Here is a 230,686-nt window from a genome sequence, read left to right on the forward strand (position 1 = left end):
AGAGCGCGTTCTTGGTAAGAACGAGGTCGCCGGATCGATTCCGGCAGGGGGCTCAGATAAGAGGGAGAGAATCTTTTATAGATTCTCTCCCTCTTGCTTTGTTTAACACCCTTTTAGGCCAGGGCCAGAACCGGTAAAACTTTCGAATTCTAGTAATCCACAGGTCGAAAATTTACCTCTAAAACGTCTGTCTCACGCTATAAAATGGAGTTATGTACGAAGACGGATGCGACGATCGCAATAACTTCGAAAACGAGGCTCCGAAGTGGCCTCCAGACAATGGACTTCATGAAGGTTGTGAAGCCTTGGTGGGAAAACTTAATGACAACCTGAGCCAGATCGTTGCCCATGGCGGCAGATCCGCTTACTCCGCTGCACTTAATGAGCTGGAACGCACCAAAGCTAGTTTCTGTGCAGCTCAGATAAGGATGGCTTACCTTTTCGAAAAAGAAGTCGTTCGCGACCATGAGGAACGTGGCGTCTTCATAGACGAAAGCGAACGTGGTGCTGCTTCTGCTGTGGCAATGTGCCGTCGTCAGCCACCGACTGGTGCTCGAAGCTACATGAAATCTTGTCGGATACTGGTAGAAGATATGCCGAATCTTTTACTAGCTCTTGATCTCGGCGATCTCTCGGAGCGACAGATATTCGCCGCTACCTCCCCTTTGCAAGAAGTTAATGCTGAACATCGTAGGGAGTTCGACCAGCTGTTTCGGACACATCCTGAGATGTTTGAAGGGCTAGGCGTCAAGGCAATCGGCGACACGGTGCGCAAGTTCACCGAACGTTTTGAAAGCACCACGAAGGCTTTTCAGGCAGAAGATGAAGCCTCGAAGCGTTACTCACGATTTCGCAAGAGCGAAAATTGTGTCATGCTCAGCGCCAAGCTCCCGCTCGCAGAAGGCACTGCCTTGTGGAAGTCCATCGAGCAGCGAGTCAACGAATTACGTCGTAGCGGAGACCCTCGTACAAAAGACCAGTTGATGGCTGACATGTTGATTTGCAGTCAGATTGAGGGTTTCCCGCCCAAACTTCCGTTGTTCGTTGATATTAAACTGATCATGACGGATAAAAGTTTGCTCATGGGTGATCGCGAGCCGGCTAATCTACCGGGATACGGGATCATTCCTTCCCAATATGCACGCGAACTAGTGGCGGGAGCGCAGGTACGGGTCAACGATTACTTCCATGAGTATCCTGAGCACGACGATCTGGCGTTACGAATCTTCACCTTCCCTGAAATCCAGCGGTTATATACCGCCCCTGGAAATCAAGATTTGATTGCCATGGCTTCCAAAGCACGCGAGTTCCCGCCGGCAATGAAGGAATTCATCAAGATCCGAGATGTTCATTGCCGGACTCCTTATTGCGATGGAATCATAGAAAACGTTGACCACGTGATGCAGCATTACCTTGGTGGTCCGACAAATGTAAAAAATGCCGACGGCAGATGCCAATGGTGCAATTTAGCCAAGGAACAACCGGGATGGTTTGAGATTGTGGTTCACGAACAGCCACACTCGATGCGAATCAATCCCGGAGACGGCGCAATTTACCAGTCCTTGGCACCACCAGCAACGGGAGTAGTACGCGACGTCACCCCGCCGATTCTTCCGTATGGATATCGGTGGCAGCGTGAATAGTTCTCAGAGAATCTAGATTCTCTATCTTCTCCGTGGGCATCTGGCACTGTTCCACCACCATGCCTTCCCTGAATCAGACTTGTGACGACATCACCGCTCTATCCAACGGCCGCGGTGGGTCCCTTACCGACACGTTGTTAGACGCTACGTGTGGCCTCTGCACGCGTTGGAACGAGGAGAGTCGGCTCAGAGTTCATCCGGGCTGAGTTGGGAGGCTCAGCGCGGACTTTCCTGTCATTGGCTATGTCGCGGTTTAAGGCACAAAAAAGCACTCCCCCATACCGTTTTCACGATCCAAGGGAGTGCTCTTAGGTTTTAAGACTTAGTAGTCGCGACGTCCGCCACTACGGTTTCCGCCACCGAAGCGCTTTTCGCCACCGCCGCGTCCGCCACCGAAGCCGCCGCGTCCGCCGCCACCGCCGAAGCCGCCACGTCCACCGCCGCGTCCGCCACCGAAGCCACCGGAACGCTTACGGTCGCCGTAGCCACCGCGGTCCGAATCTTCAGCTGGGCTGCGACCGTTGTCTAGCTCCAGGTTGATGGCTTCGCCACCAATGCGGGTGTTAGACAGTGCACGCCACTGGTCCTTGGTCAGCTCTGCTGGCAACTCAACCAGGGTGTGATCCGAACGGATATCAATGCCACCGATTTCGGAGGAGTTGAAGCCGCCTTCGTTAGCAAGTGCGCCAACGATGGAGCCCGGCTGAACGCGGTTCTGACGACCCACGGCCAAACGGTACATTGCGTTGCCCTCGGCTGCAGTCTTACGACCACGTGGTGCACGCTCGCCGCGTCCACCTTCACGCTCGCCACGTCCGCCTTCGCGGTCCATACGAGCCTTCTTCGAAGGTGGGATCACTGGCTCGGTCATCAGTAGTGGGCGACCACCCTGAGCCATCAGTGCCAATGCAGCAGCGATTTCAAGCTGATCTAGGTCCTCGTGCTCTGCAGCAAAACGCTCCACGATTTCACGGAAGGTGCTCAGATCCTGACCACTGATGGTCTGATCGATGCGATCGGTGAAACGCTGGATACGACGGTCATTGACCGTGTCCAGGGAAGGAAGCTGCATCTGAGTCACTGGCTGGCGGGTAGCCTTTTCAATCGCACGCAGTAGGTACTTCTCGCGTGGGGTCATGAAGAGGATCGCGTCGCCGGTGCGGCCTGCACGGCCGGTACGGCCAATGCGGTGCACGTAGGACTCGGTGTCGTGTGGGATGTCGTAGTTGATGACGTGGGAGATGCGTTCCACGTCAAGGCCACGAGCAGCCACGTCGGTTGCGACCAAGATATCGATCTTGCCCGAACGCAGGTTCTCGACGGTGCGCTCACGCTGCTGCTGTGGGATGTCACCGTTGATGGCTGCGGCGGTGAAGCCCCGAGCCTTCAGCTTGTCGGCAAGATCTTCGGTAGCCATCTTGGTACGAACGAAGGCGATAACGCCTTCAAAAGGCTCGGATTCCAGGATACGAGTCATGGCATCGAGCTTGTGAGCTCCCATAACCTGCAGGTAACGCTGGGTGATGTTGGTGCCGGTCGAGGTGTTCGACTTGACCGAAACTTCCTGTGGGTTACGCAGGTATTCGGCAGCGATGCGACGAATGGTACGTGGCATGGTTGCGGAGAACAGTGCAACCTGCTTGTCCTTTGGAGTCGACTCCAAGATCTTGTCGACCTCTTCGGCGAAGCCCATGCGAAGCATTTCGTCAGCCTCATCCAGTACTACGTACTGAAGGTTGGACAGGTCCAAGGAACCCTTGTTGATGTGGTCGATGACGCGGCCTGGGGTACCGACAACAACCTGTGCGCCGCGGCGCAGTCCGTTGAGCTGTGGTCCGTATGGCGAGCCACCGTATACCGGAAGGACGGTGAAGTCGCTCAGGTACTTGGCGTAAGAAGTGAAAGCCTCAGCAACCTGAAGAGCCAGCTCGCGAGTTGGAGCTAGAACCAGGATCTGTGGGGTGCGAGCTGGACCGTTAAGGTCTGCAAGCTCAGCCATGCGGGACAGTGCCGGCAGCGCGAAGGCTGCGGTCTTACCGGTACCGGTCTGTGCCAGACCAACTACGTCACGGCCTTCAAGAAGCAGTGGGATGGTGGCTGCCTGGATTGGCGATGGCTTCTCGTAGCCTAGGTCGGCTAGTGCTGCAAGCACTCGGGCGTCAAGACCAAGTTCGCTGAAAAGCACGGTCGGCTCTTCGGTGGTCTTTTCGTCATTGGTGTTTACGGGCATGTCTGATGACACGAAGAATTACCTCATTCGTTTGGGGAAGGCCTACCCGTCCCCAATTTAAGAACGACGCATAGGCTACACAGTAAGAAAACTACTCACGCTCATCAAGCGCTCCCCTATGACATAAAAACCGCGCACACACTTGGCGGAAGAAATACAACACGAGAAGGCTCTTGCCTCAAAAATTGGGCTAGATGCAAGGAAACCCTGATGTTCGCGAACACCTAATACTATCGACAAGTAGGCTCATTTGTCAGCGTGAGAGTTGTGTGAGTTCGGGCACCGCTTGCAAAGTGGGCCGTAAAACTAGCTCTTGGCGCTAGGCTGGGAGACGTGAAAAAGCCCGTAACTCCCCCGCCAAACACCCTGCCAGCACCCGGCGCCTTGCGCATTTCCCGGTTCGTTTGGATCTTGGCCGGGGTGCTCTTTTTAGGCTTCGCCGCGAATCTAGCCTTCGATGTCTTCGAAGTTCACCCGCTAGATCTTGGTCCGCTGGCGCTGGTAGTGCTCTTGGCCGTGGCCGGAATAGCGATCTGTTTCTTAGCCGTACGGCTGTGGAAGGGTGAACGCTCGGCACGCGCGCAGCTGACCTGGATTGGCCTCATCGCGGCCCTACCCACCTTGTTGCGCATGGGCCGTTACTCAATCCTCGCCGCGGTGGTGCTTCTCGCGGTGTTGTTGATGTGGACCCCGGCAAGTATCAAATACTTCAAGCTCACCTCGCCGAAAGCTAGTAAAAAATAACACCGGCGTTAACCACTGCGGGGCTCGTGAACCAGATGGTTCACGAGCCCCGCAGTGTTTAAGGCTTACAACGCGCCGAAGGCACGATCCAAATCATCGATCAGATCCGCAACATCTTCGATACCTACCGACAAACGAAGTAGGTTTACCGGAACTGCCAGCTCGGTGCCCTTGACCGAGGCGTGGGTCATCTCCGATGGGTAGTTCATCAGCGATTCAATGCCGCCCAGGGATTCTGCCAGGGTGAACAGCTTGGTGCTTTCGGCGATCTTACGCGCAGCAGCCTCGCCACCGGAGAACTGTACGGAGACCATGCCACCAAAGCCGCTCATCTGCTTCTTGGCAATGTCGTGACCCGGGTGATCTTCGAAGCCTGGGTAGAGCACGCGCTCTACTTCCTTGCGTTCGCGTAGCCAGTGAGCCACCTTTTCAGCGTTTTCGTTGTGCGCGCGCATGCGAACACCCAGAGTCTTCAGACCACGAGTGGTCAAGAAGGCATCCATCGGGCCAGAGACGGCACCTACGGCAAATTGAATGAACCCGATCTTCTCGGCCAGCTCATCATCCTTCACGATGACCGCTCCACCCACAACGTCCGAGTGCCCACCAATGTACTTGGTCGTGGAGTGCACCACGATATCTGCACCCAAGGTCAGCGGCTGCTGCAGGAACGGGCTGGCGAAGGTGTTGTCAACGACCAGCAACGCGCCGGCAGCGTGAGCGATCTGTGCGACCTTCGCAATGTCGGTGATGGTCATCATTGGGTTAGATGGTGTCTCAACCCAAACCAACTTGGCCTTGTTCTTTTCAATGGCGGCGGTTAATGCCTGCTCATTGGACATGTCTACCGGGGTGTTGCCGATGCCCCACGCACCAAGGACGCGGTCAATGAGTCGGAAGGATCCACCGTAGGCGTCGTTGCCCAAGACGATGTGATCGCCTGGGCGCAGGATTGCACGGATCAGTGAATCTTCGGCGGCCAGACCGGAGCTGAAGGAAAAAGCGTGCTTGCCAAGTTCGGCACCGGCGAGCTGAGCCTGCAGCGAGTCACGGGTCGGGTTGGTTCCGCGGCCGTATTCGTAGCCGTTGCGCAGCTTGCCAATGGCTTCCTGCGCATACGTGGTGGAGAAGTGTACTGGTGGGACGACGGCGCCGGTGTGCGGTTCAAATTCCTGTCCGGCGTGTACGAAACGAGTGTTTGATCCCTGAATGTTTTCGGTCATGACGTTCCTGTCCTGTTGAGTCAATGTTTAGCGGGTTACGTAGGCCAGCAGGTCCGACGCGCTCAGCGCGGCCTGAATTTCGCCACCGTCGGTCAACAAGACCGCCGGGTGCGTGGCAAGTAGTTCTTGGGCACGTTCTAGGCTTTCGCCGACGCCCAGTAGTGGGATGGGAAGCTGTTCGAGCTCAGCTAAGGTGCTGGACGCTTCGGCGCCGGCCAACAGGGCGTCGGTGAGCGTGGCTGCACCGATCACCGCGCGGATCTCTCCGATGCGTGCAGGTAACTGCGCGGTGCCAACCACTAGTGCTTCGGCTCCGGACTCGCGCAGCAGTTTTGCCGCTTGCGCCAGAGTAGTTTCTGCGCTGACCGTTGGCTGCGGCTGAGTGGCCAACGCACGAGCAATCTGTGCCAGCTGCGTATTTTCTTCTCCGGTGAAGCCTTGGGCAAGCATCCATGAGTCATTGAAGATCTTTGCTAGGTAGCCGCGTCCGCCGTCGGGGGCAATGACCACCACGACGTCGTCTTCGCTCAGGTGTTGAGCCACACGCAGCGCCGCGACGATCGCCATGCCCGACGAGCCGCCAAGGAGCAGTCCTTCTTCTTTGGCCAGACGGCGCGTCATCGCGAAGGATTCTGCGTCGTTGACTGGCTCCACCACATCGGGCACCGCCGGATCGTAGTTGCCTGGCCACATATCCTCGCCGACACCTTCGACAAAGTATGGGCGTCCGGTACCACCGGAGTACACCGAACCATCTGGGTCTGCGGCTATCACCTTGACCGGGCCGCTGGCTCGGTCAGCAGATATTTGCTTCAGGTAACGGCCGGTTCCGGTGATCGTGCCTCCGGTGCCGGCGCCAATGACTACGTGGGTGAGTTTGCCATCGGTATCATTCCAGATTTCTGGGCCGGTTGATTCGAAGTGGCTATCTGGAGCTGCCGGATTCGAAAACTGGTCTGGCTTGTATGCGCCGTCGATCTCGCGGACCAGTCGGTCCGAGACGCCGTAATAGGATTCTTCAGATTCTGGAGCGACCGCCGTAGGCGTCACCACTACCTCGGCACCGTAGGCTCGCAATACATCGCGTTTTTCTTCGCCCACCTTGTCGGGGGTGACAAAAATTGTTTTGTATCCCTTGAGCTGTCCGACCATTGCCAACCCCACACCGGTGTTGCCACTGGTTGGTTCGACGATAGTTCCGCCGGGCTTCAGTTCGCCGCTTTGCTCGGCACGCTCAACCATCTTCAAGGAAATGCGATCCTTGATAGAACCACCCGGGTTCAGGTATTCCAGCTTGACCAGCACGGTGGCTTTGATACCGTCGGTCACCCGATTGAGTTTGACGAGTGGCGTGTTGCCAATCAGATCTAGAACTGTAGACGCATACTTCATGTCAAGAACTTTACCGGCGCTTGTCACACATGTCGTGGCGGTACGTAGCTTTGCGTCATGCAATAGCGTGAAAGTATGGGAAATGTTACTGAGCGGAAGGTTTCAGGGCGTATGCACTTCGATGCAATAACCGGATCTTACGATCCACAGCGTCCGGTAAGTCTGCAGAAGTCGTTAGGGAATCTCCGGCGCGGTCTGAGCGACCCGACGATTCGGTTAGCCGAAACCGAAGCCTGGCTGGCCTTCGCCACCGAGCACGGCGATGCCACCTTACACATCACTAAACCCTCATTAAACGCCGCCGCACAATTTGAGGCGTGGGGCGCTGGAGCTCCTTGGGCCATCAAGCATGCACCGGATCTCTTAGGTGCAGCCGATGATTGGTCAGGCTTTGATGAGCCGGAATTTTTCTCTTGCTTACCCGAGCTAGTCCAGCGTCAACGTGTACTACACCGCGATCTGGCGCTACCGCGAACCAATAGAATTTTTGAGCACGCCGCCGGGGCCATCCTCGAACAACGAGTCACCGGCATCGAAGCGAACTATGCCTGGCGTTGGTTGATCCGCCACCAGGGACGTCCGGCTCCGGGGCCGGCACCGCAGGGGCTCATGCTTTTTCCGCGTCCCGAAGAACTTGCAAAACTCAAAAGGTGGGATTGGCAGACCGCCCGAGTCGAACAGCAACGCGCGCAAACCCTAGGCCGACTTGCGGTGGCGGCGAGCCGTTTAGAATGGTGGGCTGGCAAAAATCTGAAAGCACAAAAGCCTCATACAACAGGTGCGGGAACGATTGAGTCAGCGCTGCTATCTTTACCGGGCGTCGGTCCGTGGACTGTGGCCGAAACGTTGCAACGTTCCCATGGCTCACCCGACCATATTTCCGTTGGCGATTACCATCTAGCTGGTTTTGTTGGCCAAGTACTCATTGGGCGCCGGGTTGATGATCTGAAGATGCTTGAACTTCTTCGACCCTTTTCGGATCATCGACAACGAGTGATCCGGCTACTACAGCTTTCGGGACAGAAAAAACAAAGCTTCGGGCCACGCTACGCCCCATTAGATCACCGAGGTCGTTAGCAGCCCGAAGCTATTAGTAGTGCTTAGTGGATTACTCCGCCTGTGCAGCTTCCTCGGCGATTTGTGCGTGTACCTCAGACATATCGATGCCTTTCACGGCGGTGACTAGATCTTCAAGCTGAGCCTGGTTCAAAACACCTGGCTGCGAGAAGACGAGGACCTTTTCACGGAACGCCATCACGGTAGGAATCGAGGTTACGTTCGCTGCTCGCGCCAAACCCTGCTCCGCTTCGGTATCAACCTTGGCGAACACGACATCCTGGAATTTTTCCGAAGTCTGCTCATAAACCGGGGCGAACTGACGGCAAGGACCGCACCACGCTGCCCAGAAATCAACGAGCACAATGTCATTGTCTGCAATCAGCTGGGCGAATTCTGCTTCGCTCACATTTTTAGTTGCCATGCCTACACGGTATCCGAATTTATCCGCAAGTACGTATCTTGGAGACATTGGACGCAGTAGAAAAGCCCGAAAATCGCGACTTTTAAGCAATGTTCTCCGGGATGCAAAAAACTCCCAGATCTTTCGATCTGGGAGTTATCTGTGGCAGATACTGGATTCGAACCAGTGAAGGCGTTGCCAGCTGATTTACAGTCAGCCCCCTTTGGCCACTCGGGTAATCTGCCATGTTTGTTCACGTCGGAACGAGAAATAACTCTACAGGAGTTTTTGTAGCTTGTGAAATCGAGAGGTGCATTTTTGATGTAAGCCTGATCACAGCCGAAATTCTCGCCGCTAAACCGGTAGGCTATGAAGCGAATTGGACCCGTAGAACACCAAGGAGAAATCACATGGCTAGCGATTCCACATTTGATGTTGTCAGCAAGGTAGACAGTCAAGAAGTCGCCAACGCAATGAACCAGGCTCAGAAGGAAATCGTCCAGCGATACGACTTCAAGGGCATCGGCGCAGAAGTTGATTTCAGCGGCGAGAAGATCCTGATGAAGGCGAACTCTGAAGAGCGCGTCAAGGCTGTACTGGACGTCTTCCAGTCCAAGCTGGTCAAGCGCAACATCTCCCTGAAGTCCTTAGATGCCGGCGAGCCTTACGCTTCAGGCAAGGAATACCGCATCGAAGCATCCATCGTTGAAGGTATTGCTCAGGATGTTGCCAAGAAGATCAACAAGCTCATTCGCGATGAGGCTCCTAAGGGAGTTAAGTCCACCATTCAGGGTGATGAGCTGCGCGTATCTTCAAAGTCCCGCGACGACCTGCAGGCCACGATGACCCTGCTGCGCGGCTTCGACGAAGCAGACTTACAGTTTGTGAACTTCCGCTAAACACGCACCGCGTAGGGCTACTGAGCCTCACGTGCAAAGAGCGTCGTTGCCATTATTGGCAACGACGCTCTTTCGTGTTTCACAAGCAGTTACTGGCCGCGTGACATCGCTTCGAGCCGCGCCACCCGGTCATCCATCGATGGGTGTGTGGAGAACATCTGCTTCAGGCGCGAACCGAATGGGTTAGCGATCATCAGGTGTGAGCTGTTGACCAGCTTCTGATCCTGAGGTGCCAGCGGGGCGGCGCTGATTCCCGACTCCAAGCGGCGCAGCGCACTGGCGAGCGCCAGCGGGTCACCGGTGAGCTTGGCACCGTCCTCGTCCGCGTCGAACTCGCGGGTACGGCTGACTGCCATTTGAATCATCGAGGCAGCCAGCGGGGCCAGCAAGGACATCGCAATCAACGCGATGGGATTAACGTTGCGGTTATCGCGTCCGCCGAAGAACAGCATGAACTGTGCGACAGAAGTAATGACGCCGGCCACCGCGGCGGCCACCGAAGAGGTAAGGATGTCACGGTTATAGACGTGCATGAGTTCGTGGCCTAGAACCCCGCGTAGCTCCCGCTCATCGAGCAGCTGCAAGATCCCCTCCGTGCAGCAGACCGCGGCGTTTTCCGGGTTACGTCCGGTGGCAAAGGCATTGGGTGAGGTAGTTGGCGATACATAGAGGCGCGGCATCGGCTGTTGAGCGTTAATCGACAGCTCGCGAACGATACGGTACATGCCTGGCTGGTCTGCCTCGGTGACCGGGTAGGCCTGCATAGAGCGCAACGCGATCTTATCGCTGTTCCAATAGCCGTAGGCAGTGGTGCCCAGACCAATCAGCGCAAAGATCCAGATAAAGGAACTATTGCCGCTGCCGACAGAAATGAGCGAGCCAAGCGCAAGCAGCAGGGCGAACATGCCGCCGAGCAATAGCGCAGTCTTAAAACCATTGTTATGTTTATGCACTTAGGTCCACTCCCCGTGTCCGTAATCCCGATACCTTTAGTGTATTTGAACGACCGGCCCGAAGGGATTGTTCCCCGATAAGTCGTTGTGCGGGCCCTAAGGTGACTACTATCACCTAGTGTGACGGTGAGGCACTAGGGGACATACGATCAACACATAAAGCGCGGGTGCGCGGATCGCGTGAACCCTTCATGACATGGCGGAAGTAGACACGAATAACTAATGAGTTCCGGCAGCAATAAACCAGTTCGCTCCGAACATTCCTTGGGCCTGATCCAAGGCACCGCAGCGTACCTCATTTGGGGGCTACTCCCCCTGTACTTCCTGTTTTTACCGCAGATCTCAGCCTTTGAATTTGTTGCTGTGCGGGTCGTTTTCTCGTTGATCTTCTGTTTTTTGTTGTTGCTAGTCACCAAACAGATTCGCTTGTTCATCAGCATGTTCAAGGACGGCAAAACGGTGGGCCGGCTCGGCCTTGCCAGCGTTTTGATTGCAGTGAACTGGACGCTGTACGCCTTTGCGGTACTCACCGGCCACGTTTTAGAGGCTTCGTTAGGGTACTTCATCAACCCCATCGTCGCGATTGTCCTGGGCGTGATCGTCTTGAAGGAAAAGCTCAGTCGCCTGCAGTGGCTCTCCTTGGCCGTTGCCGCACTGGCAGTCATCGTGTTGACGGTCGGCTTGGGCCGGGTCCCCTGGATCTCCTTGGGCTTGGCTTTTTCCTTTGGATTTTATGGACTGGTCAAAAATCAGGTCGGCAAAAGTGGAACCGCTTTGGGTGCGCTCACCATGGAAACGCTACTGCTGACCCCGCTATCGCTCATTTTCTTGGGCTGGACGATGCTCCACGGCACCTCGGTGTTTACCTCCGTCAACGTGCCAACCTTTGCCTTGCTTGCAGTCAGTGGCATTATCACGGCGGTACCGCTATTGCTCTTTGGTGGGGCGGCCCGGCGTCTTCCGCTAAGTACCTTGGGTTCCTTGCAGTTCTTGGCACCGATTATGCAGTTCTTCCTCGGCCTACTGGTCTTCAGCGAGTCGATGCCGGCAGAACGTTGGATAGGCTTCGCGCTGGTCTGGGTGGCGGTAATACTCATTGTTTTGGATATGGTTCGAACCCCGCGCGTTGGCCCGGGGCCCGAACCCAAAAAAGTCAGCTGATCAACAGATTCCTTAAATAACACTGGGGCTGGTTCATTGATGAACCAGCCCCAGTGTTATTTATTTACGAACTAAGCGTGCTTGCGGATTGCCGCTTCGAGAACGTCAAAGGCTTCGCCGAGCAGCTCGTCACTGATCACCAATGGTGGGAGCAGGCGCACTACGTTGCCGTAGGTACCGCAGGTGAGGATCAGAACGCCTTCTGCGAGACATTCCTCTGCGATCTTCTTGGTCAGTGCGGCGTCTGGTTCCTTGCCACCGGCCTTGACGAATTCAATGGCAACCATTGCGCCACGTCCACGGATGTCACCTAGTGCGGAGACTTCCTTCTGGATTGCACCAAAGCGAGTGAAGAACTGCTCTTCGATCTGGCGGGCACGCCCGGCCAGATCCTGCTCTTCCATGAACTTGATGCTCTCTAGCGCTGCAGCCACGGCCACCGGGTTGCCACCGTAGGTGCCGCCCAGTCCGCCACCATGGACCGAGTCCAATAGTTCGGCGCGACCGATCAGGCCAGATAGTGGCATACCGCCAGCGATGCCCTTTGCCACGGTTACCAGATCTGGTTCGATACCTTCGATGTCCGAGGCGAACCATGCGCCCGAGCGGGCGAAGCCTGCCTGGACTTCGTCAGCGATGAACACGATACCGTTTTCCTTGGCCCACTCTGCCACGCGTGGCAGGAAGCCAGTGGCGGGAACGATGAAGCCACCCTCGCCCTGGATTGGTTCGATGATGATCGCGGCGATCTGATCTCCGCCGATCTGCTTCTCCATGGCCAAGATTGCGCGCTCTGCGGCCTCTTTACCTGAGATGTTTGGGTTTTCTTCGCGGTATGGGTAGCTCATTGGCATCCGGTAGATCTCTGGAGCCAGTGGGCCGAATCCACGCTTGTAAGGGGCTGCCTTGGCAGTCAGACCCATGGTGAGGTTCGTTCGGCCGTGATAGGCGTGGTCAAAAGCCACCACTGCCTGGCGTCCGGTGGCTACGCGAGCGACCTTGATCGCGTTTTCAACGGCTTCGGCGCCGGAGTTGAAGAATACTGCGCGCTTTTCAAAGTGGCCCGGAGTGATCGTCGCTAGCTTCTCGGCCAACTCGATGTAGTTCTCGTACGGTGCCACCATGAAGCAAGTGTGGGTGAATCGAGCTGCCTGCTCGGCAACTGCCTTGGCTACCGCTGGGTTCGACGCACCGACGGTGGTAACCGCGATACCCGAGCCGAGGTCGATGAGCTGATTTCCGTCCACGTCAACGATGATTCCACCGTCTACATCGGCTGCGTAGACCGGCAGGCTAGAGGCAACGCCGGCTGCGACTGCCTTGGCACGGCGGGCGGCCAGTGCCTGGGACTTTGGACCTGGGAAGGCGCCATTGATCTGGCGCTTCTGCTCAATGCGGTAAGTAACGTCCACCGTGATTCCTTTCAAAAAAATAACCGGCTCTGTTTCGGCCGGTATGACTCTAAATAGAACACTATGGCCGGGATTCGTATCGATCTACCAATACCGGCACAAAAATGAACTATCTTCATAGTGCACTTGCACAAGAAAGGTCTCCACCCCACAAATCTAGGATTTGCGGGGTGGAGACCAGATGACTTTGTGGTTACTCGTTACCCGTTGGGGCGAGCTCTACATCATCGTCCTGTTTCTCAGGATGACGGGATAGATTCCACAGACTTAGCGCCAAGCCGCCCCAAATGGTCAGCATGGAGATGATCATGAAGGTAATTGCGATTCCACTCATGGCTAGTACTCCTTTCCAACTGGGTCAGGCAACTCTTCTGCCTCGACTTTTTGCTGGTGTTCCTCAAATTCAGGATCATTCAGCTTAGACTTCTTGCTCCATGGGATGAAGGACATCAATACAGCACCAACAATCAGCGCACCAGCCATGCCCCAACCAAAGACTCCGTTGAACCAGACCGGGTAGCCCGAGTAAGACTCGGAGATTTTAGTCTGGACTTCATTGATCAGCATGTAACCCAGCGCGGCCGGGCCCACACCGCCAACCAGAACCATCCAGCCGGTACCCAACTTGATCGAGCTGTGACGGTTCAGGTGCTTAGCCAAACGTGGCAGCATGCCAAGACCTGCACCGAAGACAATCACGATAACCAATGCACAGGCAAGGATGCCGAACTGGTTCACGAACGCGTCCATGGTGTCCAGCAGATAGAGACCCGTGGTTGTCGGGAAGAGAACCATCGAGATAAACGCCACCGGAAGGGTAACCACCAAAGTGGCGGACTTGCGGTTCCAGCCCAGCTTGTCCTGGAACGCGGCAACGATCACCTCAAGGATCGAGATCAACGAGGTCAACCCCGCGAAGACCAGGGAGCCGAAGAACAGCACACCGATGACCGAACCAAATGGTGCGGCCGAGACGATGGTTGGGAAGGCGATAAACGCTAGTCCGATACCACTGGTGGCAACATCGCCAACCGCGGAGTTCGCGTTGTATGCCATGAAGCCAAGAGCTGCGAAGACACCGATACCTGCAAGCAATTCGAAGCTGGAGTTAGCGAAAGCTACAACGTAACCCGAACCGGTCAGGTCACTCTTGCGCTTCATGTAGGAGGAGTAAGTGACCATGATGCCGAAGGCTACGGACAGCGAGAAGAAGATGTGACCAAAGGCCGCAGCCCAGACGCCAGGGTTCGCCAATGCTTCGAAGTTCGGGGTGAAGAATGCGTTCAGACCGTCAATTGCGCCAGGCAGGAAGACCGACTGAACTACGAGGATCAGGAACATCACGATTAGCAACGGCATGAAGATACCGTTGGCACGCGAGATGCCCTTGTTGACCCCGGCCACCATGATGATGATCGCAACGAGCCATACGCCAAGCATCGGTCCGAAGACGCCACCGACGATATCCAAGGAGACACCGGCCTCTGGGGCAACCTGCAAGAAATCTTCCATGAAGAAGGTCGCGGCATCGTCGCCCCAAGCCTTCGTGATGGAGAACCAGCAGTACATAGCAGCCCACGCGATAATTGCCGCGTAGTAGATCGCGATCACGAAGCAGATGAGAACCTGCCACCAACCAAGCACTTCTGCTTTGCGGTTAGCGCGGCGGTACGCCAGCGGAGCTGAGCCGCGGTAGCGGTGGCCGATCGAGTAGTCCAAAAATAGCAGTGGAATACCCGCACAAAGAATTGCAACTAGGTATGGGATTAGGAATGCGCCGCCGCCGTTTTCGTAGGCGACATAGGGGAAACGCCAGATGTTTCCCAGACCAACGGCTGAACCAATCGCCGAGAGGATAAAAAGCTTGCGTGACGAGAATGTCTCGCGCTTGCCTTCAGCGAGTGGAGCGCCCTTTTTCAAAGATGGAGTGCTCATGGCACTAAACTAGCCTAAATAGTTCACATTATGGGCAATTTTTTGATAACAATGTCCAGTATCTGAACAAGTTAGTTTTTCGGGAACTTTACCGAGCACTCTAGAATTGCCTTATGGCAATCACTTTACGCGCCCTATTGGCTATTGACGAGCTGGACTTACGTCCGCTGAACGATCATTCCACAGCCAATAACACCGCAATCACCTGGGGCGCGGTTACCGAACTTCTCAACCCGGCGGACTTTCTCACAGGCCGTGAAATTGTCCTCACCACGGGGGTCCGGCAAAAAACAACCGCAAGTCAACGCGAGTTCGTGAGAACACTTGCGGAGAACGATGTGGTGGCTTTGGGATTCGGCACCGGACTGGGACATAAAAATGTTCCAGCGACAATCTTACAGACAGCAAACGAAGTTGGGTTGCCCGTCTTTGAGGTACCCTACCAAATTCCTTTTGCTGCGATCACCCGAGTCATCGCCGAGGCACTGAATGCCGACCACCTCAAACGGCTCGAACGCCTGCTACGTTCGCACCAGAAACTGACGCGGGCGCTGCTCTCCTCAGATCTCCAAACGATGCTTAGTGAACTCGCGCGAATCCTCAACACCGATGTTGCACTGACCCTATTTGGCGAATGCATCAGCGGTGACTTCGATCCAGAGCGCGATTGGAATAGTCTGCCGGTAGCCACTGGCATCCGCGATAAATGTGTCTTGCACCTAGCCAAGCCCTATGCCGCAGACCCGCTTATCGAATACGCACAGTCATTGATCGGTTTGGAAGTGGCCAACAACGCCCGGTTACTCTCCTCTGAACGCCAGTCCAATGGGCAGGTCTTGGCGGATCTCGCGGCGGGCACACTCACCGGAGCGGACGCGGCGGTCCGTGTCGGTGCACTGGGGCTGACCCCGAAACGTGAGCACGCGGTAATCCTCATCCAGGCCGCCACTCAACCAGAACGCTTGCATGCCTTGCCACTACCGGCCGAGCTCAGCTCGCAGGTCTCGGTGATCGTGGAGGATCGCTTAGCGATTATTGTGGCGCACAATCAGCTCCAGGCGTCGGTGGCTCGCTTGGATGCGTACCTCAGTGACGCCGGGATCACCGCTCGGGTGGGTTATGGCGGACGCTACCCAAACACCACCGGCATCCGCTGGAGCTATTTTGAGGCGCTGGAAGCACTGAGTCATGGTGATCGCGTCAATGTTCCAAATAAGTTGTCATTGACTTCGCTATTGCTTGCCGCACGTGATGTGCCACTCCAAGACCTCGCCGAAGAGGCCCTAGGGCCCATCAGAAAATTTGATGCAACTCACGATTCGGATCTAGAACAAACGCTGCGCGAGTACCTAAATCGTGATGGTTCGGTCGGCGCAGTCGCCGAATCACTAGGGTTACACCGCAATACAGTGCGCTACCGCTTGCAACAAATCGCCGAACTATCCGGATACGATCCGAACATCACCAGTGATCGGGTCCAGCTGTGGATCGCGTTGAGCGCACTTGAACTGGGCTAATTCTCGATAGGATAAAGACATGGCTGACATGTTTCTTGAGAAGTTCCGTTCCCTCGTCCCGAAATACCTTGAGGACAAGTGGAATGAAGCTGACGGGTTGAATGCCGAGGAGCTGGCCGAGGGCCTAGCCCAGTCCGGCGTTTCGATCCCGTTTGTCCTCGAAGAGTTCTACCTCGCGTTAGGTAACAACGAAGACTTCACCGAGGCCTACCATTTCTTCTTTGATCCCGAAGAACTAGAAGTTGACGGGGAATACCTACTCTTCTTAGAAGACGAAGAAGAAAAATACGTGTGGGGATTCAAAACTTCCCAGCTTTCGGTGCCAGATCCAATCGTTTACCGCCGCAATAACTCGAAGGGAACGTGGACCAGCGAAGAAGGTACCTTCAGCGAATTTACCTTTGACATGTTCAGCTGGGTCTTTGAAGAACTAGCAGCTGAACTGGATGACTAGTGCTCCATAGCTCCCACGAACCTGCTGGCTATCAGTGCCCGTTTTGCGAGTTGCTCAACGACCAGCCTTTTAGCCCAGATAATCTGTGCGCGCCAAGCGACCTGATTTATCGCACGCCGTTGGTGGCCGCCATCATGGCTTGTGATGGCTTCGGGAATTATGGCGGTCACGTGATGATCATTCCCACCGCCCATTTGGAGGCGCTCTATGATCTGGATGAGCAAACGGGTTCCGCCATCATGTGGGAAACCAAACGTGTTGCCTTGGCGATGAAGTTGGCGTGGAATCCCGCGGGCACCAGTACCAGGCAACACAACGAGCCGGCAGGCAATCAGCATGTCTGGCATTATCACCAGCATGTTTTTCCGCGCTACGCGGACGATGAGCTGTACCGTCAGCTACGCCACCGGGTATCGGTGGAAGACCGCGCACGCAAGGCTCTGGAGCTTCGTAGCGCCTTGTTCTCCGCCGAGCACCCCTCACGGCTGACCGACGCCGACGTGGTTCGCTAAATAATACTTAAACAAACGCTGCCTGCTCTTCGAAAGAAGAACAGGCAGCGTTTGGGTTTAAAACTTAGGCCTCGCGGGTAACTACCGCATCGGCGAAGGAAATCAGCGCTTGCTTGATAGTTCCTTCGGGCAACGGCGCAAGAATCTCAATTGCATCATCTGCCCACCGGCGGGCTACGTTCCAGGCTTCCTGAGTTGCCGGGTGCGCGGCTACGGCGGTGACCGCCTGAGCCAATGCTTCATCGGTGGTTAGATCCGCGTCGACCAGCTGGACCGCGGCTTGCGCCTGGGCGTCACCGTGTTCGGCTGCCTGACGTAGCAGCAGGATCGGGAGGGTTGGGACTCCTTCACGAAGATCGGTTCCGGGGGTTTTGCCCGAATCTGATTCCTCGGAAGCGATATCGATGACGTCGTCGGCGACCTGGAAAGCCACGCCGACCTTTTCGCCATACTCGCGCAGTACCTCAACAAACTGTGGGCTACCACCGAACCTGGCGCCGAAGGCTCCGGAGGTTGCCAGCAATGAGGCGGTCTTATCGCTGATCACCTGAATATGGTGGGTGATCGCATCGTCGTTCTCGCGTGGGCCAATCGATTCGTGCAGCTGGCCTAGGCACAAGCGCTCGAAGGTTCGCGACTGCCAGCGTACGGCCTCGGGGCCAAGCTCGGATCCGAAGACCGAAGCGCGGGCGAAGATCAGGTCACCGGCGAGGATCGCCACGGAGTTGCCCCAGACCTCGTGGGCGGTGGGTGCTCCGCGACGCATCGGAGCGGAGTCCATCACGTCATCGTGGTAAAGGGTCGCCAGGTGGGTCAGCTCGACCACCGCGGCCGCCTTGATCACGTCGTCGTTGATGCCGTCGCCCAAAAGGGCTGTGAGCAGCACCAGCAGTGGGCGCACGCGTTTTCCGCCGGCCTCCACGAGGTGGCGGCTGGTGGCATCAATTAGCGGGTCGGAGTTGGCTATCGCGTCTCGCAGTAGCTTCTCAACTTTGGCCATACCCACGGAGATGGCAGGGCCAAACTCCGGGTCTTCGGCAATCAGCGCGAAGCCCGACGGAAGACTTATGGCCGCAGCGAGTACCGCGGTTTCAGGATTCAGCTCAATCGAGTCGGACACCTCGTGGCCGGCTGCGGTCCAGTTGCTCTTGGAATCAGTCACTGTTTTACGGCTTACTTATCTTTCATCGGGTTGGTCATCGCAAAGAACGAAGACTCCTTGCATGCCAAATGCACGCAAACTTCACTCTAGCCGATGCTTACCACTGAGCGTCTTCGGGCACTCCGCAACCGCCGTTGATGACCGGCGGAGCACCAGAACTGTATTCGTCCCTGAGTTTACCGGTTGATCCATAGTGTGCGACACCAACCCGCTACATCTCACATGGGTGAGCAGTAACACCTAGCGCTGACCAACGCGGGTGCGTCGCGGTAGGCTTAGCCCTATCATGTCTGCCGATTCGACCGCTCTCACCCCCAGCGCGCACCAATCCCCGGCACCGGCTTTGACCAGTGTCACCTTCAAATTCCAGGATGCCGCGCAGTCACTTATTTCCGACTCTTTAAGACACCACGCGATGGTGTGGACACGAAATGGAAACGGCCTCGTGGGATTCGGCGTGGCCGCCCAAATCCATACTCAAGGTGAAGAGCGCTTCGCTCAGGCACGAGCGTGGTTCGCGCAGCTCATCAAGCTGGCACAGATCACTGACCCGATTGCGCGGCCAGGCAGTGGACTGGTGGCTTTCGGTTCCTTCGCTTTTTCTTTCACTAGCTCCTTCGCCTCACGTTTGGTGATCCCCGAAGTAGTACTCGGCAAAGATGGCGAGCACGCCTGGATTACCGTGACCGGCACGGCGGAAAAACTTGCCGGGATGCAGTTTGCCGACGCCTTGGCGCTGGCCGAGGCCAAACTGGCGCAGGCCGCCATTCCTGCCAGCGCTCCGGGTGAAATTGAACTAACCACCGGACAGCTCACCGCAGGCTCCTACTTGGAAGCCGTCACCAAGGCACTGGGGCAGTTTGAAGATCGTGGCATCTCCAAGCTGGTTTTGGCCCGCGACATTGTGGCCCGCAGCAGCTCCCCGATTGATCTGGCCTCCGTATTGCGTACGCTGACCGAGCAGTACGGCAATTGCTGGACCTACGCCGTAGACGGCTTGGTGGGTGCGACCCCTGAAATGCTGGTTCGTGTCACCAACGGACTTGCCGAGGCTCGAGTCTTGGCTGGCACCTTGGACCGTGCCACCGCCGGGGCAGACGCTACCGGGTATGCCCACGCGCAGCTCTTCGAAGATCCCAAGCAGCGCCACGAGCATCAGCTGGCCATAGATTCGCTCACCGAATCTTTGAACCCGATCTCGCACGGTATGCAGTCCCCGGATGAACCTTTCATCTTGCAGCTACCCAATGTCTGGCATCTGGCCAGCGATGTGCGCGCCGAATTACGCGCGGACGCCGAGGGGCAGTTGCCCTCCGCATTGGATGTCGCGGAGATTTTCCATCCCACGGCGGCGGTGTGCGGAACCCCTACCAAGCCGGCCGGAGTACTGCTGCGCGAACTTGAGGGTCTAGACCGCGGACCTTACGCGGGTCCGGTGGGTTGGGTTGATAGCCGTGGCGATGGAGAGTTTGGCATTGCCTTGCGTGGCGGCATGCTTGAAACCGAGAACATGATGCGGCTCTACGCCGGGTGTGGCATTGTTCCCGGCTCGGTGCCAGAAGCAGAACTCGCCGAATCATGGGCAAAAATGCGCCCGATGCGTCAAGCTTTGCAGGCAGAATAGGGTCTTGCGCATGGTGTTTTTCAGAGATTCTGAGCATAAGTAATACTTACGCTTGAGCCGACTTGTGTGATGGAAATCTCGGTCTACTGTGTCCGTGGTTATGATTGTGCCTACGCACTGATCCACTCGCATTACCGAAAGTAGGTTCTGATCCTATGCGTCGAATCAAGAAGAACTTCGTCTCCACGCTCGCCGTCTCCGCGGTGGCACTACTAGCACTGACCGCATGCGGCTCCTCCGGCGGAAGCGACAGCTCCTCCGAAGAGGCAGCTTCCGGCTTCCCGGTCAACGCCGGAAAGTTCACCGTCTGCTCCGATATTCCTTACGAGCCCTTCGAATTCGTCAAGGACGGCAAGAACGTCGGCTTCGACATGGACATCGCCGCAGAAATCGCCACCGATGCCAAGCTCGAACTAAATGTTATCGATGCTAGCTTCGACTCGATCGAATCGGGATTGTTCAGCGTCCAGTGCGACGTGGCAATCTCCTCGGTCTCCATCACCGATGCGCGCAAGGCAAAGATGGACTTCTCCACCCCTTACATGGACGACGATCTGGTATTGATCGCCGCCGACGGGTCCGGAATCACCGACATCGAGTCCGCCAAGGGCAAGAAGGTCGGCGTTCAGCAGGCAACCACCGGCGAGAAGTACGCCAAGGAACAGGGTCTGAAGGACACCATCGGTTACGAGGATGCGGGCCTCCAAACTCAGGCACTTCTTGCAGGTCAGGTTGACGCACTACTGGGTAACCAGTCGGTGCTCGGCTACACCATCAAGGACAAGCCAGGCTACAAGGTAGTCGCCGACTTCAAGACCGGCGAGCAGCTAGGCATCGCGGTTCCGAAAGACAAGTCCGACACCTTGGATCTTGTCAACGGCACTTTGAAGCGTCTGACCGATGCAGGCACCATGGAAGAATTAACTGTGAAGTGGTTCGGCGAGAAATAACCCTCCGCCACTAACAGTTTTCAAAGCGAGCGGGGCATAGGCCGCAAACCAACGGTGTTGGGCCTATCCCCCGCTCCCTTTATGAGAGGTAATTCAGCATGGCAATGACCACGAGTCAGCGCGCCCGCATGAGCAAGACCATCCAAATAGGCATTTTTGTCATCGCCATCGTTGCCGTCATCGCGGCCGTGGACTGGGATAAGACGGCGTACGCCTTCTTCTCCTTCGACCAATTGGGACCAATGTTCCCAGACATGATCCTTATCGGTCTAAAGAACACCATTTTCTACACCATAATCTCTTTTGCTTTCGGCCTCGTTCTGGGTTTGATTTTGGCATTGATGAAGATGGCGTCTTTCGCACCGTACCGGTGGTTTGCCACGGCATTTATCGAGTTCTTCCGCGGCATTCCGGCCATCCTGGTGCTGTTGGCCTTCGGTTTTGGTCTGCCTCAGGCATTCGGAACTAACTGGCCACAGCCGGTCAACGTGATGTTCGCGTTGGGTCTGGTCTCTTCGGCATATATTGCAGAAACACTGCGTGCAGGTTTGCAGGCTGTTCCTAAAGGACAGACCGAAGCTGCTCGCTCCCTGGGTATGCCAGCATGGCGAGCCATGGTCACCATCGTGATCCCGCAGGCCTTCAAGATTGTGCTGCCACCGATGACCAACGAGATTATCTTGCTCACCAAGGACACCTCCCTGGCGTTCATTCTCGGTGCGTCTTTAGCCCAGTACGAGATGACCAAGTTTGGTCGCGATGGCATTTCCTCGCTTGACGCAGGTATCACCCCACTGGTTGTTGCAGGCCTGTTCTACCTGGTTATCACCATTCCATTGAGCCTGGTTGCCCGTAAACTTGAGTCGCGTAGCACGCGGACCAAGCGATAGTTAGGAATAGAGAATGACGACTCCAAACAATGAGCTTCGGGTCAAAGCCTCCGGTGTAGACATTGCCGGACTACGCAAATCCTACGGCTCAAATGAGGTACTCAAGGGCATCGATCTGACCGTCAAGCCAGGCGAAGTAGTCTGCTTGATTGGCCCCTCGGGTTCGGGCAAGTCAACGTTGCTTCGTTGCGTCAACCTGCTTGAAAAGCCAAACGGTGGAACCATCCATGTAGCCGGCTTCGAGACCACCGACCCGGAGGTGAATCTGGATAAGATGCGCCAAAATGTGGGCATGGTATTCCAGCAGTTCAACCTCTTCCCGCACCTGACCGTGCTGGAAAACTGCACGGTGGCTCAGCTGAAGGTGCTCAAGCGCAGCAAGCCAGATGCCGAGAAGACCGCTCGGGAAAACCTGGAACGGGTAGGCCTGGGAGACTTTGGCGGACGCTATCCAGATCAGCTCTCCGGCGGTCAGCAGCAGCGTGTTGCTATTGCCCGAGCGTTGTCGATGGAACCAACGTTGATGCTCTTTGATGAGCCCACCAGCGCCTTGGATCCAGAAACCGTGGGTGAGGTACTTTCAATTATGAAGAACCTCGCAAAATCCGGCATGACCATGCTTGTGGTTACCCACGAGATGAGCTTCGCCAAGGAAGTTGCAGACCGTGTGGTCTTCATGGACGGTGGCGTAGTGGTGGAAGAAGGCAAGGCCGCGGAGGTTATTGGCAATCCGCAGCAGCCGCGTACGCAGGACTTCTTGCGACGCGTCCTTGATCCAACACACGTGGATATCTAGGCTTTAGAAACTCTCAAAAACTGTGGCGTGGAATCGGTGGTTACCGATTCCACGCCACAGTTGTTTATGCTCCCGCCGGCCAGTGAAGCGCCGCGATACGACTGGTCAGTTCTAGGTTCGTTTCACGTAGTCTGCTGCGGTCCGCGATGATTTCGATGAGTCGCAGTTTCTTTGTCTTGGGGGCATGCAACACTTGGCGCAATTCCGCTGGGGTACTTGCTTGTTGATAATCCCAGCCGTAAGCGGTTGCTAGCGGCTGCAATTGGACGTTCTGCGGGGTGGCGAAGAGCCGTTCAACCGCTTGCCCATAACGCCCTGACTGCGCAACCTGCCCATGTTCCAAGGTGGAGAAGATGGCTCCACCACCATCGTTATAAACCACCACATCCAGATCTGGGGCAGGTTCCCCCGGAGTCCAGAGCATCGCACTGGCATCGTGCAGGAAGGTAATGTCCCCCATGATGCTCACCGTTGGTTTCTCGGTGGCCAGCGCCAGCCCTAGGGCCGTTGAGATGGTTCCATCGATACCAGCCAGACCCCGGTTAGCAAAGACCTGCCCTGAAGCAGCCTCACCAGGCGCAGCGCAAAGGTCAAAATCTCTGATGATATTAGATGAGCCCAATAACAGCGGCCCGTTCACGGTATTCCACACGGCCTGCGCAACACTTGGTCCGGTGAGTTGCTTACTGCCATAGAGTTCCTCGCATACGGCGAGCGCTTGGGCATCAAGTTCCTGCCAGCTGCGTAGCCACTGCTCGGGTGCCTTACCGGCAAAGCTGAGCAACTCTGCAGGAGAGCTAATAACCTTTTCGCGGCGTCGGCCAGGTTCATACCAGGACACCGGTTCTGGCTGCCAGATAGCGGTCGCCACTGCCGGGTCGGCTAGCAATCTGCCCACCGGCCGGCTTAGTGTGGGGCGTCCAAAAAGTACTACCCGCTCAATTTGCGCTGCCCCTACTGCGAGCAATGGGCGGTAATGCCCAATGGCGTGGGCGGAGAAGCGTGCGTTGGAAGATGGTTCGGCAAAAAGTGGCAGCCCCAGCAGTTGTGCAAAAGCCTGTGCTTCGTCACCCGCACCATGTCCGGCGACCACCACGGTACGTCGCTCCTCGAGCACCTCAGGTAACAACCAGTTGACCGGCTGCGTAGCGGGTTGCCACACCCCAGTGCCCAGTTCGGTCCAGCGCTGGTTTGCCACGGTAGCGTCCGACTCTGGGGTCAATGGGTCACGGAACTGTAAGTTGAGCTGTACGGGGCCAGCTGGGCTTGTTGCCGACCCGGCAAGGGCTAAGAGTGCGTCGGTTAGTGCGTGGCTCGGGTTTTCCCCGGCGGGGACGTTGAGCACCGTGCGTACGTGAGCACCAAATAGTTGTTTCTGGTCAGTGCTTTGGCTCGCGCCGGTTCCTAACAATTCGTCGGGGCGATCCGCGGAGAGCACCAATAGTGGTGTTGCGGTGTGGTTCGCTTCCATGATGGCTGGTAACAGCTCACCTATGGCAGTACCCGACGTGGCGACAAGAGCTACCGGGGTCTGTGAGCCTTGGCTGAGTCCTAGGGCCAGGAATCCTGCGGAGCGTTCATCGATTCGTACGTGAATGCGTAGCCTTCCGGCTGCTTCGGCCTCGGCTGCGGCGTAGGCCAGCGGTGCGCTGCGTGAGCCTGGTGAAAGTACAACCTCGCGCAGGCCTGCAACGATGAGTCCTGCCAGTACTTGGCGGGCCGTATCGATTGCTGGTTGTCCATCCTCGTGCCGTGCGCTCACGCCGTGCTTCACCCCTGAAATATCCCTAGAAAGTATCGGTTCAAGTCTATGCCGAAGGTGAGAGACAAAAACCCCGGGGTAGGAACTCAAGATGTACTTGAGTTCCTACCCCGGGGAATAGACGGGCGTTAGCTAGTCTTTGTTCTTGCCTTTGCCCTTACCGTTTCCGTTATTGCCATTGCCCTGTTTGAAGACCTGGACCACGGATGGGCGTGGCCCGTAGAACTGGCCTTTACCCGCAGACTGTGGCGACTTGATGAAGTCTGGGAAGAGTGATGCCGGCTGAGCAAAGCTTCCGCCCTCACCCGGGTGCTGGACCGCGACAAAGACTGAGTTGTCTTTGTCGTGCACCACTGGACCGCAGGTTTCTGCGCCGGTTGGAACGGCGAGGAACTGCTCAACGCGTCCGCGGTCTTTGCCGTGCAGGCTGACCTTGTGCAAAGCGTCAGACAGACCAATGACTCCAGGAGCACCATCGGTGGAGATCCATAGGTTACCTGCCGAGTCAAAGGCTAGGTTATCTGGGCAGGAGATGGGAGAGACCTTGTCGGTGGGGTAACCGGAGAAGTAGGTGGAGTCATTGACTCGTGGGTCTCCGGCAACAAGCAAGATGTTCCAGGTGAAGCGGGTGCTTGTCGCGTCATTACCGGCCTCGGTCATTTCCAGTACGTGACCATCGCGGTTGGCGATACGTGGGTTCTGCTCCGTGGCGCCTTCCTTACCGGCCTTGCCACGGTCGGTGTTGTTGGTCAGTGCGACGTAGACCTTGCCCGAGACTGGGCTTGGCTCAACGTCTTCTGGGCGGTCCATCTTGGTGGCGCCAGCCTTATCTGCGGCCAAGCGGGTGTAGACCAAGACTTCGTCAACGCTCATTCCGGCGACCATGGATTTTCCGTTGCGTACCAGTGGCAGCCACTGTCCGGTGCCATCGAATGCTCCGTCAGAAGGAACCTGGCCGCTACCGTCAAATTCGGCTGCCGGTGAGTTTCCGGCGAACTTAGCTACGTAGAGGTCACCCTCGTTGAGCAGGGTCATATTGTGCTGGCGGTCGTTCTTCCGGTAGGTATCCTTCGAGACGAACTTGTAGATGTATTCGAATCGCGAGTCATCACCCGAGTACGCCACAGCCTTGCCGTTTTTGGCAATGCGTACGGTCGCGCCTTCGTGCTTGAACCGGCCCAGGCTCGTGTGCTTCACCGGGGTAGAATCCGGGTTCTGTGGGTCAATTTCGACAATCCAACCGAAACGGTTAGCTTCATTCTCGTAGCCTGCATGGTTCAGTCCGAAGCGTGGGTCGGTTTGTTCCCAGCCGCGGTCTGTTGCCCCGGTACCGATGCCGTAGCGTGCTTCTTCAGCGGTTCCACGGCCCTGGAAGTACTGATCAAAGTTTTCTTCACCGGACAGTACAGTTCCCCAAGGAGTGGTACCACCGGCGCAGTTATTCAAGGTACCCAAGACAAGTTTGCCCGTTGGGTCTGCGACGGTCTTGAGCAGGTCACTTCCGGCGGCCGGTCCATCCACGGCAAACGGGGTGCTTGCGGTGATACGGCGGTTACGCTCGCCGCCCACGACATAGGTCCAGCGCTGATCATGCTTTTTACGTTTGATCTCAACCACGCTCAAGCCGTGGGAGTTCATCGCGATACGCCGAGCTTCATCGGTGTTTGCGGCAAACCACGCTGCATCAAACATCATGTCTTCATTTGAATACTCGTGGTTAGCTACCAACACCCCGGTGCGTCCGGAGTACTTATCGGCAATGATGTCCAGGTAATCACAGTTGTAACCAAACTGCATTGCCTGCGACTTCGCCGACTGCTTCTTCGGATCAAATTCCGGGCTGTTAGCGAATAGTGGATCTCCCCAGCGAATAATTGCGTGCCAGTCATAACCTTCTGGGACGCTCATATTGTCTACGGAACGTGAAACCGGGTCGATAGCGTCAAACTTCAGGTGGCCGCCCTTGCCGCGTCCGGTGTCTACCAATGGTGCTGCTACAGCGTTCGGAGCACCAAACAGCTGTGGGCCAATGACCAGTGCGGAGGCGCCAACTGCACCGAGTCCCAGCACATTTCGACGAGATAGTGCCTGATCTGCGACATCCTTGAAGTAGCTATTGCCCGAGGTATTGCACTCTGGCTTGACGCAAGCATCACCACATTTGAAGTGGCAGGTAGCTGCGGAGCGTCCGCCGCGGGTGTGGCCCAGCATTGGCAACAAGGTACGGATGGGATTCATAACTACGGCACTTCCTCATTCTTTAGCTCACGTTCAGGGGAACGAACGAATTGAGCTTTTCATTAGGAAGTGAGCCAACGTCGACGTGCAGGTTAACTTGAGGTAAACACCTTAGTTGTCGCTCTCTGCACCTACGAGTTGTGCGTAGCAATCTCTGACCCGCTGCTCCCACCAGGTCCTGCGTTCGGTAGTAACGCTCAAGGTACGCAACTTCTCTTCGTCTGGAGCTACCCGGTGCACCGGAAGTTGTCCGGCAGTGGCCAGCAGCGGTGTTGCGGTGACATCTTCGGCAAATAACGATCCGGTGGCAAGCCCACAGGCGTACGGTAGCTGCGGCACCGCCGAGGCGAGGGCTGCTGCTTGCGCTAAACCTACCGAGGTATCTAAGGCACTGGAAACGACAACGTCTAAGCCGGACTGCGCCGCGATGTCGAGAACCGCTTGGATCCCGCCCAGAGGCTGTGCTTTGATCACCATCAGATCTGCTGCCCCCAACCGGGCTACTTCTAATGGATCCGAGTGTTTGCGTACCGCTTCATCTGCGGCAATTTTTAGCTCCACTCCGTGGGAGCGAAGCCGTTCACGGACCCGCGCCAAGCCAACAATGCCAGGCACAGGCTGCTCGGCATACTGCAGGTCAAATTCAGAAAGCTTCAGCAAGGCGCTGACCGCCTCGTCAATTCCCCAGCCGGTATTAGCGTCGACGCGGAGCGCGGCATCTGGGAATAGGCGCCGGGTTTCTGCCACCCGAGCGATATCGTCGTCAAGATGCTGCCCCTTCTCGGCGACCTTAATTTTGATGGTGTGCGGGGCATCGTAATTCGCTAGGACACCGGCGACCTGGTTCGCCGGCACCGCAGGCAGTGTCGCGTTCACCGGGATACTGGTGCGCAGCGGCGTGGGAAAGTCGGTGTAGGCGGCTTCAATGCCAGCGGCGAGCCAGCGTGAGGCTTCAGCCGGACCGTATTCAAGGAAGGCCGAGAATTCGCCCCACCCGGCAGGACCGTGAATGAGTAGCGCTTCACGTTCGGTGACACCACGAAACTTCACCCTCATGGGTAAGCGCACTACATGCGCGTTGGCTATCAGTTCTTCCACCGGCGGCAAAGCAAAGTTCATATCCTAAGCCTATCTATAGTGTCTAGGCTTACAGACCCGGTTCATAGGGTGCGTACACCAAAATGTGACATTCTTGAGTCATGAGTCCGCGGTCAATTCTTAGCTCCCCACGCCATCTGAGCTGGTGGTGGGCTTTGCCGTTGCTTGCTGGGCTTTTTGCCGTCGAGTATCTGTTCTTTGTCCAGCTTCGTTCTGGACAATGGGCTGACCAAGCGGCTTTTGTTGGCTGGACGCAGTGGTGGCCACGAACAAAAATACTGGATCCGATGCGTGAATTCTTGGATCTTTTACCGTGGATTTGTGCTGGAATTTCCGGTATTTTCTTGCTATATCGAGTGATTCGCGACCGGAGTTTCTTACGTGCCGCGCTCGCCGTGGCCGCGGTAGCTGCCGCGTTGCTCAGTACTCAGCTGCTTAAGCACTTATTGCTAGATCGCCCCGACTTTAACTTCGGCACGGTCGGTAACTCTTTTCCATCCGGACACACCACCGTGGCTGCAGCGTCCATGGGATTGATGTACCTGATTTCTCCGCCAAAACTACGCCCTGTGGTGCAACCTATTGCCTGGATCTTTGCCACCGTGACCGGACTGGCCACGCTCATCTGTGGTTGGCACCGTCCTAGCGACATTGCCGGCGGCTTTATGATTGCAGCCTTCTGGCTGATCTTGGTCAGTGCGATCTTGCAACGTATCCAGCCGCTGGGTCCGGTGGTGCGGGAATCCGTCTGGTCAAGGAAGACCGGTGCCACATGTCTGGTTCTCTGGGTGTTGGTATTGGCAGCATCGATGTGGCTACCGCATCCACATATCCAACGTATCCCCGATATTTTATTGATTACCTATGCGGTGCTCGGGTTGATTCATGTGACAGTGGCATCGCTGATTGCCAGCCTATGTTTACGTTCGGTAGTTACCGGGCCCATGCGTAAGCCTCGGGCGTAGTCCTTAAGCGTCTGTCTGTCTGGGGTCTGAGACAACGGTTGCCTCATCTTGGCACCGCACCAGAGTCCTTGCGCACAATGGTTCTTGTCTTCGGCAGGGCAATCTTTGGCCGTGTAGCCCTAAGGTGAGCCACGCAAGGCTACGGGAAAGAAAGTTTATACTCGGTTCATTTTGGAGTGCAGAATTGCCGCAGCACGCTGGGAATCTGAGATGGTGACCGCAAAACGCTTGCCATTTTTCAGGTCAAAAGACAGCCCCTCACCGCGGTGTAGCACTACCGCCGAACCGCCCGGGAAGAAGCGCCATCCCCAGCCGCTCCATTCCATCGGCGAGATTTCTTCACTGCGCACTTCCTTGATCTGATCTACGGAAATGGTGCGTAGCGGGAAAGCGAAGATTGCCGATGAAACACGAACTTGATCTTCGGTGATTCGTACCCGGATCTTACACAGGCCCAGAATCAATGGAGTGAGGACCAAGACAAAAAGAGGTCCAGTAATCAGCATGATGACAGTTTCGGACTCATCTTCACCTTTCAACACCGTCAGCATCAAGATGCCCATGACCAACGGGAACAGACCTAACAGCCAGAACCACCATGAGGCGCTGACAGTCTGGTTGAAACCCTGCGCCGAATCTATCGTTGCTGCATTTGTGGTTGGCACCGAATCATCTTCGCCTTGAGCCTGAGCCACACGCTGGCGTCGCTTGGCCTGAGACTCCTTAACATGCTGCTGATATACCCCGGAGATCCAGACAGGAAGCAACCCAACCAACGAGGCCACAATGCTCAGTATTGTGAAACCGCCATTGAGCAGTGCCTGCGTCGGGTCTCCTGCCAGGGCAGAAGGCACTGCGCAGCTGACGAACAGCCCAGCACTCGTCCATGCCGCGAGACCGCCAACAAAGAGCAGGAGGCTATGGAGCGCTGGCTTGTGTGCGAGCGAGAAAGAAGTAAACCCGAGGACCGCACCGCCAATGGCAAGCGAGATGCACACGGTGACAAAAACACGCGTATCGGTGAATCCATCAGGGTACGAGTTGCCCGACCAGTGAGTCGCGGTAATCGCTGGCAGACTGGTTCCCAGAAGTAGTCGGGTACCCAGCACTATGAGGCTCGGCAGAACCAACAAGAGGGTAAGTAACGAGCGGTGCTTGACCTCGTAGTGTGCCATGGAAATAGTTTAGTCCTCGCTCTTGGGTACACGCCTAGGCAGTACGCAGTAGTCGCCGCGGCCTAGAACCTCCGGCCGAAGTATTTAGTACAGTCTAGTAAACCAGCGTTGACTTGCAAAAAATACAACGAATAAAGGTATCGCCCGGCCAATGGCCGGGCGATACCTTTTGAGCTTCTGCCGATTACAGGGCTACTAAGGCAGCCTTTGGATCGGTCATCGCGTCCGCGACGTAACGCAGGAAGCCTGCGGCGGTTCCGCCGTCGCCCACACGGTGGTCAAAGCTCAGGGTCAGCTCACAGATGGAGCGAACCTTGATCTTGCCGTTGACTACCCACGGCTTTTCTACGACCCGGCCAATGCCCAGGATCGCTGCTTCTGGGTAGTTGATGATCGCTGCCGAACCGTCAACGTTGAACACCCCGTAGTTATTGATCGTGAAGGTGCTGCCCGAGAGGTCGCGGACCCCGGCCTTACCTTCGCGAGCCAAGGTGGCCAGACGAGCAAACTCTGCCGAGAGTTCTACGGCGTTGAGCTTATGCGCGTCGCGCACGTTGGGAACAACCAGGCCGCGCTCGGTCTGCGCTGCGAAGCCCAGGTTGACGCCCTCGAAGAGGGTCTGGCGCAGTCCGCCGTCGGCTTCGGTGTCGATGCGGCTGTTCATTTCTGGGAAACGTGCCAGCCCTGCAATGGCGAAGCGTGAGATCAGTGCGAGCATACTTGGCGCACTTCCCTGAGCTTCCTTCAACTTGCTGCGTAGCTTGAGCAGCTTGGTGACATCAACATCTACCCACACGGTTGCTTCTGGAATTTCGCGGCGCGAGGTAGACATCGCGTTAGCGATGGTGCGACGCACCCCGGTCAGTACCTGCGAGCTTGAGACAGCAAGTCCGGTGCGTGAATCCTCACCAGCGCTCTGCGCTGCCACGACTGGGGCCTGGGCAGGCGCCACCGGTGTAGCCGGTGCCTGAGCCGATGGCGCTGCAGCCGCCGAGCCCTGAGAGATCAGTGCTTCCACGTCACCGCGCAACACCAATCCGTCCGGTCCGGTGCCAGCGACCTGAGCGATATCCACCGAGTTTTCCTTGGCCAGCTTGCGAACCAGGGGATTGATGACCTTGGTAGCAACCGTGGTGGTCTCGCTGGAGGCGGACGCGGTGGTAATTCCGGCGCGTGGCCGACGGCGACGGCTGGTATTGGTTTTGGCTCCACCGGTTCCATAACCGATCAGCACATTACCGCTGCCTTCGTCTTCTTCCTCAGGAACCTGCGTGCCAGCAAGTTCTTCTTCGAGGTAGGTCTGGGCGCCTTCGGCTGGCTGCTGCGCAGGCGCTTCATCCGCCCCGCCGGTATTCACCGAGAAGAACGGCTTATCAACGAGCATCATCTGCCCGGCTTCACCGTGCAAGGTAGCGACCACACCTTCAAAAGGTGAAGGGATCTCCACCAATGATTTGGCTGTTTCTACCTCTGCGATGGGCTGGTCAACTGCGACGGTATCCCCCGCGGCGACCATCCAACGCACCAGTTCCGCCTCGGTGAGTCCTTCACCTAGGTCGGGTAACAGAAAGGTCTTGACGCTCAATTTACGCCTCCCACTGAAGTTGATCTACCGCATCAAGGATGCGTTCGGCGCTTGGCAAGTTGTACTTTTCCAAGGTTGGTGCCGGATAAGGAATATCAAAACCGGTCACGCGCAATACCGGCGCGGCCAGCGAGTGGAAGCACCTTTCCTGCACACGGGCCACGATTTCGCTGGCTACCGAGACGAACCCTTGAGCTTCGGCCACCACGATGGCGCGCCCGGTCTTACGCACCGAGGCGCAGACGGTCTCGTCATCAAAAGGCACGATGGTGCGGATATCGATAACTTCTAAGCTGATGCCTTCTTCGGCGGCAAGTTTTGCCGCTTCCATGGCCGTAGAGACGCTGGGACCGTAGGTGATCAACGTGGCGTCTGATCCGGCGCGAGCAATGCGCGCGGTACCTTCGGTGGTTGCGGCCCGCTTGGCTTCGTAGTCGCTGGCCAGTGCCTGCAGGTCAACCTGTTCCTTGGACCAGTAGAGCTTCTTTGGTTCAAAGAAGATCACTGGATCTGGCGAATCAATAGCTTCGCGCAGCATCAGGTAGGCGTCCTTGACGGTGGCCGGGGTGAATACCTTCAGTCCCGGGGTGTGCGCGTAGTAGGCCTCGGAGGAATCGCAGTGGTGCTCCACGCCGCCCACGCCGCCGGCGTAAGGGATGCGAATTACCATCGGCAGGTCCACCTTGCCGCGGGTGCGGTTGTGCATCTTGGCTACGTGCGAGGCGATTTGTTCAAAGGCTGGGTATGCGAAAGCGTCAAACTGCATTTCAATGACCGGACGCATGCCGTTCATTGCCATGCCGATGGCCATGCCCACGATGCCCGATTCGGCCAAGGGGGTATCGAAGCAGCGTTCGGAACCAAAGCGTGCGGTCAGTCCGTCGGTGATGCGGAAAACGCCACCGAGGGTTCCCACATCTTCACCAAAGATGACCGTCGAGTCGTTAGCGACCAAGGCGTCTGCCAGGGCGGTATTTAGTGCCTTGCCGAAGGTGACCGGCTGATTTTGGGTTGCTGCCTTAGCAGCTGCGCGTGCGGTTGCATCGCTGACATTCGGGTTCACGTGTGATGTCGTGGCGGTCATGGCTAGGCCTCCTCACGGGCTAGTTCGTCAGCCAGCAGCGCCTGCTGCTCGGCCAGCTGGGTGGTCTTGGATGCAAATACGTGCTCAAAGAGTTCACTTGGCGGGGTATTTGCGTCCTGGTTCATGCCGTCGCGTAGCTTCTTGGCGATAGCTTCGGCGCGCTCGGTGATTTTTGCTTGGGCTTCTTCGGTCAGTAGCCCGGCATCGTCGAGGTAGGCGTGCATGCGAGTGACCGGGTCCTTCGCAATCCATTCCTGAACCTCGGAGTCCTCGCGGTAGCGCTTGTCGTCATCGGCGTTGGTGTGTGCCTGCATGCGGTAGGTGTGCGCTTCGATCAGTAGCGGGCCATTGCCTTCACGGGCGAGGCGCACCGCACGGCGCATCACGGCCATCAAGGCCATCAGGTCGTTACCGTCCACACGTTCGCCGGCCATACCGTAACCGACGGCCTTATGCGCCAGCGATGGGGCGGCACTCTGCTGCGAGAGGGGCACCGAGATGGCGTACTTATTGTTCTGTACGAAGAAAATTACCGGGAGCTTGAAGACCGCGGCGAAGTTCAGCGCCTCATGGAAGTCGCCCTCGCTGGTGGCACCGTCACCACACATGGCAACCACCACGGTGTTTTCACCGCGTAGCTTGGCCGCGTGAGCCACACCGACGCCGTGCAACAGCTGAGTGGTCAGCGGGGTGGACATGGGAGCGCAGTTATAAGCCTTTGGATCATAACCACAGTGCCATTCACCGCGGAAGCTCGTCATGACCTCCATCGGTGCCACACCCTTGGTGAGTACGGCTACGGTGTCGCGGTAGGTCGGGAAGAGCCAGTCTCCCTCTTCCAAGCACAGGGCGGCTGCCACCTGGCAGGCTTCCTGTCCGTGGCTGGAAGGGTAAACGGCCATGCGTCCCTGGCGGACCAGGGCGGAGTTCTGGTCATTAACACGGCGTCCCACGGCAAGCGCGGAGTAGGCGTCCATCAGCTCGGCTGGGCTCGGCAATGGGTACTCGTGCCCTGGTTCGGTTCCCTGGTCGCTTTCCTCGCGCAGGGATCCATCAACATTGAGCAGGTTGATCATATGCCGTGCTGGCAGCATGTAATCTTCGGGGGTAATCCCGAATTTCTTGCTGACCGAGGAGATGCGATCTTCGTGAGCTTCGGTGCTCATGCCATCACGCCTTTCGTTTTCTGGTTGAGTGCTAAGAAACGACGTCTTGTGACTCAACTCACCCAAACATCATTTGTCATTAATTATGCGCAGTCGGATCATTTTGTATCCAGTCCGCTTCAAAATCGTAGAAAGTTGAGCATAGGATACGTATACTTGTAGACGATTAGTACGTTCAAAATGGGTTTGGCGAATTCTCGTCCTACCCCCTGCAAGGAGAACAAATGGCCGCGGATGCGGAACTAAAGCTGGACGATGTTGACCGGGCGATCCTGGCCGAGCTGACCAATGACGGTCGGCAATCGGTGACCACGGTAGCCCAGCGCGTCCACGTTTCTCGGGCACACGCGTATTCACGCATCGCAAAGCTCCAAGATGCCGGGGTTATTACCCGGTATACCGCGGTAATCGATCCGGTCAAAGCAGGGTTGAAGGCCAGCGCCTACGTGACGTTGAAACTGCGTCAGCACTCCTGGCGGGAACTACGAGACCACCTCGCCGCGATTCCCGAGGTGCAGCATATTGGACTGGTCGGTGGAAACTTTGATGTGATTCTTTTGGTTCGCGCCAAAGACAATTTGGACTTACGCCGCGTTGTTTTTGAACAATTGCAATCTTTGCCGACGGTGCTTGATACCCAGACTTTATTGATCTTCGAAGACTCAGATACGCGCTAAGCGCTGGTATGACAAAGCAGGCGAGACGGAACCTTCCGTCTCGCCTGCTTTGTTTAGGCTTCTAGTTTCCGCCGGTAAAGACCGGTGGCCGCTTTTCTTGGAAGGATTTGAATCCTTCGGCGTAGTCACTCGTGTCGCACAAGGCTGCTTGCGCCTTATTTTCCGTGCGCATCGAGGCCCATAGTCCTGCGCGCTCGTCGCGGATCTGCGCCACCAGCTGCTTCGAGGCGACGAACGCTTGGGTAGCGCCCTGCGCCACCTTGGCGATAATTTCTTCGCTGCGCTCTACCAGTTCCTCTGCCGGGAATGCCCGGGAGAAGAGCCCCGAACGTACCGCTTCGGCACCGGAGATCAGTTCCGCGGTGTAGATCATGTCCAGCGTGCGGTGTGCCCCGAGACGCTCGGTGAACAGCCAGTGTCCGCCGGAGTCGAGGGTCGCGCCAAGGTTTGCAAACGGAGAACCAATCTTTGCATTCTCTGCCACGTAGACCACGTCGGTGGCCACCGCTAGGCCAAGGCCCACACCAAGACAAGCACCTTGCACAATGGCAAAGGTGGGTGCCGGGAAGCTAGACATCTTCTCCAGCAACGGCTGGACTAGTCCGTCAAGGTAACCCATGACGTCGTCGTCAGCCGGGTTTACTCCTGAGATGTCGCGTCCCGCGCAGAACCCACGGCCTTCGCCGCGTAGCACTAGGGCGCGTACCGTGCCCTCGGTGACCCCAACAGCGGCCTTGTCATAGGCTTCGGAGAGTTCTTGCAAGCCGGCTGGATCCAAAGAGTTCATCTTCTTTGGAGCATTAAGCGTTACGGTGGCGATGCCTTCGCTGATGCTAAGTTCAATCATCTGTTATCCCCTAGGAGTCGAAGTTGACGCTGAGCTTGTCGCTGGTTGGGTGCGACTGGCAGGTCAGGATGTAGCCGGCTTCAACTTCTTCCGGTTCCAGTGCATAGTTCTCCGACATGTTCACCGAGCCGGAGGTGACCTTTGCGCGGCAGGTGCCGCACACGCCTCCAGCACAAGCAAACGGAACATCTTGGCGGACTCGAAGGGCGGCGTTTAGCACCGTTTCGTTTGCACGCACTGGAGACTTCACCTCACCTTGCAACCCGTCTAGGGTGAAAGTGATTTCGAAGCTCTTCTCGTTTTCGTCCACCAATACCGGGCGTCCCACCTGTCCCTGCGGACGGTTCGGCTCACCGGTGCTAAATAGCTCAAAGCGGACCTTGTCGGCCGGGACCTCAAGAACCTTGAGTTCATCACGGACCATCTGCACCAGTTCGAATGGTCCACAAAGGAACCACTCGTCAACCTTTGGCGCCTGCAGCACGTTGTTGAGCAAGGCCGAAAGCTTCTCGGCGTCGATACGTCCGGAAAGCAACGGAGAGATCCGCTGTTCACGGCTGAGCACGTGGTGCAGTGCCAGGCGTGAGGGGTAGCGGTCCTTAAGATCTGCCAGTTCCTCCAGGAACATCACGTCCATGGCGGCCTTGTTGGCATAGATCAAATCAAAGCGGGTGTTCTCATTGGCTGCCAAGATGGTGCGTGCAATCGCCAGCACCGGGGTGATGCCACTGCCTGCGGCCACCGCAACGAACTGGTCCTGGTTCACGGTATCTACCGAGGAAGGATCATTCATTCCGGTGAGCTTGTGCTTGGAAATGAATGCACCGGTAGGGCTCATCACATCAATCTGGTCCCCGGCTACGAGTTCCTCGTTGGCCCAGGTAGAGAATTGTCCGCCAAGATCCTTCTTGATGGCTACCTTGATCTGCACACCGGTGGGAGCGGCACAGATGGAGTAAGAACGGCGAACCTCGACGAGTTCACCTTCTGCGTTTGGCAGTTCCTTACGCAATGCCACGTACTGACCGGCAACGTAATCGAAGTCTGTGGAAAGTTCTTCGGGAATCGCGAAGCTTACTTCGATCGAGTCCTTGGTTAGCCGGCGCACCTCGGAAACCGTGAGCCGGTGGAAGGTGGCCCGACGACGGGTGGGAATAGTTTGTTCGCTCATGAAAGCACCTTGAAGTAGTCGAAGGGTTCTAAACAGCCTTTGCAGGTGTACAACGCCTTGCAGGAGGTCGAGGCGAAACGCGCAAGCTCTCGGGTATTTAGCGAGTGGCACCGCGGGCATTTAACGCTGATGCCCAGGGTCACCCGTCCGCTGTGGCCGGTGCCGGTAGGCGGCGCAATCCCGTATTCTTCGAGTTTGCGTTTACCGTCCTCGGTCATCCAGTCGGTAGACCAGGCTGGGGTCAGTACCAGCTTGACGTCTACCTTCTCGATTCCTGCCTCACCGAATGCAAGGTAGAGGTCTTGGGTGATCACGTCCATGGCTGGGCAACCCGAGTAGGTCGGGGTGATGATGACCTGGACGCTGCCGTCTTCGTTGGCGTTGACCTCACGCAGAATGCCTAGGTCCGCAATGGAAAGCACTGGGATTTCTGGGTCGGTCACTTTAGCGGCGATGCTAAAGAGTTCCTCGGCGTTAGTCATGACGTTGTTCAAGACTGTTGCTCCCTTCAAACGGATTAGGGAATCGGTTACCAGCTCGCACCGGGGTGCTTGCGGGCAAGTACTTGCATCTCGGCCAGGATGAAGCCCAGATGTTCGGAATGTTCGCCGACACGTCCGTGTGCCATCGCCATTCCCGTCTTAGGAATTTGAAGTCCGGCTTCTGCCAGCACGTCGGTGATTTCCTTTTCCCACGCTTCACGCAAGGTAGAGGGCAGTACCGCTACCTCGCCTAGGCTGCGGTGAAGCTCTTCGTCCTGGAACATTTCGCCGGTGTAGGGCCAAAGTACTTCCAGTGCGTGACGCATCTTTTCAGCCGACTCTTCGGTGCCCTGACCCAGACGGATGGTCCAAGCCGCTGCGTGGTCGCGGTGATAGTCAACTTCCTTGACTGCCTTAGCGCAGATTGCCGCGATGGTCTCATCTTTGGATTCCAGCAGCTTGCTGTAGAGCAAGTGCTGGTAGATGGAGATAATCAGCTGGCGCATAATCGTCACACCAAAGTGACCGTTAGGCTGCTCAACGATCTGCAGTGAGGTGAAATCCTCTTCCTCACGCCAGTAGGCCAGATCATCTTCGCTCTTGTCCCAAGCCAGTCCGGCATAGGTCAAGAAGGAACGTGCGTGTCCTAGGACATCGAGGGCGATGTTGCCTAAGGCAATATCTTCTTCGATTTCTGGGGCGCGGGAGATCCAGTGCGACAGACGCTGAGCCAAGATGAGCGCATCATCGCCGAGGTGCAACGCATACTGTGCGACCTCGTCACTTGGCTTGGCACCGGCAACGGCGATATCTTCCGGACGTAGTGCGTTACCTGGGGTGACACGAGTGGCTGATGCCAGCGCGTCGCCGAAGCTGTCCAGCGATGCGTCAAGTTCTTCGTGGTTCACAGGTGCTTCACTCCTTCGCTGGCCTTGTAATAGGTCGCGTGACGGTAGTCCTTGCCCTGTGGGGATTCGAAGAACGCATCCTTGCTATCCGGGTCAGAGGTGATGATGTCGGTGGAACGCACTACCCACAGGGAGACGCCTTCATTGCGACGGGTGTAGAGATCTCGCGCGTTGCGCAGCGCCATCTCTTTATCCGGTGCGTGTAGCGATCCTGCGTGGACATGTGAAAGTCCTCGGGAGGAACGGACGAATACTTCCCACAGGGGCCAATTGCTCTTTTGGCTCATGTTAGGCAACCTCACTTTGTTCTTGCTTTGCGGCGTAAGCGGTAGCGGCTTCACGGACCCATGCACCTTCGCGGTGGGCCTCGCGGCGACGTTCGAGTCGCTGGGCGTTGGCTGGACCATTGCCCTTGATAACGTTCATGAATTCATCCCAGTTCAGATCCTTGTGGATCCACTGCTTCTTCTCTTCGTCGAAGTGCAGGTTCTCGTCCGGCAGGGTCAGGCCCAAGACCTTGACCTGCTCGGCGATCATTCCGACGAAGCGCTGGCGCAGTTCGTCATTGGAGAAGCGCTTGATCTTCCACGCCATGGACTGGGCGGAGTTTGGCGACTGATCATCTGGTGGGCCAAACATCATCAGCGATGGCTCGTAGAAGCGGTTGATCGCATCCTGTGCCATCTGCTTCTGTTTCTCGGTACCACGTGAAAGCGAGAGCAGGATTTCGAATCCCTGACGCTGGTGGAATGATTCTTCCTTGCATACTCGCACCATGGCACGGCCGTATGGACCGTAGGAGGCGCGGCACAGTGGCACCTGGTTGGCGATGGCTGCACCGTCAACAAGCCAACCAATGGCGCCCATATCTGCCCAGTTGCGTGCGGTGTAGTTAAAGATTGAGGAGTACTTGGCGCGTCCGGTCAGTAGCTGATCGTTGAGCTCATCGCGCTCGGTGCCCAAGGTTTCGGCAGCCGAATACAGGTAGAGTCCGTGACCGGCTTCGTCCTGAACCTTGGCCATCAAAATGGACTTGCGTTTCAGTGATGGAGCACGGGTGATCCAGTTAGCCTCCGGCTGCATTCCGATAATTTCGGAGTGTGCGTGCTGGGAGATCTGACGGGTGAGCGTCTTGCGGTATGGCTCTGGCATCCAATCTCGGGGTTCAATCCGAGAATCGTCGCCAATTAGGGCGTCGAAACGCGACTGGGATTGCTGCTCTTCATAGCTTGGGACGGCACTTAGTCCCGGCTCCTGCGGTGTGGTCGGGGCCATGGTTCACCTCACTGAAAATTAATTTACATACTGACCGTTCGTTCAGTATATGAGGGTGCCCTCGATCACGTCAACCGCACGCGTCATGCTTGCGCATAAATACTTCGCGTGCCCCGCTTTAGACCCACCCCACTCCCCTCGCGATTGCCGATTATTGCGCCGCAACCGGTCAAAATTTCGGATACCAGCGCCGAAAACCCTCGCCAGAAACGCAGAAATCCCCTGGTGCCACACCCAAAGAATGGGGTGACACCAAGGGATTGCTCATTAGTACCAGCGCGGCTCGCAGCGCTTGCCACTACGCGAATAGTTACGCGTTAATGAGGACCTTATCTGCCTGCTTGTTCTTGAAGAACAGCGCGTCTAAGGAAATGCGGCCCGGTCCCACGAGGAACAGCGCCAACGCGCCGGCGGCCAACGCCAACACAAGCTCAAAGCCACCATTTTCGACAAAGACTCCGCCCGGCGCGTGCACCATGAATAGCGCAACGACCATCTGGACACCCAGCAGGCCAGCGAAGACTCGGGTCAGTAGCCCCAGAATAATAGCGATACCACCGACGATCTCAAGGGTTGCTGCCACCGGAGCAATCAGGCCAGCCGCAGGTACGCCCATCTGACCGAAAGCGGCAACGGTGCCTTCGATGGTGAACTGGAAGAATTTCTGCCAACCGTGGGCCAAGAAAAGGAAGCCGAAAGCCAAGCGCAACAGCGTGCGCGCAGCGGTCTGCAGGCGAGGGTTCTCGATAAAAGCGTTCATATAGGTGACTCCTGGTCAGTAGATCCGACTAATTTCGGATATCGAACAATTAGCTTCGCCACCGACGGTTCGGCGCGAGCTCCGAGTTACACCCTAGAATAAATTACTTTAATCTTCAACTAATGTTGCAGGGGTCAACGATTTGGACTGGCTCAGGCAGATGGGTGTGGCCTTGCCGCGCGCCTGTTCACGGATTAAAAAAGCCCGCCCCAACTCAACTTTTAAGCAGTTGAGTTGGGGCGGGCCGAAGCTACGCTCAAGGCGAGAAAGTCCTAGAGAACCTTGGAAAGGAAATCTCGGGTACGTTCTTGCTGAGGGTTACCAAACAATTCTTCTGGCTTACCTTCTTCACACACGACGCCGCCGTCCATGAAGACCACCCGGTCCCCCACCTCGCGGGCGAAGCCCATCTCGTGAGTGACCAAGACCATCGTCATGCCAGAGTCCGCCAGTTCCTTGATGACCTGCAAAACCTCGCCGACCATTTCCGGGTCCAACGCACTGGTTGCCTCATCAAAGAGCATGATGCCAGGAGACATCGCCAACGCGCGGGCGATAGCCACGCGCTGCTTCTGTCCGCCGGACAAGGACGCCGGACGGGCATTAGCCTTGTCGGACAGTCCCACACGGGTCAATAGCTCTTCAGCCTTGGCTCGTGCCTCGGTGCGGTTCATCTTCTTAAGCTCCACCGGAGCCAACATGATGTTTTCCGCGACCGACATATGCGGGAACAAGTTGAAATGCTGGAAGACCATGCCCACGTGGCGACGGACCTCGTTGATATCAACCTTTGGATCGGTGACATCAAAGCCGTCAACAACCACCTTGCCGGCGGTGATCTCTTCGAGCTTGTTCAGGCAACGCAAGAGCGTGGACTTGCCGGAACCCGAAGGCCCGATCACACAAACTACTTCACCCTCTGCCACGTCAAGATTGATCCCCTGCAGAACCTCGTTAGACCCGAAGGACTTACGTAGATCCTTGACCTGAATCTTGGAGGTCGTGGTCTTTTCGCTTACGGTGCTCATTTGTTAAACCTCCGATCGGCAAAGTTTGCCAATTTGGTCAGGGCCATGATGGCGACGAAGTAAATGAAGCCGACGATAATCAGAGTCTCGGTGACTCGGAAGTTCGCCGCGTAAATCTGCTGACCCTGGTAGAGCAGCTCGCCGAAACCAATGGCAAGCAACAACGAGGAGTCTTTGAGCATGATGATCAGCTGGTTGATCAATGACGGTGTCATCATCTTGAAAGCCTGCGGAACAACGACCTTCTGCATTGACTTACCGTAGCCAAGACCCAGTGAACGCGAAGCCTCAAGCTGTCCCGGATCAACTGACTGGATACCGCCGCGAACAATCTCAGCAATATATGCGGCCGAGTTCAGCGACAAGGTCAGCACGCCGGCAACCCAGATGCTGACATCCCAGCCGGTCAACTGTGGCAGACCGAAGTAGAACATGAACGCCCAGAGCAGCAGCGGGGTGCCACGGAAGATATTGACGAAGGAAGTCGAAATTCCGCGCACCACAATGTTGCCCGAAATCTTCATGAACCCGAAGGCCAGACCCAGCATCATGGCCACCGCGAAGGAAATCGCGGTTACCAGCAAGGTGTTACCCAAACCGGTCATCAAGGCCGGCAACGACTTGGCGACCAGGTCAAAGAAGTTACTTGGCACCGCTTCGCTTGGATCAGCCAGGTAGGTGTTCAGAATCTTGTCGTATTCGCCGTTAGCTTTCAGCTCGGCTAGACCATCGTTGAAGGCTGCGAGCAGGGCGGTGTTTTCGCCCTTATTCACCGCGAACCCGTAAGAGCCGCCAGGCACCTTATCGGTAACGGTCTTCAAACCATTGTTCTGTGCAATGCCATAGGCCAGCACCGGGTAGTCATCAAAGACCGCTACGGCGCTGCCAGCCTTGACCGATTCATACATGGTGGCCGACTGGTCCAAGGACTTGACCTTAAACCCGTATTCATTGGCAATGGACTTCGCGTAGGTCTCACCCTCGGAACCGGTCTTCGCGACGACGGTCTTGCCCTTCAGATCCTCATAGCCCTTAACCGCTTCATCATCACGGTCAACTGCCATCTGGATGCCAGATTCAAAGTATGGCTCGGAGAAATCATAGATCTCCTTGCGTTCGTCGGTAATTGACATACCGGCGATCACACCATCAACCTGATTTGACGACAGCGCCTGCAATGCGGCGCTGAAGCCTAGGGAACGGATCTCGACATTAAAGCCCTGATCCTTAGCGATGGTGTTGAGCAGGTCCATATCGATACCTGTCAGCTTGCCATCCTTGCGGAATTCAAATGGCGCGAAGGTAGTATCGGTGCCGACAACGTAGGTTTGCCCGTCGACACTTTCATTTCCCTGAGCTAATGCTCCGGGCGCTCCGGCTACCAGCGCCATGAAACCGATGGATACCGCAGCGATCCACCGAGTTATACGCCTCGACCTCAAAGTTGTGCGTGTGTTTTTCACTGCTGAATCACTTTCTATTGCGAGTAGGGCCTTATGCCCCGGATGCAGTTCGATTCTTATGCTTGCTAGCCTATGACCAATAGAGCTGAGCGGGTACCCTTTCCGTCCATGTCCGCGCCTTAATTGGTAAATTTTTCGGGCTCATCCTGTCCGCGCTGAGCATAGCCAACCCCAGAACAGCTCACCGTGAGATTGAATAGATGCATGACTTCTGATTCGATGACCGCCGGCGCACCGCTGGCTGCAAAGATTCCAACCACCCGCGAATTCCACGGCGACTCATTCACCGACAACTACGAATGGTTGCGTGAAAAGACCAGTAATCAGGTACTTGACCACCTGAAAGCCGAGAATTCGTACACCGACTCGGTCACCTCAGATCAAGAGCAACTGCGCGCCGATATCTTCGAAGAAATCAAGGCACGCACCGTGGAAACCGATTTGTCGGTCCCCACGCGTCGACGTGGCTGGTGGTATTACACCCGCTCAGTTGAGGGCAAGCCGTACACCATTCAGTGCCGCGTCAAGGCCGAGGATTCAGTTGATGCGCGTAAAGATTGGACGCCACCGGAAATCGACCCGGTACAGCCACTTGAAGGCGAGCAAGTACTACTCGACGGCAATGAGCTGGCAGAAGGTCAGTCGTTCTTCTCGCTTGGCGGCATGGCCATCAATGAGCCAAGCAACCTGCTGGCCTATTGCATCGATACTCAGGGAGATGAACGTTTCACCCTGTACATCAAGGATTTAGAAACCGGTCAGCTACTTCCCGACGTTATTGAAGGCGTGTTCTACGGACTGACCTTCTCCCCGGACTCATCCACCGTGTACTACCTGGTGGTAGATGACACTTGGCGCCCACATCAGGTGCGTGCACATAAATTGGGGACCAACCCAGCCACCGACACTGTCATCTTCCAAGAAGATGACCCGGGCATGTGGCTCGGCTTTGATCTGAGCACAGATCACCAGCAGCTTTTGATTTCCAGTGGCAACTCCGAATACGCCGAGACCAGCGTCCTAGATTTGAATGACCCGCAGGCGCAGGTTCGACTACTCGTACCGCGTTCACTGCGACTGCTTCACGGGGTGGATCTGCTACCGGGCGCCGATGCTCGTGCGGTGATCACCCACGATTACCAGGCCCCCAATAATATGGTGTCCCTGGTGGAGCTCAGCGAGCTAGGCGCCGATACCGATCCGGCTAGTTGGACCACGGTGTTGGCTCACGAATCAACGGTGAAGGTCGAAGGGACGGCACTGACGGCAACTCACCTGGTACTTTCGGTGCGCCGCGATACCTGCGAACGAGTGCAGCTGATTGCGTTGGAGTCTTTGGGCACCGATTCCCAGCAAGCGATTATTGAGCCAGCCTTTGACGAAGAACTCTTTACCGCGGCGGCGACCTTCGCGAACTTGGAAGCACCGCTGATCCGCATTGGATATACCTCGGACTTCACTCCTGCGCGGGTCTATGATCTGTGGCTCAATGACCTGGAATTGGTACTGCGCAAGCAAACCCCGGTCAATGATTATGATTCGGCGCAATACCTGTCCACTCGTGAATGGGCCACCGCTGCCGACGGCACCAAGATTCCGCTGACTGTGATGCGTCGAGCAGATTTGGATACTTCTGTCCCTAACCCGGTTTTGCTTTACGGTTACGGATCCTACGAGGCCTCGATGGACCCAGGCTTCGGAATTCCACGACTGAGTGTGCTGGACCGCGGAGTCATCTTTGTCATCGCCCATGTGCGGGGCGGCGGCGAACTGGGACGCGACTGGTACCTGCAGGGTAAAAAACTGACCAAGAAGAACACCTTTACCGACTTTGTCGATGCAACTAACTACCTGATCGACACCGGTTGGGCCGACCCAGCACGGATTGTGGCGTTAGGCGGCTCTGCCGGAGGATTGCTGATGGGTGCCATCGCTAACTTGGCCCCGCAGCTATACACCGCGATCATTGCTCAGGTTCCCTTTGTGGACCCACTGACTTCAATTCTTGATCCAGAACTTCCGCTATCTGCTTTGGAATGGGAAGAGTGGGGCAACCCCATTGAGGATAAGGAAGTGTACGACTACATGAAGTCTTACTCCCCTTATGAGAATGTCACCGCCGTGAATTACCCACGGATTGCCGCGGTTACCTCGTTGAATGACACCCGAGTGCTCTATGTTGAGCCAGCTAAATGGGTGGCCAAGCTGCGCGAGGTGGGCACGGGCAGTGAACCGATCTTGCTGAAGACCGAAATGGAAGGCGGGCACGGCGGCGCTTCGGGTCGCTACGAAGCGTGGAAGAACCGCGCGTGGGACTACGCCTTCGCCTTGGATGCCTTAGGCAAAAACACCGGCTCAGCCAAGTAGCTCGCGAAGCGAACTCTACAAGCGGCGGCCTGCAGGACCTAGTGAGGATCACTCACTAGGTTCGGCGGGCCGCCGTGGTCTTTAACTGCACGTTGCGCGGTGCAGGGACAGTCGACGCAATCATAAAGATTCTTCGGCTTAATTCGACCCACGTAGAGGCCTGCTCACGGCTAGGTTTCGGTTTCGGGACTCAAGAAATTCACGCCTTTGTGACGCCTGCCATTAGACAGCAGGGCTTGATATGGGTCACAATCTAGTATTACCTAATGATCGTTCGGTAACTAATTCGGCGGAGGTCCCTATGAGCGAAACCCAAATAGACAAAGCATTGCCCCACGCAATCTTGCACAACGACTATGCAACCCAGTGGATGGGCATCGAAGTTGTCGAGGTCAGTGACGGTTACGCGGTCATTACGATGACACTGCGCCAAGAAATGCTTAACGGTTTTGGTATCGCTCACGGTGGCATGATCTTCAGCCTTGCAGACACCGCCTTCGCACTGAGCTGCAACCCTGCCGAAGGTTCCAAGGACACCATCACCGTGGCCTCCGGAGTGGACATCAACTTCCTCAAGCCAGGAATTCCTGGTCGATTGTTGACTGCTACGGGCCGCCGAGTCTCCCAGCAAGGCCGCAGCGGGATCTATGACATTACCGTCACCCAGCCCACGAATGATGGCGGTACCGAAACCGTAGCCGAATTCCGCGGCCGTTCACGTACCGTCCCGCAGCCTAAAAAACGCTAAGCATTCGCCACCACACGAAAGAATGAGCATGTCACAGACAACTGACCGCGATAACCTGCCTAATCCACTGGATCCTGAAGAGACCATGAGCCGGGACCAGATCGAGTCGATTCAGCTCACCCGTCTCAAAGAGACTCTGGACTATGCGTACACCAACGTTCCTTACTACAAGGACAAATACGACACCGCCGGTGTGCACCCTAGCGACTTGAAGGAACTGGCAGATCTGAAGATCTTCCCTTTCACCGAAAAAGAAGATCTACGCAAAAGCTACCCCTTTGGCATGTTCGCTGTTCCACAGCACCAGGTAGCGCGCATCCACGCATCTTCAGGAACCACCGGCCGAGCCACGGTGGTTGGTTACACGCAGCAGGACCTCGATGACTGGGCCAAAATGGGTGCACGTTGCTTGCGCCTGTCCGGCGTAAAGCCCGGCTGGAAGGTTCACAACGCGTACGGTTACGGCTTGTTCACCGGTGGAATGGGTGCGCACGCCGCAGCCGAGCGCCTAGGCACCACCGTCATTCCGATGTCTGGCGGACAAACCGATAAACAGATCACCATGATTCAGGACTTCGAGCCGGATGCCATCTTGTGCACGCCGACCTACCTGTTGACTATCGGCGACGCGATGCAGCGTGCGGGACTTGACCCACGCAAAACCTCCTTGAAGGTTGCCGTATGTGGCGCAGAGCCGTGGACCGAAGAAATGCGTCACGAGCTGGAAGAAATGTTCGGCATTGATGCCTGCGATATTTACGGGCTCTCCGAGGTGATGGGCCCAGGTGTGGCCGGCGAATCTGGCGAGCTCAAGGACGGAAGCCATATTTGGGAGGATCACTTCCGCCCAGAAATCGTTGATGCTTATGACTCAACGAAGGTTCTTGGCGACGGCGAACACGGTGAACTTGTTTTCACCTCACTGACCAAGCAGGCCTTGCCTATCATCCGTTACCGCACCCATGATTTGACCCGGTTGCTGCCCGGTTCGGTTCGCCCAGGACACCGTCGTATGGGTCGTATTACCGGACGCAGTGACGACATGATCATTCTGCGCGGCGTGAACCTCTTCCCAAGCCAGATCGAAGAGCTCATCTTGAAGTTGCCGGCACTCTCACCACACTTCCAGCTGGTACTCACCCGCCCGGGCCGCATGGATCAGCTCGCGGTCAAGGTTGAGCGCCGCGCCGGGATAAGCACCGAGGAAGCTACCAAGGCCGGCGGCGAGTTGGGCAAGCTCATCAAGATCCATGTTGGTTCTTCGTGTGCCATTGAAGTTCTTGACCCGGAGACGCTGGAGCGTTCTATGGGCAAGCTCAAGCGCATCTTTGACATGCGAGACAAGTAAAGTCCACCTAGCGTGGGATAATTAAGGGATCATGAAACTTATCGAAAAATCGCGCACGCCAGTGAAGCGCGGTCGCCCCGGCTACGATCAGGATTCCGTACTTCGTATTGCTGTCGAAGCTTTTAACGAACACGGGTATGAAGCGACGTCGATGGGTAAATTGGCGGACCGGCTGGGTATCAGTAAGTCCGCCATCTACCACCACGTTTCTTCGAAAGAAGATCTGTTGCGGCTCGCCCTTGACGAGGCACTGATTCCTTTGGAAGCTGTCATCGATAAGGTTCAGGTACATCAGGGAAGTGCTGATGAGCGCTTAGATTTCTTCTTGCGGGCCACCTTCCGCATTTTGATTTCCAAGCGTAGCTACGTCACCTTGCTGTTGCGCTTGCGCGGTAATACAGAGCTTGAACGCAATGCGTTGGATCGCCGTCGCGCTATGGACCGTCAGCTGGCACAGCTGGTCACCGAAGCGCAGAGCACCGGCAGGCTTCGCGAGGATCTTGATCCTCGGGCTACCGCCCGCTTGCTGTTCGGTCTGATCAACTCCGTTGTGGATTGGTTCCGCGAAGATGGTCCAATTGAGGCCGAAGATCTGGAAAACCAGGCAATCACCTTGGTCTTTGACGGATTGCACCCCACACAGAAGTAATTTCATAGCCTCGGCCCCGGCTCCTGATGCGTTTTTACGTTACAGGAGCCGGGGCCTAACTATGTTCTATGTCGCTTCGCAGTACCGAGCTATTCGTCTTCACAGGTTTCGGCGATAGCATCAATAGGGTGCATTTTGCACCTACCCGATCATTTCCCAGTCAAACTTAAAGAAGCGTCGTGGAAGAACTTTTTTACACTCTTTTCTCCCAGCTGCCAGGTACTGAATCAGGCACGCAGGTTGCACTCTATGCACTAAGCGCACTTCTCTCGGTGGTCGCATGCATTCTGTTGGCGCATCGTAACGACCTAGGTTGGTGGGCGCAGATCCTCGCGGTCTTCGCCGGACCCCTAGTCATTGCCATGCAGTACGACATGCTGTTCTTGATCTACGCGATCCCTGCGCTGCTTGTCGGCGTCTTCGGCCTTTGGCGGTTCTCCCGTTATAGCTTCCAGGGAAAGTTCACGCGGCAGGTCACCCGTTCCCCGCTGGGTCTTTCGGCAATCATCACCACGGTGCTCGGCATAGCCGTGTTGACCGCGCTTCACCTAGGTGAAATGCTCACCACTGGTTTTGCTTTCACCTCCGGGACCGGAACCATCTGGGTTTCTTACATCACCGAGGCCGCGGTCTTGATGGCCTTCTTCTTGGTTGCTCAAGGCATCCGCTCCGGCTGGCTGCTGATGGCGCTAGCCTCGGCCGTTTATGTGGCAACCCTGTTCACTAACAACCCGGCCTTCGCGTTGTTGTTCGTTTGGGTATTCATGGTCATCGCCTCGCTCTACGCGTGGTTCATGTGGCGCGTACTGCCACGCCGTGATGCCACCGCACAGCTAGCTGATCACCAGGCCGTCACCGAATAGGCCCTAATCCTCGGATACGCCAAAAGGCGGTGGCTACGGAAATTATTTCCGTAGCCACCGCCTTTTCGTTACCAACCGGGCGAGTACTAGTCCTGCCAGTTAGCGTAGGTGGTGTCTTCCTTCTCCACCAACGTCAGCACGTCGTAAGTCGCGACGATCTCATCGTTTTGATTATGCAAGATGGCATCCCATGCGACCTCACCGTACTCGTCGGTGACGCGCGGGGTGATCTTCTTCGCGGTCAAGGTCACTCGTACCGAGTCTCCGGCGGCCACCGGCGTGATAAAGCGCAGGTTTTCCAACCCGTAGTTCGCCAGTACGGGTCCCGGAGCTGGCTCCACGAACAGTCCTGCTGCCCAAGAAACTAGGAGGTAGCCGTGGGCTACGGTTCCTGGGAAGAACGGGTTAGCTTCAGCAGCCTTTGGATTTACGTGTGCGTAGAACGTGTCACCGGTTTCGTTGGCGAATGCGGTGATCTCCTGCTGATTTACCTGACGTAGATCCGAAGCTAGACCGTCACCGATTTTCAGTTCAGCCAATGACTTACGGAACGGGTGTACGTTACATGGCTGAGCGCCAAATTTTTCGCTGCCCGCAAGCTGCTGAGCGGCACCGGTGTGCCAGACGCCGGTCAGTGCGGTGAGCATATTTGGTGAGCCCTGCACGGCGGTACGCTGCATGTGGTGCTTTACCGAGCGGATACCGCCCAGTTCCTCGCCGCCGCCTGCACGGCCCGGACCGCCGTGGACCAGGTGTGGAACCGGTGAGCCGTGACCGGTGGTGCTGCGTGCGGTTTCACGGTTCAGAATGTGCACACGCCCGTGATGAGCAGCAATACCTAGAGTCAGGGTGCGCATGACTTCTGAATCGTTAGTGCAGACCGTAGCAACCAGCGAGCCAGCTCCCATAGCTGCCAATTCAATGGCTTCATCCACCGAGTCGTAGCCAACGACCGAGCAGACAGGCCCAAAGGCTTCACGCGAATGCAAGATCGGATTGCGCGAATCGGCCCAACGCAAGACCAACGGCGACATGAAGGCGCCTCCTTCGGCCAGTGCGTCACGCTCAGGTGCTACGCGAACTACCGGTGCGTCCAAATTACCGAAGGCTAGCTCGCCACCGGCATCAATCATGTCCTGTACCGCAGCACGCACATCATGCATCTGCTCCACCGAGGCGAGTGCGCCCATGGTGACGCCCTCAACGCGCGGATCTCCGAGCACTACTCGCTCATCTATACGTTTGCCAACGGCTGCGATCACCGCGTCTACCTGTGCGGCAGGGACAATGTTGCGACGAATCGCAGTACATTTCTGTCCGGCCTTTGAGGTCATTTCGGTGACTACAACCTTGACGAAAGCGTCAAACTCTGCGGTGCCTTCTACCGCGTCCGGGCCCAGGATTGCGGCGTTCAGCGAGTCGGTTTCGGCGCTGAAACGTACACCGCCGTCAATCACATTCGGGTGTGACTTCAAGCGGCTGGCGGTAGCGGCCGAACCGGTGAAGGAGAACATGTCGCGGTAGTCCAGGTGATCCATCAGGTCTCGGGCAGAACCGGAGATCAGCTGCAAGGAGCCTTCGGGCAAGATGCCGGACTCGATGATCATGCGCACGGCAGCTTCGGTTAGGTAGCCGGTGGGTGTTGCTGGTTTCACAATGGTTGGCACACCAGCGATGAAGGCCGGAGCAAATTTTTCAAGCATTCCCCACACCGGGAAGTTGAACGCGTTAACCTGCACGACCACACCTGAAATGGCGGTGTAAATATGTGAGCCGAGGAAGGAACCATCCTTGCTCAGTGGTTCGGCGGTACCGTCAATGATGACGTTGCTGTTGGGAAGTTCGCGGCGGCCCTTTGAAGAGAAGGTGAAGAGCACACCGATGCCACCATCGATATCGACCATTGAGTCAATTTTCGTGGCGCCGGTCTTATAGGAGACATCGTAGAGGTCTTTACGACGCTCGTTGAGGTACATGGCAAGCTCTTTGAGCTTCAAGGCACGCTCGTGTAGCGAAAGGCTGGACAGTTCACGCTGTCCGACGCCACGTCCGTATGCCACGGCTGCCGCGATATCTAGTTTTCCACCGGTGACGGTGGTGATGAGCTCACCGGTGTTGGCATCGAGAACCTCGGTGCCTCCGGCTGCTTCGGGGGTCTGCCATTGCCCGGCAATGAAACTTGGGACCACACCAATCTGGGATGTCGACATCGACACAATTCCTTCCTGAACGATCGGTCAGTATTACCATTAACAGTAACAGCACCGCGTGATCGAAGACACTCAGGAGACGAAACAATGACAAAAGAGTCATCAAGCAACCCAGCACTAGAGCCATGGATCATCGAGCTTGGCTCACTAGATCAGAAGATGGGAGTTGAAATCCTTGAAGAATCCGTGCAGAAAGTTGTGGCGCGCATGCCGGTAGCGGGAAACACCCAGTCCTTCGGACTGCTGCATGGTGGCGCTTCGCTGGCGGTCGGCGAAGCGGTAGGTTCATGGGCCGCGGTGAAGTATGCCTCGACCTTTGGCAAGGTAGTGGTCGGCGTGGACGTTAATGCCACCCATCACCGCTCGGCCACCGAAGGTTATATTTTTATTACCGCCACGCCGATTAAGTTAGGACGGCGCATGACAAGTCACGACGTGGTGATCACCGATGAGCAAGAACGCAGAATCTGCACCATGCGGATCACCAACCTAGTGATTGACAAGCCAAAGCACTAAGTCAGCTTTAGCTCTTTGACCAGACTCCAAGTTCGTTGCCACTGGGGTCTGCAAAGTGCAATCGGCGTCCACCGGGAAACTCATAGGACCCCTGCACAATGCGGCCGCCAGCTACGGAGATCGCCTGCTTGGTGACATCTAAATCCTTGGAGTACAGCAGGACCAGCGGTCCCCCGGCGGGCCGTGGCTGCTCGGCGAGCGCTAGTCCGCCAACTTCCTCGCCGTCGATGGTGGAAGAGAGAATGCCTGCGTAGTTGGGGCCGTAATCTTTGAAGGACCAACCGAATGCTCGCGTATAAAAAGCCTTGGCCACTTCCATGTCGGTGACGGTCAGCTCGATGTAGTTGAACGCATGGTGTAGTAGATGAGTGCTCATGCCGCGAGCATACAACGCCCGTGAGTAACTGTCACGGCTTTGGTTGCCGGGCCAAAATTTGAAGTTGATCTAGGTCTTCGCTTTGCATGCCGCAGGAGGATAAGAAATCTCTAGCGCTGCCCAACCACTGTAGGAACTCTTGTAGCCCCTGCGCCCGCTCGGCGATGTTGCGACGCAGTTCAGGTTCGTTTTGGTACGACTCATAGGGGTGCTTTCTAGGGGATACGCGGTGCCATTCATTGATGCCGCGTACCGCCAGCTCATCATGCGCCACGATGTCTTCGCGGCGGCCCGCTAGGTCCAGGAGCAGCGTTGCGATAAGTCCTGAACGGTCTCGTCCGGCGGAGCAATGAATGACCGTACCGTGTTCTGCTGTTTCACTCAGCGCCTCGAAGACCGCGCGCAGCTGAGCCCCAAATTCTTCACACACCAGCCGGTACATGTTGGTGTGGTTCATATACGGCACCGCGACCGAAGCAAAGCGCTCATTGTCCGAGGTTTCCAAGGGCAGCTCTAAAACCTGCACTCCTTCGACACCTTCGTGGTCCACCACCGGGTCATGTTCACGGCGTTTGATTTCCCCGGGATTGCGCAGGTCGATGACGCAAGCTATTCCATCCCCGCGCATTTGTTGCCAGCCCAGGTCCGTGAGCCATTCATGACGTCCCATGCGGTAGAACGCCCCGGCAATCCAGCGCGCATTAACTGCGCCCTCCCAAAACATATCGTTTGGCAGTGGACGATATTCGGGAACAGATCTCATAGAACCCATTGCATCACAGAGAATCGATACTGTAGAGTTCAAGTCATTGGCAAGTGCCAATTAGTCTACGAAAAGGAGGGGTAACAATGAGTGCTTTGTTCCCAATCAAGCAAACACCCCTACTTTTCAAGGACTTAACGTGTCTTCATACTCCGCAGAGTTCGCCAATCTAGACGACTCACAATCCTACGTTCGCACACGACGCTCACCGCGCCTTTGGAACGAATCCACCATCGATGATTTAGGCTCCGAGCAACGCTATTCCAGCTGGCCATTTATCGAAAAACTTGCCCGTGGCCCGCAACCCTACCCAGCTTGGATCATTGAGGACGCGGCGGCCATTGATACCGAGCTGGGTGTACTCAAAACCGGCAAGGAAGGCGATGTCTTCCTTGTTGAACGAGCCACCACTGAGCGCAGCGTACTTCTTGCAGCTAAACGCTATCGACGTCGCGAGCAACTTCAATTTAGTCGCTCGCAGTCTTATACCGAGGGGCGTGCCGCACGGCGCTCGCGCGATAACCGCGCCGTCAGCAACAACTCTCTCTATGGGCGTGAAGTTGCGGCTCTGCAGTGGGCTAACGCCGAATGGTCATATTTACGTCGATGCCATCAAGCAGGCATCCCGGTCCCCTACCCGGTACAAATCGACGGGACCGAAATCCTCATGGAATTCATCGAAGATCCGCTGAATCCCTCGGCCGCCGCACCGCGACTGCATCAGCTAGCCCGCCACGACCCACGGTTGGCCATCTTATGGGATCAACTGGCAGAGACCATGGAGAAATTTGTGACATTGGGACTAGCCCATGGAGACCTCTCGGCCTATAACCTACTTGTCGCCGGCGAGCGCTTAGTAGTTATCGACGTGCCGCAGTGCGTGGATTTGGCAGGCAATGCGCAAGGCTTGGATTATCTTCATCGTGACTGCGTGAACATGTGCGAATGGTTTACCGCCAAGGGTTTGCCGCGAGACGCCGATTCACTGTTCACTTCGTTATTGGCGAGCATGTTTGCCTAAAATTGCCGGTTAACGCAGGATCCGCCCCGTAGCTCATCCCGAGCTTAGAGGCGGATTTTGCGGCACTCAACGCGCCGCGCGCTAGGACTTAGCCCAGGTTGGAAGCACCGAACGCTTCCAGGTGGCATTGATAACGGCTGCGGCCGAACCGTACCAAGCTAGGAATGCGGTCAGCAGGCCCAACCAGCCGCCAAGTGCGTGAATTGCATGGATCCCACTGAAGGCTCCAATGGACAGGGCGAAGAAGGTCAAGGTGACCACGACGAACACTGAAATTAGCACGCCATTGGTGCGCAGGGAGGCAATGGTCATGTACACGCTGAAGATTGCCCATGCCAACAAGAACGCTCCGAGACCCACAGAACCGGCAGCTTCGGCGACCGTTGGGTTGGTTTCCAACCACCAGAAGCCCAGCCAGAAGGCTCCATAGGAGGTAAAGGCCGTCGCGCCAAAGACATTGCCCTTGATAAATTCAATGATGCCGGCCAGAATCTGGGCGATACCACCGTAGAACAATGCCAGGGTCAGAACCACGGAACCTGCTTCGGGAAGAATTCCCGCATTGGCAAGACTCAAAACGAAGGTCGTCAAGGCAAAGGCACCAAGTCCCAGGGCGGCCGGATCTGCCATGGTGTCTTTTGCTGGGCTTGCGGCAGAGATTGCCTCGGGAACCGGTGAGTTTGCTGGTCGTGTCAGTGTTGCAGTCATGCGTGGCACTCCGTTGTGTTGTCCTGATCATTGCTCTTACCTCAGCCCGTGACCCGCGTCACGAACCCTTAGCCTGTATCCTAAAATGAGGGTGGTATGGCTCACTACCACCTAAAGGAGGTAGTCGGTAATGACCGGAAATGCGCACGAGATTGCCCTACTCGAACGCACCTTGACCACCTTGGTGGCAAAGACAGGTTTCCCCGTCGCCTTTGGTGGATTCGCGAAGCCCTCCGGCACCGAGCTGACATCTTTCGCAGGCACTCGCACCGGCGCGCTGCGTGGTCTGGTGATTAAATCCGGGCAGGGTTTGGGTGGATTAGCACTGGCCAGACGTCAGCTGACAGCCACCGGCGCCTATCACGAGTCCGCAGAAATCATCCATAGCTATGACCGCGAGGTAGGTGGCGAAGGCATCTTGGCTTTGCTAGCGGTGCCCGTGGTTGTTGATGATCGTGTACGTGCGCTGATCTATGCCGGAGTGCGTAATCGCACCGAGATGGAGCACAGCACGCTAAGTCTCGCAGCGAACGCTGCACGCAGATTGGCGTGGGAGCTATCCGTGCATGAAGAAACCCAGCGACGCATGGCGGTACACGACAGCCACCGAGGCCCGCAGACCGCGGACACCGGTCCTACACAGTATGATTTGGCGGAGTTATATGCCGAGCTACGTGAGATCTCCAAGCTGGTCAGCGACCCAGAGCTGGCGACACGAATCGATGTGGCCAGTGCGCTCTTGCGTCCAGTTGCCGAGCAACCGGCCATTGCAGGGGGCACTGAGCTATCGCCCAGAGAGCTTGACGTGGTCACCCATCTAGCTTTGGGTAAAAGAAATGCGCTGATCGCTACGCACTTGGGAATAGCCGAGAGTACCGTGAAAAGTTATCTTGCATCGGCCATGCGAAAGCTCGAAGCCACAAACCGTTTCGAAGTGGTTCTGCTGGCCAGACGCCAAGGACTCATTCGCTAAAGTCGTGACCAACAGCCGAAGTGCTGCAGGCTATTTGAACTCAAACCCCTGTTTTTCACAGGCCTTCTTGAAGGCCGCTTGATCACTAATCTGCGGCGAGCCTGACTGATCAACGGAAACGGCCTGACGGATCTGCTCGGTGGTTGCCGCCGCACCATGTTCGGCGGCTTTCGTAAGATTTGTGCGGCCTTGATCTCCGGTAGTAGCTATGGCACCACCAAAGTGGATACACGCGGTATTCCCATCCGGATCCTGTTGCCGAAAGTCAGCCAAAGAAGGTCCTCCACAGGCGGACAACGACAAACCTAGAACTAGCAGCAGCGGCAAAATTTTCTTCACCACGCCATCATACGTATTGCGCGCCAAGCTAAGACATCGACTCGGGCAGGCATAAGTATTTGGATTGAACTTGAGTTTAATGACGAAGAGCCTGACGAGGAGTGATGCACCGCCTCGTCAGGCTCTTTTCAAAGCTCAGTGTTACTGCTGCGACCAATCATAAAAACCCTGGCCGGACTTCCGTCCCAGTTTCCCTTCGGCCACCAGATCCCGCAAGATCTGTGGTGGCGCAAAACGATCCCCCAAGGTCTCATGCAGGTATTCGGCGATACCTAGGCGGACATCCAGGCCGACAATGTCGGTGGTCTTCAATGGGCCAGTCGGGTGCTTGTAGCCAAGCACCATCGCGTTATCGATATCCTCGGCACTAGCCACGCCCTCTTCAACCATGCGCATTGCCTCTAAGGCGATAGCCACACCTAATCTAGAGGACGCGAAGCCTGGTGCATCATTGACCACCACTGCGGTTTTGCCCAGGGACTGAACCCAACCGCGCGCTGCCGTTTCCAGAGCCGCGTCGGTTTGTTTGCCGATGACTACCTCGATAAGTGTCGAGGCCGGTACCGGGTTGAAGAAGTGCAGACCAATGAAGTTTGCTGGGCGCTGCAGTTTTTCGGCCAGCCCCGACACAGACAACGAAGAAGTATTCGACGCAAGAATAGCCTGTGGGCTAAGTACCGCTTCTACCGCTTGCAAGGAAGAAATCTTCAGATCCCAGATTTCGGGAACCGCTTCAACTACTAATCCGGCCGCCGCAAAATCGGCGTACTCGGTGCTGGTAGCAAACCGTGCCAGCAATACCTCACGGGTCTCTGATACCCCGCCGCGAGCCAACGATTTATCTACCGACTGCGCGACTCGCTCATAAGCGGCCTGCGCCGAGGGCTGATCACGTTCAACCACCGTGACCTTGGCTCCGCTGATCAAGAACGCGTGGGCAATACCCGCGCCCATGCGCCCGCCACCGAGCACCCCAACGTGCTCTGGCAAATTATTTGGGATCACATCATTGCTCATGTGCTTACTTCTTCTTTCGGTCGAGGAAGGACTGCATCCGGTCAAATTTTGCTTGGGACTCAAAGAGCATGCCCTGCGCGAGTGTGTCGATGACCGGGTGAACTTCACGTGGGGAGTGGAAGACCGCCTTGGTAATCCGAACCGCCAAGGGATCTTGTGCACCGATCCGGTCGGCTAGTGCATCTACCGCACCGTCCAGCTGCGCTGCGTCGTGTAGTTCGGTAATTAGTCCCACTGCTAAGCATTCGCTGCCGGTAAGTACCTTGCCTGCTAGCAGGATTTCTTTGGCCACTGGCTCGCCAACGAGTTCTTTCAACCGCCACGTTGCTCCGGCCGCAGCCATAATACCCAGGTTAGTTTCCGGGTTGCCCATGCGTAGCTCTTCGGTACCCAAACGGAAGTCTGCGGCGTAAGCCAGCTCGGCTCCCCCACCCAGTGCATATCCATCGAGTGCCGCAATCACCGGCATAGGCAGCTTGGCGATCCGGTCAAAGATCGAGGAGTTGATCCCGGCCAGCGCATCATCACGACGGCGTTCACGCAGTTGCGCGATATCTGCACCAGAGGCAAAGATTCCCTTGGAACCTTTCGGCTTATCCTCGGTTGGAGCTTGCCCCGGGGTTCCAGCCAAGATGAGGATCTTCGGAACGCGCTCCAGATAGCTGCATACCGCGTGTAGCTCGTCGACCATCTGCTGGTCTATCGCGTTGCGCACCTCAGGTCGGTGGAGTCGAACCCAAAGCCGGTCAGTGCTTTCGGAAACCTTCAGGGTACTAAAATCATTAGCATTCATGGTCATGGATTAGACACCCTCGATCAGCAGGGCGGTTCCCTGACCGACACCGACACACATCGTGGCGACACCGAGCTTGCGCTGGGCACCGCTCAGTTCGCGTTCCATGCGGCCAAGCAAGGTGATCACAATACGTGAACCACTAGAGCCCAGCGGGTGACCCAACGCAATCGCTCCACCTTCACGGTTCACAATCTCAGGATTCACCCCCAGTTCGCTCATGCTAGCCAAGGACTGCGAGGAGAAGGCCTCGTTGATTTCCAAGGCGCCAATGTCCCCAATGGACAGTCCAGCACGGTCAAGCACCTTGTTGGTAGAAGGAACCGGACCCATACCCATGATTTCTTGGGCCAGGCCAGCTGCCTGTCCGTCAATAATGCGGGCGCGAGGCTTCAGGCCAAAACGTTCGATGGCACGTTCGGAGACGACGAGGATGGCCGAGGCACCGTCATTGAGTGTTGAGGCGTTTCCAGCGGTCACCACGGTGCCGCCCTTGACGACCGGGCGCAACGCGGAAAGTACGTCCATGCTGGTGCCGGGGCGTGGCCCTTCGTCGGTGTCCACCACGGTCTCACCCTTACGGGTTTTGACGGTCACCGGAACGATTTCATCCTTAAAGCGTCCAGCTTCGATGGCGTCGATGGCCTTTGCGTGGGAGGCCACTGCGAATTCGTCTGCTGCCTCACGGGAGATGTTGTAAACGCGGGCAACTTCCTCGGCGGTTTCCGGCATCGAGAAGGTGGCCTTACCGTCGCGGGATAATTCACCGGACAGGAAACTTGGATTGGTGAAGCGCCAGCCGATGGACGTGTCGAATACCGCGCCAGGCTTAGCGAACGCTTTGGCAGGCTTCTCCATCACCCAAGGGGCGCGGGACATAGATTCCACACCGCCTGCCACCACGATGTCAGCGGCACCGGATTTGACCATGTGGCTGGCCATCGTAATAGCGCTCATGCCAGAGGCGCAGAGTCGGTTCACGGTGATACCGGGAACGCTGTCGGGGAATCCGGCAAGCAGCCAGCCCATGCGGGCCACGTTGCGGTTTTCTTCGCCTGCACCATTGGCATTGCCAAAGATTACTTCGTCAACCATGGCCGGATCAATGCCGGCATCTTCGATGAGCTGGCGGATGGTGATGGCGGCCAGATCATCGGGCCGAACCGCGCTGAGCGCCCCACCGTAACGACCAACCGGGGTGCGTTTTCCGCCCACCAAGAATGCTTCAGCCATGATTACTCCTTCGTACTCCGGGTTCAGTTCTGGCATCTCTTTCGCGCCAAACGTACCCGGAAAGCTATCCGTACCTGCGCAGTGACACCCACCACGCTAACTTACCGACCATTCGTTCACTAATAGAATCACAGAAATGTTCGCCCAGCGTCAAGAAAGCTACGCCAACAATGACCGAGATTGCTCCATTTAAGGCTTTTTCTACTTCCGCTAAATATCCATTGCGAGTAGATATCCATGTCAGGAGGTTGATTCTCGAATGACACTAACGTAATCTTTGGTAACTGACCGACTCTGGGGGAAATTCCAGATCGTGGACCGTCACCAAGGCCATGTAGTTCGGAAGGCTTTGGGCATCCGGTCGACGGAAAGCTGAAGAGTTACGGAGCACTTATGCCACCGGGAAACAGCAACCAAAACAGTAATCAACCTACCGATCATTTCTCTCCTGATCTCAGTCACGACATTGGCCCCGATATGAACACCGCCGATGGACGAAGAGAAGTGCGCAAAGCCACCGCCGCCTCGGCGATGGGTAATATGACCGAGTGGTTCGACTATGGCGTCTACGCAGTAGCCGTCACCTATATCACCGCGCACTTCTTCCCCACCGAGGGCGGAACACTCATGGCCCTGGCCACGTTCGCGCTTTCCTTCCTCGTCCGCCCGTTGGGCGGGCTCGTCTGGGGTCCACTGGGCGACAAGCTCGGACGTAAGAAGATCCTGGCGCTCACCATCATCATGATGTCGCTGGCAACATTCCTCATCGGTGTGCTGCCAACCTATGCATCTATTGGCGTGGTCGCTCCGGTGCTACTGATCTTGCTTCGCATGGTGCAGGGCTTCTCCACCGGTGGCGAGTACGGTGGCGCAGCCACCTTTATGGCCGAGTATGCCCCGGATAAAAAACGTGGCTTCTTTGGCTCCTTCCTTGAATTTGGCACCTTGGGCGGCTTCGCCCTGGGTACCGCGGTCATGTTGTTCTTGCAGGTAATTCTTGGCGAGCAAGCGATGATGGACTTCGGCTGGCGTATTCCGTTCTTCCTCGCACTGCCAATGGGCCTTATCGGCCTCTACCTGCGTAGCAAGCTCGAGGACACCCCAGTCTTCCAAGAAATGGAAGAAGCAGGCGAAACTCAAGAAGGTGGAACGCTCAAGCAACTGATCATGGATTACTGGCGCCCAATGCTGGTGATGAGTGGTCTGGTGATTGCGTTGAACGTCGTGAACTACACGCTGCTCAGCTATATGCCCACCTATCTAGAAACGCAGATTGGGCTGGCCCCAAGTGCCTCGCTGGCCACCATCCTCATCGGTGAGGTGGCGATGATGGCGGTGATCCCGTTTGCCGGTTCGCTCTCGGATAAGGTCGGCCGAAAGCCTATGTGGTACACCTCGGTAATTGGGCTCTTTGTCTTCGCACTACCAATGTTCTGGCTGATGGGTCAAAGCTTCTTGTGGGCAATTGTTGGCTTCGCAGTCCTGGGCTTGTTGTACATTCCGCAGTTGGCAACGATTACCGCTACCTTCCCCGCAATGTTCCCATCCCATGTCCGCTTCGCCGGATTCGCCATCACCTATAACGTGTCCACAGCGATCTTCGGCGGTACCGCAGCCATTGTGAATGAGGCGGCAATTGATGCCTCCGGGTTCGTACTCTTCCCGGCCCTCTACATGATGATCGCCTGTGTGATTGGCTTCATCGCGATCCGTTTCATGCCGGAAACCGCTGGTGCTTCCTTGCGCGGCACCGACATTCCAGATGCTCTGGATACCGGTATTCTGGCCACCGTCCCGGCGGATGAAAAGACTACCGAGCAAAAGTAAGCAACATCAATACAAAAACTAGGGGCTTGGTTTCCGCCATCAGTGGCGGGAACCAAGCCCCTAGCTTCATCTGCCGAAGACTAAACCTTAAAAATCAACCGGACCGTTGGCTTTCTTGCCAACAAATTTCCATCCAATAAACAAGAGGATCGCAAACACCGGGATGGCCGCAATGGTGTAAAGCCCGATAGGGAAGACCACACCGTCCTCACCGGTCAAGGTGTCAAAGGCAATCAGCGCGGTAATGATCACCAAGGACACCAAACCAATCCACCCGGTCACCGGTGCACCAGGCATGAGTAGTTTTGAGACCTTTCCTTTTTTCTTACGCAACATCAACTGGCAGCCGAAAATTGTGGCCCAGGTGAACAACACCCCAATGGAGGCGGTATTCAGCGCAAGGTCGAAGGCGAAAGTACCACCTAGCCAGACGTTGAGCACCACACCCAGCAGGTAGACCACGCCCACGGTGAGAATGCCCGTGGACGGAACAAAACGCTTGTTCATCTTGGATAACCACTGTGGCGCGTGACCGTTGCCGCTCATGGTGCGTAAGATTCGGCCAATAGAATACAGCCCCGAATTACATGAGGATAGTGCCGCGGTGATCACCACCAGGTTCATCACCGAACCAATCCACCCAAGACCCATCTTGTCGAATACCGTCACGAACGGGCTGACCCCAGCCTCATACTCATTCCACGGCAAGACCATCGCGAGCAGGCTGACGCTACCGATGTAGAACACGAGAATTCTAAAGACCACCGCACGAATTGCCGAAGGTACTTCTTTCTCCGGATTTTCCATCTCTCCGGCGGCAATACCCACCAGTTCAATGGCGTTATAGGCGAAGATCACCGAGTTCAGCACCAAGATGGAAACGAAGAAACCACGTGGGAACATGCCACCCTCGCCGTTCTCATTACCAATAAAGAGGTTAGAAACCGACGCGGTGTGCTCCCCCACCTGCGCACTGGTCACCACCATGTAGGTGCCTACGGCAAGGAACAACAAGATCGCGGTGACCTTGATAAAGGCCGCCCAAAATTCAAATTCTGCGAAGGCTTTGGCGCTGAACAGGTTGATTGCCACCAGCATCGCCAGCGCACATAATGCCGAGACTTCCACCGGAAGCTGCGGGAAGAAGTATTGGAAGTACAACCCAATCGCGACCAGCTCCGCGATTCCGGTCATCACCCAGTTCAGCACGTACATCCAACCCGAGATAAATGCACCCTTGGGGCCAAAAAGTTCTCCGGCGTAGGAGACAAAGGAACCAGAGGTTTGCCGGTACATGATTAGCTCACCCAAGGCACGCATCAGCAGGTAGGCGATACCACCAGCCAGGGCGTAGGAGAAAATCAGTGCCGGCCCGGTAGACGCCAGCCGTCCACCAGATCCCATAAACAGACCCACCCCGATAGCTCCACCAATGGCAATCATTTGCACATGGCGGCGACCCAGAGTCTTCTTATATCCTTCGGCACTAATCTCAGCGTTTTTTGTGCCCTGCTGGTGCTGGCTTGACGACACTTAACTACACTCCTGCAAGTAGGGCCTTCGCTTGCCAGCTACTACTCGTTGGCGGAAGGCACGGGGCAAATTTACTCCCATCTACCCGCAAAGCACCAATCATTGAGGTGACACATATTGCTCAATACCGTCAGCTACGAACGCCTACGCTAAGTTCCGTGGGCGTTGGACTAGCATTTAGAGGGTGAGTAGCCAAAATAATTCAGTCCTGCCCGAGAAGGTCTCCGACATTTTTGATCCCGTGCGTTGGCGCGTTGTCGAAGGGTTCGATTTCACCGACATCACCTACCACCGTCAGGTGGAACGTGACCAGGCCGGAGCGATTGTCCGTGACCTGCCGACGGTACGTATTGCCTTTGACCGCCCAGAGGTACGCAATGCTTTCCGTCCGCACACCGTAGATGAGCTATACCGCGCAATGGATCATGCACGCATGACCAGCAACGTGGCCACGGTCATGCTCACCGGTAATGGTCCGTCCCCGAAGGATGGCGGACACGCGTTCTGCTCCGGTGGAGATCAGCGTATCCGTGGACGTGACGGCTACCGTTACGCCGAAGGCGAGACCGGCGAATCCATCGATCCGGCCCGTGCCGGGCGTCTGCACATCTTAGAAGTCCAACGCCTCATGCGCACCATGCCAAAGGTGGTCTTGTGTGTGGTCAATGGGTGGGCAGCCGGTGGCGGTCACTCCTTGCATGTGGTCTCTGATCTGAGCATCGCCTCCACCGAGCACGGAAAGTTCAAGCAGACCGACGCAACTGTTGGTTCATTTGATGCTGGCTACGGCTCGGCCTTGCTAGCCCGCCAGGTCGGTCAGAAGACCGCCCGCGAGATTTTCTTCCTGGCCCGCGAATACTCGGCAGATGACATGGTGCGCATGGGCGCGGTGAACGAGTCTGTTGCCCACGAGCGTCTAGAAGAAGTAGCGCTGGAATACGCAGCCGACATTGCCAAGCAGTCCCCGCAGGCCATCCGAATGCTGAAGTTTGCGTTCAACCTCGCCGATGACGGATTAGCCGGTCAGCAGGTCTTCGCTGGCGAAGCTACCCGCATGGCCTATATGACCGACGAAGCAGTGGAAGGCCGCGACGCGTTCTTAGCTAAGCGTGACCCAGACTGGTCCAACCACCCGTACTACTTCTAAGCCAAGGAGAAGTTCCTCATATGCTGGCACCTCACCATGTCCTGATGCAATCGTTGGCCGCTAATGCTAATGACTCCGGGCCCGCCGTAGAAGTTTTCGCGGATCCCACGTCAGCTGATGGCGTGCAGATCACTCATCTGCGTGACAAAGACCTGCCGGGCTTTGCACAGACCATGGTGGTGGTGCGCACCTCCGGGTCAACCGGCCGCGCGAAGCGTACGGTCTTAAGCCTTTCGGCCATGGCAGCTAGCGCTGAAGCCACCGCCGAATACCTGGGGTTCGAGGGGCAATGGCTGCTTGCATTACCGGTGCACTACGTGGCCGGACTCAGCGTACTCACCCGTTCATTGTTCGCCGGAACTAACCCGGTGAGCATGGACCTATCTGGTAGTTTCTCCGCGGACAAATTCGTGGACGCTGCCGAACAAATGGTGGAGGGCCGCCGACTCACCTCATTGGTGCCCACCCAACTGGCGCGATTGCTCGATAACCCAGAACCACGCACGGTGGCGGCGCTGAAACGATTTGATGCGATTCTGCTCGGCGGGGCGCGTGCCAGCAAAGACCTGCTCCAAAATTCACGCCATCTAGGTTTGAAAATCTTCCAGACCTACGGCTCTTCGGAAACCTCCGGCGGTCTGGTGTACAACGGCACCGCACTTCCCGGGGTGAAACTTGCCGAGCGTGAAGGCAGGATTATGGTCTCCGGCCCCATGCTCGCAGACGGTTACGCTAATAATCCCGGAGCCACCGCCGAGCACTTCATCCTTCACGAGGGCTCACGTTGGTATCTCACCGATGATTTAGGCACCGTCAACGGAAATCGTTTAGAAATTGCAGGGCGCATCGATGATGTGATTAATACCGGTGGCGTGAAACTTTCCGCAGGGAAGATTGAGGGGCTGCTTGATGAGTTCTTCACGCAGTGCCTGATCCTGCCGGTACCCGACGCGCAATGGGGACAAAGTGTAGGTTTAGCCTATTCAGGCCCCACAAATACGGCAGAAGCCTTCGACGCTGTGCGCCAAACTATTGGTTCAACTGCGGTACCCAAATATGTCCAGCACTACCCGGCGGGGCTTCCGCAATTGCCCAACGGGAAATTTGATCGGCGCAAAATACTGGCTGCACTACTAGCCACGCACTGATCCGATTCGCCTTGCCCGTGGTTTCGCGGGAAACTAGAGGGTACGAGTTTTTTATTCACGCCGAAAGGAACGAGAAGTGGCAACGCTTTCCCAATGGGTCGCTGGCGCGCGACTGCGCACCCTACCCATCGTTATTGCCCCGGTAGTCATTGGTACCGCGGCTGCAGTGGGTCAGACTGGCCAAGTCTCCTGGTTCCGTTTTGTGCTCGCCCTCTTAGTAGGGCTGCTGCTCCAAGTCGGCGTGAACTACTCTAATGACTACTCCGACGGAATCCGCGGGACCGATGATGAACGCGTCGGTCCGGTACGTTTGACCGGTTCCAAGTTAGCCACTCCCACACAGGTGCGAAACGCAGCCTTTGGGTGCTTCGGGCTTGCCGCGATCTTCGGCTTGCTGCTAGTGATACTTTCCTCGACCTGGCCATTGCTCTTAGTCGGGGTGGCCGCGATTTTCGCTGCATGGGGTTATACCGGAGGGAAGAACCCTTACGGTTACCGTGGCTGGGGCGACGTATACGTTTTCATTTTCTTTGGTCTGGTTGCCACCTTGGGAACCACCTATACGCAAAGTGGTCAGCTCACCATCGCAGCACTGCTCGGTGCCATCGGCACCGGCTTTATTGGCTGTGCATTGCTCATGGCAAATAACGTCCGAGATATTCCCACCGATAGTGAGGTTGGAAAAATCACCCTGGCGGTACGTCTAGGCGAGCAGTTGGCTCGCCTGAGCTATGTGTTGATGCTCAGTGTCGCTATCGTCCTGCCACTGCTGTTGACCGGATCCAATCCGTGGATGTGGCTGATCTTGCTGACCTTCGTGCCGGCCGCGGCGCCGAGCTGGGTGATGCTTCGAGAGCAGTCGCTACCGAAACTGGTAGTGGTGCTCAAACAGACCGGCATCGTCAACGTGGTTTATGCAGTGCTCTTTACTCTGGCCATTGTGCTGAACACCTGGCTATAACTAAGAAGCCTTCCAAGTTTTTGAACTTGGAAGGCTTCTTTTTTATTTGTCGTCTGTACGGAGTTTTTCGTCGTAAGCGTCCTCGATGGCTTCTTCGGCCAGCTGAGAATCGGTCTTCGACGCTGAGGTTTTGGCGAACGCATTGCGTGCGTCTTCATTGGCTGCCAGACGTAATTTGTTAAAGAACAAATAGGTCACGGCAAAAGCGATTACCAGGGCAATGAGGCCTGCGGTGAAGATCGGCCAGAGCATTAGTTTCCACAGTGCCAAGAAGACAACGAGGAACAAGCCCAACCGAATCACCGAATATTTCAGAAACTGCATACGTTAAAGTCTACCGATGAACCTGTGAGCCAGATTGTCACTAGACTAGAGTCATGGTCCGCTTTATTATTTTTGCTGCACTCATTTCGGTGGCACTCATGATCTATACATTGATCGAGTGTGCTCGCACCGAACGACATCGGGTGCGCTCCTTGCCTAAGACGGCATGGATCATCATTATCATCGTACTTCCCCTGATCGGGGCGGGTTTGTGGTTTGTTCTAGGACGCCCACAGGCTGCCTCAACTGGCCCAGCTAATAAACAAAGCGCCCCAGATGATGACGAGGATTTCTTGCGTCAACTAGAAATCTGGCGACGTCAGCAACAGCGTGAGTCCGAGCTGAAGGCACGTGAGGAAGAACTCAAACGAAAAGAAGACGACAAGAAGAATCCGAAGAAGGATGACTCTTCGGACGACTCAGATACTCAGCCCAAAGACCTTTAGAACCTTTGGCTTCGTTACCTCGTAGGGCCCGGCATTTGCCGGGCCCTACGATGCTTTAGAGACCGTTTCGCGCGCTCATCCAAATCCAAGATCATCGAGAGTACCCGGTGCCTAGGGTAGGGCTCTCACGAGCCGGATAATAAGCGCACCCAGATCCCGTATAAGGCGGAAAATAAAAGCTCCCCGAAGGATAGCCACTAAGGCGGATCCCGCGGGGAGCTTTTGAACTCTTACCGAGCGGACGTTAGACGCCGGCGTAAGAGTGCAGTCCGTCAAAGAAGATGTTCACGATGGTGAAGTTGAAAATCACGCAGCCGTAGCCAATGATGGACAACCAGGCAGAGCGTGGGCCGGTCCAGCCGCCGGTGGCACGTGCGTGCAGGTAGCCCGCGTAGACTACCCAAATCACGAAGGACCAGACTTCCTTTGGATCCCAGCCCCAGTAGCGTCCCCAGGCGGCTTCAGCCCAGATAGCTCCAGCCATCACGGTGAAGGTCCACATCACAAACGAGATGGTGTTGATACGGTAGGCAAAGTTTTCTAAGGCACCGGCACCAGGAACCAGACGCATGAATGGAAGCTTGTCTGGTAGACCGCTTGCAATCTTATTCATCCGCGAGTGTTGGATCAGCTGCAGAACGTTCATGGCAAAGCTGATGGAGAACAGTGCCGAAGCAAATACCGCGATAGATACGTGGATGACGATCCATGGGCTCTGCAAGGCCGGCACCAGGTGTCCCAAGGGGGTTGGGAAGCCCATCGTTGCACCACAGAGCATCAAGGTTACTAGACCGATGATGAAGCTACCCATGAAGCGCAGATCCTTGAAGAACAGCACCACCAGGTAAACCACCGCGACCACCAAGGCGCCGGTGGAGAGGAACTCATACATGTTGCCCCACGGCACACGGTGTGCTGCCACACCGCGGGAGATGACAGCGAAACCATGCATGGCTACACCCAGCCAAGACAATACCAACGCAATCCGAGCCATATTTCGGTTCGAAGAGTGTTCGGTGTAGTTCATTTTGTCGTTGACAACGTTTTCACTGACGTTGTCCGCTCGTGGGATAGGGCCCCCACGCTTTGGGCTTCGTGGTGCCGACCCGGAGGTGGCTGCCGCGCCCACTAGCATTTCGGAGTCACGTTTAAGCGCTGCCGCATCAATTTCACTGATGGTCTTGTTACTCTTGGCCAGATCAAGTGCGAAGAGGATGAAGGCAACCATATAGACGAACGCCGAAAGCAACATAAACAGCTGGCTATAATTGCCCAGTGCTTCGTTGATTGGCGCGAGATTTGAGCCGTTAGGCATTTACTTCTCCTTGGTCCTGCTTCTGGCTGGCCAATGGCCACTTGCTATCAAAGATATTGTGCAACTCTGTGGACTCACGTTCAAGACGTGGATCCTCGCCACGGGCCAACAGAGCATATTCGACGCTGCGCTGGCCATTGTCATTCTTTAGCTTCACCCAGACGCGACGACGCGGGGTGAACAGCGAAACTGCCAATCCGGCCAAAGCCAAAAACGAAAAGACAGCGATCGGCTTTTTACTCGGATCGTAGTTTACGTCTACCCCGATGAATCGTTTCAGATCATCGAAGGTGATGCTGCCTTTGCCATCTGGCAATTCATAAGTCTGACCTGCTTCAAGCACAATGCCACCGGCATCGAGATTGCGCGAGTTGAGTTCGGTGAGCTTGTCAGTGTCCAGCACATAGACGTTTTGCGGTACACCGTCATCTAGGCCCAGGTTTCCGGAAAAGGAGTTTAGGTGTAGCTGTGGATTGATCGCATTAGGATCACCTGAAATTCCAAACCCTGTTTCATCCACCAGTGCGGTGGGCAACAAGAATCCTTGGAATCCCAACTGTTCTGGTTGCGCGTCAGGGGCTTTGATTACCATCAAGGAGGTGTACACGGAGTCTTGCGGAACGGAGACGACCGGTCCGGAGAATGCCACATCCCCATTGCCGTCCCTGACCGTCACTACCGGCGCATAGCCGTTACCGACCAAGTAAACGTCTGCACCGTTAATGCGCAACGGATGATTAACCTTGATTTCTTCTTCGACAGGCTCTGCATCGGCTGAACGCCGAGTTTCCACATGGGCGGTGAAGTCCAGCGGCTGGCCAAAGTGTGTCTTGGACTCACGGTCAAAGACAATATCGAATTTGTTAAGTTTCACCGAGTACGGCGTAAGATTTTCGGGATTAAAATTCGTGCCAGGAGTGAAGGAGTCGTAAGAAACGAGGGAGTTCACAAAGGTCTCCCCCTCCACGATGACTCGCTGGCCACCATAACCGAAGGCACCACCAATGGCCACCGAAATAAGCACACCAATCAACGAAATATGGAAGGTAAGGTTTCCAATTTCACGAGTGTAACCACGCTCTGCGGCCACCGAACGTCCGGTCGCATCGGATCGACGTTCCACTCGGTAACCACGTTTACGCAGTACCTTGTAGGCATCATCGATGACTTCATCATCGCTGGGAGTACCTACCTCACCTTCGACCAGCGTCAGGGAGGTGTACTGAGGTAGACGGTCAAGCTTGGACGGTGTACGTGGCGGAGGGGTGCGCAAGGCTTGAGCATGCTTTTTTACTCGCGGAATAATACATCCGACCAACGAGATAAACAGCAAAATATAGATCGCTGAGAACCACGCGGAGGAATACACATCAAAAAGCTGGAACCTGTCGAGCCACGGGCCGGAGACCGGGTTATTTTCCAGATATTGGTTAACGGTTTCCGGGTTCATTGATCGCTGCGGGAAGATTGATCCTGGAACTGCTGCGACCGCGAGCAGTAGCAGCAAGAAGAGCGCCGTCGGCATGGAAGTCAGTTGCGTCCAGATCCAGCGGAGGGACCCGAGCAAGCCCAAGGCTGGTGCATCGCTGCGGCCTTTAGCACTGCGTTTATTTTTCGCCATTAAATCGGCAACCTCACTTCATTGGCAAACCAGTTTTGTAGTTCTGCGACCCAGCTTCCCCAAAGCCCGGTCATCATGACCACACCAAGCAGAATCAGCATTCCGCCTCCCAGACGCATCACCAGCAGTTGGTGGCGGCGGAAGAATGCCAGCGCCCGCATGCCACGCTGTAGTCCTAGGGCAATCCCAATAAAGGGAAGGCCCAATCCCAAACAATAAAACGCGGTTAATAACGTTCCGCGACCCACATTCGGATCGGTTCCTGTCGACATGATCAGTACGGCACTGAGCGTAGGACCAATGCACGGGGCCCAGCCTAGTCCGAAGGTGAACCCCAAGATGGGGGCTCCCCACAGGCCGGCCGGCGGCTTGCGGTGAATTTTACGGTCACGTTGCAACCATGAAATACCGCCCATGAAGACGACACCCATAATCACCACGACAAGACCCAATACCTGGGTCACCCAGGCACCTTCAAATCTCAACCAAGCCGTGGCCTGGCTAAAGAGTACTCCGATGGCAATAAAAACTACCGAGAATCCAAGGACAAAGAGCAGCACCCCAAGTAGTACTCGCCCACGGCGGTGTTCGCGTAGGTCAGCACCCGTCAGCCCAGTGACGTAGCCAAGATATCCGGGGACCAGAGGCAGTACACAAGGTGAAAGGAATGAAACGAGACCCGCTAATAAAGCCACCGGCGCGGCCAACAGCAAAGAGCCGTCCAGCACAATGTCGGCAAAGGGATTCGACGTAGTCAACAGGTTGCTCACAATTCTTCGGTGAGTGCTGTATCGATCAGTGTCTCCAGGATCTTAGGGTCAACCGCGCCGATCACACGTGCACGGACTCGTCCCTTACGATCAAGTACCAAGGTGGAAGGTACTGCCTGTAACGGAACATATTTGGTCATTGCCAGCTGAATCTGGCCATCGGTGTCTTGGATCGACTCGTATGGGATCTCAAAGGTGCGTTCGAAGGCTTGTGATGCTTCGGCTTCGTCACGGACGTTGACTCCGATAAATGGAACCTTGTCACCAAATTCTTCGGAGAGTTCTTTCAGATGTGGTGCCTCGATGCGGCATGGGGCGCACGCGGCGTACCAAAAGTTGAGGACCACTGGTTTGCCGCGCATCGCGCTGAGATCAACGGTGGTTCCTTGGTAGGTTTTAGAGTTGATCTCGATTGGCTCGGTACGTTTTTCGACCGCGTATTCTTCGACGGCTCCGTCACCGGCAATGTAGTTCTTGTTGTCTCCGGAACGCGCCTGTTTGGCAAGCGGATCCTCGGTGACCGTGCAGGCGGCCAGTGGCACAGCGACCGCAGCAACCAACATCGAGCGCAACATGGTGCGCCGATTTAGGAAGCGAGGATTCTGTGAGGACTCATTCATCAACTTTAAGCTCCAGGGATGTTCGCCGCGCCAGCCAGCAGGTCTGGGCTCGGTTCGGTGTAGTTCACGGAGCGAAGTTCGTCTCCGTCAAATTCAAAACTGGTAATTGAGGTCAACGTGCATTCGCGCGCTCGCGGATCGTGGAAAAGGCGTTTGCCTTCGGCATCGCGGCGGGTCACCCAAATAGGTAGCTGGTGGCTCACGATGATGATTTCTGCACCATCTCCGTGTTCGGCGAGGGCAGCGTGGCGTTGTTCGTCCATGGCCAGGCGCATTCGAGCAACCTGTTCCACATAAGGTTCACCCCAGGAAGGCCGCAGCGGGTTACGCAGCAACGGCCAATAGCGCGGGTTTTTCAGCTGCGACTTGATCTGCGCTAAACCTTCAAAACTATTTCCGGCTTCGATGACTCGTTCATCGGTGATGATTGGTAAGTCCAGTGCCTGCGCGGTTGGTTGCGCGGTCTGCTGGGCCCGAATGAGCGGGGAGGCGACCAAACGAACTACGTTGGCGCCTTCGGCCTGCCGCTTGGCGAAGTATTCTCCGGCACGGTCTGCCATCTGGAATCCCAGCTCGGAGAGTCCGAATCCTGGGATGCGACCATACAACACGCGGTCCGGGTTGAGAACTTCCCCGTGGCGCAACAAATGAACGGTTGAAACTGGCATGGTTACAGTCTCTCAAACAATCAACCTAAAAGATGAAAATTGTGGCCACGATCAAGTATTCACAGCATCCGCATGGGATTCCCATATCAAAAAACCATCCTTTTGGAGGGCCTGATCACAATCGCTACCAACTAGGCTAGAAGATAGAGAAAATCGATAGCTCAGCAACATGCAAAGGACGGTTATGAGCACCAACGATCCTAACCAGCCGGGACAGCCGTACAACCCTGCGGCAGGCTCCGGAAATTCGACCCCTAACCCTTACGGTGAGAATCCATACGGCGGGCAGCCCAACCCCTATGGCCAAAATGCGGGGCAACAGCAGCCCCCACAGTTCCAGCAGTATCCGCAGCAAGGTGGATACGCTCCGGTGCAGCCACCGACCGAGCGCCCTAAAACGCTGCAGATCGCGTTCTTATTGATCGTGCTTGCCGGAGTGTTTAACGCCGCTTCAAGCTGGCTAGTCAATAGCACCAATCTTATTGGTAACGTCATCACTTCGCAGTGGACGTTATTCGAAGAGCAGATGCGTACCTCGATGGAGTCCAACAGCGATCCTGCGGTCAATGCCGAGCTTGAAAAAATGCTCGCCAATCCTGACGCCTTCATGGCGCAGATCTCCTCGTCGATGACCAGCTTCACCATCGTTGGCATGATCATCAGCCTGTTGGCTTACTTCTTAGTTGGTTTTTTTGTTGGTCGTGGCGTTGGCGCAATGCGTATTATCGCCACCATCTTTGCAGCCCTATCGATAATCAGCTTGCTGATGTACCTGCCAATGATCAGCATGTACGCGAACTCCTCAGACACCATGATGATCAACGTAGTATTCACCCTCAGCGTGGTGCTCGGTATCGTGGGCGTAGTTTTTGCTTGGTTGCCTGAGTCTTCCAAGTACATCGTTGCGCGCCGCATGGCTCGCCGCGCCGGCTACCGCTAAGCCGTACAGGCATTCTGCTTTCTGCCTTAACAACCTAGGTCACGACTTGTCATAAGTCGTGACCTAGGTTTTTTCTTTGGCTATTCGTCTTTAGCTTTGAACCGCGTGATAGGCCAAGATCTGTAATTCGGTGGACAGATCCACGCGGCGCACAATCATCCCGGCAGGAATACGCAAGGGGCGAGGCGCGAAGCTAAGTACCGACTTCACCCCATGCGTTGCCAATGCATAAATCAATTCTTGGGCGGCCTCCCCCGGAACGGCAAGCACCGCAATATTGATTTGTTCTCGGCGGATCACCTCGCCCAGGGTGCCAATTGGCTCAACTATAAGGTCTCCGACTTCACTGCCGATTAAGCTTGGAGACGTATCAAGAATCGCTCGGACCTGGAAACCACGACTGGCAAAGCCTGCGTAGCCGCTCAAGGCGCGTCCCAGGTTACCTGCACCAAGGATGACTACCCGCCAGTCTCGGTTCAATCCCAGCGTCCTGTTGATATGTTCGGCCAGTTCGGTCACCACATATCCCACGCCGCGGGTCCCATAAGATCCCAGCAATGAAAGATCTTTACGCAGAATTGCCGGGTTAACACCGGCTTCTTTGGCCAGAACACCCGAACTCGTGCGTTCGGTACCTTGGGCTTCGAATGCGTTCAGCGCGCGCAGATATTGCGTCAATCGAGTCAATGTTGCTTCGGGTAATACCCGCGGCTCAGGCTCAGTCATCAGCCGCAGCTCGAACAGGTTTTGTGAGCGCAGGGCAGGTCTCTGGGGTCTTCATGGTTCAGCTTCCCAGCAGACGTTCGAGGCGTTTGCCGTCAACAGTCCAGAAGTCGCGCACTTGACCGTCAATGAGTAGCACCGGCACCTCTTCATGGTGCCTAGCCAGTAGTTCTGGGTGCTCATCGATGTCGAGTTCTGAGAACTCCATGTTCATTCGTTCGGTGACGTCTTTGACCGTTGCCCGGGCCGCCGCGCACAGGTGGCATCCTTGACGCACCAATAACTGAATCTCATGCAATTTACTCACCCTTCCATAATCTCACGAGCCGCAACCAGCGTCTAAGTCGAGAATGAAATAAACTGAATCAAATGCAGTCATCAGAGCACCTCAGCGAGCAGCCCACCACGACGCCACATGATGTCGTTGCCGCCTTCTTCGACGTGGATAACACCATGGTGCGCGGTGCCACCTTATATTTGCTGGCCCGAAAAATGCATCAGCGCCGGTTCTTTCAGTTTCGCGAAATCCTATGGTTTGCGCTCAAACAGTTACGTTTTGCCGCGCGCGGCGAGCATATTGGCGACATCCATCAGATTCGTGACCGCGCATTACTCATGGCCAAGGGTATTTCCGTGGCCGAGATGGCCCAAATTGGCCAAGAAATCTATGACGAGTACATTGAACCAAAACTTTGGAAAGGTACCGTCTCGATTGCGCACCAGCATTTAGCCGTTGGGCGTGAGGTGTGGCTGGTGACGGCAACCCCCTTGGAAGTAGCGAACGTCATATCCGAAAGGCTGACGTTAACCGGTGCATTGGGGACCGTAGTAGAGCGCAAGGACGGAAAATACACCGGTGCGCTGGCTACCCCCATCCTGCATGCAGCTGAGAAAGCACAAGCTATTCGTTTGCTAGCTAAAGAACGCGGGATTAAGCTTTCGAAATCGTGGGCTTACTCCGATTCCTATAACGATGTGCCGCTCTTAGAGGCCGTAGGCCACCCAGTGGCGATCAATCCCGATGCCCGGCTTCGTGCCTACGCCAAACGCCGTGGTTGGCAGGTCTACGACTTCCGCACCGGCCAGCGTGCAGCACGGATCAGCTTGCGTCTTGTAGGGGTTCTCGGCGCATTGTGGGCCGCTAGGCGGTCATTGCTCGCTCGACGCGGCCGATAGTTCGGGAAAAAGCAATCGCCACCGTCAAGGTCAAACCTTGATACGGTGGCGATAATTGCCAAGAGGCAAAGCTGCTTGAAGCAGATTTACTTCTTATTACGACGCTGGTGACGAGTTTTACGAAGCAATTTGCGGTGCTTCTTCTTCGACATACGCTTGCGGCGCTTCTTGATAACAGAGCCCATAGTGGTTCCTCACAAACTAATTAAATATGTCAACCAAAATGTAGGCCTTAAAATTATTCTAAGCTACAAGGTTGACCGGACGTTAAACGTTCCTTAACAGATTACCCGCTTTTCGGTCATGCTCTGACCATCGCGCGGCTATCGACCGAGGGAACCTGTTCCGCGCTGCGGATCAATCGCCGCAGCTTGCAGGTATGCTTCCACTGCGTTTTCAGGAACACGATAGGAGCGACCGAATTGAACAGCAGGCAGGTCGCCTGCGTGAATCAAGCGATAAACCGTCATTTTGGAAACACGCATCATTTCGGCCACTTCGGCGACCGTCATGAAACGGGCTCCTGCAAAATTCTGTTTATCCGCCATAGGGGAAATTCTCCTGACGCTGATCTCTGATTCGTCGTGTATTTTGCTCGCGTGAACAAATACGACTTGGGATCAACATCTGCAATCATATTCACGTTCGCTCGGTTCCAGTCTAGTCGTACTTACGTAACTTTTGCATCACGGAACACACCAGAACCACGCTTAGATCTCGATTGTGACATTTAAAGTGCTTTGGACACCCGTCTGCCACCAAAAAAGTGGGAGAGCAGGTGTCCAAAAGTACTTTTTAACCAAAGAGCTTAGATAAGACCCTGGGCCAGCATTGCGTCAGCAACCTTCACAAAACCGGCGATATTGGCGCCAGCCACGTAGTTTCCTGGTACGCCATACTCGTCAGCGGTGGTTGCACAGCGTTCGTGAATGCCCACCATGATTTCAGTCAAGCGGCGTTCGGTGTGCTCGAAAGTCCACGAGTCACGGCTAGCGTTCTGCTGCATTTCCAGCGCAGACGTCGCCACGCCACCGGCGTTAGCGGCCTTGCCCGGGCCAAAGAGGATGCCCGCGTCTTGGAAGACCGAGGTAGCTTCTGCCGTAGTTGGCATGTTCGCGCCTTCGGCCACGGCGATGGTGCCAGCGGCAATCATCTTCTTGGCCGAAGCGACACCAAGTTCATTCTGTGTGGCACATGGCAATGCCACAGCACCCTGAACATCCCACACGTTGCCGTCGGCTACGTAGGAGACCTTCTTGCTTCCACGGCGTTCGGCATATTCGCTGATGCGTCCACGCTCTACTTCCTTGATCTGACGCAGCAGCTCAAGGTCGATACCATTTTCGTCAACGATAAATCCGGCGGAGTCCGAGGCTGTGACAACCTTGGCGCCTAGATTCTGAGCCTTCTCGATGGCGTGCAGCGCTACGTTACCCGAGCCCGAAACAACCACACGCTGACCGTCAAAGCTCATGCCGCGAGTCTTGAGCATCTCGTTGGTGAAGATCACCGCACCATAGCCCGTTGCCTCGGGACGAACCAGGGAACCGCCCCAGCTCAAGCCCTTACCGGTGAGCACACCAGACTCGTAACGGTTGGTGATGCGCTTGTACTGTCCGAAGAGATAACCGATTTCTCGACCGCCGACACCAATGTCACCGGCGGGAACGTCGGTGTACTCGCCAATGTGGCGGTACAACTCGGTCATGAACGACTGGCAGAAGCGCATTACTTCGCCATCGGACTTACCGCGTGGATCAAAGTCAGAACCGCCCTTGCCGCCACCAATAGGCATACCGGTCAGGGAGTTCTTGAAAATCTGCTCAAAACCAAGGAATTTGACGATACCCAGGTACACCGAAGGGTGGAAACGCAATCCGCCCTTGTATGGGCCCAGAGCAGAGTTGAACTCAACACGGAAACCGCGGTTAATCTGGACACGACCAGCGTCGTCTACCCAAGGAACGCGGAAAATGATCTGGCGTTCTGGCTCACACAGGCGCTGAAGAATAGCAGCCTCTGCGTATTCAGGGTGCTTAATTGACACAGCTTCGAGGCTCTCGAAGACTTCGGTCACTGCCTGATGGAATTCTGCCTCACCGGGGTTACGGCGGAAGACTTCGTCGCGAATATTCGCTAGTTGCTTGTCCAAGTTTCTCTCCTCATCACTTGGGGCAGGCAGCAGGGGCGCACAAAAGACCACCGGCCCGGCAACACTGCCCCACGCAAGAGAATGCCATGTCTGACATTCTTAGCGAAAATTTTCTGTTATAAAACGCTTACTTGTACGTAACGTAAAAGTCCCGTAGAAGAGGGATTTAGACAGTCTTTACCGAGGTCAGAGGGTTATCGACGACGGCCAAAACGAGGGAAACGCTCCAAGATCTCTTGAGCTCTGCCCGTGACTTGTTCCAAGCCGCGCCCTACACTGCGGCCAAGCTGATGAGCGGCAGCCGGAAGTGCATTGGCGTCCTGCGGATCCTGTACCAAGTCCAGATCCACGGACACCAACTCGGGGACCGGTTCTAAGGCTGGCAGGATCTCGGCACACCACGTGACCAAAGTTTCAACGGCTTCGCACTGCACGCTATAAATGCGTCGCTGTCCTTGGGCGTTCATGGTCACCAGATTTGCTTCGCGCAAAACCTTGAGGTGTTTGGAGACGGTCGGTTGCGAAATCTCCAGTTGTGTCACCAGTGCGCCGACGGCCATGGGTTCGGCCTTCAGCGCTTCGATGATCTTACGTCGGGTTGGTTCTGCCAACGCAGAAAACACTTCATCAATAGCCACAGACATAACCCTAACGGCATACGCCCTGACAGCAGCGGATTTCCCACCACGGTCAAGGCTTCAGATTGATCACAGAAGAACAATAATCTTAGTCAAACCAGGGGTCTAGACCATAGAGAGGAAAGACTTCTTTACGCGTGGCAATAATCGTACGGTCCACCGGATCTGCTGGGTCATAGCCGACCTCCCAATTTCGCCACCATAATTGTGCGTCATCCCCCATTAGGTATGGCATTGCTCGCCCGTAAGTTTCAAGGACGTAGCGACGGAACTGCTCGGGCACATATGTTCTCAGCGGTACTGGTTTTCCGGCGGCGATGGCGGTCAGATGTGTCCACGTTCGTGGCACCACCGCGGTGACGTTATATCCCCCGCCCCCGGTGGCAAGCCAGCGTCCCTCGCACACCTCATCGGCCAGTTGCGCAATATCTAAGGCAACTTGGCGTTGGGCGTCTACGGAAAGTTTCAGGTTGGTCATCTCATCATCACGGTGTGCATCACAACCATGCTGGGAGACGATAATTTCCGGATCAAATGCGCGGACCAGCTGCGGGACAACCGCGTGGAATGCTCGCATCCAGCCGGCATCCCCGGTCATCGCCGGCAAGGCAATATTGACCGCGCTACCCTCGGCACGTGGACCGCCAATTTCGTTGGCGAACCCGGTGCCGGGAAAAAGCGAGAGTCCGGATTCGTGAATGGAGATTGTCAGAACCCGCTCGTCATCCCAGAAGATTGATTCGGTGCCATCACCATGGTGCGCATCCACGTCGATGTAACACACGCGTTTGGCACCACGTTCAAGCATCCGGTGAATGGCTGCGGCCGCATCATTAAAGATGCAGAACCCACTGGCCTTGTTGCGTTTGGCATGATGCATACCGCCGGCAAAGTTCACCGCGCGAACAGTTGACTGATCCATGATGGCGTCAGCCGCGATCACCGAACCTCCGACAATGCGCGCGGCTGCTTCATACATGCCGGCAAATACCGGGTCGTCTTCGGTTCCTAAACCAAAGTCCACGGCTTGCAGGCTGGGGTCCTCGCTGACCGCTTTGACCTGATCCAGATAGTCCTGGTCATGCACCGTCAAAAGGATTTGTTCCTCTGCCACCTCCGGAGCGCTCAGGCTCACGTTGGAAGAGGCATAAACGTCGAGGGCTTCGCTGAGCCGATGGGTCAGCTCTAGCCGCGATGGGTGCATTGGATGATAGTCACTGAACTTATATTTCAGGTATTGCTCATCCCAGAGCACGAGCGTGGGTTGTGGCGCATGTTGAGGTTCTAACACCTTTGTAGGCTACCTGATTGTGATTCAACTAACCCGTTTATGGCCTTCTGGGCATTTTGCTCGTGTTTCGGGGCGCTTAGACGAGCGCATTGTGCTTTGACCGCGTAAATTACAAGGAGAACAGTCCACACCACGAAATGGCGATTTAACGCGATGAGCACCCACAGCGAACCGAGTTCCCCGGCAAGGGCGGCTGAGTCGCGCGGCAAACGCCGCAAACAGTGGCTGGCGTTGCGGGTACGCATCGCCGATTTCACCGTCCGCTCCCCCGCTCGTTTAGCCTTGGGCGCGTTCCTGGTTGCCATCACGCTGTTCACCTCGCTGCTCGCCGCTCCCTTCTCCTCGGCTAGTGGAGAGCCCACGCCGTTGCATGACGCCTTGTTTACCGCGGTCTCGGCGGTCTGTGTGACCGGACTGACTACGGTCTCAACTGCGGTGCACTGGTCCTTTACCGGACAATTGGTGATGCTCATCGGCACTTTCATGGGCGGCCTGGGAATTTTGACCCTCGCTTCTATTTTTTCTTTAGCGGTCTCTCGGAAGCTCGGCGTGCGTGGCAAGCTCATGGCGCAGAACTCCATGAATACCACCGCAGCCTCCGCCTTAGGTGAGGTCGGTTCCCTGCTGCGCATTGTGATCCTCACGGCGGTGAGCCTGCAGGCGCTGATTGCGGCATTACTCATTCCTCGCTTTATTGTGTTGGGCGAAGACTTTCTCTCCGCGATTTGGCACGGAGTGTTTTACGCGGTCTCCGCGTTTAACAACGCAGGCTTCACCCCGCACTCCGACGGGTTAGTTCCTTACGAGACCGACCTGTGGATCTTAGGCCCGCTAATGTTTGGCGTGTTCTTAGGATCCTTGGGCTTCCCGGTCATCATGGTGTTACTGGCACACCGTTTCAACGTCAAAAAATGGAATCTGCACACCAAACTGACCTTGCTGGTGACGCTCATCTTGCTGGTAGCCGGCACCGCGTTGTGGCTGCTGGTCGAGTGGAACAATCCACGGACCATTGGTTCGCTGAATTCCGGAGACAAATTCATCCACGGCGTGTTTGCCTCGGTGATGACCCGCTCTGGCGGGTTTAACCTGGTGGATCAAAATGACATTGGGCAAGTGACCGTATTGGTCACTGACGCGCTGATGTTTGCTGGTGGCGGCTCGGCGTCTACCGCCGGCGGCATCAAGGTCACCACCATTGCGGTGATGTTCTTAGCCATCATGGCCGAGGTTCGCGGTGAACGTGACGCCAAGGCCTTTGGCCGGCGTATTCCCGAGGGCACCATGCGCGTGGCCGTGTCGGTAGTAGCCATGGGCGCCACCTTAGTCATGGTGGCCACCGGGTTGCTACTAGCCATCGATGAGCAGGTCGGGTTCTCCCGGGCACTGTTCGAAGCGATCTCCGCGTTCGGTACCGTGGGGCTGAGCATGGGCGTTTCCGCGGAGATGCCCCCGGCCGGTAAATATGTGCTCAGCGCATTGATGTTTGCCGGACGTATCGGAAGTATTACCCTAGCCAGCGCCTTGACCATGCGTCATCGCGATACGCTGTATAGCCTCCCCGAAGAAAGGCCGATCATTGGCTGAGAAAAACATTGAGCACAACGCACCGGTGCTCGTCATTGGTCTGGGACGCTTTGGCGCCTCGGTTGCGGAGACCTTAGTGAAGCAGGGCCGCGAGGTGTTGGCCATCGAGCGTAGCCCCGAACTCGTTCAGCAGTGGGCCAGCACGCTCACTCACGTGGTCGCGGCCGACGCGACCAACATCGATGCCTTGCGCCAGCTTGGCGCTCAAGAGTTTGGTTCCGCGGTGGTCGGTGTGGGTACCTCGATTGAGTCCTCCGTGCTGATTACGGTGAACCTTGTCGATTTAGGCATTGAACACCTGTGGGTGAAGGCGATTACTCCCTCCCACGGCAAGATCCTCACTCGCATCGGCGCAAACCATGTGATTTATCCCGAGGCTGACGCCGGAGTTCGTGCCGCCCACTTGGTTGGTGGCCGAATGCTGGACTTCATTGAATTTGATGACGGTTTCGCGATCGTGAAGATGTATCCACCCAAGGAAACCCAGGGATTCACGCTGGCCGAGTCTCAGGTGCGCTCCAAGTATGGGGTCACCATCGTTGGGGTAAAGTCCCCCGGCGAAGATTTCACCTACGCGGTACCAAATACCATGGTCACCCGCCGCGACGTGCTAATCGTCTCCGGGCATGTAGACCTACTTGAACGCTTCGCTGCTCGCCCCTAAAGCTTGGCAGATACACCGATGGCGTCAGCGCCCCCTTGCGGGGGCTCTGACGCCATCGGTACTTAACGCTTCAGCTGTTAGCTCAGTTCATCGCTCAAGGCCGCGGCACGGGCCGCTGCAGCCTTGGCGCCGGCTTCAATGATTGCCGGGATTCCTTGCTCATCAAAGGTCAGAATTGCCTGTTCGGTGGTGCCCTTCGGGCTGGTCACCGCACGGCGCATCTGTGCCGGGTTTGCTTCCGGATCCGCGAGCATCTTTCCGGCACCAGCCACGGTGGCACGGGCCAAATCGGTGGCGAGCTTTTCATCAAGTCCCATGGCGATACCCGCGTTGGCCATCGCTTCGGCTAGGTAGAAACCGTAGGCCGGACCGGAACCAGAAATAGCCGACAGTGCGTTTTGCTGCGATTCATCGATCACATGCACGTCGCCGGAACCGGAGAATAGTTCAGCAACTAATTCAATTTGCTGCTCGCTAACCGCCGCGCCTGCACTCAGTCCGACCACACCAGCACCAACCATCAAGGGCGTGTTTGGCATGGAACGCACTACCGGTTGACCGGTAGGAAGGTGTTCTTGCATGGTCTTCAAGGTGATGGCAGCAGCCACCGAAACCACGACGGTTGAATCGTTTAATGCCGAAGAAATCTCATCACACAGCGCGGTAATGCCTACCGGTTTCACACCGAGGAACACAACATCTGCGGCGGCCGCAGCCAACTTGTTGGCTTCTGGGTCTTCATTACCGATCAGCACGTTGATGCCTAGCTCGCGTAATTCTGCGGCGCGAGTATCGCTGCGCAGGGTGGCAGTAATGTTTTTCGGGTCGTGCCCGGCGCCCAGAATTCCGCGGAGGATCGCGCCGTTCATGGAGCCGGTACCTAAAAATGCAAGCTTGAGATGATTTGTCGCTTCGCTCATATAGTTATTTTGTCACCCGTTCAGAGTCTTGATTAATTGTCAGATGCTCGCGCGCAAATTCTAGTGTGCGCCCCAGCCATTCTTCCTTTTGTCCAGCATTTTTGGCCTTGCGTGTGGATACTTCCACCGCAACCACGCCTTCCCACTGTGAATCTCGCAAGAAGTTCAGTGATTCGGCCACCGGCTGGGTGCCTAATCCAGGCACCAAGTGTTCGTCCTTGCCATTATCCAACCCATCACAAAGGTGGAGATGAGTCAATCTGTCGCCTAGGTCCTCAAGCGCTTGGCGCGAGTCCATATTGGCGATAGCCGCATGGGAGAAGTCCCAGGTGACATGCTTGTAGTCTTCCGGAACCGGGTTCCAGTGTGGCAGGTACATCTTGGAGGATTCGCGTCCCCGGCTACGCCATGGGTACATGTTCTCCACGGCAATCTTCATCCCCGTCGATGCGGTGATGCGACGCACGCCCTCAACGAAGCTCTCCGCGTAGGCACCCTGCCAACGAAATGGCGGGTGTGCGACAACCACGTTAGCTCCGACCGCCTGTGCCAGAATGACCGAGCGTTCAATCTTCGCCCAGGCTGAACCCCAGACCTGCTGGGTGAGTAGCAATGTGGGTGCGTGAATCGCCATAATTGGCAACTGGTACTTATCCATGAGGGCCATCAGTGCGGTGGCGGACTGGCTCGCTTGGTTACCGGTAATCAATACCTCTAGCCCGTCGTAACCCACGTCCTTGGCCATCGCGAAGGCATCATGGACGGTGAGCGGATAAACCGAGGCACTGGACAGTGTCACCGGTATCCGAGGCACCCGTTGTTGGTCTTGCATTTTCGACCCCTCCTCGCCGCGCCGTCGCTTGCCGGCGTATCTCCCAATGAAGTATTAAGCCGAAGGTTCACTCAGACTGACGGTCTTGAGTGAGCCTAACGCAACCTCTCCTACCCCCACGCTACTACTGAGCGGTGTCGAAGAGTCAAACATCACGTGATCAAATCGTCGCAGCATTAAACCTTCACGCAATGCCCAAGGACAGATTCGGACACTTTTCAGTTTAAGTGCGCTCATCGCTTCGTGGGCCACGATAGCTCCAGCAAGCAGTTGCGGTGCACGAATTTCCGAGACCCCGGGCAGCTCGGCACGTTCTTCCCAGCTCATCGCGGTCAATCGGTTGGCCCAGAGTTTCAGTGAGTCACGGTGCAAGACGCGTTTTACGTAAGGTCCTTCCCCACTGGGGGCGGCCCCGGTAATTCGCGATAATGACCTGAAAGTTTTTGACGTAGCCGTAGCCAATGTGGGCTTGCCGTATTGGCGCAGTTCGGTGGTGGGATCGGTGAGCACATCACGAACGTAGGTGCGTAGCTCCTTGACTTCCTTGATCGAAGGTAAGTCGTTGGGTAACCATTCGCGGGTCAGCCGCCCCGCTCCCAGCGGCACCGAGAAGGCGACCTGTGGGAACTCATCGGTGCCCACGGCGAGTTCCAGCGAACCGCCGCCCATATCCAAGTTCAGGATCGATTCCGAAGACCAACCAAACCAGCGGCGCACCGAATAGAAGGTCATTCCGGCTTCTTCCTCACCAGAAAGCTCCATCAGGCTCACCCCGGTTTCGGCGGTGACTCGCTCAAGTACCGCCGCGCCGTTGGATGACTCACGAATAGCCGAGGTGCAGAAGCCCATAAAGTCTTCGACACGGTGGCTCTGCGCGAATTCGGCGGCTTCCTTAATGAAGGCGATCAGCTCTTGCTGGCCTTCTTCGGTGATTGCACCGTATTCGTTGAGGTAACGCACCAAGGACAACGGGCGCTTATGCGAGGCATAAGATACCGGCCGGGCACCCGGATAAGCATCCACCAGCAATAGGTGGACCGTATTTGAACCAATGTCCAACACGCCAAGCCTCATGATGCGCTCCTCAACTCAGCAGACAAGGTCTACTTTTCACTCTTTTTTGCGGTGGCTTTTTTGGCGGGAGCCTTTTTAGCCGGAGCCTTCTTAGCAGCAGGCTTCTTTGCAGTAGCCGTCTTTGCGGTTCGTTTCACCGGACCGCGAGCACGCTTATCTGCCAACATTTCAATGGCTTGTTCGCGTGTGAGCTCCTCCAAAGAGGTGGCACGAGGCACCGTGATGTTGGTGATGCCATCGGTGATGTACGGACCAAAACGGCCGTCCTTGACCACAATGTTCTTCTCACTGGTTGGGTCAACACCAAATTCTGCCAATGGCGGCACCGCGGCGCGAGCTCCACGCTGCTTAGGCTGTGCATAAATAGCCAGTGCTTCGTCCAAGGTAATGCTGAAGATCTGCTCTTCGCTCTCGATAGAACGCGAATCGCTACCCTTTTTCAGGTATGGACCAAAGCGGCCGTTCTGCACCGTGATCTCTTCGCCCTCGGCATCAGCACCCACCACGCGTGGCAGACTCATCAACTTCAGCGCCTCATCCAAGGTGACCGTTTCCACGGTCATGGATTTGAACAGTGACGCGGTGCGTGGCTTGACCTTCACCGGCTTCTTAGGCGGCTTTGGCTTGCCGTTCTTGTAGTATTCCACCGGCTGCGCGGCGATTTCTTCTTCAGTCATTTCCGGGATGATCTCGGTGACGTAGGCACCGTAACGGCCATCCTTGGCCACAATCTTTCGTCCGGTGGCCTCTTCGATTCCCAGCTCACGCTCGGATACCTGGGCGGTGGCGAATAGTTCTTCGGCCTTCGCCGCGGTCAGCTCATCCGGTGCCAGTTCCTCGGGAACGTTGGCGCGCTGCGGATCGGTGCCTTCTTCGGCGCCTTCCGGGATGGCGCGCTCGAGGTACGGGCCGAACTTGCCCACACGCAAGGTGATGTCGTCGGTGATCTTGATCGAGTTGATAGCTCGGGCATCAATATCGCCCAAGTTGTCCACCACGTATTTCAGACCTTCGGGGCGAGTTTCGCCCTTGCCGCCGAAGTAGAACATGTTCAGCCAGTCGGTGCGTGCCCGGTTGCCGTGGGCGATTTCGTCCAGGTCATCTTCTAGGCGCGCGGTGAAGTCATAGTCCACGTACTTCGCGAAGTGCTCTTCGAGCAGTCGAATCACGGAGAACGCGATCCAGCTTGGCACCAGGGCGCCACCACGCTTAGTCACGTAACCGCGATCCATGATGGTGGAGATGGTTGGCGCGTAGGTCGACGGACGGCCGATTTCACGCTTTTCGAGCTCAGCGACGATAGACGCTTCGGTGTACCGGGCCGGTGGAGTGGTTTCGTGGCCCAGAGCGATTAGTTCGTCCCCGGTCAGTGTCTGTCCCACGGTGAGCTGTGGCAGGCGCGCTTCGGCGTTCTCGGCCTTTTCTGCCGCATCGCTTTCGCTGTCCTTGCCCTCTTCGTAAGCCGAAAGGAAACCACGGAATGTGATCACGGTGCCCGAGGCGGAGAACTCGGCAACGCGGCTATCGCTGGCGGTACCGGAAAGTTTGATCGTGGCGGTGAAACCCTTGGCGTCAGCCATCTGGGAGGCGACGGTGCGCTTCCAGATCAGCTCATACAAGACGTATTCATCCTTGGAAAGCTGTGAGCGCACATCCTTTGGACGGCGGAACATGTCACCGGCCGGACGAACTGCCTCGTGGGCTTCCTGCGCGGAATCGGATTTCCCCTTGTACACGCGCGGGCTGGACGGAATCGAGTCTGCCCCGTAAAGCTCGGTGGCCTGTGCACGGGCGGCACGCACGGCTTCGTTGGACAGGAAGACCGAGTCGGTACGCATGTAGGTGATGTAACCATTTTCGTACAGACGCTGAGCGATCTGCATGGTCAGCTTTGAGCTCCAGCGTAACTTGCGGCTGGCTTCCTGCTGCAAGGTGGAGGTGGTGAATGGAGCAGCCGGACGACGGGTGTAAGGCTTGTCTTCCACCGAGGTGACGGCAAAGTCGGAGTTAGCCAGGTTAGCAACCAAGGACTCGGCCGCTTCCTGATTCAGTGCCGCCAGCGGGTTCTTGGTGGACTTCAGCTGACCGCGGTCATCATAGTCACGTCCCGAAGCCACGCGCTTGCCATCCACTGCAGAAAGTTTCGCAGCAAAGGATTCCGAACCGCTGGTGGCGAAGTTGCCCTTGATGTCCCAGTACCCGGCAGAGATGAACGCCATACGTTCGCGTTCGCGCTCCACGACCAGGCGGGTGGCCACGGACTGCACACGGCCGGCGGACAAACCGCGGGCAATTTTGCGCCAGAGGACCGGAGAGATTTCGTAACCGTAGAGGCGGTCTAGGACACGGCGGGTTTCCTGCGCGTCAACCAGGTCGGTATCCAGCTCGCGCATTGAGCCCAAGGCGCGCTCAATGCCTTCCTTGGTGATTTCGGTGAAGGCCAGACGGCGTACCGGAACTTTAGGCTTAAGCACCTGAAGCAGGTGCCACGCGATGGCTTCGCCCTCGCGGTCCGCATCTGTTGCGAGATAAAGTTCGTCGGCGTCTTTCAGCTTTGCCTTCAACTCGGCAACGCGCTTCTTCTTATCCGGATACACCATGTAATACGGTTCGAAGTCGTTATCGAGGTCGACCGCGAATTTACCTACCGAGGTCTTTTTTAACTCGGTCGGTAACTCGGAGGGCTGCGGAAGGTCACGGATGTGGCCCACCGAAGCGTCCACGTCGAAGCCCTCGCCCAAATACTTGGCGATCGACTTTACCTTGGCAGGAGACTCCACGATGACGAGTTTCTTACCGGTCTTTTCCTTGGCCTTTGCGGGCACAGCTCTCCTTTTATACAACGCGGTTCCGAGAGCTCCCCTCTAGGTTGCTCCCGGGCGGCAATCGCAGCACCATTGATTGCGACCAGATGACAGTCACAATTCCCGATGATCTTACACCGAAGAACTGACCAACTTTTCTCTAGCTCACCTCACTACCCAGGTGCTGGTACTCGGGTAGTAATGAGATTAAGTAGAACATACGCTTTGAGTCGATGTTGCGTTCTTCGGCCGTGGCCATTGCCTCATACTCGTAAACGAGCTCCAATAAGCGCCGGTTAAACTCCTTTTGCTTAGCCTCAGGAAGGAACACTAAACCACTAGTCAGCATGGGTGGACGGTCCGCCGCTGGCATGATTCCTGCCTTGGCTTCAGCCTCCCTGCGTTCAACTTCTGCGTTGAGCCGCGTACGGAACGCGTTTAATTGCACGTTAAGATAGGCGGTCTTCGCATTCGTTGAATCGATTTGAGTGTTTAGTTCCAAACGTTCACCGGCGGCGCGCCAGCGACGTTCGCGCGCGTCTCCCTCGCTGGCTGCACGCGCTACATATCCGTATTTTTCTAAGGCTCGCAAGTGATAACTCATGGCGCTAGGCGTCAATGAGCACATCGATGCCAGCTCGGTGGCGGTACGCGTGGTTTGTGAGGCGAAGAGCTCGTCAAGTACGATCAGTCGAGCATCATGGGCCAGCGCGCGAATAGCCTGCGGGTCGGTGATCGAGACAACTTGTGGGCCTTGAGATTCCGCATCGGCGCGTTGCGCACCATTATCTTCGACTGTGTTCCGTGTCATAACGAAAAAGTTTAGCCTTTGTTTCACATTTTACGAAGCATTCCATGCCGAAGAAGGCGAGCGATTGCTTCATACAGTCGTTCAGCGAAGAATTCATCACCTTCACCGATCAATGAATCAAGTGCCACAACTAGCTGCATTACAGACAATTCCCCGTCGCAAGCAGATAGGAAACCGGCCTGCGCCGAGTCCAGAATTTCCGTTCGGCGCACACCTGCGCCCTGTCGCAGAAGGATCACTCCGGGGTGTTCCGCGCCCGGACGCTGATGGCGTTCCTCGGTGATGTCATCGGCCACCAGCAGGTGCCATTGCTTCCAAGTATCTCCTGCTTCACGCAGGGCATCAGCCATCTGGATATCCCGATCCAAGGAGGGAGCCAGCGGCTGCTCCATTTGGTGTGGGATCTGTTCAAAGCGTCGCAGCGTCACTTCGCCGTGTGCGGGTCGGCGGAAATACACCATGCCAAAACCGATGGCACCGACCTGACGAGATTCAAAGTCGTCAAGGTAGGCGTCATATGCCAGAGCGTAAGCGGCACTATCTTCACTCTGTGAGGCATCACGTAGCCAGGTTTCCGCGTAAACGCTCGGCGTGGTCTGTTCTCGCTCAATCACCCAAACGTCCAAGTCATCAGCGAACCATCCGGAGACTCGGCGCTCCCAAGGTTCATTCGACTCCGCATCTAGGCGAGGAATCTCCCAGTTGGAGAGCATTTGCATATGCGCCCCAGGATTCAAGTGCGCCGGCGCCTGCGCAATGAGGGTGCTGACCAACGAGTCTCCCGCCATCCCGCCATCACGATAGGTGAATCGATCTTGTTCGCGTTCCGACTTTTTACGTGGGGTAATTACGAAGGGTGGATTACTGGCAATCAAGTCAAAGCGTTGACCTGCAACAGGTTCGAAGAGACTTCCTTGCAACAGCGTGACGCGTTCGTCGAGGCGTTGCGGATCCAGCTTGAGGATACGGTGGTTGAGCATCAGGTTAAAGCGAGTGAACGCTAATGCACGTGCCGAAAGGTCTGTTGCCGTCACATGTTTGGCATGCGAGAGCAGGTGAAATAGCTGCACTCCGCAGCCAGTGCCTAGATCCAGCGCCCGGTCCACTTCCTGACGGATGGTGATCTGCGCGAGCGTCCGCGAGGCGTGCCCTATTCCAAGTACATGGTCGGTGCGCAAGACTCCAGGACGCTGATGGGACCCCAGATCGTGGGCCACCCACATCTGCCCATCGGCATCGGAAGCATGTACCGCCAGTGCCACCTTGGCGCGGTATCCCGAAGCCCAAGACTCAACCAGCCCCAGCTTCAGCAACCCCTCAACACGCACCGTGGGAAAAGCCTCAACCAGCGCGCCAGCGGATTCGGTTTGCCCCAGCTGGAATAGCCGAATAGCGCAACCCAAGGCGCTGTCCACCGGCTGCTTTTCAAGGACACGAAGTGCCGGGTGGATCTGGTCACGCCCGTAGGCGGCGACCGCATCGACACCAAGCAATTCGGTGATGGCATCAAAACCAAAATTTATCTCGGTCAAGTCTGCGTGGAGTTTCTCCACCAGCACAAGGTCATAACTATTTGGGGCATCTTCTATGGCAGAAAAATCAGCGGCATTCACACCTCTCAGTCTAACGAGTCCCCCAGCATTACAAGACTGCGCAACCTAACGCTCCGCGCCATATGATATTCGGTATGCCACTTGTGACCATCACCTATTTGCAACAGCTCGCACCAGCACACATGCGCCCGAGTAACCGACAGTTGCCGGAGAACGCACGAATTGAGAAAGTCTCGCAGATTACGCCTGAATTCTCGCGATTCCTCTATCAGTGTGTAGGTAGCAAGCTGAACTGGGCCGACCGGCTAAGTATTAGCCGCAACGACTGGGACGCCAGCTTGCGTAAACCAGGTTCGGAAACCTATGTGCTCTACCAAGATGGCGCACCCAAAGGCTACGCGGAGCTGGCCACGGAGGTTCGCGCGGGTCACAGCGAAGTTGAGATCTACTACTTCGGACTATTTCCCGAGGCCATTGGTAAAGGCCTGGGCGGAATCCTGCTCAGTGAAGCCAACCGCAGAGCGTGGGATATTCCTCATCGAGAAAATACCCTCCCACCGGTGAGCCGGGTGTGGCTACACACCTGTTCACTAGATGGCGAAGCAGCTATCCCTAACTATCAGGCACGCGGCTTTAGTGTCTACGAAACGCTCGAAGAAGAAACGCTCGTGGTCGACGCATCGTTAGATTTGTGGCCGAATCCCTAAGCGCAGTTTAAAAGCAGCGAGCGCAATGAATGATCCATTCATTGCGCTCGCTGCTTTGTACTAATGCTTATGCTTCGATAGCTGCCTCGGTGCAGTCAGGGCACCGACGCAGTTCCTCATCCTTGGCGCAGTCTTCACAGAACAGGCGCAAGTTACGGCAGGTAGGGTTCGAGCAATTCTCGAACTTATTCGTGGCTCCGTGGCAGCCAACGCACTCACCGATGGTGACCGCATCTTCAGAAAACTCGGTGTGCATGCGTTTGTCGAAGACGTACAAGGATCCTTCCCACAGACCCTTGTCGCCGTATTGCTCGCCATAGCGGACGATTCCGCCCTGCATCTGGTAAACCTCTTGGAAGCCGCGCTTGACCATCAATGCGGAAAGCACCTCACAGCGGATACCGCCGGTGCAGTAGGTGACAATCGGCTGATCCTTCAGATGATCGTATTTACCTGAGTCCAGCTCATCCATGAATTCGCGCGTCGTTTCGACATCCGGAACGATGGCATCTTTGAACTTGCCAATTTGCGCTTCAAAGGCGTTTCGTCCGTCAAAGAAATGAATCTTCTCGCCGGACTTTTCCTTGGTCTCCACTAGTTCGTGGAGTTCTTCGGGCCGCAGGTGTACACCGCCACCAACTACACCGTTTTCGTCTACCTCAAGCTCGCCCGGCGCGCCGAAGGTAACAATCTCGTCGCGAACCTTAACGGAGATACGCGGGAAGTCTTCTGCAGAACCTTCGGACCACTTAATATCCATCTTGTTAAAAGCAGGCAACTCACGTGTAGCTTTCACGTACTTTTTGACAGCAGAAATCTCACCACCAACGGTACCGTTGATACCGTCTTTGGAGATGATAATCCGTCCGCGCAAGCCCCAGCGTTCAAGCAACGAGCGTTGCCATAGACGGATAGCTTCGGGGTCTGGAAGCGGCGTAAAAGCGTAATACAAAACAATGCGATGAATGGACACCATATAAGGGTAGTAGCTTTTTAGCTCAAAACGCCGAGCAAAAGATGAAAGTCACATTCTTCATTTCGATCGTTGCTCGGCTATCAGCATTGACTATAGTTTCAAGTAAGCAACGATTAGCTCAACGTCAGCTAATTCCTAGGTAAGACAAGGTAGGGTCAAAACATGGCATCAAACGCAAGCGATGAACTGATTGGTACCTGGGTCGATGGTTGGGCAGGCGTCCGCGGATACGAAATCCGCCACGAAGGGCGCGTCCATGCTGCCCTACGCCATGACACCACCGGGGACTGGGAATACGTTATTTATGAGCCTTCTAAGGAAGAGCTAGCAGCAGTCGCTGAGACGCTTAAGAAGCATCCAAAGCGCCGCCTTACCGCCTTTAACGACTCTGTTGACGACTTGCTGAACACGGCCAATGAAGTTGGCCTTCAGGTCTCTGCAGATGATGAAGTACTCATGGTCACCGAGCTGGCCGTACACGACGTCGAGGTACCGCTACCTTCCGATGGCTTTGTGTTCCAGATTGAACGCGACGGAACCCATGCTTATGTCTCTCTTCATCCAGAAGACAATCAGGAAGTTGTCGCCGCGTCGGGCCATGTCTCGGCTGTAGACGGTTTCGCAATCTTTGACCGCATCATCACCGGACCGGATTTCCGACGTCAGGGCCTTGGCACACTGATTATGCGCGCGCTGGCTTCACTGGCTCAGGAACACGATGTTGATGAAGGACTACTCATCGCATCCGTTGATGGCCAACAGCTCTACGCTTCTCTGGGCTGGACTTCGCTAGGCAAGGTTGTCCTGTTCAAAGCGTAAGCTTCACACGCTTTCACCTATCGCCGTCGAGAATATTTTCGACGGCGATAGGCTTTTAACAACTCTTCGCTGCTCCGAGAGGCCATATACGTGAAGTCAGTACATGCGTTGTTGGATCCGTTTAATCGCCAAAACGATCCCGAAGCGGTGATTCACCGCAGAACCGTTGCGGCGAAAGACGAAATCACCGCGCCTTGGCCGGCTTGGCTCCACGATTCGGTACGCGAAACCTTCGAAGGTCTTGGCATTGCGCAACCCTGGCTTCATCAGGTGCAAGCGGCAGAATCGATTCATGCTGGAAACCACACGATCATTTCTACTGGCACCGCGTCAGGCAAATCTCTGGCCTATCTGATGCCCGGCATCGATCTGTTGTACCGCACCCGCGAAACCGGGGCTAATGACGCGGCAGCTCAGGGAACGATCTTGTATATCTGCCCCACCAAGGCTTTAGCTGCAGACCAATTAGCCTCAGTCCAAGCCTTAGCGGTGCCCGGGGTCCGTGCGTCCAGCTACGACGGCGATACCGACCAAGGCACCCGCGCTTGGGTCAGACAACACGCAAATTTCGTGTTCACCAATCCGGACATGTTGCACCGCGGGATCCTGTCCAACCATCAAGCCTGGTCACGATTCTTCAAACGCCTGCGCTACGTAGTCATCGACGAAGCACATTCCTATCGGGGCGTATTCGGCGCGCATGTGGCGAACCTGATGCGCCGGCTACGACGCATCTGCACTCACTACGGAAACGACCCGATATTTATCGGAGCCTCCGCCACCAGCTCGGATCCGGAACAATCATTTTCCCGGCTTATTGGGGCGCCAACAACCGCGGTCACCCACGATTTCTCGGCTTCAGGTGAATTGGTCATTGGACTATGGGAACCTCCATTGACCGATAGAACTGGGGAAAACGGGGCGCCAGTTCGCCGTACGGCCATAGCCGAAAGCGCCTCGATCCTCACAGATTTGATGGCTGAACATGTGCGAAGCATCGTTTTCATCAAGTCCCGTCGTGGTGCTGAAACCATCGCAACGTTAACACGTAAGCACCTGGAGAAGTTTGCCCCGGAACTTAGCGTGCGTCTTGCCGCCTATCGCTCAGGATACTTACCCGCCGAGCGACGCGAAGTTGAAAAGCAATTACGCTCCGGTCAACTACTTGGGGTGACTTCCACCTCCGCCTTAGAACTCGGCATCGACATCGCTGGATTGGATGCGGTGGTGGTCGCCGGTTGGCCTGGTACTCGCGCCTCGTTCTTCCAGCAAATTGGACGTGCCGGGCGAAGCGGACAAGATGCCCTGGCAATTTTTGTGGCCGCCGAAGATCCATTAGATACCTACCTGGTGCATCATCCCGAGGCGATCTTTGAGCTCGGAGTCGAAGCGACGGTATTTGATCCGCAAAATAAGTACGTACTCAGCGGGCATCTCTGCGCCGCCGCGCAAGAACATCCCTTGCGTCCCGAAGAGCTAGAACTTTTTGGCCCACAGACCGAAGAATTATTGGAATCGCTGGTGCAGCGTGGATACCTTCGTCGCCGTCCTGCTGGTTGGTTTTGGACTCACCCGCAACATGCTGCCTCGATGTTTTCAATACGCGCCGATGGTGGGGGTCCGGTCGATATTATCGACGCTGATTCCGGCGTCCTGCTGGGAACAATGGATTCACCTCAAACGCACTATCAGGCTCACCCAGGCGCCATCTATGTTCATCAAGGCGCCAGCTATCATGTGGAAGAACTCGATGAACAAAATCATGTGGTGGTCGTCAGTCGCGTAAACCCGGACTATTACACCACCGCTCGGGACCTGACCACGGTAGCCGTGCACTCCGAGGAACGCACCAGTAAACATCAAGAACTCAACGTCTTTTTTGGTGAAGTCACTGTTACCACGCAGGTGGTCTCCTTTCAACGTAAATCGGTCGCTTCCAATGAAGTGCTCTCCGAAGAACCGTTGGAATTAGAAGCCCGCGAGCTTCACACAAAGTCAATATGGTTCACGCTCACCGAGCAACGCTTACTCCAGGCAGGACTCACGGTGGATCAGTTCCCCGGTGCCCTGCATGCGGCTGAACATGCAATGATCGGATTGCTTCCGTTGGTAGCTACCTCCGATAGGTGGGATATCGGCGGGGTGTCCACCGCACTGCATATGGACACCGGTCACCCCACGATCTTCGTCTATGACGCGCAGCCTGGCGGCGCTGGATTCGCTGAACGTGGTTTCGAACGATTCCTCGATTGGGTCCGGGCGACTCGTGACGCCATTACTGCTTGTGAATGCGCTCATGGTTGCCCCAGCTGTGTCCAGTCGCCAAAATGCGGAAATCGAAATAACCCTTTGGACAAGCATGGGGCGGTGCTTTTGCTCAATATTGTCCTGCGCGATATTGAACCGGCTCATCACCGCTGATCTAATGGCGGTGCTCCGGCACGGGCGCGGGCCGTGGCATCATATAACTGCACATCCAGGGCAGTGAAGTTCACCGGAACGCTCACGGTGACGCGCACCGAAGTCCCGTCGGCTTCCACCGCGCAGGACTGGAGCCGCGCTTCATTTTCTGCCGAAACACTCCTGGCGATAGCGCAGGGGTCTCCGGCGCGCAGTCCCCTAGCGGTATCTGCGGCTGCTAAGGCAGCCAAATCAGCTGCCGATGCTGCGCGCATCGAGGCGTGGGTGGCCGCGGTCCAAAGCAGTATTGCAGAAGTCAGAATGATCGCCACCGCGACTAGAGCGGTAACAGTCACGGTTCCGTTGCCGCTCTCGTCTTTGAGAATATATTGCCCTCTCATTCCAGCACCACGCTTGCCTCGCCTCGTACCAGTACGTCTCCAAGCAACGGGATACTTACTGACTTGGTGACATGAACATTTGAGTACCCGCCACCGGTGGACACCGAATACGTTGCGTCGTGACCGGCCAATCTGACACCGCTGGAGCGCACCACCGAATTTTCCTCACCGCGTGCCAATTCTCTAGCCATGGCGCCAGCGGCCTGTTGCACCTGGATTTGCTTCATACCCAGCACCCCGAGACACAATAACAGCGACAAAAATACGGCGACGGCCGGCAGTAGTACCGCAAATTCTGCGGTACTACTGCCTCGCTCATCATTGAGGTTCATGGCCTAGAGCGACAACGCTTTGCTAATCAGCCCCATGAGCATGCCGCGCACATCCCCACTAGATAAGATGCTGATCAGCAATCCTGCGAATGCCACGGCGGCCAGAGTAACCATGGCGAACTCTGCGGTAGTTGAACCTTCTTCGTCGGCGAGACGCTCGGAAATCAAAGATTCCAGTCGTTTCATGATGTGTCCTTTCATTGGTTCCCAAATGCGAATTATTTGGGGGTAGTGATTTCAGCTTGAGTCAGATTTACCGGTGGCGTCCTAGCTTGCTTCCAAGCTGGGGATTACTTCGCTACAACCCCGGCAGCAAGGCAATAATCAACGGCACCACGCCCAAGGCAATGAATGCTGGCAAGGCACATGCACCCAACGGCAAGACGAGCCTGGTACCAAACTGGGCTCCAAGACGGGCGACTCGTTGGCTTCGTTCGCGTCGTTTGAGGGACGCCGCGTTGCGCAATAGGCTTGCCGCGGGGGCTCCCGTCACGTGTGCGAAACGCAATGCCTTTTCAAGCGGGTACAGCCAGGGTGGGACCGAATGCCAGGCTCTGTCCCACTCCATGTTCATTTCCAAACAACGCGCGACCGTGCACAACTGCTCACTGTGTGGCACGCTTCGGCCGAGGGTGTCCAGAATTTCCTTGATTGGCATGCCAGAATCCAGCAAGCTCGCGCTGACATCCAGGATCAATTCGGAAGGGTGATTGTGAACTTCCGAAGCCTTGTTGCGCTCCCTTTTCAGGTCTTTTGTCGGTGATTTGCTCGCTGATGGGGTAAACAGAAGCAGTACTGCAACGACCATACAACCGCAGGCAAAAAGTATCATTGCAGGGCTGCTCTCGTTGTCGTACGCAACAGGTATTGGCACCACAACCGGTTCAGTAACCATAAGGTCAGCCCGGCCGCGACGCTCAGTTGGGCTGCCCACGATGTGGCCAGCGCCCCGAGAACGTCAATCCCCAAAAGCATTCCTGCACCAAAACCCACAAGAGGAAGCCACGTCAATAATTTGGTGGTTGCTTTGGGCCCGGCCATCGCAGCATCAAAAGCTTGAGACGCAACCAAATCGGCTTCCAAATCATCTGCCAAGCGTTCGAGTACCTCAGCGAGGCTGGCCCCGCTACGTTCGGAAACCTGCAAGCACCAATGCAGCCGACGCACACTCGAATGCTCGGTGCCGCTGTTGGAAAGGTCGTGAGAGAAGGACTTTTGTGCCCCCAGCCGGTGCATTGCGCGTAGTTGATGAAGTGCTTGATGCACTGGGCATTGGCTTTGTTCCGCGCTCAGCAGGGCGTCAACGGCTGGATAAAAAGTCAGACCACTGCGCACCAACGCCGCCAGTTCGCGGATAGTTCGGGCATCTTCGGCCAACAAATTTTTTGGTTCTCCACGTCTTCGCAATAGCCCACGCTTGTCGAAGCTTCGCCAGGTAGTACCTGATTTGGTCTGCTGCGTACTTCGCGGAAACCAGAGCCAGACGGCGAGCACACAGAGCAAAATGATCACCACGAGAATCACCTGGCGCTGTCTGCTAATGCTTCGACAATCGCTTTCACCGTGTTCGCTCCTACTTTCTGTTCAAGCAGTGGCATAAATGAGCTAGCAATGCCATGGGTGCGCTGGGTGTCGATGACCGTGTCCACACGCATATGTCCGTCCCGGTCGGTGCCCAAAACCCCTAGGGCTACGGGTCCACGCCGACCATGCGCACCACGCGACATATGAATCACAAGGTCAAGGGCACTAGTTGCTTGGAGTGCTGTGGCTTGCAGATTCCATCCGGCCAATGCGCCTAGGGCCGCCAATCGGGCGGGGACAGCTTCGGGATGATTTGCGTGCAATGTTCCTGCCGCACCTTGATGCCCGGTGTTCATCGCCGCCAAGAAATCTCTGATTTCAGCTCCACGACACTCACCAACAATTAATCGGTCCGGTCGCATACGCAATGCTTGGATCACTAGGTCGCGTAGTTCTATGGTTCCGGCGGATTCCACGTTCGCTGCGCGGGTTTGCATGCTGACAACGTGGTGGTGATCGACTTGGAGTTCTTGGGAGTCTTCCACCACGATGATGCGTTGACCCTCATGGGCTAAGGAAAGCATCGCTTGAAGCAAAGTGGTCTTGCCACTGCCGGTGCCTCCGGTGATCAGAAAGTTTAGTTCTCGCCGCATGATTTCTTCAAGCAGGGGACGCCACCAACTTGCAGCATGTTCCAGCACCCCGCTCAGATCTAAGGCCTGAGTTTTCTTCACACGAATTGAAATCAATGGTCCTTGGGTCGCAATCGGAGGCAGAACTGCGTGGACTCGATAGTGTTTTAAACTCATATCCATAAAGGGACTTGCGTCATCTAATCTGCGTCCGGACAGGGTCGCAAGGTGTACGGCGAGCCGGCGCACCTGTTCTGCTGATCCAAAGACATAGTCGGTCAGCTCTAGACCACGTGGTGAGTCGGTCCATACCCGACCCTTCCCATCCACCAATACATCGGTGACCTCTGGTAATTGTGCAAAAGGTTCAAGAACGGATAGCCCAGTGACCTCGTCTTGTAAGGCTTTGAGCGATTCGGCCGCTCCCGAAGATCCCAGGGCAGCCCCGGAGTCTTGCACGGCACCGGCGAGCGCCACAGCATCTAGCTGTCCTCCGCTGGCCATGGCACGCTGTCGGACGGATTCAAGAATCCGGGCATCAACTTCGCGTCGGTTCGGCCGCCCCGTGCCTTGTTCACTATGTTTACCCGGGCTCATGTTTCAGTCGCCTCCTTCTGCGGCAAAAGTCGCAGATCCGCGATATTCTGCCGGACCTTTCGAGAACGCAAGATATCAAAGAGCGCCCCACGCTGAAGAACGCGACTTATCTTTGGCAGGCTAAGAAAGTGGCCTAGATACGCACTACCTGCCGAAGTTGAGTTCCGCGGATTTCTCGCACCGCACACAATGTGAGAGGTATCTGGGGGTTTGCTGCTGTCTTCGCAGGTGAGGACTTGATGATCAATGAACTGTTCAATCACCGCATGTTGTGGATGTATGGCGCGTCCAGTATCGACCACGACTAAGTCAAAGCCTTGTCTGGCAGCGGCCAATAAGCGCACGACTAATTGTTCATCCACTCCGGTGCAGCTGGTGTTTGGCGACCAGGTCAGCACGGCAGTGTCTTGCAAATAAGGAAGGGTGTCCACCAATTGGTGCGGCGCAAGGGCACCACCGGACCTGCGTAGCTCTTCCCAACCGATTCCTGTGGGCGGCTCCAACGTCAGCCTTGGCCATAGCCCGGTGGAATGTGGATCTAGATCAATGAGTAAACTTTTTTGCCCACTCAATGTGCCAGCATGAGCGATAAGTGCAGCTAACGTGCTGGTGCCTACCCCGCCGGCAAGGGACGCCAAGGACAAACAATGCGCTTGTCCAGAACGCATCCCCCACAGTCCCAGATATTCCCCTAACCAATGGTGTGCGCTGGGTAGTATGGCAACCCGAGCCCGCGGAATCCTACTGGCAACCGACCAGAGTTGTTGGTCATCTTCTTCGAAGCCAAGAATAACGTCACATAATCCGGGAAAATCCAACGCGTCGCCAGCCATATCAGCGCCCCAAAGCACTGGGCCATGAGCGGCAGAAGGCAAATCTTTCAACTCGGCACACTGGTGGATACGCACCGCGGCACCCAATGCGATCAAGGCACAGCTTTCAATCAGCCGTTCATCATTACTGACTAAGGTGCACACCAGTTCTTCTGCCGGCTCACGCTCGGGTTTGGCCAGGACGAGTCGTTGGTCCTGAAGCGCTTGCTCGGTAGCCACGAAGCGTGAATCGCTTGGAGTCTGCGGTACGCCAATACTAGGGAAAGATAACCAGTTCATAGTTGAACGGTGACATCGTTTCGTACAGTGCCGGACGCACCCCTAGCAAACTGGGGATATTGTCCTTGGACAATGCACAATAGAGCAATGAGCATGCTTGCCTTTATCGGCGCAGACCCCGAAGGCTACGCCATCCTCGAACTGCGTCAGGCCCACAACGGAGCACCGGTTATTCCGGCCAGGTCGGTGTCCGCAACAGATTTCCCAACGGCTGTACGCACCATTGAAACCGAGCACTCCCCCCGTTGGATCATGTTGCGCACCACCCCGTGGATGCAGCCACTTTTGGCGCACGGTGTCTTCCTTGCCAAGGCACATGTCCTTTCACTTGCTCAAAGGATTTTGCATCGCAGCCCACTGAGTTCTGGTGTCTTAGAAGACTTTGATCTAGATAGCCCAAGTTCTCCCATACTCCGGCCCAATCAAGATGCACTGTTTGATTCTCCGGTCACCGGCGAAAGCCTCGAAGAACTCGTTTCCATGTTTCTGGCCCAGCGCCAGGCGCTACCTACTAAACAGTCCGCGCGTAAACGCCTCGAACTGCTGATACATGCTGAGTCCGTGGGTGCATTGGTGGCCTGCGAAATGGAACATACGGGATTAGCCTGGGATGAATTGGCCCATCGCGAACTATTGCGTGAGAAGCTGGGGCCGGCGGTGAGCGAGGGGACACGTCCGGTCAAACTAGCGCAGCTAGCTCAGTCTTTAGCCCAGGCGCTGAACAGTCCTGGGCTAAACCCCGACTCCCCACAGGAACTTCTTCGTGCACTGCACCGTGCGGGATTTGCGGTTCAATCGGTCCGTGCCTGGGAACTAGAACAGCTCAAACATCCACTGATCGAACAGGTGTTGGAGTATAAAAAACTTTCTCGCTTAGCCAGCACCCATGGAGATGCGTGGCTAGATCAATGGGTCACCGAGGGACGTTTCCACCCGCATTACATCTTAGGGACGGTCGCCTCGGGTCGTTGGGCTGCCAGTGGCGGTGGGGCATTACAACTGCCCCACTCGATCCGTCAGGTTGTTCGGACTTCCGCGGGTCGAACCTTCGTGATTGCCGACGGACGGCAGCTTGAACCACGCATTCTTGCCGCGATCTCCCAGGACCGTCAGCTCCAGGAGGCAGGCAAACAAGATGACCTGTATCAGTGGCTTATCAACGCGAAACTTGTCTCGGACCGCAATGAGGCGAAGTTGGGGATGCTCTCAGTCATTTATGGTGGTGGCGGTGGCAGCTCGGGCGCGGTAGGCGCTGCGTTGAAGAAGAATTTCCCCCAGGCGATGGCCTATGTTGATCAGGCAGCGAAAGCCGGTGAACGTGGTCAAGGGGTGCAAAGCTGGTTAGGTCGTGGCTGCCCACCGGCGGACGATGCGTGGCTGCAGGCCCAGCGGGCCACCCATGATGAGGCGGGACAGCGCGCTGCCGACGCGGCAGCTCGTTCACGTGGCAGATTCACACGAAACTTCGTGGTGCAATCAACAGCGGCGGAATGGGCGCTGGTATGGCTGGGCCATGCCCGGCATCTGATTCGGCAGGCCGGATGGGGCGAGATTTGTCAGCAAGTGTTTTTTGTTCATGACGAAGCGGTCTTTGAATGCCCGGTGGATTTGGCCCCGCAGCTAGGCGAATTAGTACGCCACGCGGCATTGCTCGCCGGACGAACTCTCTTTGGCGAGCACAGCCCCAACTTCCCCGTCAGCGTTGGAATCTCGCAGAACTACGCCGAAGGCAAGTAACCGGCTAGCCCATCATGATTTCGCGTTGCCTGTTCCACGGCCTGTTCCAGCCCAACTCATCAAATAATCGATCAAGCACAATGGCAGTAAATCCCCAGATCAAATGACCGTCGTATTCGAAGGCCGGGGACTTGAAGCGTTGGGCACCACGGCGCACTACCGCGGTCAGTCGATTATGCGGATTGAGCAGATGCGCCACGGGTGCGCGGAACACATCCGCGCTTTCACGCAGATCAGCTGCGTATACCTTTGATTCGGTGTGCCACCATCCGACTACCGGAGTGACGAGGAAACTGGATACCGGAAGTTCTGTCTCGGTCAGCTGACCGAGCACCTCAATCCCGGTTATCTGAACTCCGGTCTCCTCCCAAGCTTCGCGTAATGCGGCAGCAACCGCTGAACCATCCTCCGGGTCCACCCCGCCGCCGGGGAACGCGACCTGTCCGGCATGTTTGCGTAGTGTTGAAGCGCGTTCAACAAAGAGCAGGTCCAAGTCTTGGGCCTTGGATTTTTCCCCTACCGGCTCTGCGGTAGCCGATCCGAAGAGAATGAGTACCGCAGCCTTGCGCACACTGTTGGCATCAAGCTGTGCAAAGATCCACTCCTTGGAAAGTTTGGTTGTGGATCCCTTGTTTTGCTCGTGGGCGGCGATCACCTTTGCCAACTCGATACGTGCACTCATGCGTCTAGTCCATATCCTTCGGCGCGCAGTTCTCGACGGGTAGCTCCATCAAGCATTTTCTGCAGTAGTTCTTCTCTTCCGGGGGCCAATTCATATTTGAGGAGCTTTTGGGCCTTGGACGGGATTTCTTCACCAATTCCTGCCGAGGGGCACAGCTGCGCCAAGACGCAGGCACCACATGCCGGTTTGCGGGCATGGCAGACTCTGCGGCCGTGAAAGACTACCCGGTGGCTGAGCATCGTCCAGTCGCGCTTTTCAAATAATTCTCCGACCTCGTGCTCCACCTTGACCGGGTCGGTCTGTGCGGTCCACCCAAATCGATTAGCAAGCCGTCCGAAGTGTGTGTCTACGGTAATACCGGGAACCCCGAACGTGTTGCCTAACACCACGTTCGCGGTCTTACGTCCCACCCCGGCGAGTTTCACCAGATCTTCAAGCTTGGCAGGAACTTCTCCCCCGTGTCGCGCGACCAGCGCCGCGGAAAGCTTGAGCAACGATTCCGTTTTGGCGCGAAAAAAGCCGGTGGGTCGGATGAGCTCTTCGAGCTCTGAACGGTCCGCTTGACTCATTGCCAGCGCATCAGGGAAACGGCTAAAGAGTGCCGGGGTAATCGAATTAACCCGTACGTCGGTAGTTTGCGCGGAAAGTACCGTGGCAACCAGCAGCTCAAAGGGATTCTCAAAATCCAATTCTGCGACTGCATACGGATATGCCTCGGCTAAGAGTCGGTGCATCTTGCGTGCACGCCGTTTCAGACCTAATTCAGATTCAACTTTTACTTTTGTTGCCACCAGATGATCGTGTCATGAGCCGACGAATTTTTCATTGTTTACCGGCATTTCAACGCGCTCTATGACCGTTCAGCGCAGAAATTGCCCACTGCCACCTCTGCGGTGACACAAACCACAGGTGTCGGCTTATTGCCGTGTAACTTTGATCACAGAGTAAATTTTGTTTAACCGAAAGGAAGCGATCACCGGTGAGTGATTCCAAGACCCTGGACAATCTATCCCATGAAACCCGAGCTTTTGCCCCGAGCAAAGAGTTCAGCGACCAGGCCGTCGGTCAGGCCAGCCAGTATGCGGCAGCCAAAGAAGACCGCTTAGGTTACTGGGCACAGCAGGCACGTAGCGTACTGACCTGGGATACAGATTTTGCCGAAACCTTGGATTGGTCTGGGGCTCCGGTAGCCAAATGGTTTGTCGGTGGAAAACTCAACGCCGCCTACAACGCGCTAGATCGCCACGTCGAAAACGGTCTCGGCGACCGCGTCGCTATTTACTTCGAGGGCGAACCAGGCGATACCCGCACCTACACCTACGCGCAGCTCACCGAGGAAGTGAAGAAGGCAGCTAACGCCTTTGAATCCTTAGGCGTTGTTAAAGGTGACCGAGTCGCGGTATACCTGCCAATGATCCCCGAAGCGGTCATCACCATGCTCGCCTGCGCACGTATCGGCGCAATCCACTCGGTAGTCTTCGGCGGATTCTCTGCCGACGCGCTACGTAGCCGTATTGACGACGCAGATGCCAAGCTGGTGGTCACCGCCGACGGCACCTGGCGTCGAGGCAAACCCTCCGCACTGAAGCCAGCGGTAGACTCGGCCCTCGAAAAGCCTGGCCACACCGTAGAAAACGTGTTGGTAGTCAAGCGCAATGGTGAACCGACCGCCTTTGGTCCACTCGATAAGTGGTGGCATGAAGTAGTAGACGCAGCCAGCACCGAACACGAAGCGCCAGCGCACGATTCCGAACACCCACTATTTGTGCTTTACACCTCCGGTACTACCGGTACCCCAAAGGGCATTGTGCACACCACCGGTGGGTATCTGGTCCAGGGCGCGGTCACTCACCGCGATACCTTTGACCTGCATCCCGAAACCGATGTGTACTGGTGCACCGCCGATATCGGTTGGGTCACCGGCCACTCCTACGTCACTTACGCACCATTGATCAATGGCGCTACCCAGGTGATCTACGAAGGAACCCCAGACACCCCGCACCAGGGACGCTGGTGGGAACTGATTGAAAAGTACAAGGTCTCGATTCTTTACACCGCACCGACCGCCATCCGAACCTTCATGAAGTGGGGCCGCGACATTCCAGACGGATATGATCTGTCCTCCTTGCGCGTGCTTGGCTCGGTTGGAGAGCCAATCAACCCCGAAGCGTGGATGTGGTACCGCGATGTCATCGGCACCAACAACGGTAAAAACGGTGAACGCAAGGAAAACCCCACCCCCATCGTTGATACCTGGTGGCAGACCGAAACCGGCGCGCATATGATCACCCCGTTACCTGGCATCACCGCGACCAAACCAGGCTCGGCGCAGGTTGCCGTTCCCGGAATTAGCATCGACGTAGTTGATGAAGCCGGCCAGTCAGTTGCCGACGGCGAAGGAGGCTTCCTAGTCATCCGTGAGCCTTGGCCAGCGATGTTGCGTGGCATCTGGGGCGATATGGAACGCTACAAGTCCACTTACTGGTCCCGTTTTGATGACATGTACTTTGCCGGTGACGGCGCCAAGAAGGATGAGGACGGGGATATCTGGTTGCTCGGACGCGTCGATGACGTGATGAACGTATCCGGTCACCGCTTGTCCACCACCGAAATCGAATCCTCGCTAGTGGCCCACCCGTACGTGGCCGAGGCCGCGGTAGTCGGTGCGAAGGACGAAACAACCGGCGAAGCAGTGGTGGCGTTCGTCATCTTGCAAACCGAACCTGCCGAGGGTGAAGACGTAGTAGCAACCCTGCGCAACCACGTAGGCAAGGACATTGGTCCCATCGCCAAACCACGCCACGTACTGGTGGTTCCGGAGCTACCAAAGACTCGCTCGGGCAAGATCATGCGACGTCTACTCAAGGATGTGGCCGAAGGCCGCGAAGTCGGAGATTCCACCACGCTGTCCGATGCTGATGTCATGACCCAGATTGCGCAGTCTATGAAGAAATAGCAGCCGCTGGTTTTTCAGAAGCCGTCACCGCCCACGTTCATTTTCCTGCCCCTCTTTCTAAGAGCTCCAGGATAATGGCGGGGAGGGTGGCGGCTTCTTTGTGCTCGCTTCAGGCACTAGTCAATCGCAACGGTGAGTTCTTTAGGACTGGATTCGATTTTCATGGTGACTTCGCGCAGTTCTGGTAATTGCGTAGCGAGACGTTCAGCAATATCTTGGGCATGTTTTTCTAACCCCGGGTACACCGTGTTGCCCAGCAACTTCTCGGTTGCCGCACCTTGCTCCAATAAGACGGTCAGCTCACCTGCGTCGCTGGCAGAAAAATCCTGCACATAATAGTCGGGCCAAGCAATCGCATCGGGACAGCTTGCCTCGTGCGAATCGAGCCAAGTCTTCATTGCTTGTTTGCTCTGAAGGGACGGATTCATTTCAGCCTGTGCAAAGTCCCATGCCACACAGTTCTTATCCCATGCGGCTTCTGGGCGCCCCGCTTCCACCGCCATTAGCTGAGAGCTTCTGAGTTCCGCGGCAGTCGTCACTTCTTGGGTGGGTAAAGCTTTGGGGACCACCGGGCCTTGCACAATCGGTGTCCCCGCATTCGCCTGCGCCGTCAGTTCTTGATTATTCTTCAAAAATCCTGGATCCAGATGGCTGACGGTGAGAAGCCCAAAGATCCCAATGAGCACCACGCCAACCGACACGTTGCCAATGATCCTTTTGGTTCCGCGTTTCATCTGGTCTCCCCGCTCAACGAACTTGAGCTTTCAACGTTACGACAGATGTTGCGGGCAAGTACAACCAAATTTCCGTCTATGAATCCCGTAATACCGGATGCATCTGCGGTGATAGCCAGGTTGTGTAATAGATTTGAGTAATGACCGACTCTGCGAAGCGCACCATCTTGTTACTCAACGGACCGAACCTGAACCTCTTGGGAACCCGAGAGCCCGAAATTTATGGGCACGATACGCTCGCGGATGTTGAGCGACTGGCCATGCAGGCGGCCGCCGAACAGCAGCTAGATTTGGAAGCGTTTCAGTCTAATCATGAAGGTGTGCTCATTGATGCAATCCATGAGGCGAGACTAACCAAGGCTGGCATCATCATTAACCCCGGGGCCTTCACCCACACCTCGGTGGCTATAGCCGATGCGCTCAGCGGAGTACCTCTACCGGTCATTGAAGTACATATCTCCAACGTGCATCAGCGTGAGGCATTCCGTCATCACTCATATGTTTCTGCGGTAGCGTCTTCAATCATTATCGGTGCCGGAGTCAACGGTTACCGGCTCGCGGTGCAGCAGATGGCCCACCTACTTAGCCGCTAATCGCTAATGCAGTCGCCGGTCTTGATTGACTTTGTCCGTTGGCCTGCGGTTGTTAAGGCGTTTTCCATCTCGTCAAGGCTCAGGGCGAAGCCGATTTCATCGTTGCCGCGTGATTTAGCAAAGATCATGCCTACCGCTTCGCCAGATTCACTAACTAATGGGCCACCGGAGTTGCCCTGAGCAACCTTGGCGGTCAGCTGATAGACGGAGAGTGAGGCAGGGTCTTCACCGTAAATATTGGCGATAGATACCGTGGCGCGTGAGGCAACTACAGCTCCACGTACCTGCAATGGTCCGCCGGCCGGGAAACCAATGAATGCGGCTTGGTCGCCGCGGCCCAGATTTTGATCTGCGAGCTCTAAGGGTGCGGTGTTCATCCCATCGACTCGAAGCACCGCGATATCGGCCTCCGGATCAAAATAAACGACCTTTCCGCGGTGAAGTTCATCACCACCAACTTCCACCGTGGCGGCGCTCAGACCTGCCACCACGTGGGCGTTGGTCATCACCAGTTGGTCAGCAATAACAAAGCCAGAGCCGGTCAGGTTCACACCACATTGCACGGCGGTACCGGAGATCTTAGCTACCGAATTCACTGCCGCACGCTGCAAATCATTGGCTGCCCATTCCCCGGGCTCCACTGGCTCTACCGGTGGAGCAAATGGGTCCAGCAATGCGGGGATCGTTTCGGCCATTACTGCCGAACGTGCTGAGGAGATTGCGGTGTTTACAAACTCAGGTGTCAGCCCACGAATCGAGGCAATCATTCTTGACTTGTCGATCTCGGTGGATAAACGTGGAATACCCATACTTGACGTGGAAAATGCCAGCGCACCGATCACCGTGGCGCTAATAAAAACCGACAGCACACCGCCAGCTAAACCATCCGCTGCACGCAAGAAATCAAAGTTCATCCAACGTCTTATTCGGACCGCAAATACTCTGCCCAAGGCTTGGCCTAAAACGAGCAGTACGGCTGCGGTGGCCACCATCAGGCCTACGCGCCACCAAGGGTTTGAAGCCAAGGTTGAGACCATCGGTATGGCGAAGAATGCTGCCACGCCGCCAGCGACGAGTCCGAGCATGTCGCCGACCGTGTAGAGGAAGCCACGACGAATCCCGGCAATAAAAAAAGACAACAAAACTATACAGATGGCAAGGTCTAGCCAGCTGAATATTCCGAGCACCGAGACCCCACTTCGTTCACAAACTTTCTATTAACCCAAGGTACCCTTAGAAGCTGATGGATTTCTGCGAGGATATTCGCGAGTTTTAGTAGGGTGAGCGTGATTCTCAACATTTCTTGGCAAAACCACGTGTGGAAACTGTCACATTGTTACCGAATACGGCACAATGAAGTAAGCGCTTACTACTGTTGACAGGAGATTTTATGGATATCGAGGTACTGCGTCGTGCGCCGCTTTTCGCGTCGCTGGGTGATGAAGTATTCGCCGCGCTAACCGAAGAATTGACCGAGGTCGATCTGTCTCGCGGTGCATCAGTGTTCCGCGAAGGCGATCAGGGTGACCGTCTTTACTTCATCGTCTCGGGCAAGATCAAGCTTGGCCGCACTTCCGCCGACGGACGTGAAAACCTGATCGCCGTTCTCGGCCCAGGTGAACTGTTCGGCGAAATGGCGCTCTTCGATCCACACCCGCGCAACGCAACCGCAACCGCCGTGTCGGAAACCCGACTGGCAGGCCTAAGCCACGAAAACATGCGCAAGGCGATCTTGAACTCCCCGGAGGTCTCGATCCAGTTGCTGCAGGCTTTGGCTGCGCGTCTACGTCGCACTAACGAGTCCCTAGCCGATCTGGTGTTCTCCGACGTTCCTGGCCGCGTGGCCAAGGCACTGTTGGATCTGGCTGACCGTTTCGGTCGCCCAGCCACCGATGGCATCCTGGTAGCTCACGAGCTCACCCAGGAAGAGCTGGCCCAGCTGGTCGGCGCCTCCCGCGAAACCGTGAACAAGGCTTTGGCCGAGTTCGTGCAGCGCGGCTGGCTCCGTCTGGAAGCCCGCGCAGTTGTCATCTTGGACATCCAGCGTCTGCGCCAGCGTTCACGCTAAGCATCGCTGTAAGAATTGTGGCCGGAAATCCTTTCAAGGATTTCCGGCCACAATTCTTTGTACGCAAAGTTTTTAGTGCCCTGGTTCGGCCTGCCACGGACGAGTTGATTCGTCCCCTAAGTTGCCAAGTACTTCTAGATAATAGGTGCCATCACGCACCAGCAGGTCCGGGTGTTGGACATCTAGGCTCCGTGCCCGAGAAAGGTACGCAACCACTCCATGAGCGTCCACCATGCGCTCTAGCATGAGCTCCACCGCGGGACTGGTAATTTGTGACAGCCGCAGCCCTTGAGTGTTGGGCTGCCCAATCAGGTCCCCGAGGCCACTGGTGGCCCGCTGCTCGATGATCTGCTCCGTACTGCACCATTGAGCCCATCGGCCCTTAGCGCGCAACAGAGAGGGTTCCTGGCGCAATGGAACCGTCGCCCCGAAGTACCAGGTATCAAAGCGGCGGAATGCAAAGTTAGGACTCACCCAGTGAGACACCGGACGCAACAAATCCGTACGCAGCCCTAATCCACGTCTGCGCAAGAATTCTGCAAACTCTAAATCCTGCCCGGCAATAGCCTCACGGGCAGACATCCACTCTTCGGGATCGCTCATTTCGATGACCGATTGTTCGTCGGTGCCGGCCAACAAGATTCCGGTTTCTTCAAAGAGCTCTCGGATTGCGCAAACAAGATGTACGCGCACCAGTTGTTGATCCAGCACGTCCAATCGCTTGGACCACGAGGTTAGGCTCGGACCAAACCACTTGTACTCGGCTCGATCTCCAGCCTCGACGCTCCCGCCAGGGAACGCCACGCTACCTAAGGGAGATTCACCAGAGCGGTAGCCCAAAAAGGTTTCCACGCCATCGACGCCATCTTGCACCAGGCACACCGAGGAGGCTCGGCGTGCGGCTCGGGGCGTGCGCGAGCCATAGGTAAACCAATTTTCGGCCGCAGGAATTTGGTGTGGCGGCAGCTCAACCAGGCGACGGGCCATGCCGGTGCGCGCGCCAGCCGGGATGGCCCGACCAGCGCGCACACCGGAATGGCGTTGTGGACTACTCAAATTCGGCGATGACCTCAACCTCAACCGGAGCGTCCAATGGCAAGACGGCTACGCCAACTGCCGAACGTGCATGCACTCCGGCTTCGCCAAGAACATTTCCGAAGAATTCAGATGCTCCGTTGATGACGCCAGGCTGGCCGGTGAAGGCTGGATCCGACGACACGAAGCCAACGACCTTCACGATACGCTTAATGCGATCTAGGTCACCTATTTCTGCCTTGATCGCTGCTAGCGCATTCAGCGCGCAGGTCTGCGCCAAAGCCTTGGCTTCTTCAGCCGAGACCTCTGCCCCGACTTTGCCTCGAGCTGAGAGTTCACCGTTAATCAGCGGCAGCTGACCGGAGGTGTAAACGTAGTTGCCAGTTGTGACCGCTGGCAGGTACGCGGCGACCGGCTTGGCCACAGCTGGCAACGAAAGACCGAGCTCGGCCAGACGGGCCTCGACACGCGAGGAAGTAGCTTCTTGCATGGGGTTTTACTCCTTCTAAAAGTTAAGCTTTTGGACGCTTCATGTAGGCCACTGGATTGGTGCCATTTGGGCCTGGAACGATTGCTACCAGCTCCCAACCATCGTCACCCCACTGATCCAAAATCTGCTTGGTTGCGTGGATAACGAGCGGCAAAGTGGCGTATTCCCATTTAGTCATACTCGATACGTTAGCGCGTCCTTGTAAACTAGTAGGTATGGCAGCCAAGAAGTCCCCCTTTTTTGACACAGCTACCACTTTGGGAAAGATCGTTGCGTTCTTCGGAATCAGTGCCCTTTGTGGTGTGCTGGCCGCGGGCATGATCGTCCCCGTGGCAGCAATCGCAAAAACCGGTTTGACCACCGGAAATAACATTGTAAGCGCGCTTCCGAGCACCTTCGAGAAGCTTCCAATTCCGCAGCCTTCGCGTGTCTTAGACACCGAGGGCAAGGAGATCGCGACGTTCTACGAACAGAACCGCGATCCGGTGAAGCTCAAGGACATTTCTCCGGAAATGCGCAAGGCAATTGTTTCCGTGGAAGATGAGCGTTTTTACGAGCACAACGGTATCGACCCCAAGGGCATCGCCCGTGCGGTAGTCGGTAACCTGACCAGCTCGTCACGTTCCGGTGCGTCAACGTTGACTCAGCAGTACGTCAACAACCTTTTGGTCAATAACCAGATCTTGACCGGTTCCAAAGAGAGCACCGTTTCGGGCAATAAAGAATACTCTGACAAGATTCGTGAGCTGAAGTACGCGGTAGCTATCGAAAAGGAAATGTCTAAGGACGAAATCCTTGAAGGCTACCTGAACTTGGTCCTCTTCTCCGGCCGTGAGTATGGCGTGCAGGCTGCCGCTCAGCGCTTCTTCTCCGTAGACGCCAAGGACCTGAACCTGCAGCAATCGGCAATGCTTGCCGGCATGGTTCAGCTTCCAAACGTGTACAACCCAATCAACAACCCCGAGCGTTCCTTGGACCGTCGCAACAAGGTGCTGGGCAATATGTACCGCACCGGTGCGATCACCAAGAAGGAATACGACAAGGCCGTCAAGTCCAAGCTGGGGACGGATCCTAGCTCTTCGGCCTCAGGCTGCATGGCTGCCGGGGACGACGGATATTTCTGTGACTACGTCACCAACTTGATCCTCAAGGACAAAAACTTTGGTAAGACCAAAGAGGATCGTCAGAACTTGCTCTTCCGCGGTGGCTTGACCATCAAGACCACCCTGAATTCTTCCTTGAACAAACAGGCTGCCAAGGACGCTCGCCAGGCGATTGATCCTCATGCCAAGTCGAACAAAGACATCTACGCCTCGTTGGTTTCGGTTGAGCCGGGTACCGGCAAGATCCTCACCATGGCGCAGAACACCGAGTACGCACCGGAGTCCAAGGAATCTGGTAGTCGTACTTTCTACAACTTCGCTGTAGAGAGTCGTTTAGGTGGCGCTGGCGGCTTCCAGGGTGGTTCGACGATGAAACCATTTACCACCCTTGCGTGGCTGCATGAGGGCAACCACATGTACGACAAGATCAATGCGAAGAGAGAAATTTTCACCGCTTCAGATAAATGGAGGGCTTCATGCCTTCCTGGCGGTCAAACGGCCACTGCGAAGTGGGAGCCGAAGAATGCTTCACGTGGTTTCTACCGCACCATGACCGTTGATACCGGTCTGTACTGGTCGATTAACTCGGCAACAGTTCAGGAAGCGAAAAAAGTCGATCTTTGCACCATTGCAGATTACGCAACCAAAATTGGTTTGATTGATCAGAAACCTGTCGGTGGCGATGGTCCAGCTCCTATCAATCCGGCTAACCCTTCGTTCGTGATTGGTACTGCATCAGTCACACCATTGGCTCAGGCCGCTGCTTTCGCTACTTTTGCTAACAAGGGCGAATACTGCAAGCCACGCGCTATCACTTCGGTAGAGGATAAAGACGGAACCAATTACAAGGTTCCTCAGAAGGAATGCTCGCAAGAGATTGATCCACAGCACGTTGCTGACCTCAACGGAACTCTAAAGAAGATCGCCACAAACCGCGTTTCCAAGGGTCAAGTCGCCGGTCCAATTGCCGGTAAGACCGGCACTAACAACGGTGCTACATCGACTTGGTTCGTGGGTTACAGCACCGGCATTTCTTCCGCTGCATGGGTTGGCCGTCTCAAGGGCCAAGGTGAAGACGATAAGAAAAACTGGATGCATGGAAAGATGATCAACGACCAGCGTGCCCCGAAGATGGTTGACTCTTCGACTTACGCTGCTCCGCTCTGGGTTGATTTCATGTCCAAGGCAGTTCAGCAGTACGAGCGCAATTCATTCGGTTCCGTGTCCAAGGCTCCCAAGCCAAAGCCGAAGCCGAAGGAAAAAGACAGCTCGGACAGCTCGAACAGTAACGACAATAAGTCGGATTCGAAGAAGGAAGACTCCAAAAAGGAAGATTCCAAGAAGTCGGACAACAAGTCTGATTCGAAGAAGTCTGAAAACAAGGGCAAAGAGAAGTCCAAACCGACTACTCCAGCCAAGCCCGGAGATGGCTCGAACGGCTAAATAACGTCGCAAGGCCGCGTTCAACTTTGGTTGAACGCGGCCTTTCGGTTTAGATTGGCATTATCACCAGACTCAGATGGGTCTGTTCCCCCGAAAGGACAATGACGCACCGGTCATGGTTGAAAAAACTAATTTCTCTTCGGCATTCGGTCGAGCCACCAGTACCACGGCGCTACTTGCCGGCGGTGCCGCCGCGGTTGGTAGCGCACTGCTTGGGTACGGGCTTTACGAGACACAGAAATTTGGGCTACGCCGCGAAACTGTCAAAGTCTTGCCGCGAGGTGCGGCAGATATGCGCGTTTTGCATCTCTCGGATATCCATATGGTTCCTGGGCAGGCTCTGAAACGCCGCTGGTTACATCAACTGGCAGATGAGCGTCCGGACTACGTGATCAATACCGGTGACAATCTCAGCCATCGGGAGGCAGTCCCAGCGTTGATCGACGCGCTGGAGCCGCTGATGCAATTTCCTGGCGCTTTTGTTCCCGGATCAAATTGCTATTACGCACCGAAGCCGAAAAATCCGTTCAAGTACCTCACGCGCAGTACCGGCCGTCCTAAGCCCGCGGACCGCGACGTGCTTCCTTTTGAGCAGATGCACCAGGCTTTTGGGGCCGCCGGTTGGGTCAACATGACCAACCGTTCCTACTCCACAGCCCTCAACGGGCTCCGTCTTGATCTCACCGGTATCGATGATCCGCATTTGGATCGAGACCAGTTCGCCGGATGGCCACAGGGCTCTTCCACCAGTTATCAGGCACCGCATGTTCGTATCGCACTTACGCACGCTCCCTACCAACGGGTGCTTGATCAGTTCACCGAGGAAGGTGCCGACATCATCTTTGCTGGGCACACCCACGGCGGACAGGTCTGCATCCCAGGTTATGGCGCGCTGGTGTCCAATTGTGATTTGCCCACCTGGCGAGCACGCGGTCTAACAAATTGGGAACATGCTGGACGCAGCGTTCCGCTCAACGTTTCGGCCGGTATTGGACACTCGCGTTTTGCCCCGATCCGCATCGCGTGCCCACCCGAGGCGATACTTCTGACGTTGACCGCCAAAGACTAATCTTCACCAATTTTCAGACCCCGCGCTTGAGCCAAGCACGGGGTCTGAAGTCGTTTCTGAGCCTGATACAAATAATCTATCGGATAGGGATTGTTTGATTGAATTTTCCCAACTACTGACTGTAGGCTGTAGTCCGGTCGATATTTTTTGGTGATGGTGGGGTAAAGCGCATGGCGCGAGAACAAAACGCGGAACCGGCAGAAGCGGTTTCATTAACTACCACTCTCAAACGGCTTGGACCTTTTGTCCGTCCGATTCTCCCCCGCCTCATTGGCGGTTTCTTCTGTGCCTTGGGTGCAGGCATTGTGGCCCTGGCAATCCCGCAGGTACTTGCTTGGCTGGTCAACAACGTTCTTGGCGCCGATGGCACCAGTACTCAAATCTGGATCGCCATGGCGATTGTCGGCGGCCTAGGACTCCTCGAAGCAGTGTTCATTTTCCTCCGCCGACAGTTTGTCCTCAACCCGGCAGCCGGACTTGAAGCACATATGAGGATCCGCTTCTACAAGCACCTGCAACGACTTCCAGTGGCGTTCCATGAACGTTGGGGCTCCGGACAGCTACTTTCCCGCTCCATGTCTGATCTATCGCTGTTACGGCGCTGGCTCGCCTTCGGCGCGATGATGCTCGTGGTAGATACCGTTACCGTGATCACCGGTCTGGCGCTGATGTTTTTCCACTCGTGGATTCTTGGCTTGCTCTATTTGCTCGGTGCCATCCCGATCTCTATCAAGGCCTACCAATTCAGAAACAACTATCGGGCGGCAAGCCGGCTCAGCCAAGACCAGGCTGGTGACCTCGCTACAGCGGTCGAAGAGTCGGTCCACGGCATCCGCGTCATCAAGGCTTTCGGCCGTGGACGCTATGTTTACGAAGGATTCAGCGAACAGGCCAAGTCGCTACAACAAACTGAAATCTCCAAGGCGAAAACCTTGGCTGGTTTCTTGATGACGGTAGTCGCGATCCCAGAAACAATTCTAGGAATCGGCCTACTCATCGGCATTTCAATGGTTGCTAGCGGATCATTGAGCGTTGGTTCTTTAGTTGCGTACTTTGCTATTGCAGCAGTTATTGCAGGTCCGGTAGAGGGCATGGGAATGCTTCTTGGCATGACGCTGAGCACCAAAACAGCTTTGGACAGGCACTTCGAGGTGATGGATGCCGACAACGATATTGTTTCCCCGCAGGAGCCTCGGACACCTCAGGAGCGAACCGGTGAAGTCCAACTGAAACACGTGCGTTTCGCCTACCCCGACGATTCCGGGCGAGGCCGTCCCGTGCTCGCGGATATCGACTTCACCATCCGCCCTGGAGAAACCATGGCATTGGTAGGAATTACCGGCTCAGGTAAATCCACCTTGCTCAATCTAGTGCCACGACTACATGACGTGAACGCAGGACAGGTGCTGGTCCATGGTCAAGACGTACGTGAATGGGACCTAGAAAAACTTCGACAAGAGATCGCGGTGGCCTTTGAAGACACCACCCTCTTTTCAAATTCCGTCCGCGAAAACGTGTTGCTCGGCGCTCCAGCAGAGCTAAATTCTGTTCAGCGCGAGGAACTACTAGCCCAGGCATTGGATGTTGCCCAGGCGCAGTTCGCGTACCAGTTACCCGAAGGGGTTGAGACGCTGATAGGTGAAGAGGGCCTCTCACTTTCCGGCGGACAACGTCAACGTTTAGCCTTGGCGCGCGCCATCGCTGCGCAACCACGTATCTTGGTTCTCGATGATCCACTCTCTGCCTTAGATGTACGCACCGAGGAGACAGTGACCACCAAGCTTCGTGAGGTTCTTCGCGGAACAACAACTTTGGTAGTCGCCCACCGGCCCTCCACCGTGATGCTGGCAGACCGGGTAGCGCTACTTCGTGATGGGCGCATCGACGCAATCGGCAGCCACACACATCTGCTCAGCACCAATGAACATTACCGCTACGTGATTGCCAGCTTGGATGACGAAGCACCGATCAACGAGGAGATCTCACGATGAGCAAGCCCATGGGTGTCTCTGACGAAGACAACATCAACCTCAGCGGTGTTCAACGCAAACAGGTCCGTCGCCGTTCCTTTAGCCTGCTAGCCAGGCTGGCTATGCCACAAAAGAAACTATTTATCCTCACCGTAGTGCTGGTTTTGGTTTCAAATGCGGCCCGAGTCGCCTTGCCACTGCTCATTGCCTTGGCTATCGACTGGACGTTACCCCAGGTCCGTGAGGGCAACTGGAGTGCCCTCGGAATATCAGGTGGCGCCTATATTATTTGCGCGATTCTGGCTGGTGTCCTACTAGCTTGGTACATCAACTGTGCAGCCCGAATTTCTCAGGCCATGCTCCTAGATCTGCGTCAGCAAGTCTTCCGCCACACACAAAGATTGAGCTTAGAGTTCCACGAGAACTACACCTCTGGTCGCATCATCTCCCGGCAAACCTCGGACCTAGAAACCCTGCGCGAGCTGTTGGACCAAGGCGTCTCGGAGCTGGCCTCCTCCTGTGTGTTTGTGGTCTTCACGCTGATCACTATCTTTGCTTTGGACTGGCGCAGCGGATTGGTACTTTGTATTGCTGCCGTCCCGGTAACGATCCTGTTCTTTTGGTATCAAAGCCGCTCCGAGGTTCTCTACCGCGAATCTCGTGTGGTCTCCGCGAAAGTCATCTCCACCTTTGTGGAAACCATGACAGGTATCCGTGCGGTGAAGGCCTTCCGCCGCGAAGCTGCCAACGATGAAAATTATGGTGATGTCGCAGAAAAATACCGGGTCAACTCGGTACGTTCCTTTAATCTTTTTGGAATTCTCCAGCCTGGTCTCGTACTCATTGGCAACCTCACCGTGGCGGTGCTGCTCGCCTATGGTGGTTTTCGAATCTTGGACGGCACGCTGGCAGTCGGTGTGATGGTCGCGCTGTTGCTGGCTGCTAAACGCGTCTTCCAGCCAGTGGAGCAGATCGCGATGTTTTACTCCTCCCTGCAATCGGCAACCGCAGCGCTTGAAAAAGTGTCCGGACTATTGGAGGAAGAGCCAAGCGTCAAGGAGCCGCTCAAGCCACGGAGCATCGACCAGGTTAAAGGCGAGATCGTTTTTCGTGACGCGGTCTTTGGTTACGGGCAGGGTCCTATCATTATGGATCGCTTTGACCTCAAGCTTGAGGCCGGGCAAACCGTTGCGGTGGTCGGACAAACCGGCGCCGGCAAATCAACACTGGCCAAACTCATCTCGCGTTTTTATGATTTGCGCTCCGGAAGTCTCGAAATAGACTCCGTGCCAATTCAAGAAATCTCAAACAATGAATTGCGCGAGCACGTAGTGATGGTGACCCAGGAGGCCTTCCTGTTCTCGGGTTCGGTGGCTGAGAACATTGCTCTAGGAAATCCCACGGCAACGTTGGCTGAAGTCCAGGACGCGGCCAAGGCGGTGGGTGCCCACGAATTTATTCTGGAACTACCCGAAGGCTACGATACCGATCTGAACAAGCGCGGTGGCCGAGTCTCTGCCGGTCAACGACAGCTCATTTCCTTCGCTCGCGCCTTCCTGGCGGATCCTGCTGTCCTGATCCTCGATGAGGCAACCAGCTCGTTGGATATCCCTTCCGAGCGCGCGGTACAACGTGGTCTGCAGCAGCTGCTGGGCAATCGCACGGCACTGATCATTGCGCACCGTCTGTCCACAGTGCAGATTGCTGACCGGGTGCTAGTGGTCGACGATGGCAAGATTATCGAAGATGGCACTCCCGAGCAGCTCATCGCTGATCAGGGTCGCTTCGCTTCCCTGCATAAGGCGTGGAAGGATTCGCTAGTTTAGCGGGCGTACAGACGATGACAAACGAACTCAGTGACTTCGTCCAGGCCCCGAATCAAGGCTTGCATCCGGAAGTTTATGAAATTGAAAACAATGCAATGGATCGAAGCGGAGGGCTTTTTGCGCGGCTTCAAGATCTTGCGCCTTGGGATGGCAAAGTTCTGTTGGATCTTGGTTGTGGGACTGGCTTTTGGTTACCGAAGTACCTCAGCGACGCTGGAACCGTCATCGGTGTAGAACCAGATGTGAACTTACTTGAAGCGGCACGTGCACGTAGTGCGCACATCCAGGTGCATCAAGGTTCCGCCGAGCATCTTCCGTTTGCCGATGAAAGCCTCGACGTCATTCATGCACGCTTTGCGTATTTTTTCCCCTCGCCCAAGAACGATTGTTCGGCGGGAGTTGCTGAAGCCTTGCGAGTCCTGCGTCCCGGTGGATCTATGCTGGTCATCGATAACGATCAGCAACACGGTGAGTTCGCGTCCCTGCTGCAACGTAGCCCTTGGGCGGCGGCCCAAAGCGAGTCAAATTACACCAGAGCGTGGTGGGAAGACCAAGGTGCCACTCGGCATGAGGTGATGAGCAGCTGGAAGTTCGATTCTGTCCAGGATCTCGCCAGCGTCCTGCACATTGAATTCCCTGCGCAGCTGGCAAACGAGTGGATCGCCGAGCATCCTCAGGCCACGGAATTGAGCTACGGCTACGTGATCTACCAGGTACGCAAGGAAGCTATAGACGTACAGTAACTGGGCATAAAAGTAGGCCGGGGTGAAGATCTTTCTTCACCCCGGCCTACTTTTGACTCGATTAGGCTGAGAATTTCAGCCCGGTCAATCGCTCATATGCTTCGATGTAGCGTGCACGAGTCTTTTCGATAATATCTGCCGGCAACGCCGGAGGCTGCTGCCCGGAATTCTTGTCCCACCCGGATTCTGCCGAGGACAACCAGTCGCGGACGAACTGCTTGTCAAAGCTATCCTGCGCCTTGCCAGGTTCATAAGACTGCGCATCCCAGAAACGCGAGGAGTCCGGAGTGAGCACCTCGTCGCCCAAGGTAATGTCTCCGGTAGCAGGGTCCAAACCAAACTCGACCTTCGTATCGGCCAAGATGATGCCGCGTTCACGAGCAATCTCCTCGGCACGCTCATAAAGTGCAACGGTCTTTTCCCGCAGTGCTTCGGAGACGTCCAGACCAACGCGCTCCACTGTCTGTTCAAAGGAAATATTTTCGTCGTGTTCCCCTACTTCAGCCTTAGCTGAAGGGGTGAACAACGCTGGTTGTAACCGTGAACCATCGACCAGACCCGCCGGCAGAGGCAAGGCACACACCGTGGAGGAAACCTTGTACTCAACCAGGCCAGAGCCGGTCAGGTAACCGCGAGCGATGCACTCGATGGGATACATCTCAAGCTTTTTGCACACCATCGCACGTCCGGCAACTGCCTCTGGCACGTCGGTGGAAATCACGTGATTGGCAAAATCGCTGAGCTGATTGAACCACCACAGGCTGAGCTGTGTCAGTACCTTGCCCTTATCGGGAATCTCGCTGGTTAGTACAAAATCATAAGCACTGATTCGGTCCGAGGCGACAACGAGTACCCGGTCCGAGTCTTCGAAGCTGACACCTGCAGGTACGTAAAGATCTCGGACCTTACCGGAGTAGAAATGGTCCCAACCTTCTAAGGAAAGTGTTTCTGTCTGCAATCCTGCCATTACTTACTTTCCTCATTCGTTAAGATTTCTCCACGTTCGGCCTTCAACGCGATGTCGCTGCGCGACTGCGCTCCAGGCCAACTAATCTTTGCCACACCGGCATAGGCGCTAGCCCGAGCACTGGCCAGATCATCACCCAGGGCGACAACGGCCAAAACACGTCCGCCAGACACAACGATGTTGCCGTCGGCATCGGCGCTGGTGCCGGCATGCATGACATGGACGTTAGGAACAGTGTTGGCCTCTTCAAGCCCTTGAATTATTTCGCCCTTCACCGGGGTGTCAGGATAGTTTTCTGCGGCAATGACCACGTCAACTGCGGTCTGAGAAGACCAGCGCAGCTGTTCGGCGTCATCCAATGTTCCGTTCGCCGCGGCCAGTAGGACGCCACCCAAAGGAGTCTTTAGACGAGCCAACACAGCTTGAGTCTCAGGGTCACCGAAGCGAGCGTTAAACTCAATCACGCGGATGCCACGCTTGGTGATGGCAAGGCCGCAGTACAGCACACCGGTGAACGGGGTGCCGCGCTTTTCCATTTCGCGCAAAGTTGGGTAGGCGACGCGGTCCATGACCTCGTCGACGAAGGTTTCGGGCAGCCATTCGAGCGGTGAGTAGGCGCCCATACCACCGGTATTGGGTCCCTGATCATTGTCGAAGATTCGTTTGAAGTCTTGCGCCGGTGCCAAAGGCACCGCGTGCTTACCGTCGCAAATAACAAAGAGCGAAACTTCTGGGCCGTCCAAAAATTCTTCGATGACCACGGTACCGCCGGCAGCAAAGCAGACTTCGGCGTGGGCTACGGCTTCGGCGCGGTCATGGGTGACCACAACACCCTTTCCGGCTGCCAGTCCGTCGTCTTTGACCACGTAGGGTGCGCCAAAGTCGTCAAGTGCCGAGGCTGCTTCTGCGGAGTTGGTAGCCACATGCGCCATCGCGGTGGGCACCTGCGCGGCGGCCATCACGTCCTTGGCGAATGCTTTGGAAGCCTCTAGCTGGGCAGCGGCCTGAGTTGGGCCGAAGACCGGGATGCCGGCCTCGATCAACGCATCGGCAACACCAGCAGCCAAAGGCGCTTCAGGGCCAACGATCACTAGCTCGCTAGCCAGTTCTTGTGCCAGCGCCAGCACCGCTTGCGGGTCTTGCGCATCGATGTTGTGGGTGGTGACGTCCTGTGCGATACCGGCGTTACCGGGAGCGCAATGAACCTCATTGACGTAGGGGTCTGCACTTAGTGCACGGACAATTGCATGCTCACGGCCGCCTGGGCCAATAACCAGTACCTTCACCCCGCCAAGTTTACCGGAGATTAGTGCCAGGTTATTGGTCTGTGACCGGTCAATGAACACTTCTTACCATTGACTATTTCTCGTTGAGCTTCCAGGGTTTCCCAATATTTGAGGTGCTCTGTGCACCACATAGACTGAGTCTTATGGCCTCGGCGATAGACATCACACACTGCACAGAGCTGCTTCGGGTAACCCGTAATTCGGTCGTTGAATCCAGACATTATGGAACCGCGGTGGTGCTGGACGCGGCGGGAGAAGTACTCGAAGCCCTCGGCGATCCGCAGGCACTGATCTTTCCGCGCTCCGCACTGAAACCTTTTCAAGCCATCGGTTCGCTGCGTGCCGGGGCAGTCCTGAACTCCGCCCAACTAGCGTTGGCTTGCGCCAGCCACTTAGGCACTGCCAGGCACCAGCAGTTGGCGCACAGTGTGCTCGCCTCGGTGAACTTGGGCGAAGAACAATTGCAGTGTCCGGATTCGTGGCCAGGCGATTCCGCCAGCAGAACCGAAATGATTATCGAAGGGCAGCGCCCAAACAAGTTGGCATTTAACTGTTCGGGCAAGCATGCGGCTTTTCTAGCAGCTGCGGTATCACGTGGCGAACAGGTAGAAACGTATTTGAATCCTGAGCACCCGGTACAGCAGTGCGCGTTAGCAGCAATTGAAGAATTCTGCGGTCCGATAACTATTGTGGGCGTGGATGGGTGCGGTGCTCCGGCACCCCAAATGTCCTTGTATTCCTTAGCCAAGGGGTTCAACAATCTCAGTACCAGCAGTGATCAGCATGTCCGTGCCGTTGCCAACGCGATGCGCGAACATCCTTGGGCGGTACGCGGTCCTGGCAGCCCGAACACCATCGTGAACGAATCCACGGGAATTATTGCCAAGCTGGGTGCCGAAGGCGTGCTGGGTATGAGCACCAGCCAAGGGGTGAGTGTAGTGGTCAAAATGCTAGATGGCTCATCGCGCGGAATGGACTTATTGGCTCTTGGGCTGTTGGCCAAACATGGTGCCCTCACACCGCAGAAGCTGAAAGAATTGTCTTCTAGACTGGCGCCGGCAGGCACCAGTGAGGGCTCCCGCGCGGCGCAGATTCACTATGTCGGTCAAGAGTTTATGTCTGAGTCGCCTCGTTGATGCCGAAACTAGCAGCGGGAAATATGACATTTTCACGTCATCGAAGGAAGCAGGTCTAAGGCTATGGCGATCAAAAGAAGAATCGATGAACCCACCGGGCGCACGGCGTTACGCGAGTGGGCGCAAAACGCTGAAACTCAAGGGAAAACAGGGCGTTCCACCCTCGCTACGGCCGTGCGTTTTACGTTAGAGGAACTCGCTTCCCGGGCCGAGGGAAACTCGGTTGAAGTGCGCATCCCACCCTTCGGTGTGACCCAATGCATTGAAGGGCCCCGGCATACCCGCGGGACCCCTCCAAACGTGGTCGAAATGCCTGCTGAATTATGGCTATCGCTAGTCACCGGGCGAACTAACTGGGCCACCGCCGTGCAATCGGGGCAATTGCATGCCTCGGGACTAAGGGCGGACTTGTCGGCACATCTGCCACTAATTGAGTACCCTTAAAGCATGGAGCAACACCCCGCCACCCCGTCATCCGCTGATCAGCCAATTACCGTGCTGATTCATGCGGCACCACGTTTCTGGCCATTTGTACTGACCGGCGCCGTTCTCGGTGCCCTGATCGGTGCAATCATTGGCTTCCTTGGTGAACCTTCAATGGATTACACCGTAGGTTCGGCCATCGGATTCTTCGCCATGTTCTGTGCAGGACTTGGCATTGGGTTGGGCGCACTTGCCTATGTAATTATCGACCGCGTGACTTCGCGTAAGACCACCCAAAAACTGGCGGTGCCCCTGGCCGGGGATACCACCAGCGAGCAACAAGGCTAGGCGCCCTCCCCTTCCCAGGAAGGCATGCGGCGGCCGCGCACCTGGTCGTCGCTCACCACATAAGCGGTCGAAGACGACCAACAGATACATGAGAGAATATTGACATGGCGCGTGGCGATGGACTACTTAATCATGACTTGCTTCCCAACGAAAAGGGCCCGCAGGACGAATGCGGAGTCTTTGGTGTTTGGGCACCTGGCGAAGATGTTGCAAAACTAACTTATTACGGGCTCTACGCCCTACAGCACCGCGGACAAGAGTCTGCCGGTATTGCCACCAGTGATGGCTCGCGAATCAACGTGTACAAAGACATGGGCTTAGTTTCCCAGGTCTTTGATGAAAACACTTTGAACTCGATGTCCGGCCACTTAGCAGTAGGTCACTGCCGTTACTCGACTACCGGTGCAAGCCACTGGGCCAACGCCCAGCCAACCTTGGGCCCTACCCAGACCGGCACCGTCGCTCTGGCGCATAACGGTAACCTCACCAACTCGGCGCAGCTAGCCGAAATGGTCGAAGCTAAGCAGCTGGCAGACGGCGGTAAGGTCCGTGGCGAAATCGCTCAGGGCAACACCACCGACACCGCGCTGGTCACCGCGCTGCTTGCCGGCTCCGAAGGTCAGTCCTTAGAAGAGACCGCGTTAGAGCTGCTGCCAAAGATTGACGGCGCATTCTGCTTTGTCTTCATGGATGAAAACACCATGTATGCCGCCCGCGACCCACACGGGGTACGCCCGCTGGTTCTCGGTCGGTTGGACCGTGGTTGGGTTGTTGCCTCCGAGCAGCCCGGTCTTGCTACCGTTGGCGCCTCATTCATTCGTGAAATTGAGCCTGGCGAACTGATCGCTATCGACGAAAGTGGCGTGCGTTCCACCCGCTTCGCCGAAGCCACCCCGAAGGGTTGCGTCTTCGAGTACGTGTACCTTGCCCGCCCGGATGCTTCCATCGCTGGCCGCTCGGTGTATGAAGCCCGTGTAGAGATGGGCCGTCAGCTGGCTCGCGAGAACAGCGCGGATGCAGATATTGTCATCCCGGTCCCGGAATCAGGTACTCCTGCAGCTATTGGTTATGCCGAGGAATCAGGTATTCCTTTCACCCATGGTTTCGTCAAGAACGCCTATGTGGGCCGCACCTTCATCCAGCCCTCGCAGACCTTGCGTCAGCTGGGTATCAAGTTGAAACTCAACGCTTTGGAAACCGTGCTGCGCGGCAAGCGCGTGGTTGTGGTGGACGATTCGATTGTGCGCGGTAATACCCAGCGCGCGGTAGTGCGGATGTTGCGCGAAGCCGGTGCCGCCGAGGTGCATGTGAAGATCTCTTCACCACCGGTGAAGTGGCCTTGCTTCTACGGCATCGATTTCGCCACCCGTGCGGAACTGATTGCCAATGGTGCTGCCGTGGATGAAATCGGTAAGTCCATCGGCGCCGATTCTTTGGCATACATTTCCGAGGAAGGCATGATCGGTGCGACCATGCAGCCTCGCGAAAAGCTATGCACCGCGTGCTTTACAGGAGACTACCCGATTGCGCTGCCAGGCGAGGAGCGCCGCGGGAAGAACCTGCTGGAGAAGAGCAACCAGGGCGGCTGCGAGCCGGGCCCGGATGCCGAACTCGAATCTTCCCTGTAACTAGCCACCTCACTACTACCTCGTTGCAAGCGGCACCGTTACCTCGGTGTTCACGACAGAAAAGGACCCATCTGCCATGAGCGGCACGCAAGAGCAGCCCACCTCCATTACCTACGCCGGAGCCGGTGTCGACGTCGAGGCCGGTGACCGCGCCGTTGAACTGATGAAGGGCGCCATCAAGGCCACGCACACTTCCGGAGTAGTCGGCGGGGTCGGCGGTTTCGCCGGCCTATTCGATGTTTCTTTCCTGACCGGATACAAGAAGCCTTACCTCGCGACCTCCACCGATGGTGTGGGTACCAAGGTGGCTATCGCGCAGAAGCTAGATATCCATGACACCATCGGCCAGGACCTGGTCGGCATGGTGGTAGATGACATCGTAGTGGTTGGCGCGAAGCCGCTGTTCATGACCGATTACATTGCTACCGGCAAGGTCGTTCCAGAGCGTATCGCCGACATCGTGCGCGGTATCGCCGAGGGTTGCAAGCTTGCAGGCACTGCATTGGTTGGCGGCGAAACCGCCGAGCACCCAGGCTTGCTGGCCGAAGACGAATACGACGTGGCAGGCGCCGCGACCGGTGTGATCGAGGCAGATCAGCTGCTCGGCCCAGAGCGTGTGTTGGCCGGCGACGTGGTCATCGGTATGGCTTCCTCGGGCATCCACTCCAACGGTTACTCGCTGGTGCGCCGCGTGATCGCACATGCTAAGTGGGAACTAGAGCGTGAGGTCGCCGAGTTCGGTCGCACCTTGGGCGAGGAACTTTTGGTTCCGACCCGTATTTACACCACCGCTTGCTTGGACTTGATTGATGAATTGAATACCGGAGAAGACTTCGGCGTTCACGGCTTCAGCCACGTCACCGGTGGCGGTCTGGCAGCTAACTTGGCTCGCGTACTCCCCCAGGGCCTCATGGCTCGCGTGGATCGCTCCACCTGGTCGCTGCCAGCGGTCTTCTCCACGATTGCTTCCCTCGGCAACGTTCCGTTGCCTGACCTTGAACGCACCCTGAACTTGGGCGTGGGCATGGTGGCAGTAGTGGACCAGAGCGTTGCTGACCGTGCAGTGGCGCTGTTGAACAAGGCTGGCATGGGCGCTTGGATCATGGGCTCGGTAGAGAAGCTTGACTCGTCGGCTAGCTCGGCAGGTCTGGACTACGTACAGGGCGCCAAGGGTGTTGATGGTGGCGGCGTACTGCTTACCGGAAGCTACGCCAAATAACTTGTAGCTCAATCAAATGATGCGTCACATCTTTCTAGGTGTGACGCATCATTTGTTTAATCTAGTTTGGTGGCCAACGCTAGCTCAGTTAATGAAAACGATCCCCGCCCCGGCTAAATAACGCCACACCCAATGACTTCTAATATTGTGTTGGCAGCGCACGATGAAGGATCGGGGACGTCGCATCATTCAAGTCACGAAGATTCGCCACCCGAGTCCGAGGCAGCTTCCATTCCTTCCAGTGAACTTGGCGTAATCGACGCCTAAACCACTGATCTATCTTGGCGAACTTATCCGGTGTCATCGACAACCGGAAGTAACCCAGCCAACCCGGAACAAAACGGTTCAACTGATCGATACGGTAGCCGGTCGACACACCCCACCTCCGAGATACCAGAGCCCGGGTCCTGTCCTTCATGCGTCTAAACGCCTTCGAATCGACCCTGACCCGCGAACCTTTAACGAAGTACAAACCCTTACCCTGCAAGTCGTAGTTTTATAGTCAGCCGAATAATGGGCGTTTGGGCTTGAGGACCTTTTACTGCGTTGGCTCGACGGTCTGCCCATCATGGGTAAACAACGGCCAAGCCACTCGTGCAGCGTCATTGAATCCCAAGTCCTCCACTGATTGCTATGTCGTCAATTATTCGCATAAGCCGGGTAAAGTCGGGACCAAGTTCAGCAAAGCTGACGTCGAAAGAAGCCGTGCTAAGCAAATGATTTTCTTAGATGGATATTGAGGCGAATTCCTTGAAAGGTAGCTTTATGGCCAGGCAATTCATTACCGGAAGCACTCCTCCGCGCTACCCAGCGGGCTGTGCAATTCCAACAGTCAACGACGCTCAGTTGCGAGGAGTCTACGATTTGATTGATCCAGACGTACTAGGCGAGGTGATCTACGTGGGACTTAGGGAATCACTCGATAACCGGCAGGTCATTATCTACAGAAATTTTCGCGGGGAAATCAGCGGCCAGTTTCTCGACGTGCTCCTGACAGACAACTCGCCTGAGCACCATCCGATTGAGAATTCGATCCGGTCAATTTTCGTTCATGAGCTCAGTGAACCTTCGGACCCCGTGGAGTTCGCTTCGGAAACTGTCCAGAATATCGAAACCGAGTTCCCAGACATTCAGTGGTTTGGGGAAACTGATCAAGTTCGCATTGATGGTCAGTAATTCCTGATAAGAAGGCTGGCTACAGGAGTAAGACTGCCCGTTGGAAGTGAAATAGATCAATTGAGGGCCAGGACCAATTCAATACTGGTCTTTTGTTCGAGTACAACCCAAGTGCTCTGAACGAAAATTACAACGTAAATGGCAAGCGCCCTTGGGCGACAAGGCACTTTTCATGTTGAGCGATCACCTTATAACAATCGATCAAACTACTTCTTGCCTGGCCTGAGAGCCGAAGAACCTCCGTCAAAGGTGAAGGAAGAACTCCCCCCAGAGGATGGCTCCCATGTCATCGTTCTTCCGCAACCACCCGTACTTGCCTCATCGCGCAGACCATCGACCCTGGATTCTTCGTAGTGGGTTTGCCAGCAGCTTACGGCTGACTTCAGAAATTCCACTCACCACCGCGCAGTTCTACGAGGATTCCACAACTGACCGTGGAACGAATCTCGCCATCAAGTCGAGACCGGAGGAATCAACGGTGGCCAACGCTAGCTCAGTTGGGATAGTGCTTCGTCCAGCGGTACCCGCCAACGCCAGGTGGCTTTGTCCTCGCCACGCACATGGCCGTTGGTCACGAGCGCTACAGGCAAGCCTCGCCTAACAAAATTTAGCAGGATCTTATAGCCGCTCATTACCGCCAGTGATGAGCCAAGCACCAACAGCGAATCCGAGGACTCCTCAAGCCTGGCAATTTGTGCTTTACGTTCGGCTGGCACGTTCTCCCCGAAGTACACAACGTCCGGCTTCAAAGCCAGCGAGCCACAATACAGGCAGCTTCCCATCACAAAGCGCTCAACAAGGTACTGAGGCAGTTCTACGTCACCGTCCGGGTTGATGGCGCTAGGATCGACGTCTACGGCCTCTAGATAGCCAACGTTCAGTTCTTGGAGCCGGTCATCAAAATGCTGACGGTCCTCGGATTTCCCGCAATCTAGACAACGCACTATCGACAGGTCCCCGTGTACGGGGATCACCGTCTTGGACCCAGCCTGTTGGTGCAAGCCATCAACATTTTGCGTGATGATGCCGCTGATTCGAGCTTCGTCTTCCCAACGCACTAGCCGGCGGTGGATGGCATTGGGTTCGGCCTGACACATGTGCCGCCAGCCAACAAAGCCGCGAGCCCAGTAGCGTTGGCGTGCTTCGGGGCGATATTTGAATTCTTGATAGGTCATCGGACGGTGACGCTGTAAGGAACCGTTCGGTCCGCGGTAGTCAGGAATGCCCGAATCTGTGGAGACTCCGGCTCCGGTCACCACCAAGACGTTGCCCTGGTCCAGCTGAGCCTGAACGCCGGCCCGAGCTTCCGCGTTGGGATGCGGCTGCGCTTGTTGCTCAACAATGCGTTGCATCGAACGAATAGCCGATTGATGGGCCATCTGAATCGATAGTTCTTCGGGAGTACTCACTAGTGTGCGCCCTTTCGCGGGTTCCGAACACGACAAATGCCGCAGCGACCTAAAGCTAATTTAGCTTAGTCGTTGCGGCTTGTCGTAAATATGTACTGTAGAGCTGCACCACTTCAAATGAAGGCTGGCACCCGAGCCAAAGACTCTCGGTTAACTGGCCGATGATTAGTCGGCGTCGTCGTCTCCCGAGTACTTTTTAGTCTGCTCGTCGTATTCCGAATATTCGTCGTCATACGAAGAATCAACAGGCACCGGTTTTGGGGTCTGATGTTCGGACCTGATACCCAGCTCTCGCTCGAGTGCTGTCAGGTCAGTCGAGGGCGAGTAGTACTTAATGTCTCGCGCTTGACGCTGTGCTTTAGCCTTTTGACGGCCGCGCCCCATGGCGTGACCCCCTCTTTTCAGTAGAGTCGGAAGGTGGTCCACCTAATAGGTGGAGGCCCCCGAATATGTGATCAGTTCTTTCGTAATTAAAGGTTAACACGATTCCACGGCGAGCGCTGAACGCAACACGTGCCAGACCCGTTAGACTGTCGATTAGTCCAACGACTATTTAGTGAGCTTGCTCCCAAAATATCCTCGGCAATTCTTGAAGGAGCACTACAGGTGGTGGAAAAAGATCTACCGGAGCCACAGGCGGCTTTACCGCCTCTACAGCCGGAACCGGAGAAGCCCAAGCGGCAAATCGGCCAGTGGGTCTTACTCGTCATCGCTGTTTTAGCTTTGAGCGCTGCGGTGGTTTTCGTTGTACTTCGCTTTATTACACCAGCTACGCCAGAGGCGAACACTGTAGAGCGAAATGAGAGCCCGGGCCTAGACGGAGTGATTGCTGCATCGGTGCCGCCGGAGCAGTTAGTCCTCGGCGACTGCCTGCGCGGCTTTGATTCTCCGCTATCCCCACAGACGGTTGTTACCTGCGATTCCTCGCATAATGCTCAGCTCATCGGATCCTTCGAACTGACCGGTGACAAATACCCGGGCGCCAATGAGTTGCTTACCGAGTCTGAGTCGCTGTGTAAATCAGTGTCGCTGGACCCGAGCGCCGGCCTGGATTCCACCTGGACCTACCACTTCTCACGTCCCTCAGAAAGCACCTGGTCCCAGGGTGACCGTCAGGTCTCTTGCTTCCTGGGTCTGACCGAGGGAAATGTTCGAAACTCGCTACTTCCCGATAACGAGGAAAGCTAAGTTACGTCACTAACTGACTGACGCTGATGGCCGGTGGAATTCCACCGGCCATCAGTGCGTCGACGCAACCTTTAGCTACTCGCTTTCGCGCGTTCCGCGCGTGACGACGAGATTATCTCCCTCAGGGTCAAGGCCCACCTGCACACGATCCCCGTCCTGAATATTTCCGCTCAGGAGCTGACGCGCTAACCGGTCACCGATTTCGCGCTGCACCAAGCGGCGAAGTGGCCTGGCACCGTAAGCCGGGTCGTAACCGGTCATAGCCAGCCACTCGCTGGCGGCTTCGGAAACGTCCAAACTGAGTCGACGCTCGGAAAGCCGTGCAGCCAGCAGATCAATCTGCAGTTTCACAATGTTGCCCAGCTCATTGATGCTCAACGGATCAAACATGATGATCTCGTCCAGACGGTTCAGGAACTCTGGCTTGAAGGATGCATTGACCACATTCATCACTGCTGTCTTCTTGTCCTTGTCTTCCAGATTTGGATCCACCAGGAACTGGGAACCCATATTGGAGGTCAGGATCAAGATCGTGTTCCTGAAGTCAACGGTACGGCCCTGCCCATCGGTCAAGCGCCCATCATCAAGCACCTGCAACAGAATGTCGAAAACCTCAGGGTGAGCTTTTTCCACTTCATCTAGCAGGATCACCGAGTACGGACGGCGCCTGACCGCTTCGGTCAGCTGTCCGCCTTCTTCGTAACCGACATAGCCCGGAGGCGCACCAACTAGTCGCGAAACTGAATGCTTCTCGGCGTACTCGGACATGTCGATACGCACCATTGCACGCGGATCATCAAAGAGGAAGTCAGCCAGGGACTTCGCCAGCTCCGTCTTACCCACGCCGGTAGGTCCAAGGAACAGGAACGAGCCGGTAGGCCGGTCCGGATCCGAGATTCCCGCACGGGTTCGGCGCACCGCATCGGAAACCGCGGTCACCGCCTGCTGCTGGCCCACCAGACGCTGACCGATGATTGATTCCATCTCCAGCAGCTTTTGGCTTTCGCCTTGCAGCATCCGCCCGGCGGGTATTCCGGTCCATGCCGAGATAACTTCGGCAATGTCATCCGCGGTCACCTCTTCAGCGACCATGGTGTGTTCGTGGCTCTTGCCTGCTTCAGCCTCGGCTGCCGCTTCAAGCTCGCCTTGCAATGTCGGGATCTCTCCGTAGAGCAATCGTGAGGCATTTTCCAGGTCACCTTCACGCTGGAACTTTTCGGCCTGCGAACGCAGCTCGTCTAGTTTCACCTTCAGGTCACCCACGCGGTTCAGCCCCGACTTCTCCGCATCCCATTGGGCGTTGAGCGCATCGAGGGTTTCCTTCTTATCGGCCATATCCATGCGTAGCGCATCGAGGCGTTCAATAGATCCCGGGTCGGTCTCCCCAGCGAGCGCGAGCTCCTCCATGGTCAGTCTGTCTACCTCACGGCGCAGCTCATCGATTTCCTCGGGAGCCGAGTCAATCTCCATGCGCAGTCGGCTGGCCGCCTCATCGACCAGGTCAATGGCTTTGTCCGGCAGCTGCCGTCCGGAGATGTACCTGTTGGACAGCGTGGACGCAGCCACGAGTGCCGAGTCGGCGATGGACACCTTGTGGTGTGCTTCGTAGCGTTCCTTGAGCCCACGCAGGATCGCGATCGTGTCATCCACGCTTGGCTCGCCCACGTAGACCTGCGCAAAGCGACGTTCTAGTGCCGGGTCTTTTTCGATATTTTCGCGGTATTCATCCAGCGTGGTGGCGCCGATCAGACGCAGTTCACCACGGGCAAGCATTGGCTTGAGCATATTGCCTGCATCCATAGCGCCTTCGGAAGCGCCCGCGCCCACCACGGTATGAATCTCATCGATGAACGTGACAATCTGTCCATCCGAGGATTTGATCTCTTCGAGTACTGACTTCAGGCGTTCCTCAAACTCGCCGCGGTATTTCGCACCGGCAATCATGGATCCGAGGTCCAAAGAGATTAGCGTTTTTCCACGTAGCGACTCTGGCACGTCTCCGGCGATCATGCGCTGAGCGAGTCCTTCAACCACGGCGGTTTTACCCACGCCAGGTTCACCAATGAGCACCGGGTTATTTTTGGTGCGCCGTGAGAGGACCTGGACCAGGCGGCGAATTTCTTTATCGCGGCCGATCACCGGATCAAGTTTGCCCGAGCGTGCCAGCGCGGTCATATCCGTGCCGAACTTTTCTAGGGCTTGGAAGGTGTCTTCCGGGTTGGGGTTATCAACCTTGCGGTCCCCACGGATAGTGGGCAGCGTTGCCACCAGCAACTCCCGGGTAGCTCCGGAGTCACGTAGCGCTTCGCCGGCCTTGGTCTGGTCAGAGGCTAAGGCGATCAGCAGGTGCTCGGTGGAGACATAGGTGTCCCCCATGTTGTTCGCGATCTCCTGTGCGGTGCTGACCACTTGGAGCAATTGACGCGAGAATTGGGCTTGAGCCACCGAGGATCCGGAATTGGCAGGTAAAGCATTGATAGCCGTACTCGCCTTCACCGAGAGTGCGTCAACGTCTAGGCCTGCAGTTTTCAGTAATGCCACGGCAACCGAGTCTCGTTGGTCTAGCAAGGCCTTCAGCAAGTGAGCTGGTTCGATCTGCGGATTTCCCGCGGTCGAAGCATTCATCCCGGAAGCAGATAGAGCCTCCTGGCTCTTGGTGGTGAGCTTGGTGTCCACGCGAATCCTTTCTCTCTGAGGGTGAACCCATAAACTTGAGTGTACTTAACTCAACTCTACTCTTGGTGTTCTTATTCCGCATCAACTAGATTTTTCTGGATTACTTCACCCGTCATCAAACAGCAACGGCTCGCCCGCCCACAGCATGGCTAATGAGAATCACTACTAGTGCGTAAAACGTCGCCGAAGACGTGCTTGGGGCTCAGTGCTTCGCCGAATTATTCAACTTCCCGCGCTCATTGACCTACTATCCGTAGCTCAAATCAGTTCAAATCTTGGGGACCGAAAATAATGCCGAAGTCCCTTGCTCGCTCGGCCACACGCCGTCGATTATTGACGTTGGCTTCAGCCAGCGTTGCGCTGGGCGCTACCAGCTATTTCGGAAGCCGGCCCGATGCCCGTCTCGGTGACTCCGGTGAGCCTGATGACTCAAGAACATTGGGATGTGCTCGCTCGGGCTTGGAAACTTTGAAGCTAGACATTGCGCCCTACCCTTTGTAACCCGCAAACTAAAGCATGCCCAATCCCGATTCTGCTGCCCACTACGCGCAACACCCTGCCCAACTAGCCGACGTATTCATTGAGCAACACCGGAAAATGCTTCTGGAATGCCTCGACGGACTAAGCGAAACCGAAGCAAAAATGCGACTGGTCTCTTCCAAAACCACGTTACTTGGCTTAGTAAAGCACGCGGTCTTTGTGGAACGAGTCTGGTTTGGCGAGGCTGTCACCGGTGCGTCCCGAGCGGATCTAGGAATTGTGCAAACACCCGATGAGTCCTTTGATCTGCAGGCTGAAGACACTATTGAATCGATCCAGCGCGCTTACCGCGACGCTATTTCGTTGTCCCGTACGGCTCGCGCAGAATTGACCGATGATGCGCTTCTTCCAGGTAACCGCCGTGACCCCTTGCCCTTAGTCTGGGTCCAACTCCACGTTCTTCGGGAGTTGGCCCAGCACTGCGGGCACGCTGATATTTTGCGCGAACAAATCCTGCAGCTACGACAGCAAAAAGCTTAGGCACAACAGGATAAGCAAAAGCCGGTCCACGCGGAACCGGCTTTAGCTTAGTTGCAAAAAATTTAGCGTCGCATTCCTGCGATGTAATAATCCGAAGGAACAATTTCCTTGCCTAGTGGCATCAAAGATACCGGGATCATTTTGAGGTTTGCGATACCTAGTGGGATGCCAATAATGGAAACGAACATCGGGATCGCGGTGACCACGTGTCCGATGGCGATCCAGATTCCAGCGAAAACTAACCAGATAATATTTCCCAGTGTCGAGAAGGCTCCCACCGGACCCCGGTCAACGACGGTTCGGCCAAAAGGCCACAACGCGTACCCTGCGATCCTAAAGGAAGCGATACCAAAGGGAATGGTGACGATGAGCAGGCAGCAGATAATGCCGGCCAGAACATAACCCAACGCTAACCACAGGCCGCCGAATAGTAGCCAAATGATATTCAAGATGCCGCGCACTAAATCTGTCATGCTTCTAGCATGACAGCGCATCACTAGCCCGCGCTATAGGGGAACACCCGGAACGTCCCCTAGTATGTGTGACAAAAATGAATTGTGGGTGTGCAACGCCCTACGAGTTTCTGGTGGGCCTTGTGCGCTCCTCGGCTAGGATTAATGATCATGAGTGAACGAAGCGAAGTGCAACCCGAAGGCACCGACAACATGGCCAAAGATCCTTCCCTGTTCCGTGCCGACCCGGTCTCCTTTGTTCGCCGAGGTAATCGGCTCCAAGGACGCCGCGCGGCCGCATGGGAGCGCAATGCACAAAGCTACGTAATTGAGCCACCTCGCAAGATTGCCGACACCTCTGTGGCAGATGACTTCCGCTTGGACCCTGAACAGGCCTTTGGTCGCGTAGCACCGCTCATCGTGGAGATCGGGACAGGCTTAGGTGAATGCATTGCCAATGCCGCCAAGGATGATCCCGAGCGAAACTACCTCGCCGTGGAGGTTTATCTTCCGGGACTAGCCCAGCTAATGCTCAAGGTCGAGTCCTTTGAATTGGAAAACGTGCGTGCGGTCCAGGCTAATGCCCCAGAGGTCTTGGACGTGATGCTCGCGGAGGGCAGCGCCGACGAATTGTGGATCTTCTTCTCAGATCCATGGCACAAGCCGCGTCACCACAAGCGCCGACTGATCACTTCCTCATTCTTGGACAAGGTCGCCCGTGTACTGAAACCAGGTGGAACACTTCGACTGGCCACCGACTGGTCCAACTACGCCGAACAAATGCGTGAGGTACTCGAAGCTCACCCACACTTTGAAAATCAGCATCCAGACGCGCATTCGGGAACGGAAAGCAACCTCACCAAGGTTCGCGCCAACGGTATGGAAGGCTTTGATCCAGAACCTGACTTTGTTGATGAGCGAGGTGGCTGGGCACCACGTTTTGAACGTCGTATCCTCACCAGCTTTGAAGGCAAAGCTTTGAAGGCCGGACGTTTGGTCTTTGATCTGGCCTATACCCGGGAAGCTAAGTAACTTTACAAATCTAAGGCTCCTGGCTGCAATACACTTGCAGGCATGAGCCTTAGTGCAACCCCCACCCTGAAACTTGCCGGCGTCCGTCTGGAACAGTTGAACCGCAAGCATTCAGCTGACCTGGGCGCCATCGTTAGCCACGGTTCACTGGATCAAGTGTGGTTTACTAAGACGCCTTCGGCACAGGGCATGGACGCTGAGATATCGCGCCGGCTCGCTTTGCAGGCCGAGGGCCAGATGGCACCGTTCGCGATCATCGATGAACACAGTGGCAACGCGGTGGGCGCAACAACCTATTTGAATATCAGCGAAGCGAACCGACGGGTAGAAATCGGTTCCACTTTCCTTGGCACCGATTTCCAGGGAACCGGCATAAACGCTGCAGCGAAGTATCTTTTGTTGCAGCGCGCCTTCGAAGAACTCGACTGCTTGTCCGTGGCCTTTTGCACCCATTGGCATAACCAGCAGTCACGCGCGGCGATCGCCCGACTAGGCGCGAAGCAAGACGGCGTGCTGCGCAATCACATGTATGACGCAAGCACTGGGACTCTGCGTGACACCGTGATTTTCTCGATCCTGCCACAGGAGTGGCCCGCCGTCAGGCAAGGGCTCTTGGCCCGGTTGGCCAAGCACGACCGTTTGTAATTCACCGATACTTAGGTGAGTAACTTTTTCGCCGCGTCTTCACGTAATTGCACCTTACGAATTTTGCCGGTGACGGTAATCGGAAATTCATCGAGGATCATGGCATAGGCAGGAATTTTGTACTGTGCCAGTTGACCGTGGGCAAAGGCCCTGAGGTCCTCAATGGTCAGCGGGTCCTTGCCCGCCTTCATCTTGATACAGGCACAAATTTCCTCACCATATTTTTCATCTGGAATTCCCACCACCGAGACATCCTCAATATCTGGGTGTTTGAAGAAGAACTCTTCAATCTCTCGAGGATAGATGTTCTCTCCGCCGCGAATCACCATATCCTTGATGCGCCCCACAATGACGCAATATCCGTCTTCGCGCATGACCGCGAGGTCCCCGGTATGCAACCAGTTCTCCGAATCAATTGCTTCCTTGGTTTTGGCTTCGTCATTCCAATAACCGAGCATCACCGAGTAGCCGCGAGTGCAATATTCTCCCGGTTCTCCACGTTCCACAGTTTCCCCGGTCGCTGGATCCACGATTTTGACTTCCAAATGCGGGTGGACGCGGCCAATGGTTTCGGTACGTGCCTCTAAGTCATCATCCGCCCTCGTCTGGCAGGACACTGGGCTGGTTTCGGTCATTCCGTAGGCGATGGATACCTCGGACATGTTCATATCTTCTAGGCAACCGCGCATCACTTCAACCGGGCAAACCGATCCAGCCATGATTCCGGTACGCAAGGTACTCAAATCATGGGTACCAAAACTTGGGTGATTTTGCATCGCAATAAACATGGTGGGAACCCCATAAACACCGGTGCATTTTTCTTCGGCCACTACTCGCAGGGTAGTTTCAGCATCAAAGCTCGGGGCCGGGATCACCATGGTGGTTCCGTGACTTGTGCATCCCAGATTTCCCATCACCATGCCGAAGCAGTGGTAAAAAGGCACCGGGATGCAGAGTCGGTCTTCGGGACCTAGCCGAATAGTTTCAGTGACAAAAAATCCGTTATTCAGAATATTTCGGTGGCTGAGTGTCGCGCCCTTGGGATATCCCGTAGTACCAGAGGTGTACTGAATATTGATGGCTTGATCTGGTTCGGTCAGCGCCAGACGTTGGCTAACCAAGGCCGGATCTATACCTTGACCTGCTTCGATAAGTTCGGCCCAGTCAGCGGTGTCCAGATAGACCACGCGTTCCAAGGTCGGAGTATCCACGGCACAACGTTCAACCATTTCACGATACATACTCGTTTTGAAACTGGTCATGGTGATCAGCATCCGTAGGCCGCTGTGATTGACCGCGTAGGAATACTCATGACTTCGATAGGTGGGATTAACATTGACCAAGATGACACCGATTTTTGCTGTGGCGTACTGTGTCAAGGTCCATTCGGCGCAGTTTGGCGCCCAAACTCCCACCCTATCCCCCGGTTCTAAACCAGCTGAGAGAAGTCCACGCGCTAAATCGTTAACCGCTAGGTCTAGCTCATTCCAGGTCCAGCGCCGACCGGTGAAGGCTTCCACCAGTGCTTCACGCTCTCCATACAATGCGACGGTGCGTTCTAGGTTGGCGCCGATAGTGTCGTGGAGAAGTTCCGAAGTGGTATCGCCCTGTGCATAGGATTTCATCGCTTGGCCCTCAGATCCTGAGTCTCAGAAATGCCGACTTTTACCTGATCAGGGGTCGTAACTAATGGGTTCTCCCGCACGAAGCTCTCCATCCTCAAAACAGTTGGGTTGCGCAGCTTTTATTCCGGATACGGTTATCCGGGACGCAACAACGTGACCCACGATAGGTGAGGTGGATCACGTAGTTTTGAGACTAATGATTTTACCGACGGATTACTAGCCGAACGCGACCAACGGAGGAAAACTATCTGCCAATGGCACGGCGCGTTGTAAATAGTGTCACCGTTGGTTCGCGGCGAGCCGGACGCATTCCGCGGGCCATGGAAACCACATCTCCGGCGGCGGTTCCGGCGGCGAACACACGGGTTTGGCCTTGCTGGACGGCGCGCAATTCATCGCGTAATTCGCCGACCTGGTTTTGCAGAAAAGACACCTGGTTTTGCAGCTCGATAATGCGTTTAATGCCTTCGAGCGACACGCCCTCTTTGCTCAGCTGCTGCACCTGGCGCAATAGTGAAACGTCGCGCTGGGAATATCGTCGCTGCTTACCCGATTGACGGCTGGGTGAGACCAATCCGATGCGATCATACTGGCGCAGGGTCTGCGGGTGCATATCTGCTAGTTGTGCGGCGACTGAAATGACGAACACAGGTCTTAGGAACTCGTGGGCCATGAATCTCAGTCTCCGTTTCTCCCCCAAATGTAGGGGATAAATGTATTGTCTACGTGAGTGTGCCCCTTGCGAAGCACACTCACGTATCGGGCCAATCTTTAGCTTAGAGCTTGGCCTTAGCAGCCAGCGCCTGTCGAGGATCTTCACCCTCGGTAGCCGCCGCGAACTCTTCGATGGCTGCTTTCGCCTTATCGTTCAGGTTCTGCGGAATGACCACATCTAACACGATCAGCATGTCGCCGGTCGCCTTGGAGGTCTTCACCCCGCGCCCTTTCAGACGTAAGGTCCGCCCCGAGTTTGAACCGGCTGGTACCTTCATGGCAACTTCTTCGCCATCCAAGGTTGGCACATGAATTTTTGCGCCGAGCGCGGCCTCATCAAAGGTGATTGGCACGTGCACACGAATATTGTTCTCTTCGCGTTTGAAGTACGGGTGTTCGGTAACCTTCACCTTCACCAGCAGGTCGCCGTTTCCGGCTGGTCCTGACTGACCGCGACCGCGCACACGTACCGATTGACCGTCCTTGATTCCTGCAGGAACACGCACGTCAATGACTTCACCGCTTTGCTCACGCAAACCGATAGTGGTGCCCTTGATAGATCCGGCGAAGGAAATCGTGGTGCTTGCGGTGCGGTCCGCGCCCTTGCGAGGCGGGGCACTTTGTCCAAAGCCGCCACCGAAGCCGCCGCCACCGAACAGATCAGAGAAATCTGGTTGTCCGCCGCGACCGCGTGGTGCCCCTCCCCCACCAAAGAGGTTGGAGAACATGTCATCAAAGCCTGCTTGGCCGCCTGGTGCGCCGCCGGGGCCTCCGGCGCTGAAACGCGCTCCGCCGCCCATAGCGCGAATCGCATCATACTGCTCACGCTCTTCTTTGTCCGAAAGCACCGAATTAGCCTCGGAGATGTCTTTGAACTTCCGCTCTGCTTCCGCATCACCCTGATTAGTATCCGGGTGGTATTTACGCGCTAGCTTACGGTACGCCTTCTTGATGTCCGCCTCGCTGGCGTCCTTGGAGACGCCCAGAATGGCGTAAAAGTCTTTGTCGATCCAGTCCTGACTTGCCATCAGGGCCCCCTTTCTTTTGACTACCGATTTGAAACTGCCCACTGTCGAGGTTTCGGCAGTGGGCAGTTTCGTTATCTAGATGTGCGGCTACTCGCCGGTGGCTACTAGCACCTGCGCGGCACGCATGGTGTAGTTTCCCTTACGGTAACCGGCTCGCAGTACCTGTCCCACATGATCCGCTGGGATCTCTGGGACCGGCTGGCGGAGCAACGCCTCGTGAACGTTGGGATCAAATTCGACCCCAGCCTCATCGATTCGTTCCAGGCCGTGAGTTGCCAAGACCGTGTCCAGCTTCTTAGCGATAGCCGCGAACGGGCCATCTGCTAAGTCACCATGAGCACGTGCCGCATCGATATCATCAAGCACCGGCAGCAACGTGGCGAGCACCGACTGAACGGCACTTTCACGTACTGCTACCCGGTCACGCTCTACGCGCTTGCGGTAGTTGACGTACTCGGCCTGCAAACGAAGCAGGTCGTTGCGAAGCTCGGATTCCTTTTCGGTAACTTCAGCCTGTGCCTCTTCGACACCTGCAGCAGCCTCGTTCAGGATCGCCTCGGCCTGACCCAGGGCGTCAGCGTTTGGCTGCACGTCGGCTGCCTCTGGCTGGTTCTCCGGCTCCTGGCCGGGGTTTTCGTTCTGGTCCTGTGCCTCGGACATATTCCCTTGCTCCCTACTTCTTGTCGGCTTCGTCTTCGTCGATTACCTCGGCGTCGACGATGTCTTCATCAGCGTTTGGAGCCTGCTCGCCTGCAGGTGCTTCGGCGCCTTCGGCGGCGGTGTTGGCGTAGATTGCCTCGCCCAGCTTGGTCTGCGAAGCCTGAAGCTTCTCAAACGCTGCCTTGACCTCGTCGTCGTTGTCCTGCTTCTCCAAGGCTTCCTTCAGTGCGTCAACGTCGGCCTGAACCTCGGTCTTGACCTCTTCTGGAAGCTTCTCATCGTTGTCCTTGATGAGCTTGTCTACCGAGTAAGCTGCCTGCTCGGCGGCGTTACGGGTCTCGGCTGCCTCGCGGCGGGCCTTGTCCTCTTCGGCGTGAGCTTCGGCTTCCTGAACCATGCGCTCGATGTCTTCCTTCGACAGCGAGGAGCCGCCGGTGATGGTCATCGACTGTTCGGTACCGGTGCCCTTATCCTTAGCGGATACGTGCACGATGCCGTTGGCGTCGATGTCGAAGGTGACCTCAACCTGTGGGATGCCGCGAGGTGCCGGTGCGATACCGGTTAGCTCGAAGGTGCCCAGTGGCTTGTTGTCGCGGGTGAACTCGCGCTCACCCTGGAAGACCTGGATCGATACCGAAGGCTGGTTGTCCTCGGCGGTAGTGAAGGTCTCCGAACGCTTGGTTGGGATCGCGGTGTTGCGCTCGATCAGCTTGGTCATCACGCCACCCTTGGTTTCAATACCTAGGGACAGTGGGGTGACGTCGATGAGCAATACGTCCTTGCGCTCACCCTTCAGCACGCCAGCCTGCAGGGCTGCACCAACGGCAACAACCTCATCTGGGTTGACGCCCTTGTTAGCTTCCTTGCCGGCCAGGTCCTTGACCAGCTCTGCCACTGCTGGCATACGGGTCGAACCGCCAACGAGGATCACGTGTGCGATCTCCGAAACCTTAACTCCGGCTTCCTTGATGACATCGTTGAATGGCTTGCGGGTGCGCTCCAGCAGATCCTTGGTCAGTTCCTGGAACTTAGCACGCGAGAGGTGCTCATCCAGGTGAACCGGGCCATCGGAGGTGACCGAGAGGTACTGCAGGGAGATGTTGGTGCTGGTAGCCGAGGACAGTTCCTTCTTGGCCTGCTCAGCAGCTTCCTTCAGACGCTGCAGTGCAATCTTGTCCTTGGACAGGTCTGCACCCTTCTGCTTAGCCTGAGCCAGCAGCCAATCTACGATGCGCTGATCCCAGTCGTCGCCACCGAGGCGGTTATCGCCCGAGGTGGAGCGAACCTGGATGGTGGAGAATCCGTCGTCATCCTTGCCAACTTCGAGCAGGGAAACGTCGAAGGTACCGCCACCGAGGTCGAAGACCAAGATGAGTTCGTCTTCTTTACCCTTTTCCAGACCGTAAGCCAGAGCGGCTGCGGTTGGCTCGTTGACAATGCGCAGTACGTTCAAGCCTGCGATTTCGCCGGCTTCCTTGGTGGACTGACGCTCAGCATCGTTGAAGTATGCAGGAACGGTGATGACCGCGTCGGTGACCTTTTCGCCCAAGTAGGACTCGGCGTCGTTCTTCAGCTTCATCAGGGTACGAGCAGAAATTTCCTGTGCGGTGTACTTCTTGTCATCGATGTCGATGGACCAGTCGGTACCCATGTGGCGCTTGACCGAAGCGATGGTGCGGTCAATGTTGTTTACTGCCTGGCGCTTGGCGATATCGCCAACCAGGACTTCGCCGCTCTTCGAGAAAGCAACGATGGACGGGGTCGTGCGGTTGCCTTCCGCGTTTGCGATAACGGTTGGCTCACCACCTTCGAGCACGGAAACTACGGAGTTGGTGGTTCCTAGGTCGATACCTACGGCACGCGACATAATGGCTCTCCTTTGCCTTGGTTGAAAGTACTAACGCTGAGGATTTTTATCCTGATTGAGCGTTCTGGACTCAAGTTTACTCAGCCGCTTTCGACTGTCAAATTAACTTGAGCCAACCTCACTCAACTTTGCGTTCTGTCTTCTTCAACGAACAAAGGGCAAGAATGATTCCCATGCCGAAAAATAATTTTCAGACACAGGACACCCAAGGCGTTCAAGGACAATCCACCCTGCGCTCCCGGCGCCTCAACCTACCGAAAAAACGGTCCTTCCGGGAGCTGGATCGCCGCACCCAGGTTGCTGTCATCCTCGCTGGAATTATCGAGCTGACTTTGATGTTTGCAGCCTTGCGCGATCTTCGTCGACGCTCCGTTCAGCTGGCGATAGGGCCAAATCCACTGTGGGCCGTGGTCAGTTGCCTCAACGTACTAGGTAGCATTTCCTACTTTGTCTTTGGGCGTCGCAAAGACCCTCAAAACTGATTTACAGACACAATGGAACAACCCGCTCTCGTGATGACGAGAGCGGGTTGTTCGCTGTCAGCGTGGACGCTTTGGCAATGAAAAACTCGATTGCCACACTGGCTAGATCAGTTCATCTACCAACAATGGTCCTGCGAATAATCCCTACAGATGGTCCAGTAGGAATGCTCCGTTCTACTACTTAGCCGAGCCCTGAGGTTCCACTAGGACTGCCGCGGTGCGCGCCGGAATAGTCAGCTCACCGGTGGCACTGTCGAACGAAGTTGACTTCACCCGGTCATCACTGCCTTTCGCAAGAGACTTGGCAAGCGAGTAGTCGTGACCTACCAGCTCCTCAAGCTTTTGCGTGCTCTCCTTCGGCGAGGCATTGAAGAGGACTAAGGCACCGTCATGCTTGCGATCGACATCCTTACCCACCGTGTCGTCAATGCGCATCACGATAATTCCCGGTTCGGCCTCAGACCCACCCAGCGGGAAGCTCACCTTTTGCCCAATGAGATCAGCTGAGCCCAATCGCAAGAGTCCAACTTCCTTGCGGGTCTGCAGCAAGTCCAAGGCTGCCCCTTCAGCATCAGCCATGGCCTTGGCATCCGGCTTGAGCGCAGGGTCTTCTAATAGTGGAGCCATCAGATCCCACTTCTCCCCGTTATCTGCCTCGGGCGGAAGACCCGAGCCGAAAGTATTTTCCACTCCGGAGAAGTCGATGCGGTTGAACCAGTCCCCCGAGTTATAGGAATTTCGGTCCAAAGACTTTGAACGCAATAACTCGGTTCCGGCATGCCAGAACGGAACAGCTTGTGAATACATCACGGTTGCTTGCGAGAGAGTATTCATCCGCACCCGATCCTCCATGGAAGTATCTCGTGGCAACTTGAGCACAGTGAGGTCGTAGAGCGTTTCATTATCGTGCGCGTCAACATAGTTGATCACTTCTCCCGGCTGCGAAGCATAGCCTGCTTTCGCTCCGCGGTAATCCAATTCATCACCACGGTGCACACTGCCATCCGAAGCGAGGAATTCGAAGTCTGCGAGATTGCCAGCCAAGCCGAGCTTCACTAGGTCGGTTTCGTGGCCGAGATCTTTCAACGCTTCCTCGGTGCTCCCATTGACCTTATTACCGTTGGGATCCGTTCCCAAGCCAGTACCAAAGCCCTGACGGAATGTTGAGGATGATTCAACAGGACTGCCACCATGAACGGCATCGCGCAGTCGGTCGTTAAAGGTCCCGATGCCGGTACCGTTCATTTGCCCCTGAGTCGCTTGATAGAAGCGAGCATTGTCCGCCACCTCACCAAAGTTCCATCCTTCGCCATAGAGGTAAATGGACTTGCCGTCCACTCCGTCACGTCCCGGCTTCAGTTCATCTAATGCACTGCGTACGGCTTCCATGGTTTCTCGTGAGTGGTGGCCCATGAGGTCAAAACGGAATCCATCAACCTTATAGTCCTTGGCCCACACCACCAGGGCATCAACCATCAGTTTCTGCGCCGCAGCGTGTTCCGTGGCCAGGTTCTGACAGCAGGACGAGGTTTCCACTTTCCCGGTGGCATCAAGTCGGTGGTAGTAGCCAGGCACGATCTTATCCAGCACACTGCGATCGGCTTGACCCGAGGCTGCGGTGTGGTTGAACACCTGATCAAGCACTACTTCTAGCCCCATGCTGTGCAAGGATCCAACCATCGAGCGGAATTCTTCGACACGGTTCGCTCCTTCAGGGTTCGTGGCGTACGAACCTTCCGGAGCCATGAAATGGAAGGGGTCGTACCCCCAGTTGAATCCGTCTTCATCACCGTGGGCAGTAACGCACTCTTGTTGTTTGCTGGAAGCTGCCGGCAGCGACTTCAGATCACAGTCCGTCTCAACACGTTGTGACTGTTCCTCCTCAATGGTGGCGATATCAAAACTTGGCAGCAGGTGAACGGTAGTCAGGCCAGCCTCGGAAAGCTGTTTGAGCTGTTTACTCCCGGCCCCATTTGCTCCAAACGCTCCGTAGCGGCCCCGCTGATTCTCGGGCACCGAAGCATCTGAAATCGAGAAGTCACGGATCTGCAGTTCATAGATGCTGCGGTCCACGTCCTTTTCGACGTTTTTGGCTTTGGCCTTACGCCACTGTTTTGGCTGGTGGTGAGGGTCTTCCAAGCTCACCGCGACCGAGTGGGTGGAATTAGTGGTCAACGCAACCGAATATGGATCGGTAACAATATTCGTTTCGATCTTGCCCGTTTCAGGGACAAAGACCTGAACTTCCCACCGGTACTTCGCCTCAGCCATCTGAGGTTTACCCTTTACCGTCCACACACCGCTGTCCTTCGAATAGCTAGCAGCGTATCGTGCAGTCTTCTCCTTCTTGTCAGTAATCAGCAGTGTTGTTTTTTGGGCCGTGGGTGCCCAGAGCCTAAAGGTAGGGCGTTTTCCGGTGAAGCTCACGCCGAGTTCTACATCGTCAAGCGCCTTGGCATAGAGATCATCAATGACACCAGCACTCTGAACTCCGGTGAAGGCGGTGAGTTTCTGGGTATCCCCTTCGCCATCAAATCGTGCCAATGCCAGTTGTGAACGCAATGCAGAGGCTACGTCTTCGCGATCTAGCTCAACACGCAAGGCACGGTAGTCGGCAAGGTGTGGGAACTTCTTGCGTTGTTCGGCACTCAACCCACCAATAATTTCTTTGAGCTCGATTGGCTTCGCACCGGAGATCTCTTCTCCCTCCAATTTCAAGCTGGCGTCCTTTGAAGCGTAGAGGGCATAGTTTTCACCAGTGCCTAGATCACGAGGAATCGCTAGGGTATCAGCGGAAATCCACTGCGCTTTCATTTGACCAACGCCGGCGACTGTTTGGGTGTCAGAACCAATCTGCAACAGGTGAGTCTTCGAGTCGTAGCTGAAGCTCACTGGCTTTCCTTCGGTTACCGAAAGACTGTAGTTAGCACCTCCGGCGGCACCGTCAACGCCATAATTTTCGTCCCACCCGAAGTTGTGTAACACCTTAAATTCGTAGGTACCAGCCGGGATCTTCTCCGTAGTGAATTCGTAGGTACCGTCAGCATCAGCGTCCGCCATTAAAGTAGCGAGACAGGTTGGATCCCAGTCGGATTTACAGCCCAATTCGTCTTGAAAACTTCCCGGTAAGGTGATCATCGGACCCTGTTGATCGCTTTGTGCGATGTTGTTGCGGGGATCGAAGAAGAACTTGACGGTCCCACCTTCGTGAGAATATTTAAGGTTGTCACCACCGGCAATACCACCAGCGCCGTAGCTCAGATCCCATGATCCGTTGATGGCTACCTTGTATTCATAGTCCCCTGCTGGGACATCGAATTCACCAGAATAGACCCCGCCAGGCTGTTCAGTGAGTTTGGCTGCCTCGCAGGCCGGATCCCAGTCGGTGACACAACCCATTTCGGTGTTATGGCTTCCCGGCACGGTGACCATGGAGATATCCGATTCAGCCGGTTTTTCCTTCGCAAACCCGGAAACGTCGTTGCCCACGGAAGCATAGGTGGAAGCGGCGCTGTGTTCTCCTGCGGCATTGGTACTCACGGCACGATATTCCACCAAGGTGCCTTGTGGTAGCGATGAAACGTCGTGGAAGACTCGTGGGGTGTGGTCTTCTGCCACGCCCAGTAGGTGCCACTTCTCGGTGCCCACTTCACGCCACGACATGCTTGTTTCAGCCCACGCCTGTTCGCCTAAATCCACGGATACGGGTGTTACGCCACTGAGCCCGGCCCCAGATTTTGGAGCGGAAATCTCAGGTGTGAAGGCAGCACTATCTACGTTCTTGTCAGCTTTATAAACCACTGCAGATAGCGCTGGCACCGTCACGTTGAGTTTCCCGTCCGCAGCACTGCTGAGTTTGTCTTCGGCGCCATAGAGCGCTGAGTAGGTTGCGTCGGAGGTCAGAGTCGACAACTCAACATCAGCGGATTCTTCCGAGTTGTTCAGGGCCACCAGGTATTCGGTTTTCTCGTCACGGTCCACACGCGAGAATGCATAGACTCCCTTGGAATCTTGGGCGTATAGCTCTACTTGTGCCCCGCCCTTCAGCGCTTTGTTTGATTCGCGAAGTTTAGAGAGGGCCGCGATGTGCTGGTACATCGGAGAATCACTGTCATAACGATCTTGGGTTCCGAGCTTTTCTCCGGTAATCAATTCTTGGTTCTGATACTCCGAGACTTGAGAAGCGAACAGTGATTGGCGAGAATCCTTGTCTCCACCGGTGCCTGCAAATCCTTGTTCGTCACCGTAGTAAACCACCGGCTGGCCACGGGTCAGGAACATCAGTTCATGGGCCAGTTCATCACGTTTGAGTTTCTGATTGCTGTTGTTCAGGAAGTACCCAATGCGCCCCATATCGTGATTGCCAAGGAAAGTTGGTAGAGCATCAGCTGAGGTGTTTGCCGTGGTGTAGTAGTCATCCGCCGAGAACAGCGTGCTTAGCGTTTTGGCTGAATTTCCTCCCGCGAAACCGGCAGCAGCAGATTGGAACGTGAAATCAAGGACGGAATTCATTTCCGTCTTACGCACGTAGGGCGAAAGCTTCTTTGCATCGGCATCATAAACTTCGCCAAACATGAAGAAGTCGTCTTTACCCTGGGCTCGTGCATAGTCCTGAACTTGTTTGGTCCATTGTTCCCAGAATTCAAAATTCACATGTTTTGCGGTGTCGATGCGGAAGCCATCAATTCCGAAGTCCACCCAGTTCTTGTAGACCTCTGCGAAACCGTTGACTACCTTAGGATTTTCGGTCATGAGGTCATCAAGCCCCTGAAAATCGCCATAGGTGACCGACTCACCTTCCCAGGTTGAGTCCCCGCGGTTGTGATAGAGCGTTGGATCATTGAGCCAGTCGGGGACCTTCTTGACTTGGTCAGAAACAACCGGGGTATAAGGGAAGGAACTGGAAGCGTCTAGCTCTGGGAAGGTATCACTGCCTGCGTAGTCCGCCGGGTCAAAGGCTTGACCCTGAGCATCCTTATAGGGAAGGGAAGACTGCTCAACGTAGGAATACTTCTTTTCCTTATTGTCGATGAGATCCGCGGTATGGTTCACGAGGATGTCGAAATACACCTTGATGCCACGCTTGTGGGCGTCATCAATCAGTTCGGAGAGTTCTTCATTGGTGCCTAGATGTGGGTCGATCTGAGTGAAATCGGTGACCCAATAGCCGTGATATCCGGCGCTGGCATCATCACCACTACCCTGAACCGGCATGTTCTTAAAACTGGGCGTGAGCCAGATGGCGCTGGTGCCAAGGCCCTGAATGTAGTCGAGCTTGGAGTGTAAGCCTGCGATATCACCGCCTTCATAGAATCCTTTGTCCGTCGGATCAAACCCGGTGGTTAGTCGATCACCTTCCAAACCGCCGGTGTCGTTAGCCGTTGAGCCATTGGCAAAGCGGTCTGTCAAGACGAAATAGAATTGCTCACCAGAACCGGCTTGCCTGACCGGCGCAGCGACCAATTCGGCATCAGTATCTGAATATTCTCCGCGAAGGTCCAGTGGCACAACTTGTGTAAGCCCAGTGGCCGTATCAAAGGTGAAGCGCAATCGGCTATCCGCACTCAGGGCTAGGGGAATGTTCTCTTCTCCCCCATCCAGTCCATAAGACGTGTCAAAGCTTTTGTTCAACGCTACTTTGTATTCATAGTTCCCCGCCGGAACTTCCACTTCCAGGCTGTATTGCCCTTCCTGGTCCGTGGATTGCAGGCTGGTAGCTTCACAGTCAGCCATCCAGTCAGCGGAACATCCCAACAACGACTGAAAAGAACCGGCCAGAGTCACAGAAGTTTCATCTGCCACGGCGGGAATACTAGCCAGGGGTGCCATGGGTGCGAGCGCCAGCATCGGGGTTGCGGCCAAGGCGGTGACCCAACGACGCCAACTACGTTTATGAAGGTATGGTGGCAGTGGCTGACTGCGCACGGAGGAAGCAGCGCTTTTGCTGTTCACGAAATGCTCCATTGAGTTCGAAGGTGCGAGCGGCAAGCCATAAGAGCTGACTCGCCAGTGATTCAGCCCACACTACTGAGCGAATTCCATCAAATGCAAGCGTTTCCAACATTTACACTCGAATGCAGGGAAAACATCAAACTTTTCAGTATTTTTCCAACTTTTTACATAGGAAACGTTTGCACAATGCGGCACAAGAGTCTCCAATTCCCATTGTCCGGTCAGGTCGGCAACCCCACTACAAAAAGAACCTCCAGACAGCTTTTGGCTGTCTGGAGGTTCTTTTTCGTACTAGTTCTTACCGTCCGCCGGTAGCAGGGCTTGATGCACGACGTGGTCCACGTGAACGACCGCCGCCAGCTGGTGCGCCAGCTGAGTCGCCGCGTCCACCCTGACGTGGAGCACGGTTGCCACCACTTGGACGTTCCGCGTTAGCGTTGTGCCCGCCGCGCGATGGGCGCTCGGCGTTAGCCGAATGTCCGCCACGTGCTGGACGTTCCGCGTTGGCCGAGCCGCCGCGAGCTGGACGACGGTTCGAGCTCTGCTGGCCTTCGTCTTCGGAACGAGCGCCGCGACCTGGACGGCCACCGCGAGCACCATTACCGCCGTTGCCACCACGCGAAGAACCGTTACCGGCGCCAGCGCTGGTGCGCTTGCGTGGCGATGCCTTTGGCTGTGCCGGAGCAACATAAGCAACCGGTGCGGCCACTTCGCCGACAACATCTGCCACGACTGCGGAGTTCAGGTTGACCTTCTCAAAAGGAACCTTCAAACCAGCCTGGCGAAGCAAGGTGGATACGTCGCCCTGCTGATCAGGGGTGCAAATGGTGACTACGGTGCCACTGGAGCCTGCACGGGCGGTACGGCCCGAGCGGTGAGTGTATGCCTTGTGTTCTGCCGGTGGATCAACGTGTACAACAAGTTCCACGCCGTCAACGTGAACGCCGCGAGCAGCAACGTCGGTGGCAACAAGAACCTTAGCCTCACCCGAGGAGAAGGCAGCTAGGTTTCGGTCACGAGCGTTCTGCGACAGGTTGCCGTGTAGGTCTACCGATGGGACGCCTGCCTTAGACAGGGCGATTGCCATCTTCTTGGCGTGGTGCTTGGTGCGCATGAACATGATGCGACGACCGGTGCCCTGAGCCAAAATGCGGATCAGTTCCTTCTTGTCATCGGCTGGAATCACGAAGACGTGGTGTTCCATGGTGTTCACTGCGGCTTCCGGAGCATCAACCGAGTGAATGGTCGGGTGGCTCAGGTAGCGCTTAACAACCTTGTCCACGCCGTTATCCAAGGTGGCGGAGAACAGCATGTGCTGGATGCCGGTTGGCATGCGGTCCATGATGCGGCGAACTACAGGCAAGAAGCCCATATCTGCCATGTGGTCGGCCTCGTCCAGAATCGAGATTTCAAGCTGGGACAGGTCAACGACCTTCTGCTTGATCAAGTCATCGAGACGACCCGGGCAAGCGATGACAATGTCAACGCCTTCGTTCATGGCCTTTTCCTGGCGGCTCTGGGCGACGCCACCGTAGATTACGGTGGTGCGCAAACCCGAGGCTGCGGCTAGCGGATCCACGGCCTTGGCGATCTGAGTCGCCAATTCGCGGGTCGGAGCCATGATCAGTGCGCGAGGGAAACGTGCCTTGCGACGCTGTGGACGCTGAGCCAGTCGGGCCACCATTGGAATGGAGAAGGCAAGGGTTTTACCCGAGCCGGTCTGTCCACGGCCCAAGACGTCGCCGCCGGCAAGAGTGGAGGGAAGGGTGGCTTCCTGAATTGGGAAAGCCGATTCAATGCCAAGGTCAGCTAGGACGTTGACAATGTTTTCGGGCACGCCGAGGGCGCTAAAAGTTGCAGTCATGCTCAAACTTTCTCTCTGATTCGCACGCCGGTTTTGGCGTTTGGTTTCGCCGAGCCAGGAGGAAGTCCGCAACTATGCAAAGAAAAGACACCAGCTGGTGAAGATCTTCGGAAGGGGGAAATCTAAACTGTCGACGAATGCGCACCGAGTTTTTCGGGAGAATCACCGAATCACTAAGAAGTGCGCACAGTTTTATTCTACAGGCCAATGACGGACTCCGGCAGTACCGGAGTCCGTCAGATCGACTAAAATCAGGAGATCTCAGACACTAAATCAGATTCTTTAGTCTCTTCGGGCTCTTTGGCCAGCTTCGAAGGCCACCAGACCTTCGGTCCAATTTCCTCCACCAGAGCAGGGACCAAAAGGCTTCTGACGATGAATGTATCGAGCAGCACGCCAAAGGCAACGATGAACCCAAGCTGCGCCAAGAACATGATTGGAACAACGCCTAAAGCTGCAAAGGTTGCTGCCAGCACCACACCTGCCGAGGTAATGACTCCGCCGGTAACCTTCAAGCCACGACGCATACCCTCACGCGTTCCATGCTTCAACGATTCTTCGCGCACCCTGGTCATCAAGAAGATGTTGTAGTCCACCCCCAGTGCTACCAAGAAGACAAAACCAAACAACGGTACGGCCGGATCAGCCCCCGAGAACTTGAATACGTTGTTGAATACCAGTGCGCTGACGCCCATGGCCGTCCCATAGGAAAGCACGGTGCTCAGGATCAGCAGCACCGGAGCCAGCACCGAACGCAGTAACAGCATCAGAATGATCAGAATGGCGCCCAGCGTCAACGGGATGATCTTGGCCAAGTCGGCAAGTGCCGTATCGGCGGTATCCAGTTGCGTCGCCGTAGTGCCACCGATTAGTGCTTCCGCGTCGGTCGCGTGGACCGCATCGCGAAGTGCAACGATCGTGTCCTTGGCAGCGTCCGAGTCGGCAGCGTCACTCAAGGTGATGGAGATCAGGCTACGACCTTCGACCACCTGCGGCGCTGCGCCGCGTTGTGCCATTGCCGGTCCACCATCTTCGGCTTGCAGATAAGCAGAATCCACCCCGGTGACATCTAGGACGTCTTCCAGCACGGTGGCCGCGTCAGCCTCGTTGACTACCGCGACTGCTGGCGAGCCAGATCCTCCAGGAAAGTGCTCACCTAAGGCAATTTGTCCGTCACGGGATTCAGAACCACCGATAACTAGTTCACTTTGCGGCACTCCATGGGCTTTGAGCCCAGTCACTCCCAAGGCGCCTACCGCCAGCAGGATGATCGTGAAGATCCAGATGGGACGAGGATGCGCCGCGACGAAGTTCGCGATACGCCCCCAGAGACCTTCCTTGACTGCCGCATGCCCACCTTGGTCTGCGACCCTCGGCGGAAATGGCCAGTAGGCGGCACGTCCGAGTAAACCCAGCGCCGCAGGAAGGAATGTTAGGGCGGCAATAATGGAGAAAATAATGCCACTGGCACCAATCGGGCCCAATGCTTTATTGGAGTTCAGATCCGAGAAGAGCAGACACAGCAGGCCAACGGTCACGGTGCCACCCGAGGCGACGATCGGTTCAAAGGACCTGCGCCAAGCCTTGGACACTGCCTGGAACTTGTCCAGTCCTTCGGACAAGGCTTCCTTATGGCGTGCAACGAACAGCAAGGAATAATCCGTGGCGGCGCCGATGACCAGGATAGACAAAATGCCCTGAGATTGCCCATCCAACCGGATCCAACCAGCATCAGCCATATAGTAGACGGTCACGATGGCCGCACACAGGGCAACCACTGAGGTGAGTAATACCGTGAACGGCAGTAGCAGCGAACGATAAACCAACAGCAAAATGACCAGTACCGCAACGAGTGCCACACCGAGTAGCACCCCGTCGATACCGCCAAAAGCCTCGGTCAGGTCGGCGGCAAAACCCGCCGGCCCGGTGACATAGGCGGTAGCGCCCTCGGGGGTCAGCTGTGCGGTCAGGTTACGTAATTCTTCGACGCCCACATTTGCTTTGACTTCACCACTGACGGGAACCAGAAGTTCCAGTGCCCGCTTGTCTTCGGAAATGAATGGTCCGGTGACCTCCCCATCGAGGTATTCATAATCGGCAAACCCCTTGGCTAACTGTTCCCCCGCAGCAGCGTCAAGCTGATTCTCGCTGGTAAACAGCACCACTGCAGGGACTGCGTCAGAGCTACGGAATTTGCTCTGCCATTCCAGCGCTTTGGTCGCTTCTGCGGTCGCGGGAAGAAAAGCTGCCTGGTCATTGGTCTGCACTTCGGAAAGTTTGCCGAAGGTGGGACCGCCTACACCAGCAATCGCTATCCAGATCAACACCAACAGCGAGTACACGATTACTCGAATACCCGCACCCTTAAACTTCGAGGGCCGGTGCGGCTTTGTCACGTGAGACACGGGTCAATCCTTTTTCTCGGTGAGATAGTGGGGAGTCGAAAGCTAACGACGCATTTAGCTTATCAGTAAAGTATCTCTATTATCGAATGACTCTATTGCATATACAATAACTTTTATGAGCAATAACCCCTCCCATCAGCTCGTGGCACTTCTGCGCGAATTTGCGCACGCAAGCGACAGATACGTTGAGTCCACCGGGGCCCTGCACGGAACTCACCGCACCGACATGAATGCACTGTCAATCATCATGAAATACCAGCAACAAGGCACCCCACCCTCACCTCGGGATCTGAGCCACGAGCTGCATTTGAGTTCGCCTGCGACCACCGCCATGCTTGACCGCTTAGAAAAGATCGGGTTCATTGAGCGCCAACGTACCGATAAGGATCGCCGTGTGGTGCGAATTGCGCTAACCGACAAGGCACGAACCGGCGGACGAGAAATGTTCATGCCCTTGGGCAAAAACATGCTTGATGCCATAGCTCATTACGACGCTGAACAGATTGCCCTGATTACGGATTTTATGGGCCGGATTATCGAAGGTGTCGACAGTGCGATAGTCGACGCCGCGTCACAGCACGATACTAAGTCTCAAAGTAGTACACCGAACGCCTAAGCTAATCTGGTGACACTTGCACTTTGGATCTCCCTGCTCGGCGCCTCCATCATCATCAGCTTCACCCCCGGCGCTGGGGCAATCAACACCATGACCAACGCCATGCGACTTGGCTTCCGCGGAGCTATCTGGGGAATTATCGGCCAACAGATCGCATTGCTCATTCACGTGATCATCGTTGCCGCCGGAGTGGGAATATTGGTCGCCAGTTCGCCGGCAATCTTTGCAGCCGTGCGCTACGCAGGCGCAGCCTATCTGGTGTATTTGGGCGTTCGGATGATTCTTTCCAAACCCGATGTCAGTTCAGAGTCAACGACCCAAACCCGCGTCTCGGGCCGCTGGGCAATGGTGCGCAGGGGAATTCTGGTGAACCTGCTGAACCCCAAGGCCATCGTGTTTTTCCTGGCCTTCACCCCACAGTTTATCCAACCGGGCCAACCACTGGCCCCGCAGTATGCCATCTATATTGGTACGATCATTGTGGTCGATATTCTCGTCATGTGGTTTTTCTTTGCCGCCACCGCACGCAGCTTCCAGCGTTTCACCACCACGGTGCGTGGCGCTAAGATCTTGAATTTAGTCTTCGGCACACTCTTTATTTTTGTCGCCGCACTTTTGCTCCTCATGCACTAAATCATCCATTGCGCTTGGTGCTTTCAAAGTTGCGCGCCGAGCATCTTCTAGACGAATACCGCACTTGTCGCAGGGCAGATTGAACAGCGCATAAACCAGATGACAAACCGATTTCTGCACTCGTTCACAGACCTAAACTAAATCGTGGCCTTTTTGTAGTCTTAAATCGGGCGCGTAGCTCTCGAAGGTTGGCCCGACTTGTGTCTAGACTGAGGACATGTTCCGGATAATGATCGTGTGCACAGGGAATATCTGCCGCTCGCCGATGGCCGAGTACATGCTCAAAGGCGCCCTCGCTGATGCAGGAATCTTAGAGGTTGAGCTCTTCTCCAGGGCAACCACCGACGGTGAGGTCGGCAACGGGATCGATCCACGTGCCGCGAACACGTTGCGTGCTCACGGAATTGACGCTTCGGAACACGTTGCCACGCAAATTGCCCAAAATGAGCTTGGTCAAGTTGATCTAGTGCTAGCCATGGATACCGACCACTTCGAATTTCTCGTTCCGCACTTAGCAGAGATAGATCAGAACGAACGTCCACAACTGCGCATGTTCCGGTCCTTTGACCCGGCCGTGGCTAACGAACCTCATGAAACCCAAGGAGTCTATGACCCTTGGTATGGAGATGCCGGAGATTTTAGAGAAACCTGGAAGATGGTTTCTGCCAGCCTGCCAGCCCTCGTTGATTATGTGCGGAGTAACATCGCCTCTCGTGGAAACCGATAGACCATATATTATTGCCCTCGACGGCCGTTCCGGCGCGGGCAAAACACGATTTGCTGCGGCTTTGGCGACCCTGCTGGGTGCCGAGGAAACCGTTAGTGTGCTGCACCTAGAAGATCTTTATCCCGGATGGGATGGATTGGGACAGGCCCGAGACCTCTACTCCAAGCTATTGCCAGATTTGGCAGCGGGCCACGAAGTTTCCTGGCACAGCTGGGACTGGGAGACTAACCAATTCGGCGCCCTCACCTCCTTTACCCCTGGTCGAGTGGTCATTGTTGAGGGAGTCGGCGCCGCCGGCGCCGCCGCACGTGAACACCTCGACGTGAGTATCTGGCTTGAGGCCCCTGCCGTGTTGCGCCGCGAACGCGCGCTGGCCCGTGACGGCGAAACATATCGCCCTTACTGGGCACGATGGGCTGACCAAGAGGCTGCATATCTGCAGGCAGAAGCCCCGCAGACCTACGCCACCATCATCTTGGACGGTGCCGCCGAACAAACTCCGGCCCATCAACTGCGCACAGTGCACCACTTCCTTCCCGAAAAATTACAACAATTGCTGCCGCGTGAAGAAGCGGTACAGGCACCTGAGCTACAACAAACTTTTAAGGCTCCGCAGGATGTGGCTGCTTTATTCGAATCGCTAGCCCAAGGACTGCCAAAAGCCGCGTTGTTGGAGTCAACGAGCCATAAACTCACTGATCCTTTAGATCGTAATAGATACTCTGTGCTCGCCCTGGCACTGGATCCGGCAGCGGCCACACTCACCAATGATGCCTCCGGAACCACCGTGTCCGTTGGCGGCAGCACCGTGCGTCTTAATGAGCAGTTCTTTACTGCCCTGCATCACCTCTGGCCCCAGCACGCAGATGTCGGCGGTGATTATCCGATGCCTCAATGGGTGGGCTATCTAGGCTATGAACTCAACCGCGAAGTGGGAGCGAAAGATCGCAGCGTCCAGCTTAGTGACGCCACCATTCGCCCCGATGCTCAGTTCTTTTGCCCGGACACCGTCCTAGTGGTGGACCACCGCTTGAATCGCTTAATGCTGCATTGCCCAACCCTTCGAGTACCAGAGCTCCGAGAGCTGATCAATGCCCTGGACACCGCTGGCTCCCGGCACTGTGTACCCTTACCTCCGTTGAGCTTCGAATGCGCCGATTCGGCCAGCGGATACCAGCAAAAAGTCCGGGCGGTGCAACAACAAATTTTTGAGGGCAACACCTACGAAGCCTGCCTCACTACGGTTTTGACGGCACAGACGCCAGAATTTTCACCCTTTGAGGCGTACTGTGCAATGCGCGAGTCCAGCCCGGCGCCCTTCGCCCACTACCTGCGCATGGACACACTGGAAGTTGCAAGTATCTCTCCGGAAAGATTCTTAAGTTTAGATTCCTCCGGCCACCTTCGCGCCGAGCCAATCAAGGGGACCCGTCCACGTGGCCGGGACGAAGACGAAGATTTTGCTTTGGCTCATGACCTTGCCACACATCCCAAAGACCGTGCCGAAAACATTATGATCGTTGACCTATTGCGCAACGACCTTTCGCATTATGCGATTCCCGGTTCGGTAGAGGTCAAACGGCTATGCGCGGTGGAAACGTATTCGACGGTACATCAAATGGTGTCCACCATTGATGCCACGCTTCGAGACCGGCGTGATGCAGCCTTGGCTTTACGCGAAGCATTTCCCCCGGGCTCAATGACCGGCGCACCCAAGCTTTCGAGCATGGAAATCTTAGACAACCTTGAAGGCCAACGCCCGCGGGGCCTCTACTCCGGCTCCGTGGGATACCTCGGTTACAACGGCTCAGCAGATTTTTCGGTGGTGATCCGCACCTTGGTCTGTGACCGGATTGCAGGCGGCGGTTGGGATTTGAGCCTTGGCTTAGGCGGTGCAATTACCGCGGATTCACAACCTCACGAGGAATGGGAGGAAGTGATCACCAAGTCTGTGGGCGTGCTGCGCGCATTAGGCGCACACTTCCCGTTGCGTCCTTAAGCGTTCGCTATTGCAAGGTTGCACTCAACCGGCAGACGTTATCGATCCAGCGCTGTAAGCGCGGACGGCGACGCCACTCGCTTAAGGTCAGCTCCGAAGAGATCTCACGGTATTGATCTTGAACTTCATTGACCGCGTTCACCATTTCCGGGCCAAGCATCATCACTGAGATTTCCATGTTCAAACTAAATGAACGCATATCCATATTTGATGAACCAACCACCGCAACATCGTCATCAGCGGTGAAGCACTTGGTGTGCAGCACCATCGGCGCCGGGTAACGGTAGATCCGGACCCCGGCCTGCAATAGTTGCTGGTAGTAAGACTGTTGCGCGTGGTGGACTAGGAACTGGTCTCCCTTTTCGCAGACATACAAGTTCACTTCCAACCCACGTTGCGCGGCGGTGGTGATGGCATAAAGCAGCGAATCATCAGGCACAAAGTATGGGCTAGTGATGTTCAACCGTTCGGTAGCCGAGTACATCAACGTGTTGAACAGTCGTAGGTTGTTTTCAGATTCATAACCTGGACCGCTGGGCAAAACTTGCGCCAGCGTAGTTCCGGGCTGATCTGCCAAGGACAGCGGGTGTGAAGCTTCGGTCAGATCCGACAGGACGTCGGTGGTGTCATCTTCCTGCCACCAGTCAGTGGCAAAGGTGACATCCAAACTACGTACCAGCGGACCTTCAACCCGGATCATCATCTCGACCCATTCCCGGCCAAGGTTGTGTGAGGACTCGCGCTTGTAACCCGGTTCAATGAGGTTCTGACTGCCGGTGAAGGCCATGACACCATCTACCACCAAGATCTTGCGGTGGTTGCGCAAGTCCGGACGCCTCCAGCGTCTGCCAATAGGATCAATGGGGAGCATGGCCCGCCATTCGATATCTGAGGCGCGCAACCGTTTTTTCAGGTCACGGTAGCCGGAGACACGTAAGGTGCCCAGGTGGTCAAAAAGCAGTCTGACGTTGACACCGCGCCGAGCTGCAGCTTCCAAGGCGTCAAGCACCGGACCAACATATTCTTCATCATCACCCATGATGTAGAACTGGATATGGACGTAACGCTGGGCTTTTTCAATGGCCTCTCGCATTGCTTCCAAAGATGCTTTGTAATTGGAAAGCACCTCAATTTTGTTTCCACCATCAAGTGGGAATGCACCGAGTTTGCGGTTGAGCACCACGACCGATTCCACCCATTCCTCCGAGGAGTGAAACTCCTCAGGAAGTTTCATATGGGAAGTGGCGTTGGTAATGCTTTCGTTTGCGCGAGCTTGTTTTTCTAAACGCCGCCGGGATAAACGTGGGTTAGCGAATAACAGGTACGCAACCAGTCCTGCCACAGGGATGAAATAAATTGCCAACAGCCATGCCATGGCGGTGGTAGGTCGGCGGTTTCCCGGGACGATGCCAATCATCACGAAGCGCAAAATAATGTCGATAGTGACGGCAACTGGCCAGAGCACTGCCCCCAGATGAAGCATAAATTCGCCACTAGGCAACATTCAGACACGTCCCGTTCTTTATTTCTTCATGACTTTCACGTGTTTTGCGCGGTCAAGTCCTCAAACTCTCTGCTTAGACTATCGTCCTGTGAGCGACTTGTTCGTCCTTGGAGCCTTTGATGGCGCGTAGAACAGTAAAGTTTCGATAATCTTTAACTATGAGCTCACTCGTATTCCTAGATCCGGCATATCCTGCCGGACGTCTAGCAGATATTAATGCACCCCAACTTCCAGTAACCGCCCAGGGCGTGACACGCGGAGACGGTGTGTTTGAGTCGATGCTTTACACCAACCAGGCAGTGCGCAAAATGGAAGCGCATTTGGCCCGCTTGGCTATCTCGGCCGAAACCTGTGATTTGGTCATCCCCGATGAACACCGCTGGCGTTCGGCCATTGATACGGCCGTCGCCGATTTTGATGCCGACGGCGGCGCCGAAGAAGCCGTAGTGAAACTCGTTGTTTCGCGAGGCTCCACGGATGCCGAACAGGCTCTTTGCTGGGTGACTGTTTCACCAGCACCACAGCTTGGTAAAGACCAGCGCGAAACAGGAATCGACGTCCTGCTGTTGGATCGTGGCTACGACTCAAAAATTGCCGAACGCGCCCCATGGCTGTTGATGGGTGCCAAAACCCTGTCTTATGCAGTGAATATGGCGGCCTTGCGCTTCGCGCAGAAACACGGCGCTCAAGACGTAATTTTCACTTCTTCAGATGGTGTAGTTCTCGAAGGCCCAACGTCTACGGTCTTGCTGGCGCAACGCGACGGCGACACCAAACGATTGATCACCCCGATGCTTGAAACCGGTATTTTGCCGGGGACCACGCAGAGCGCAATCTTTGACGCAGCCGAACAATACGGCTGGGAACTGGGCTACGGTCCGTTGCGCCCCGAGGACCTCTACAACGCTGATGGCGTCTGGTTGGTTTCCTCGGTACGCCTGCTCACGCCGGTACACACCATCGATGCCAAACCGCTGCGCTTGGACGCTGAGCTCCATGCGGAGCTCAGCGACCTGAGCGATTCAATTCGTTAGGTCCACACTAGGTTGAAGGTGCCCGCCCACAGGGCTGCACCGATGGCCGCCGAGCCAAGCAAAATACCAACTGTCAGCACCGCTGCATCACGCAAGGTGAAGGTTGCACTGCGTACCCAGGTGCGCGTTCCGGTACCAAAACCTTTGGCTTCCATAGTCACTGCGAGCCTTCCTGCGCGGCGCAACGCTTGGACAAGCAATGCCAATACCTGGCCAAGTTTGGCTTTCACCCGTTGTATCGGTGAGCGTAGGTCTCCCACTCCGCGCGCCCTGCGCGCCAAGGTGAGGGTGGTAAATTCTTCCACGAGTAAACCTAGCAATCGCATGCCTGCAAGTGCACCCAAGACGAAGCGGTGCGGCACCTTCAGCTGCTGAGCCAAGGCCCCGCCAAGATCGCTGGGATTGGTGGAACTCAGTAGCAGGACCGTGGGTACGGCTAAGGCCATGGCACGTAACCCGGTGGCGATTCCGGCATTCACCGATCCTTCGCTAATGCTAAGAATTCCTAGACTAATCAGTGTGGCCCCGGAGTCCTCACCCACCAAGGCGATCCCCCACGCGGCCAAGGCCCCAGCGATAATCAGTGGCCAGCTTCGGCGCAGGAAGCGTCCCACGCTCAAGCCCGCCAGCGGGAGCGCGAGCAGTGTGGCACCAATAATGACACAGGCCGAGACCCCGTCGATGGTAGAGATTAATGGCAAGGTTGCAGCCGCAACGGCTCCAAGCTTGGCCAGTGGGTTGATCTTTGTCAGCCAGCTGCGCCCCAAGGGAGCATCAAGCATTGGACCCTGCACAGCGATTCGACGCCCAGCATTATCAGCCTCACGAGTCAGATGCAGTGCCGACGCTTCTAGAGCACGGGCAAAATCCGCGTCGTGAGTCACCGCCACCACGCTGGTGCCCGAGCGCAACTCTTCGATGAGAATAGTTGCTAGTTCCAGCCACGTATTGGCATCTTGGCCAAAGGTGGGCTCATCTAGGATGAGCACATCGGGTGAGGCTGCAAGTACCGTGGCAACAGATAATCTGCGCTTTTCACCGCCAGAGAGCGTGAACGGATTAGCATCTGCCAGCGCCGTTAGCCCCAAGCGTTCAAGCAACTCCTCTACCCGTCGTTCCACCGCCTGGGAATCAAACTGATCCTGTTGACTGCCCGCTAGCCGTGCCCGTGTCGGTGCGAACGCTAGTTCTTCACGGACGCTCTGGGTGACGAATTGATGTTCTGGCTCTTGGAATACCGTCCCGATTCTGGCCACCAGCATCCCAGCTCGCCAGCTGAACGGGTCATTTCCCTGTCCTTGGGACAGTTGCGGACTTACCTCAAGCGTTCCGGAAGCCGGCTCAAGCAACCCGCCTAAGGTCAACGCCAAGGTGGATTTACCTGCACCATTTTCGCCGAGCACCACCAGCGCCCGGGAGGCGTGCAGTTCTAGGTTTACCGGTTGGGTTCGTTCCGCATGGATACCGCGCGATGCTTGAAGTTCAACCGCGGTCAGTAACTGTGCGCCAGCGCTGGTCCCCACCGGTTCGGTCACTGGAACAAAGCCAGGAACCCAGATACCCGAGGCAGCTAATTCACGACGAATTTTTTCATCGTCAAATAATGCCTGCGGATCTAGGTCATGAACAATTCCTCCACCCGGGGCAAGCACGAGGACTCGATCCACATGTTTGGCCCACGCCTGCAGACGGTGTTCCACCACGATCAGTGTTGCCCCGGTAGTATTCGCCGCGGCGAGTACTGCGTCTCGCAAGGGTTCGATACCTGCCGGATCAATATTTGCGGTGGGCTCGTCCAGCAGCATCAGGCCCGGATTCATTGCCAAGATTCCAGCGAGGGCAAGGCGTTGTTTTTGGCCTCCAGAGAGTTCCTGGGTGCGGTGCGCCAGGTCTAGGTCTCCAAGCCCTACCTCTTTGAGTACCTGTGGGATTCGGGCCCGGATGACTTCTGGGGCAATGCCAAGGTTCTCGGCACCAAAAGCGACGTCGTCACCAACTCGGCTCTGTACGATTTGAGTCTCGGGATCTTGCTGCATGAGACCGACGGGGAATTTCCGGGCAAAAGCATCTTGCTGGTGAATCTTTAGGACACCGGTAGCAATTTGGCGTTCATCTGCTTCCAGCACCCCGGCCAAGGCGTGCAACAACGTGGATTTTCCGGCGCCAGAGGCACCAAGCAAGAGTACTTTCTGTCCTGCAGGAATCTGTACGTTCAGTCCATGTAAGGCTGGAACTTCACGTTCGGCATGATGCCAACCAAAATCGCTGGCAAGAATTTCAAGTCCCCGCCCGGAAGTACGTTCGGCAGTGTGTGCTGCACTGGTGGTACTCACTTCAGACACGTCCCCACGGGCTTTCCAGATGGGCTGAGCGGCTGGTCAAGGCGCCCAGCGCACCGGTTTTTGCCAAGGCACGAGTGGCTAGCCAAGTCAACAGCCCGGCAATGATCAGACCGGAAATACCGGTGGCAAATACGTGGAACAGTTTCATCGCTTCGGTATATTCCGCGACGTAGCCCATCAGGTAGGCTTCACCGATTCCGCCGAAAATACCGGTCATGAAGCCGGCGAGCAACGCTACGGGTAAATTCCAGCGGCGGTACCTGAAAGCAACAAAAATAACCTCAGCTCCCAGTCCCTGAATGACACCTGAGATTAGTACGCCCAGTCCCCACTGGGATCCTAACAATGCCGAAATGATGGCTGCGAGAAGTTCGCAGTACAGTGCGGCACCGGGTTTACGGATGATCAGCGCTCCGAGTACTGCTGGGAAAAGCCACAAGCCTGAAAGAAGCGCGGTACCTGGTGGGAACGCGACAAATGCGAGGCTGACAATTCCGTAGCCTGCGTTCCACGCCCAAAAGATGACGCCCGAGGCGACAGCGATCACTGATGCTACGACAATGTCTACCACGCGCCATTGCGCGCGAGTTGTTGCTGGTGCAACGTTCATAAGGTTGGTCCTCCTGTGTCAGGAGGGGAGATGTACGGACTCGTAGGCGTTTGATGGCGCACACAATCCGCATCCGAGATGCTCGACTTCCTTCGCCGGTACTAACCGGAGCAGGTTCGAGGGTCTGCGATCTATCGCACTCTCAGCGTCTGGCGCCGCGAACGGCATGACGCTCCCCTGTCGGAATGATTACTGCTCACCCACCATACCGCAGGTATGCTGGGTTACAGAACGAATCCCCAATACACGAATGCGAGGACCACATGAATCCAGTTCAGAAGCTGATCACCCTTGGAATTTCTATGGGTGCAGGAATGCTCGGAAGTAAGCTCATTGACAAGGTATGGCAGGGATTCACCGGAAATGCTGCACCTCGCAAGGGCAGCGAAGAAGCCGCTGAAGCCTCGATGCGTCAAGCTCTAGCCTTCGCAGTCTTTTCCGCCGCAGTCGCAGCAATTCTTCAGGTGCTCGCCGAACGCGGAACAAACAAAGCGATCTCCAGGTTCAGCAAGTAATACTGTGTACTTATAGTTGTGGGGCGGGCCTTCTGGCCCGCCCCACAACTGTTTAATCTCGTTTATGAATTTTCAGTCTCGTCCGCTTTGGTGCCTTCAATTCTTGTTACGGCCCCGGTGTTTCCAGTTGCTTCAGAATGCGTGCTGATAACCCTCTTTAATTCATCAACATGCAACGTTTCTTTGGCAACGTGTTTGGTGCGATATCCGGCGCGACCGATCATGTGAGCCGAAACCGGCGCGGTGAGCAACTGTAATCCCCACGCCAGCACCAAGACCGGGACCAGAATCCAGCTACGCAGGTGAATGGCTAGTCCGGCAAACAACAGCAAGAATCCGAGCACTTGTGGTTTGGTCGCCGCGTGCATGCGCGAGAGCAGGTCCGGGAAGGTGATCAAACCAATTCCGGCGATCAATGACATCAGCGAACCTGCCACAAGCAACACAGCAACAACAATCTCTAGGAAGAAGTCCATTAGGCATTCCTCTGATCCGAGACAAAGCGGGAGACCGTCACCGAGCCGATGAACCCCAGTGTGCAGGCCACCACCACGAAGAGCAGATAATCCGTGTGGCGGTTGATGGCCATATCGAGGCACAACGCGCTGGAAATGATCAGCAAGATGACGTCCAAGGCCAACACTCGATCAAGAATCGAGGGGCCTTTGAAGACTCGCCATAGGCAGGCAATTGAGGCCAGTGCCAGCATGACTCCACCAATCCATACTGCAGTTTCAATCATTTACTTGGCCTCCTAGTGGAGAAATCTGGGCCTTCTTCGGCTTTGATTGCTTCGTATTCGTCGGGACTGCCGATAGCCATGATCAACCGACGTTCAATATCGCGGATATTAGCTCGAGCTTTTTCCACTTCTGCGTCACTATTCACATCGAGGTAGTGCAGGTACAGCGTGGAACTGCTGCGGTCCACATCAACTACGAACGAGCCAGGGATCAGAGTCAGTACGTGTCCTACGGTCATCACGATCAGGTCTGATTCGGTACGCAAAGGGACCGCGATCAGTGCGCTGCGCGCCTTTTTGCCGCGTACTACGGCAATCCACGCCACGTGAACACTGGCCGCAAAAACCTGTCCAATAAACCAGATGAACAACTTCAAGCAATACCAAAGATTAATACGACCTGGCAGAACTACCGGCGGTAGCGGGAATAGATTCACGATGATGATTGACAAGATCGCGCCAAAGAGCAGGTTACCTATGGAGAAGTCTTGCCATAGCGCGCCCCAGACGAAAATCAACAATAAGAGCAGCGGCCATTCCTGTTTAAAGGTGGCGCGGTGCCGGACGCCAGAGGTATCCAGCGCATCATCGATACGCTGATCGCGAGGTGTGAGGTCCTTAGGTTGCATGTCTACGCCTCCTAACTCAACGGTAGTACTGCGTTGATAAATGGTTCACGGGCAATCAGCTCGGCCGCTACGCGCTGGCAGAATGCAAAGATTGGCCCGGCAAAAACTGTGAGTGCAATACCTGCAACTACCAGAGAACCGGTGGCATAGCGCATGCCCCACGGCAAGGATTCCGCTTCCAGCTCGCGTGCAAGCTTACGTCCCAAATGAGGTGCTTGGGCGCCACCGACGGCGGTTTGTTCCAAGACCCGTGTAGATTCGGCCACCAGTTGTGCGCTGGGTACCTCGGCGTCTGCCGCGCGGCGCCAGAACATACGCGCCCACACACGAATAATTGCCAACAAGGTCAAGAGGCTGGTCAGCAGACCTGCGCCAATGACAACCCAAGTGAGCGCGTCTGCATCTGCTGCGGCAGCGTGCAACAGTCCGAATTTTCCGAGGAAACCGGAGAACGGTGGTATGCCGCCCAAGTTGATTGCCGGGATGAAGAAGAGGATTGCTAAGGCCGGGGACAGCTTGGCTAGGGAACCGAGTTTGGTGACGTTTGCGCTCCCGGCACGACGTTCAATGAGTCCTGCCACCATGAACAGTGAGGTCTGCACAATGATGTGGTGACCCACGTAGTAGATCGTGGCAGCAATGGCTAATGGTCCGCCGACCGCGACACCAAAGATCAAATATCCAATGTGACTGGTCAGCGTGAAGGAGAGCATACGTTTGAAGTCTGTCTGCGCCAACGCACCAAGAATACCGATGACCATGGTGAGGGTCGCAACGACCAGTAGCGCCGCATTCACCGTTCCACCGGGGAAGAGCAGGGTCTCGGTACGCACAATCGCGTAAACGCCGACCTTTGTCAGCAACCCGGCGAACACTGCCGTGACCGGGGCTGGCGCCGTCGGGTAGGAGTCCGGAAGCCAGAGCGAAAGCGGGAAAACGGCTGCTTTGATGCCAAAGGCAATGAGCAGTAAGACGTGCAGGATCAGCTGCGGGCCTTGATCAAGCTCTGGCAGTTTGACGGCCAGGTCTGCCATATTCACGGTACCTGTGGCCGCATAGATCATCGCGATGGCCATCAGGAATATCACCGAGGAGACCACCGAAACAACCACATAGGTGGTACCGGCTCGAATACGCTCGGCCGTGCCACCCAAGGTGAGCAGCACGTAACTGGCGGTCAAGAGAATTTCAAAGCCGACATAAAGGTTGAATAGGTCAGCGGCGAGGAAGGCGTTGGAGACGCCGGCTAGAAGAATCAGGTAGGCGGGGTGGAAGACCGATACTGGTCCAGGCTCGTCACCATCGGCTAGACCTTGACTGGTGGCGTAGAGCAGCACCGCCAGGGATACCACGGTGGAGATCAAGAGCATGAAGGCACTAAAGCCGTCGACCATCAGCGCGATACCGAACGGTGCATCCCAGCCACCAATGTGGATGGCATAGCTTTCTCCGCCCCAGACCGCGGCGACCATTCCAACTTCTAACACCATGGTCAGGCATAAAATGCCGATAGTGATCAGACGCTGGGTACGTAATCGGCGACGGGCGAGGAAGGCCGCGCCAGCACCGAAAATCGGGAGTAGGACTGCTAAGGGGGAGAGTTCTAGAAAGTTCATTTTTACTCCTCCCCTTCTCGAATTGGTCGGCCTTCTTCATCGACGAATTCTGTCGTGTCTTCGGCTACCGGCGAATCTTCTTCTTCGTCATATGCGGTGGACTGCGAAACCTTAATATCTTCGGTATCATCGGCCACGATATCCGCACTGGTCAGTGCCCAAGAACGATAGATCATGGCGAGCAAGAATGCGGTTACCGCGAAGGTAATGACGATCGCGGTGAGGATCAGTGCCTGCGGCAGCGGGTCAGAATATTCGCTCGGATCCCTGCTTGAGTCGAACAGCGGCGCAACACCGCGCCGCCCTCCGGTGGTCAAGATCAGCAGGTTCACCCCGTTGCCCAACAGCATAATGCCCAACAGCACCCGGGTCAGGGTGCGTTCAAGCACCAGATAGAACCCGGCAGCCAGCAGCACCCCGGTGATTACCAAGAAGGTAATGTTGACGCTCATCGTCCCACCCCCAAGGTTGCGGAGTGGCTGACATCGTGTTGTTCCACCGGCGAGCGTCCTTCGGACAGCTCGTCGATTTCGCTACCCAGCGAGCGTAAGACGTCCTGTACGAGACCAAGGACCACCAAATACACTCCAATATCGAAAATTGTTGAGGTGACGAACTTATGTTCGCCAAAGATTGGCAACCAGAGCTCCCAGGCATACATGGTGAAGATCGCGTCGCCAAAGAGCACCGGCACCAGCCCGGCGATACCGGCTAGGGCTAGGCCACCACCGATAAGCATGCCCGGGGCAATACGCATTGATTCTGAAAGTTCCACGCGTCCGCCGGCTAGGTAGCGGATGGTCAAGGCCAGTCCGGCGATCAATCCGCCTGCGAAGCCACCACCAGGGGTGTTGTGTCCGGAGAGCAAGGCATACACACTGAGCAACAACACGGTGTGGAAGACCAGTCGGGTGACAACTTCAAAAATAATGGAACGGCGTTCGGCGACCAAGGTATTACCGGCCATCAGCCAGTCTTGGTTGCTGGAGGTCGCAAAACGGCGTGCCACCCGCAACCCAACTTCCTTGCTGTTCTGGTCTCCCATCGCTTCGGAACCGCGGTCGATACTTCCCGGGGCCACTTCATGGGCGCGTAGCCGAGTGCCAAAGCCGCGCCCGGCAAAGACCAGCGAGGCTACACCGGTAGCTGCGGCGGCAAGCACCGTGATTTCTCCGAAGGTATCCCAGACGCGAATATCAACCAGCGTCACGTTCACGATGTTCTTGCCGAAGCCTTCGTAGTAGGCAAGTTCCGGGAAGGACAGTGAAATTGGTGCTTCGCTACGTGCGGCCATCATCGCGATCGCGATGTACACCACCATCAGCGCCAGCGCGATGGCCAGTACTGCACGGCCCCACTTGATTGTGCTCAGCCCGACCCAGAGTCGTTTAGGCAGTGCACGCAACGCCAGCACGAAGGAAACCAACACAATAGTTTCAACCAAAAGCTGGGTCAGGGCCAGATCCGGGGCACCTTGCAGTGCGAAGATCGCGACCATGCCGTAACCGGTCACCGAGACCATCAGCACTGCCATGAAACGTTTTGGTGCCACGATGGCGGTCACACAACCGACGATGATAATCGCACCGATCACCAGCTGTGCCGGGTGGTCAGCGATAACCCAATTTGTCGGCCACGGTGTTTCGACCGTCAAGGCGATGGACAGTGGCAAGATGAGCACAACCATCAAGATCACGCCCAGGTAGAAGGACAAGGAACCACGCTGGGTACGGCCGGTAATCCAAATCGCAACGCGGTCAATGACGTTGATGCTTACACGGTAAATTTCTTCGGCAGAAATCATATTGCGGCGTAGCGGTGCGCCGGTATCGGTGCGCTTACGCAACCAGAAGAACAAGATACCGATGCTCACCGAGATCGCACTCAAACCCAGTGCCGAGTTAAACCCGGCAAACAGCTTCAAATGCATGTCGCCCGGTCCACCTTGTAAGAGCGACCAATGTGCTACCAGTGGTTCAATCAGTGCCGGGTAAAGGCCAAGAGTTAGGGTGCATAAGCTAAGCACCAGCAGCGGGCTGAGGAAGATCAGCGACGGACGTTTAGTAGTTGTCAGGCCCGCAATTTTTTTCTTCACGCCAAACGCGCCAACCAAGAAGCGCAGGGAGTACGCCATGGTCAGTGCCGCGCCGAGGACCAAGCCAATCAGCGCAAAGATTCCCCACCCGGTCTCCAAATGCAAGGCAGCTTCGTACACCGCCTCCTTGGATACAAAGCCAAAGAGCGGCGGAATACCAGCCATAGATGCGACGGCGATAGTGGCGATCAGCGCCAAGCCGGGCATGCTGCGACGCAGACCCGAAAGCTTACGGATGTCACGAGTACCGGTGTTGTGGTCAATGATGCCCACGGTGAGGAACAGGGTGGCTTTAAACAGTCCGTGAGCCAGCGTGAGGGCAAGCGCTGCGAAGGCCGCTTCGGCGGTACCAAATCCAAAGATGGCAATGATGAAACCAAGCTGGGAGACGGTACCGAAGGCGAGGATCAGCTTCAAGTCATATTGTTTCAGTGCCCGGAAGCCGCCGATCAGCATCGTCAGCACACCGATACCGACGGTGATAGGAACCCAGAAGGTGGTGTCGGAGAAGCCCGGAGCTAACCGGGCAATCAGGTAAACGCCGGCCTTCACCATGGCTGCAGCGTGGAGGTAGGCGGAGACCGGGGTGGGCGCCGCCATCGCGCCGGGCAGCCAGAAGTGAAATGGAACCAGTGCGGATTTGGAGATCGCGCCAATCAAAATCAGGGCGATGGCCACGTCGACAAACATGCCGCTGGCCACCAGTTGGTCCGATTGGGCGATCCATTCCGAGAGCCGGTAACTCCCGGTCTGAACGCCGATCATCAACAAACCACCAAGCATTGCCAAGCCACCGAAGGTGGTGACGATCAGCGCATTCATGGCCGAGCGGCGCGCGGTGATCAGATGCTGACTAAAACCAATCAGCAAGTAGGAAAGTACCGAGGTGATTTCCCAGAAGATAAACATGATGATGACGTCATCTGCAGTCACCAGCCCGGTCATGGCACCGGCAAAGGCCACCATTTTGGCGGCAAATCCACCGATTTGTGGGTCATCATTTTTGAAGTAGCGGCCACAGTAGATCAGTACGAGCGCGCCGACACCCAGGATCAGTAGCAAGAGACTGGCGGCTAAGGCGTCCAAGCGGAAGTTCAGCCCGATATTCAGGCCAGGAATCCAGTCGATGCTCAGTGAAGGTGGCGCGTTGGGAGCACCGGAGGAAAGTGTCGGATCAGCTGCGAGTACCGCAGGAATGCGGGTGAGCAACCAAATAAATCCCGCTGCAGGAACTATTGCTACAACATAAAAAGCATTTCTTTTTAATGCTCTAAACAGTATTGGACACAACACTGCCGTAGCAAAGAGTGCAATGAGAATTACTAACACACGTCTCCTCTGTCGACTGAACAAGGGGCCAGAGTCCGACGAACAAAAAATGCCCGCTACGCAATTTTATCAGCCCAGAGCGGGATTTTATGCACTGTCGAGGGGTATGCGAAGCTTTTGTGCCAAGGGAGAACACCGGAATGAATTCCGAGAGCGGAATATCCGCCAGTAAATTCATTTACTGATCACCACAAACCTGTACGATGCCCACATGGGAACGAAAATTGAACCGGCGGTAATACAACCGGGTGACAAGTGGCTCAATAAATACACGTGGGCTTGGGCCAGTTGGGACTGGGGCCAGGCAGCAATCAACGCGGTGATGATCACGTTCGTGTTCACCGTGTATTTGACCAGTGAACTTTTCGGCGACACCGACCATTCCTCGCTGGTGCTCTCTATGGCTTTGTCACTGGCTGGTTTGCTGATCGCTTTGCTGGTGCCGGTGACCGGGCTGCGCGCCGACGCTGCGGGACGCCGCAAACTCTGGATTATGGTCAACACCTTCTTGCTCGTGGTGGTGTGTGCCGCCGGATTTTTTGTCTACCCTGACCCAAGCTTCCTGATCTTTGGTGTCGCAATTATTGCCGCGCTTTCACTATTCTCGGAGTTCGCCGGGGTCAACTACAACGCGGTACTCAATCAAATTTCGACCCGGGCCACCGTTGGTAAGGTCTCCGGATTCGGCTGGGGCATGGGGTACGTTGGTGGAATTCTTGCGCTGGCCTTGGTGCTCTTTGGGTTTGTGCAACCCATCATTGACTGGCCCGGAGCAAATACCACCGATTCACTGAACCTGCGCTGGGTCGCCGTCTTCAGCGCCGCATGGTGTTTGATCTTCGCTCTGCCCTTGTTCTTCGTTATTCCCGAGTCCGCTTCAACGCTATCCACCAAGATTCCCCTCTCACAGTCCTACAAGGTCCTGTGGGGACGAATCGTGGGACTCTGGCGAGAAGACCGCAATCTATTGTTTTTCCTCGGCTCCTCCGCGGTCTTTCGTGATGGGCTCAGTGCAATATTTACCTTCGGCGGCGTGATCGCTTCAGGAACTTTCGGTTTTACCTTGACCGAGGTCATCATCTTCGCGATTGTTGGCAATATGGTCGCCGCACTCGGTGCCGTGCTTGGAGGCCGACTCGATGATGTAATTGGCCCCAAAGCGGTTATTACCGGCTCATTGATCGGCTTGTTGGTTGCCGGCGCTGGAGTGTTCTTCTCCCCCGAAGCCAGAGGATTCTGGATTTTCGGCCTGTTGCTCACGCTCTTTGTTGGACCGGCACAATCCGCCTCACGTTCTTACCTGTCGCGGATGATTCCGCCTGGCCGTGAAGGTGAACTTTTTGGCCTGTACGCAACCACCGGACGTGCGGTCTCCTTCCTAGCCCCGCTGCTTTTTGGTCTAGCCATCGCCCTGGCTACGCCTTTCGTGGCAAGTGGAGAAGCGCAGCGCTACGGAATTCTAGGCATCTTGGTGGTGCTATTGATTGGGTTGTTCCTGCTCTTGCCGATTCAATCGCCACGCAAAACATCAGACAACTAAAAGTTCTCTCATGATCCGTCACTGACTAGCAATGTTGGGTTTCCTAATGATTGACTGTGGCTTATGAAACAAGAAGAACCTGTGCACGGTGTCGAGCCGCATGATCGGAATGTCGCCGAAAGACTTAACTGGCTACGCGCCGGGGTTTTAGGTGCAAATGATGGCATCGTCTCGGTGGCTGCAGTGGTGGTCGGTGTCGCCAGTGCCACGACCGCCAATGCACCGATCATCACCGCTGGTGCCGCCGCGGTCATTGGTGGAGCAATATCAATGGCCTTGGGGGAATATGTTTCGGTAGCTAGCGCCGCAGATTCCCAGCGAGCGCTGATCGAAAAAGAGCGGGCAGAGCTACGCGATACTCCCGAAGCGGAGCTCGAAGAACTGACCGGTCTATATCAAGCTAAAGGGTTGAAGCCCGAGACCGCGTCACAAGTTGCCCAAGAACTGACCGAGCATAATGCGTTGCGCGCCCATTTGGATGCTGAGCTAAATCTCGACCCGGACGAGGTGCTCAGCCCGTGGCATGCGGCCTTCGCCTCGGCAATCGCATTCCTTACCGGCGCAATTTTGCCCTTCGTCACCGCGGTATTTTTGCCCGGCCCACTGAAAATACCCGTGACCTTTGTTGCCGTGTTGCTTGCGCTGGCGGTGACCGGTGCGTTGGGTGCCAAACTGGGAGGCGCACCGCTGTTACGTCCAACGCTCAGGGTACTCATCGGTGGAGCCGCCGCGCTGGTAGTGACCTTTGCTATTGGTTCCTGGCTGGGCGACAGTTCCTTGATGCACTAAAAACAAAAAACCGTGGTGTGCCCCAGGAGATAAAGGAGCAACCACGGTTTTGAGCAATATTGTTCGAACTTAGTCGGCGATGTTCGTCCGGTGGAAATTCAAGTGGCTGCGTGAAGCAGTCGGGCCACGCTGACCTTGATAACGGTTACCGTAAGGGCCAGAACCATAAGGGTGCTCGGTGTCCGAGGTGAGCTTGAAGAAACAAAGCTGACCAATTTTTGAACCAGGCCACAGCTTGATTGGCAAGGTGGCCATATTTGAGAGTTCAAGGGTGACGTGTCCGGAGAATCCCGGGTCAATGAAGCCGGCGGTCGAGTGGGTCAGCAGACCGAGCCGACCTAACGAACTCTTGCCTTCGAGCCGAGCAGCGACTCCGTTGCCCAGGCTCACCGCCTCGTAGGTAGAACCTAGGACAAACTCCCCCGGGTGCAAGATGAAGGGTTCATCCGCAGCCACCTCAACCAGGCGGGTCAGCTCATTTTGATCCTGCTCCGGATCGATATGAGCGTACTTGTGATTATCAAAGAGCCTGAAGAATCGGTCTAAGCGCACATCTACGGATGCGGGCTGCACCATCTCAGGGTCAAAAGGGGCTAAGCCAATTTCACCGGACGCAATTTCTCGACGAATGTCACCATCTGAATACAACACGTATCTAAAGTTATCTTGTTCGGTACCGGAAGTCGCAGTCTGGACGTAAAAAGAAGTGTTCAAATGTCGCCAAAGCTGAACTTCGGCCCGTTTTCTACGCTTTAACGTCGGCTTTGAACCAGATTCGCGTAAGGAAGCTGACCGTGTTCTTCAATAAAGCGAGCCTGATACTCGGATAGTGCCGCGTTCAGCTCTTCAGCTGGGAGCTCTTTCCACGCGATGATCAGTTTCCCCACTCCGCCTAGCTGCCACACCAAACGGCTATCCCAATGGCCAGGCGGCTTGCCGGCACCAAAATCAATGATTTCCTTGAGCTGAATTCGAAGCCCACGATTACCTTGGCTTCCCGGTCCGGCTTTGCCCAGGTACAGGATCTGTGCCGAGTCCACCCAACGTTCGCTCAAGTCTGCGACAGGCAACGAAGGGTCTTTCTTCTTGAAGACTCCTGCCGTGCTTTTCGTCAGAAATTTCGGGGTGAAGTCTGTCGGACGCATGATGACAAAGAGCCCTTGGCGATTCGGGACCCGGTTAATTTCTAAGGTCTTGATGGGCCGAAAACCGGTAAACCCGTCGGACTTCAGTTCCTTCATAGTCAAGTGATTCTCGGTCCTTGCTTGGTGGTTGGGTGATGCTGTGGGACGCAAGCTACAGCACAGAGTCCGCCATTCGATGTTACCCCCGATATTTGGTAGTGGGGCTCTTCAGAGAATGGCGCGTCCACAAGCGTAAAAAACATGTGCTTCTGCTCAAATTCTCATAGACCGCGCAGGTTTTCGGGCTATCGTGGAGTAGAGACCTGTGTCTTGCCTGCTCGAACACAACAGAAAGTACGTTTATGCGTTTGGCTTCAACCCTCACCAGTGCCCTGTTGGCAGGTGTTGTTGTGCTCTCTGGAAGTGTCGCGGCGCAGGCAGCTCCCAAGCCTCTTCCAGTGGTTCAGGCAGAGGAATTTAGTGACGCCGCAAGTTATCTTGCGCTGATTAACCCTCAAACTCAGCTCTCTCCAGCCGACTACACACCGAAAAAGTTGGTAAATGTTGCTGGCACCTCCAATAAGCTACGCCCTAAAGCAGCCGAAGCAGTGGAAGATCTCATGGCCGGAGCCCGCAATGCGGGCCATAGCCTGAAGTTGTTGAGTGCTTACCGCTCTTACGGTCGCCAAGCGGTGCTGTTCAATCAGTACCAGGCTAAGTACGGTACAACCTACGCCGAACGCATTTCTGCTCGCCCGGGCACCAGCGAACACCAACTAGGTCTCGCCGCGGATGTAGGCAGCATTGGTAGTTCCACAGATCTGAAGGAATCCTTCGGTCAGACCAAGGCCGGTATCTGGGTGGCTGAGCACGCCGCAGACTACGGTCTGATCATTCGCTACCCGCAAGGTAAAGAAGAAATTACCGGGTATAAGTATGAGCCTTGGCATGTGCGCTATGTCGGCAAGGATCATGCGGCGGCGATGAAACAATCAAAGGCTGAAACCTTTGAGGAATATCATCAGATGCTACGCGACGCAAAACAAGACAGCGCCAAAGACGATGCTCAAACCGTAGAAAATTCGGTGACCGTCGAAGAAGAATCAAAGCCAGCAGATGAACCGAAGAAGGACGAAAAGAAGTCCGCAGACGAAACGAATCAGGTTAACGACGATGATTTGCTCGTGTTGCGTTTCCTTCCCCCATACCGGGACTGGGGCTTTGGCTTCACTCAGGAATAGTTCAAGTTTCGCTAAGTCTTAAACACTGCGGGATCCAGTTCAACTGAACTGGATCCCGCAGTGTTTAACCTCCGTGGTGCGTGCTACTTAGCGCGGACCGGAATGCCGGTGAAGGTTGGCTTCATTGTCTCGGCAAAGAAGTCATTACCCTTATCATCTACGACGATGAATGCTGGGAAGTCTTCGACCTCAATGCGCCAGATTGCTTCCATGCCAAGTTCCTCGTATTCGAGGACCTCAACCTTTTTGATGCAGTCCTGGGCCAGACGGGCGGCCGGTCCGCCGATAGAACCAAGGTAGAAGCCACCATGGTTATTACAGGCGGCAGTCACCTGTCCGGAGCGGTTACCCTTGGCCAGCATGACCATCGAACCGCCAGCGGCCTGGAACTGATCCACGTAGGAGTCCATACGACCAGCAGTGGTTGGACCGAAGGAACCCGAAGGCATTCCCTCAGGGGTCTTCGCCGGACCTGCATAGTAGACCGGGTGGTCCTTCAAATACTGTGGCATTTCTTCGCCAGCGTCCAAACGTTCCTTGATCTTGGAGTGGGCGATATCGCGGGCCACCACCAGTGGGCCGGTCAGCGAAAGACGAGTCTTAACTGGGAACTTAGAAAGCTCAGCCAGAATCTCAGCCATTGGCTTGTTCAAGTCGATCTTCACTACCGACGAACCGCCGGTGCCCGAGACACCGGAGGTCTCGTCATCGTGGGCGGCCAGCGCCGGGTGATTTTCATCTGGCATGAAGCGTGCCGGATCGGTTTCCAGCTGTTCAACGAAGAGGCCATCGGCGGTAATCTTGGCCATCATCTGACGGTCCGCCGAGCAGGAAACCGCGATAGCCACTGGCAGGGAGGCACCATGTCGAGGCAAACGCACAACGCGCACGTCGTGGCAGAAGTACTTACCACCGAACTGGGCACCGATACCGAAGTGACGGGTCAGTTCTAGGACCTTTTCTTCCAGGTCGGTGTCGCGGAAACCACGACCGGTCATCGCGCCTTCTGTAGGCAACGAATCCAAGTATTTTGCCGAACCGTATTTGGCGGTCTTCAACGCCATTTCGGCGCTGGTGCCACCGATCACGATGGACAGGTGGTACGGCGGGCAGGCAGCGGTACCTAGGGAACGCAGCTTCTCATCGAGGAACGTCAGCATGGCGTTCTCATTCAAGATTGCTTTGGTTTCCTGGTAGAGGAATGACTTGTTGGCAGATCCGCCACCCTTGGCCATAAACAGGAACTTATAGTCCGTATCGTGGCCAGGCTTGGTATCGGCATACAGATCAATCTGGGCTGGCAGGTTATTACCTGTCGCTTTTTCTTCCCAGGTGGTGATCGGGGCAAGCTGCGAGTAACGCAGGTTCAAACGCGTGTACGCGTTGTAGATGCCGCGGGAAAGCGAAATCTCGTCCTGCTCTTCGGTCAGCACACGCTGGCCACGCTTACCCATGACAATTGCGGTTCCGGTGTCCTGGCACATTGGCAGGATGCCACCGGCAGCAATGTTTGCATTCTTCAGCAGGTCCAACGCCACGAACTTGTCGTTCGGGCTGGCCTCGTCATCATCAAGGATGTTGCGCAGCTGCTGTAAGTGAGCCGGACGCAGGTAATGATTAATATCGTGCAGTGCCGTTTCGGCCAGCTGCTCCAGTGCTTCGGGTGCTACCTGCAGGAAATTTTTACCGTCCGGTCCGGCGACTACGTCGACGCCTTCGGAGGAAATCATGCGGTATGGGGTTTGATCCTCGCCAATCGGCAGAAGATCTTCATAACGAAATTCAGGCATGCTCAGTCCTTGGAAATGAAGATGATTGCTCTTCATCTATTTTAGGCCTTTGTGCCAAAAAACCTCATTCGGTGTTTGCACCTGCGGGTTTTGCGCGACATGCTTGTCTACATGAGCTCCGAAAACAGCAATACCCCACTGGACGGAAACAACCCCGACGAACGTCCAAATATGGTTGTCGAAACACCAATGGACCAGGAACGGGCCCGGGCCAAAACTCACTTTGAAATGATGCTGCAGGCCGGGCTTAACAAACCTGAGCTCTCCGGTTCGGTAATCAGTGCTTTCATGACCGCCGAGGTGTACTTCCTTTCGCGGGAAGAAGTGACCGAAGAAAACAAAAATGCTCAACCAATGCTGCTGACCAATCCACAGGGCGCAGCAATGGTGGCTTTATTCACCGGCTTGGATCGTATCCCTGGCACGTACATCGATATGGCACCCTATGGTGTGAAGGTTCAGGGTGCCACCATTGTGCGTGCCTTAGAAGGCACCGGTTTTGTGGTGAATCCGGGAGATGAACTGAGTTTTGAGGTTCCAGCCGATGGCGTGGCAATTCTGAAGGAAGAACTGCTGAAGCAAAAACGCTCCGAGTAAGCTCGAAGTCTGATTTTGTCATCACCGAATGCGGATTTCTGACCTGACCTTTTCGTAGGATAAGCTGGGTTTTGCCCGGGCCGTCAATAGGCCGCTCGGTGCATTGCGGGCGTAGCTCAATGGTAGAGCGCTAGCTTCCCAAGCTCGATACGCGGGTTCGATTCCCGTCGCCCGCTCGCATTTAGATACGTCGGGACACCCCAGGGTGTCCCGACGTTTTGCATTGGCATCACCCCAGATTTGTTGACCCGAGGAGTCCGAATGACCGGAGTACTGTCAGGATTCTCGATTATCTGGATAGTGATTTTAGTGGGCTATCTGGTCGGTCGCACCGGGGTGCTCGGTGAGCAAGGCCGCCACGTACTCAGCCGGTTGACGTTTTTTGTCGCCAGCCCAGCGCTGCTATTTGTCACTCTGGCCGAATCAGATCCCGTCGCAGTTCTTGGTCCGCTGATGTGGGTGGCGGCTATTTCTGCCGGACTCACGGCGGTGATCTACCATTTGGCGACCTACAAGTGGTTGCGCCGCGAGCCAGCCGAACGGATCGTCGCGGCGATGTCCGCTTCGACGGTGAACTCCGCAAACCTTGGTTTGCCTATTGCCCTGTATGTACTGGGTGATATGTCCCATGCGGCACCCATCATCCTCTTTCAATTGGCGATCTATCAGCCGATTAATCTTGCGTTGCTCGACGCCACCACCAGTACTCACCGCACCACACCAATTGCGCTGCTGGTTGCCACGGCCAAGAACCCCATGATCATCGGCTCGCTATTAGGGCTGGTGGTGGCGTTGACTGGTTTTAAGGTTCCGGAACTCGTCTTAGCACCCATTGAACTCATTTCAGGTGCGTCAATTCCCGCCATGCTGATGGCCTTTGGCATTTCCTTAGTTGGTTCCAAACCTCTGGACAAGAAGTCCGGGCGCCGAGCCGATGTGTTGGTCGGTTCAGCCGCTAAATTATTCATCCAACCATTGATCGCTTGGCTTGCCGCAGCCTATCTTTTTGGACTCACCGGTGGGATGCTCGTTGCCGCGGTGATCATGGCCGGGTTACCTACCGCGCAGAATATTTTCATCACCGCCCAACGTTATGAACGTGGTGTGACCGTTGCGAAAGATACGGTGTTAATCACCACTATCTGTGCCATACCAATGATGGTGTTACTGGCTTTACTGCTTGGAATTTAGCCAAGATCAGGTCAGTAGCTGAGAATGCGCAAAAGAAGTTATATGACACGTCAGTTGCTTCGTTGGGGTATTCACGGGAATCTTACGGAATACCGCGTCGCTAAGCACAGTTGATCAAGGTATAGATCACCTCCTCACCTCAAATAGTTAGGCCATCATGAAGCGCACAGCTCCACTCCTTGCAATCACTGCAGTACTCGCACTGGCACTGAGTGCGTGTGGCTCATCAACCACCGGTTCCGACGCCTCCGGCGCCACCGATGAGAATCTCCTGCAGCACGTGGAATCCAGCGGTGTCCTGACCGTTGGCACCGAGGGTACCTACCGACCATTCTCTTACCATGAGGCAGATAAGCTCACCGGCTTTGATGTCGAGGTCATTGAGGCTGTTGGCGAACAGCTTGGGGTCAAGGTCGAATTTCAGGAAACTCAGTGGGACGGCATCTTTGCCGGTCTAGAAGCTGGCCGATTTGATGTGATTGCCAATCAGGTCAGCGTGACCCCTGAGCGCGAAGAAAAGTACCTACTTTCTAAGCCATATAACTACTCCAGCGGAGTCATCGTCACCAAGAGCGACAACACAGATATCACCTCCTTCGACTCACTCAAAGGAAAAACCACCGCTCAGTCGTTGACCAGTAGCTTCCATGATGACGCTAAAGCTGCCGGTGCGAAGATCCAGGCAGTAGAGGGCTGGGCACAGGCGGTCACACTATTGAAGCAGGGACGTGTGGATGCGACCATCAACGACAAATTGACCTACCTGGACTCGCAGAACACTAACCCGGATGACGGCATCAAGATTGCTGCGGAATCAGAAGAAAAGACTGAGACCGTGGTGGCGCTGAAGAAAGATCAGCCAGAACTTCGCGACGCGATCAATGGCGCGCTGGATGAACTTTCTGCCGATGGCACGCTGACAAAGATTTCGGAAAAGTACTTTGGTGAAGACATCACCAAGTAGCTGACCTCCTTCAACACTTCGACGCGTAAACTGGCCCCAAGGATCCCCTTTGGGGCCAGTGTCCGTTGCAAAGGACGGGAAGAGAATAAATGGATTCACTTTGGCAGCTAGCTTTGGACTCGTTGTGGCCCATGGTCAGTGGCGCGCTGACAGCCACGATTCCGCTGGCAATAATCAGCTTTGTCTTAGGCCTTGCAGTGGCGCTGATGGTCGCGTTGATGCGGATCAGCGCGAATAAAGTAGTTTCAGGCATTGCCCGCGGCTATATTTCGATCATTCGCGGCACCCCACTGTTAGTACAGCTGTTCGTGATCTTCTACGGGCTGCCTTCGTTGGGGGTCACCATTGACCCATGGCCTTCGGCCATCATCGCTTTCACACTCAACGTGGGTGGTTACGCCGCAGAAATTATTCGTGCTGCGATTCTTTCCGTGCCCGGAGGGCAATGGGAAGCTGGCTATACCATTGGCATGTCCAAGACTCGGACGCTCTACAAGCTAATCTTGCCGCAGGCGGCTCGTGTAGCTATTCCGCCGTTGTCCAACACTTTTATTTCATTGGTCAAAGACACCTCACTGGCCTCGATGATTCTCGTAACAGAGATGTTCCGGCGTGCCCAGGAAATCGCGGCCACCACCTACGAATTTATGTTGCTCTATATGGAAGCGGCGGCCATTTACTGGGTGATCTGTTTGGTTCTCTCCGCAGTTCAAGACCGTATGGAAAGCAGGCTTGAAAAGTATGTCGCCTAAGGCTCTGACCCCCTTGCTCAACGTCACCGATCTGCATAAGTCATTCGGCACTAACAAGGTGCTGCGTGGCATAGATTTTAGTGTCCAGTCCGGCGAAGTTCTCGCGTTGATTGGCCCCTCCGGCTCGGGAAAAACTACCGCGTTGCGTTGCCTGAACGGTTTGGAATCTCCCGATAGTGGAGTCGTTTCTTTTGCCGGCGGACCCGAGGTCACCTTTCAGCCTGGGCTACCAGCTAAGAAAGCTCAGGTCCTGCGGGACCGCTCGGCGATGGTGTTCCAAGGACATCACTTGTTCCCTCACCTGACGGTGCTACAAAACGTGACTATTGGCCCGTTGCAGGTGCAACGCAGGCCGCGCGAGGAAGTTATGTCGCGCGCGAATGAACTTCTTGAACGCGTTGGCCTTGAACAAAAGTCGAGCGACTACCCCTCCTCGCTTTCAGGTGGACAGCAACAGCGCGTAGGCATTGTGCGGGCGCTGATGCTCCAGCCAGACCTTTTGCTCTTTGATGAGCCGACCAGCGCACTGGATCCAGAGCTAGTAGGTGAGGTGCTCAGCGTCATTAAAGAGCTCGCCCAAGAAGGTTGGTCGATGGTACTGGTAACCCACGAGCTCGCATTCGCCCGCGATGTAGCCGATACGGTGGTGTTCATGGACGATGGAGTAGTTGTTGAGCGTGGGCCTGCGGCTCAGGTGCTTGGCAACCCGACCCATGAACGGACCAAGGCCTTCGTGCAGCGGTTACTGCACCCTTTCTAAATCAGCCACAAACTTTTTACGTGCCGTTTGTCACTTCGTCACCATTGCATGCGTAGGCTATGGACATGGCTGAAAGTACTTCGCAGGAGAACCTCACGGCGCTCAAAGATGGTTACGTTTTCGACGGCGCATGCCTTGAACTAGGTGCTGCAATTGTTGCGGGAAATCCCGTTACAGAAGCCCAAGTTCGGGTTCCGTTGCGCATGCTCAATCGACACGGAATTATTGCCGGCGCTACCGGCACCGGCAAGACCGTCACCTTACAGGTGATGGCGGAGCAATTGAGTGCACACGGTGTGCCCGTATTTCTCGCCGACATCAAGGGCGACCTTGGCGGTCTAGCTCAAGCCGGGACGGCAAGCGAAAAGCTCACCGCGCGACTTTCAAGTATTGGCCATCAGTTCACCGCACGGGCTAACCCGGTGGAATTCCTTGCCTTGGGCGAAGGAAACGACGGTATCTCGGTACGTGCCACGATAGATTCTTTTGGCCCCATCCTGCTTTCACGAGTCCTAGAACTCAACGAAACGCAAGAAGAATGTCTCCAGTTGGTCTTCCACTACGCCGATCAACGTGAATTTCCCATGGATGATCTCAAAGACCTCAAAGCCGTTTTGAGTTTCTTGCTCAGCGATGAAGGCAAAGAAGATCTCAAGGGGCTGGGTGGGGTTCCTTCGGCCACTGCCTCGGTGATCCTACGTGGGCTAACCATCTTGCAGTCCCAAGGTTTAGACAAGTTCTTTGGCCAGCCAGAATTTGATACCGCTGATTTCCTCAGATTTGATGAATCAGGCAACGGAATTATTAGCTGTTTGGAGCTTCCATCGCTCAACCGTCAGCCACTGTTGTTCTCAACATTCATGATGTGGTTGCTGGCAGATCTTTTTGAAGATCTGCCAGAAGCCGGTGATTTGGACAAACCAAAACTCGTATTCTTCCTGGATGAAGCCCACCTGCTGTTCAAGGATGCTTCGAAGGCTTTCGTCAACGCGATTATTTCTACGGTGCGCTTAATCCGTTCCAAGGGTGTTGGACTGTTCTTTGTTACCCAGTCCCCTTCAGACTTACCAGATGAGGTCCTCGGGCAGCTTGGTAACCGTATCCAGCATGCGGTGCGTGTCTTCACCCCAAAGGATGGCGAAGCGCTCAAGGCAATCATCAAGACCTTCCCATCTGGTCCACTAGACCTGCAACAAGCGCTGACCCAGGCGGGCGTTGGCGAGGCGGTTATCACCGTGCTTAACGAGCGTGGCGCGCCGACCCCGGTGGCGTGGACTAAACTCACCTCACCCGGCTCGCATATTGGTCCGGCAGCACCTGAAACTCAAGCAGCACTCATTCAAAGCTCTGTACTAGCACCGAAATATGGAACCGCCGTGGATAGGCGTTCGGCCATGGAGATGCTCAGTGGCGAAACTGCTCCGGACGCTCAAGCACCCACGGAGGCCCCACCCGGCGCGGCCAATTCTTCGGGTCCACAAGATGTGGATGCCGAGGCGCAACGGATTGCCGATTCAATTCTTGGCAAACCGAGCACGATGCCACAAAATACGCAGCCTGCCACAGGCTCTGGACCGGTAAACACTGCTACGCCATCTTCGTCACGTACAAATTCTTCATCGGAACCCGCAAATCCTCCGCGAGAGCCGACTAAATCTTCAAACAATCAAGTCAACCCACTGATGGACTTTGCTCTCGATGCAGCAAACAGCATTGGACGTGAATTGCTCCGTGGAATGTTCGGCACAAAACGCCGCCGACGTCGCCGTTGAGTTACAACCTCTGAACCGAAACCCGCTAGCCTGATTAATAATGAAATCTCGTATCTCTGTGCCACGCCTTGCTCTGCGCTGGGCGACCGCGGCCGTCATCATCGCTGCGTTGGTAGTCACCAGCGCCATCGTTGCTAACCGCACCCTGTTTTCTGCCGAGCACGCTGTTCAGTCCTTGCATCAGCATCTGCTGGCCGGCGAAGGCGCTGAAGCCCTTGGACTGCTAGGTGCCAAAGTCCCGACCGGTGACGCTGTCGCCTTGGACGGGGAAGTGCTCAAGCGCACCCAAGCTGGGATCACAGATTTTGAGGCGCAAAAGGCCGAAACACCAGAGAATAATCCCGATATTCGCACCGTCGTCGCCAAGTACAAGGCCGACGGCGTCGATAAGGAATCAACCTACACCTTGCGCAGTACCGGAAAGTCCTGGTTATTTTTTGATCGGTGGGCCTTCGAACCGGTAACCCTACCCACGGTCAAGGTCAAAGCGAATACGGTCAATGAGGTATCCGTCAGCGGACAAAAAATCCCACTGGTTAAGGGCGTCAGCACCTTGCCGGTGTTCTACCCCTCGATTACCGACGCAAGCTTCAGCACTAAGAACTTCGAAGCCGACACCCGTGGTGTAGTCGTCACCGGCCCCGCCAAGAAGCCGGTAGAAATTTCATTAAAGACACAGCCCACCAAAGAATTTATCGCACAGATCAATTCCAAGGTCCGCGGATACCTCGATAAATGTGCGGCACAGCAGGTACTCATGCCGTCGGGGTGTCCGTTTGCGTATCACACACCGTCCCGGGTGAACCCGGAGACTATCAAATGGTCTATCGCGAAATACCCGACTATTGAGGTTAATTACTATAACGGCGCCTGGGTGCTTAGCCCGTTGAAGGTCACCGCAAAGTTGTCGCTGACCGAGCAAGATTTACGTACCGGTTCGTTGGAGAAAAAAACCGTGAGCGATGAATTTTCTTTCACCGCTCAGCTCACCACGAGCACTTCCGAGGTCAGTGTGGTGCCCGTAGCCGGCTCCGAAGACTAATCTTCGGTTCCCTCGCGCCGTTGGTGCGGCAAGATAATCTCTTTGAACTGTGTTCTCAGGGGCACAGCATCTGCGCGGAATCGTTGCCAGATAATCAGCGCCAGCACCGAGACTAACAACGAGAGTATGGCTCCGAACGCAACCGCAGCGCGTACCCCCAGCAGTTCGGCGATCCAACCCACTAAAGGCGCCCCGAGCGGCGTTCCGCCCTGCACCACCATCAGGTACAGCGCCAAGACCCGTGCGCGATACTTTGGTGGAACCGAGGTCTGCACCATGGTGTTACAACTGTTCAGGAACGTCAGCGAGCTAAGCCCCACCAACACTAAACTCGCGGCAAAAAGCAGGTAGTGCGGCATCACTGCGGACAATAAAGCCGTGGCGCCAAAGGCAATGCCACCACCAATGACAAAACGCCAACGTGGTCTGGAACGGCGCGCCGCAAATAAAGCTCCGGCGAAGGTGCCGATGGCCATGATGCTACCCAGAATTCCGTATTCTGCCGCACCCACACCGTAAACTTCGGCGGCCATCATCGCGTTGGTCAATTGGAAGTTCAGTCCGAAGGTGCCAATCACAAAGGCCATCGCAAAGATCAGCAAGAGATCTTTGCGGTTTTTCACGTATTTGAACCCCTCGCGTACCTGTCCTTTAGCTCTCCTGACAGGTGTTGAGCGGCTCAGTTCGGAGATTTTCATGCTGCTCAAGGAGAAGAGCACCGCAAGGAAAGACAAGCCGTTGAGCAAGAAGGCTGGGCCGGTTCCCACCAACGCAATCACCGCGCCGGCGATGCCTGGCCCCGCCAACCGGGCGAGGTTGAAATTGGCGCTATTGAGCGCCACGGCGTTGGTTAGGTGCGTTCCTGGCACGATTTCGGACACAAATGCCTGCCGGGCTGGAGCGTCAAAGGCCGAGCCCACCCCCAGCAATGCGGCCAGCACATAGACATGCCACAGTTGCACCGTTCCGGTAATGACCAGGGTTCCCAAGACCAGCGCACACAAACCCATGAAAGTTTGAGTGACGAGCAAGATCTTGCGCTTGTCATATCTATCGGCAATGAGCCCCGCGTAAGGTCCAAGAATCAGAATGGGCAGGAACTGTAAACCGGTGGTGATTCCGGTGGCTATCCCGTCGTGGTCGGTGAGCTCCGTGAGTACCAACCAGTCCTGGGCCACACGCTGCATCCATGTGCCGATATTAGAGACAAGTGCACCAATGACCCATAACCGATAGTTCGGAACTTCTAGTGCCCGGAACATCCTGTTTGCCACTACTTAGCTAGCCGATGCTGTACCGTTTCGGCTCCTCCTGTCGGCATCCAGTCTAACGACTGCCTGGGATAAAATTGGTGAGGTTTCCTCAATTTCTTGGTTTTTAAATGATCAAGGCGCGCTTCGCAAAGCAAAGCGCGCCTTGATCTGGGATCCACTGTGACTAATTCACTCCACGAAGATCCAACAAGAGTTCGTTATCTCCGGACTCATCGAGCTCCACCGGGATGCCCCAGTCTTGCTGGTAGAGGTGGCAGGCTGCATGATCTGGAATTTCTCCGCCAGGTTCCCCATCACAGGCCGCGGCACGGGCTGTAATGTGCAATACGCCGACGCTCACCTCGGGGTTTAGCTTCAAGGTCCGGGTCAAACCAATAGAAGTGCCACCACCGTCAAGAAGCAGCTCTTCGGGACTGGACGAAATCTTCAACTGCGTGGGATCTCCCCAACGGTCATCGAGTTTCTGTCCCTTAGGTGCCGCAAAGCGCACCACGATCTCGTGCTGACCGGCCTGCACCTTAGTCTTTGGACGTTGGGTCTGGCTTGCGCCCTCGTCGACGACCAGCGCTTCGGCAGGCACCGGAATACGGATCAGTTGGTGGGTGTTGGTTTCCACCACCAGCAGTACCGGAGCGCCATCCACCGAGTCGTCCAGCAATACATCTGCCGGTTCCTTCAGCCCCTTGGCCAGGGTAGAAACCATTTGCGTCACCGGATCAAAGCGGCGCACGGCGCCGTTGTATGAATCTGCCACAGCAATAGAACCGTCGGGCAGTGCGGTTACACCCAGTGGGTGCTGCAGGCGAGCCTGGTCCGCTTCACCATCGCGGAAACCAAAGTCGAACAGTCCTGCACCAATGGCGGTGTGGACCTTGATGACCTCGCCGTGCCCGTCAATTTCCAAACGACGCAAAGCGCTGGTCTCCGAATCGGCAACCCACACATCATCATTGGTGTCCAAGGTCAGCCCGGAAGGCTGGGCAAACCATGCTTCCAATGGTGCGCCATCGGACAGACCTTCTAATCCACTACCGGCGTACACATGCAAGGCACTGGTCAGCGGGTCAAAGGAGAAGATTTGGTGGGTTCCAGCCATCGCGATGATGACCTTGCCCGATGGGTGATAGAGCACGTCCCACGGTGAGGACAACGAAACGTTCAACGAGTCAGTGCCCAAGTCAGTGGGCTGGTGTTCCTGGCGAGCGTTTTCCGCATCCAGCAGACGCTGCACTCCGTTGCCAGCTAGCGTACCTACCTCGCCGGTGCTCAGGTTCACCGAGCGCAAGCGGTGGTTGACGGTATCTGCAACGATTACGTCGTAGCCAACCTTCGCGGCAAGCTCGGTGGGCAGTGCGGTCAGACCCTGCAGTTCATTAAACTGAGCGCTTTGTGCATCTCCGTCGGCATAACCTTTAACCCCGGCGCCGATGGTGCGCACCACGGTGCTCAGATCATTCCCTAGTTCTACCAAACGGTGGTGACCGGAGTCGCCGACCAGGAAATTACCGTTCGCCAAGGCGATGGTTTTGCCGGGGAATCGTAGGTCTCCCTCGCGGGCTTCGGGCGCCACGTAGGGACCGCTTCCACGGTGCAAGGTGCCCTTGGCTTCGTGTTCGGCGACTAGTTCATCAACTAGTGAGCCCAGGCCCTGAGCATGGCCTTCACCGGAGAGGTGCGCCACGATGTAGCCTTCGGGATCCAAGACCACCAGTGTTGGCCAGGCGCGCGCGCCGTAGGCCTGCCAGGTGACAAGCTCTGGATCGTCAAGTACCGGGTGGTGAATTTCGTAGCGTTCCACGGCGGCAGCCAGTGCGTCTGGGTCTGCCTCGTGCTCAAACTTTGGGGAGTGCACGCCAACGGTCACTAACACGTCGGCGTATTTTGCCTCAAGGGGACGCAGTTCGTCCAACACGTGAAGGCAGTTAATGCAGCAGAAGGTCCAAAAATCGAGGAGCACAATCTTGCCACGGAGAGCTTCGAGATTCAGTTGTTCGCCACCGGTGTTCAACCAGTTGCGACCCAACAGCTCGCTGGCCCTCACCTTGTAGTTTGCGCGTACTGAATCGGAAGTTGCACTCATGATGGTCCTTTCAAGGCGACTTCACTATCTAAATGCGACAGTGAAGTATTAATTATCCTCCACTGGACTTTCACCGCCGAAGAGTATGAAGCGATGCTAAGCCAGTTACAGCTGTGAAACGGCGGTGTCCAAGATGGTCTTGGCCACTTCTTTGAATTGTTGTTCGGCCAGAGAGACGGTGGACATGAACGAAACCATGACCACGTAGTCGCCCTTGCTTTGCATAAGAACCAGCGATTCGCGAGCGTTCGCGGAGTCCCCGGTGCGTGTGTAATACAACTGAGAGTCAACGTCGGATATTCCGGGGCTGGAGAATTTCAATGTTTCGGTGAAATCCAGCCCATTGAGCTTCACACTTTTACACTCGGTACGAATTTCAAGCACTGTCTTGTAATGATCTTCGAGCTTCTGCTGGTTGGTCACCTTGGCCACTTCGATAGAGCCCGCAATATTTTGCGCTTCGTTGGTGAAATCGGTGCGAGCGGCTTCGGTGCCCATTTGAGCCGGTGACCAATTCAGGTCTTCGACTGGTTTTGAACACTGGGAGGGCAGCACCACGACATCATTGAGGGTGTCAGTAGGCGGTACCGCCAGGCCTTTGAGCTCCTCGGGCGAAATTTGACGTGAATTCGGGAAACCTAAGGTTGCCGCCATGACCGAACCGGTCGAGGCGATAAATTGTGCCCGCGTCATTTCTTCTGCCGTATTACTCGGCGCCGTGCTATGTGTGCTTGGCTCCGCGGGCTGCTCTGTAGCCTTTTGATGAGTTAGGTCATCGGGCATCTCGCCACCGGTTTCTGGTGCGGTACACGAGGATAGTAGTAACCCACCGGCCAGCATAACCGCCGTTAGCTTCCATAGCTTAGCGGCCACGGTGTTCTCCCTTAGTTTCTTGCTGTTTCATCTGTGCAAACATCTGGTTATAGGCCTCCAGCTCGGCGTCCCCATCACGCTCTGCCTGACGGTCATAACGTTTGGTGTCCTTTTTGTCCTGTCGTAGCCACGAAACCACCACGAGGATGGCTAGGACCAGGGTCGGCACCTCGCCAATGGCCCACATCGCGCCGGCACCAACAACTTGGTCTTCCATTGCCGTGCCACCCCAGGTGCGCCCCATATTGCCGAACCAGTCCGGAGCCAAGAGGTTTTCGCTGCCCATCATTGCTACACCGAAGAACGCGTGGAAAGCTACGGTAGCAAGCAACACAATCAGCCGCATCGGATACGGGTAACGCTTGGGAATTGGGTCGGCATCCACCAGCGACAAGGCGAAGATGTAGCCGGTCAGCAAGAAGTGCAGGTTCATCAATTCGTGCCCCGCGTGGTACTTCATGGCGATTTCGAGAATCGGGGTGAAGTAAAAAACGACAATTGATCCGGCGAACATGACGGCCGCGAAAATCGGATGGGTGACTACCGCCGAATACCTCGAATGCACCGCCCACAGGATCCATTCACGCGGTCCTCGGGTTCCATCGGTTCGTGAACCCAAGACCTTCAGCGCCAAGGTGACCGGGGTGCCTAGCACCAAGAAAATCGGGGCAATCATGGTCAATGACATGTGGTCAACCATGTGCACCGAGAACTGCACCTTGCCGTAGACGGACAGGGCACCGCTGGTGATGTAGAAGAGCACCACTAAGCCGATAATCCAGCTAAACAGCCGAGGGAAACTTGGTTTGTCCCCGCGACGGCGCAGAATAATAAAGGCCCACACATACAGTGCCAGCAAGAAGAAGCAGATTGCGACCCATAACCAGTCCCACCGCCAGACGGTGAACCAGCTTGCGGTGTTCGGCGCTGGTGGTAGTTCATAGCCTGTCAGCAAACGAGCAGGGGTTGCATCCGCTGGCGGCTGATCATCGGTTGGTGGTGCGGTACGCGCCAGCACCGTCGCCAATGACATGGTCGCGCCCATCAGAATTAGTTCAGCTGTCACGATCCGCCATGCGGCGGCTAGCGCGGTGAACTTACCTGCCAGCAATTGCGGAATGACCTGTCGGCGATGCATAAGCCCTAGGAAGCCAAGCGCTAAGGTCAAGATGACCTTGGCAATAACAACGAGGCCATATTTGGAGAACCACTGATCAAATTCGGTAATCCGGATCGTGGCTGAGGCGAGCCCGGATCCTGCCATCAAGATGATGGCGAACGTTGCCAGGGCTGAAAAACGGCTGAGTACTACGCCAGCAAGTACCGGTCGTGTCTCATATCGGCCGGGCGCTTTACTGGACAGCGTTGGAGAGAGCAAAGCCAAGACGACAATGCCACCGAACCAAATAACCACTGCTACCAGGTGTAAGGCTATGGAGTTCACCGCACCGTAGTGGTCGTCTCCGCCGGCTGCGTGCCCGATAAATGCCATGGGAATTATGCCGAACAGCGAGAACACCGCGGCAAGTCCCACTCCTGTGTGCGAACGTAGCGCCAACGCTAAGGAGCTGGTGATCGCCGCGATAACGATCATCCATGCCCATGCCCGGCCGGTGGCAAGCTGCAGAATATAGTCGAGGATCGCTGCGGTGTAGCTTGGGTCTAGGTTCATTGGCACACCGGCCAGATCCCAGAAGGTCAATAGCAAGACGGTAGCCGCGGCAAGCGTCCACACCATTCCGGCGCCGGCAGCGATATTCATGGCACGAGTGAAAGCCGGGTGACTCTGCCCGACCTCAATTCGCCCATCATCCGCGCTGGCACGCCGAACTTTTGTAGTCCGGGGAAGTATGACCGCCGCAAATATCAGTGCCGCCACGGTGATAGCCATGGCACTGTGATGAATTGCGCGAGATATTGGCAAAGCCCACCGCACAAATGCCCCGGGGTCAGCTAGCTCACTGGGAACCGCAATACCGGTGAAGAGCGCTGCACTAAGAAAAACGATCGCCATTACAGGGATCGCCAGAATCAGGTAGCGCGAAATGGAGAGTTTCTGCGGCGCCGTGGCTTGAGCCGGTGGCTTTGGTATTTGAGTGGCCATAACCTCTCCATCATCTCACTTGCATTTACCCCGGGATTAATCGGGTAGGGCTTTTCCTATGGTGAGGCGGTGCATCTCACACCGCCTCACCACATTGCTACGTGCGGCTAAGTACTAGCGGTGAATAAGAACTCTCCCAAGTACTCTCCTTCGCGGACTCCGGGCAGGATCGCATAGATAGCCGAGCCCACATGTGTAGTCCACTCGTTGAGCGCATCAAGCTGAGCTAACCGCTGCTGCACCGGAATGAAACTGGTACGTGGATCTCGCTGATAGGACGCAAAGATGAGCCCCGAACCATTCTCCGCGTGATAGTTGTACCCGCGTCGCCACAGGACCTCGGCACCGCTGGAAGGTTTGGCCCTAGCAACATGCGCGTGCGCGGCGATGGCCGGTAAACCCATAGCGTTCACTGCCTGTAGGTCCACCGGGTCGCTGAGCGAATCACCAGACAGCGGAGATCCATCACTTTGCCGCCGTCCGAGCGCAAAGTCTCGTCCGGTCCGGTCCACTTCATCCCATTTATCCAGGTTCATTTCGATGCGACGCAGCACCAAGACGGTGCCCGCTGGGCTCCAGCTTGGGTCCTGATCATCACCAAACACCGCAAGTTCACGCGCTTGGCCGGTGGGATTATTCGTCCCATCGAGTTGTCCAAAGAGATTGCGAAAACCTTGACCTTCTCGCACGGTCTGCGCCGCATGGGTGAAACCAGTCTGGGTAAACAGTTCTTCGGTAATGCCCCGCAGATTTTTGCGCAAGGCACGCACCGCATGATGTAGGACTGTGGGGTCCTGCGCACAACACTGAATTATCAGATCACTCTGTCCGTACCGCGGGTCAAGCTTTTCACCAGTAAATGGCGGCAACGCGCCGACCTCTGCCGCGCTCTGCCCTAAAAGATCGAGTATCACCGGCCCCAGACCCACGGTCACCGTGAGTTGTGCCGCCGCGTGAGACATTTCTGGCTCAGTATCTGCAAGCACTCCCCTGCCGGAGACTAAGCGTTCAATATCCGAACTGAGCATTTGCAGTATCGAACGAATCTTTTCGATTCGTTCGGACTTTTTGAGCCCATCGAAGTGAACATTGCTACCCAGGAAAACCGCGTGAGCTTGTGGTTCGGTGAGAATTCCCGCCTGATATTTACCGTGGAATGCAGCGAATTGTGTGTGCGGGTTTTCCACGGCTAAGGCTTCAGGTATTTCATCGGCAGTGGCCCTGCCGACACCAAATCCGGCAAAGACTCCGCCCAAGGCGGCCGCCGCGGAACCTCCGAGAATCACCCTGCGTGAGGGGTGGAGATTTGCGCTGGTCACTTAGTGACTCCCGTGATCTTCGTGTTCGTCCGCGGAGCCGTGGTAACTTTCGTTGGCGCCGCTGAAGTTACGAATAGGGAATTGCACTTGGGTTTTGCTTCCGTCACTGAATTCCAATTGCAAGGTCGAGGTTTGTGACGCGACGAGAGGACTCTTTAGATCCATGAACATAAAGTGCGTTCCGCCAGGCGCCAGGACTACGTCTTCACCCGGATTGATGAGCAGGGCGCCTTCGTGTTGCTTCATCGCAGCCTTAGTACCTTGACCTTCGGTGTCATGAATTTCAATCACGGTATTGGCGCTCAGGTCTGTGACGCGTTCAAGTTCAAGCTTTGATTCCCCTGCATTGTGCAGCGTTCCGAAGGCAGCGCTCATGCCCTTTTCTGCTGCTTTCGCCCAGGTTTCATTGGTGCGAAGATTCTCTGCTTGAGTGCTCTGTACTTGCTCGCTGGCTCCAGCAGGAGTGACTGCATCCGTGTTTTGGGCACAACCGCTCAACAAGACTGCTGCGCAAATGGTCAGGGTGGTGGCGAATTTGAAATTTTTCATTGCTCTGTCAGCTTTCGCTCGCTCGCAAGGCCGAGGTTTCCTCCGGTGAATTGGGCATGTGAAGTCATGCGCTCGGGCAACCGGTATTACCGGCATCCGTCGCCTTGCGAAGAAATGTTGTGGAGTTGGTAGTAATGCGCGGTGGGCGCAAGCGCCTACTTATTCTGGCGAGTGAACTTCACCAGCACGGCGATTGCTGCACCGAGGATTGCAATGCCAACGATGACCCAAATGACCGGGCTAATCTGGGATCCGAGCTGCTGAATTGGTTCGTTGTTTTGTTCGGCTGGTGCCGACGGTGCCGGTGCATTGGTGACCGAATCATTGGGCGTTGCGCTGGCAGCTACCGGCAGTTTGACGGTGAAGTTGAAGCTCTCTTCGATTGGGTGTCCATCTGAGGAGACCACGCGGTAAACAAGCTTGTACGTTCCCGAAGCAAGTTTTTTCTCCGGTACTACGGTGACGTTCTTGCCCTTGGTAGTCACTTCGCTGGCCAGCTTGGTGCCGTCTTCGGCGCTCAAGGCCACCACGGAAGTGTCTGCACCAGCGAGCTGCTGCAGTTCACCGGAGAAATCCAATTCGATCTTTTCGGGAGATTTAGTCACTGTCGAGCCAGCGGCCGGGTCTGAGGAGATCAGCTCGTCATGTGCCGAAGCTGCGCTGACGCTGCTAAAGACAGCGACGAGGGCTATCAAAATGGCCGCTGAAAGCCGGGCCAAAAGTGTGCGGGAGTGCTGTAGAGCAAGGGAGTTCAAAATATTCCTTCCAAATGATCATGTACCGGGGGTGCACAATCGGAGTGTATTGAGTCGTTTTAAGCGAAAAGATTCAATACGTTGGAAGGTGGGCCCCGCCGCGCAGGGAGCCGCAAGAACACCGAAAGGTGGTTCAACACCGGAGTGACAAAATTTGCCGGGGCCTTCGGGAATTCCGGAACCATCTGCGTGGCAAGGACCAAGACGTGGCGCACAGCGCTCAATGTCAGGGACGCCCACACGATGGATAGTAGCTGTTCGCCCACACGCAGCACCAAGATGCTGGTTAGCGCTGCAAGTACGTGCGCGTAGAGCATTGATTCTGATTGCACGGCGCTGTAATGCGAGGCAATGTTTCCCACCAACATGTCTCCATGCTGATGTCCTGACGTTGATCCTTGAGTAGCCACGACATCCACACTGTGGTGTGTCATCACCGAAAGCCCTAGGTGATAGAGGCCTTGGCTGAGCAAAACGACCAGACTCGTGCTGAGTAAAGAGAATTTTTTGCCCACCATAGCGGTGGCGATGACGGCAGAAACACAGGTAATCAGGACCATCACCACGAGCGAAGCCCGAGTCGGTGCGCTATGCGCGTGTGCGGCGAATGCTGTCCAAGTGCAGAGGCTTGCAGCTAGCCAACCACGCAGTACGCGGGTGGGGCCGAAGTCCTTGGACACGAAGATCTACCATTCAGTCGTTATTTTGCTACCTAAGCTTTGATTCTACGCTAGGTAGAAGATTGCCTCAACGCGCTACTGATTCGCTATGTCCTAAGACAACAAAAGCCCGATTCTCTTTCGAGAATCGGGCCCCTGCCAAATGTCTGGGGACTACTTCTTTGAAACAGCAGCCTTCAGCTTCGAACCAGCGGTCAGCTTGACCGAGTGGCCAGCTGGAATCTGGATAGCTTCGCCGGTCTGTGGGTTACGGCCGGTGCGTGCTGCACGATCGGTGCGCTCCACTGCCAACCAACCTGGGATCGAAACCTTCTCGCCCTGGGAAATCTGGTCAACGAAAACTTCGAACAGGGCGTCAAGCACACCGTTGACAGCAACCTGGGAGTTTTCGGTCTTAGCTGCTACTGCGGCAACAAGTTCGCTACGGTTCATAGCCAATGTGTGGTCCTCCTGGACTAGTGATCCATGACCCGACAGAGCCACGGACGCCGCGCGGTCGCACGGACTTACCAGTGAGAACATATCAAACCTTTGCCCCAAAAACGCGCGAAAACGTGCGAATTCCCGGGATTTTCTCAACATTTTGCGGTTCTACACGTTAGACGGTCGGTTTTTGATGCTCAAGGGAGACAAATACTAAGAAAATGGTACTTAACGACAAAGACCCGCTACCGCGAACAGAATTCGGGTAACGGGTCTTCGCAACGCATAATTGCGCTGTGGCCTTACTTCTTGGCGACAGCAGCCTTCAGCTTCGAACCAGCGGTCAGCTTGACCGAGTGGCCAGCTGGAATCTGGATAGCTTCGCCGGTCTGTGGGTTACGGCCGGTGCGTGCTGCACGATCGGTGCGCTCCACTGCCAACCAACCTGGGATCGAAACCTTCTCGCCCTGGGAAATCTGGTCAACGAATACCTCGAAAACAGCATCCAGTACACCGTTGACGGCAACCTGGGAGTTTTCGGTCTTAGCTGCAACAGCGGCAACAAGTTCGCTACGGTTCATAGCCAATGTGTGGTCCTCCTGGACTAGTGATCCTCACCCCGTTCGGGATTTGGATGCCGCACGCTCGCACGGGCTTACTTGAGAGAACTTACCAGCAATTACCGACGATAAGCGCACAGTTCCGCGGTTTTTGATGAAAATCAGCGATCTTTCGAGGTGTGAAAGTTCACGGTGGCTCAAATTCTGAACGGATCAACCCCATGATTTGCTTCAACAAAAACTTTCCATACAGGGTCCATAAGTCGCTTCTGCCGAGTTATTTTTGCGGGTCTGGCTAGTACAGATTCGCCTTTTGAAAGAAATTTTGGACCAATGTAGGTTCCCCGAGGGCTCTGCTCGACGCCACGGTTCAACGCCGCTTCCACAATGTTGACGGCGCCTTCGTGTTTGCCCTGCGCGAAACTCGCCTGAAGTTGGCCTTGAAAGCGCTTGAGGTAGGCCGGTTCGTTGATTCCCGGCACCTGTGTGGTAAGCCCCGAAATTGAATAACCAGGGTGTACCGCAATGGAACGTGACGGCCAAGAAAGCTGCTTTAGCCGATGATCCAAGGCCAAGGTGAAAGACTGTAGCGCCGCTTTAGACTGCGCGTAGGCGCGGTAGGGATGATATCTTCCGGTAAGCGACAAATCTTCAGGGTTACTTTTCAGCATGTTCGTTGAGATGGAGCCCAACCCAATAAATTTCATGGGGCGGGTACGGAAAGTTTCGGCAAGTTCACCGGCCAACCGGGCGTGTCCAAGGAAGTTTGTGGCCAGGGTCAGCTCATACCCTAGACTTCCGGCAGTTCGCGTTTCTGGGCTACGGATAATCCCCGCATTAGCGATGAGGACATCTATCTCTCGGTGGCGTAGCACTTGGCCCAGCGCACTGGCAGATTCCAGCGAGGCCGAGTCAAAAGGTAAATATTCGAGTTCTGCATTGGGCACTTTGCGTTGAATAGCCTGAATCGCGCGAGCTGCTTTGGCCTCGTTACGGCAAGCTAGCACGACATGGGCACCACTTGCAGCTAGAGCAAGGCTAGTGAAAAACCCCAAACCAGCATTGGCGCCGGTGACGACCGCAGTTTTCCCCTCGCCGAGTCCGGCCCATCTGGCGCGGTTGCTGTACACGTTAGGGTACGGGGATCCGTAGCCTAAGAGGTCAAGGGCTCCAACACGGGCTTCAGTGTTCATAGTTCAACGCTACTATGCTCGGCCCACGCAACGCGTGCTCATTTCCCTTGAAGAGCAGTTCATCGCCTGTTGCCCAGATGGTTGTGGTGGTGCCAGTATGGAAGGGTGGAGAAGTTACCGGAGGACTCGGCTCATCAGGCAGCGTTGAAAGCTGCTAGGTATAAGTTAGCTAGCGAGCCCCAAGCACCTGTCCCGGTGGACGAATATGCGCAGAAGACCGGTCGGCCCAGCGTGAGTGGTCCACCGCGCACACCGTTGCAGTTCCACGCACAAGACGAAGCTTGGGAAGTAGCCAATACCGTCTTAGATGAAGCCTTCGCCCGGGGAGACTTCGATAATCTTGCGCTGTCCGGTCAAAACATTGATCATCTTACGTCCACCGATGATCCGGACTGGTGGCTGAAATCAATGATGCGCCGCGAACAGCTCACCGGATTAGGCCCGCCGGCTTTGACCTTGCGGGTGGAAGATCAGCAACTTGAGCAGACATTGGATGCTTTACCCACGGCCGCAACGGTCCGTGCACATCTGAGCGACTTTAACCAGCGTATTGTCGAGGCACGCCGTCAGCTGCTTGGCGGTCCCCCGGTCATCACCAAGTTGCGCAATATAGATGACGAGCTGCAAGCGTGGCGCGAACGCCGCGGTACCCGGGTTCAGCCGCCTGTGGAGAGAACGATAGAACCCAAGCGTCGCTGGTGGACCCGGCGAAAGTAGTTCCCCGCTTAAGCGACGAATGCCGTCTCAATCCCCGAGGGGTTGAGACGGCATTCGTACTAGAAAGCTAAAGTCTGAAGACTTTGAGGCTTACCAGGAAGACTTGGTGATGCCCGGAAGCTCACCACGGTGTGCCATGTCGCGGAAGCGAACACGGGAGATACCGAACTTCTGGAAGGTACCACGTGGGCGACCGTCGATCGAGTCGCGGTTGCGGACGCGGATCGGCGAAGCATCGCGTGGAAGCTTCTGCAGACCCAGACGTGCAGCCTCGCGGGCTTCGTCGGTTGCGTTCGGGTCAACCAAGGTCTTCTTCAGTTCGAGGCGCTTTTCAGCGTAACGCTCGACGATGACCTTGCGCTGTTCGTTCTTTGCGATCTTGGACTTCTTGGCCATGTCTTAGCGCTCCTCTCGGAATTCAACGTGCTTACGGACAACAGGGTCGTATTTCTTCAGAACCATACGGTCTGGGTCGTTACGACGATTCTTGCGGGTCACGTAAGTGAATCCGGTACCGGCGGTCGACTTCAGCTTGATGATAGGACGTACGTCCTTATCCTTCTTTGCCATATTAGAGCTTCACACCCTTCGCAAGTAGATCGGTCACAACAGCATCGATACCGCGAACATCAATGAGCTTGATGCCCTTAACCGAAAGGGTCAAGGTCACGTTGCGGCGCAGGGATGGAACCCAGTAGCGCTTCTTCTGGATGTTCGGATCGAATCGACGCTTATTGCGACGGTGCGAGTGGGAGATGCTATGTCCGAAGGCCGGAGTAGTACCGGTTACCTGGCAAACAGCTGCCATGATCACTCCTTAGTTAGTTAGTAGTAAAATTCGGCGGTTCTCGCGCGCAGTGTCCTTACCGAAATAACGACACCACTTAGTGCGTTATGAGCCCCGCCAACCAGTGAAACACCGTTAATACTGCACACTAGGAAGGTAACCAGGCTGGGTGAGAACCAACCGAAGAGCCTTAAAGTATGTAAGTCGGTGAACTTCGTAACCGGTTGAGCAATTCCCCGTACTCAGGTGGTTACGATATTCGGTATTACGGGCTACGCGTACCTGCTGTTCCACCATCATGGCGGCACAACGAAACACGCGATTAACGCGTTATAAGAATATCTGGGATTGCTCAGAGAGCCAAATCGGAGGTCGGCTCGTCCAGAACCCAGTGATCCTCGTCCAAAACCTTAACGACCTTGCGAGAAATTCTCGCTAGATCCTTAATATCCTTGTCATCTAGGGATTCAAGAAGAAGTGAGCGCACGGTTTTCACGTGATGTGGCGCCATCTTGACCACCGCATCCCAACCCTGCTTCGTTAATGAGGCGATCTTCACACGCGCATCTCCGGCGGACTGTGAGCGAATCACCCATCCGCGCTTCTCCAATTTCTTCACCACATGTGACAGACGCGACAACGAAGCGCTGGTGCGCGCGGCAAGATCCGTCATGGTTAACTCACGCTCTGGTGCCTCAGAGAGCATCGCCAGCATGTGATAGTCGAAGAGTGTAATTCCTTCGAGACCTTGGAGGTCCGAGTCTAAAGCTGCAGGGAGCAAAGACATTACCGTGTTCAGTCCCAGCCAGGCCGTTCGTTCTTCGGCAGTTAGCCAGTCGACTTGTTCACTCATGTAATTTCACACCATTCTTCGCTACCGCACTGGCAGTTAGTCGCATTGCCTCGTGGGAATACTCTAATCGCTAGAATGCTACCCTGTCGCGCCCTATTTTTCTCGGCTCAAACCCATTAAGTATGCGCAGTTGGGTAATTTATGCACTAGGTTCCGTGGCGATAGCCCCAAAGGAGTCGCTGTCGGTAAAAGGATCCTGAGCCACCGACAGGTGTTTTACTTGTCCTCATTGAGAGATTCGTCCATTTGACTGCCTTCCACCAGAAACGTGGACACCGGGTTAGCCCGTGACACAAGAAAAGACCCGTCGGCCTGAGTAACTTAGTGGGCCAACGGGTCGTGTCTTGTCATCAACGGGTGTTATCCCTCGGCTAACCGCTTGCGCCGTCGGTAAGCCATCACCTGTCCGACAATAACTACCAGCAAGGCAGCGATGAACATTGCCGAACCAATGACGTTTGCTTGGGCCGGGATACCGCGGGTCGCGGCAACGTAGATGAACTTCGGGAACGTCTGGAAGGTGCCGGAGTTGAAGTTAGTAATGATGAAGTCATCAAAACTCATAGCGAATGACAACAATGCGGCCGCCACAATCCCAGGCACTAGCAAGGGGAAGGTAATCTTCCAGAATGCCGCTCGCGGAGTGGAATATAGGTCAGCCGCAGCCTCTTCTAAGCGTGGGTCAAGTGACGAAACACGTGCTCGCACGGTCACAATCACAAAAGACATACAGAACACGATATGCGCGATCACAATCGTGGTGTACCCCAGTTCCCACCCCAAATTCAGGAACTGAGCCAGTAACGAGGCTCCAAGTACCACCTCAGGGGTGGCCAGCGGAAGAATAATGAGAACGTCGGTCAGCTTACGAAAACGGAATTTGTACCGCACCAACCCGATGGCAATACAGGTACCTAAGGCAGTAGACACGATGGTCGCCACCACACCCACCTGCAAGGAATTGACCAAAGACTCACAGACGGCCGGCGCACCACAGGGGTTTTGCCAATTCTCGAAGGTGAATCCACGCCATTCAAGGTTTGTGCGCCCGGCGTCGTTGAAGGAGAACACGAAGATATACGCGATAGGTACCAGCAGGTAGACGAAGGCCAGTCCACCGATGGCAGGAATGATCCAGCGCCCTATTTTTTGTTTCATCATTGGCTCCTACATCAATTCCTTGGTACCGAAACGCCTGATATAGAGGGTGACGAGTATCAGGATGGACAGCATCAAAACGAAACTCAGCGCTGCGGCGCCCGGGTAGTCGATGACCTTAAAGAATCTTGAATCGATTACCTGTCCGATCATTGTCGTGTTTCGGTTGTTGCCCAACAGCGCGGCGTTCACGTAGTCACCGGCCGCCGGAATGAAGGTCAGCAACGTCCCGGCAAAAACTCCGGGGGCAGACAGTGGCAGGGTCACTTTGAAAAATGATGTCACCGGGCTGGCGTATAAATCCCCCGAGGCCTCTAAAAGTCTGGTGTCTAGACGGCCGAGGTTCGCGTAAATCGGTAGCACCATAAAGGGCAAAAAGTTATATGTCAGGCCCGCTACCACCGCGAAGGGTGTTGCCGTCAGATGTCCATCGGCGGGAAGCACCGCAATAAGCTTTAAGGTTTGTGCCACCCATCCTTCATCGGCCAGGATTTGCTTCCACGCTTGGGTGCGCAGAATGAAGCTAGAGAAGAATGGTGCAATCAGCAGCACCAGCAAAATGCCTTGAAGCAGGCCATGCTGGCGTAAACGTACCGCGACTAGATAAGCCATGGGGTAGCCAATAAGTAAGGCCAGCACCGTGGCAATCAGCGCGAAGCCAAAGGAACGCACCAGCTCGGACCAGTAAGCGCTAAGCACCGTGACATAGTTGCCAAATTCTAGGGCAGGAACAAATTCGCCAATCTCCGCGCCTTCGGGTCTGGCGTACAAGGACATCGACAACAGCACGATCACCGGAAGGGCAAAGAACAGGAAGAGGACCAACATGCCTGGGACCACGAGGTATACCCCGGTACGTCCCTTGCGTCGTTCTGCCTTAATTTCGTCCGCGCTACGTAGATCGGCGATTTTCCCCTTATTGGTCATCACCATTTTGCTCATGTCTGATCCACCCCGGCGTCAACTACCTCGTCACCGGCCAGTCCGAAGGAGTGAGCGCTGTCCCAAGACAGGTACACCGTATCCCCCATTTGGGCAGGTTGTTGCCCACGGTTCTGCGAGAAGGTTCCGATCCGCCCAATGCCTGGCACCTCGATCAGGTATTCGGTGGTGGTTCCGGTAAACGACACATCAATGACCTGACCGCTCAACTCGTTGTATCCCGTTGATTCTTGGGGAGCCTCACGATGTAGGTGAAGTTTTTCCGGGCGCACACCAATGACGATGTCGCCCTCATGTTGCACAGCCCGTTCAACGGGAATCAAAACCTTGCAACCGGCGGTTTGTGCTTCGATGAGTCCTTCTTGTTGACCCACAACCTGAGCGCGCATGAGATTTGATTTGCCTAAGAAGTTCGCCACAAAGGCGGTCTTCGGCAATTCGTACAGATCACGCGGTGCACCCATCTGTTCGATGCGTCCTTCATTCATCACCGCAACAACATCAGCCATGGTCATGGCTTCTTCTTGGTCGTGTGTGACGTGGATAAAGGTCAATCCGACCTCGGTTTGAATCGCTTTGAGTTCAAATTGCATCTGCCGGCGCAATTTCATATCCAATGCACCGAGAGGCTCGTCAAGCAACAGCACCTGAGGACGGTTAACTAGTGCCCTAGCCAATGCGACGCGCTGTTGCTGGCCGCCTGAAAGCTGCTCGGGACGCCGGTTAGCGAGGTGATCAAGCTCCACCATTTTTAGACCTTCCCGGGCCTTTTCCATGGCTTGCTTGTCTTTTTTCCGTTTCAGTCCAAAGGCCACATTTTCCAGCACCGTCATATGCGGGAACAAAGCGTAGGACTGAAAGACGGTATTCACTTCACGCTGATGGCTGGGCAACGAAGTGACGTTCTTACCCCCGATAAGAATTTCTCCTTCGCTGGGCGCATCCAATCCGGCGATCATTCGAAGGGTGGTCGATTTACCACAACCTGACGGTCCCAATAAGGCAAAAAATGTTCCCGAAGGGACGGTGAGGTCAAGGTCTTTCACTGCAATGAACTCAGCAAAGCGCTTGGTAATGCCCTTAAGTTCTAGGTCCGCACCTTCGCTGCGCGGCGGGACCGTGGGTTTCCGGGATGTTTCTGCGGTGTTGGTACTCATCACGTTCTATACCCCAATTACTTCTTGGAACTGGTTTTGGAAGTCATTTTCTTCCTCCACGCTCAGTTCTCGTTCGGTGCTTGCATTGTTCAAGAATTCTGCGGTAGGGAAGATCAACGGATCATTGACTAGGTCCGGGTCAATTTTTTCCATCTCTTGCTGTGCGCCTACCACGGGGCACAGATAGTTCACGTAGGCAGCGACTTCTGCGGCCACATCTGGCTGGTAATAGAAGTCCATCAGCTTCTCCGCGTTTTTCTTATGCGTTGCTCCAATGGGAACAGTGAAGTTATCTGACCAAATCAATCCACCACGCTCAGGCATGATGAACTCCCACTTATTGCCCTCTTCATAGTTCAGCTGCGTGATGTCCCCCGAGTAGGCAATTCCGGCTAGTGCATCGCCAGAAATAAGATCCTGCTTATACGAGTTGCCCTTGATCTGCCTGATTTGGCCGTTCTGAATATTTTTATCGAGTACTTCTAGAGCTCCAGCGAATTCGTCCTGCCCCCATTGACCGGCGATATCTATGCCTTGATCAAGCAGGAGGATCGGAATCGTGTCACGCATTTCATCCAGAAGCGTCACCCGTCCCTTAAGCTCTGGACTCCAGAGGTCTTCGACGTTGCGTAGTCCTTTGGGGAATGCTTCCTTGTTCCACACCAATCCGGTGTAACCCGATTGCCAGGTCAGTGATTTCGTACGTCCCGGATCAAAGCGCACATCTTTCAACTCGGGGAGCAGATTTTTGATATTTGGAATATTTGCGTGGTCTAGTTCCTGTGCGTATCCCAGACGCATCACACGCTCGGTCATCCAGTCGGTCAGCACGATCAGGTCCTGACCGATATCTTGTCCGTCCGCCAACTGAGATTGCACCTTGCCGTAGTAAGAATCGTTGGAGTCGATGTCTTCGACGTACTTCACATCCAAACCAGAGGACTTCTTGAATTGCTGCAAGGTTGGGTAGTTTTTTGCCTTGTCGTCATAGTCCAAATACAGAGTCCAGTTGGCCCAACGGACAAGTTTTTCGGTGTCAGAAAGATCTGCCGCGGGAGCTAATGAAGCCGCGGAGGAACTACTTGCACCCTTAGTGCCGCACGCAGTGAGTAATCCAGCTAGTGCCAAGCCGGCAGCGCCGGCGAGTACCCCTCGCCGGCTCGCCTGAGCTTGCCCAATAGCTTGGGAGAGTTTCATCCGTTGATCGTTCAGCGCACGTTGACGTGACATATATCCTTAGGCTCCAATCGCACTTTGGAATTCGCTACCGAGGGTAGTTTCTTCTTCCGCGTCCAAGGCTCGAAAGACATGAGCATGACTGAGGTCTTCTTCGGTTGGGAAAATTAGTGGGTTATCCATCAGGCTCGGATCAATTTTTTCCATCTCTTCTTTGGCTCCGGTGACGGGACAAATAAAGTTCACATAGGCGGCTACCTCGGCAGCTACCTTTGGCTCATAGTAAAAATTCATCAGCTTCTCGGCGTTAGCTTTACGTGGAGATGCGATAGGAACCATCAAGTTATCGCTCCACAGCGTGCCGCCAGCCTCGGGAATGGCAAATTCCCATTGGTCATCATTTTCAAAGTTCATCTGCACTATGTCTCCGGACCAGACAATGCCTGCGATGGCATCGCCAGAGATGAAATCTGACTTGTACGAGTTGCCCTTGACCTGACGAATCTGACCATTTCCAATGTTCTTGCGCAGGTCTTCAAGGGCGGTACCGAATTCGTTCTCGCCCCATTGGCCGGTGATATCTACCCCATGGTCAAGCATCAGCAACCCCATGGTGTCGCGCATTTCGTCAAGCACGGTGACCCGCCCCTTGAGTGCTGGGTCCCAAAGGTCTGAAACATTTTTCAGCCCCTTAGGGAACTTCTTTTTGTTCCAAGCGATTCCGGCGTAGCCGGTCTGCCAGGTGACAGAGTTCTTGCGGCCTGGGTCAAAATCGACATCTTTCAGATCAGGCAGAAGATTGGCGAGGTTCGGGATGTTTGCGTGGTCAAGTTCTTGGGTGTAGCCCTGACGAATGATGCGCCCGGCCATCCAGTCGGTGAGCGTGATGAGGTCCTGGCCAATATCTTGACCCGCTTTGAGCTGCCCTTGGACTTTGCCGTAGTAGGTGTCGTTGCCATCAATGTCTTCAACGTAGTTAACGCTGATACCGGTCTTCTCTTTGAACTGGTCAAGAGTCGGATAACCTTTGCTCTTCTCGTCATAGTCAAGGTACAGCGTCCAGTTCGCCCAGTTCACGGTTGGATCGGTAGCGGAAATATCTTTGACGCTGACTGCTGATGCTGAACTCCCGCCACTTTTGCCGCCGGTTCCGCAAGCTGCCAACAGCCCACCCAGACCCAGAGCGCCAGCGGCCCCCAAAACTCCGCGGCGTGTCATTGAGCGCTGGCTCATCGCTTGGACCAGTGCACGGATCTGTGGATCTTCAGGTAGTTGTCGTCGCTGGGGAGACATGATTCCGTCCTAACTTTGAGGGCTCAAACAGCTTGGCGGCTGTGACGCGCCACACAAGATATCAATGACGTTCATAATGTCAGCTCTTCGCCATCGAAACAAGGGATTTACGCAAGTATCAATGTTAAATCTGTGTTTCTAATGCTGGAAACAATAAAAATTGCCCCTTTCGCAACTGGATCAGTAGATGTATGGTCGGTGCTATACCCAAAACGCCGGCAGTTTTTGGGTGGCGACTACGCATCGAAAGACCCGGGAGGTCGATAACGAATGACCATGCCACCGCATAACCACATAGCGGCGACCATCGATGAAATTTCTAAAGAAATCATCGAGCAACTGCAAGAGGATGGACGACGCTCCTATGCAGCCATCGGCAAAGCAGTGGGCCTCAGCGAGGCCGCGGTGCGTCAGCGCGTGCAGAAATTGGTGGACAGTCGAGCCATGCAGATCGTTGCGGTAACCAATCCATTGGAGCTGGGATTCACCCGGCAGGCAATGATCGGAATTATCGCCTCAAGTGACATCAACGCCACGGCAGATCGAATCGCAGAAGTACCCGAAGTGGATTACTGCGTAGTGACCGCGGGAAGCGCCGACATCTTGGCCGAAGTAATTTGCACCAGCGACGAGGACCTCTTGCGAGTAATCAGTAAAATTCGCGGCACCGAAGGCGTTGTCAGCACTAATACATACACGTATCTTTCACTGAAAAAACAGGAATACAACTGGGGAACACGATGAGTCAAACTCCACGCGGTACCGATCGACAGCAAGCTGCCCGCGACCATCTTTGGATGCACATGGCACGCCACTCAGGTCTTCACGATGGTGGGACCGTACCAATTATTTCCCGCGGCAGCGGGCATAAGATCTATGACGATCAAGGCAAAGAATATATCGATGGGCTCTCCGGGCTCTTTGTTGTTAACGCCGGGCACGGGCGTGCGGAACTAGCCGAAGCGGCAGCAAAACAGGCAGAAAAATTGGCCTTCATGCCACTGTGGTCTTACGCCCACGAACCGGCAATTGATCTCGCCGAACGACTAGCGCACTATGCTCCCGGAGATCTAAACCGAGTCTTCTTCACCACCGGTGGCGGTGAAGCTGTTGAATCAGCTTTCAAACTGGCCAAACAGCACTTTAAGATGAAGGGCTTCCCGGGAAAAACTAAAGTTATTTCCAGGGCCTTAGCCTACCACGGAACACCGCAGGGCGCTCTGGCGATTACTTCCCTGCCGGATATGAAGACTCCCTTTGAGCCACTGGTTCCGGGAACCTTTAGAGTTCCAAACACTAACTTTTACCGGGCCCCGGAAATGTTTGCCGAGAACGAGAAAGACTTCGGGCTTTGGGCTGCGGAGCGAATTCGTGAGGCCATTGAATTTGAAGGCGCCGATACCGTCGCTGCGGTGTTCTTGGAACCCGTTCAGAATTCCGGTGGCTGTTTCCCACCGCCTCCTGGCTACTTTGATCGCGTCCGTGAGATCTGTGATGAGTACGATGTCCTGCTCGTCTCCGATGAGACTATTTGCGCCTTTGGCCGCATCGGTTCGATGTTCGCTTGTAACGACTTCGGTTACGTCCCGGATATCATCACCTCGGCCAAGGCACTGACCAGTGGGTACGTTCCATTGGGTGTGATGGTGGTTTCAGACAAGCTCTTTGAACCATTCAAAAAGGGCGACACCACTTTTTACCATGGTTATACCTTTGGTGGTCATCCAGTGGCCGCGGCGGTGGCGATGGCGAATCTTGATATTTTTGAGCGCGAGGGGCTCAACGACAACGTCAAGAACAATGCCGATAACTTCAAAACGACGCTGGATAAGCTCAAGGATCTCGATATCGTGGGCGACGTGCGCGGGGCCGGCTACTTCTATGGCATTGAACTGGTCAAAGACAAGAAAACCAAGGAAACCTTTAACGATGATGAATCCGAAAGGTTGCTACGTCAGTACCTCTCCCCTGCACTGTGGGAAGCCGGGCTATATTGCCGCGCAGATGATCGTGGTGATCCGGTGATTCAGCTGGCTCCACCACTGACCATCGCGCAACCAGAATTTGATCAGATCGAATCGATCCTGCGCTCAGTTCTCAAAGAAGCGGCAAACAAGATTTAACGAAGTTTCAGATATTTTCAAACAACACAGCTGGCGGTCGACTCCCCACAAGGAGTCGACCGCCAGCTGTGTTGTTCTGGGGGTGATTTAGCGCTGCAGTGCCGTTCGAGCCGAGGCAAGGCGATTCAACGCCAACGCTCCGATCAACAGGCCGAAGTCACGCAATGCCACGTCAAAGTAGCCAGGAAGGATCAGCAAGTTCACGATGATCCCCAACAGCCAAAGGCTCACCACCACCGAACCGATTTTCGGTCGCAACGCCACCAAGATACCGGCCGCAATCTCCACAACGCCTACGGCGTACATAAACAATTCCGGCGACACCGGGATGATGTCAGTTGCCAGCGGCGCGAGGTAATGGGTCCAATCGGTGAGCAAGTTGAAAAACTTGTCCAGCCCAAACAAGATCGGCGCCACCGTGAAGATGGTTCGCAACAACAAGAATGCTTGGTGCTCCAACGCCTGGGACCGCAACTCTGAGGATCTAGCTGTTATTGAAGACATGCTGACCCCTCCTTTCTAAAAGTAGTAATCATAACTTTAGAATTAGTGGGCTTCTAAATCAACTAATCACAACTTTAGATTTAGACTGTTTATATGCAACTCTTTTCTCGTAAACGCTCGGTCCACGCCGTCTCGGCCTTGGCCGATCCTCTGCGGGCAAAAATCTATGAATATCTGCGCCGCACCACCGAACCTGCTAGCCGTGATGCGGTCGCTCAGGCGTTGGATCTGCCCAGAAATACAGTGTCTTTCCAGCTGGAACGGTTAGCGAAGGAAGGCCTACTGACCTATGAATTCAGAAAACTCGGTGAGACTAGCGGCCCCGGCTCCGGCCGGCCTTCAAAACTGTATTCGCTAGTTACCCAGGAGATCGAAGCCAGCGTCCCGCACCGCGAATACACGTTGGCGGCCCACATCATGGCCCAAGCCATCGAACGCGCCACGCGAGAGCAACGTCCGGTCAATGAATTGCTCGCCGAGGTTTCTCGCGAGTCAGGCCAAGCCTTAGCAACGTCCAGTGAGTCTCTGGACCAGATGCTCACTAAAGGCGGATATCTGCCCGAGACTGACGAGGCAGGCTCAATTCATCTAACCGACTGTCCTTTCCATCAGTTATCCGCACAATTCAGGGACACCGTGTGCATGATGAACAGAGAACTTCTTGGAGCCGTCGTAGAAACCAGTGACGCCCCGTATCGCTCCTGTCCGGTATCACCCAAAACCGGGCACTGCTGCGTGCGGCTGGATCCCACATCCAATAAATAGTCGCCTAAAAATACTTACCGAGCCTAGAAACCACTAAACTCCTCGCGACTGCTGTTACTTATGCAAAGCGTTGCGGGGGTTTCCTTCTTCTCTATCCTCTCCGCAGAATCAGGGCTAGGCTGGGGCCACCAGTGGTCAGGCGAGCATGCCACCAGGGCAACAACGCCTGGAGTGCAAAGGATCTGCCATGAGCCCGAACCCGGAACCCGTTAGTACCAATGTTGATGCGGCCAGCGCCCGAAAAATTGCCGAGGCCTCCCGTGAACAGACGTGGGAACGTCCAAGTTTCGCCAAAGGTATCTACATGGGCAACGTAGACTTTTCGCTGATCACCCCCATGCCAATTCAAGATGCGCAATCTGCCGCACGTGGCGAAAAATTCCTTTCGCAACTAATCCCTGTCCTCGACGGGTTCGACGCAGCGCGCATTGAACAAGACGCGCGCATCCCCGAGGAATACATCAAAGCGCTACGCGAGGTGGGGGCCTTTGGAATGAAGATCCCCGAAGAATACGGTGGCTTGGAGCTGAGCCTGCTTGATTACGGGCGGGCTTTAATGCGGGTTGGCTCTGTCTCCCCTGCCATTGGTGCATTACTTTCGGCCCACCAATCAATCGGGGTACCCGAACCGGTCAAAAGCTTTGGAACGGCAGAACAAAAACGCACCTATCTTCCGCGTTGTGCGGCCGGTGAGATCAGTGCATTCCTGCTCACCGAAAATGATGTGGGCTCTGATCCGGCCCGGCTAGGTACCTACGCCACGCTCAGCGAGGACGGAACCCACTACCTTGTCGAAGGGTCAAAACTCTGGACCACCAATGGTGTAGTCGCCGATTTACTCGTCGTTATGGCGTTGGTCAAACCACATGAGGCTCAAGGAGCCGAACCTGCAGGCAAGGGCGGGATTACCGCCTTTATCGTGGAAGCAAACAGCGCCGGCATCACCGTAGAAAATCGCAACGCATTTATGGGACTGCGGGGAATCGAAAATGGAGTGACACGGTTCTCCGCGGTGCGTGTTCCAGTAGAAAATCGACTAAGCCGTGAAGGCTCCGGGCTGAAAATTGCGCTGAGCACACTAAATACCGGCCGATTGTCCATTCCTGCCATGTGCGCTGGAGCAGGAAAATGGTCCACCAAAATTGCTCGTGAATGGTCCGCAGCCCGAGTGCAATGGGGTCTGCCCGTAGGTAAGCACCAAGCAGTTGCCGCCAAGCTCTCCTACATGGCAGCGAGCACCTACGCCCTGGAAGCAGTCTTCGAGCTGAGCGCGAGCCTGGCAGACGCAGGCATGAAAGATGTCCGAATCGAAGCAGCCCTCGCCAAGCTCTACAGTTCCGAGGTCTCTTGCAAAATTGTTGATGAGCTAATTCAGATTCGCGGTGGTCGAGGCTACGAAACCGCTGCCTCACAAGCGGCCCGTGGAGAACGTGCGGTGCCCGCCGAACAGCTACTTCGTGATTTACGAATTAACCGCATCTTCGAAGGTTCCACCGAAATCATGCATCTTCTGATTGCCCGTGAAGCGGTGGACGCACACTTGCAAGCAGCTGGAGCTCTGGCGCAGGCAGGTTCCAGTCTGGAGGATAAAGCCCGAGCCGCCGTTGATGCCTCCGGTTTCTACGCACGCTGGTTACCCAAACTTATGGTCGGAGCCGGGACCGTGCCAGGATCCTTTTCGGAGCAAGGCCCGCTGGCCAAGCACCTACGCTTTATTGAACGAAGCTCTAGGCGTTTGGCGCGTCAAACTTTTGCCGGGATGGCGCGCTGGCAGGCAGGCATGGATAAACAACAAGTCTTCCTTGGCCACATCGTTGATATCGGTGCCGAACTTTTTGCGATGGCAGCAACAATCACTAAGACTCTGTCCTTGCATGAGGCTGGAGCACCCGAAAGATTCTCCGCCGAGACGCTCGCACAAGCTTTCTGCGACCAAGCAACCAAACGATGCGAAGAACATTTTAGGCATTTATGGAACAACACCACCCACCGTGATGAACAAATTGCGTCCAAACTCTTGAACGGAGATTTTGAATGGCTAGAAGACGGCGTTCGCGATGTTTCCGAAAATACCGGTCCATGGATCGCAGAGTGGTCAACTCAGAGCATGCCCGATGCACGCAAACCATATGGCACCGAAGCGTGAATCCGAAGCTAAGCCTTGCTTCGGAAGAATCTATTGCACGCTGGGATGATGCTCAACGAAACCTCGCGGTCTAACTCAGCGTTTGTCATCACAACGAGGCTAATGCTCGAAACGGGCAACGGTCGCCTCCGAGCGCCGGCGAGGAATTCAAGCGCCGAAATTCAGGGCACACTAGGTACTCGTGTCCATTTGAGTAACTGCGTCAGGATAGTTTTTGCTGTTATCCATGCATCCGATACCAAAGCAACGCGACTTGCAGGCTCGCCCTAGACTCCGCGGTTCCCAGCGAAACACCAAGCTTGTCTTCCAGTTTCGTCAGCCGGGCGTAAAGCGTGGGACGAGATAGGTAGCTTTCCTTAGCTAAGCTGCTCTTGTTTCCCCCATGGTTCAGAAACAGCTCCAGCAGTTCAAGCCCATCTGGATCTACTGGGGAAAGTAATCCGGATAGTTCGGTAAGCGCGAAGCTTCGCATTCGTGCATCCTGCCCCATCGCAGAAAGCACCCCGCGCAGACGCAGATCCGCAAAACGATAATAAGGACGGGCCCGGGTAGGAAGGTTAGGGACAATCTCGGCCACGTGCGCGGCCTCTTCCAACCGGCGAGCGCTAGCACCAATGCTGACCTCCTCCGCTGCCACTCCGATGGCAATATGCGTTGTGAGCATTTCGGTGAGTTGGCGGGTAAAACGTTGTAAGGCGTTGGCCACCAGTTGTTTGGCGGATACCGGCACAATAACTGCAAGGCACCCTGAGCGCAGTGAGCCTGCAAGCACTCCCACGCGCATGTTTTCTGCCACTTGGTCAATCACTTCCAACACTTCTCGTTCGCGAAGTTGTAGGTCTGTGGGGCTGTAATTGTCCGCTTCGGCCAGGGCGATGACGAGCGGTACATAGTGCGATCCGCTATCTAAGCCTAGAGATTGGGCACGGATAGCGACTTCCTTGTCCGTATATGAATGATGTTGTTGTAGCTCATGCATCATGGAGGTGCGTGCTTGATAGAGCAGCTCACGTTGGTCACGCCCGGAGAGCCTGGCGATAGTTAGGGTCTGGCCGGCACGTTCAAGAACCAGTGCTGCGTTATGTTCATCGTCTAGTTCCTCCGGGACGACTAACCTGCCCCAACGGTTTCGCACCGCACCTACCGGGGTTTGTAACCAGTTTTCACTGCCGTGCCCACGCCCGGTTTGCTCCGCGTAGCCCACAAATTTTGAGCGGTTCATCCAATGTGCCAGCACCGATTCGGCGCCGTATCCGGCTCCGGAGTGAGCCAGCACGTGGTGGCGTACATCTTCGAGGACTACCGGAGCACCAAGTAGCTCGGAGGTACGTTCCACGATCCGTTGTTCATTTGCTTCGTTCAGCGATAGTTCGGTGTAGATTTCGTGGACGTTGCGGGAGAACTGCACGGCAGACAATTGTTCGGAAACAAGCCGTTCGTGGATGACCTCGGTGATCTGCACAAAACGTACTTTTTTACGCAGATGGATTACCGGTAGTTCCAGACCCTGCGCTGCGTCGGCTAAGTGCTTTGCCACCTTTGAGTTCGCGTGCCCCGGGTCGACTAGAAGTTCAACAATCACTCCGGCGGCACCAGCGTGGGCTAGTTGGTTCATGAATGAGCGCAATCGTTCCACTGTGGGTTCCACATTGCGTAAGGTCGTCAGCACCACCTCGCGCCCAAAGAGCAGATCAACGTTGTCTGCCGATTCGGTGACATGGACCCAACGCAGGTTCACATCCAGATTTTTCGCCCCGGAGAGAACCAGCGGATCAGCGTCTTGAACTACCGGTAAAGCCAAGACATCACCCATGGTCAAAGAGCCCGCGGTTCTTGTACTCATCATTCACACCTTTACAGAGCGTAAGTATTACCTACTAAATCATGACACATTGCATGTGTCGCCAGTCATATTGGTGACGCAAGATGGAGTCAGATATCAATTCACGCTTTGAAGGGAAGATCCATGACGACTACTGTCACCGAAACTCTGCAGCACTGGGTTAACAACGCTCCATTCACCGGTGAGGGCGATACCCGCACCGCCAAGGTCTACAATCCAGCCACCGGTGAAGTAGCGCGCGAAGTAGCTCTCGCTTCCAAGAAAACTACCGAATCAGCAATCGCCTCCGCCCGCGAAGCATTCCCGAAGTGGCGTGACACCTCGTTGGCTCGCCGCACCGCCATCATGTTCAACTACCGTCAGCTGCTTGCCGAACGCAAGGGTGAGCTGGCCGCCATCATCACCGCCGAACACGGCAAGGTGTTAGACGACGCCTTGGGCGAAATTGCCCGTGGTATGGAAATTGTCGAGCTGTGCTGCAACGCCCCCTACTTGCTCAAGGGCGAATACTCCGAGAACGCTTCCACCGGCGTGGATGTTCAGTCCCTGCGTCAGCCGGTCGGCGTCTCCGCCATCATCTCTCCTTTCAACTTCCCGGCAATGGTTCCCCTCTGGTTCTTCCCGGTAGCCATTGCCTCGGGTAACTCCGTTGTACTCAAGCCTTCGGAAAAGGATCCTACTGCTGCACAGTGGATGGCAGAGCTCTTCGCCGAAGCTGGTCTGCCCGAAGGTGTACTCAACGTTGTACACGGCGATAAGGAATCAGTGGATACCTTGTTGACCGACCCACGAATTGATACCGTATCGTTCGTTGGATCCACCCCCATCGCGCAGTACGTTTACTCCACAGGTGCCGCCCACGGCAAGCGTGTTCAAGCCTTCGGTGGAGCGAAAAACCACATGCTCGTGTTGCCAGATGCAGATCTGGAACTCGCGGCAGATATGGCGGTCAACGCCGGATTCGGCGCCGCCGGTGAGCGTTGCATGGCGATCTCCGTAGTGGTTGCGCTAGACACCATTGCCGATGAACTAGTCGCTAAGATTGCTGAACGCGCCAAGAAGCTGCGCGTAGGCGATGGAACGCGTGGTTGCGACATGGGCCCACTGATCACCGGCGAACACCGTGACAAGGTCGCCGGATACATCGAACAAGGCATTAGCTCCGGCGCGGAGCTGGTAGTTGATGGTCGCACCGGAACGCTGGATGCCGAAGGTAACGGGTTCTTCTTGCACCCGACCCTGTTCGACAAGGTCGGTACCGATATGTCCATCTACACCGATGAAATCTTCGGCCCAGTCCTGTCGGTAGTTCGGGTAGAAACCTTCAACGATGGTATTGACCTGATCAACGCCTCGAAGTACGGCAACGGCACCGCGATCTTCACCAATGATGGTGGCGCCGCCAGACGTTTTGAGAACGAAATCCAGGTGGGTATGGTCGGCGTCAACGTGCCGATTCCGGTACCGGTGGGTTACCACTCCTTCGGTGGTTGGAAAGCCTCGTTGTTCGGTGACCAGCACGCTTACGGCCCGGAGGGCTTCAAGTTCTTCACCCGCAACAAGGTCATCACCACGCGTTGGCTTGACCCAAGCCACGGCGGCATCAACCTCGGCTTCCCGCAGAACGACTAGTCTGCATCCCCTTCTCAGTGGTTCCAGTAGAAAGAACTAGATTCATGACCGAGCAGCTCACCACCGAAATTTCGGCGGAAGAGATTGAGGCAGGCAAGCGCGCCTACCAGCTGGACCGCGACCACGTATTTCATTCGTGGCAGGCCCAGGGGCCATTCGCTCCAATGACCATCCTGAAAACTCAGGACTCTTTTGTCTGGGATGGCGAAGGACGCCAACTGATCGACATTTCCAGTCAGCTAGTGAACACAAATATTGGCCACCAGCACCCCAAGGTCATCGCGGCGATTCAGGAGCAGGCGGGCAAGATTGCCACCATTGCCCCGCAGCATGTTAATGACGCACGTTCCGAGGCGGCCCGGCTCATCGCCGAACGCACCCCGGGGGATTTGAACCGGATCTTCTTTACCAACGGTGGAGCCGATGCGGTAGAACATGCGATTCGCATGGCGCGGTTGCATACCGGGAAACACAAGGTGCTTTCGGCCTACCGTTCCTATCATGGTGGTACTCACCTCGCGGTGAACGTAACCGGAGATCCACGGCGTTACGCCTCGGATCACGCAACCGACGGGGTGGTGCACTTCTTCCCTGCTTACCCCTACCGTTCCTACTTCGGGTCAACCACCGAAGCCGAGGAAACCGAGCGGGCGCTGAAGCACTTGGAGGACACCATCATCTTGGAAGGTGCCTCGACTATCGGCGCGCTAATTCTCGAATCGATTCCAGGCACCGCCGGAATATACCTGCCACCGGCAGGTTACTTGGCGGGAGTTCGGGAGTTAACCCGTAAATACGGGATCGTTTATATCGCCGATGAGGTCATGGCAGGCTTCGGCCGTTCCGGTGAATGGTTCGCGGTCAATCACTGGGATGTCACCCCAGATCTGTTGACCTTCGCCAAGGGAGTGAACTCCGGCTATGTTCCACTAGGTGGTGTGGCGATCAGCGAGGCGATCTATGAGACCTTCCGCGAGCGTCAGTACCCTGGAGGCCTGACATATTCTGGGCATCCACTGGCGTGCGCTGCGGCGGTGGCAACCATCACCGCAATGGAAGACGAAAATATGATCGCCAATGCGAAGCGTCTCGGCGAGGAAATTATCGGTCCCCGTCTGGAACGTTTTTATGCCGACCATCCGTCGGTTGGCGAGGTGCGTGGCACCGGAGTGTTCTGGGCCATTGAGCTGGTGAAGAATCGTGAAACTCGTGAGCCATTAGCGGCCTACGGCGGCTCGTCAGCGCAAATGAATGAGGTCGTCGCGGCGGCCAAGGCCGCCGGTCTGTTGCCGTTCGCAAACTTCAACCGACTGCATGTGGTTCCGGCCATGAACATTCCGGACGAGGTTCTTATCGAGGCACTGGACCGCCTAGAGCAGGCACTGGTTGTCGCGGACAAGTTCGTGACCGTCTAACGATGAGCAATATGAGGCCCGGAGCAAGCACCCATGGTGTTTCCTCCGGGCCTTTTTGCGTTTTCCTTCCCTACTAAGACCAGGACGTCAAAGTGATCCCCACAGAACTCAACGAGTCCACCGCATTGCTACTGAACGCACATCCACAAGCTTCCACAGATCGGCAAGCCTGCCAGCAGGCAAGCATTGACCGTTCAGGTTTTATCCCGGACAGCTTTGCCGATGGGGTGATCTTTGCCCAAAGCATCGATGATGTGGTGTTGGCGATGAGTCTGGCCCATCAGCACGGGGTGAAGATCGTTCCGCGTGGGGCTGGCACCGGTCTGGCCGCAGGATCCTGCGCACAAGCCGGCGAGGTGGTGCTCGATTTGTCGCGGATGAACCAGATCTTGGCCATTGATCCTGTAGAGCAGCTAGCCGTGGTCCAGCCAGGAGTGCTCAATGCTGAAGTAAATCGAGTGGCCGGAGAACATGAATTGTTCTACGCACCAGACCCAGCAAGTACCGCAATCTGCTCTATTGGCGGGAATGTTGCCACCAACGCGGGCGGCATGTGGTGCGCTAAGTATGGGGTGACCCGCGAGTCGGTACTCAGCCTGTTGGTAGTGCTGCCCGATGGCCAGTTATTACGCACCGGACGTCGCACCATCAAGGGCGTAGCCGGGTATGACTTGAACGCCTTGTTCATTGGTTCGGAGGGTACCTTAGGCATCGTGGTGGAAGCGGTACTGCGCTTACGTCCCAAACCTCGCTTCACCTCCACTATGGTGGCCTACTTCGTCGATGAAAATACCGCCGCGCAGGCCGCCTCGGCGGTCATCGCTGCCCGCTTGCAACCCTCGGTACTCGAACTAATGGACGGCAAATCTCTAGGAGCGATTGATGCAGCACTGGGGACCGAGCATCAACAGCGTGGCGGAGCGTTGTTATTGGCACAGACCGATGGATTCGGCGCACAACTTGAGATGCAGGCACTCACCCAGGCAATTGCCCCGTTGGCCAGCCATATTGAACTTGCTGAAAATGACGACGAGGCCCACGCCCTGATCGAAGCGCGACGCCAAGCGATCCCAAGCATGGAGTTACTGGGGACAGTATCGATCTGCGATATCGGTGTGCCGCGCAATCGCCTGGCCGAGGCATTCGCCGGGTTACAGCGCATCGAAGCCGAGCGTGGCGTAGAAATTTTCACAATTGCCCACGCAGCGGACGGAAATCTACACCCAATCATTGTGGTTCCCGAAGGGCAGTCCATTACAACGGGCGCCGCAAAACTTGCGTTGGCTGACATGTTCTATCTGGCTAAGGAATTAGGCGGGACGCTCACCGGAGAACACGGAATCGGATTACTCAAGCAGGACTGGCTGGCCGAGGAAATTGGTGAGACTTCCTTGCAGCTGCAGCGACGTCTACGCGCAGTCTTTGACCCTCAAGGAACTCTCAATCCAGGCAAAGCAATCTAGCGCCGAGGAATCAAGAGTGGTTGTGCAGGCGGCGAATACCAAACGGTGCGCACAACCGGGCGTTTGCGACATCGGATAGTGTTTATTTGCTCTAGCTAACTAGCCTTAAACTCGTTAGAATAATGCGATGGATGCCAGCAAATTCGCCGATGTCAACTTCGTGATCCCACTGTTTTATCTCGGCGTTGCGGTGGTTTGCTTGTTGATCTTCATTCCCCTGCTCATCCATGGGATGTTACGCCGGCGAAAGTTCTCCACTCTGGTCGACGGATACCAAACCTATGCGTTACGTTCGTCCATTCGCATTGAATTGATTGTCTCTGCGCTCGTTGCAATTTTGACCATCATGTTTCTCGCCATGGGCGCCACTGGTTATTTTGATTCAAGGAATAACTTGGAAGCTAATATTCAACTTAAATACAACCCCACCCAACTTGAGCTGGGGCCGTGGAATGGTTCATGGGCTACCGCGGATCTCACGCTGTCTGACGGCACGGTCTTTGACGACGTTGAGGTCATGCTCCAAGACTCTGGAGAACCATTTATCGAAAAGGTTTGGTACCACGAGCGCGACAAACGTAACGAGTAGCCTCCCAAAACTAGAGAGTATGTAATACTGATCCCCGGATCTAATTTGCGCACCATATGAAGCGCCTACACAAAAGGGGAAAACACGATGATGGGTATGAATGGTGCACCGGTAGGTGATCCGTTTCAGCCTCACCTGCAATGGGGCTTGAAAGCGTCCTTCGTAGGATATATTTCATCGCTACCCGACGGGCGAATCGAAGCATCCAATGGTGTCTGGCAAGTCGGTAATAATCTGGCATTTCCGGTTTCCAACCAAACCGAGGCCCCCGAGGGAGAACTTCACTTTAAGGGCAGCGTCTCCTTTGAAGGACACGGTGGAATGATGAAACTTGATCTGATTGAGCCACACATTGAAGAGCACGGTGACAAAATCATGCTCAGCGTCGCAGATCAGTCCGGTACCCGCGCACCGTTGGCCGAACTCACCGAAACTACGGTGTCAAACGCCTTCGGGCTAGTAAAAACCCGCTTTGAAGCACGACTCACCGATCAAGGTTCCCTCCTATTTAACGGTCAGTACAAAGCTGGACAAGAGATGGAACCAGTAGAGATTGTGCTACGCAGCTAATTGCCAAAGTAGTTGGCAAGGACCGCAACTATTTTCATAGTGCACAACTCGCCGTAGCGGGTTTACCCCAGATACCTCCCCGAACCCGGTAGTGAGCAGAGAACATGCTGCGCCACCAACGGCCTTTAGCGATAAATACTCACGGTTAACCAGCGAAGCAGAGGTTGGCCTATTAAAGGCCTGCTCCTTCTACTAGAATTCATGAACGACATCATGTGGCTTCGTTGTCGAAAGGTGCCTGCATAGATGTTGGCGTCAGTACTGTTTCTAGTTGCGTCGACTTGTATTGATTCGTGGTTGTGCGGCCTTCCCGCTTGCCATCCGAAGCAGGATCATCAAATTCTTCCAGTAGTGCATCTCTGATGATCCTGCGCGGATCGTATTGGCGCGGATTGAACTTTGCTAGGTTCAGCTCATCGAATTCGTCGCCCAGCTCCTGACGGAGCTGGGTTTGAGCACCGTCGGCAAGACGTCGTAATTCCCGGATCAAGGTCGCAAGTTTTTTAGCGTAGTACGGAAGTTTTTCTGGTCCGATCAATACGGCTGCAAGAATACAGAGTACGACGAACTCGCTGCTGTTGATACCTGCAACGCTCATTCGAAACACCCCCTTGGTACTTTCCGCCGGTTCGTCAGACCTGACTCAGGCCCCACAATGGCTATCGCGGAAATCATGAACTACGAGTCAGCAGCCGCGATACAGTTTCCTCGCAGGTTGACTAAGTAAGAGTGTTGAGGCCATTACAACGTAATTTTCGTTATCCTCGGAGTTCCGCATGCGTTATGAGACCTCATTTACTCTTCAACCACAGAGGTCTTGGTTCGCCTGGCGACTTCGCGCCTTAATACTTTTTTTGTCCGGAACCTGCAGATCTGCGTAATCCTGACCGAGGATCAGCTGTAGGCTATCGCCTTCATAAACAGTTGTTTTTATGTCGAGCTTTGTGGCTTTTGCCAGTTCAGTGGCAGCCTTTTTCGCTCCTTTGGAGTCAGGGATTAACAAACGAGTGCGTTTTTGTAGCGTTGGCGAATTACTGAGTCCAGAGACTGTAAAACCATTGGACGTCGCCAGCTGGGAATATTGGTTGGCAAGACCGTTGACGTTTGTGCCGTTAGTTATCAGCACACTAACCTCACGAATTGCAGACGCTGCCTCTTCTTTTCTACTGAGATGATCTTCCTTATCCGAGTTCACCGGAATATCTTGGCTGATGCGTTCAAAGATGAGCTTTGCGTCAGGGGCCGGAACAACGCGATTGGGGTTCTCCGGAGCCGGTTCAGTGGGCATCGTTGTGAAAGTTATCTGATCGGTGGGTACTGCTTGAATTCTTGCTGCCAAGCCCGTAAGTTCCGCCAACGAACTCAAATCAGGGTCGACGGTCATGGAGGAGGTAATCGCGTCAAGGAATGCATAGATCCGGTCTGGACGAGTGAGCACTTCTTTGCTCTTGGCCCGTTGCACAATCGCGGACATCACCATCTGTTGGTTACCCAATCGGGCGATGTCGCTCCCATCACCAATGGCGTGTCGGGTTCGAGCTAAGGCGAGCGCGTCCGGTCCGTCCAAAGTCTGTTGCCCCGCTGGAAGGTTCAGATTTGCTTTGGAATCCCGCATCGAGTTGTTCAGACAAACCTTGATCCCGTCCAGTGCGTTGACGATCGAGATAAATCCTTCAAAATTCACTTCAATAAAGTGATTCAGGTGAACACCGGTCAGTTCTTCCACGGCAGCGACCGAACAAGCCGGACCGTAATTAAGCGCGGAGTTGATCATGCCATATCCACCGGAATAATATCCGAACCCGGTATCTTCACATGCTGGGCGATGCAGCACAGTATCCCGGGGAATTTGAATCGCTTCGATACGCCCATTTCCTGGGGGCAGATGCATCAGGAGCATGGAATCGCTCCGTTGAGAACCTGTGTCAGCACCAAAACCAGTGGAACTGAACTCGCGACTATCCGATCCAAGGATCAACACGTTTAATCCCTGGCTCGAATCAGGGATATCGACTTCAGAAGCCCTGAGTGCTGAAACTTTGATATTTCCTTGCAGACGCAGAATCCCAAAACAGGCAACCACCAGTACCGCTAGGGAGATCACAATCGCAGTCACAGCGAGAATGCGCCGGCGGCGTCGCAGAAAAAAACGTCTACCGGATACCGGCGGTCGCTGAATGGTCATGGATCCGTATTCCCCTGTTTGTGTACTGTATCGAAATGCATATCCAGCAGAACACGGGGTAATTCATGAAAACCAATAGCCGACGCGATCTGATCTATACCTCAGATGCATGAGACACGATGTTTTCGGCGCCAACATGCGGGACCGGAACTACCATTGAGATTCCAAACTCACATGTACTCAATGAACTTCTCCAAGGCGGGATTGCCGAATTCTTCGCGCCGATAGAAGATGCCCAAAGGTCTGGCCGCAGATAGGTCTAAGGGAATCTGCTGGCCCCCAAAGATCTGGGCTGTGCTGGCCAACACTCGGGGAACCATCGTGATGCCGCCGGTTGCAATGCTCAAATTCACCAACGCGTCACGCTGGGTTGTGGTGATTAGCCGCGGTGCGGCGGCCTTAAGATTCCGATACACCTCATCGGTGATCCTACGGATTGAAGTTCCCTGTGGAAGAGTTACCAAGGTCAGGGAGTTGAGAATATCTGCGTCAAGCTGTACTTCGGAGCCCAAGTTTAGGTCCTGAGAAACAACAGCCGAAAATTGCTGATCTCGAAGAGAATGCCCGGTTAGATCTGCTGGTATACGCTGGTTCACTCCGAAAGCGAGATCTGCGCGGTTTAAGCGAAGTGCTTCGACAAGCCGGTCATGGTCTTCCACGCTCAGAATCTCGATCCGGATTCCCGGATGGCGCCGGTGAAACGGTCCCAGATATTCAGGCATTATCCCCGCCACAAGCGAGGGTAGTCCAGCGATTCGCAAGGATCCGGACGTCAAGGCTCGATTAGACGAAGCAGTAACCCCGATAGCCGCCATTTCACGTAATGCACGCCGCCCTGCCGGGATGATGCTTCGTCCTAGCTCCGTGAGCACCATATCCCGCCCCACTGCGCGAAATACTGGCACTCCAAGGATTCGGTCAAGAGCGCGGATCCGACGAGACAATGAAGGTTGTGAGATCCCCAAAATATCAGCAGCCGCGGTAAAGGACCCATAGTCTACTATCGTTATCAATGCTTCAATTTGAGCCAGCGAAATACTGCTGTCGAGGTGCTCTTTAACCATGTAGTTATTGATTCCTTAAACGTCGTGACGCAATGGGTCCGGGAGCGGGCAGGGACCAGCCAGAGACCTTGCACGCAGTTCTCCACGAAACAAAACCACGAAACTTAGATGGTGCCCAACATACCGAATTCGGGCACCAGTTAGTATACCTTGCTACCCATCCTTAGTCTTTAATCAGCTGTGGCTGCGCCAGTGATTTGAACCCATCCAGACCAAATCCCAATCCATAACCTGATTGTTTGGCCCTGTTCCAATGAACGCAGGTAGGCAAGCCCGGGGTGTCCTTCAAGTCCTTGCCGCCCGCGTAACGCCCAGACTGCGGCTACGGTAGCATACAAACCACCGGTACCACCGAGCATCAGTGGTTGTGTGTCCGGGAATTGCACGATCATCGAGCCGGACGTGCTGTCGATATCCATACTGATGGCTCCGCTGAAGTAGAAACTCAGCCACGTTCTGTCGTGTCGTCGGCAGATCACTCGGTGGTTCGTTACGACAGCAAGCACTTCCTGCTGCTGACGGCTTTTCGTGGAAAACTGTCACGGACAGGACGACTACCGCCATCAAGAACCACTACCTCTTTCGAAAATTCAGGATTCCCGCGAGAACTCGGAAGCGCGGATAACCTGTTCCTCGGTGGGCGCCTGGCCGGTGTACTTCTCAAACTGGGCCGCGGCTTGCAGGGCAATGACTTCGGCGCCAGTGATTACTTGTTTGCCGGCGCTACGCGCTACGCGGATCAACGGTGTTTCGCTCGGGAAAGCCACGACGTCGAATACGCTTCGGGCCAAGCCTATCTGTTGCGCACTGAATGAGAGCTCTTCGGACTGTGCACCGTCCATGCCCAGCGGTGTAACGTTCACAAGGATATTGTGTCCCGGGGCAGGGTCGACCCCGACAAAACCGTAGCCGTATTTATCAGCCAGGGCTTGCCCGGAACCTTCATTGCGAGCCAACACGGTCAGGTCACGGAAACCCGCTTCGCGGAAGGCCGCGACCACTGCCTTGGCCATTCCACCGGAGCCGCGGACCAGCACACTGCTTCCTGGATCCAGCTTATGGCGTTCGATGAGCGTCGCGATCGCTTCGAAGTCCGTGTTGGAAGCGACCAGTCGCCCGTTGGTATTTACGATGGTGTTCACCGAGTCGATTGCTTTGGCCGAAGGCTCGATTTCATCGACCATTGCCATAACGTCTTCTTTGAACGGCATGGATACCGAGCAGCCACGGATGCCTAAGGCTCGTACCCCTGCGATGGCACCGGCGAGGTCTTCGGTCGAGAAGGCCTTATAGATGAAGTTCAGCCCGAGTTCTTCATACAAGTAATTGTGGAACCGGGTGCCGATATTAGACGGTCGACCCGATAACGAAATGCATAGGGTCATGTCTTTATTCAAAATAGGCACGCGTTGTCCTCCAAATATTGCTGCCGGTTCACATCCCAATATACGTGGGGATCCGTGGCGCACGCTTTCACGAATCGGCATTGACGACTATCGTCTTGGCCTATGAACAACGAACTTGATGACGGCCCGTTCTTCCACGGCACCAAAGCCGAACTACGGATCGGAGATGCATTAACTGCCGGATTCCCGTCGAATTACCGGCCGGAAATCATCATGAACAGTATCTAATTCACGGCGCAGGGCTGGCAGCTGAAATCGCGGCGTTGGACGGTGTCCTCCGCGTCTTGGACTTGGCCCGCCACAATGTCGAACAGCGCTTTGTTCTGCAGCGGTCCGAGCACGTTATTTTCATCCAGCCACACGCCCATAGGCATTTTGGTAGCCACGTTGGTGAGCGCTTCGCAGACCTGATCATAAATTCCTGCTGGGCCACACGAGTTTAACCGTTCCAACGGACGTCTAGGCATCTCAAAATATCTCTTGACCTACCTCACAATCCGGGCTTAGATAAGTAATGAATGACGTTCACTACGAGGCGAGTACTTTCGAGAAGAGGGATATCCGTGGCCAGCCAATGGCTATCGAATCATGCCCCGGTACGCTTCACTGCCCAGCACGGCGCTATTCAAGGACAACAAGCTACGCGAGTACCTGCGTTTCTCAAGACCCAAATCCCCGTCGCCACTTTGTGCCCGTTAGTCGTTCCGCTGACGTTACCGGCCTAACTATTTTCCGCCCGTAACAAGCTGAGGACCACTAATGAGCAACCCTAAAACTCTGACATTCGACCGACATGAAGCCAATGCGTCGCCCGAGCACATCACGAAATCGCTCGAAAATGCGAAGCACGGTTCCTATTGGCTGGATCATGCAGAACGCCCCGAGGCGACCGCAGCCTTGGAAGCAAACACCGAGGCAGATCTACTCGTCATCGGTGGCGGTTACACCGGCCTGTGGACCGCGCTACAAGCCAAAGAGCGAGATCCACATCGTGATGTAGTACTTATCGAGTCCCACCGCATCGGCTGGGCAGCCTCGGGACGAAACGGCGGATTTTGTGAAGCTTCGTTGGTTCATGGAGAGGCTAACGGAGCCAACCACCTACCGAAAGAAAATGAGCTACTCGGTCAGCTTGGTGCCCAGAACCTCGACGAGTTCCAAGCAACCGTAGAACGCTACAGCATGGACGTTGACTTCACCCGTGCCGGTGTACTTGAGGTAGCCACCGAACCGCATCAGGTTTCTTGGGTCGCTGAAGCCGCAGAATCGGACGGGATCGAATTCCTCGACGCCGTGGCAGTGAAAAAATTGATCAACTCCCCCGATTTTCTGGCCGGCTCGTTAGACCGAGAATCCACCGCGTTGGTTCACCCTGCAAAGCTTGTTTGGGAGCTAGCTAGGGTATGCCGTGAACTGGGAGTGCGGATCTATGAGCACACCCGAGCGACCGAACTAAAAGATACAGGTTCCCACGTCCAAGTTCTGACTGATACCGGGCAAATCACCGCGGAACGCATCGCCTTAGCTACCAATGTTTTTCCCTCACTGCTCAAACGCCACCACGCACGGGTGATCCCCGTGTATGACTATGCGCTGATGACCGAACCGCTGACAGAACAACAACAGCAAGCTCTAGGTTGGGACGAACCCTTAGGTCTGGCAGATCTAAACAATCGATTCCACTACGCCCGCCCCACTATTGATTCGGAAGGCAAAACCCGGATCCTCTACGGTGGCTACGATGCCGTGTACCATTTTGGCGGCCGGATCCGTTCAAGCTACGACATTAACTCTGCCACCTTCGAGAAGTTAGCAGCCCACTTTTTCGGCAGCTTTCCGCAACTGAAAGATGTGAAGTTTTCTCATGCCTGGGGCGGTGCTATCGATACCTGTTCACGCTTCTTCTCCTTCTTTGATCTGACTCACGGAGGGAAAGCTGCGTACTGTGCTGGATTTACCGGCCTTGGCGTTGGAGCCACGAGGTTTGGCGCTAAAGTCATGTTGGACCTGCTATCAGGAACTAAGACTGAACTGACCGACTTGGAAATGGTCCGGACGAAACCATTGCCATTCCCGCCGGAACCCGCGGCCTACGTGGGGGTTCAATTAATGACCAATCAGCTGATCAGAGCAGATCATAACGAAGGCAAACGCCCGGTCTTCCTAAAGGTCATGGACAAGATTGGGATGGGTTTTGATTCCTAATGGCTGATCCGCGCAAATCCCAAGCATCACTTGTTGATGCCAATACTTTCGAGTTGCACTCCACTGCCGTCGAATCATCACAACAGCTTGGTTCGGTGCAGACCAGTGCCGGGTTCTATGCAGTCGGTGAGCTGGACGAGACGGAAGTAGGCATCTGGGAGATGTCTGCCGGTGCAATGAAAGATATCGAATCTGATGAATTCTTTGTGGTGCTTAGTGGGGCCGGGACTGTAGAGATACTTCCGGTTGACGGCTTTGTCTCGCAACATTTAGAACTGTTTCCCGGCGCACTCATCCGGTTGCATGCGGGTATGCACACCGAATGGCGAGTCACCCAGAAAATTCGCAAAGTTTATCTCAGCCGGTAATGGCGCTTACTACATTTTAAGGAACGGTAGAACATGTCAGGCTTCAAATTTTCGCACGGACACCAGTTCATTAACGGCTCCTGGCAACGCGGAACCGGTGAGGTGCTCAACAGAACTAATCCTGCCACCGGCGAACTCCTCGAAGAGATCGATACCGCTAGCCTCGAAGAAGTGGACCAAGCGGTCCACGCGGCTGCGAAAGCATTTACCATTTGGTCTGCGCTCACACCTGCTGAACGCTCTGATCATCTCTTAGCGCTGGCTCGTGAGTTGCAAAACCAAGCACAGGTTTTAGCGGAGGTGGAAACCTCGCAGACCGGCAAGAGCATACGGATGTCTACCGAATTTGATATCCCCGGTTCGATAGATAACGTGAACTTTTTCGCCGGGGCTGCCCGCCACCTTCAAGGACTGGCGTCCGGAGATTATGCAGGTAATAGCACCTCCATGATTCGTCGGGAGCCACTAGGTGTAGTGGGCTCCATTGCTCCATGGAATTACCCGTTGCAAATGGCCGCCTGGAAAATTCTTCCGGCCATCGCCGCCGGAAACACCATTGTGCTCAAGCCCAGCGAGCTAACCCCCGGGACAAGTCTGCTTTTCGCTCTCGCTGCTAAGACCGCTGGGTTGCCAGATGGCGTAGTTAACGTCGTGGTGGGAAGTGGAAGCAGTGTTGGTCAGGCATTGGTAAGACACCAGCTGGTGAAGATGACCTCATTTACCGGCTCCACGCAGGTCGGTTTGAAGATCATGTCTATGGCCGCCGAGACTGGTAAACGAGTGCACCTAGAACTTGGTGGCAAAGCGCCTTTTGTGGTGTTTGATGACGCAGATATTGAAGCAGCTGCCCATGGTGCGGTGGCCGGCTCAACCATCAATGCGGGACAGGACTGCACGGCGGCGACCCGGGCATACGTTCACTCCTCGGTATTTGAGAAGTTCACCGGACGCGTGGCTCAGTTGATGAGCCAGATGGTGGTTGGGGATCCGACCGATCAAAATACCGACATGGGAGCTCTTATTAGCGAGGCCCACGTTCAGAAGGTTTCTTCGATGGTGGCACGCGCAGTGGAGGCAGGTGCAACGGTATTGTCCGGCGGCACAAAACTAGACGGTCCAGGTAATTTTTATCGACCAACTCTGCTGGTCAATGCCACGCAAGATTCAGAAATCGTGCAGCAGGAGGTTTTCGGTCCGGTGCTGGTCGCCTTACCTTTTGAAACCGATGATGAAGCTATCAAACTGGCCAACGATACACCGTACGGTTTAGCCGCGAGTGCGTGGACCAAAGACATCAACCGGGCCATGCGCGCGAGCGCGCAAATTCAGGCCGGCTGCGTATGGATCAACGAGCACATCATCATTGTTTCGGAAATGCCCCACGGCGGTTACAAGGCTTCGGGAATGGGCAAAGACATGAGCCAGTATTCATTTGATGAGTACACGAACGTTAAGCACGTATTGATCTCGCACGATACCGATGCTCACCGAGACTGGCAGAACACCGTATTTCTCCAGCGTTAAACGGATTCCAATAGCTGGCCCAGTTTTTTGGTTGCCTGACCTGGTGAGGTTGTGGCAAAGAAATATTGGGCCAGCTGTTTCTGCCGTCCCGGTACCCCTCCCTTAGCTAGTTCAGCCACACGCTGAGCCAGTCCATTAGGCGATTCCAAAAGTTGCTCATGTGGCAAGCGTTCGCGAAGCTGCGACGGTCGATGACCGGTGAGGAACAGCGGAACGTTAAGCGCGACTGCGTCGTAGGCCATCGCGGAGGTATCGCAGATTGCCACGTCAGCCCAGACCAAGGACTGTCCCGCATCAGCTACCGGATCTAGTTGAGCTGCGAAACGGGCACGGAGTGCGGTAATTTCTTTTTTCATCTCAGCTGAGTGATCACCGGTTTTCGGGTGCGGGCGGAAGCGCACCTCAAACCTGTTATCCCCCTCGAACTGCGCCAAAATACTCTCACCCATTTTCATCACCGATGAATAATCCATGGCGACAGAGTCACCCTCCCATGTCGGAGCGTAGAGCACCCTGGTTTGGGTTGCGGGCAGCTCGGGGATGAGAGCGTCCAACTGTGGACGCCCAATCTGCACGAGGTGTTTAGTATCGAAGCGAGCTATGGATTCAGAAATTCGTTCCACCGCTGCCGGTCCTGCCACGCAGGCATAATCATAGGCTTTGAGCTGGTTCGAGACCATTGAGGCCTTTTCACTCTCACCGTGGTTTAAGTGAATATGCGCTGGTCCGTTGAAGCGCAGCATGGTGAAGTTACGTTGTGAATTATTCACATAGCTAATGCTTCGTGTGCCTAGCTTGGTCAGTAGGGTCTCAACTTGTTCGATAGAACGCGTGAAAAATACCGGAAGTTTGCTGGCCTTTAATAGTTCACGGGCCGACAAGGCGTCCATTACCACCACGCCTACTGAATGACCTTGCGCGGCTAGTCTTTCGAAAGTCTCAAGCCAGACACCTAGCTGGTAAAACTGTGCGGGCGCTTCGGCGAAAAATAAGACATGCTCCGCCGCAGTCAGCTCCTGGCCCGCCTCGGTGATCTGCGAACGCACAGCGCGCTCAGCGAATATTGATCTGGCGCGACCAGCGACTTGATTGACTTGAGTGGTAATCGAAGACATACCTTCAGTCTACGTAGTGATTACCCGTTGATCGCGGAGGACAAAGCATCAATATTTTTCTTCATCCACACAAGATAATCTGAATCATCGGTGATCGTTTCGCGGAAGTCCACCACGGGGACTTGACCGGTTTCGGCGTTCGCACGTAAGGATGCGGTCTCGGCTCCTTCGGTCTGCACGTTGTAGGCAAGAACGTCAATCTTGCCCGCCTTCAACGAGTCACTGAGGTCTTTGAGCGACAGCGGCGCGATACCGGCGCCGCCTTCAACTGCTTCGCTGAGTCCGGCAGGAGTCTTATTTTTCATTCCAGCATCTTCAAGCAGGTGGAATGGGACCGGTTCGGTCATCGCGTAGGTGTGTCCGGCTAGTTTCGCAGCCGTGAGCTGCTCACGTAGATCCTTGATTCCTTGGACAAAGGTGTTGGCATTCGCTTCATAGCCGCTCGCGCCCTCTGGGTCGGCATGTCCCAGCTCTGCGGCAAGTTCGGTAGCCAGCGCCTGCATTGAGTCCAGGTCGTACCAGATATGTTCGTTGTATTCCGCATGGTCATGGCCCGCATGTTCATCAGCAGAGTGCTCGTCCGCCGCATGGTCATGGCCCGCATGCTCATCTGCAGCGTGCTCATCCGCCGCGTGTTCATCATGCGCCGGCTCATCGTCGTGCTCCTTGGCCACCGGGGAAGAATCCACCGCATGGATCAGATGGACTTGATCCGCTTTATCCGCAGGAAGAGAGCTGACGAGGGAGTCCATGAACTGGTCATACCCTCCACCGTTGGCCAAGACCACCGATGCCTTAGAGACGGTGAGTTTGTCTCGTGCCGTGGGTTCATAGGAGTGCGGATCCTGAGCGGGAGAGGTGATGATTTCGGTGACAGCAACGCGCTCCCCGCCAATCTCGCGAGCAATCTGTCCATAGACGTTTGTCGTGGTCACTAACTCAATTTTTCCGTTAGCGGGGGCTTCGTCCGAACTTGAAGTTCCCGAAGTATCACCAGTGGCGCACCCGGCCAAAAGTAGTCCGGCAAGCGGGATCGCAACGATTGAGGTAAATAATCCACGGTTTTTCATCTATTAGTCTCCATTCACACAGCACGCTATTGAGAACTATTCTACATTACATTTGAGAATCATTCGCACTTAGCTTTGCTCGACGCCCCGGCGAGACACTAACTTTCCCGTGCGCACCACCTGTGCCGGTCGCCTTGACGACTACAACGGCAATGGCTGTAGTTACCGGAATCGCAAGGACTAAGCCGATGGAACCAATAAGAATTCGAATCACTTCTTCGGCCATCGAACCAGAGCTCAAAGTAGTGCCAAAGCTCTGATCGCTGAGCGCTGCAATCGCGAGAATTGGAAGGGCAGCACCGGCATAAGCAAAGGCAATTGTGTACACGGTGGAGGCAATATGATCGCGTCCGATACGCATCCCCTTGAAGAACAATTCTCTGGCGGTGGCATCTGGCGCGGTCTCGGCTAGCTCCCATACGGTGGCTGACTGAGTGATAGTCACATCATTGAGCACACCCATTCCACCAACTAACAAACCACAAATAAGTAAGCCAGGTAGGGAAATCTGGGGTACCACCGTGGACAGCGTCATCGCGTGCTCATCGTTCGCGCCGGTTAGCGCCGCGGCATCTGTCAGCCACACCGCAAGTCCAGCGGTCACCGCCAAACCAAAGAGTGTGCCCAATAAAGCCGTCGAAGTTTTCGCATTGAGTCCATGCGCAAAATACAACGCCACAAACATAATCGCGGTAGACCCCGTCAGCGCGATCAGTACAGGATTTCCGCCCTCCAACAGGGCAGGCACCATGAAGATGATCATGAACGCGATTCCGCCGACAAGCCCAATAACCGCACGCGCTCCGCGCCACCCGGCCACCAGCACCACCACTAGCCCATAGGCCACGGCTAACAGAGACATCGGCAAGGTACGGACAAAATCCACGAAAACATAGGGGCTGCCACTGTCAGATCCCACCGCAGAAAGATCCAAATATCGAATCTGATCTCCCGAACGGGCCTCACGAGAGTGCAACTGTTCGGGCGGAATCTCTAACGCAATTTCGGCTCCGCCACTATCTGGCATCAGATAAGTGACATTGCATTCAAGTGTTTTACCGCCAACTTCTTCAAGTCCCATACTGGAAGGGCAATCCTGAATTAATGACCGAGTCACCGTGCCCACCTGCATGCTGGCACCACCGGTGGTATCCATTGCACCATCTAAGGCAAAACGGTCATAGTTACCTTGCGGCCACAGCGCAATCACCATGATCAGGGCCAACGCGCCCACCGGGGCTAACAGTGCCCACAAAATAATTGATGCTCGGCGTCTCCTTGCAGGATCTTGCAAAATCGGCTGATCGTGATTGTGACTGTGGCCCACGGTCGGTGCACTCCTCAAAGGATTAATCAAAACTCGTCGCGCCCAAGTCTAGTCAGCGAACCTGAACTAGTTATCAGGAACACCCCCAAAGGATGACTCAACAAATCCTCCGCAAGGCTCATGCCTATTTGCCCTCTTCGGGGCGAAGATTGTTCTATGAGCTTGTCTGAGAACCACGGGACTTCACCGAGCAACACTAACGCCGAAGAACCTAGGTATGAATATCATCGGCTAATGCGCCGCAATTCCGAGTATGCATGGTGGCGCCCCTTGGCCCTGCTCGGAACGGCCGTGGGCTTTTATGTGGTGCTATCCATCATCTTGCTCGTTGGGCTCATGATCGTGCTCTTCAGCAGCTTAGGAAGCCAGCTTGATGATCCTAGCAATCCGATCGTGGGCGCTTTTGAGTCGATGAACATGGCAGACCCATTCGTCTTCTTGTTCACCATGCTCTCGCTCATAGCTTTGATACCGGTTGCGTACCTCGCATACTTATTCCTCGGCCCCCGGCCGGTGGGGTTGCTTTTCTCAGTGACCGGAAAGATCCGCTGGCGCTGGTTGGGACTATGCGCGGGCATCTGTCTGGTGCTCTATGCCCTCTATTTCGGGATCAGTTTGGGCTTAGAAGCCACCGGAGTGGTGGCCTCGGTACAGATTCCACCGGAGAACCTTCCTGCTAAGCCCTTGTTCTTTGCCCTACTTGTCATTTTGTTAGTGCCATTCCAGGCAGCTGCCGAGGAGTTAGTCTTCCGTGGCCTGCTCATGCAAAGCCTTGGTAGCTGGCTCAAGCATCCGCTCTTCGCCATTTTGCTTCCGGTTCCGCTATTTACCGCAGGGCACCTCTACGATATTTACGGCCTGCTTGATGTGGCCTTCTTTGCGATAGTCGCCGGTTACCTCACCTGGCGCACCGGTGGCCTCGAAGCGGCGATTGCAGTGCACGTCATCAACAACGTGGGACTATTTTTGCTCGGTGCCGCGGGTGCCGTGGATATTAATTCCTCGCAGTCTTCCCTTTCAAGCCTGCTGACCTCGGTGGCATTTACCGCGCTCGTGGCCTATGTTCTGCTTGTGATGGCTAAGCGTTATTCAGTGCAGCGCACCGCCGGACCAGAACCTAGACGCCAAACCCCACAGCTGTTGCAGCCATGGCCGATTCGCCACCCCGCTGGCACACCAACGCAAGCGTACTGGGCTCCTCCGCACACCGGGCAAGAGACAACTTACCCGGCCGAGTATCCGCAACAATCTCCTTATTCTGCGCAGGGCACCAACGAGGACGAGATCAAAGATCCTCCTGCCCCGGGTCGCTAGTTCAAGCGCAGGCAGAGAAAAGCGTCGCCGCTGAGAATATTTGATTCTCACCGGCGACGCTTTGTTGATCTTTTAGGATTTGGCCCAACGCAGTAACGCTACGATTCCTGCACCCTCGGGCAAGATGGAATCCGGAACGTAGCGGATCGTCGCATCGGTTAAAGCTGTAGCCCGAAGCAGAACCTCCGGTGCTGGCCACTGTCCAATCACCAGGTCCGCATGATCATCGCCTTCTTCATGCGCCACCCACGGTTCTCCCGACAGTGCGCGCAAGGTGTGTTCGTCTTGATACTGACCCACCAAAACGACTTCCGCCTGCGCAGACTGCAAGGCCGAAACCACTTCGGCAAGACCCACAGCCAGCTGAGCCCGGCCATTGCCAGTTTGTGCCGATACGCGCTGTTCAAGCTCGGCAACTGCCGCTTCATGAGTTTCGGAAATCAATCGTGAAATTGATTCATCGACCTGCTTAGAATCAGCACCCCCAGTTCGTGTATGCGAATCGAGAACTACAACATAGGGTCTTAATGCCCCCGGAATCATCCCGGCGATCGTTTCACGCGATTTCACATCACCCGAAAGCACGATCAGCCGAACAAAGGTGTCCTTAGCCATTTGGGCAATAAGCTCGGCGACTTCTTCGGCGTTTCGCCGCGCCATCTCATCGGCTGCTGACTGATTTTTGGGCTGATCATATTCGCTAGGTACCTTACGTGCCCGGTGAATCTCTTCGGGTAATCCAACAACCCCGCGGCTTGCCACGCGTTCTGGCGAGGCGGTGTTGTATAGATGCACTTCTCCCCCGTCACGTCCGGCCTCGGCCACGAGGTAGGAGAAAGCTCCGCCTCGCGCCCTAGCAAGAGCAGTGAAATTCGGAAATGGCCCCACATCCACGGCGGCGGAATCGACTTTGAGCCCCGGAATGAGTTCGTTGAGTACCACCGTCCCATCGTGAACTGCCACGAAGCGAGCTACCGGCGCACGAAGCCCTTTAGTGGCTTCTATCGCGTTGGTGAGTGCCTCAATGTCTGCGGCACCGGCCTGCTGGCTTTTGAGTAGCTTAGCTACTTCCCCCGGCAGCCGGTCGGCTGCTTCGTGCGCTGCGGTGGTTCCGAGCGATGCATCCACCAAGGCGGTGCACCATGACCCAGTTTTCCGATAGAGCGAAGCGTCGATTCCATTAGAATCCGCGCGTAGTGCCATGCTGACTCCCTTCCGCACGCGACCCTTGGTCGCGGTGCGACTAGATCCGTGTGACTAACGTAACATCGCACGTCGATAGCTGGAAGAGCAAAGTACAAAGATCCCCTGTGTTAACCCAAAATCGTTACCCGACCTACGTTTATTACCAGCGACCGCGCCAGTACTGAGGTGGGTGAGATTTCTGTGCGCCAAGCTGCTGCGCGGCACGATTTGGCCACTGTGGATCACCCAATGCGGCGCGTCCTATGCTGACACCGTCGGCCTGGCCGGTCACCAAGATGTGTTCGGCCTGGACCGCATCGGTGATGACTCCCACCGCCGTCACAAAGGCGTCATCAGGCAATGCTTGTTTCACTGCCTGAGCAAGAGGTACCTGGTAGCCGGGGCCGGTAGGGCCGTGGAAGGCCCCAATTCCGGCACTGGACAGATCAAATGCACGCGCACCATATTCGTAGAGTTCGGTGGCGATTTTCACCGTGTCCGCGATGCGCCAACCACCCTCAACCCAGTCTTCACCGGAGAAACGAATGCCTAAGGCTTTGTGCTCTGGCCAAACCTTAACGATTGCCTGCACAATTTCGCGCAAATAGCGGGTGCGATTTTCAAAGCTGCCACCGTACTGGTCGGTGCGCTTATTAGATAGTGGTGAGAGGAACTGGTGAATCAGGTAACCGTGTGCGGCGTGAATCTGAATCAGGTCGAACCCTGCAGCATCTGCACGCTTGGCAGCCTCGGCCCAATCTTGGACGGAACTGGCGATCTGTTCGACGCTCATCTCCGTTCCCGGATTTAGCCCGTACAGATCCTCGGCACTGGAGGTGAAAGTTTCCCAGCCGCCATCTTCTGCACTGAGACTGCCGACCTTGCCCTGATCTTCGAGTTCTTTCAACCACCCATAGGTAGAAGCCTTAACTCCGGCGTGAGCCAGCTGGACGCCAGCTGCGGCTCCGTGCGAACGGATGTACTCGGTAATTGGCTTCCACGCGTGAACCTGCTGGTCATTCCACAGCCCAGCATCTCGATCCGAGATGCGTCCTTCGGCGGCCACCGCGGTAGCTTCGGCGATTACCAGTGAAAAACCGCCGTGAGCCATAGATCCAAGATGCGCCAATTGCCATGTGGTGGGTACACCATCTTGCTTATCGATCACGTACTGGCACATGGGAGGCAAGACCACGCGGTTGCGTAGTGTTAGTCCCTTTCCTGCCTTCGTTGGGATAGTGACTGGGGTAAACAGTTTGCTTTCAGGCATGCCTAGTGTGACGTTTCAGTTCAAGAAATTATTCCTTGATAACCAACTTTGTGAGCTAGGCATCAGTGTCCGAGAACAGCCACGGCCACTGAGAAATACACGATCAGACCGGCAGCATCAACAAAGGTGGAGATAAATGGGTTGGAAAATACCGCGGGATCAACTTTTAGCCATTTGCCAATAATTGGCATCACTCCGCCGACTCCGGCTGCGATTGTGCACAGAGCCACAAGCGTGATCCCAATGATCACCGCGATGTTCCACTCGAAAATGAAACCAGCTACGCCGAAACCGATAGTTCCCAGACTCAATCCGAGCGTCAAGCCCACGCCAAGTTCGCGCAGCAAGACTCTTCCGATGTCCCCCACTCTCACATCTCCCATTGCCAACGCACGGGTGACTGTCGTAGCCGCTTGGTTTCCGGTATTACCTCCGATACCTACCATCAGTGGGATGAACAAGCTCAGGGTGACCATGGATTCGAGAGTTTCTTCGAAATTCGAAAGCACTTGCACGGTGAGCGTTGCGCCGACGGCAAGCACCAGTAGCCAGACGATTCTGCTCTTGACCAAAGAACCAATCGTGGTGCTCAAGTAAGGCCGCCGTAATGGTTCGGCGCCTGAAATCCGAGCAGCACGCTGTTCATCGGAATTAGCTAGCACCGAGACCGCATCAGAATTACTGAAGACGCCCACCACACGACGCTCAGAATCCACCACCGGGGTCAGTAGCTCTTGACTCAATACGACCTGACGGGCAGCGTCCAGCACTGGTTCTTCGGCGCTGGCACCATCGCTCGGGGTCAACAGCTCTGAAATTAGTTGCTCTTCTTTTGCTGCCAAAAGATCGCGCAGTGAAACGACGCCAACTAACCGGCGGGTCGAATCGGTAACTACGAGCGTATAAACGCTTTCTGCGGTGTTAAGTTTGGCGCGCACTCGTTGCATGCTTTCGCGCACGGTCAGCTCTGGGTGGGAGATGACAAAGTATGGATTCATCAGATGGCCCACGACTCCGGCTCGGTACCCCAGCAATACATTGACCTCGTCGCGCTGCGCTGAATCCAGCCCTTGCAGCAGCGTTGCGGCCAGGTGGGCAGGCAGCTCATCGAGGAGCGCCACGCGATCATCGGCAGCCATGACTGCGAAGGTCTCGCTGACCGTATCCTGTTGCAAGCCGCTGATAAGTTCGGCCTGTAATGAGGGTTCCAAGCGTGCAAAGACCGCTAGTGCTTGCTCTTTAGCTAGCAGTCGATAAGCGATGGCCATTTCTTTAGCCGAGAGCCGGTGAAGTTGTTGCAGAGTTTGCGGCAAGTTCAGCTCGCGCAACAGCGCAGCGAGTTCTTTGAAATCCTGTGATTCTAAAAGATCTTGAATCTGCGAGGATATGGTTGAGAAGTCTACTTGATTTGAAGAGCGCATGAGGATCAGTCCAAACGGGGTTTAGACGCGTCATTCCGGTGATAGTGCGAAGCACAATTGAATCGCCACCCGGAACATAATTGGGTGACAAGTCATTCGGTCTTCGCGCGTTGAATGAAGCGAAACGAAAAGGAATCGAAGCGCGATACCCCACCGTTTAACCCAGCTCTTAGGCTCAGCTTAAAGAAGGAAAAAGGGAGGTCGCGTGTACATAGATCGACTAGAACCATCGTCCATGCAGCTCACCTCCTCGAATAGGTCCGGGCTTAAACCCGAGAAACACCTTGTTTCATTTCTATCATCTTCCGCGCCCATAAACGACACCAGCGCGACAAGATCACATCCGCGAACGCAAAAAGCGTGTGGTGACCAGCAGTCACCACACGCTCTTAGGTAGCTATCGGATTAGCATTCAACAACGTTGACGGCCAAACCGCCCATCGCTGTTTCCTTATATTTATCGTTCATATCCTTGCCTGTTTCGCGCATGGTGATGATGACTTCGTCCAGGGTAACGTGGTGTTCCCCGTCTCCCATCAACGCCATTTTCGCGGCGTTCACGGCCTTCGACGCTGCAATCGCGTTACGCTCAATACACGGAATCTGTACTAGACCTCCAATAGGGTCACAGGTCAGTCCAAGATTGTGCTCCATGGCGATCTCTGCAGCATTCTCCACTTGAGCGGTAGTACCGCCGAGGATTTCGGCGAGGCCACCGGCCGCCATCGATGAGGCAGAACCCACTTCGCCCTGGCAGCCAACCTCGGCACCCGATATCGAAGCCTGCTCTTTATACAGCACGCCTATAGCACCGGCAGTGAGTAGGAAGCGCACTACAGCGTCGTCTTTTTCCTCTTCGTTCCAGTATTTGGCGCCCGGGGCATAATGGGTGGCATAAAAGAGTACCGCTGGGATGATGCCGGCTGCACCGTTAGTTGGCGCGGTGACAACTCGCCCACCCGAGGCGTTTTCTTCGTTGACTGCCAGCGCTACAAGGTTGATCCATTCCTGCCAGAACACCGGATCTCGGTCTTTATCTTCCTTGCGTAGACGCTCATGCCATTCTGGGGCGCGGC

General features: G+C 55.6%; 213 protein-coding genes, 3 tRNA genes, 2 pseudogenes and 1 riboswitch (2 of these 219 cut by a window edge). Of the genes and pseudogenes, 87 read left to right on the forward strand and 131 right to left on the reverse strand.

Features of this window, described 5'->3' with window-relative positions:
• Window positions 1–53: transfer RNA gene (locus CQ011_RS05980), tRNA-Thr, on the forward strand; it begins 19 nt to the left of the window's first position.
• 159 nt (window positions 54–212) lie between these two features.
• Window positions 213–1,643 carry an HNH endonuclease gene (locus CQ011_RS05985; RefSeq protein ID WP_105675591.1) on the forward strand — a complete coding sequence of 477 codons (1,431 nt, stop codon included), beginning with the start codon at window positions 213–215 and terminating at the stop codon, window positions 1,641–1,643.
• 322 nt (window positions 1,644–1,965) lie between these two features.
• Here the strand turns inward: CQ011_RS05985 and CQ011_RS05990 are convergent, their stop codons facing one another.
• Window positions 1,966–3,873, reverse strand: coding sequence for a DEAD/DEAH box helicase (locus CQ011_RS05990; RefSeq protein WP_105675593.1), 1,908 nt, complete (start codon window positions 3,871–3,873; stop codon window positions 1,966–1,968).
• Window positions 3,874–4,206: 333 nt separating this feature from the next.
• Here CQ011_RS05990 and CQ011_RS05995 point away from each other — a divergent pair, with 333 nt between their 5' ends.
• Complete coding sequence (locus CQ011_RS05995) at window positions 4,207–4,617, forward strand: hypothetical protein (RefSeq protein ID WP_105675595.1); 411 nt, start codon at window positions 4,207–4,209, stop codon at window positions 4,615–4,617.
• A 65-nt stretch (window positions 4,618–4,682) separates the two neighbouring features.
• Here the strand turns inward: CQ011_RS05995 and CQ011_RS06000 are convergent, their stop codons facing one another.
• Window positions 4,683–5,840 (reverse strand): cystathionine gamma-synthase, encoded by a 1,158-nt coding sequence (locus CQ011_RS06000; protein WP_096256957.1) that lies wholly within the window; start codon window positions 5,838–5,840, stop codon window positions 4,683–4,685.
• Window positions 5,841–5,867: 27 nt separating this feature from the next.
• On the reverse strand, window positions 5,868–7,232 hold the full coding sequence (locus CQ011_RS06005; protein WP_105675597.1) for a cystathionine beta-synthase: 1,365 nt from the start codon (window positions 7,230–7,232) through the stop codon (window positions 5,868–5,870).
• A gap of 75 nt (window positions 7,233–7,307) precedes the next feature.
• On the opposite strand from CQ011_RS06005, the gene CQ011_RS06010 reads away from it, so the two are divergent.
• Window positions 7,308–8,309: a DNA-3-methyladenine glycosylase family protein gene (locus CQ011_RS06010; RefSeq protein WP_146112573.1), complete on the forward strand. Its 1,002-nt coding sequence runs from the start codon at window positions 7,308–7,310 to the stop codon at window positions 8,307–8,309.
• A 31-nt stretch (window positions 8,310–8,340) separates the two neighbouring features.
• Here the strand turns inward: CQ011_RS06010 and trxA are convergent, their stop codons facing one another.
• A complete protein-coding gene (gene trxA / locus CQ011_RS06015; protein ID WP_096257081.1) occupies window positions 8,341–8,712 on the reverse strand; it encodes a thioredoxin in 372 nt (123 codons plus the stop codon).
• Between the two features lie 142 nt (window positions 8,713–8,854).
• Window positions 8,855–8,936: transfer RNA gene (locus CQ011_RS06020), tRNA-Tyr, on the reverse strand.
• Between the two features lie 165 nt (window positions 8,937–9,101).
• Here CQ011_RS06020 and CQ011_RS06025 point away from each other — a divergent pair.
• On the forward strand, window positions 9,102–9,590 hold the full coding sequence (locus CQ011_RS06025) for a YajQ family cyclic di-GMP-binding protein (RefSeq protein WP_096256959.1): 489 nt from the start codon (window positions 9,102–9,104) through the stop codon (window positions 9,588–9,590).
• Between the two features lie 89 nt (window positions 9,591–9,679).
• Here the strand turns inward: CQ011_RS06025 and htpX are convergent, their stop codons facing one another.
• A complete protein-coding gene (gene htpX / locus CQ011_RS06030) occupies window positions 9,680–10,543 on the reverse strand; it encodes a zinc metalloprotease HtpX (RefSeq protein WP_105675601.1) in 864 nt (287 codons plus the stop codon).
• Window positions 10,544–10,765: 222 nt separating this feature from the next.
• On the opposite strand from htpX, the gene rarD reads away from it, so the two are divergent.
• Entirely contained in the window at window positions 10,766–11,704 is a 939-nt protein-coding gene (rarD, locus tag CQ011_RS06035) for an EamA family transporter RarD (RefSeq protein WP_105675603.1), read from the forward strand.
• Window positions 11,705–11,775: 71 nt separating this feature from the next.
• Here rarD and gabT read toward each other — a convergent pair whose 3' ends face one another.
• The 3 genes from gabT to CQ011_RS06050 form a co-directional block, all read right to left on the reverse strand.
• Complete coding sequence (gene gabT, locus CQ011_RS06040; protein ID WP_181148006.1) at window positions 11,776–13,116, reverse strand: 4-aminobutyrate--2-oxoglutarate transaminase; 1,341 nt, start codon at window positions 13,114–13,116, stop codon at window positions 11,776–11,778.
• A gap of 193 nt (window positions 13,117–13,309) precedes the next feature.
• Window positions 13,310–13,450 carry a methionine/alanine import family NSS transporter small subunit gene (locus CQ011_RS06045; RefSeq protein WP_105675607.1) on the reverse strand — a complete coding sequence of 47 codons (141 nt, stop codon included), beginning with the start codon at window positions 13,448–13,450 and terminating at the stop codon, window positions 13,310–13,312.
• A 2-nt stretch (window positions 13,451–13,452) separates the two neighbouring features.
• Window positions 13,453–15,051, reverse strand: coding sequence for a sodium-dependent transporter (locus tag CQ011_RS06050; RefSeq protein WP_105675610.1), 1,599 nt, complete (start codon window positions 15,049–15,051; stop codon window positions 13,453–13,455).
• A gap of 113 nt (window positions 15,052–15,164) precedes the next feature.
• On the opposite strand from CQ011_RS06050, the gene CQ011_RS06055 reads away from it, so the two are divergent.
• From CQ011_RS06055 to CQ011_RS06065, 3 genes are read left to right on the forward strand one after another with little or no spacing between them, the layout of a single operon-like run.
• On the forward strand, window positions 15,165–16,568 hold the full coding sequence (locus tag CQ011_RS06055) for a PucR family transcriptional regulator (RefSeq protein ID WP_105675612.1): 1,404 nt from the start codon (window positions 15,165–15,167) through the stop codon (window positions 16,566–16,568).
• A 19-nt stretch (window positions 16,569–16,587) separates the two neighbouring features.
• The gene (locus CQ011_RS06060; protein ID WP_105675614.1) at window positions 16,588–17,022 is read left to right on the forward strand and encodes a hypothetical protein; all 435 of its coding nucleotides are present in this window, start codon (window positions 16,588–16,590) and stop codon (window positions 17,020–17,022) included.
• Window positions 17,022–17,534: an HIT family protein gene (locus CQ011_RS06065; protein WP_105675616.1), complete on the forward strand. Its 513-nt coding sequence runs from the start codon at window positions 17,022–17,024 to the stop codon at window positions 17,532–17,534. Before CQ011_RS06060 ends, CQ011_RS06065 begins: the two co-directional genes overlap by 1 nt.
• A gap of 64 nt (window positions 17,535–17,598) precedes the next feature.
• Here CQ011_RS06065 and CQ011_RS06070 read toward each other — a convergent pair whose 3' ends face one another.
• Entirely contained in the window at window positions 17,599–18,696 is a 1,098-nt protein-coding gene (locus CQ011_RS06070; protein WP_105675618.1) for a polyprenyl synthetase family protein, read from the reverse strand.
• A 286-nt stretch (window positions 18,697–18,982) separates the two neighbouring features.
• Here CQ011_RS06070 and CQ011_RS06075 point away from each other — a divergent pair, with 286 nt between their 5' ends.
• From CQ011_RS06075 to CQ011_RS06090, 4 genes are all read left to right on the forward strand, one after another.
• Entirely contained in the window at window positions 18,983–20,320 is a 1,338-nt protein-coding gene (locus CQ011_RS06075; RefSeq protein ID WP_105675620.1) for an isochorismate synthase, read from the forward strand.
• A 155-nt stretch (window positions 20,321–20,475) separates the two neighbouring features.
• Entirely contained in the window at window positions 20,476–21,270 is a 795-nt protein-coding gene (locus CQ011_RS06080; protein WP_105675622.1) for an ABC transporter substrate-binding protein, read from the forward strand.
• A gap of 98 nt (window positions 21,271–21,368) precedes the next feature.
• Window positions 21,369–22,160, forward strand: coding sequence for an amino acid ABC transporter permease (locus CQ011_RS06085; protein WP_105675624.1), 792 nt, complete (start codon window positions 21,369–21,371; stop codon window positions 22,158–22,160).
• Window positions 22,161–22,173: 13 nt separating this feature from the next.
• Window positions 22,174–22,956, forward strand: a complete 783-nt coding sequence (locus CQ011_RS06090; RefSeq protein WP_105675626.1) for an amino acid ABC transporter ATP-binding protein — start codon at window positions 22,174–22,176, stop codon at window positions 22,954–22,956.
• A 64-nt stretch (window positions 22,957–23,020) separates the two neighbouring features.
• Here the strand turns inward: CQ011_RS06090 and menD are convergent, their stop codons facing one another.
• The 3 genes from menD to CQ011_RS06105 form a co-directional block, all read right to left on the reverse strand.
• Window positions 23,021–24,718 carry a 2-succinyl-5-enolpyruvyl-6-hydroxy-3-cyclohexene-1-carboxylic-acid synthase gene (gene menD / locus CQ011_RS06095; RefSeq protein WP_105676142.1) on the reverse strand — a complete coding sequence of 566 codons (1,698 nt, stop codon included), beginning with the start codon at window positions 24,716–24,718 and terminating at the stop codon, window positions 23,021–23,023.
• A 132-nt stretch (window positions 24,719–24,850) separates the two neighbouring features.
• Complete coding sequence (locus CQ011_RS06100) at window positions 24,851–26,956, reverse strand: PhoX family protein (protein ID WP_105675628.1); 2,106 nt, start codon at window positions 26,954–26,956, stop codon at window positions 24,851–24,853.
• Between the two features lie 111 nt (window positions 26,957–27,067).
• On the reverse strand, window positions 27,068–28,075 hold the full coding sequence (locus CQ011_RS06105) for an o-succinylbenzoate synthase (protein ID WP_105675630.1): 1,008 nt from the start codon (window positions 28,073–28,075) through the stop codon (window positions 27,068–27,070).
• Window positions 28,076–28,155: 80 nt separating this feature from the next.
• Between CQ011_RS06105 and CQ011_RS06110 the strand changes: the two genes are divergently transcribed.
• Window positions 28,156–29,019, forward strand: a complete 864-nt coding sequence (locus CQ011_RS06110) for a phosphatase PAP2 family protein (RefSeq protein ID WP_105675632.1) — start codon at window positions 28,156–28,158, stop codon at window positions 29,017–29,019.
• Window positions 29,020–29,174: 155 nt separating this feature from the next.
• Here CQ011_RS06110 and CQ011_RS06115 read toward each other — a convergent pair whose 3' ends face one another.
• From CQ011_RS06115 to pdhA, 4 genes are all read right to left on the reverse strand, one after another.
• A complete protein-coding gene (locus tag CQ011_RS06115; RefSeq protein WP_105675634.1) occupies window positions 29,175–30,194 on the reverse strand; it encodes a hypothetical protein in 1,020 nt (339 codons plus the stop codon).
• Window positions 30,195–30,378: 184 nt separating this feature from the next.
• Complete coding sequence (locus tag CQ011_RS06120; protein ID WP_105675637.1) at window positions 30,379–31,779, reverse strand: dihydrolipoamide acetyltransferase family protein; 1,401 nt, start codon at window positions 31,777–31,779, stop codon at window positions 30,379–30,381.
• Between the two features lies 1 nt (window position 31,780).
• Window positions 31,781–32,863, reverse strand: a complete 1,083-nt coding sequence (locus tag CQ011_RS06125; RefSeq protein ID WP_105675639.1) for an alpha-ketoacid dehydrogenase subunit beta — start codon at window positions 32,861–32,863, stop codon at window positions 31,781–31,783.
• A 2-nt stretch (window positions 32,864–32,865) separates the two neighbouring features.
• Window positions 32,866–34,029 carry a pyruvate dehydrogenase (acetyl-transferring) E1 component subunit alpha gene (pdhA, locus tag CQ011_RS06130; protein WP_105675641.1) on the reverse strand — a complete coding sequence of 388 codons (1,164 nt, stop codon included), beginning with the start codon at window positions 34,027–34,029 and terminating at the stop codon, window positions 32,866–32,868.
• Between the two features lie 224 nt (window positions 34,030–34,253).
• Between pdhA and CQ011_RS06135 the strand changes: the two genes are divergently transcribed.
• The gene (locus CQ011_RS06135; protein WP_096256980.1) at window positions 34,254–34,706 is read left to right on the forward strand and encodes an Lrp/AsnC family transcriptional regulator; all 453 of its coding nucleotides are present in this window, start codon (window positions 34,254–34,256) and stop codon (window positions 34,704–34,706) included.
• 61 nt (window positions 34,707–34,767) lie between these two features.
• Here CQ011_RS06135 and CQ011_RS06140 read toward each other — a convergent pair whose 3' ends face one another.
• From CQ011_RS06140 to CQ011_RS06180, 9 genes are all read right to left on the reverse strand, one after another.
• Window positions 34,768–35,553, reverse strand: a complete 786-nt coding sequence (locus tag CQ011_RS06140) for an enoyl-CoA hydratase/isomerase family protein (protein WP_105675643.1) — start codon at window positions 35,551–35,553, stop codon at window positions 34,768–34,770.
• A 10-nt stretch (window positions 35,554–35,563) separates the two neighbouring features.
• A complete protein-coding gene (gene paaE / locus CQ011_RS06145) occupies window positions 35,564–36,724 on the reverse strand; it encodes a 1,2-phenylacetyl-CoA epoxidase subunit PaaE (RefSeq protein ID WP_105675645.1) in 1,161 nt (386 codons plus the stop codon).
• Window positions 36,721–37,206, reverse strand: coding sequence for a 1,2-phenylacetyl-CoA epoxidase subunit PaaD (gene paaD / locus CQ011_RS06150; RefSeq protein WP_105675647.1), 486 nt, complete (start codon window positions 37,204–37,206; stop codon window positions 36,721–36,723). Before paaD ends, paaE begins: the two co-directional genes overlap by 4 nt.
• Window positions 37,207–37,253: 47 nt before the next feature.
• Window positions 37,254–38,114: a 1,2-phenylacetyl-CoA epoxidase subunit PaaC gene (gene paaC, locus CQ011_RS06155; RefSeq protein ID WP_105675649.1), complete on the reverse strand. Its 861-nt coding sequence runs from the start codon at window positions 38,112–38,114 to the stop codon at window positions 37,254–37,256.
• Window positions 38,111–38,401: a 1,2-phenylacetyl-CoA epoxidase subunit PaaB gene (gene paaB / locus CQ011_RS06160; protein ID WP_105675651.1), complete on the reverse strand. Its 291-nt coding sequence runs from the start codon at window positions 38,399–38,401 to the stop codon at window positions 38,111–38,113. Before paaB ends, paaC begins: the two co-directional genes overlap by 4 nt.
• A gap of 1 nt (window position 38,402) precedes the next feature.
• Entirely contained in the window at window positions 38,403–39,389 is a 987-nt protein-coding gene (paaA, locus tag CQ011_RS06165) for a 1,2-phenylacetyl-CoA epoxidase subunit PaaA (RefSeq protein WP_096256986.1), read from the reverse strand.
• Window positions 39,390–39,699: 310 nt separating this feature from the next.
• Window positions 39,700–40,149: a DoxX family protein gene (locus tag CQ011_RS06170; RefSeq protein WP_105675653.1), complete on the reverse strand. Its 450-nt coding sequence runs from the start codon at window positions 40,147–40,149 to the stop codon at window positions 39,700–39,702.
• A 272-nt stretch (window positions 40,150–40,421) separates the two neighbouring features.
• Window positions 40,422–41,177 carry an amino acid ABC transporter ATP-binding protein gene (locus CQ011_RS06175; protein WP_105675655.1) on the reverse strand — a complete coding sequence of 252 codons (756 nt, stop codon included), beginning with the start codon at window positions 41,175–41,177 and terminating at the stop codon, window positions 40,422–40,424.
• Complete coding sequence (locus CQ011_RS06180) at window positions 41,174–42,568, reverse strand: amino acid ABC transporter substrate-binding protein/permease (RefSeq protein ID WP_096256989.1); 1,395 nt, start codon at window positions 42,566–42,568, stop codon at window positions 41,174–41,176. Before CQ011_RS06180 ends, CQ011_RS06175 begins: the two co-directional genes overlap by 4 nt.
• 276 nt (window positions 42,569–42,844) lie before the next feature.
• Here CQ011_RS06180 and CQ011_RS06185 point away from each other — a divergent pair, with 276 nt between their 5' ends.
• The 5 genes from CQ011_RS06185 (at window position 42,845) to CQ011_RS06205 (ending at window position 48,615) form a co-directional block, all read left to right on the forward strand.
• On the forward strand, window positions 42,845–45,007 hold the full coding sequence (locus tag CQ011_RS06185) for a S9 family peptidase (RefSeq protein ID WP_105675657.1): 2,163 nt from the start codon (window positions 42,845–42,847) through the stop codon (window positions 45,005–45,007).
• A 301-nt stretch (window positions 45,008–45,308) separates the two neighbouring features.
• The gene (paaI, locus tag CQ011_RS06190) at window positions 45,309–45,755 is read left to right on the forward strand and encodes a hydroxyphenylacetyl-CoA thioesterase PaaI (protein ID WP_105675659.1); all 447 of its coding nucleotides are present in this window, start codon (window positions 45,309–45,311) and stop codon (window positions 45,753–45,755) included.
• Window positions 45,756–45,783: 28 nt separating this feature from the next.
• Window positions 45,784–47,103, forward strand: coding sequence for a phenylacetate--CoA ligase family protein (locus CQ011_RS06195; protein ID WP_105675661.1), 1,320 nt, complete (start codon window positions 45,784–45,786; stop codon window positions 47,101–47,103).
• Between the two features lie 31 nt (window positions 47,104–47,134).
• On the forward strand, window positions 47,135–47,752 hold the full coding sequence (locus tag CQ011_RS06200; protein ID WP_105675663.1) for a TetR/AcrR family transcriptional regulator: 618 nt from the start codon (window positions 47,135–47,137) through the stop codon (window positions 47,750–47,752).
• A gap of 179 nt (window positions 47,753–47,931) precedes the next feature.
• Entirely contained in the window at window positions 47,932–48,615 is a 684-nt protein-coding gene (locus CQ011_RS06205; RefSeq protein ID WP_105675666.1) for a nicotinamide mononucleotide transporter, read from the forward strand.
• 86 nt (window positions 48,616–48,701) lie between these two features.
• On the opposite strand, the gene paaZ is transcribed toward CQ011_RS06205, so the two are convergent.
• The gene (paaZ, locus tag CQ011_RS06210; protein WP_105675668.1) at window positions 48,702–50,825 is read right to left on the reverse strand and encodes a phenylacetic acid degradation bifunctional protein PaaZ; all 2,124 of its coding nucleotides are present in this window, start codon (window positions 50,823–50,825) and stop codon (window positions 48,702–48,704) included.
• Window positions 50,826–50,912: 87 nt separating this feature from the next.
• On the opposite strand from paaZ, the gene CQ011_RS06215 reads away from it, so the two are divergent.
• On the forward strand, window positions 50,913–51,341 hold the full coding sequence (locus tag CQ011_RS06215; RefSeq protein WP_105675670.1) for a hotdog fold thioesterase: 429 nt from the start codon (window positions 50,913–50,915) through the stop codon (window positions 51,339–51,341).
• Between the two features lie 7 nt (window positions 51,342–51,348).
• Here CQ011_RS06215 and CQ011_RS06220 read toward each other — a convergent pair whose 3' ends face one another.
• Window positions 51,349–51,717: a VOC family protein gene (locus tag CQ011_RS06220; RefSeq protein ID WP_105675672.1), complete on the reverse strand. Its 369-nt coding sequence runs from the start codon at window positions 51,715–51,717 to the stop codon at window positions 51,349–51,351.
• Between the two features lie 31 nt (window positions 51,718–51,748).
• Window positions 51,749–52,480, reverse strand: coding sequence for a tyrosine-protein phosphatase (locus tag CQ011_RS06225; protein WP_181148007.1), 732 nt, complete (start codon window positions 52,478–52,480; stop codon window positions 51,749–51,751).
• Window positions 52,481–52,619: 139 nt separating this feature from the next.
• Here CQ011_RS06225 and CQ011_RS06230 point away from each other — a divergent pair, with 139 nt between their 5' ends.
• Complete coding sequence (locus tag CQ011_RS06230) at window positions 52,620–53,501, forward strand: serine protein kinase RIO (RefSeq protein ID WP_105675676.1); 882 nt, start codon at window positions 52,620–52,622, stop codon at window positions 53,499–53,501.
• 81 nt (window positions 53,502–53,582) lie between these two features.
• Here CQ011_RS06230 and CQ011_RS06235 read toward each other — a convergent pair whose 3' ends face one another.
• Window positions 53,583–54,209, reverse strand: a complete 627-nt coding sequence (locus tag CQ011_RS06235) for an acetate uptake transporter (protein ID WP_105675678.1) — start codon at window positions 54,207–54,209, stop codon at window positions 53,583–53,585.
• A 130-nt stretch (window positions 54,210–54,339) separates the two neighbouring features.
• Between CQ011_RS06235 and CQ011_RS06240 the strand changes: the two genes are divergently transcribed.
• On the forward strand, window positions 54,340–55,182 hold the full coding sequence (locus tag CQ011_RS06240; protein ID WP_105675680.1) for a helix-turn-helix transcriptional regulator: 843 nt from the start codon (window positions 54,340–54,342) through the stop codon (window positions 55,180–55,182).
• A gap of 30 nt (window positions 55,183–55,212) precedes the next feature.
• On the opposite strand, the gene CQ011_RS06245 is transcribed toward CQ011_RS06240, so the two are convergent.
• The 4 genes from CQ011_RS06245 to CQ011_RS06260 all read right to left on the reverse strand — a co-directional run bounded on the left by CQ011_RS06245 (window position 55,213) and on the right by CQ011_RS06260 (window position 58,564).
• Window positions 55,213–55,521, reverse strand: coding sequence for a hypothetical protein (locus CQ011_RS06245; protein ID WP_105675682.1), 309 nt, complete (start codon window positions 55,519–55,521; stop codon window positions 55,213–55,215).
• Window positions 55,522–55,662: 141 nt separating this feature from the next.
• A complete protein-coding gene (locus CQ011_RS06250) occupies window positions 55,663–56,538 on the reverse strand; it encodes a 3-hydroxyacyl-CoA dehydrogenase family protein (protein ID WP_105675684.1) in 876 nt (291 codons plus the stop codon).
• Window positions 56,539–56,542: 4 nt separating this feature from the next.
• On the reverse strand, window positions 56,543–57,337 hold the full coding sequence (locus CQ011_RS06255) for an enoyl-CoA hydratase/isomerase family protein (RefSeq protein WP_105675686.1): 795 nt from the start codon (window positions 57,335–57,337) through the stop codon (window positions 56,543–56,545).
• Window positions 57,338–57,340: 3 nt separating this feature from the next.
• Entirely contained in the window at window positions 57,341–58,564 is a 1,224-nt protein-coding gene (locus CQ011_RS06260) for a thiolase family protein (RefSeq protein ID WP_105675688.1), read from the reverse strand.
• A 393-nt stretch (window positions 58,565–58,957) separates the two neighbouring features.
• Here CQ011_RS06260 and CQ011_RS06265 point away from each other — a divergent pair, with 393 nt between their 5' ends.
• A complete protein-coding gene (locus CQ011_RS06265) occupies window positions 58,958–60,391 on the forward strand; it encodes an MFS transporter (protein ID WP_105675690.1) in 1,434 nt (477 codons plus the stop codon).
• A gap of 87 nt (window positions 60,392–60,478) precedes the next feature.
• On the opposite strand, the gene CQ011_RS06270 is transcribed toward CQ011_RS06265, so the two are convergent.
• Window positions 60,479–61,924 carry an amino acid permease gene (locus CQ011_RS06270; protein WP_286161107.1) on the reverse strand — a complete coding sequence of 482 codons (1,446 nt, stop codon included), beginning with the start codon at window positions 61,922–61,924 and terminating at the stop codon, window positions 60,479–60,481.
• 184 nt (window positions 61,925–62,108) lie between these two features.
• Between CQ011_RS06270 and CQ011_RS06275 the strand changes: the two genes are divergently transcribed.
• From CQ011_RS06275 to CQ011_RS06285, 3 genes are all read left to right on the forward strand, one after another.
• A complete protein-coding gene (locus CQ011_RS06275; RefSeq protein ID WP_105675692.1) occupies window positions 62,109–63,071 on the forward strand; it encodes a 1,4-dihydroxy-2-naphthoyl-CoA synthase in 963 nt (320 codons plus the stop codon).
• 20 nt (window positions 63,072–63,091) lie between these two features.
• A complete protein-coding gene (locus tag CQ011_RS06280) occupies window positions 63,092–64,219 on the forward strand; it encodes an AMP-binding protein (protein ID WP_105675694.1) in 1,128 nt (375 codons plus the stop codon).
• 76 nt (window positions 64,220–64,295) lie between these two features.
• On the forward strand, window positions 64,296–65,180 hold the full coding sequence (locus CQ011_RS06285; protein WP_105675696.1) for a 1,4-dihydroxy-2-naphthoate polyprenyltransferase: 885 nt from the start codon (window positions 64,296–64,298) through the stop codon (window positions 65,178–65,180).
• 42 nt (window positions 65,181–65,222) lie between these two features.
• On the opposite strand, the gene CQ011_RS06290 is transcribed toward CQ011_RS06285, so the two are convergent.
• Complete coding sequence (locus tag CQ011_RS06290; protein ID WP_105675698.1) at window positions 65,223–65,504, reverse strand: DUF4229 domain-containing protein; 282 nt, start codon at window positions 65,502–65,504, stop codon at window positions 65,223–65,225.
• 53 nt (window positions 65,505–65,557) lie between these two features.
• Here CQ011_RS06290 and CQ011_RS06295 point away from each other — a divergent pair, with 53 nt between their 5' ends.
• Entirely contained in the window at window positions 65,558–65,950 is a 393-nt protein-coding gene (locus CQ011_RS06295) for a PLD nuclease N-terminal domain-containing protein (protein WP_105675700.1), read from the forward strand.
• A gap of 244 nt (window positions 65,951–66,194) precedes the next feature.
• Here the strand turns inward: CQ011_RS06295 and ccsB are convergent, their stop codons facing one another.
• From ccsB to CQ011_RS06320, 5 genes are read right to left on the reverse strand one after another with little or no spacing between them, the layout of a single operon-like run.
• A complete protein-coding gene (ccsB, locus tag CQ011_RS06300; protein WP_105675702.1) occupies window positions 66,195–67,265 on the reverse strand; it encodes a c-type cytochrome biogenesis protein CcsB in 1,071 nt (356 codons plus the stop codon).
• Window positions 67,258–68,886, reverse strand: coding sequence for a cytochrome c biogenesis protein ResB (gene resB / locus CQ011_RS06305; protein WP_105675704.1), 1,629 nt, complete (start codon window positions 68,884–68,886; stop codon window positions 67,258–67,260). The genes ccsB and resB overlap by 8 nt, the downstream gene beginning before the upstream one ends.
• A complete protein-coding gene (locus tag CQ011_RS06310; RefSeq protein WP_494195087.1) occupies window positions 68,886–69,656 on the reverse strand; it encodes a cytochrome c biogenesis protein CcdA in 771 nt (256 codons plus the stop codon). Before CQ011_RS06310 ends, resB begins: the two co-directional genes overlap by 1 nt.
• Window positions 69,653–70,276 carry a TlpA family protein disulfide reductase gene (locus tag CQ011_RS06315; RefSeq protein ID WP_105675706.1) on the reverse strand — a complete coding sequence of 208 codons (624 nt, stop codon included), beginning with the start codon at window positions 70,274–70,276 and terminating at the stop codon, window positions 69,653–69,655. Before CQ011_RS06315 ends, CQ011_RS06310 begins: the two co-directional genes overlap by 4 nt.
• 5 nt (window positions 70,277–70,281) lie before the next feature.
• Window positions 70,282–70,944, reverse strand: coding sequence for a histidine phosphatase family protein (locus tag CQ011_RS06320; RefSeq protein ID WP_105675708.1), 663 nt, complete (start codon window positions 70,942–70,944; stop codon window positions 70,282–70,284).
• A gap of 184 nt (window positions 70,945–71,128) precedes the next feature.
• On the opposite strand from CQ011_RS06320, the gene CQ011_RS06325 reads away from it, so the two are divergent.
• Window positions 71,129–71,884 carry a hypothetical protein gene (locus CQ011_RS06325; protein WP_105675710.1) on the forward strand — a complete coding sequence of 252 codons (756 nt, stop codon included), beginning with the start codon at window positions 71,129–71,131 and terminating at the stop codon, window positions 71,882–71,884.
• Window positions 71,885–71,974: 90 nt separating this feature from the next.
• Here CQ011_RS06325 and CQ011_RS06330 read toward each other — a convergent pair whose 3' ends face one another.
• Together CQ011_RS06330 and CQ011_RS06335 are read right to left on the reverse strand one after the other, a co-directional pair.
• Entirely contained in the window at window positions 71,975–72,610 is a 636-nt protein-coding gene (locus tag CQ011_RS06330; RefSeq protein ID WP_105675712.1) for a redox-sensing transcriptional repressor Rex, read from the reverse strand.
• A 58-nt stretch (window positions 72,611–72,668) separates the two neighbouring features.
• Window positions 72,669–72,914 carry a glutaredoxin family protein gene (locus CQ011_RS06335; protein ID WP_353616161.1) on the reverse strand — a complete coding sequence of 82 codons (246 nt, stop codon included), beginning with the start codon at window positions 72,912–72,914 and terminating at the stop codon, window positions 72,669–72,671.
• A gap of 62 nt (window positions 72,915–72,976) precedes the next feature.
• On the opposite strand from CQ011_RS06335, the gene CQ011_RS06340 reads away from it, so the two are divergent.
• Complete coding sequence (locus CQ011_RS06340) at window positions 72,977–73,783, forward strand: HAD family hydrolase (protein WP_105675714.1); 807 nt, start codon at window positions 72,977–72,979, stop codon at window positions 73,781–73,783.
• An 86-nt stretch (window positions 73,784–73,869) separates the two neighbouring features.
• Here the strand turns inward: CQ011_RS06340 and CQ011_RS06345 are convergent, their stop codons facing one another.
• From CQ011_RS06345 to CQ011_RS06365, 5 genes are all read right to left on the reverse strand, one after another.
• Window positions 73,870–73,968 carry a 30S ribosomal protein bS22 gene (locus CQ011_RS06345; protein ID WP_005504750.1) on the reverse strand — a complete coding sequence of 33 codons (99 nt, stop codon included), beginning with the start codon at window positions 73,966–73,968 and terminating at the stop codon, window positions 73,870–73,872.
• 138 nt (window positions 73,969–74,106) lie between these two features.
• Complete coding sequence (locus CQ011_RS06350; RefSeq protein WP_096257016.1) at window positions 74,107–74,331, reverse strand: helix-turn-helix domain-containing protein; 225 nt, start codon at window positions 74,329–74,331, stop codon at window positions 74,107–74,109.
• Window positions 74,332–74,591: 260 nt separating this feature from the next.
• On the reverse strand, window positions 74,592–75,935 hold the full coding sequence (gdhA, locus tag CQ011_RS06355) for an NADP-specific glutamate dehydrogenase (protein ID WP_105675716.1): 1,344 nt from the start codon (window positions 75,933–75,935) through the stop codon (window positions 74,592–74,594).
• 194 nt (window positions 75,936–76,129) lie between these two features.
• The gene (locus CQ011_RS06360) at window positions 76,130–76,573 is read right to left on the reverse strand and encodes an ArsR/SmtB family transcription factor (protein ID WP_105675718.1); all 444 of its coding nucleotides are present in this window, start codon (window positions 76,571–76,573) and stop codon (window positions 76,130–76,132) included.
• Window positions 76,574–76,661: 88 nt separating this feature from the next.
• Entirely contained in the window at window positions 76,662–77,777 is a 1,116-nt protein-coding gene (locus CQ011_RS06365; protein ID WP_105676151.1) for an acetoin utilization protein AcuC, read from the reverse strand.
• Between the two features lie 240 nt (window positions 77,778–78,017).
• Between CQ011_RS06365 and CQ011_RS06370 the strand changes: the two genes are divergently transcribed.
• Together CQ011_RS06370 and CQ011_RS06375 are read left to right on the forward strand one after the other, a co-directional pair.
• On the forward strand, window positions 78,018–79,451 hold the full coding sequence (locus tag CQ011_RS06370) for a TrkH family potassium uptake protein (RefSeq protein ID WP_105675720.1): 1,434 nt from the start codon (window positions 78,018–78,020) through the stop codon (window positions 79,449–79,451).
• A 25-nt stretch (window positions 79,452–79,476) separates the two neighbouring features.
• Window positions 79,477–80,115: a potassium channel family protein gene (locus CQ011_RS06375; RefSeq protein ID WP_105676153.1), complete on the forward strand. Its 639-nt coding sequence runs from the start codon at window positions 79,477–79,479 to the stop codon at window positions 80,113–80,115.
• 77 nt (window positions 80,116–80,192) lie between these two features.
• Here the strand turns inward: CQ011_RS06375 and proC are convergent, their stop codons facing one another.
• The 6 genes from proC to CQ011_RS06405 form a co-directional block, all read right to left on the reverse strand.
• Entirely contained in the window at window positions 80,193–81,035 is an 843-nt protein-coding gene (proC, locus tag CQ011_RS06380) for a pyrroline-5-carboxylate reductase (RefSeq protein ID WP_105675722.1), read from the reverse strand.
• A gap of 4 nt (window positions 81,036–81,039) precedes the next feature.
• Window positions 81,040–81,867 (reverse strand): sugar phosphate isomerase/epimerase family protein, encoded by an 828-nt coding sequence (locus tag CQ011_RS06385; RefSeq protein WP_105675724.1) that lies wholly within the window; start codon window positions 81,865–81,867, stop codon window positions 81,040–81,042.
• A gap of 54 nt (window positions 81,868–81,921) precedes the next feature.
• Entirely contained in the window at window positions 81,922–82,941 is a 1,020-nt protein-coding gene (locus CQ011_RS06390; RefSeq protein ID WP_105675726.1) for a Ppx/GppA family phosphatase, read from the reverse strand.
• Between the two features lie 29 nt (window positions 82,942–82,970).
• Window positions 82,971–85,766 carry a type I DNA topoisomerase gene (topA, locus tag CQ011_RS06395; protein WP_105675728.1) on the reverse strand — a complete coding sequence of 932 codons (2,796 nt, stop codon included), beginning with the start codon at window positions 85,764–85,766 and terminating at the stop codon, window positions 82,971–82,973.
• A gap of 139 nt (window positions 85,767–85,905) precedes the next feature.
• Window positions 85,906–86,556, reverse strand: a complete 651-nt coding sequence (locus CQ011_RS06400) for an ArsR/SmtB family transcription factor (protein WP_105675730.1) — start codon at window positions 86,554–86,556, stop codon at window positions 85,906–85,908.
• A gap of 23 nt (window positions 86,557–86,579) precedes the next feature.
• Window positions 86,580–88,169: a DUF7059 domain-containing protein gene (locus tag CQ011_RS06405; protein ID WP_105675732.1), complete on the reverse strand. Its 1,590-nt coding sequence runs from the start codon at window positions 88,167–88,169 to the stop codon at window positions 86,580–86,582.
• Between the two features lie 74 nt (window positions 88,170–88,243).
• Between CQ011_RS06405 and CQ011_RS06410 the strand changes: the two genes are divergently transcribed.
• Window positions 88,244–88,816 carry a GNAT family N-acetyltransferase gene (locus CQ011_RS06410; RefSeq protein ID WP_105675734.1) on the forward strand — a complete coding sequence of 191 codons (573 nt, stop codon included), beginning with the start codon at window positions 88,244–88,246 and terminating at the stop codon, window positions 88,814–88,816.
• A 67-nt stretch (window positions 88,817–88,883) separates the two neighbouring features.
• On the opposite strand, the gene trhO is transcribed toward CQ011_RS06410, so the two are convergent.
• Window positions 88,884–89,789, reverse strand: coding sequence for an oxygen-dependent tRNA uridine(34) hydroxylase TrhO (gene trhO / locus CQ011_RS06415; protein ID WP_105676155.1), 906 nt, complete (start codon window positions 89,787–89,789; stop codon window positions 88,884–88,886).
• A gap of 165 nt (window positions 89,790–89,954) precedes the next feature.
• On the opposite strand from trhO, the gene CQ011_RS06420 reads away from it, so the two are divergent.
• Window positions 89,955–90,611, forward strand: coding sequence for a GNAT family N-acetyltransferase (locus CQ011_RS06420; RefSeq protein WP_105675736.1), 657 nt, complete (start codon window positions 89,955–89,957; stop codon window positions 90,609–90,611).
• A gap of 90 nt (window positions 90,612–90,701) precedes the next feature.
• Complete coding sequence (locus tag CQ011_RS06425; protein WP_105675738.1) at window positions 90,702–93,032, forward strand: DEAD/DEAH box helicase; 2,331 nt, start codon at window positions 90,702–90,704, stop codon at window positions 93,030–93,032.
• On the opposite strand, the gene CQ011_RS06430 is transcribed toward CQ011_RS06425, so the two are convergent.
• From CQ011_RS06430 to CQ011_RS06460, 7 genes are all read right to left on the reverse strand, one after another.
• Window positions 93,023–93,412 carry an Rv3654c family TadE-like protein gene (locus CQ011_RS06430; RefSeq protein WP_105675740.1) on the reverse strand — a complete coding sequence of 130 codons (390 nt, stop codon included), beginning with the start codon at window positions 93,410–93,412 and terminating at the stop codon, window positions 93,023–93,025. The two genes, CQ011_RS06425 and CQ011_RS06430, sit on opposite strands and share 10 nt — an antisense overlap.
• On the reverse strand, window positions 93,409–93,744 hold the full coding sequence (locus tag CQ011_RS06435; RefSeq protein ID WP_105675742.1) for a TadE family type IV pilus minor pilin: 336 nt from the start codon (window positions 93,742–93,744) through the stop codon (window positions 93,409–93,411). The genes CQ011_RS06430 and CQ011_RS06435 overlap by 4 nt, the downstream gene beginning before the upstream one ends.
• A gap of 3 nt (window positions 93,745–93,747) precedes the next feature.
• Window positions 93,748–93,930: a DUF4244 domain-containing protein gene (locus tag CQ011_RS06440; protein WP_096257030.1), complete on the reverse strand. Its 183-nt coding sequence runs from the start codon at window positions 93,928–93,930 to the stop codon at window positions 93,748–93,750.
• 112 nt (window positions 93,931–94,042) lie between these two features.
• Window positions 94,043–94,639, reverse strand: coding sequence for a type II secretion system F family protein (locus CQ011_RS17750; protein WP_105675744.1), 597 nt, complete (start codon window positions 94,637–94,639; stop codon window positions 94,043–94,045).
• Window positions 94,573–95,259 carry a type II secretion system F family protein gene (locus tag CQ011_RS06450; protein ID WP_181148009.1) on the reverse strand — a complete coding sequence of 229 codons (687 nt, stop codon included), beginning with the start codon at window positions 95,257–95,259 and terminating at the stop codon, window positions 94,573–94,575. The genes CQ011_RS17750 and CQ011_RS06450 overlap by 67 nt, the downstream gene beginning before the upstream one ends.
• 5 nt (window positions 95,260–95,264) lie before the next feature.
• A complete protein-coding gene (locus CQ011_RS06455) occupies window positions 95,265–96,497 on the reverse strand; it encodes a TadA family conjugal transfer-associated ATPase (RefSeq protein WP_105675748.1) in 1,233 nt (410 codons plus the stop codon).
• Window positions 96,494–97,609, reverse strand: a complete 1,116-nt coding sequence (locus CQ011_RS06460) for a CpaE-like family protein (RefSeq protein WP_105675750.1) — start codon at window positions 97,607–97,609, stop codon at window positions 96,494–96,496. Before CQ011_RS06460 ends, CQ011_RS06455 begins: the two co-directional genes overlap by 4 nt.
• A gap of 87 nt (window positions 97,610–97,696) precedes the next feature.
• Between CQ011_RS06460 and CQ011_RS06465 the strand changes: the two genes are divergently transcribed.
• Window positions 97,697–99,346, forward strand: a complete 1,650-nt coding sequence (locus CQ011_RS06465; protein ID WP_181148010.1) for a bifunctional 3'-5' exonuclease/DNA polymerase — start codon at window positions 97,697–97,699, stop codon at window positions 99,344–99,346.
• A 4-nt stretch (window positions 99,347–99,350) separates the two neighbouring features.
• Here CQ011_RS06465 and CQ011_RS06470 read toward each other — a convergent pair whose 3' ends face one another.
• Entirely contained in the window at window positions 99,351–100,028 is a 678-nt protein-coding gene (locus CQ011_RS06470) for an NUDIX hydrolase (RefSeq protein ID WP_105675754.1), read from the reverse strand.
• Window positions 100,025–100,819: an endonuclease III gene (gene nth, locus CQ011_RS06475; RefSeq protein WP_286161109.1), complete on the reverse strand. Its 795-nt coding sequence runs from the start codon at window positions 100,817–100,819 to the stop codon at window positions 100,025–100,027. The genes CQ011_RS06470 and nth overlap by 4 nt, the downstream gene beginning before the upstream one ends.
• A gap of 188 nt (window positions 100,820–101,007) precedes the next feature.
• On the opposite strand from nth, the gene acs reads away from it, so the two are divergent.
• Complete coding sequence (gene acs, locus CQ011_RS06480; protein WP_105675756.1) at window positions 101,008–102,984, forward strand: acetate--CoA ligase; 1,977 nt, start codon at window positions 101,008–101,010, stop codon at window positions 102,982–102,984.
• A gap of 116 nt (window positions 102,985–103,100) precedes the next feature.
• On the opposite strand, the gene CQ011_RS06485 is transcribed toward acs, so the two are convergent.
• Window positions 103,101–103,718 carry a hypothetical protein gene (locus CQ011_RS06485; RefSeq protein ID WP_105675758.1) on the reverse strand — a complete coding sequence of 206 codons (618 nt, stop codon included), beginning with the start codon at window positions 103,716–103,718 and terminating at the stop codon, window positions 103,101–103,103.
• 140 nt (window positions 103,719–103,858) lie between these two features.
• Here CQ011_RS06485 and aroQ point away from each other — a divergent pair, with 140 nt between their 5' ends.
• Window positions 103,859–104,311, forward strand: a complete 453-nt coding sequence (aroQ, locus tag CQ011_RS06490; RefSeq protein ID WP_105675760.1) for a type II 3-dehydroquinate dehydratase — start codon at window positions 103,859–103,861, stop codon at window positions 104,309–104,311.
• Here the strand turns inward: aroQ and CQ011_RS06495 are convergent.
• Window positions 104,308–105,498 (reverse strand): MarP family serine protease, encoded by a 1,191-nt coding sequence (locus CQ011_RS06495; protein ID WP_105675762.1) that lies wholly within the window; start codon window positions 105,496–105,498, stop codon window positions 104,308–104,310. The genes aroQ and CQ011_RS06495 overlap by 4 nt on opposite strands.
• Window positions 105,499–105,701: 203 nt before the next feature.
• On the opposite strand from CQ011_RS06495, the gene CQ011_RS06500 reads away from it, so the two are divergent.
• Entirely contained in the window at window positions 105,702–106,379 is a 678-nt protein-coding gene (locus CQ011_RS06500; RefSeq protein WP_105675764.1) for a Crp/Fnr family transcriptional regulator, read from the forward strand.
• 72 nt (window positions 106,380–106,451) lie between these two features.
• Here the strand turns inward: CQ011_RS06500 and CQ011_RS06505 are convergent, their stop codons facing one another.
• The 3 genes from CQ011_RS06505 to sp36 all read right to left on the reverse strand — a co-directional run bounded on the left by CQ011_RS06505 (window position 106,452) and on the right by sp36 (window position 108,082).
• Window positions 106,452–107,366 (reverse strand): NUDIX hydrolase, encoded by a 915-nt coding sequence (locus CQ011_RS06505; RefSeq protein ID WP_105676160.1) that lies wholly within the window; start codon window positions 107,364–107,366, stop codon window positions 106,452–106,454.
• 61 nt (window positions 107,367–107,427) lie between these two features.
• Complete coding sequence (locus CQ011_RS06510) at window positions 107,428–107,904, reverse strand: RidA family protein (RefSeq protein ID WP_105675766.1); 477 nt, start codon at window positions 107,902–107,904, stop codon at window positions 107,428–107,430.
• A 22-nt stretch (window positions 107,905–107,926) separates the two neighbouring features.
• Window positions 107,927–108,082, reverse strand: a complete 156-nt coding sequence (gene sp36 / locus CQ011_RS17755; protein ID WP_096283344.1) for a Sp36 family protein — start codon at window positions 108,080–108,082, stop codon at window positions 107,927–107,929.
• A 37-nt stretch (window positions 108,083–108,119) separates the two neighbouring features.
• Between sp36 and CQ011_RS06515 the strand changes: the two genes are divergently transcribed.
• From CQ011_RS06515 to CQ011_RS06535, 5 genes are all read left to right on the forward strand, one after another.
• Window positions 108,120–110,450: a transglycosylase domain-containing protein gene (locus CQ011_RS06515; RefSeq protein WP_105675768.1), complete on the forward strand. Its 2,331-nt coding sequence runs from the start codon at window positions 108,120–108,122 to the stop codon at window positions 110,448–110,450.
• 115 nt (window positions 110,451–110,565) lie between these two features.
• Window positions 110,566–111,519 (forward strand): metallophosphoesterase, encoded by a 954-nt coding sequence (locus CQ011_RS06520; protein ID WP_105675770.1) that lies wholly within the window; start codon window positions 110,566–110,568, stop codon window positions 111,517–111,519.
• A gap of 170 nt (window positions 111,520–111,689) precedes the next feature.
• Window positions 111,690–113,510 (forward strand): ABC transporter ATP-binding protein, encoded by a 1,821-nt coding sequence (locus tag CQ011_RS06525; RefSeq protein WP_105675771.1) that lies wholly within the window; start codon window positions 111,690–111,692, stop codon window positions 113,508–113,510.
• On the forward strand, window positions 113,507–115,315 hold the full coding sequence (locus CQ011_RS06530) for an ABC transporter ATP-binding protein (protein ID WP_105675774.1): 1,809 nt from the start codon (window positions 113,507–113,509) through the stop codon (window positions 115,313–115,315). Before CQ011_RS06525 ends, CQ011_RS06530 begins: the two co-directional genes overlap by 4 nt.
• Window positions 115,316–115,329: 14 nt before the next feature.
• Window positions 115,330–116,058, forward strand: coding sequence for a class I SAM-dependent methyltransferase (locus CQ011_RS06535; RefSeq protein WP_105675776.1), 729 nt, complete (start codon window positions 115,330–115,332; stop codon window positions 116,056–116,058).
• Between the two features lie 61 nt (window positions 116,059–116,119).
• Here the strand turns inward: CQ011_RS06535 and CQ011_RS06540 are convergent, their stop codons facing one another.
• A complete protein-coding gene (locus CQ011_RS06540; RefSeq protein WP_105675778.1) occupies window positions 116,120–117,025 on the reverse strand; it encodes a phosphoribosylaminoimidazolesuccinocarboxamide synthase in 906 nt (301 codons plus the stop codon).
• The gene (purD, locus tag CQ011_RS06545; RefSeq protein WP_105676162.1) at window positions 117,025–118,311 is read right to left on the reverse strand and encodes a phosphoribosylamine--glycine ligase; all 1,287 of its coding nucleotides are present in this window, start codon (window positions 118,309–118,311) and stop codon (window positions 117,025–117,027) included. Before purD ends, CQ011_RS06540 begins: the two co-directional genes overlap by 1 nt.
• Window positions 118,312–118,454: 143 nt before the next feature.
• Between purD and CQ011_RS06550 the strand changes: the two genes are divergently transcribed.
• The 5 genes from CQ011_RS06550 (at window position 118,455) to purM (ending at window position 123,065) form a co-directional block, all read left to right on the forward strand.
• Window positions 118,455–119,447 carry an asparaginase gene (locus CQ011_RS06550; protein ID WP_105675780.1) on the forward strand — a complete coding sequence of 331 codons (993 nt, stop codon included), beginning with the start codon at window positions 118,455–118,457 and terminating at the stop codon, window positions 119,445–119,447.
• A 63-nt stretch (window positions 119,448–119,510) separates the two neighbouring features.
• Window positions 119,511–119,891: a sterol carrier family protein gene (locus CQ011_RS06555; protein ID WP_105675783.1), complete on the forward strand. Its 381-nt coding sequence runs from the start codon at window positions 119,511–119,513 to the stop codon at window positions 119,889–119,891.
• Window positions 119,892–119,894: 3 nt separating this feature from the next.
• Window positions 119,895–120,218 carry a hypothetical protein gene (locus tag CQ011_RS06560; RefSeq protein ID WP_105675785.1) on the forward strand — a complete coding sequence of 108 codons (324 nt, stop codon included), beginning with the start codon at window positions 119,895–119,897 and terminating at the stop codon, window positions 120,216–120,218.
• Window positions 120,219–120,322: 104 nt separating this feature from the next.
• Window positions 120,323–121,846, forward strand: a complete 1,524-nt coding sequence (purF, locus tag CQ011_RS06565) for an amidophosphoribosyltransferase (RefSeq protein WP_105675787.1) — start codon at window positions 120,323–120,325, stop codon at window positions 121,844–121,846.
• Between the two features lie 76 nt (window positions 121,847–121,922).
• Window positions 121,923–123,065, forward strand: a complete 1,143-nt coding sequence (purM, locus tag CQ011_RS06570) for a phosphoribosylformylglycinamidine cyclo-ligase (RefSeq protein WP_105675789.1) — start codon at window positions 121,923–121,925, stop codon at window positions 123,063–123,065.
• 139 nt (window positions 123,066–123,204) lie between these two features.
• On the opposite strand, the gene CQ011_RS06575 is transcribed toward purM, so the two are convergent.
• The gene (locus CQ011_RS06575; RefSeq protein ID WP_105675791.1) at window positions 123,205–123,483 is read right to left on the reverse strand and encodes a group II intron maturase-specific domain-containing protein; all 279 of its coding nucleotides are present in this window, start codon (window positions 123,481–123,483) and stop codon (window positions 123,205–123,207) included.
• A 311-nt stretch (window positions 123,484–123,794) separates the two neighbouring features.
• On the opposite strand from CQ011_RS06575, the gene CQ011_RS06580 reads away from it, so the two are divergent.
• A complete protein-coding gene (locus CQ011_RS06580) occupies window positions 123,795–124,241 on the forward strand; it encodes a hypothetical protein (protein ID WP_105675793.1) in 447 nt (148 codons plus the stop codon).
• Window positions 124,242–124,729: 488 nt separating this feature from the next.
• Here the strand turns inward: CQ011_RS06580 and CQ011_RS06585 are convergent, their stop codons facing one another.
• The gene (locus CQ011_RS06585; protein WP_105675795.1) at window positions 124,730–125,620 is read right to left on the reverse strand and encodes a Sir2 family NAD-dependent protein deacetylase; all 891 of its coding nucleotides are present in this window, start codon (window positions 125,618–125,620) and stop codon (window positions 124,730–124,732) included.
• Window positions 125,621–125,815: 195 nt separating this feature from the next.
• A complete protein-coding gene (locus tag CQ011_RS06590) occupies window positions 125,816–126,034 on the reverse strand; it encodes a DUF3073 domain-containing protein (RefSeq protein ID WP_105675797.1) in 219 nt (72 codons plus the stop codon).
• 225 nt (window positions 126,035–126,259) lie between these two features.
• Between CQ011_RS06590 and CQ011_RS06595 the strand changes: the two genes are divergently transcribed.
• Window positions 126,260–126,838 (forward strand): septum formation family protein, encoded by a 579-nt coding sequence (locus CQ011_RS06595; RefSeq protein WP_181148012.1) that lies wholly within the window; start codon window positions 126,260–126,262, stop codon window positions 126,836–126,838.
• Between the two features lie 75 nt (window positions 126,839–126,913).
• On the opposite strand, the gene clpB is transcribed toward CQ011_RS06595, so the two are convergent.
• On the reverse strand, window positions 126,914–129,514 hold the full coding sequence (gene clpB / locus CQ011_RS06600) for an ATP-dependent chaperone ClpB (RefSeq protein ID WP_105675801.1): 2,601 nt from the start codon (window positions 129,512–129,514) through the stop codon (window positions 126,914–126,916).
• Window positions 129,515–130,030: 516 nt separating this feature from the next.
• Here clpB and CQ011_RS06605 point away from each other — a divergent pair.
• Complete coding sequence (locus CQ011_RS06605) at window positions 130,031–130,534, forward strand: DinB family protein (protein ID WP_105675803.1); 504 nt, start codon at window positions 130,031–130,033, stop codon at window positions 130,532–130,534.
• Window positions 130,535–130,596: 62 nt separating this feature from the next.
• Here the strand turns inward: CQ011_RS06605 and CQ011_RS06610 are convergent, their stop codons facing one another.
• Window positions 130,597–131,007 (reverse strand): YccF domain-containing protein, encoded by a 411-nt coding sequence (locus CQ011_RS06610; protein ID WP_096257063.1) that lies wholly within the window; start codon window positions 131,005–131,007, stop codon window positions 130,597–130,599.
• A gap of 150 nt (window positions 131,008–131,157) precedes the next feature.
• Here CQ011_RS06610 and trmB point away from each other — a divergent pair, with 150 nt between their 5' ends.
• Entirely contained in the window at window positions 131,158–132,018 is an 861-nt protein-coding gene (gene trmB / locus CQ011_RS06615; RefSeq protein ID WP_105676164.1) for a tRNA (guanosine(46)-N7)-methyltransferase TrmB, read from the forward strand.
• A gap of 42 nt (window positions 132,019–132,060) precedes the next feature.
• The gene (locus CQ011_RS06620; RefSeq protein ID WP_105675805.1) at window positions 132,061–132,663 is read left to right on the forward strand and encodes a GNAT family N-acetyltransferase; all 603 of its coding nucleotides are present in this window, start codon (window positions 132,061–132,063) and stop codon (window positions 132,661–132,663) included.
• A gap of 11 nt (window positions 132,664–132,674) precedes the next feature.
• Here the strand turns inward: CQ011_RS06620 and CQ011_RS06625 are convergent, their stop codons facing one another.
• From CQ011_RS06625 to dnaK, 5 genes are all read right to left on the reverse strand, one after another.
• Window positions 132,675–134,288: an AMP-binding protein gene (locus tag CQ011_RS06625; protein WP_096257065.1), complete on the reverse strand. Its 1,614-nt coding sequence runs from the start codon at window positions 134,286–134,288 to the stop codon at window positions 132,675–132,677.
• A gap of 244 nt (window positions 134,289–134,532) precedes the next feature.
• The gene (locus CQ011_RS06630; RefSeq protein ID WP_096257066.1) at window positions 134,533–134,961 is read right to left on the reverse strand and encodes a heat shock protein transcriptional repressor HspR; all 429 of its coding nucleotides are present in this window, start codon (window positions 134,959–134,961) and stop codon (window positions 134,533–134,535) included.
• Between the two features lie 103 nt (window positions 134,962–135,064).
• Entirely contained in the window at window positions 135,065–136,030 is a 966-nt protein-coding gene (locus CQ011_RS06635; RefSeq protein ID WP_105675807.1) for a DnaJ C-terminal domain-containing protein, read from the reverse strand.
• An 87-nt stretch (window positions 136,031–136,117) separates the two neighbouring features.
• Entirely contained in the window at window positions 136,118–136,690 is a 573-nt protein-coding gene (locus CQ011_RS06640; RefSeq protein ID WP_105675809.1) for a nucleotide exchange factor GrpE, read from the reverse strand.
• A gap of 13 nt (window positions 136,691–136,703) precedes the next feature.
• On the reverse strand, window positions 136,704–138,557 hold the full coding sequence (gene dnaK, locus CQ011_RS06645) for a molecular chaperone DnaK (protein ID WP_105675811.1): 1,854 nt from the start codon (window positions 138,555–138,557) through the stop codon (window positions 136,704–136,706).
• 173 nt (window positions 138,558–138,730) lie between these two features.
• On the opposite strand from dnaK, the gene CQ011_RS06650 reads away from it, so the two are divergent.
• Window positions 138,731–139,039, forward strand: coding sequence for a hypothetical protein (locus CQ011_RS06650; protein ID WP_105675813.1), 309 nt, complete (start codon window positions 138,731–138,733; stop codon window positions 139,037–139,039).
• A 177-nt stretch (window positions 139,040–139,216) separates the two neighbouring features.
• Here CQ011_RS06650 and pulA read toward each other — a convergent pair whose 3' ends face one another.
• The 3 genes from pulA to CQ011_RS06665 form a co-directional block, all read right to left on the reverse strand.
• Window positions 139,217–144,991: a pullulanase-type alpha-1,6-glucosidase gene (gene pulA, locus CQ011_RS06655; protein ID WP_286161111.1), complete on the reverse strand. Its 5,775-nt coding sequence runs from the start codon at window positions 144,989–144,991 to the stop codon at window positions 139,217–139,219.
• A 298-nt stretch (window positions 144,992–145,289) separates the two neighbouring features.
• Window positions 145,290–146,855: a DEAD/DEAH box helicase gene (locus tag CQ011_RS06660; RefSeq protein WP_105675817.1), complete on the reverse strand. Its 1,566-nt coding sequence runs from the start codon at window positions 146,853–146,855 to the stop codon at window positions 145,290–145,292.
• Between the two features lie 251 nt (window positions 146,856–147,106).
• Window positions 147,107–149,260, reverse strand: coding sequence for an MMPL family transporter (locus tag CQ011_RS06665; protein WP_240520442.1), 2,154 nt, complete (start codon window positions 149,258–149,260; stop codon window positions 147,107–147,109).
• Between the two features lie 115 nt (window positions 149,261–149,375).
• Between CQ011_RS06665 and CQ011_RS06670 the strand changes: the two genes are divergently transcribed.
• The 4 genes from CQ011_RS06670 to CQ011_RS06685 all read left to right on the forward strand — a co-directional run bounded on the left by CQ011_RS06670 (window position 149,376) and on the right by CQ011_RS06685 (window position 153,235).
• A complete protein-coding gene (locus CQ011_RS06670; RefSeq protein ID WP_096254256.1) occupies window positions 149,376–149,876 on the forward strand; it encodes a MarR family winged helix-turn-helix transcriptional regulator in 501 nt (166 codons plus the stop codon).
• Window positions 149,877–149,885: 9 nt separating this feature from the next.
• Window positions 149,886–150,509 (forward strand): LysE family transporter, encoded by a 624-nt coding sequence (locus CQ011_RS06675; RefSeq protein WP_096254255.1) that lies wholly within the window; start codon window positions 149,886–149,888, stop codon window positions 150,507–150,509.
• Window positions 150,510–150,726: 217 nt separating this feature from the next.
• Window positions 150,727–151,236 carry a low molecular weight protein-tyrosine-phosphatase gene (locus CQ011_RS06680; protein ID WP_096254254.1) on the forward strand — a complete coding sequence of 170 codons (510 nt, stop codon included), beginning with the start codon at window positions 150,727–150,729 and terminating at the stop codon, window positions 151,234–151,236.
• Window positions 151,223–153,235 carry a chorismate-binding protein gene (locus CQ011_RS06685; protein WP_181148013.1) on the forward strand — a complete coding sequence of 671 codons (2,013 nt, stop codon included), beginning with the start codon at window positions 151,223–151,225 and terminating at the stop codon, window positions 153,233–153,235. Before CQ011_RS06680 ends, CQ011_RS06685 begins: the two co-directional genes overlap by 14 nt.
• A 7-nt stretch (window positions 153,236–153,242) precedes the next feature.
• On the opposite strand, the gene cls is transcribed toward CQ011_RS06685, so the two are convergent.
• The gene (gene cls, locus CQ011_RS06690) at window positions 153,243–154,718 is read right to left on the reverse strand and encodes a cardiolipin synthase (protein ID WP_229676915.1); all 1,476 of its coding nucleotides are present in this window, start codon (window positions 154,716–154,718) and stop codon (window positions 153,243–153,245) included.
• Window positions 154,719–154,897: 179 nt separating this feature from the next.
• Here cls and CQ011_RS06695 point away from each other — a divergent pair, with 179 nt between their 5' ends.
• Window positions 154,898–155,773, forward strand: coding sequence for an aminodeoxychorismate lyase (locus CQ011_RS06695; RefSeq protein ID WP_096254251.1), 876 nt, complete (start codon window positions 154,898–154,900; stop codon window positions 155,771–155,773).
• Here CQ011_RS06695 and CQ011_RS06700 read toward each other — a convergent pair.
• Together CQ011_RS06700 and CQ011_RS06705 are read right to left on the reverse strand one after the other, a co-directional pair.
• Window positions 155,770–158,106, reverse strand: coding sequence for an ATP-binding cassette domain-containing protein (locus CQ011_RS06700; protein WP_105676166.1), 2,337 nt, complete (start codon window positions 158,104–158,106; stop codon window positions 155,770–155,772). The two genes, CQ011_RS06695 and CQ011_RS06700, sit on opposite strands and share 4 nt — an antisense overlap.
• Window position 158,107: 1 nt before the next feature.
• Window positions 158,108–158,725, reverse strand: coding sequence for an ECF transporter S component (locus CQ011_RS06705; RefSeq protein ID WP_096254250.1), 618 nt, complete (start codon window positions 158,723–158,725; stop codon window positions 158,108–158,110).
• 70 nt (window positions 158,726–158,795) lie between these two features.
• Window positions 158,796–158,914: riboswitch (TPP riboswitch) on the reverse strand.
• Window positions 158,915–158,988: 74 nt separating this feature from the next.
• On the opposite strand from CQ011_RS06705, the gene CQ011_RS06710 reads away from it, so the two are divergent.
• A complete protein-coding gene (locus CQ011_RS06710) occupies window positions 158,989–159,240 on the forward strand; it encodes a DUF4235 domain-containing protein (RefSeq protein ID WP_096254249.1) in 252 nt (83 codons plus the stop codon).
• Window positions 159,241–159,302: 62 nt separating this feature from the next.
• On the opposite strand, the gene mnhG is transcribed toward CQ011_RS06710, so the two are convergent.
• The 6 genes from mnhG to CQ011_RS06740 are packed head-to-tail and all read right to left on the reverse strand — an operon-like array spanning window position 159,303 to window position 165,651.
• The gene (mnhG, locus tag CQ011_RS06715) at window positions 159,303–159,716 is read right to left on the reverse strand and encodes a monovalent cation/H(+) antiporter subunit G (RefSeq protein ID WP_105675821.1); all 414 of its coding nucleotides are present in this window, start codon (window positions 159,714–159,716) and stop codon (window positions 159,303–159,305) included.
• Window positions 159,716–159,982 (reverse strand): MrpF/PhaF family protein, encoded by a 267-nt coding sequence (locus tag CQ011_RS06720; RefSeq protein WP_096255500.1) that lies wholly within the window; start codon window positions 159,980–159,982, stop codon window positions 159,716–159,718. Before CQ011_RS06720 ends, mnhG begins: the two co-directional genes overlap by 1 nt.
• The gene (locus CQ011_RS06725) at window positions 159,979–160,611 is read right to left on the reverse strand and encodes a Na+/H+ antiporter subunit E (protein WP_105675823.1); all 633 of its coding nucleotides are present in this window, start codon (window positions 160,609–160,611) and stop codon (window positions 159,979–159,981) included. The genes CQ011_RS06720 and CQ011_RS06725 overlap by 4 nt, the downstream gene beginning before the upstream one ends.
• Window positions 160,612–160,622: 11 nt before the next feature.
• Window positions 160,623–162,227, reverse strand: coding sequence for a Na+/H+ antiporter subunit D (locus CQ011_RS06730; RefSeq protein ID WP_105675825.1), 1,605 nt, complete (start codon window positions 162,225–162,227; stop codon window positions 160,623–160,625).
• A 2-nt stretch (window positions 162,228–162,229) separates the two neighbouring features.
• Window positions 162,230–162,679 carry a Na(+)/H(+) antiporter subunit C gene (locus CQ011_RS06735; protein ID WP_096255505.1) on the reverse strand — a complete coding sequence of 150 codons (450 nt, stop codon included), beginning with the start codon at window positions 162,677–162,679 and terminating at the stop codon, window positions 162,230–162,232.
• Window positions 162,676–165,651, reverse strand: a complete 2,976-nt coding sequence (locus CQ011_RS06740; RefSeq protein ID WP_105675827.1) for a Na+/H+ antiporter subunit A — start codon at window positions 165,649–165,651, stop codon at window positions 162,676–162,678. Before CQ011_RS06740 ends, CQ011_RS06735 begins: the two co-directional genes overlap by 4 nt.
• Before the next feature lie 211 nt (window positions 165,652–165,862).
• On the opposite strand from CQ011_RS06740, the gene CQ011_RS06745 reads away from it, so the two are divergent.
• On the forward strand, window positions 165,863–167,191 hold the full coding sequence (locus tag CQ011_RS06745) for an MFS transporter (protein ID WP_105675829.1): 1,329 nt from the start codon (window positions 165,863–165,865) through the stop codon (window positions 167,189–167,191).
• A gap of 63 nt (window positions 167,192–167,254) precedes the next feature.
• Window positions 167,255–167,980 carry a VIT1/CCC1 transporter family protein gene (locus CQ011_RS06750; protein WP_096255510.1) on the forward strand — a complete coding sequence of 242 codons (726 nt, stop codon included), beginning with the start codon at window positions 167,255–167,257 and terminating at the stop codon, window positions 167,978–167,980.
• A 69-nt stretch (window positions 167,981–168,049) separates the two neighbouring features.
• Here CQ011_RS06750 and dcd read toward each other — a convergent pair whose 3' ends face one another.
• Both dcd and CQ011_RS06760 read right to left on the reverse strand, forming a co-directional pair.
• A complete protein-coding gene (gene dcd / locus CQ011_RS06755) occupies window positions 168,050–168,631 on the reverse strand; it encodes a dCTP deaminase (protein ID WP_096255512.1) in 582 nt (193 codons plus the stop codon).
• Window positions 168,632–168,732: 101 nt separating this feature from the next.
• Entirely contained in the window at window positions 168,733–169,221 is a 489-nt protein-coding gene (locus CQ011_RS06760) for a hypothetical protein (RefSeq protein WP_105675831.1), read from the reverse strand.
• 245 nt (window positions 169,222–169,466) lie between these two features.
• Here CQ011_RS06760 and CQ011_RS06765 point away from each other — a divergent pair, with 245 nt between their 5' ends.
• Window positions 169,467–170,345 (forward strand): M15 family metallopeptidase, encoded by an 879-nt coding sequence (locus CQ011_RS06765; protein ID WP_096255516.1) that lies wholly within the window; start codon window positions 169,467–169,469, stop codon window positions 170,343–170,345.
• 83 nt (window positions 170,346–170,428) lie between these two features.
• Here CQ011_RS06765 and CQ011_RS06770 read toward each other — a convergent pair whose 3' ends face one another.
• Entirely contained in the window at window positions 170,429–172,135 is a 1,707-nt protein-coding gene (locus CQ011_RS06770; protein ID WP_096255518.1) for a fumarate hydratase, read from the reverse strand.
• Between the two features lie 111 nt (window positions 172,136–172,246).
• On the opposite strand from CQ011_RS06770, the gene CQ011_RS06775 reads away from it, so the two are divergent.
• The 8 genes from CQ011_RS06775 (at window position 172,247) to CQ011_RS06810 (ending at window position 179,213) form a co-directional block, all read left to right on the forward strand.
• Window positions 172,247–172,732, forward strand: a complete 486-nt coding sequence (locus CQ011_RS06775; RefSeq protein ID WP_170947805.1) for an SseB family protein — start codon at window positions 172,247–172,249, stop codon at window positions 172,730–172,732.
• Between the two features lie 105 nt (window positions 172,733–172,837).
• Window positions 172,838–172,908 (forward strand) — tRNA-Gly (locus tag CQ011_RS06780).
• 85 nt (window positions 172,909–172,993) lie between these two features.
• Window positions 172,994–173,923, forward strand: a complete 930-nt coding sequence (locus tag CQ011_RS06785) for an AEC family transporter (RefSeq protein WP_096255521.1) — start codon at window positions 172,994–172,996, stop codon at window positions 173,921–173,923.
• A 157-nt stretch (window positions 173,924–174,080) separates the two neighbouring features.
• Entirely contained in the window at window positions 174,081–174,887 is an 807-nt protein-coding gene (locus tag CQ011_RS06790) for an amino acid ABC transporter substrate-binding protein (protein ID WP_105675833.1), read from the forward strand.
• Window positions 174,888–174,976: 89 nt separating this feature from the next.
• Complete coding sequence (locus tag CQ011_RS06795; RefSeq protein WP_096255525.1) at window positions 174,977–175,639, forward strand: amino acid ABC transporter permease; 663 nt, start codon at window positions 174,977–174,979, stop codon at window positions 175,637–175,639.
• Complete coding sequence (locus CQ011_RS06800) at window positions 175,629–176,399, forward strand: amino acid ABC transporter ATP-binding protein (RefSeq protein WP_105675835.1); 771 nt, start codon at window positions 175,629–175,631, stop codon at window positions 176,397–176,399. Before CQ011_RS06795 ends, CQ011_RS06800 begins: the two co-directional genes overlap by 11 nt.
• A gap of 65 nt (window positions 176,400–176,464) precedes the next feature.
• Window positions 176,465–178,171, forward strand: coding sequence for a helicase HerA-like domain-containing protein (locus CQ011_RS06805; RefSeq protein ID WP_170947806.1), 1,707 nt, complete (start codon window positions 176,465–176,467; stop codon window positions 178,169–178,171).
• Window positions 178,172–178,211: 40 nt separating this feature from the next.
• Window positions 178,212–179,213: a zinc ribbon domain-containing protein gene (locus CQ011_RS06810; protein WP_146112575.1), complete on the forward strand. Its 1,002-nt coding sequence runs from the start codon at window positions 178,212–178,214 to the stop codon at window positions 179,211–179,213.
• Here CQ011_RS06810 and CQ011_RS06815 read toward each other — a convergent pair.
• From CQ011_RS06815 to CQ011_RS06865, 11 genes are all read right to left on the reverse strand, one after another.
• Complete coding sequence (locus CQ011_RS06815; protein WP_105675839.1) at window positions 179,210–180,475, reverse strand: MFS transporter; 1,266 nt, start codon at window positions 180,473–180,475, stop codon at window positions 179,210–179,212. The genes CQ011_RS06810 and CQ011_RS06815 overlap by 4 nt on opposite strands.
• Before the next feature lie 175 nt (window positions 180,476–180,650).
• The gene (locus tag CQ011_RS06820; RefSeq protein WP_105675841.1) at window positions 180,651–182,567 is read right to left on the reverse strand and encodes an NHL domain-containing thioredoxin family protein; all 1,917 of its coding nucleotides are present in this window, start codon (window positions 182,565–182,567) and stop codon (window positions 180,651–180,653) included.
• A gap of 105 nt (window positions 182,568–182,672) precedes the next feature.
• Window positions 182,673–183,440 (reverse strand): hypothetical protein, encoded by a 768-nt coding sequence (locus CQ011_RS06825; RefSeq protein WP_105675843.1) that lies wholly within the window; start codon window positions 183,438–183,440, stop codon window positions 182,673–182,675.
• A complete protein-coding gene (locus CQ011_RS06830; RefSeq protein WP_105675845.1) occupies window positions 183,430–185,544 on the reverse strand; it encodes a bifunctional copper resistance protein CopD/cytochrome c oxidase assembly protein in 2,115 nt (704 codons plus the stop codon). The genes CQ011_RS06825 and CQ011_RS06830 overlap by 11 nt, the downstream gene beginning before the upstream one ends.
• A gap of 107 nt (window positions 185,545–185,651) precedes the next feature.
• Window positions 185,652–186,863, reverse strand: coding sequence for a Dyp-type peroxidase (locus CQ011_RS06835; RefSeq protein ID WP_105675847.1), 1,212 nt, complete (start codon window positions 186,861–186,863; stop codon window positions 185,652–185,654).
• Window positions 186,864–187,412, reverse strand: coding sequence for a copper chaperone PCu(A)C (locus CQ011_RS06840; RefSeq protein WP_181148014.1), 549 nt, complete (start codon window positions 187,410–187,412; stop codon window positions 186,864–186,866). It lies immediately after the preceding gene.
• Window positions 187,413–187,567: 155 nt separating this feature from the next.
• Window positions 187,568–188,167 carry a copper resistance CopC family protein gene (locus tag CQ011_RS06845; RefSeq protein WP_181148015.1) on the reverse strand — a complete coding sequence of 200 codons (600 nt, stop codon included), beginning with the start codon at window positions 188,165–188,167 and terminating at the stop codon, window positions 187,568–187,570.
• A 59-nt stretch (window positions 188,168–188,226) separates the two neighbouring features.
• Window positions 188,227–188,847 carry a hypothetical protein gene (locus CQ011_RS06850; protein WP_105675853.1) on the reverse strand — a complete coding sequence of 207 codons (621 nt, stop codon included), beginning with the start codon at window positions 188,845–188,847 and terminating at the stop codon, window positions 188,227–188,229.
• Between the two features lie 153 nt (window positions 188,848–189,000).
• Window positions 189,001–189,285: an HU family DNA-binding protein gene (locus CQ011_RS06855; RefSeq protein WP_096255549.1), complete on the reverse strand. Its 285-nt coding sequence runs from the start codon at window positions 189,283–189,285 to the stop codon at window positions 189,001–189,003.
• 287 nt (window positions 189,286–189,572) lie between these two features.
• Window positions 189,573–189,857, reverse strand: a complete 285-nt coding sequence (locus CQ011_RS06860) for an HU family DNA-binding protein (RefSeq protein WP_096255551.1) — start codon at window positions 189,855–189,857, stop codon at window positions 189,573–189,575.
• A gap of 170 nt (window positions 189,858–190,027) precedes the next feature.
• Window positions 190,028–191,023 carry an SDR family NAD(P)-dependent oxidoreductase gene (locus CQ011_RS06865; protein ID WP_105675855.1) on the reverse strand — a complete coding sequence of 332 codons (996 nt, stop codon included), beginning with the start codon at window positions 191,021–191,023 and terminating at the stop codon, window positions 190,028–190,030.
• Window positions 191,024–191,128: 105 nt separating this feature from the next.
• Between CQ011_RS06865 and CQ011_RS06870 the strand changes: the two genes are divergently transcribed.
• Window positions 191,129–191,740 carry a DnaJ family domain-containing protein gene (locus CQ011_RS06870; protein WP_105675857.1) on the forward strand — a complete coding sequence of 204 codons (612 nt, stop codon included), beginning with the start codon at window positions 191,129–191,131 and terminating at the stop codon, window positions 191,738–191,740.
• A gap of 90 nt (window positions 191,741–191,830) precedes the next feature.
• On the opposite strand, the gene rpsN is transcribed toward CQ011_RS06870, so the two are convergent.
• From rpsN to CQ011_RS06915, 9 genes are all read right to left on the reverse strand, one after another.
• Window positions 191,831–192,136, reverse strand: coding sequence for a 30S ribosomal protein S14 (gene rpsN, locus CQ011_RS06875; RefSeq protein ID WP_096255557.1), 306 nt, complete (start codon window positions 192,134–192,136; stop codon window positions 191,831–191,833).
• Window positions 192,137–192,139: 3 nt separating this feature from the next.
• Window positions 192,140–192,310 carry a 50S ribosomal protein L33 gene (gene rpmG / locus CQ011_RS06880; protein ID WP_022874359.1) on the reverse strand — a complete coding sequence of 57 codons (171 nt, stop codon included), beginning with the start codon at window positions 192,308–192,310 and terminating at the stop codon, window positions 192,140–192,142.
• A gap of 1 nt (window position 192,311) precedes the next feature.
• A complete protein-coding gene (gene rpmB, locus CQ011_RS06885) occupies window positions 192,312–192,548 on the reverse strand; it encodes a 50S ribosomal protein L28 (RefSeq protein WP_096255559.1) in 237 nt (78 codons plus the stop codon).
• A 331-nt stretch (window positions 192,549–192,879) separates the two neighbouring features.
• Window positions 192,880–193,380 carry a MarR family winged helix-turn-helix transcriptional regulator gene (locus CQ011_RS06890; RefSeq protein ID WP_105675859.1) on the reverse strand — a complete coding sequence of 167 codons (501 nt, stop codon included), beginning with the start codon at window positions 193,378–193,380 and terminating at the stop codon, window positions 192,880–192,882.
• 360 nt (window positions 193,381–193,740) lie between these two features.
• On the reverse strand, window positions 193,741–194,538 hold the full coding sequence (locus tag CQ011_RS06895) for an ABC transporter permease (RefSeq protein WP_105675861.1): 798 nt from the start codon (window positions 194,536–194,538) through the stop codon (window positions 193,741–193,743).
• A 9-nt stretch (window positions 194,539–194,547) separates the two neighbouring features.
• Window positions 194,548–195,480, reverse strand: a complete 933-nt coding sequence (locus CQ011_RS06900; RefSeq protein ID WP_286161112.1) for an ABC transporter permease — start codon at window positions 195,478–195,480, stop codon at window positions 194,548–194,550.
• On the reverse strand, window positions 195,477–196,637 hold the full coding sequence (locus CQ011_RS06905; protein WP_105675863.1) for an ABC transporter ATP-binding protein: 1,161 nt from the start codon (window positions 196,635–196,637) through the stop codon (window positions 195,477–195,479). The genes CQ011_RS06900 and CQ011_RS06905 overlap by 4 nt, the downstream gene beginning before the upstream one ends.
• Before the next feature lie 6 nt (window positions 196,638–196,643).
• The gene (locus CQ011_RS06910) at window positions 196,644–197,867 is read right to left on the reverse strand and encodes an ABC transporter substrate-binding protein (protein WP_105675865.1); all 1,224 of its coding nucleotides are present in this window, start codon (window positions 197,865–197,867) and stop codon (window positions 196,644–196,646) included.
• A gap of 6 nt (window positions 197,868–197,873) precedes the next feature.
• Window positions 197,874–199,106: an ABC transporter substrate-binding protein gene (locus tag CQ011_RS06915; protein ID WP_105675867.1), complete on the reverse strand. Its 1,233-nt coding sequence runs from the start codon at window positions 199,104–199,106 to the stop codon at window positions 197,874–197,876.
• Window positions 199,107–199,376: 270 nt separating this feature from the next.
• On the opposite strand from CQ011_RS06915, the gene CQ011_RS06920 reads away from it, so the two are divergent.
• Together CQ011_RS06920 and CQ011_RS06925 are read left to right on the forward strand one after the other, a co-directional pair.
• Window positions 199,377–199,850, forward strand: coding sequence for an Lrp/AsnC family transcriptional regulator (locus CQ011_RS06920; RefSeq protein ID WP_105675869.1), 474 nt, complete (start codon window positions 199,377–199,379; stop codon window positions 199,848–199,850).
• The gene (locus CQ011_RS06925; RefSeq protein ID WP_105675870.1) at window positions 199,847–201,229 is read left to right on the forward strand and encodes an aspartate aminotransferase family protein; all 1,383 of its coding nucleotides are present in this window, start codon (window positions 199,847–199,849) and stop codon (window positions 201,227–201,229) included. The genes CQ011_RS06920 and CQ011_RS06925 overlap by 4 nt, the downstream gene beginning before the upstream one ends.
• Window positions 201,230–201,316: 87 nt before the next feature.
• Here the strand turns inward: CQ011_RS06925 and CQ011_RS06930 are convergent, their stop codons facing one another.
• Complete coding sequence (locus tag CQ011_RS06930; RefSeq protein ID WP_105675872.1) at window positions 201,317–201,733, reverse strand: DoxX family membrane protein; 417 nt, start codon at window positions 201,731–201,733, stop codon at window positions 201,317–201,319.
• Window positions 201,734–201,826: 93 nt separating this feature from the next.
• Here CQ011_RS06930 and CQ011_RS06935 point away from each other — a divergent pair, with 93 nt between their 5' ends.
• Complete coding sequence (locus CQ011_RS06935; RefSeq protein ID WP_105675874.1) at window positions 201,827–202,498, forward strand: helix-turn-helix transcriptional regulator; 672 nt, start codon at window positions 201,827–201,829, stop codon at window positions 202,496–202,498.
• Window positions 202,499–202,685: 187 nt separating this feature from the next.
• Window positions 202,686–204,644, forward strand: coding sequence for an acyl-CoA dehydrogenase family protein (locus CQ011_RS06940; RefSeq protein ID WP_181148016.1), 1,959 nt, complete (start codon window positions 202,686–202,688; stop codon window positions 204,642–204,644).
• 220 nt (window positions 204,645–204,864) lie between these two features.
• Here the strand turns inward: CQ011_RS06940 and CQ011_RS06945 are convergent, their stop codons facing one another.
• Window positions 204,865–206,487 (reverse strand): PucR family transcriptional regulator, encoded by a 1,623-nt coding sequence (locus CQ011_RS06945; protein ID WP_181148017.1) that lies wholly within the window; start codon window positions 206,485–206,487, stop codon window positions 204,865–204,867.
• Window positions 206,488–206,610: 123 nt separating this feature from the next.
• On the opposite strand from CQ011_RS06945, the gene CQ011_RS06950 reads away from it, so the two are divergent.
• From CQ011_RS06950 to CQ011_RS06970, 5 genes are all read left to right on the forward strand, one after another.
• Complete coding sequence (locus tag CQ011_RS06950; protein WP_105675880.1) at window positions 206,611–208,119, forward strand: CoA-acylating methylmalonate-semialdehyde dehydrogenase; 1,509 nt, start codon at window positions 206,611–206,613, stop codon at window positions 208,117–208,119.
• 44 nt (window positions 208,120–208,163) lie between these two features.
• Window positions 208,164–209,534: an aspartate aminotransferase family protein gene (locus CQ011_RS06955; RefSeq protein ID WP_105675882.1), complete on the forward strand. Its 1,371-nt coding sequence runs from the start codon at window positions 208,164–208,166 to the stop codon at window positions 209,532–209,534.
• Window positions 209,535–209,626: 92 nt separating this feature from the next.
• Complete coding sequence (locus tag CQ011_RS06960) at window positions 209,627–210,997, forward strand: FAD-binding oxidoreductase (protein ID WP_286161113.1); 1,371 nt, start codon at window positions 209,627–209,629, stop codon at window positions 210,995–210,997.
• A 127-nt stretch (window positions 210,998–211,124) separates the two neighbouring features.
• Entirely contained in the window at window positions 211,125–211,586 is a 462-nt protein-coding gene (locus tag CQ011_RS06965) for a hypothetical protein (RefSeq protein WP_105675884.1), read from the forward strand.
• A gap of 87 nt (window positions 211,587–211,673) precedes the next feature.
• Window positions 211,674–212,156, forward strand: coding sequence for an HtaA domain-containing protein (locus tag CQ011_RS06970; RefSeq protein WP_105675886.1), 483 nt, complete (start codon window positions 211,674–211,676; stop codon window positions 212,154–212,156).
• 211 nt (window positions 212,157–212,367) lie between these two features.
• Here CQ011_RS06970 and CQ011_RS06975 read toward each other — a convergent pair whose 3' ends face one another.
• From CQ011_RS06975 to CQ011_RS06995, 5 genes are all read right to left on the reverse strand, one after another.
• Window positions 212,368–212,754, reverse strand: a complete 387-nt coding sequence (locus CQ011_RS06975) for a twin-arginine translocase TatA/TatE family subunit (protein ID WP_105675888.1) — start codon at window positions 212,752–212,754, stop codon at window positions 212,368–212,370.
• A 204-nt stretch (window positions 212,755–212,958) separates the two neighbouring features.
• Window positions 212,959–214,341, reverse strand: a complete 1,383-nt coding sequence (locus tag CQ011_RS06980; RefSeq protein ID WP_105675890.1) for an LCP family protein — start codon at window positions 214,339–214,341, stop codon at window positions 212,959–212,961.
• 170 nt (window positions 214,342–214,511) lie between these two features.
• The gene (locus tag CQ011_RS06985) at window positions 214,512–215,405 is read right to left on the reverse strand and encodes a LysR family transcriptional regulator (RefSeq protein ID WP_105675892.1); all 894 of its coding nucleotides are present in this window, start codon (window positions 215,403–215,405) and stop codon (window positions 214,512–214,514) included.
• 170 nt (window positions 215,406–215,575) lie between these two features.
• Window positions 215,576–215,824 (reverse strand): hypothetical protein, encoded by a 249-nt coding sequence (locus tag CQ011_RS17760; protein WP_181148018.1) that lies wholly within the window; start codon window positions 215,822–215,824, stop codon window positions 215,576–215,578.
• A gap of 171 nt (window positions 215,825–215,995) precedes the next feature.
• Complete coding sequence (locus CQ011_RS06995) at window positions 215,996–216,811, reverse strand: shikimate 5-dehydrogenase (protein ID WP_105675894.1); 816 nt, start codon at window positions 216,809–216,811, stop codon at window positions 215,996–215,998.
• Between the two features lie 102 nt (window positions 216,812–216,913).
• On the opposite strand from CQ011_RS06995, the pseudogene CQ011_RS07000 reads away from it, so the two are divergent.
• A pseudogene (locus CQ011_RS07000) lies at window positions 216,914–217,095 on the forward strand (NAD(+)--rifampin ADP-ribosyltransferase); the annotation flags it as partial.
• Here CQ011_RS07000 and CQ011_RS07005 read toward each other — a convergent pair.
• A pseudogene (locus CQ011_RS07005) lies at window positions 217,081–217,230 on the reverse strand (aldehyde dehydrogenase family protein); the annotation flags it as partial. The pseudogenes CQ011_RS07000 and CQ011_RS07005 sit on opposite strands and share 15 nt — an antisense overlap.
• Before the next feature lie 340 nt (window positions 217,231–217,570).
• On the opposite strand from CQ011_RS07005, the gene CQ011_RS07010 reads away from it, so the two are divergent.
• From CQ011_RS07010 to CQ011_RS07020, 3 genes are read left to right on the forward strand one after another with little or no spacing between them, the layout of a single operon-like run.
• Window positions 217,571–219,016, forward strand: coding sequence for an NAD(P)/FAD-dependent oxidoreductase (locus tag CQ011_RS07010; RefSeq protein WP_105675896.1), 1,446 nt, complete (start codon window positions 217,571–217,573; stop codon window positions 219,014–219,016).
• Window positions 219,016–219,384, forward strand: a complete 369-nt coding sequence (locus CQ011_RS07015) for a cupin domain-containing protein (RefSeq protein WP_105675898.1) — start codon at window positions 219,016–219,018, stop codon at window positions 219,382–219,384. The genes CQ011_RS07010 and CQ011_RS07015 overlap by 1 nt, the downstream gene beginning before the upstream one ends.
• Before the next feature lie 33 nt (window positions 219,385–219,417).
• Complete coding sequence (locus tag CQ011_RS07020; protein ID WP_105675900.1) at window positions 219,418–220,908, forward strand: gamma-aminobutyraldehyde dehydrogenase; 1,491 nt, start codon at window positions 219,418–219,420, stop codon at window positions 220,906–220,908.
• Here CQ011_RS07020 and CQ011_RS07025 read toward each other — a convergent pair.
• Genes CQ011_RS07025 through CQ011_RS07035 form a run of 3 tightly spaced genes read right to left on the reverse strand, consistent with a single transcriptional unit; the run spans window position 220,905 to window position 224,420 of the window.
• Entirely contained in the window at window positions 220,905–222,023 is a 1,119-nt protein-coding gene (locus CQ011_RS07025) for a CDP-glycerol glycerophosphotransferase family protein (RefSeq protein ID WP_105675902.1), read from the reverse strand. The two genes, CQ011_RS07020 and CQ011_RS07025, sit on opposite strands and share 4 nt — an antisense overlap.
• A 20-nt stretch (window positions 222,024–222,043) precedes the next feature.
• Window positions 222,044–223,093: a metal ABC transporter solute-binding protein, Zn/Mn family gene (locus CQ011_RS07030; RefSeq protein ID WP_105675904.1), complete on the reverse strand. Its 1,050-nt coding sequence runs from the start codon at window positions 223,091–223,093 to the stop codon at window positions 222,044–222,046.
• Between the two features lie 46 nt (window positions 223,094–223,139).
• Entirely contained in the window at window positions 223,140–224,420 is a 1,281-nt protein-coding gene (locus CQ011_RS07035) for a YibE/F family protein (protein ID WP_105675906.1), read from the reverse strand.
• A gap of 234 nt (window positions 224,421–224,654) precedes the next feature.
• Here CQ011_RS07035 and CQ011_RS07040 point away from each other — a divergent pair, with 234 nt between their 5' ends.
• Window positions 224,655–225,734 (forward strand): CPBP family intramembrane glutamic endopeptidase, encoded by a 1,080-nt coding sequence (locus CQ011_RS07040; RefSeq protein WP_181148019.1) that lies wholly within the window; start codon window positions 224,655–224,657, stop codon window positions 225,732–225,734.
• A gap of 72 nt (window positions 225,735–225,806) precedes the next feature.
• On the opposite strand, the gene CQ011_RS07045 is transcribed toward CQ011_RS07040, so the two are convergent.
• The 4 genes from CQ011_RS07045 to CQ011_RS07060 all read right to left on the reverse strand — a co-directional run.
• The gene (locus CQ011_RS07045) at window positions 225,807–226,937 is read right to left on the reverse strand and encodes a baeRF2 domain-containing protein (protein ID WP_286161114.1); all 1,131 of its coding nucleotides are present in this window, start codon (window positions 226,935–226,937) and stop codon (window positions 225,807–225,809) included.
• Window positions 226,938–227,079: 142 nt separating this feature from the next.
• Window positions 227,080–228,189, reverse strand: coding sequence for an oxidoreductase (locus CQ011_RS07050; protein ID WP_105675910.1), 1,110 nt, complete (start codon window positions 228,187–228,189; stop codon window positions 227,080–227,082).
• Between the two features lie 62 nt (window positions 228,190–228,251).
• Window positions 228,252–229,610: a magnesium transporter gene (gene mgtE / locus CQ011_RS07055; protein WP_105675911.1), complete on the reverse strand. Its 1,359-nt coding sequence runs from the start codon at window positions 229,608–229,610 to the stop codon at window positions 228,252–228,254.
• 405 nt (window positions 229,611–230,015) lie between these two features.
• Window positions 230,016–230,686, reverse strand: the final stretch of a protein-coding gene (locus tag CQ011_RS07060) for an L-serine ammonia-lyase (RefSeq protein ID WP_105675913.1). It continues 739 nt past the right edge of the window; the window shows 671 of its 1,410 coding nt (coding positions 740–1,410); its start codon lies off the right edge, out of view; the stop codon is at window positions 230,016–230,018.

The sequence above is a fragment of the Arthrobacter sp. MYb213 genome (assembly GCF_002979915.1).
Taxonomy (GTDB): domain Bacteria; phylum Actinomycetota; class Actinomycetes; order Actinomycetales; family Micrococcaceae; genus Glutamicibacter.

Excerpts from the sequence above, each read along its gene's own strand:
- CQ011_RS05985 (WP_105675591.1), top strand. The coding sequence starts at position 213 with ATGTACGAAGACGGATGCGACGATCGCAATAACTTCGAAAACGAGGCT.
- CQ011_RS05990 (WP_105675593.1), bottom strand. The coding sequence starts at position 3,873 with ATGCCCGTAAACACCAATGACGAAAAGACCACCGAAGAGCCGACCGTG.
- CQ011_RS06000 (WP_096256957.1), bottom strand. The coding sequence starts at position 5,840 with ATGACCGAAAACATTCAGGGATCAAACACTCGTTTCGTACACGCCGGA.
- CQ011_RS06005 (WP_105675597.1), bottom strand. The coding sequence starts at position 7,232 with ATGAAGTATGCGTCTACAGTTCTAGATCTGATTGGCAACACGCCACTC.
- CQ011_RS06010 (WP_146112573.1), top strand. The coding sequence starts at position 7,308 with ATGGGAAATGTTACTGAGCGGAAGGTTTCAGGGCGTATGCACTTCGAT.
- trxA (WP_096257081.1), bottom strand. The coding sequence starts at position 8,712 with ATGGCAACTAAAAATGTGAGCGAAGCAGAATTCGCCCAGCTGATTGCA.
- CQ011_RS06025 (WP_096256959.1), top strand. The coding sequence starts at position 9,102 with ATGGCTAGCGATTCCACATTTGATGTTGTCAGCAAGGTAGACAGTCAA.
- rarD (WP_105675603.1), top strand. The coding sequence starts at position 10,766 with ATGAGTTCCGGCAGCAATAAACCAGTTCGCTCCGAACATTCCTTGGGC.
- CQ011_RS06045 (WP_105675607.1), bottom strand. The coding sequence starts at position 13,450 with ATGAGTGGAATCGCAATTACCTTCATGATCATCTCCATGCTGACCATT.
- CQ011_RS06050 (WP_105675610.1), bottom strand. The coding sequence starts at position 15,051 with ATGAGCACTCCATCTTTGAAAAAGGGCGCTCCACTCGCTGAAGGCAAG.
- CQ011_RS06055 (WP_105675612.1), top strand. The coding sequence starts at position 15,165 with ATGGCAATCACTTTACGCGCCCTATTGGCTATTGACGAGCTGGACTTA.
- CQ011_RS06060 (WP_105675614.1), top strand. The coding sequence starts at position 16,588 with ATGGCTGACATGTTTCTTGAGAAGTTCCGTTCCCTCGTCCCGAAATAC.
- CQ011_RS06075 (WP_105675620.1), top strand. The coding sequence starts at position 18,983 with ATGTCTGCCGATTCGACCGCTCTCACCCCCAGCGCGCACCAATCCCCG.
- CQ011_RS06080 (WP_105675622.1), top strand. The coding sequence starts at position 20,476 with ATGCGTCGAATCAAGAAGAACTTCGTCTCCACGCTCGCCGTCTCCGCG.
- CQ011_RS06085 (WP_105675624.1), top strand. The coding sequence starts at position 21,369 with ATGGCAATGACCACGAGTCAGCGCGCCCGCATGAGCAAGACCATCCAA.
- CQ011_RS06090 (WP_105675626.1), top strand. The coding sequence starts at position 22,174 with ATGACGACTCCAAACAATGAGCTTCGGGTCAAAGCCTCCGGTGTAGAC.
- CQ011_RS06100 (WP_105675628.1), bottom strand. The coding sequence starts at position 26,956 with ATGAATCCCATCCGTACCTTGTTGCCAATGCTGGGCCACACCCGCGGC.
- CQ011_RS06105 (WP_105675630.1), bottom strand. The coding sequence starts at position 28,075 with ATGAACTTTGCTTTGCCGCCGGTGGAAGAACTGATAGCCAACGCGCAT.
- CQ011_RS06110 (WP_105675632.1), top strand. The coding sequence starts at position 28,156 with ATGAGTCCGCGGTCAATTCTTAGCTCCCCACGCCATCTGAGCTGGTGG.
- CQ011_RS06115 (WP_105675634.1), bottom strand. The coding sequence starts at position 30,194 with ATGGCACACTACGAGGTCAAGCACCGCTCGTTACTTACCCTCTTGTTG.
- CQ011_RS06125 (WP_105675639.1), bottom strand. The coding sequence starts at position 32,863 with ATGACCGCCACGACATCACACGTGAACCCGAATGTCAGCGATGCAACC.
- pdhA (WP_105675641.1), bottom strand. The coding sequence starts at position 34,029 with ATGAGCACCGAAGCTCACGAAGATCGCATCTCCTCGGTCAGCAAGAAA.
- CQ011_RS06135 (WP_096256980.1), top strand. The coding sequence starts at position 34,254 with ATGGCCGCGGATGCGGAACTAAAGCTGGACGATGTTGACCGGGCGATC.
- CQ011_RS06140 (WP_105675643.1), bottom strand. The coding sequence starts at position 35,553 with ATGATTGAACTTAGCATCAGCGAAGGCATCGCCACCGTAACGCTTAAT.
- paaE (WP_105675645.1), bottom strand. The coding sequence starts at position 36,724 with ATGAGCGAACAAACTATTCCCACCCGTCGTCGGGCCACCTTCCACCGG.
- paaD (WP_105675647.1), bottom strand. The coding sequence starts at position 37,206 with ATGACTAACGCCGAGGAACTCTTTAGCATCGCCGCTAAAGTGACCGAC.
- paaB (WP_105675651.1), bottom strand. The coding sequence starts at position 38,401 with ATGAGCCAAAAGAGCAATTGGCCCCTGTGGGAAGTATTCGTCCGTTCC.
- paaA (WP_096256986.1), bottom strand. The coding sequence starts at position 39,389 with ATGGCCCCGACCACACCGCAGGAGCCGGGACTAAGTGCCGTCCCAAGC.
- CQ011_RS06170 (WP_105675653.1), bottom strand. The coding sequence starts at position 40,149 with ATGAACGCTTTTATCGAGAACCCTCGCCTGCAGACCGCTGCGCGCACG.
- CQ011_RS06175 (WP_105675655.1), bottom strand. The coding sequence starts at position 41,177 with ATGAGCACCGTAAGCGAAAAGACCACGACCTCCAAGATTCAGGTCAAG.
- CQ011_RS06180 (WP_096256989.1), bottom strand. The coding sequence starts at position 42,568 with ATGGCGCTGGTAGCCGGAGCGCCCGGAGCATTAGCTCAGGGAAATGAA.
- CQ011_RS06185 (WP_105675657.1), top strand. The coding sequence starts at position 42,845 with ATGACTTCTGATTCGATGACCGCCGGCGCACCGCTGGCTGCAAAGATT.
- paaI (WP_105675659.1), top strand. The coding sequence starts at position 45,309 with ATGAGCGAAACCCAAATAGACAAAGCATTGCCCCACGCAATCTTGCAC.
- CQ011_RS06195 (WP_105675661.1), top strand. The coding sequence starts at position 45,784 with ATGTCACAGACAACTGACCGCGATAACCTGCCTAATCCACTGGATCCT.
- CQ011_RS06200 (WP_105675663.1), top strand. The coding sequence starts at position 47,135 with ATGAAACTTATCGAAAAATCGCGCACGCCAGTGAAGCGCGGTCGCCCC.
- paaZ (WP_105675668.1), bottom strand. The coding sequence starts at position 50,825 with ATGTCGACATCCCAGATTGGTGTGGTCCCAAGTTTCATTGCCGGGCAA.
- CQ011_RS06215 (WP_105675670.1), top strand. The coding sequence starts at position 50,913 with ATGACAAAAGAGTCATCAAGCAACCCAGCACTAGAGCCATGGATCATC.
- CQ011_RS06220 (WP_105675672.1), bottom strand. The coding sequence starts at position 51,717 with ATGAGCACTCATCTACTACACCATGCGTTCAACTACATCGAGCTGACC.
- CQ011_RS06225 (WP_181148007.1), bottom strand. The coding sequence starts at position 52,480 with ATGAGATCTGTTCCCGAATATCGTCCACTGCCAAACGATATGTTTTGG.
- CQ011_RS06235 (WP_105675678.1), bottom strand. The coding sequence starts at position 54,209 with ATGACTGCAACACTGACACGACCAGCAAACTCACCGGTTCCCGAGGCA.
- CQ011_RS06240 (WP_105675680.1), top strand. The coding sequence starts at position 54,340 with ATGACCGGAAATGCGCACGAGATTGCCCTACTCGAACGCACCTTGACC.
- CQ011_RS06250 (WP_105675684.1), bottom strand. The coding sequence starts at position 56,538 with ATGAGCAATGATGTGATCCCAAATAATTTGCCAGAGCACGTTGGGGTG.
- CQ011_RS06255 (WP_105675686.1), bottom strand. The coding sequence starts at position 57,337 with ATGACCATGAATGCTAATGATTTTAGTACCCTGAAGGTTTCCGAAAGC.
- CQ011_RS06260 (WP_105675688.1), bottom strand. The coding sequence starts at position 58,564 with ATGGCTGAAGCATTCTTGGTGGGCGGAAAACGCACCCCGGTTGGTCGT.
- CQ011_RS06265 (WP_105675690.1), top strand. The coding sequence starts at position 58,958 with ATGCCACCGGGAAACAGCAACCAAAACAGTAATCAACCTACCGATCAT.
- CQ011_RS06280 (WP_105675694.1), top strand. The coding sequence starts at position 63,092 with ATGCTGGCACCTCACCATGTCCTGATGCAATCGTTGGCCGCTAATGCT.
- CQ011_RS06290 (WP_105675698.1), bottom strand. The coding sequence starts at position 65,504 with ATGCAGTTTCTGAAATATTCGGTGATTCGGTTGGGCTTGTTCCTCGTT.
- CQ011_RS06295 (WP_105675700.1), top strand. The coding sequence starts at position 65,558 with ATGGTCCGCTTTATTATTTTTGCTGCACTCATTTCGGTGGCACTCATG.
- ccsB (WP_105675702.1), bottom strand. The coding sequence starts at position 67,265 with ATGCCTAACGGCTCAAATCTCGCGCCAATCAACGAAGCACTGGGCAAT.
- resB (WP_105675704.1), bottom strand. The coding sequence starts at position 68,886 with ATGGCGAAAAATAAACGCAGTGCTAAAGGCCGCAGCGATGCACCAGCC.
- CQ011_RS06315 (WP_105675706.1), bottom strand. The coding sequence starts at position 70,276 with ATGAATGAGTCCTCACAGAATCCTCGCTTCCTAAATCGGCGCACCATG.
- CQ011_RS06320 (WP_105675708.1), bottom strand. The coding sequence starts at position 70,944 with ATGCCAGTTTCAACCGTTCATTTGTTGCGCCACGGGGAAGTTCTCAAC.
- CQ011_RS06325 (WP_105675710.1), top strand. The coding sequence starts at position 71,129 with ATGAGCACCAACGATCCTAACCAGCCGGGACAGCCGTACAACCCTGCG.
- CQ011_RS06330 (WP_105675712.1), bottom strand. The coding sequence starts at position 72,610 with ATGACTGAGCCTGAGCCGCGGGTATTACCCGAAGCAACATTGACTCGA.
- CQ011_RS06340 (WP_105675714.1), top strand. The coding sequence starts at position 72,977 with ATGCAGTCATCAGAGCACCTCAGCGAGCAGCCCACCACGACGCCACAT.
- CQ011_RS06345 (WP_005504750.1), bottom strand. The coding sequence starts at position 73,968 with ATGGGCTCTGTTATCAAGAAGCGCCGCAAGCGTATGTCGAAGAAGAAG.
- CQ011_RS06350 (WP_096257016.1), bottom strand. The coding sequence starts at position 74,331 with ATGGCGGATAAACAGAATTTTGCAGGAGCCCGTTTCATGACGGTCGCC.
- CQ011_RS06365 (WP_105676151.1), bottom strand. The coding sequence starts at position 77,777 with ATGCACCCATCGCGGCTAGAGCTGACCCATCGGCTCAGCGAAGCCCTC.
- CQ011_RS06370 (WP_105675720.1), top strand. The coding sequence starts at position 78,018 with ATGAGCACCCACAGCGAACCGAGTTCCCCGGCAAGGGCGGCTGAGTCG.
- proC (WP_105675722.1), bottom strand. The coding sequence starts at position 81,035 with ATGAGCGAAGCGACAAATCATCTCAAGCTTGCATTTTTAGGTACCGGC.
- CQ011_RS06385 (WP_105675724.1), bottom strand. The coding sequence starts at position 81,867 with ATGCAAGACCAACAACGGGTGCCTCGGATACCGGTGACACTGTCCAGT.
- CQ011_RS06390 (WP_105675726.1), bottom strand. The coding sequence starts at position 82,941 with ATGAGGCTTGGCGTGTTGGACATTGGTTCAAATACGGTCCACCTATTG.
- CQ011_RS06400 (WP_105675730.1), bottom strand. The coding sequence starts at position 86,556 with ATGACACGGAACACAGTCGAAGATAATGGTGCGCAACGCGCCGATGCG.
- CQ011_RS06410 (WP_105675734.1), top strand. The coding sequence starts at position 88,244 with ATGCCACTTGTGACCATCACCTATTTGCAACAGCTCGCACCAGCACAC.
- CQ011_RS06420 (WP_105675736.1), top strand. The coding sequence starts at position 89,955 with ATGGCATCAAACGCAAGCGATGAACTGATTGGTACCTGGGTCGATGGT.
- CQ011_RS06430 (WP_105675740.1), bottom strand. The coding sequence starts at position 93,412 with ATGAGAGGGCAATATATTCTCAAAGACGAGAGCGGCAACGGAACCGTG.
- CQ011_RS06435 (WP_105675742.1), bottom strand. The coding sequence starts at position 93,744 with ATGAACCTCAATGATGAGCGAGGCAGTAGTACCGCAGAATTTGCGGTA.
- CQ011_RS06440 (WP_096257030.1), bottom strand. The coding sequence starts at position 93,930 with ATGAAACGACTGGAATCTTTGATTTCCGAGCGTCTCGCCGACGAAGAA.
- CQ011_RS17750 (WP_105675744.1), bottom strand. The coding sequence starts at position 94,639 with ATGGTTACTGAACCGGTTGTGGTGCCAATACCTGTTGCGTACGACAAC.
- CQ011_RS06455 (WP_105675748.1), bottom strand. The coding sequence starts at position 96,497 with ATGAGCCCGGGTAAACATAGTGAACAAGGCACGGGGCGGCCGAACCGA.
- CQ011_RS06460 (WP_105675750.1), bottom strand. The coding sequence starts at position 97,609 with ATGAACTGGTTATCTTTCCCTAGTATTGGCGTACCGCAGACTCCAAGC.
- CQ011_RS06465 (WP_181148010.1), top strand. The coding sequence starts at position 97,697 with ATGAGCATGCTTGCCTTTATCGGCGCAGACCCCGAAGGCTACGCCATC.
- CQ011_RS06470 (WP_105675754.1), bottom strand. The coding sequence starts at position 100,028 with ATGAGTGCACGTATCGAGTTGGCAAAGGTGATCGCCGCCCACGAGCAA.
- CQ011_RS06485 (WP_105675758.1), bottom strand. The coding sequence starts at position 103,718 with ATGAAACGCGGAACCAAAAGGATCATTGGCAACGTGTCGGTTGGCGTG.
- aroQ (WP_105675760.1), top strand. The coding sequence starts at position 103,859 with ATGACCGACTCTGCGAAGCGCACCATCTTGTTACTCAACGGACCGAAC.
- CQ011_RS06500 (WP_105675764.1), top strand. The coding sequence starts at position 105,702 with ATGGATATCGAGGTACTGCGTCGTGCGCCGCTTTTCGCGTCGCTGGGT.
- CQ011_RS06505 (WP_105676160.1), bottom strand. The coding sequence starts at position 107,366 with ATGGCCCGTCGCCTGGTTGAGCTGCCGCCACACCAAATTCCTGCGGCC.
- CQ011_RS06510 (WP_105675766.1), bottom strand. The coding sequence starts at position 107,904 with ATGCAAGAAGCTACTTCCTCGCGTGTCGAGGCCCGTCTGGCCGAGCTC.
- sp36 (WP_096283344.1), bottom strand. The coding sequence starts at position 108,082 with ATGACTAAATGGGAATACGCCACTTTGCCGCTCGTTATCCACGCAACC.
- CQ011_RS06515 (WP_105675768.1), top strand. The coding sequence starts at position 108,120 with ATGGCAGCCAAGAAGTCCCCCTTTTTTGACACAGCTACCACTTTGGGA.
- CQ011_RS06520 (WP_105675770.1), top strand. The coding sequence starts at position 110,566 with ATGGTTGAAAAAACTAATTTCTCTTCGGCATTCGGTCGAGCCACCAGT.
- CQ011_RS06525 (WP_105675771.1), top strand. The coding sequence starts at position 111,690 with ATGGCGCGAGAACAAAACGCGGAACCGGCAGAAGCGGTTTCATTAACT.
- CQ011_RS06530 (WP_105675774.1), top strand. The coding sequence starts at position 113,507 with ATGAGCAAGCCCATGGGTGTCTCTGACGAAGACAACATCAACCTCAGC.
- CQ011_RS06535 (WP_105675776.1), top strand. The coding sequence starts at position 115,330 with ATGACAAACGAACTCAGTGACTTCGTCCAGGCCCCGAATCAAGGCTTG.
- CQ011_RS06540 (WP_105675778.1), bottom strand. The coding sequence starts at position 117,025 with ATGGCAGGATTGCAGACAGAAACACTTTCCTTAGAAGGTTGGGACCAT.
- CQ011_RS06550 (WP_105675780.1), top strand. The coding sequence starts at position 118,455 with ATGGCCTCGGCGATAGACATCACACACTGCACAGAGCTGCTTCGGGTA.
- CQ011_RS06555 (WP_105675783.1), top strand. The coding sequence starts at position 119,511 with ATGGCGATCAAAAGAAGAATCGATGAACCCACCGGGCGCACGGCGTTA.
- CQ011_RS06560 (WP_105675785.1), top strand. The coding sequence starts at position 119,895 with ATGGAGCAACACCCCGCCACCCCGTCATCCGCTGATCAGCCAATTACC.
- purF (WP_105675787.1), top strand. The coding sequence starts at position 120,323 with ATGGCGCGTGGCGATGGACTACTTAATCATGACTTGCTTCCCAACGAA.
- purM (WP_105675789.1), top strand. The coding sequence starts at position 121,923 with ATGAGCGGCACGCAAGAGCAGCCCACCTCCATTACCTACGCCGGAGCC.
- CQ011_RS06575 (WP_105675791.1), bottom strand. The coding sequence starts at position 123,483 with ATGAAGGACAGGACCCGGGCTCTGGTATCTCGGAGGTGGGGTGTGTCG.
- CQ011_RS06580 (WP_105675793.1), top strand. The coding sequence starts at position 123,795 with ATGGATATTGAGGCGAATTCCTTGAAAGGTAGCTTTATGGCCAGGCAA.
- CQ011_RS06585 (WP_105675795.1), bottom strand. The coding sequence starts at position 125,620 with ATGGCCCATCAATCGGCTATTCGTTCGATGCAACGCATTGTTGAGCAA.
- CQ011_RS06590 (WP_105675797.1), bottom strand. The coding sequence starts at position 126,034 with ATGGGGCGCGGCCGTCAAAAGGCTAAAGCACAGCGTCAAGCGCGAGAC.
- CQ011_RS06605 (WP_105675803.1), top strand. The coding sequence starts at position 130,031 with ATGCCCAATCCCGATTCTGCTGCCCACTACGCGCAACACCCTGCCCAA.
- CQ011_RS06610 (WP_096257063.1), bottom strand. The coding sequence starts at position 131,007 with ATGACAGATTTAGTGCGCGGCATCTTGAATATCATTTGGCTACTATTC.
- trmB (WP_105676164.1), top strand. The coding sequence starts at position 131,158 with ATGAGTGAACGAAGCGAAGTGCAACCCGAAGGCACCGACAACATGGCC.
- CQ011_RS06620 (WP_105675805.1), top strand. The coding sequence starts at position 132,061 with ATGAGCCTTAGTGCAACCCCCACCCTGAAACTTGCCGGCGTCCGTCTG.
- CQ011_RS06625 (WP_096257065.1), bottom strand. The coding sequence starts at position 134,288 with ATGAAATCCTATGCACAGGGCGATACCACTTCGGAACTTCTCCACGAC.
- CQ011_RS06630 (WP_096257066.1), bottom strand. The coding sequence starts at position 134,961 with ATGGCCCACGAGTTCCTAAGACCTGTGTTCGTCATTTCAGTCGCCGCA.
- CQ011_RS06635 (WP_105675807.1), bottom strand. The coding sequence starts at position 136,030 with ATGGCAAGTCAGGACTGGATCGACAAAGACTTTTACGCCATTCTGGGC.
- CQ011_RS06640 (WP_105675809.1), bottom strand. The coding sequence starts at position 136,690 with ATGTCCGAGGCACAGGACCAGAACGAAAACCCCGGCCAGGAGCCGGAG.
- dnaK (WP_105675811.1), bottom strand. The coding sequence starts at position 138,557 with ATGTCGCGTGCCGTAGGTATCGACCTAGGAACCACCAACTCCGTAGTT.
- CQ011_RS06650 (WP_105675813.1), top strand. The coding sequence starts at position 138,731 with ATGCCGAAAAATAATTTTCAGACACAGGACACCCAAGGCGTTCAAGGA.
- CQ011_RS06660 (WP_105675817.1), bottom strand. The coding sequence starts at position 146,855 with ATGACTGCAACTTTTAGCGCCCTCGGCGTGCCCGAAAACATTGTCAAC.
- CQ011_RS06670 (WP_096254256.1), top strand. The coding sequence starts at position 149,376 with ATGAGCAATAACCCCTCCCATCAGCTCGTGGCACTTCTGCGCGAATTT.
- CQ011_RS06680 (WP_096254254.1), top strand. The coding sequence starts at position 150,727 with ATGTTCCGGATAATGATCGTGTGCACAGGGAATATCTGCCGCTCGCCG.
- cls (WP_229676915.1), bottom strand. The coding sequence starts at position 154,718 with ATGCTTCATCTGGGGGCAGTGCTCTGGCCAGTTGCCGTCACTATCGAC.
- CQ011_RS06695 (WP_096254251.1), top strand. The coding sequence starts at position 154,898 with ATGAGCTCACTCGTATTCCTAGATCCGGCATATCCTGCCGGACGTCTA.
- CQ011_RS06705 (WP_096254250.1), bottom strand. The coding sequence starts at position 158,725 with ATGAACGTTGCACCAGCAACAACTCGCGCGCAATGGCGCGTGGTAGAC.
- CQ011_RS06710 (WP_096254249.1), top strand. The coding sequence starts at position 158,989 with ATGAATCCAGTTCAGAAGCTGATCACCCTTGGAATTTCTATGGGTGCA.
- mnhG (WP_105675821.1), bottom strand. The coding sequence starts at position 159,716 with ATGGACTTCTTCCTAGAGATTGTTGTTGCTGTGTTGCTTGTGGCAGGT.
- CQ011_RS06720 (WP_096255500.1), bottom strand. The coding sequence starts at position 159,982 with ATGATTGAAACTGCAGTATGGATTGGTGGAGTCATGCTGGCACTGGCC.
- CQ011_RS06725 (WP_105675823.1), bottom strand. The coding sequence starts at position 160,611 with ATGCAACCTAAGGACCTCACACCTCGCGATCAGCGTATCGATGATGCG.
- CQ011_RS06730 (WP_105675825.1), bottom strand. The coding sequence starts at position 162,227 with ATGAACTTTCTAGAACTCTCCCCCTTAGCAGTCCTACTCCCGATTTTC.
- CQ011_RS06735 (WP_096255505.1), bottom strand. The coding sequence starts at position 162,679 with ATGAGCGTCAACATTACCTTCTTGGTAATCACCGGGGTGCTGCTGGCT.
- CQ011_RS06745 (WP_105675829.1), top strand. The coding sequence starts at position 165,863 with ATGGGAACGAAAATTGAACCGGCGGTAATACAACCGGGTGACAAGTGG.
- CQ011_RS06750 (WP_096255510.1), top strand. The coding sequence starts at position 167,255 with ATGAAACAAGAAGAACCTGTGCACGGTGTCGAGCCGCATGATCGGAAT.
- CQ011_RS06760 (WP_105675831.1), bottom strand. The coding sequence starts at position 169,221 with ATGAAGGAACTGAAGTCCGACGGGTTTACCGGTTTTCGGCCCATCAAG.
- CQ011_RS06765 (WP_096255516.1), top strand. The coding sequence starts at position 169,467 with ATGCGTTTGGCTTCAACCCTCACCAGTGCCCTGTTGGCAGGTGTTGTT.
- CQ011_RS06770 (WP_096255518.1), bottom strand. The coding sequence starts at position 172,135 with ATGCCTGAATTTCGTTATGAAGATCTTCTGCCGATTGGCGAGGATCAA.
- CQ011_RS06775 (WP_170947805.1), top strand. The coding sequence starts at position 172,247 with ATGAGCTCCGAAAACAGCAATACCCCACTGGACGGAAACAACCCCGAC.
- CQ011_RS06785 (WP_096255521.1), top strand. The coding sequence starts at position 172,994 with ATGACCGGAGTACTGTCAGGATTCTCGATTATCTGGATAGTGATTTTA.
- CQ011_RS06790 (WP_105675833.1), top strand. The coding sequence starts at position 174,081 with ATGAAGCGCACAGCTCCACTCCTTGCAATCACTGCAGTACTCGCACTG.
- CQ011_RS06795 (WP_096255525.1), top strand. The coding sequence starts at position 174,977 with ATGGATTCACTTTGGCAGCTAGCTTTGGACTCGTTGTGGCCCATGGTC.
- CQ011_RS06800 (WP_105675835.1), top strand. The coding sequence starts at position 175,629 with ATGTCGCCTAAGGCTCTGACCCCCTTGCTCAACGTCACCGATCTGCAT.
- CQ011_RS06805 (WP_170947806.1), top strand. The coding sequence starts at position 176,465 with ATGGCTGAAAGTACTTCGCAGGAGAACCTCACGGCGCTCAAAGATGGT.
- CQ011_RS06810 (WP_146112575.1), top strand. The coding sequence starts at position 178,212 with ATGAAATCTCGTATCTCTGTGCCACGCCTTGCTCTGCGCTGGGCGACC.
- CQ011_RS06815 (WP_105675839.1), bottom strand. The coding sequence starts at position 180,475 with ATGTTCCGGGCACTAGAAGTTCCGAACTATCGGTTATGGGTCATTGGT.
- CQ011_RS06820 (WP_105675841.1), bottom strand. The coding sequence starts at position 182,567 with ATGAGTGCAACTTCCGATTCAGTACGCGCAAACTACAAGGTGAGGGCC.
- CQ011_RS06830 (WP_105675845.1), bottom strand. The coding sequence starts at position 185,544 with ATGGCCACTCAAATACCAAAGCCACCGGCTCAAGCCACGGCGCCGCAG.
- CQ011_RS06840 (WP_181148014.1), bottom strand. The coding sequence starts at position 187,412 with ATGAAAAATTTCAAATTCGCCACCACCCTGACCATTTGCGCAGCAGTC.
- CQ011_RS06865 (WP_105675855.1), bottom strand. The coding sequence starts at position 191,023 with ATGAACACTGAAGCCCGTGTTGGAGCCCTTGACCTCTTAGGCTACGGA.
- rpsN (WP_096255557.1), bottom strand. The coding sequence starts at position 192,136 with ATGGCCAAGAAGTCCAAGATCGCAAAGAACGAACAGCGCAAGGTCATC.
- rpmG (WP_022874359.1), bottom strand. The coding sequence starts at position 192,310 with ATGGCAAAGAAGGATAAGGACGTACGTCCTATCATCAAGCTGAAGTCG.
- rpmB (WP_096255559.1), bottom strand. The coding sequence starts at position 192,548 with ATGGCAGCTGTTTGCCAGGTAACCGGTACTACTCCGGCCTTCGGACAT.
- CQ011_RS06890 (WP_105675859.1), bottom strand. The coding sequence starts at position 193,380 with ATGAGTGAACAAGTCGACTGGCTAACTGCCGAAGAACGAACGGCCTGG.
- CQ011_RS06895 (WP_105675861.1), bottom strand. The coding sequence starts at position 194,538 with ATGAAACAAAAAATAGGGCGCTGGATCATTCCTGCCATCGGTGGACTG.
- CQ011_RS06900 (WP_286161112.1), bottom strand. The coding sequence starts at position 195,480 with ATGAGCAAAATGGTGATGACCAATAAGGGGAAAATCGCCGATCTACGT.
- CQ011_RS06905 (WP_105675863.1), bottom strand. The coding sequence starts at position 196,637 with ATGAGTACCAACACCGCAGAAACATCCCGGAAACCCACGGTCCCGCCG.
- CQ011_RS06910 (WP_105675865.1), bottom strand. The coding sequence starts at position 197,867 with ATGTCACGTCAACGTGCGCTGAACGATCAACGGATGAAACTCTCCCAA.
- CQ011_RS06915 (WP_105675867.1), bottom strand. The coding sequence starts at position 199,106 with ATGTCTCCCCAGCGACGACAACTACCTGAAGATCCACAGATCCGTGCA.
- CQ011_RS06920 (WP_105675869.1), top strand. The coding sequence starts at position 199,377 with ATGACCATGCCACCGCATAACCACATAGCGGCGACCATCGATGAAATT.
- CQ011_RS06925 (WP_105675870.1), top strand. The coding sequence starts at position 199,847 with ATGAGTCAAACTCCACGCGGTACCGATCGACAGCAAGCTGCCCGCGAC.
- CQ011_RS06930 (WP_105675872.1), bottom strand. The coding sequence starts at position 201,733 with ATGTCTTCAATAACAGCTAGATCCTCAGAGTTGCGGTCCCAGGCGTTG.
- CQ011_RS06935 (WP_105675874.1), top strand. The coding sequence starts at position 201,827 with ATGCAACTCTTTTCTCGTAAACGCTCGGTCCACGCCGTCTCGGCCTTG.
- CQ011_RS06940 (WP_181148016.1), top strand. The coding sequence starts at position 202,686 with ATGAGCCCGAACCCGGAACCCGTTAGTACCAATGTTGATGCGGCCAGC.
- CQ011_RS06945 (WP_181148017.1), bottom strand. The coding sequence starts at position 206,487 with ATGAGTACAAGAACCGCGGGCTCTTTGACCATGGGTGATGTCTTGGCT.
- CQ011_RS06950 (WP_105675880.1), top strand. The coding sequence starts at position 206,611 with ATGACGACTACTGTCACCGAAACTCTGCAGCACTGGGTTAACAACGCT.
- CQ011_RS06955 (WP_105675882.1), top strand. The coding sequence starts at position 208,164 with ATGACCGAGCAGCTCACCACCGAAATTTCGGCGGAAGAGATTGAGGCA.
- CQ011_RS06965 (WP_105675884.1), top strand. The coding sequence starts at position 211,125 with ATGGATGCCAGCAAATTCGCCGATGTCAACTTCGTGATCCCACTGTTT.
- CQ011_RS06970 (WP_105675886.1), top strand. The coding sequence starts at position 211,674 with ATGATGGGTATGAATGGTGCACCGGTAGGTGATCCGTTTCAGCCTCAC.
- CQ011_RS06975 (WP_105675888.1), bottom strand. The coding sequence starts at position 212,754 with ATGAGCGTTGCAGGTATCAACAGCAGCGAGTTCGTCGTACTCTGTATT.
- CQ011_RS06980 (WP_105675890.1), bottom strand. The coding sequence starts at position 214,341 with ATGACCATTCAGCGACCGCCGGTATCCGGTAGACGTTTTTTTCTGCGA.
- CQ011_RS06985 (WP_105675892.1), bottom strand. The coding sequence starts at position 215,405 with ATGGTTAAAGAGCACCTCGACAGCAGTATTTCGCTGGCTCAAATTGAA.
- CQ011_RS17760 (WP_181148018.1), bottom strand. The coding sequence starts at position 215,824 with ATGGATATCGACAGCACGTCCGGCTCGATGATCGTGCAATTCCCGGAC.
- CQ011_RS07010 (WP_105675896.1), top strand. The coding sequence starts at position 217,571 with ATGAGCAACCCTAAAACTCTGACATTCGACCGACATGAAGCCAATGCG.
- CQ011_RS07015 (WP_105675898.1), top strand. The coding sequence starts at position 219,016 with ATGGCTGATCCGCGCAAATCCCAAGCATCACTTGTTGATGCCAATACT.
- CQ011_RS07020 (WP_105675900.1), top strand. The coding sequence starts at position 219,418 with ATGTCAGGCTTCAAATTTTCGCACGGACACCAGTTCATTAACGGCTCC.
- CQ011_RS07025 (WP_105675902.1), bottom strand. The coding sequence starts at position 222,023 with ATGTCTTCGATTACCACTCAAGTCAATCAAGTCGCTGGTCGCGCCAGA.
- CQ011_RS07030 (WP_105675904.1), bottom strand. The coding sequence starts at position 223,093 with ATGAAAAACCGTGGATTATTTACCTCAATCGTTGCGATCCCGCTTGCC.
- CQ011_RS07040 (WP_181148019.1), top strand. The coding sequence starts at position 224,655 with ATGCGCCGCAATTCCGAGTATGCATGGTGGCGCCCCTTGGCCCTGCTC.
- CQ011_RS07045 (WP_286161114.1), bottom strand. The coding sequence starts at position 226,937 with ATGGCACTACGCGCGGATTCTAATGGAATCGACGCTTCGCTCTATCGG.
- CQ011_RS07050 (WP_105675910.1), bottom strand. The coding sequence starts at position 228,189 with ATGCCTGAAAGCAAACTGTTTACCCCAGTCACTATCCCAACGAAGGCA.
- mgtE (WP_105675911.1), bottom strand. The coding sequence starts at position 229,610 with ATGCGCTCTTCAAATCAAGTAGACTTCTCAACCATATCCTCGCAGATT.